Annotated in this window: 156 protein-coding genes, 1 tRNA gene, 7 pseudogenes and 1 riboswitch (1 of these 165 only partly in view); of the genes and pseudogenes, 79 read left to right on the forward strand and 85 right to left on the reverse strand. The window is 68.9% G+C overall.

The features are described from left to right. The 15 genes from ACZ7IB_RS13020 to ACZ7IB_RS13090 form a co-directional block, all read left to right on the forward strand. Positions 1 to 234, forward strand: partial view of a glycosyltransferase family 2 protein gene (locus ACZ7IB_RS13020; RefSeq protein WP_327277940.1) — the 3' end only. The gene continues 639 nt to the left of window position 1, outside the view; the window shows 234 of its 873 coding nt (coding positions 640–873); the start codon falls outside the window, past its left edge; its stop codon occupies positions 232 to 234. 107 nt (positions 235 to 341) lie between these two features. Next, positions 342 to 1271 carry an ABC transporter permease gene (locus tag ACZ7IB_RS13025; RefSeq protein WP_470912179.1) on the forward strand — a complete coding sequence of 310 codons (930 nt, stop codon included), beginning with the start codon at positions 342 to 344 and terminating at the stop codon, positions 1269 to 1271. After that, positions 1264 to 2049, forward strand: a complete 786-nt coding sequence (locus ACZ7IB_RS13030) for an ABC transporter ATP-binding protein (RefSeq protein ID WP_470912182.1) — start codon at positions 1264 to 1266, stop codon at positions 2047 to 2049. The genes ACZ7IB_RS13025 and ACZ7IB_RS13030 overlap by 8 nt, the downstream gene beginning before the upstream one ends. Before the next feature lie 444 nt (positions 2050 to 2493). After that, positions 2494 to 3414 (forward strand): squalene synthase HpnC, encoded by a 921-nt coding sequence (gene hpnC, locus ACZ7IB_RS13035; RefSeq protein ID WP_470912184.1) that lies wholly within the window; start codon positions 2494 to 2496, stop codon positions 3412 to 3414. A gap of 29 nt (positions 3415 to 3443) precedes the next feature. After that, positions 3444 to 4364: a presqualene diphosphate synthase HpnD gene (gene hpnD / locus ACZ7IB_RS13040; protein WP_470912186.1), complete on the forward strand. Its 921-nt coding sequence runs from the start codon at positions 3444 to 3446 to the stop codon at positions 4362 to 4364. A 118-nt stretch (positions 4365 to 4482) separates the two neighbouring features. Next, the gene (hpnE, locus tag ACZ7IB_RS13045; RefSeq protein ID WP_470912188.1) at positions 4483 to 5871 is read left to right on the forward strand and encodes a hydroxysqualene dehydroxylase HpnE; all 1389 of its coding nucleotides are present in this window, start codon (positions 4483 to 4485) and stop codon (positions 5869 to 5871) included. Then, a complete protein-coding gene (locus ACZ7IB_RS13050; RefSeq protein WP_470912190.1) occupies positions 5868 to 6971 on the forward strand; it encodes a polyprenyl synthetase family protein in 1104 nt (367 codons plus the stop codon). The genes hpnE and ACZ7IB_RS13050 overlap by 4 nt, the downstream gene beginning before the upstream one ends. A gap of 107 nt (positions 6972 to 7078) precedes the next feature. Beyond that, positions 7079 to 9079, forward strand: coding sequence for a squalene--hopene cyclase (gene shc / locus ACZ7IB_RS13055; RefSeq protein WP_470912193.1), 2001 nt, complete (start codon positions 7079 to 7081; stop codon positions 9077 to 9079). Beyond that, the gene (locus tag ACZ7IB_RS13060; RefSeq protein ID WP_470912195.1) at positions 9079 to 9738 is read left to right on the forward strand and encodes a phosphorylase family protein; all 660 of its coding nucleotides are present in this window, start codon (positions 9079 to 9081) and stop codon (positions 9736 to 9738) included. Before shc ends, ACZ7IB_RS13060 begins: the two co-directional genes overlap by 1 nt. A 5-nt stretch (positions 9739 to 9743) precedes the next feature. Continuing rightward, positions 9744 to 10763, forward strand: coding sequence for an adenosyl-hopene transferase HpnH (hpnH, locus tag ACZ7IB_RS13065; protein WP_093896297.1), 1020 nt, complete (start codon positions 9744 to 9746; stop codon positions 10761 to 10763). 4 nt (positions 10764 to 10767) lie between these two features. Beyond that, positions 10768 to 11934, forward strand: coding sequence for a flavodoxin-dependent (E)-4-hydroxy-3-methylbut-2-enyl-diphosphate synthase (ispG, locus tag ACZ7IB_RS13070; protein ID WP_470912198.1), 1167 nt, complete (start codon positions 10768 to 10770; stop codon positions 11932 to 11934). 26 nt (positions 11935 to 11960) lie between these two features. Then, on the forward strand, positions 11961 to 13862 hold the full coding sequence (gene dxs / locus ACZ7IB_RS13075; RefSeq protein ID WP_470912201.1) for a 1-deoxy-D-xylulose-5-phosphate synthase: 1902 nt from the start codon (positions 11961 to 11963) through the stop codon (positions 13860 to 13862). Next, positions 13859 to 15256, forward strand: coding sequence for an aspartate aminotransferase family protein (locus tag ACZ7IB_RS13080; RefSeq protein WP_470912204.1), 1398 nt, complete (start codon positions 13859 to 13861; stop codon positions 15254 to 15256). Before dxs ends, ACZ7IB_RS13080 begins: the two co-directional genes overlap by 4 nt. Before the next feature lie 87 nt (positions 15257 to 15343). Next, positions 15344 to 15952: a helix-turn-helix domain-containing protein gene (locus ACZ7IB_RS13085; RefSeq protein ID WP_383977341.1), complete on the forward strand. Its 609-nt coding sequence runs from the start codon at positions 15344 to 15346 to the stop codon at positions 15950 to 15952. 33 nt (positions 15953 to 15985) lie between these two features. After that, positions 15986 to 16153, forward strand: coding sequence for a DUF6126 family protein (locus ACZ7IB_RS13090; RefSeq protein ID WP_176729046.1), 168 nt, complete (start codon positions 15986 to 15988; stop codon positions 16151 to 16153). Between the two features lie 23 nt (positions 16154 to 16176). Here ACZ7IB_RS13090 and ACZ7IB_RS13095 read toward each other — a convergent pair whose 3' ends face one another. Continuing rightward, positions 16177 to 16989, reverse strand: a complete 813-nt coding sequence (locus ACZ7IB_RS13095; RefSeq protein WP_470912209.1) for a tyrosine-protein phosphatase — start codon at positions 16987 to 16989, stop codon at positions 16177 to 16179. A gap of 225 nt (positions 16990 to 17214) precedes the next feature. Between ACZ7IB_RS13095 and ACZ7IB_RS13100 the strand changes: the two genes are divergently transcribed. The 3 genes from ACZ7IB_RS13100 to ACZ7IB_RS13110 all read left to right on the forward strand — a co-directional run bounded on the left by ACZ7IB_RS13100 (position 17215) and on the right by ACZ7IB_RS13110 (position 21744). Beyond that, complete coding sequence (locus ACZ7IB_RS13100) at positions 17215 to 19311, forward strand: alpha-galactosidase (RefSeq protein ID WP_470912211.1); 2097 nt, start codon at positions 17215 to 17217, stop codon at positions 19309 to 19311. Positions 19312 to 19607: 296 nt separating this feature from the next. Next, positions 19608 to 19764, forward strand: a riboswitch (cyclic di-AMP (ydaO/yuaA leader). A gap of 3 nt (positions 19765 to 19767) precedes the next feature. Continuing rightward, positions 19768 to 20709: a M23 family metallopeptidase gene (locus ACZ7IB_RS13105; RefSeq protein ID WP_470912213.1), complete on the forward strand. Its 942-nt coding sequence runs from the start codon at positions 19768 to 19770 to the stop codon at positions 20707 to 20709. 189 nt (positions 20710 to 20898) lie between these two features. Continuing rightward, positions 20899 to 21744 (forward strand): SGNH/GDSL hydrolase family protein, encoded by an 846-nt coding sequence (locus ACZ7IB_RS13110; protein ID WP_470912216.1) that lies wholly within the window; start codon positions 20899 to 20901, stop codon positions 21742 to 21744. Positions 21745 to 21792: 48 nt separating this feature from the next. Here ACZ7IB_RS13110 and ACZ7IB_RS13115 read toward each other — a convergent pair whose 3' ends face one another. Genes ACZ7IB_RS13115 through ACZ7IB_RS13140 form a run of 6 tightly spaced genes read right to left on the reverse strand, consistent with a single transcriptional unit; the run spans position 21793 to position 27954 of the window. Beyond that, positions 21793 to 22671, reverse strand: a complete 879-nt coding sequence (locus ACZ7IB_RS13115) for an STM4011 family radical SAM protein (RefSeq protein ID WP_470912219.1) — start codon at positions 22669 to 22671, stop codon at positions 21793 to 21795. An 8-nt stretch (positions 22672 to 22679) separates the two neighbouring features. After that, the gene (locus tag ACZ7IB_RS13120) at positions 22680 to 24044 is read right to left on the reverse strand and encodes an STM4012 family radical SAM protein (RefSeq protein ID WP_470912223.1); all 1365 of its coding nucleotides are present in this window, start codon (positions 24042 to 24044) and stop codon (positions 22680 to 22682) included. Continuing rightward, the gene (locus ACZ7IB_RS13125; RefSeq protein ID WP_470912484.1) at positions 24041 to 24856 is read right to left on the reverse strand and encodes an STM4013/SEN3800 family hydrolase; all 816 of its coding nucleotides are present in this window, start codon (positions 24854 to 24856) and stop codon (positions 24041 to 24043) included. Before ACZ7IB_RS13125 ends, ACZ7IB_RS13120 begins: the two co-directional genes overlap by 4 nt. 37 nt (positions 24857 to 24893) lie before the next feature. Next, positions 24894 to 26015, reverse strand: a complete 1122-nt coding sequence (locus tag ACZ7IB_RS13130) for an STM4014 family protein (protein ID WP_470912225.1) — start codon at positions 26013 to 26015, stop codon at positions 24894 to 24896. A gap of 4 nt (positions 26016 to 26019) precedes the next feature. Then, the gene (locus ACZ7IB_RS13135) at positions 26020 to 26991 is read right to left on the reverse strand and encodes an STM4015 family protein (RefSeq protein ID WP_470912227.1); all 972 of its coding nucleotides are present in this window, start codon (positions 26989 to 26991) and stop codon (positions 26020 to 26022) included. Positions 26992 to 26997: 6 nt separating this feature from the next. Further along, entirely contained in the window at positions 26998 to 27954 is a 957-nt protein-coding gene (locus tag ACZ7IB_RS13140) for an STM4015 family protein (protein ID WP_470912231.1), read from the reverse strand. Positions 27955 to 28154: 200 nt separating this feature from the next. Between ACZ7IB_RS13140 and ACZ7IB_RS13145 the strand changes: the two genes are divergently transcribed. Beyond that, entirely contained in the window at positions 28155 to 28481 is a 327-nt protein-coding gene (locus ACZ7IB_RS13145) for a hypothetical protein (RefSeq protein WP_470912233.1), read from the forward strand. A 109-nt stretch (positions 28482 to 28590) separates the two neighbouring features. After that, a complete protein-coding gene (locus ACZ7IB_RS13150; RefSeq protein ID WP_470912237.1) occupies positions 28591 to 29592 on the forward strand; it encodes a DUF6745 domain-containing protein in 1002 nt (333 codons plus the stop codon). Positions 29593 to 29622: 30 nt separating this feature from the next. Here the strand turns inward: ACZ7IB_RS13150 and ACZ7IB_RS13155 are convergent, their stop codons facing one another. Together ACZ7IB_RS13155 and ACZ7IB_RS13160 are read right to left on the reverse strand one after the other, a co-directional pair. Next, complete coding sequence (locus tag ACZ7IB_RS13155) at positions 29623 to 30813, reverse strand: serine hydrolase domain-containing protein (RefSeq protein WP_470912240.1); 1191 nt, start codon at positions 30811 to 30813, stop codon at positions 29623 to 29625. An 84-nt stretch (positions 30814 to 30897) separates the two neighbouring features. After that, complete coding sequence (locus ACZ7IB_RS13160) at positions 30898 to 31539, reverse strand: TetR/AcrR family transcriptional regulator (RefSeq protein ID WP_383072152.1); 642 nt, start codon at positions 31537 to 31539, stop codon at positions 30898 to 30900. Positions 31540 to 31650: 111 nt separating this feature from the next. Here ACZ7IB_RS13160 and ACZ7IB_RS13165 point away from each other — a divergent pair, with 111 nt between their 5' ends. From ACZ7IB_RS13165 to ACZ7IB_RS13175, 3 genes are all read left to right on the forward strand, one after another. Beyond that, entirely contained in the window at positions 31651 to 33207 is a 1557-nt protein-coding gene (locus ACZ7IB_RS13165; RefSeq protein WP_470912243.1) for an acyl-CoA synthetase, read from the forward strand. Between the two features lie 13 nt (positions 33208 to 33220). Further along, positions 33221 to 34390, forward strand: a complete 1170-nt coding sequence (locus ACZ7IB_RS13170; protein ID WP_470912246.1) for an acyl-CoA dehydrogenase family protein — start codon at positions 33221 to 33223, stop codon at positions 34388 to 34390. Positions 34391 to 34521: 131 nt separating this feature from the next. Then, positions 34522 to 35895: an MFS transporter gene (locus tag ACZ7IB_RS13175; RefSeq protein WP_470912250.1), complete on the forward strand. Its 1374-nt coding sequence runs from the start codon at positions 34522 to 34524 to the stop codon at positions 35893 to 35895. A 22-nt stretch (positions 35896 to 35917) separates the two neighbouring features. Here the strand turns inward: ACZ7IB_RS13175 and ACZ7IB_RS13180 are convergent, their stop codons facing one another. The 5 genes from ACZ7IB_RS13180 to ACZ7IB_RS13200 form a co-directional block, all read right to left on the reverse strand. Then, positions 35918 to 36508: a TetR/AcrR family transcriptional regulator gene (locus tag ACZ7IB_RS13180; RefSeq protein ID WP_470912486.1), complete on the reverse strand. Its 591-nt coding sequence runs from the start codon at positions 36506 to 36508 to the stop codon at positions 35918 to 35920. Between the two features lie 123 nt (positions 36509 to 36631). Then, on the reverse strand, positions 36632 to 40363 hold the full coding sequence (locus ACZ7IB_RS13185) for a S8 family serine peptidase (protein WP_470912253.1): 3732 nt from the start codon (positions 40361 to 40363) through the stop codon (positions 36632 to 36634). Positions 40364 to 40528: 165 nt separating this feature from the next. Beyond that, entirely contained in the window at positions 40529 to 41749 is a 1221-nt protein-coding gene (locus ACZ7IB_RS13190) for a Glu/Leu/Phe/Val dehydrogenase dimerization domain-containing protein (protein WP_470912255.1), read from the reverse strand. Further along, the gene (locus ACZ7IB_RS13195; protein ID WP_470912256.1) at positions 41746 to 43368 is read right to left on the reverse strand and encodes a 5-guanidino-2-oxopentanoate decarboxylase; all 1623 of its coding nucleotides are present in this window, start codon (positions 43366 to 43368) and stop codon (positions 41746 to 41748) included. The genes ACZ7IB_RS13190 and ACZ7IB_RS13195 overlap by 4 nt, the downstream gene beginning before the upstream one ends. Positions 43369 to 43553: 185 nt before the next feature. Further along, positions 43554 to 43748 carry a hypothetical protein gene (locus ACZ7IB_RS13200; protein WP_470912258.1) on the reverse strand — a complete coding sequence of 65 codons (195 nt, stop codon included), beginning with the start codon at positions 43746 to 43748 and terminating at the stop codon, positions 43554 to 43556. Between ACZ7IB_RS13200 and ACZ7IB_RS13205 the strand changes: the two genes are divergently transcribed. Together ACZ7IB_RS13205 and ACZ7IB_RS13210 are read left to right on the forward strand one after the other, a co-directional pair. Further along, complete coding sequence (locus tag ACZ7IB_RS13205; protein ID WP_470912259.1) at positions 43747 to 44187, forward strand: PPOX class F420-dependent oxidoreductase; 441 nt, start codon at positions 43747 to 43749, stop codon at positions 44185 to 44187. The genes ACZ7IB_RS13200 and ACZ7IB_RS13205 overlap by 2 nt on opposite strands. Before the next feature lie 100 nt (positions 44188 to 44287). Further along, positions 44288 to 45529 (forward strand): MBL fold metallo-hydrolase, encoded by a 1242-nt coding sequence (locus ACZ7IB_RS13210; RefSeq protein WP_470912261.1) that lies wholly within the window; start codon positions 44288 to 44290, stop codon positions 45527 to 45529. A 264-nt stretch (positions 45530 to 45793) separates the two neighbouring features. Here the strand turns inward: ACZ7IB_RS13210 and ACZ7IB_RS13215 are convergent. Beyond that, positions 45794 to 46051, reverse strand: a pseudogene (locus ACZ7IB_RS13215) (NF041680 family putative transposase); the annotation flags it as partial. A gap of 215 nt (positions 46052 to 46266) precedes the next feature. Here ACZ7IB_RS13215 and ACZ7IB_RS13220 point away from each other — a divergent pair. The 3 genes from ACZ7IB_RS13220 to ACZ7IB_RS13230 all read left to right on the forward strand — a co-directional run bounded on the left by ACZ7IB_RS13220 (position 46267) and on the right by ACZ7IB_RS13230 (position 49822). After that, positions 46267 to 47469, forward strand: coding sequence for a TetR family transcriptional regulator (locus tag ACZ7IB_RS13220; RefSeq protein ID WP_470912263.1), 1203 nt, complete (start codon positions 46267 to 46269; stop codon positions 47467 to 47469). Then, complete coding sequence (locus tag ACZ7IB_RS13225; RefSeq protein WP_470912266.1) at positions 47466 to 48098, forward strand: transcriptional regulator; 633 nt, start codon at positions 47466 to 47468, stop codon at positions 48096 to 48098. The genes ACZ7IB_RS13220 and ACZ7IB_RS13225 overlap by 4 nt, the downstream gene beginning before the upstream one ends. 77 nt (positions 48099 to 48175) lie before the next feature. Continuing rightward, a complete protein-coding gene (locus ACZ7IB_RS13230; RefSeq protein WP_470912268.1) occupies positions 48176 to 49822 on the forward strand; it encodes a pyruvate, phosphate dikinase in 1647 nt (548 codons plus the stop codon). 485 nt (positions 49823 to 50307) lie between these two features. Here ACZ7IB_RS13230 and ACZ7IB_RS13235 read toward each other — a convergent pair. Continuing rightward, positions 50308 to 50490: pseudogene (locus ACZ7IB_RS13235) on the reverse strand (IS1380 family transposase); the annotation flags it as partial. A 127-nt stretch (positions 50491 to 50617) separates the two neighbouring features. After that, a complete protein-coding gene (locus tag ACZ7IB_RS13240; protein WP_470912270.1) occupies positions 50618 to 53254 on the reverse strand; it encodes an NPCBM/NEW2 domain-containing protein in 2637 nt (878 codons plus the stop codon). Between the two features lie 1342 nt (positions 53255 to 54596). Between ACZ7IB_RS13240 and ACZ7IB_RS13245 the strand changes: the two genes are divergently transcribed. The 6 genes from ACZ7IB_RS13245 to ACZ7IB_RS13270 all read left to right on the forward strand — a co-directional run bounded on the left by ACZ7IB_RS13245 (position 54597) and on the right by ACZ7IB_RS13270 (position 59896). Next, entirely contained in the window at positions 54597 to 55163 is a 567-nt protein-coding gene (locus tag ACZ7IB_RS13245) for a hypothetical protein (RefSeq protein ID WP_470912272.1), read from the forward strand. 548 nt (positions 55164 to 55711) lie between these two features. Beyond that, positions 55712 to 57688, forward strand: a complete 1977-nt coding sequence (locus ACZ7IB_RS13250; RefSeq protein WP_470912274.1) for a sensor histidine kinase — start codon at positions 55712 to 55714, stop codon at positions 57686 to 57688. A gap of 7 nt (positions 57689 to 57695) precedes the next feature. Further along, a complete protein-coding gene (locus ACZ7IB_RS13255; protein ID WP_470912276.1) occupies positions 57696 to 58130 on the forward strand; it encodes a roadblock/LC7 domain-containing protein in 435 nt (144 codons plus the stop codon). Between the two features lie 2 nt (positions 58131 to 58132). Then, positions 58133 to 58504, forward strand: a complete 372-nt coding sequence (locus tag ACZ7IB_RS13260; protein WP_470912278.1) for a DUF742 domain-containing protein — start codon at positions 58133 to 58135, stop codon at positions 58502 to 58504. A 247-nt stretch (positions 58505 to 58751) separates the two neighbouring features. Beyond that, the gene (locus ACZ7IB_RS13265; RefSeq protein ID WP_470912488.1) at positions 58752 to 59312 is read left to right on the forward strand and encodes a GTP-binding protein; all 561 of its coding nucleotides are present in this window, start codon (positions 58752 to 58754) and stop codon (positions 59310 to 59312) included. After that, a complete protein-coding gene (locus ACZ7IB_RS13270; protein ID WP_470912280.1) occupies positions 59309 to 59896 on the forward strand; it encodes a GAF domain-containing protein in 588 nt (195 codons plus the stop codon). Before ACZ7IB_RS13265 ends, ACZ7IB_RS13270 begins: the two co-directional genes overlap by 4 nt. An 81-nt stretch (positions 59897 to 59977) precedes the next feature. Here the strand turns inward: ACZ7IB_RS13270 and ACZ7IB_RS13275 are convergent, their stop codons facing one another. From ACZ7IB_RS13275 to ACZ7IB_RS13295, 5 genes are all read right to left on the reverse strand, one after another. Continuing rightward, positions 59978 to 61888, reverse strand: a complete 1911-nt coding sequence (locus tag ACZ7IB_RS13275) for a DUF2264 domain-containing protein (RefSeq protein ID WP_470912282.1) — start codon at positions 61886 to 61888, stop codon at positions 59978 to 59980. Positions 61889 to 61926: 38 nt separating this feature from the next. Then, complete coding sequence (locus ACZ7IB_RS13280) at positions 61927 to 64359, reverse strand: polysaccharide lyase 8 family protein (protein WP_470912286.1); 2433 nt, start codon at positions 64357 to 64359, stop codon at positions 61927 to 61929. Between the two features lie 22 nt (positions 64360 to 64381). Then, on the reverse strand, positions 64382 to 65764 hold the full coding sequence (locus tag ACZ7IB_RS13285; protein ID WP_470912490.1) for a M60 family metallopeptidase: 1383 nt from the start codon (positions 65762 to 65764) through the stop codon (positions 64382 to 64384). Between the two features lie 163 nt (positions 65765 to 65927). Next, complete coding sequence (locus tag ACZ7IB_RS13290; protein WP_470912288.1) at positions 65928 to 67022, reverse strand: LacI family DNA-binding transcriptional regulator; 1095 nt, start codon at positions 67020 to 67022, stop codon at positions 65928 to 65930. 223 nt (positions 67023 to 67245) lie between these two features. Beyond that, positions 67246 to 68232: a hydroxyacid dehydrogenase gene (locus ACZ7IB_RS13295; RefSeq protein ID WP_470912290.1), complete on the reverse strand. Its 987-nt coding sequence runs from the start codon at positions 68230 to 68232 to the stop codon at positions 67246 to 67248. A gap of 339 nt (positions 68233 to 68571) precedes the next feature. Between ACZ7IB_RS13295 and ACZ7IB_RS13300 the strand changes: the two genes are divergently transcribed. The 5 genes from ACZ7IB_RS13300 (at position 68572) to ACZ7IB_RS13320 (ending at position 75929) form a co-directional block, all read left to right on the forward strand. Next, entirely contained in the window at positions 68572 to 69585 is a 1014-nt protein-coding gene (locus tag ACZ7IB_RS13300) for an ABC transporter permease (RefSeq protein ID WP_470912292.1), read from the forward strand. Positions 69586 to 69667: 82 nt separating this feature from the next. Next, a complete protein-coding gene (locus tag ACZ7IB_RS13305; RefSeq protein ID WP_470912491.1) occupies positions 69668 to 70528 on the forward strand; it encodes a carbohydrate ABC transporter permease in 861 nt (286 codons plus the stop codon). Positions 70529 to 70579: 51 nt separating this feature from the next. Next, positions 70580 to 72253, forward strand: coding sequence for an extracellular solute-binding protein (locus ACZ7IB_RS13310; RefSeq protein ID WP_470912294.1), 1674 nt, complete (start codon positions 70580 to 70582; stop codon positions 72251 to 72253). Continuing rightward, complete coding sequence (locus tag ACZ7IB_RS13315; RefSeq protein WP_470912296.1) at positions 72250 to 73716, forward strand: M1 family metallopeptidase; 1467 nt, start codon at positions 72250 to 72252, stop codon at positions 73714 to 73716. Before ACZ7IB_RS13310 ends, ACZ7IB_RS13315 begins: the two co-directional genes overlap by 4 nt. Then, positions 73713 to 75929: a right-handed parallel beta-helix repeat-containing protein gene (locus ACZ7IB_RS13320; RefSeq protein WP_470912298.1), complete on the forward strand. Its 2217-nt coding sequence runs from the start codon at positions 73713 to 73715 to the stop codon at positions 75927 to 75929. Before ACZ7IB_RS13315 ends, ACZ7IB_RS13320 begins: the two co-directional genes overlap by 4 nt. A gap of 64 nt (positions 75930 to 75993) precedes the next feature. On the opposite strand, the gene ACZ7IB_RS13325 is transcribed toward ACZ7IB_RS13320, so the two are convergent. Then, positions 75994 to 77016, reverse strand: a complete 1023-nt coding sequence (locus tag ACZ7IB_RS13325; RefSeq protein ID WP_470912493.1) for a LacI family DNA-binding transcriptional regulator — start codon at positions 77014 to 77016, stop codon at positions 75994 to 75996. Positions 77017 to 77262: 246 nt separating this feature from the next. Here ACZ7IB_RS13325 and ACZ7IB_RS13330 point away from each other — a divergent pair, with 246 nt between their 5' ends. The 3 genes from ACZ7IB_RS13330 to ACZ7IB_RS13340 are packed head-to-tail and all read left to right on the forward strand — an operon-like array spanning position 77263 to position 80002. Next, positions 77263 to 78126 carry an ABC transporter permease gene (locus tag ACZ7IB_RS13330; RefSeq protein ID WP_470912300.1) on the forward strand — a complete coding sequence of 288 codons (864 nt, stop codon included), beginning with the start codon at positions 77263 to 77265 and terminating at the stop codon, positions 78124 to 78126. Positions 78127 to 78164: 38 nt separating this feature from the next. Then, positions 78165 to 79184 (forward strand): ABC transporter substrate-binding protein, encoded by a 1020-nt coding sequence (locus ACZ7IB_RS13335; RefSeq protein WP_470912302.1) that lies wholly within the window; start codon positions 78165 to 78167, stop codon positions 79182 to 79184. Beyond that, complete coding sequence (locus ACZ7IB_RS13340) at positions 79181 to 80002, forward strand: ABC transporter ATP-binding protein (RefSeq protein WP_470912304.1); 822 nt, start codon at positions 79181 to 79183, stop codon at positions 80000 to 80002. The genes ACZ7IB_RS13335 and ACZ7IB_RS13340 overlap by 4 nt, the downstream gene beginning before the upstream one ends. A gap of 75 nt (positions 80003 to 80077) precedes the next feature. Here the strand turns inward: ACZ7IB_RS13340 and ACZ7IB_RS13345 are convergent, their stop codons facing one another. After that, positions 80078 to 80803: a TetR/AcrR family transcriptional regulator gene (locus ACZ7IB_RS13345; protein WP_470912307.1), complete on the reverse strand. Its 726-nt coding sequence runs from the start codon at positions 80801 to 80803 to the stop codon at positions 80078 to 80080. Positions 80804 to 80954: 151 nt separating this feature from the next. Here ACZ7IB_RS13345 and ACZ7IB_RS13350 point away from each other — a divergent pair, with 151 nt between their 5' ends. Beyond that, positions 80955 to 81902, forward strand: coding sequence for an NAD-dependent epimerase/dehydratase family protein (locus ACZ7IB_RS13350; protein ID WP_470912309.1), 948 nt, complete (start codon positions 80955 to 80957; stop codon positions 81900 to 81902). A gap of 61 nt (positions 81903 to 81963) precedes the next feature. Here the strand turns inward: ACZ7IB_RS13350 and ACZ7IB_RS13355 are convergent, their stop codons facing one another. From ACZ7IB_RS13355 to ACZ7IB_RS13370, 4 genes are all read right to left on the reverse strand, one after another. After that, the gene (locus ACZ7IB_RS13355) at positions 81964 to 82821 is read right to left on the reverse strand and encodes a sugar phosphate isomerase/epimerase family protein (RefSeq protein ID WP_470912311.1); all 858 of its coding nucleotides are present in this window, start codon (positions 82819 to 82821) and stop codon (positions 81964 to 81966) included. Positions 82822 to 82835: 14 nt separating this feature from the next. After that, positions 82836 to 86318: a ThuA domain-containing protein gene (locus ACZ7IB_RS13360; protein ID WP_470912313.1), complete on the reverse strand. Its 3483-nt coding sequence runs from the start codon at positions 86316 to 86318 to the stop codon at positions 82836 to 82838. A gap of 192 nt (positions 86319 to 86510) precedes the next feature. Then, a complete protein-coding gene (locus tag ACZ7IB_RS13365; RefSeq protein WP_470912314.1) occupies positions 86511 to 87413 on the reverse strand; it encodes a transketolase family protein in 903 nt (300 codons plus the stop codon). Between the two features lie 58 nt (positions 87414 to 87471). Then, complete coding sequence (locus tag ACZ7IB_RS13370) at positions 87472 to 88173, reverse strand: transketolase (RefSeq protein ID WP_470912316.1); 702 nt, start codon at positions 88171 to 88173, stop codon at positions 87472 to 87474. Positions 88174 to 88299: 126 nt separating this feature from the next. Between ACZ7IB_RS13370 and ACZ7IB_RS13375 the strand changes: the two genes are divergently transcribed. After that, positions 88300 to 88373 (forward strand) — tRNA-Pro (locus tag ACZ7IB_RS13375). Positions 88374 to 88490: 117 nt separating this feature from the next. Here the strand turns inward: ACZ7IB_RS13375 and ACZ7IB_RS13380 are convergent. The 5 genes from ACZ7IB_RS13380 to ACZ7IB_RS13400 all read right to left on the reverse strand — a co-directional run bounded on the left by ACZ7IB_RS13380 (position 88491) and on the right by ACZ7IB_RS13400 (position 97600). Then, complete coding sequence (locus ACZ7IB_RS13380) at positions 88491 to 89708, reverse strand: tyrosine-type recombinase/integrase (protein ID WP_470912496.1); 1218 nt, start codon at positions 89706 to 89708, stop codon at positions 88491 to 88493. A gap of 1123 nt (positions 89709 to 90831) precedes the next feature. Then, a complete protein-coding gene (locus ACZ7IB_RS13385; RefSeq protein WP_470912320.1) occupies positions 90832 to 95469 on the reverse strand; it encodes an NACHT domain-containing protein in 4638 nt (1545 codons plus the stop codon). A 16-nt stretch (positions 95470 to 95485) separates the two neighbouring features. Then, positions 95486 to 95878 carry a CU044_2847 family protein gene (locus tag ACZ7IB_RS13390; protein WP_466090048.1) on the reverse strand — a complete coding sequence of 131 codons (393 nt, stop codon included), beginning with the start codon at positions 95876 to 95878 and terminating at the stop codon, positions 95486 to 95488. 499 nt (positions 95879 to 96377) lie between these two features. After that, on the reverse strand, positions 96378 to 96815 hold the full coding sequence (locus ACZ7IB_RS13395; RefSeq protein WP_466090049.1) for a hypothetical protein: 438 nt from the start codon (positions 96813 to 96815) through the stop codon (positions 96378 to 96380). Further along, positions 96812 to 97600 (reverse strand): hypothetical protein, encoded by a 789-nt coding sequence (locus ACZ7IB_RS13400; RefSeq protein ID WP_470912325.1) that lies wholly within the window; start codon positions 97598 to 97600, stop codon positions 96812 to 96814. The genes ACZ7IB_RS13395 and ACZ7IB_RS13400 overlap by 4 nt, the downstream gene beginning before the upstream one ends. Before the next feature lie 555 nt (positions 97601 to 98155). Here ACZ7IB_RS13400 and ACZ7IB_RS13405 point away from each other — a divergent pair. The 3 genes and pseudogenes from ACZ7IB_RS13405 to ACZ7IB_RS13415 form a co-directional block, all read left to right on the forward strand. Next, positions 98156 to 98451, forward strand: a pseudogene (locus ACZ7IB_RS13405) (SPDY domain-containing protein); the annotation flags it as partial. A 25-nt stretch (positions 98452 to 98476) separates the two neighbouring features. Beyond that, positions 98477 to 98911 (forward strand): hypothetical protein, encoded by a 435-nt coding sequence (locus tag ACZ7IB_RS13410; RefSeq protein ID WP_470912327.1) that lies wholly within the window; start codon positions 98477 to 98479, stop codon positions 98909 to 98911. A gap of 561 nt (positions 98912 to 99472) precedes the next feature. Next, the gene (locus ACZ7IB_RS13415) at positions 99473 to 100369 is read left to right on the forward strand and encodes a DUF5655 domain-containing protein (protein WP_470912499.1); all 897 of its coding nucleotides are present in this window, start codon (positions 99473 to 99475) and stop codon (positions 100367 to 100369) included. Between the two features lie 399 nt (positions 100370 to 100768). On the opposite strand, the gene ACZ7IB_RS13420 is transcribed toward ACZ7IB_RS13415, so the two are convergent. The 37 genes and pseudogenes from ACZ7IB_RS13420 to ACZ7IB_RS13600 all read right to left on the reverse strand — a co-directional run bounded on the left by ACZ7IB_RS13420 (position 100769) and on the right by ACZ7IB_RS13600 (position 130595). Next, entirely contained in the window at positions 100769 to 100972 is a 204-nt protein-coding gene (locus ACZ7IB_RS13420; protein WP_470912328.1) for a helix-turn-helix domain-containing protein, read from the reverse strand. 195 nt (positions 100973 to 101167) lie between these two features. Then, positions 101168 to 101440: pseudogene (locus ACZ7IB_RS13425) on the reverse strand (SPDY domain-containing protein); the annotation flags it as partial. 39 nt (positions 101441 to 101479) lie between these two features. Beyond that, a complete protein-coding gene (locus ACZ7IB_RS13430) occupies positions 101480 to 102550 on the reverse strand; it encodes an SPDY domain-containing protein (protein ID WP_470912502.1) in 1071 nt (356 codons plus the stop codon). Between the two features lie 63 nt (positions 102551 to 102613). Further along, positions 102614 to 103726, reverse strand: coding sequence for a DnaB-like helicase N-terminal domain-containing protein (locus tag ACZ7IB_RS13435; protein ID WP_470912331.1), 1113 nt, complete (start codon positions 103724 to 103726; stop codon positions 102614 to 102616). Further along, positions 103726 to 104991, reverse strand: coding sequence for a DNA cytosine methyltransferase (locus ACZ7IB_RS13440; protein WP_470912333.1), 1266 nt, complete (start codon positions 104989 to 104991; stop codon positions 103726 to 103728). The genes ACZ7IB_RS13435 and ACZ7IB_RS13440 overlap by 1 nt, the downstream gene beginning before the upstream one ends. Next, positions 104988 to 105881, reverse strand: coding sequence for an adenine nucleotide alpha hydrolase family protein (locus ACZ7IB_RS13445; RefSeq protein ID WP_470912505.1), 894 nt, complete (start codon positions 105879 to 105881; stop codon positions 104988 to 104990). Before ACZ7IB_RS13445 ends, ACZ7IB_RS13440 begins: the two co-directional genes overlap by 4 nt. A 90-nt stretch (positions 105882 to 105971) precedes the next feature. Further along, entirely contained in the window at positions 105972 to 106502 is a 531-nt protein-coding gene (locus ACZ7IB_RS13450; protein ID WP_470912335.1) for a hypothetical protein, read from the reverse strand. Beyond that, positions 106495 to 107238 carry a tryptophan synthase subunit alpha gene (gene trpA / locus ACZ7IB_RS13455; protein WP_470912337.1) on the reverse strand — a complete coding sequence of 248 codons (744 nt, stop codon included), beginning with the start codon at positions 107236 to 107238 and terminating at the stop codon, positions 106495 to 106497. The genes ACZ7IB_RS13450 and trpA overlap by 8 nt, the downstream gene beginning before the upstream one ends. A 170-nt stretch (positions 107239 to 107408) precedes the next feature. After that, on the reverse strand, positions 107409 to 108200 hold the full coding sequence (locus ACZ7IB_RS13460) for a hypothetical protein (protein ID WP_470912339.1): 792 nt from the start codon (positions 108198 to 108200) through the stop codon (positions 107409 to 107411). A gap of 155 nt (positions 108201 to 108355) precedes the next feature. Then, a complete protein-coding gene (locus ACZ7IB_RS13465) occupies positions 108356 to 109954 on the reverse strand; it encodes an SPDY domain-containing protein (RefSeq protein WP_470912341.1) in 1599 nt (532 codons plus the stop codon). Positions 109955 to 110031: 77 nt separating this feature from the next. Continuing rightward, positions 110032 to 110964 carry a hypothetical protein gene (locus tag ACZ7IB_RS13470; protein WP_470912344.1) on the reverse strand — a complete coding sequence of 311 codons (933 nt, stop codon included), beginning with the start codon at positions 110962 to 110964 and terminating at the stop codon, positions 110032 to 110034. Further along, positions 110879 to 111481, reverse strand: coding sequence for a hypothetical protein (locus tag ACZ7IB_RS13475; RefSeq protein ID WP_470912347.1), 603 nt, complete (start codon positions 111479 to 111481; stop codon positions 110879 to 110881). Before ACZ7IB_RS13475 ends, ACZ7IB_RS13470 begins: the two co-directional genes overlap by 86 nt. A gap of 56 nt (positions 111482 to 111537) precedes the next feature. Beyond that, a complete protein-coding gene (locus ACZ7IB_RS13480) occupies positions 111538 to 112083 on the reverse strand; it encodes a hypothetical protein (protein ID WP_470912349.1) in 546 nt (181 codons plus the stop codon). A gap of 96 nt (positions 112084 to 112179) precedes the next feature. Then, the gene (locus ACZ7IB_RS13485) at positions 112180 to 113964 is read right to left on the reverse strand and encodes a type IV secretory system conjugative DNA transfer family protein (protein WP_470912352.1); all 1785 of its coding nucleotides are present in this window, start codon (positions 113962 to 113964) and stop codon (positions 112180 to 112182) included. Between the two features lie 34 nt (positions 113965 to 113998). Continuing rightward, the gene (locus ACZ7IB_RS13490; protein ID WP_470912354.1) at positions 113999 to 114766 is read right to left on the reverse strand and encodes an SPDY domain-containing protein; all 768 of its coding nucleotides are present in this window, start codon (positions 114764 to 114766) and stop codon (positions 113999 to 114001) included. Between the two features lie 2 nt (positions 114767 to 114768). Further along, on the reverse strand, positions 114769 to 115359 hold the full coding sequence (locus ACZ7IB_RS13495; protein ID WP_470912356.1) for a hypothetical protein: 591 nt from the start codon (positions 115357 to 115359) through the stop codon (positions 114769 to 114771). A 62-nt stretch (positions 115360 to 115421) separates the two neighbouring features. Continuing rightward, a complete protein-coding gene (locus ACZ7IB_RS13500) occupies positions 115422 to 116240 on the reverse strand; it encodes an SPDY domain-containing protein (protein ID WP_470912357.1) in 819 nt (272 codons plus the stop codon). Then, a complete protein-coding gene (locus ACZ7IB_RS13505) occupies positions 116237 to 116599 on the reverse strand; it encodes a hypothetical protein (protein WP_470912359.1) in 363 nt (120 codons plus the stop codon). The genes ACZ7IB_RS13500 and ACZ7IB_RS13505 overlap by 4 nt, the downstream gene beginning before the upstream one ends. A 59-nt stretch (positions 116600 to 116658) precedes the next feature. Next, on the reverse strand, positions 116659 to 117456 hold the full coding sequence (locus ACZ7IB_RS13510; RefSeq protein WP_470912361.1) for an SPDY domain-containing protein: 798 nt from the start codon (positions 117454 to 117456) through the stop codon (positions 116659 to 116661). Next, on the reverse strand, positions 117453 to 117824 hold the full coding sequence (locus ACZ7IB_RS13515) for a hypothetical protein (RefSeq protein ID WP_470912363.1): 372 nt from the start codon (positions 117822 to 117824) through the stop codon (positions 117453 to 117455). Before ACZ7IB_RS13515 ends, ACZ7IB_RS13510 begins: the two co-directional genes overlap by 4 nt. Next, complete coding sequence (locus ACZ7IB_RS13520) at positions 117791 to 118753, reverse strand: hypothetical protein (protein ID WP_470912364.1); 963 nt, start codon at positions 118751 to 118753, stop codon at positions 117791 to 117793. Before ACZ7IB_RS13520 ends, ACZ7IB_RS13515 begins: the two co-directional genes overlap by 34 nt. Then, a complete protein-coding gene (locus ACZ7IB_RS13525; protein ID WP_470912367.1) occupies positions 118750 to 119505 on the reverse strand; it encodes a hypothetical protein in 756 nt (251 codons plus the stop codon). Before ACZ7IB_RS13525 ends, ACZ7IB_RS13520 begins: the two co-directional genes overlap by 4 nt. A 654-nt stretch (positions 119506 to 120159) precedes the next feature. After that, positions 120160 to 121014, reverse strand: coding sequence for a relaxase/mobilization nuclease (locus ACZ7IB_RS13530; RefSeq protein WP_470912368.1), 855 nt, complete (start codon positions 121012 to 121014; stop codon positions 120160 to 120162). A gap of 76 nt (positions 121015 to 121090) precedes the next feature. Continuing rightward, complete coding sequence (locus ACZ7IB_RS13535; RefSeq protein ID WP_470912370.1) at positions 121091 to 121516, reverse strand: hypothetical protein; 426 nt, start codon at positions 121514 to 121516, stop codon at positions 121091 to 121093. 100 nt (positions 121517 to 121616) lie between these two features. After that, entirely contained in the window at positions 121617 to 122114 is a 498-nt protein-coding gene (locus ACZ7IB_RS13540) for a hypothetical protein (protein WP_470912371.1), read from the reverse strand. Between the two features lie 40 nt (positions 122115 to 122154). Next, positions 122155 to 122490: a hypothetical protein gene (locus ACZ7IB_RS13545; protein WP_470912372.1), complete on the reverse strand. Its 336-nt coding sequence runs from the start codon at positions 122488 to 122490 to the stop codon at positions 122155 to 122157. Between the two features lie 25 nt (positions 122491 to 122515). Then, complete coding sequence (locus ACZ7IB_RS13550; RefSeq protein WP_470912373.1) at positions 122516 to 123400, reverse strand: MFS transporter; 885 nt, start codon at positions 123398 to 123400, stop codon at positions 122516 to 122518. Positions 123401 to 123427: 27 nt separating this feature from the next. Continuing rightward, positions 123428 to 124561, reverse strand: a complete 1134-nt coding sequence (locus ACZ7IB_RS13555) for a hypothetical protein (RefSeq protein ID WP_470912374.1) — start codon at positions 124559 to 124561, stop codon at positions 123428 to 123430. 88 nt (positions 124562 to 124649) lie between these two features. Continuing rightward, a complete protein-coding gene (locus tag ACZ7IB_RS13560) occupies positions 124650 to 124994 on the reverse strand; it encodes a hypothetical protein (RefSeq protein WP_470912375.1) in 345 nt (114 codons plus the stop codon). After that, complete coding sequence (locus ACZ7IB_RS13565; protein WP_470912378.1) at positions 124991 to 125434, reverse strand: hypothetical protein; 444 nt, start codon at positions 125432 to 125434, stop codon at positions 124991 to 124993. Before ACZ7IB_RS13565 ends, ACZ7IB_RS13560 begins: the two co-directional genes overlap by 4 nt. Before the next feature lie 35 nt (positions 125435 to 125469). Continuing rightward, entirely contained in the window at positions 125470 to 126144 is a 675-nt protein-coding gene (locus ACZ7IB_RS13570; protein ID WP_470912381.1) for a hypothetical protein, read from the reverse strand. After that, the gene (locus ACZ7IB_RS13575; protein WP_470912384.1) at positions 126089 to 126568 is read right to left on the reverse strand and encodes a hypothetical protein; all 480 of its coding nucleotides are present in this window, start codon (positions 126566 to 126568) and stop codon (positions 126089 to 126091) included. The genes ACZ7IB_RS13570 and ACZ7IB_RS13575 overlap by 56 nt, the downstream gene beginning before the upstream one ends. Then, a complete protein-coding gene (locus ACZ7IB_RS13580) occupies positions 126486 to 126956 on the reverse strand; it encodes a hypothetical protein (protein ID WP_470912386.1) in 471 nt (156 codons plus the stop codon). Before ACZ7IB_RS13580 ends, ACZ7IB_RS13575 begins: the two co-directional genes overlap by 83 nt. 177 nt (positions 126957 to 127133) lie before the next feature. Continuing rightward, positions 127134 to 127664: a hypothetical protein gene (locus ACZ7IB_RS13585; RefSeq protein ID WP_470912388.1), complete on the reverse strand. Its 531-nt coding sequence runs from the start codon at positions 127662 to 127664 to the stop codon at positions 127134 to 127136. A gap of 9 nt (positions 127665 to 127673) precedes the next feature. Continuing rightward, complete coding sequence (locus tag ACZ7IB_RS13590) at positions 127674 to 128729, reverse strand: DUF8094 domain-containing protein (protein WP_470912507.1); 1056 nt, start codon at positions 128727 to 128729, stop codon at positions 127674 to 127676. Positions 128730 to 128777: 48 nt separating this feature from the next. Then, positions 128778 to 129572: a hypothetical protein gene (locus ACZ7IB_RS13595; protein ID WP_470912389.1), complete on the reverse strand. Its 795-nt coding sequence runs from the start codon at positions 129570 to 129572 to the stop codon at positions 128778 to 128780. Positions 129573 to 129608: 36 nt separating this feature from the next. Then, entirely contained in the window at positions 129609 to 130595 is a 987-nt protein-coding gene (locus ACZ7IB_RS13600; protein ID WP_470912391.1) for a hypothetical protein, read from the reverse strand. Positions 130596 to 131014: 419 nt separating this feature from the next. Between ACZ7IB_RS13600 and ACZ7IB_RS13605 the strand changes: the two genes are divergently transcribed. Continuing rightward, positions 131015 to 131554 (forward strand): hypothetical protein, encoded by a 540-nt coding sequence (locus ACZ7IB_RS13605; RefSeq protein WP_470912393.1) that lies wholly within the window; start codon positions 131015 to 131017, stop codon positions 131552 to 131554. A gap of 9 nt (positions 131555 to 131563) precedes the next feature. Here the strand turns inward: ACZ7IB_RS13605 and ACZ7IB_RS13610 are convergent, their stop codons facing one another. The 9 genes from ACZ7IB_RS13610 to ACZ7IB_RS13650 form a co-directional block, all read right to left on the reverse strand. Next, positions 131564 to 132355 carry an IS5 family transposase gene (locus tag ACZ7IB_RS13610; RefSeq protein ID WP_266800602.1) on the reverse strand — a complete coding sequence of 264 codons (792 nt, stop codon included), beginning with the start codon at positions 132353 to 132355 and terminating at the stop codon, positions 131564 to 131566. A 169-nt stretch (positions 132356 to 132524) separates the two neighbouring features. Next, positions 132525 to 133055 (reverse strand): hypothetical protein, encoded by a 531-nt coding sequence (locus ACZ7IB_RS13615; protein WP_470912395.1) that lies wholly within the window; start codon positions 133053 to 133055, stop codon positions 132525 to 132527. Positions 133056 to 133110: 55 nt separating this feature from the next. Further along, the gene (locus ACZ7IB_RS13620; protein ID WP_470912396.1) at positions 133111 to 134616 is read right to left on the reverse strand and encodes a VirB4 family type IV secretion system protein; all 1506 of its coding nucleotides are present in this window, start codon (positions 134614 to 134616) and stop codon (positions 133111 to 133113) included. Between the two features lie 31 nt (positions 134617 to 134647). Beyond that, complete coding sequence (locus ACZ7IB_RS13625; RefSeq protein ID WP_470912397.1) at positions 134648 to 135100, reverse strand: DUF6238 family protein; 453 nt, start codon at positions 135098 to 135100, stop codon at positions 134648 to 134650. Positions 135101 to 135148: 48 nt separating this feature from the next. After that, positions 135149 to 136621 carry an SCO6880 family protein gene (locus ACZ7IB_RS13630; protein ID WP_470912399.1) on the reverse strand — a complete coding sequence of 491 codons (1473 nt, stop codon included), beginning with the start codon at positions 136619 to 136621 and terminating at the stop codon, positions 135149 to 135151. Between the two features lie 80 nt (positions 136622 to 136701). Beyond that, entirely contained in the window at positions 136702 to 138018 is a 1317-nt protein-coding gene (locus ACZ7IB_RS13635) for an SCO6881 family protein (RefSeq protein WP_470912400.1), read from the reverse strand. Positions 138019 to 138053: 35 nt separating this feature from the next. Further along, positions 138054 to 138743, reverse strand: a complete 690-nt coding sequence (locus tag ACZ7IB_RS13640; protein WP_470912402.1) for a hypothetical protein — start codon at positions 138741 to 138743, stop codon at positions 138054 to 138056. Then, on the reverse strand, positions 138740 to 139054 hold the full coding sequence (locus tag ACZ7IB_RS13645; RefSeq protein ID WP_317860199.1) for a DUF6112 family protein: 315 nt from the start codon (positions 139052 to 139054) through the stop codon (positions 138740 to 138742). The genes ACZ7IB_RS13640 and ACZ7IB_RS13645 overlap by 4 nt, the downstream gene beginning before the upstream one ends. A gap of 141 nt (positions 139055 to 139195) precedes the next feature. Next, positions 139196 to 140308, reverse strand: coding sequence for a C40 family peptidase (locus tag ACZ7IB_RS13650; RefSeq protein WP_470912404.1), 1113 nt, complete (start codon positions 140306 to 140308; stop codon positions 139196 to 139198). A gap of 489 nt (positions 140309 to 140797) precedes the next feature. Here ACZ7IB_RS13650 and ACZ7IB_RS13655 point away from each other — a divergent pair, with 489 nt between their 5' ends. From ACZ7IB_RS13655 to ACZ7IB_RS13780, 26 genes and pseudogenes are all read left to right on the forward strand, one after another. Continuing rightward, positions 140798 to 141553: a DNA-methyltransferase gene (locus tag ACZ7IB_RS13655; RefSeq protein WP_470912407.1), complete on the forward strand. Its 756-nt coding sequence runs from the start codon at positions 140798 to 140800 to the stop codon at positions 141551 to 141553. 220 nt (positions 141554 to 141773) lie between these two features. Next, a complete protein-coding gene (locus tag ACZ7IB_RS13660) occupies positions 141774 to 142334 on the forward strand; it encodes a DUF4913 domain-containing protein (protein ID WP_470912510.1) in 561 nt (186 codons plus the stop codon). Then, positions 142331 to 142816, forward strand: a complete 486-nt coding sequence (locus ACZ7IB_RS13665; protein WP_470912410.1) for a hypothetical protein — start codon at positions 142331 to 142333, stop codon at positions 142814 to 142816. Before ACZ7IB_RS13660 ends, ACZ7IB_RS13665 begins: the two co-directional genes overlap by 4 nt. 18 nt (positions 142817 to 142834) lie before the next feature. After that, complete coding sequence (locus ACZ7IB_RS13670; protein WP_470912413.1) at positions 142835 to 143533, forward strand: hypothetical protein; 699 nt, start codon at positions 142835 to 142837, stop codon at positions 143531 to 143533. Positions 143534 to 143593: 60 nt separating this feature from the next. Then, positions 143594 to 144304, forward strand: coding sequence for a hypothetical protein (locus ACZ7IB_RS13675; protein WP_470912416.1), 711 nt, complete (start codon positions 143594 to 143596; stop codon positions 144302 to 144304). A 159-nt stretch (positions 144305 to 144463) separates the two neighbouring features. Further along, complete coding sequence (locus ACZ7IB_RS13680; protein ID WP_470912418.1) at positions 144464 to 144811, forward strand: SH3 domain-containing protein; 348 nt, start codon at positions 144464 to 144466, stop codon at positions 144809 to 144811. A 97-nt stretch (positions 144812 to 144908) separates the two neighbouring features. Next, a complete protein-coding gene (locus ACZ7IB_RS13685; protein WP_470912419.1) occupies positions 144909 to 145397 on the forward strand; it encodes a hypothetical protein in 489 nt (162 codons plus the stop codon). Then, positions 145394 to 145840, forward strand: a complete 447-nt coding sequence (locus tag ACZ7IB_RS13690; protein ID WP_470912421.1) for a hypothetical protein — start codon at positions 145394 to 145396, stop codon at positions 145838 to 145840. Before ACZ7IB_RS13685 ends, ACZ7IB_RS13690 begins: the two co-directional genes overlap by 4 nt. 10 nt (positions 145841 to 145850) lie before the next feature. After that, the gene (locus ACZ7IB_RS13695) at positions 145851 to 146264 is read left to right on the forward strand and encodes a hypothetical protein (protein ID WP_470912423.1); all 414 of its coding nucleotides are present in this window, start codon (positions 145851 to 145853) and stop codon (positions 146262 to 146264) included. A 28-nt stretch (positions 146265 to 146292) separates the two neighbouring features. Further along, positions 146293 to 147141: a winged helix-turn-helix transcriptional regulator gene (locus ACZ7IB_RS13700; RefSeq protein ID WP_470912425.1), complete on the forward strand. Its 849-nt coding sequence runs from the start codon at positions 146293 to 146295 to the stop codon at positions 147139 to 147141. After that, positions 147138 to 147641, forward strand: a complete 504-nt coding sequence (locus tag ACZ7IB_RS13705; RefSeq protein WP_470912427.1) for a regulator — start codon at positions 147138 to 147140, stop codon at positions 147639 to 147641. Before ACZ7IB_RS13700 ends, ACZ7IB_RS13705 begins: the two co-directional genes overlap by 4 nt. Beyond that, entirely contained in the window at positions 147638 to 148078 is a 441-nt protein-coding gene (locus ACZ7IB_RS13710) for a hypothetical protein (RefSeq protein WP_470912429.1), read from the forward strand. The genes ACZ7IB_RS13705 and ACZ7IB_RS13710 overlap by 4 nt, the downstream gene beginning before the upstream one ends. A gap of 63 nt (positions 148079 to 148141) precedes the next feature. Further along, positions 148142 to 149389, forward strand: coding sequence for an MFS transporter (locus ACZ7IB_RS13715; protein ID WP_470912431.1), 1248 nt, complete (start codon positions 148142 to 148144; stop codon positions 149387 to 149389). Between the two features lie 40 nt (positions 149390 to 149429). Continuing rightward, positions 149430 to 149771 (forward strand): hypothetical protein, encoded by a 342-nt coding sequence (locus ACZ7IB_RS13720; RefSeq protein WP_470912432.1) that lies wholly within the window; start codon positions 149430 to 149432, stop codon positions 149769 to 149771. A 55-nt stretch (positions 149772 to 149826) separates the two neighbouring features. Further along, on the forward strand, positions 149827 to 151086 hold the full coding sequence (locus ACZ7IB_RS13725; RefSeq protein ID WP_470912434.1) for an ATP-grasp domain-containing protein: 1260 nt from the start codon (positions 149827 to 149829) through the stop codon (positions 151084 to 151086). Positions 151087 to 151327: 241 nt separating this feature from the next. Next, entirely contained in the window at positions 151328 to 151966 is a 639-nt protein-coding gene (locus tag ACZ7IB_RS13730) for an SPDY domain-containing protein (protein ID WP_470912437.1), read from the forward strand. Between the two features lie 528 nt (positions 151967 to 152494). After that, on the forward strand, positions 152495 to 154204 hold the full coding sequence (locus ACZ7IB_RS13735; protein WP_470912439.1) for an MSCRAMM family protein: 1710 nt from the start codon (positions 152495 to 152497) through the stop codon (positions 154202 to 154204). 57 nt (positions 154205 to 154261) lie between these two features. Continuing rightward, a pseudogene (locus ACZ7IB_RS13740) lies at positions 154262 to 154396 on the forward strand (SPDY domain-containing protein); the annotation flags it as partial. A 79-nt stretch (positions 154397 to 154475) separates the two neighbouring features. Further along, on the forward strand, positions 154476 to 155534 hold the full coding sequence (locus ACZ7IB_RS13745; protein WP_470912441.1) for a tyrosine-type recombinase/integrase: 1059 nt from the start codon (positions 154476 to 154478) through the stop codon (positions 155532 to 155534). After that, positions 155522 to 157858, forward strand: coding sequence for a tyrosine-type recombinase/integrase (locus tag ACZ7IB_RS13750; RefSeq protein WP_470912445.1), 2337 nt, complete (start codon positions 155522 to 155524; stop codon positions 157856 to 157858). The genes ACZ7IB_RS13745 and ACZ7IB_RS13750 overlap by 13 nt, the downstream gene beginning before the upstream one ends. Positions 157859 to 158205: 347 nt before the next feature. After that, positions 158206 to 158679 carry a hypothetical protein gene (locus tag ACZ7IB_RS13755; protein WP_470912447.1) on the forward strand — a complete coding sequence of 158 codons (474 nt, stop codon included), beginning with the start codon at positions 158206 to 158208 and terminating at the stop codon, positions 158677 to 158679. A 56-nt stretch (positions 158680 to 158735) separates the two neighbouring features. Then, positions 158736 to 163838, forward strand: coding sequence for a tetratricopeptide repeat protein (locus ACZ7IB_RS13760; RefSeq protein ID WP_470912449.1), 5103 nt, complete (start codon positions 158736 to 158738; stop codon positions 163836 to 163838). A 92-nt stretch (positions 163839 to 163930) separates the two neighbouring features. Further along, a pseudogene (locus ACZ7IB_RS13765) lies at positions 163931 to 164662 on the forward strand (SPDY domain-containing protein); the annotation flags it as partial. A gap of 30 nt (positions 164663 to 164692) precedes the next feature. After that, the gene (locus ACZ7IB_RS13770; protein WP_470912451.1) at positions 164693 to 165178 is read left to right on the forward strand and encodes a hypothetical protein; all 486 of its coding nucleotides are present in this window, start codon (positions 164693 to 164695) and stop codon (positions 165176 to 165178) included. Positions 165179 to 165240: 62 nt separating this feature from the next. Next, the gene (locus ACZ7IB_RS13775) at positions 165241 to 166011 is read left to right on the forward strand and encodes an SPDY domain-containing protein (protein WP_470912454.1); all 771 of its coding nucleotides are present in this window, start codon (positions 165241 to 165243) and stop codon (positions 166009 to 166011) included. 35 nt (positions 166012 to 166046) lie between these two features. Continuing rightward, positions 166047 to 167099: an MSCRAMM family protein gene (locus tag ACZ7IB_RS13780; protein WP_470912456.1), complete on the forward strand. Its 1053-nt coding sequence runs from the start codon at positions 166047 to 166049 to the stop codon at positions 167097 to 167099. 249 nt (positions 167100 to 167348) lie between these two features. On the opposite strand, the gene ACZ7IB_RS13785 is transcribed toward ACZ7IB_RS13780, so the two are convergent. Both ACZ7IB_RS13785 and ACZ7IB_RS13790 read right to left on the reverse strand, forming a co-directional pair. Then, the gene (locus tag ACZ7IB_RS13785; protein ID WP_470912458.1) at positions 167349 to 167882 is read right to left on the reverse strand and encodes a hypothetical protein; all 534 of its coding nucleotides are present in this window, start codon (positions 167880 to 167882) and stop codon (positions 167349 to 167351) included. Further along, positions 167879 to 168118 carry a hypothetical protein gene (locus ACZ7IB_RS13790; protein WP_470912459.1) on the reverse strand — a complete coding sequence of 80 codons (240 nt, stop codon included), beginning with the start codon at positions 168116 to 168118 and terminating at the stop codon, positions 167879 to 167881. The genes ACZ7IB_RS13785 and ACZ7IB_RS13790 overlap by 4 nt, the downstream gene beginning before the upstream one ends. A gap of 453 nt (positions 168119 to 168571) precedes the next feature. Between ACZ7IB_RS13790 and ACZ7IB_RS13795 the strand changes: the two genes are divergently transcribed. Then, positions 168572 to 169906 carry an outer membrane protein assembly factor BamB family protein gene (locus ACZ7IB_RS13795; protein ID WP_470912512.1) on the forward strand — a complete coding sequence of 445 codons (1335 nt, stop codon included), beginning with the start codon at positions 168572 to 168574 and terminating at the stop codon, positions 169904 to 169906. Next, the gene (locus ACZ7IB_RS13800) at positions 169887 to 170879 is read left to right on the forward strand and encodes a hypothetical protein (RefSeq protein ID WP_470912460.1); all 993 of its coding nucleotides are present in this window, start codon (positions 169887 to 169889) and stop codon (positions 170877 to 170879) included. Before ACZ7IB_RS13795 ends, ACZ7IB_RS13800 begins: the two co-directional genes overlap by 20 nt. Before the next feature lie 147 nt (positions 170880 to 171026). On the opposite strand, the gene ACZ7IB_RS13805 is transcribed toward ACZ7IB_RS13800, so the two are convergent. The 3 genes and pseudogenes from ACZ7IB_RS13805 to ACZ7IB_RS13815 all read right to left on the reverse strand — a co-directional run bounded on the left by ACZ7IB_RS13805 (position 171027) and on the right by ACZ7IB_RS13815 (position 172634). Next, complete coding sequence (locus tag ACZ7IB_RS13805) at positions 171027 to 171272, reverse strand: hypothetical protein (RefSeq protein ID WP_470912463.1); 246 nt, start codon at positions 171270 to 171272, stop codon at positions 171027 to 171029. 103 nt (positions 171273 to 171375) lie between these two features. Next, positions 171376 to 172211: pseudogene (locus ACZ7IB_RS13810) on the reverse strand (IS5 family transposase). Between the two features lie 33 nt (positions 172212 to 172244). After that, on the reverse strand, positions 172245 to 172634 hold the full coding sequence (locus tag ACZ7IB_RS13815; RefSeq protein WP_470912465.1) for a hypothetical protein: 390 nt from the start codon (positions 172632 to 172634) through the stop codon (positions 172245 to 172247). 164 nt (positions 172635 to 172798) lie between these two features. Here ACZ7IB_RS13815 and ACZ7IB_RS13820 point away from each other — a divergent pair, with 164 nt between their 5' ends. After that, the gene (locus ACZ7IB_RS13820) at positions 172799 to 173254 is read left to right on the forward strand and encodes a hypothetical protein (RefSeq protein WP_406486459.1); all 456 of its coding nucleotides are present in this window, start codon (positions 172799 to 172801) and stop codon (positions 173252 to 173254) included. Between the two features lie 55 nt (positions 173255 to 173309). Continuing rightward, complete coding sequence (locus ACZ7IB_RS13825; protein ID WP_470912467.1) at positions 173310 to 174149, forward strand: transposase family protein; 840 nt, start codon at positions 173310 to 173312, stop codon at positions 174147 to 174149. Positions 174150 to 174196: 47 nt separating this feature from the next. On the opposite strand, the gene ACZ7IB_RS13830 is transcribed toward ACZ7IB_RS13825, so the two are convergent. Next, positions 174197 to 174565, reverse strand: a complete 369-nt coding sequence (locus ACZ7IB_RS13830; protein ID WP_124723696.1) for a VOC family protein — start codon at positions 174563 to 174565, stop codon at positions 174197 to 174199. Between the two features lie 1325 nt (positions 174566 to 175890). Between ACZ7IB_RS13830 and ACZ7IB_RS13835 the strand changes: the two genes are divergently transcribed. Beyond that, entirely contained in the window at positions 175891 to 176250 is a 360-nt protein-coding gene (locus ACZ7IB_RS13835; protein WP_470912471.1) for a peptidoglycan-binding domain-containing protein, read from the forward strand. Positions 176251 to 176444 lie beyond the last annotated feature (194 nt).

The raw sequence follows: 176444 nt of genomic DNA on the forward strand, positions 1-176444 counted from the left end.
GTGGCCCGCAACCGGGTCTGGCTGGCCCGGCGCAACCTGCCGGCGCCGCTGGTCCCCGTCTACCTCGGCGTGTGGCTGCTGCTGACCCTGCTGCGCAAGCCCTCCGGCCCGGCTCTCAAGGCATGGTTCGGCGGCTTCCGGGAAGGCTGGTCCACGCCGTGCGGAACCCGCCGTCCGATGAGGTGGCGCACGGTATGGCGGCTGACCAGACTCGGCCGACCTCCCGTGATCTGAGAGGCTCTCCTCTGAGAGCATGAGTCGTACGTTTTCTCCACGGGACCTGTCCGCTCCGAGCCACGCCCGCGACTGGCTGCGCATCCTGAATACGAGAGTTTCATCTGGTGAGTGACACAACCCATGATGGTGCGGTCGCACTGAGCACCCCACCATCCGCCGACGACGGCCTGAGCGTGGCCGAGATGGCCACCAAGTACGGCCTGACGGTGAGCGGCGCCCGGCCAGGGCTCTTCGAGTACATCCGGCAGCTCTGGGGCCGCCGCCACTTCATCATGGCGTTCTCGAGAGCGAAGCTGACCGCCCAGTACAGCCAGGCGAAGCTCGGCCAGCTGTGGCAGGTGGCCACACCGCTGCTCAACGCCCTGGTCTACTACCTGATCTTCGGGCTGATCCTGGGTACCAGGAAGGGAATGACCCAGGAGGTCTTCATTCCGTTCCTGGTGACCGGTGTCTTTGTCTTCACCTTCACCCAGAGTTCGGTGATGGCGGGTGTGCGGGCCATCTCCGGCAACCTCGGACTGGTCCGGGCGCTGCACTTCCCGCGCGCCTCGCTGCCCATCTCGTTCTCGCTGCAGCAGCTCCAGCAGCTGCTGTTCTCGATGATCGTGCTCGGGGTCGTGGCCGTCGCCTTCGGCAGCTATCCGGGTCCCTCCTGGCTACTGATCATCCCGGCGCTGGTGATGCAGTTCCTCTTCAACACCGGCCTGGCGATGATCATGGCCAGGCTCGGCAGCAAGACCCCCGACCTTGCCCAGCTGATGCCGTTCGTCATGCGGACCTGGATGTACGCGTCGGGCGTCATGTTCTCCATCCCGGTGATGCTCAAGGACAAGCCGGACTGGATCGCCAACGTGCTCCAGTACAACCCGGCGGCCATCTACATGGACCTGATCCGCTTCGCGCTGATCGACGGCTACGGCTCGGAGAACCTGCCGTCGCACGTCTGGGTCGTGGCGCTCGCCTGGGCGGTCCTCGTCGGCGTCGTGGGCTTTGTGTACTTCTGGAAGGCAGAGGAACGGTACGGCCGTGGCTGACGACAACACTTCGGGGCGCGTCCCCACCGTCATCGCCGACGATGTGCACATCGTGTACCGGGTCAACGGCGCGGGCGGAGGCAGGGGCAGCGCCACTGCGGCGCTGAGCCGGATATTGCGCCGCGGCAAGGGCGAGTCGCGCGGTGTGCGGAAGGTGCACGCCGTCCGCGGAGTCTCCTTCACCGCCTACCGAGGCGAAGCCATCGGCCTGATCGGGACCAACGGCTCCGGCAAGTCGACCCTGCTGCGGGCCATCGCCGGTCTGTTGCCGACCGAGCACGGCAAGGTGTACACGGACGGCCAGCCGTCGCTGCTCGGTGTGAACGCGGCGCTGATGAGCGATCTGACCGGCGAGCGCAACGTGGTGCTCGGCGGTCTCGCGATGGGTATGTCGCGCGAGGAGATCCGCGAGCGCTACCAGGGCATCGTCGACTTCTCCGGCATCAACGAGAAGGGCGACTTCATCACCCTTCCGATGCGGACGTACTCCTCCGGTATGGCCGCCCGGCTGCGTTTCTCCATCGCCGCCGCGAAGAACCACGACGTCCTCATGATCGACGAGGCGCTGGCGACCGGTGATCGCAAGTTCCAGATCCGCTCCGAGAAGCGCATCAGGGAGCTCCGCAAGGAAGCGGGCACCGTCTTCCTGGTCAGCCACAGCAACAAGTCCATCAGGGACACCTGCGACCGGGTGCTGTGGCTGGAAAAGGGCGAGCTGCTGATGGACGGTCCGACGGACGAGGTCCTCAAGGCGTACGAGCGCGAGACCGGGAAATAGCTGCTCCCGGGTCCCGTGACACCGAGGTGGCCTCCGCCGGAACTCTCCGGCGGAGGCCACCTCGGTGTCCGGATCGTGGACTCCCAGCGACGCCCACCACCCCGGCGGTACGCCCTGCACAAGATCTCCTCCCGTCGGATGACGTCAATTTCCTTGCGCACGGGGAAGGTTGGCGGGGCAGGGCGCGTTGTTCTTCTGCGCGTAACACCCCGACGTATCGATGAGCGTTGCACAACGTAAGCTGTAGCGGTGCTGATTCGTTGCAAGTGGGGCGATAGTGCCTGGCCATACGGCCTGGCGGCGTGCTCCGCACTCGGTAGAGCGGGCGGCGTGTCCGGAATGGGATGTTTTGGGTCAGCAGTGTAGAACGGGAGATGTGACGGCTATGACGGAAAATCTCCAGCTCCGAGGTGCTCACGCCGTCCCAGTGCCGGGCGGTCGGTGGTGACCCGTACCCAGCAGGCGCGCCCCGATGCCGCCGTGCCCAGCACCCTCGACAAGGCCGCGGACGAGAATTTCCCCGTAGCCCCCTTCTTTCTGCCGCGCGCCTGGCGTGACGACCTGATGGCCGTCTACGGCTACGCCCGTCTCGTCGACGACATCGGCGACGGCGATCTCGCCCCCGGCGGCGCGGACGCCCGCCATCTCGGGCTCGACCCGGCGCAGACCGAGGACCGGCTCGCCATGCTCGATGCCTTCGAGGCCGATCTGCACCGGGTCTTCGACGCCGCGGGCGACGGCCCGCGCCACCCCCTGCTGCGTGCCCTGCGCCCCACTGTGCGGCGCTGCGTGCTCACTCCCGATCCCTTCCTCGGCCTCATCGAGGCGAACCGGCAGGACCAGAAGGTCCGCCGCTACGGGACGTACGAGGACCTCGTCTCCTACTGCGAGCTCTCCGCCAACCCCGTGGGCCGACTTGTCCTGCAGATCACCGGAACCGCCAGTCCCGAACGCATCCGCCGCTCCGATGCCGTCTGTACGGCCCTGCAGATCGTCGAGCACCTCCAGGACGTCACCGAGGACCTCGGCCGCGACCGGATCTATCTGCCCGCGGACGACATGGCCCGGTTCCATGTCCGCGAAACCGATCTGGCCGCCCCGTCGGGGGGCGCATCAGTGCGTTCACTGGTTGCGTACGAAGCAGAACGCGCCCGGGAACTGCTGAATGAAGGCACCCCCCTGGTGGGTAGCGTCCACGGCAGGCTCAAGCTGCTTCTCGCCGGATTCGTGGGAGGGGGGCGTGCCGCCCTCACCGCGATCGCGGCCGCCGGGTTCGACGTACTGCCCGGACCGCCCAAGCCCACCAAGCCCAGCCTGCTGCGCGAAGTGGGAGTTGTCTTGCGAAGAGCGCGTAGAGAGGGGTGAGCCGGACCGTGGAGGGACAGACGACGTATATGTCGGCACCTGTACAGGCCGCATACAGTTACTGCGAGGCGGTCACCGGACAGCAGGCGCGGAACTTCGCGTACGGCATCAGGCTGCTGCCGGCCGAGAAACGACAGGCCATGTCGGCGCTGTACGCCTTCTCCCGTCGTGTCGACGACATCGGTGACGGCGAGCTGGAGCCGGAGACCAAGCGGACCCGCCTGGAGAGCACCCGCGCACTGCTGGACCGGATCCGCAACGGCGTGATCGACGAGGACGACACCGACCCGGTGGCCGTCGCGCTCGCCGACGCCGCGCGCAGATTCCCGCTCCCGCTCGGCGGGCTCGACGAACTCATCGACGGCGTGCTGATGGATGTGCGCGGTGCGACGTACGAGACCTGGGACGATCTCAAGGTCTACTGCCGCTGTGTCGCGGGCGCCATCGGCCGCCTCAGCCTGGGCGTCTTCGGTACGGAACCGGGCGCTCCCGGCGCCGACCGGGCCCCGGAGTACGCCGACACGCTCGGCCTCGCGCTCCAGCTGACCAACATCCTGCGCGACGTACGCGAGGACGCGGGCAACGGGCGGACGTATCTCCCCGCCGACGACCTCGCCAAGTTCGGCTGCTCGGCCGGCTTCCAGCGGGCCACCCCGCCGCCCGGCGCCGACTTCGCCGGCCTGGTCCACTTCGAGGTACGGCGTGCCCGTGCCCTGTTCGCCGAGGGTTACCGGCTGCTGCCGATGCTGGACCGGCGCAGCGGCGCCTGTGTGGCGGCCATGGCGGGCATCTACCGGCGGCTGCTCGACCGGATCGAGCGCGACCCCGGGGCGGTGCTCCGCGGCCGGGTCTCGCTGCCCGGCCACGAGAAGGCGTATGTCGCGATGCGTGGACTGTCGGGCCTCGACGCGCGATACATCTCCCGCCGCACGGCCAGGGGGCGTGTCTGATGCGCCGTACGGACATCTCGCGCACCATGTGCATCACGGTGAGTCGCATCGATCAGTGGTCAACCCTCTGGTGTGCTGACGCGTCCTTGGCTGAAGTGACCTGGCGAAAGGAGGACGCATGACGGACGACGCCCCGCGTTCCTCCCGCGCGGTCGTGATCGGCGGCGGACTCGCCGGCATCACCGCGGCCCTGCGTCTCGCCGACGCCGGGCTTGACGTGACCCTGCTCGAAGGGCGGCCGAGGCTCGGCGGACTTGTCTTCTCCTTCCGGCGCGGCGAACTGACGGTCGACAACGGACAGCATGTCTATCTGCGCTGCTGCACCGCTTACCGCTGGTTCCTCGACCGCGTCGACGGGACGCGGCTGGCAACCCTGCAAAACCGTTTGGACGTGCCTGTTCTCGATGTCGGGCGCCCCTCCGGCCCCCGGCTGGGACGGCTGCGCCGCAACGCACTGCCGGTGCCGCTCCACCTCGCCGCCGGACTCGCCGGCTATCCGCATCTCTCGCTCACCGAACGGGCGAGCGTCGGACGCGCCGCACTGGCGCTGGGCCGACTGGACCCGGACGACCCCGCGCTCGACGCCGTCGACTTCGGCAGCTGGCTCGCCCGTCACGGGCAGTCGCCGCGCACCATCGAGGCCCTCTGGGACCTGGTAGGCGTCGCCACACTCAACGCCACCGCCCCGAACTCCTCGCTGGCCCTTGCCGCGAAGGTCTTCAAGACCGGACTCCTCTCCGAACCCGGCGCCGCGGACATCGGATGGGCGAGCGTGCCGCTCGGCGAGGTGCACGACACACTTGCCCGCAAGGCCCTCGACTCCGCCGGGGTACGCACCGAGCTGCGTACGAAGGCATCCTCCATCACCCGTACGGAGGACGGCTGCTGGATCGTCGACACCGGCAGTGAACGGATCGAGGCGGACACCGTCGTCCTCGCCGTCCCGCAGCGCGAGACCCACGACCTGCTGCCCGAGGGCGCACTCGACGAGCCGGAGCGGCTGCTCGACATCGGCACATCGCCGATCCTCAATGTGCACGTGGTCTACGACCGCAAGGTGCTGCGCCGCCCGTTCTTCGCCGCGCTCGGCTCCCCGGTCCAGTGGGTCTTCGACCGCACTCAGGCCTCGGGTCTCACCGGCCCCGGGCAGTACCTCGCCGTGTCCCAGTCCGCCGCGGACGAGGAGATCGACCTCCCCGTCGCCGAGCTGCGAAAGCGCTACCTGCCCGAGCTGGAGCGGCTCCTTCCGGCCGCCCGCGGGGCCGGAATCAGGGATTTCTTCGTCACCCGGGAGCGCACGGCGACCTTCGCCCCCGCCCCCGGCGTAGGCCGACTGCGGCCCGGCGCCCACACCCGTACTCCCGGCCTCAGTCTGGCCGGAGCTTGGACGGCCACCGGCTGGCCCGCGACGATGGAGGGCGCCGTCCGCAGCGGGTTCAGCGCAGCGGACGCCGCGCTCCGGACGCTCGGCCGCACCCATGAACATCCGCTGCAGGAGGCGGCATGAGCAGTACCACCGGAACAAGAGGAGAGTCAGTGACCCCGGCGAATCCGGCTTTCGACACCGTGGCCGACACCACGGACGTCACCGCGCTTCTGGAGCGCGGACGGGCCCTTTCCGCGCCGGTGCTCCGGGCCGCCGTTGACCGGCTCGCACCACCCATGGACACCGTCGCCGCGTACCACTTCGGCTGGATCGACGCCCAGGGGCGGCCCTCCGACGGCGACGGAGGCAAGGCCGTCCGCCCGGCGCTCGCCCTGCTGTCCGCAGAGGCGGCCGGCGCCGCCGCCGAGGCCGGCGTCCCCGGCGCCGTGGCCGTCGAACTCGTGCACAACTTCTCGCTGCTGCACGACGACCTGATGGACGGCGACGAACAGCGCCGCCACCGCGACACCGTCTGGAAGGTGCACGGCCCCGCTCAGGCGATCCTGGTCGGCGACGCGCTCTTCGCGCTCGCCAACGAGATCCTGCTGGAGCTCGGCACCGTCGAGGCGGGCCGCGCGGCCCGCCGGCTGACCGTCGCCACCCGCAAGCTCATCGACGGGCAGGCCCAGGACATCTCCTACGAGCACCGCGAGCGGGTCACCGTCGAGGAGTGCCTGGAGATGGAGGGCAACAAGACCGGCGCCCTGCTCGCCTGCGCCTGCTCCATCGGTGCGGTCCTCGGCGGCGCCGACGACCGGACCGCCGACACCCTGGAGGCATACGGCTACCACCTCGGCCTCGCCTTCCAGGCCGTCGACGATCTGCTCGGCATCTGGGGCGACCCCGAGTCCACCGGCAAGCAGACCTGGAGCGATCTGCGCCAGCGCAAGAAGTCCCTGCCGGTCGTCGCCGCGCTCGCAGCGGGCGGGCCGGCCTCGGAGCGCCTCGGTGAACTGCTCGCCGCCGACGCCAAGAGCAGTGATTTCGACAGCTTCTCCGAAGAGGAGTTCGCCGCCCGCGCGGCGCTCATCGAGGAGGCGGGCGGCCGCGAGTGGACCGCCCAGGAGGCCCGTCGACAGCATGCGGTCGCCATCGAGGCACTGCACCGGGTCGACATGCCACAAACCGTGCGGACGCAGCTCACAGCGCTCGCGGACTTCGTCGTCGTACGAAAGAGATGATCACCATCTGCTCCATATGACTCGCAGTCGCCGGCCGGTGCCCGTCCCGGGCACCGGCCGACGGAGACCCCAGCACAGCAGAGGAACAACTGCACGAAGGGGAAGCCATGACAGCGACGACCGACGGAAGCACCGGGGCTGTGAGCCCCCGCGCAGCCTCGGCCAGTAATCCGACCGATACAACCATCGCCGCGGACGACGTACTCGCCGCCGCGCGGCGGGCCGCGGAACGCTCGGTGGAGCACCTCCTCGGCAGGCAGGACGAGCAGGGCTGGTGGAAGGGCGACCTCGCCACCAACGTCACCATGGACGCCGAGGACCTGCTGCTCCGTCAATTCCTCGGCATTCAGGACCAGGCCACCGTATCGGCGGCCGGCCGTTTCATCCGCGGCGAACAGCGCGGCGACGGCACCTGGGCCACTTTCCATGGCGGCCCCGGGGAACTCTCCACCACCATCGAGGCGTACGTGGCACTGCGGCTGGCCGGAGACCGGCCGGACGAACCGCATATGGCCCGCGCTTCGGGATGGATCAGGGAACAGGGCGGAATCGCGGCGAGCCGCGTCTTCACCCGGATCTGGCTCGCCCTCTTCGGCTGGTGGAAATGGGACGACCTGCCGGAACTCCCGCCCGAGTTGATGTTCTTTCCCAAATGGGTTCCGCTCAACATCTATGACTTCGGCTGCTGGGCCCGCCAGACCATCGTGCCGCTCACCGTCGTCTCGGCCAAACGGCCGGTACGCCCGGCCCCCTTCGCTCTCGACGAGTTGCACACCGACCCACGCCACCCGAACCCGCCCAGGCCCGCCGCCCCGGCGGCGAGCTGGGACGGAGTCTTCCAGCGCCTGGACAAGGTGCTGCACGCGTACCACCGGATCGCACCTCGCAAGCTGCGCCGGACCGCCATGAACGCCGCGGCCCGCTGGATCATCGAACGCCAGGAGAACGACGGCTGCTGGGGAGGCATCCAGCCGCCCGCCGTGTACTCCGTCATCGCCCTGCACCTGCTCGGCTACGACCTGGACCACCCGGTGATGCGGGCCGGACTCGACTCGCTCGACCGCTTCGCCGTCTGGCGCGAGGACGGTGCCCGGATGATCGAGGCATGCCAGTCCCCGGTCTGGGACACCTGCCTCGCCACCATCGCCCTCGCCGACGCAGGGTTAAGCCCCGACCACCCGGCACTCGTGAAGGCCGCGGACTGGATGCTCGGAGAGGAGGTCGTCCGGCCGGGCGACTGGTCCGTGCGCCGCCCCCGGCTCAACCCGGGCGGCTGGGCGTTCGAGTTCCACAACGACAACTACCCGGACATCGACGACACCGCGGAGGTGGTCCTCGCGCTGCGCCGGGTCCGCCACCCCGACAAGGCACGCATCGAGGCCGCCATCAGGCGCGGAGTGCGCTGGAACCTCGGCATGCAGTCCCGCAACGGGGCCTGGGGCGCGTTCGACGCGGACAACACCAGCGCGTTCCCCAACCGGCTGCCCTTCTGCGACTTCGGTGAGGTCATCGACCCGCCGTCCGCCGATGTCACCGGGCACGTGGTCGAGATGCTCGCCGTCGAGGGACGGTCCGGGCACCCCGCCACCCGGCGTGGTATCGAGTGGCTGCTCGCCGAACAGGACGCGAGCGGCGGCTGGTTCGGCCGCTGGGGCGTCAACTATGTATACGGCACAGGGTCGGTGGTGCCCGCACTGGTGGCCGCCGGACTGCCCGTCACGCATCCGGCGATCCGCCGCGCAGTCGGCTGGCTGGAGTCCGTACAGAACGACGACGGCGGCTGGGGCGAGGACCTGCGCTCGTACCAGGAGGACAAGTGGATCGGGCACGGCGCCTCGACCGCCTCCCAGACCGCGTGGGCGCTGCTCGCACTGCTCGCCGCAGGACGGCGGGACAGCAAGGCCGTGCAGCGGGGAGTGTCGTGGCTCAGCGAGACGCAGCAGGCCGACGGATCCTGGGACGAGCCGTACTTCACCGGAACCGGCTTCCCCTGGGACTTCTCCATCAACTACCACCTCTACCGGCAGGTCTTCCCGCTCACCGCACTCGGACGGTACGTGCACGGCGAACCGTTCGCCGACCGCACGGTCACCCGCAAGGGGGCCTGATGGGCGATGGTCCGGGGCCGGCCGGCCCCGCAGCGCCGCTGCTGATCGCCTGTGCGCTCGGCATCGAGCAATTCGCCCTGCGCAGCGGCAGAGGCAGGGCCGGTGACGCGCCGGGCCCGGTGACCGTACTCCGTACGGGCATGGGCCCCAAGGCCGCCGAGGCGGCCGTGTCACGGGCGCTCGGTCAGGACCGGGCGCCCGGCACGGCGGTGCTCGCCTCCGGATTCTGCGCCGGGCTGTCACCCGGCATGCACCCCGGGGACCTGGTGGTCGCCGCCGAGACCAGGGAATCCGGGGACTCGACGGTCTGCACCGGCACGGGCCTGCTCGCCGAGGCCCTCGCCGGTGCGGTGCCCGGCCGCACCGTCCACACCGGTCCGCTGACCGGCTCCGCCCATGTCGTACGCGGACATGAGCGGGCCGAGCTGCGGGCCACCGGAGCGATCGCGGTGGACATGGAGTCCGCCGCCACTCTCCGCGCCGCCCTGCGGTCCGGGCCACGCCCGGTCGCCGCCGTACGGGTGGTCGTGGACGCTCCCGAGCATGAGCTCGTCCGCATCGGCACGATACGCGGTGGAATATCGGCTTTCCGCGTTCTCCGTGCCGCCCTACCGGCTTTCTACGAATGGCACCGATCTCTGCTGCTCCCCAGGAGGTGAGCTAGATGGCCATGCCGCTCCGCCAGACCATCAAGGTTGCGACGTACCTCATTGAACAGAAGCTCCGCAAGCGGGACAAGTTCCCGCTCATTGTCGAGCTGGAGCCTTTGTTCGCCTGCAATCTGGCGTGCGAGGGCTGCGGGAAGATCCAGCATCCGGCCGGAGTTCTGAAGCAGCGCATGCCGGTGGCCCAGGCCGTCGGTGCGGTACTGGAATCGGGCGCCCCGATGGTTTCCATCGCGGGCGGCGAACCCCTGATGCACCCGCAGATCGACGAAATCGTGCGGCAGCTGGTGAAGAAGAAGAAGTACGTCTTCCTCTGCACCAATGCGATGCTGCTGCGTAAGAAGATCGAGAAATTCACCCCGTCGCCGTTCTTCGCTTTTGCCGTGCACATCGACGGGCTGCGCGAACGGCACGATGAATCGGTCGCCAAGGAAGGCGTGTTCGACGAGGCGGTGGCGGCGATCAAGGAGGCCAAGCGCCGCGGCTTCCGGGTCACCACGAACTCCACCTTCTTCAACACCGACACCCCGCAGACCGTCATCGAGGTCCTGAACTACCTCAATGACGATCTGAAGGTCGACGAGATGATGATCTCGCCCGCCTACGCGTACGAGAAGGCACCTGACCAGGAGCACTTCCTCGGCGTCGAGCAGACCCGAGAACTGTTCAAGAAGTCGTTCGCGGGCGGCAACCGGTCCCGTTGGCGACTGAACCACTCGCCGCTGTTCCTGGACTTCCTGGAAGGCAAGGCGGACTTCCCGTGCACCGCGTGGGCGATCCCGAACTACTCGCTCTTCGGCTGGCAGCGGCCCTGCTATCTGATGAGTGACGGCTACGTCCCGACGTACCGCGAACTCATCGAGGAGACCGACTGGGACAAGTACGGCCGGGGCAAGGACCCCCGCTGCGCCAACTGCATGGCGCACTGCGGTTACGAGCCCACCGCCGTCCTCGCCACCATGGGATCGCTGAAGGAATCCCTGCGCGCCATGCGCGAGACCGTCTCCGGGAACGGGTGACGTCATGACCGCTGGAGAACCGGTCGCACTGGGTCTCCCCGAGCTGCCGGCCCGGCCGCTCGCGACGCGCCGTCACTCGCGGCGCATCCAGGTCGGGTCGGTTGCGGTGGGCGGGGATGCGCCGGTGTCGGTGCAGTCGATGACCACGACGCGTACGTCGGACGTCGGTGCGACGTTGCAGCAGATCGCGGAGCTGACGGCGTCGGGTTGTCAGATCGTGCGGGTGGCGTGTCCGACGCAGGATGATGCGGACGCGCTGGCGACGATCGCGAGGAAGTCGCAGATCCCGGTGATCGCGGACATTCATTTCCAGCCGAAGTATGTGTTCGCGGCGATTGATGCGGGCTGTGCGGCGGTGCGGGTGAATCCGGGGAACATCAAGCAGTTCGACGACAAGGTGAAGGAGATCGCGCGGGCCGCGAAGGATGCGGGTACGCCGATCCGGATCGGTGTGAATGCCGGTTCGCTGGATGCGCGGCTGCTGGAGAAGTACGGGAAGGCGACTCCGGAGGCGTTGGTGGAGTCGGCTCTGTGGGAGGCGTCGCTCTTCGAGGAGCACGGTTTCCGGGACATCAAGATCTCGGTGAAGCACAACGATCCGGTGGTGATGGTCAATGCGTACCGTCAGCTGGCGGCGCAGTGCGATTATCCGCTGCATCTGGGTGTGACGGAGGCGGGGCCGGCGTTCCAGGGGACGATCAAGTCGGCGGTGGCGTTCGGTGCGCTGCTGAGCGAGGGGATCGGGGACACGATCCGGGTGTCGCTGTCGGCGCCGCCGGCCGAGGAGGTCAAGGTCGGGCTGCAGATTCTGGAGTCGCTGAATCTGAAGCAGCGGCGGCTGGAGATCGTGTCGTGTCCGTCGTGCGGTCGCGCGCAGGTGGATGTGTACAAGCTGGCGGATCAGGTCAGTGCGGGTCTTGAGGGCATGGAGGTGCCGTTGCGGGTGGCCGTGATGGGCTGTGTCGTCAACGGTCCGGGTGAGGCCCGTGAGGCGGACCTGGGTGTTGCTTCCGGGAACGGCAAGGGGCAGATCTTCGTGAAGGGCGAGGTCATCAAGACCGTGCCCGAGTCGAAGATCGTCGAGACGCTGGTCGAAGAAGCCCTGAAGATCGCCGGGGGCATGGACGGCGCAGGGACACCATCGGGGGTTCCCGCCGTCACCGTGAGCTGAAACGGAACCAGAGAGGGGGCCCGAGCGTGACGATTCTGGAGAGCATCCGGGGGCCGCACGATCTCAAGGCGCTGAGCGAAGCACAACTCGACGAACTCGCCGAGGACATCAGAGAGTTCCTCATCCGGGCGGTGGCGAGGACCGGCGGTCATCTGGGACCCAACCTGGGGGTGGTGGAGCTCTCCATCGCCCTGCACCGGGCCTTCGACTCGCCCGTGGACCGCATCCTGTGGGACACCGGGCACCAGAGCTATGTGCACAAACTGCTCACCGGGCGGCAGGACTTCTCCAAGCTGCGCGGCAAGGGGGGCCTTTCCGGCTACCCCTCCCGCGAGGAGTCCGAGCACGACGTCATCGAGAACTCGCATGCCTCGACCGTCCTCGGCTGGGCCGACGGCATCGCCAAGGCCCATCAGGTGCTGGGGCGGAGCGACCATGTCGTGGCCGTCATCGGTGACGGGGCCCTCACCGGCGGGATGGCCTGGGAGGCGCTCAACAACATCGCGGCCGCGAGGGGCCGGCCGCTGGTCATCGTGGTCAACGACAACGAACGCTCCTACAGCCCCACCATCGGCGGTCTCGCCAACCACCTCGCCACCCTCCGTACCACCGACGGATACGAACGCTTCCTCTCCTGGGGCAAGAGCGTGCTCCAGCAGACGCCCGTCATCGGACAGCCGTTGTACGAGTCGCTGCACGGCGCGAAGAAGGGGCTCAAGGACGCCTTCGCCCCACAGGGCATGTTCGAGGACCTCGGGCTCAAGTACGTCGGGCCGATCGACGGTCATGACATCGCGGCCGTCGAATCCGCACTGCACCGGGCGAAACGCTTCCACGGCCCGGTGCTGGTGCACTGTCTCACCGAGAAGGGCCGCGGCTACCCGCCCGCGCTCCGGGACGAGGCCGACCGCTTCCACACCGTGGGCGCGATGGACCCGCTGACCTGCGCACCGCTCGCCCCGTCCGGAGCGCCCTCCTGGACCTCGGTGTTCGGGGACGAGATCGCCGCGATCGGCGCGGAGCGGCCGGATGTCGTGGCCATCACCGCGGCGATGCTGCACCCCGTCGGACTGACGAAGTTCGCCGAGGCGTTCCCTGACCGGGTCTGGGACGTCGGCATCGCCGAGCAGCACGCGGCGGTCTGCGCAGCGGGACTCGCCACCGCCGGACTGCATCCGGTCGTCGCCGTCTACGCCACCTTCCTCAACCGGGCCTTCGACCAACTGCTGATGGATGTCGCGCTGCACAAGTGCGGTGTGACCTTCGTCCTCGACCGGGCCGGAGTCACCGGTCCCGACGGGCCCTCGCACAACGGCATGTGGGACATGTCCATGCTGCAGGTCGTCCCCGGGCTGCGGATCGCCGCCCCGCGCGACGCCGACGAATTGCGCGCCGAGCTCCGTGAGGCCGTCGACATCGACGACGTACCCACCGTGATCCGGTTCCCCAAGGAGTCGGTGGGGGAGCCGATTCCGGCCATCGACCGGATCGGGGGAATGGACGTACTGCACCGGGCGGACGACCCCGATGTGCTGCTCGTGGCCGTCGGTGTGCTCGCCCCGGTCTGTCTGAAGGCCGCGGATCTGCTGGCGGGCGGTGGCATCCGCTGCACCGTCGTCGACCCGCGCTGGGTCAAGCCGGTCGACGAACAGCTGGCCCCGCTCGCCGAACGGCACCGGCTGGTCGCCGTCGTCGAGGACAACAGCCGGGCAGGGGGTGTCGGTTCGGCGGTCGGGCAGGCGTTGCGGGATGCCGGGGTCGACGTACCGCTGCGGACGTTCGGCATCCCGGATCAGTTTCTCGCCCACGGCAAGCGCGCCGAGGTACTGGCCGACATAGGGCTCACCCCTGTCGAGGTCGCAGGGCACATCAGCGCTGCACTGGCCGGCAAGGAAGCAGCGACAAGGACCGAGGAGAGCGGGGCATGAAGGACGACGGGCCCAAGGGTTTCGACCTGGCACAGCTCCTCGCGGAGCGCGGCGGCGAGCGCTACGAGCTGCACACGAAATACCTCAACCACCAGCTGCCCCGCATGCTGCACACCATCGGCTTCGACAAGGTCTACGAACGAGCCGAGGGCGCGCACTTCTGGGACGCGGACGGCAACGACTACCTCGACATGCTTGCCGGGTTCGGCGTGATGGGCCTCGGCCGGCACCACCCCGTCGTACGCAAGGCCCTGCACGACGTCCTGGACGCCTCGCTCGCCGATCTCACCCGCTTCGACTGCCAACCGCTGCCCGGGCTGCTGGCCGAGAAGCTGCTCATGCACAGCCCGCACCTGGACCGGGTCTTCTTCGGCAACAGCGGTACGGAGGCTGTCGAGACCGCACTGAAGTTCGCCCGGTACGCCACCGGCAGGCCCAGGATTCTCTACTGCACCCACGCATTCCACGGGCTGACGACCGGCTCGCTCTCGGTCAACGGGGAGAGCGGCTTCCGGGACGGCTTCGCACCGCTGCTGCCGGACACCGCCATCGAGCTCGGGGATCTCGACGCACTGCGCCGTGAACTGAAGCGCGGTGATGTGGCGGCCCTGGTTGTCGAGCCGATCCAGGGCAAGGGCGTCCATGCCGCGCCGCCCGGCTTCCTGCGGGACGCGCAGGAACTGCTGCACAAGCACAAGGCACTGCTCATCGCCGACGAGGTGCAGACCGGCCTCGGCAGGACCGGCGATTTCTACGCGTACCAGCACGAGGAGGGGGTCGAACCCGATCTGGTCTGTGTCGCCAAGGCTCTCTCCGGTGGCTATGTGCCGGTCGGCGCGACCCTCGGCAAGGACTGGATCTTCAAACGCGTCTACTCGTCGATGGACCGGGTCCTGGTCCACTCCGCGAGCTTCGGCTCCAACGCCCAGGCGATGGCGGCCGGGCTCGCGGTCCTCGCGGTGATGGAGGACGAGGAGACCGTCGCGGGTGCGCGCCGCACCGGTGATCTGCTGCGTGAGCGGCTGGCCGCACTGGTCGACCGCTACGAGCTGCTGCACGAGGTGCGCGGGCGCGGGCTGATGATCGGCATCGAGTTCGGCCGGCCGTCGTCACTGAAGCTGCGCAGCCGCTGGACCATGCTGCAGGCGGCCCGAAAGGGCCTCTTCGCGCAGATGGTGGTGGTGCCCCTGCTGCAGAAGCACCGCATCCTCACCCAGGTCTCGGGCGATCAGCTGGAAGTGATCAAGCTGATTCCGCCGCTGGTGATCGGGGAGCCGGACGTCGACCGGTTCGTCACGGCGTTCACCGCGGTGATGGACGAGGCGCACAGCGGCGGCGGGCTGATGTGGGACTTCGGCAGGACCCTGGTGAAACAGGCCGTCGCCAACCGCTGACCCCGCGGGCGGCCCTGCAAGGTTTACCCCATTTGCCTCCGAGGCAAGAAATTTGCCTCAGAGGAAAGCTCCTGGCCCAATGGGTACATGAACACTCCAGACGGAGGGGTGGCCGACGAGCTGCCCGGAGTCGCGCCACGCCTGCGCGATCTGCGCCGCAGCCGTGGTCTCACCCTGGAGACCGCCGCCCAGCGGGCAGGGCTCTCACCCGCCCATCTCTCCCGGCTCGAAACGGGCCGTCGGCAGCCTTCGCTGCCGATGCTCCTCGGTCTTGCCAGGATCTACGGTACGACGGTCTCCGAACTGCTCGGCGAGACGCCCCCGGAACGGGAGGCGATCATCCGCGGCGGGAAGTTCGAGGGGGCCGAGGCCGACGGCTGGATGTATCAGCAGGCCGGCGGCTCCGGCCGGGCGATGCAGGCGCTCCGCGTCCGGGTTCCGTACGGCGCACAGGGTGATCTCGTGCGCGTCCATCCCGGCGAGGAGTGGCTGTACGTGCTCGCCGGACACCTCCGGGTCACGCTCGGGGACACCGTGCACGATCTCGCCCCCGGTGACAGCGCGCACTTCGACTCGCTCACCCCGCACCGGATCGCGGCCGTCGACCGCGACGGTGCCGAGCTGCTCTTCGTCCACACCCTGCTGCAGAGCCCCGCCGCCGAGCTGTGCCTCGGCAGCGGCATCCACCGTCGCTGAGACCGGTCCGTCCGGTCACCAGAGAGGACTGTCATGTCCGATTCAGAGAACTTCGACCCGCTCGGGTCCAGGAAGAACTACGAAGCACAGGAGCGGAAGTTTCCGCGCGGCGTGGTGATCCGGCTGTTTGCCTACCTCATCGCCGGACACATCTTCGCGGCCTTCCTCTACCTGCTCTTCGCGGTGGCAGGCAAGGGCTGACCACCGCCGACGGGCGGGTGTGGCTACGCCTCGTCGAGAAGCCGGCCGCGCAGCTGCTCACGGGTCTCGGGCGCGAGCTTCAGGCCCTCGGAGAAGTAGCGGTCCGTGCTGCCCCAGGTCTCCTCGATGGTGGCGAAGGCCGCCGCGAGGTAGTCGGCGTGGGCGCCGAAGAGCGGATTGAGCAGCTCCATCACCTCGGCCGACATGCCGTCCGCCGAGGTGTCGCTGCGGCGCACCTTGTAGCGGCGATGGGCGTCGTTCGACTTCAGGTAGTCGGCCTCGATGGCGTCGCGCTCGACACCGACCGCGAGCAGTGACACCGCGATCGACAGACCGGCCCGGTCCTTGCCCGCCGCGCAGTGCATCAACGCGGGAACGCTGTCCTCGGCCAGGGCGTGCAGAACCCGGCTGTGCTCGGCGGTACGGTCCCGGATCATCGCGCGGTACGAGGCGATCATCCGGTTCGCTCCCTTGCCGTCGGCCAGGATCGAGCGCAGTTGGTCGAGATCGCCGTCGCGGACCATCCGCCAGAACTCGGCGCCGTCGGCGGGGTCGGAGAGCGGGATGCTCACATTCCGTACGCCCGGCAGCTCCACATCCAGGCCGTCGAGCCGGTGGTCGGCCGCATTGCGGAAGTCGAAGACCGTGTGCAGACCGAGACCGCCCAGGAAGGCGGCGTCCTCGGCGGTGGCGTGGGCGAGGTGACCACTGCGGAAGAGCCGTCCGTACCGCACCTGCCGGCCGTCCGCGGTGGGCAGCCCGCCCACATCGCGGAAGTTGCGGACACCCGCCAGCTCGGGTTCCGTCGACGGGATCTGCGGCAACTGCTGCGTCACGGTGACTCCTGGAGTGTCTGGCGCCGGCGCGAGTCGCCGACAAGGCCACTCCCGCGACGATACGACATTGATTCCTCGGGCAATCATCTTGGTCATTTCTTGTCGATACTTCCGCGAACTCCGGTACTCCTGCGGCGAATCCGCCCGGTGAATTCCTTGCAAGGTCGTTGCCCACCCACCGGCAATGGTCGATGATGTGCGGAACTGTTGGAATGTGGGGATGCGATGATCGAGACTGGCGCCAAGGGCCGGACCTGGCTGCTCACCGGGGCGAGCAGCAGCTACGCACTGCGACTCACCGAGCGGGACGAACTGGTCCATCTGCACTGGGGGCCGCGGATCCCCCTTGCTGCGGCCGAGACCCTGGCTGCAGCACCGGAGCCACCCTTCAGGGGCTTCGAGTCACAGCTCGACGGCCGCGAGGAGTACCCCGTGGAGGGCGGCGCCCGGTTCGTCCGCCCGGCCCTCTCGGTACGCACCCCCGAGGTCCGCGGCACCGAGTGGGCCTTTGCCGACGCCACGGTGGACGGAGACGAACTCCGTATCGGATTCACCGACTCCGTGCACCGGCTCGTCCTCACCCTGCACTACCGGATGCGGGACGACTCCGATGTGATCGAGCGCTGGGCCACCGTCGCCCACGCGGGGCCGGACGGTCCGCCGCTGGAACTGCTGCGCGCCGACGCGGCAGCCTGGTCGCTGCCCGCCCGCGACGGCTGGCGGCTGAGCCGGCTGCACGGACGCTGGGCGGCGGAGTCGCAGCTTGCACGGGTGGAGCTGACGTACGGCGAGAGCGTCATCTCCAGCAGGCGCGGCCACACCGGGCACCAGTACCTGCCGTGGGTCGCACTCGACGCCGACGGTGCGGCGACCGAGGAGGGCGGCGAGGTGTACGGCTGTGCGCTCGGCTGGTCCGGGTCGTGGCGGATTTCCGTACAGCAGCTCCCCGATGGGCTCGTACAGATCACCGGCGGCGCCGGCTACGACGACTCGGGGCTGCTGCTGCTCGCGCCGGGGGAGTCGTACACCACCCCCGTCTTTGCCGGTCTGTGGAGTGCGGAGGGGTTCGGCGGGGCGAGCCGGGCCTGGCACGCCTGGCAGCTGGCCCATGTGATCCCGGACGCACAGAGCCTGCGGCCGGTGCTCTACAACTCCTGGGAGGCGACCGGCTTCGACATCTCGCAGGAGCAGCAGCGCGCCCTCGCCGAGCGCGCCGCCGCGATGGGCGTCGAGCTGTTCGTCGTGGACGACGCGTGGTTCGGGCAGCGCACCAGCGACCGAGCCGGGCTCGGCGACTGGACGCCGAATCCGGACCGCTTTCCCGGCGGACTGAAGCCGCTCGCCGACGAAGTGCACGGACTCGGCATGCAGTTCGGTATCTGGGTCGAGCCGGAAATGGTCAATGCCGACAGCGATCTCTATCGCGCGCACCCCGACTGGGTGCAGCATTTCCCTGGGCGGGCGCGGACCGAGTTCCGCAATCAAATGGTGCTCAATCTGGCCCGCACCGATGTGCAGGACTATCTGTGGGAGCAACTGGACACACTGCTCTCCAGTGCGCCCGTCGACTATGTGAAATGGGACTTCAACCGCAGCTTCACCGACGCGGGCTGGCCGGGTGAGGAGTATCAGCAGAAGCTCTGGATCGAGCACGTGGACGCCCTGTACGCGCTGATCGACCGGCTCCGTGCCGCGCACCCCTCCGTCGCCTTCGAGTCCTGCTCGGGCGGCGGCGGCAGGATCGACCTGGGGATTCTGTCCCGTACGGACCAGGTATGGACCTCCGACAACACCGACCCGCTCGACCGCCTCACCATCCAGGAGGGCTTCGGTCAGATCCATCCGGCCCGGGTGATGGCCGCCTGGGTCACCGACAGCCCGAACGTCCAGCTCAACGACAGGGCCAGCTCACTGCGGTTCCGTTTCGTGAGCGCGATGGCCGGTGTGCTCGGGGTCGGCGGGGACCTCGCCGACTGGAGCGAGGAGGAGTTGGCCGAGGCGCGGAACTGGGTGGATCTCTACAAGGAGATCCGGCCGGTGGTGCAGCACGGTGCGCTGTACCGGCTGCGCGCCCCGCGCGGCGGACTCAGCGCGGTCCAGTACGTCCACGGGGACGAGACCGTGCTCCTGATGTGGCTGGAGGCACAGAGGTACGGGGAGCGGCCCCCGGCCCTGCGGCTGCGCGGGATCGACCCCGCAGCGACGTACACCTGCCTGGACACGGGGGTGGTGCACCACGGTTCGGTACTGCTGCACCAGGGGCTGCACACCGGGCTTCGGGGGGATCTCGACGCGCGGGTGCTGAGGCTCCGACGCGAATGACGGGCGCGACATGTCCGTAATCAGTGCATTTAGCTCAATACGCCCCGCTTCTACGGGAGATGGTCGCCCTCTCGTGAGCGGAATCATATCCGTGACGGTGTGTGCTGGCGGGGCAGTCGGGTATTCCGTGCGCGGCGCGGAAAGACAAGATTCTTGATCCACGGAGTGTGACCAGAATTCCGCGCCGATTTCCGAGCGCGGATTCCGGTACGGAACCAGTGGGTTGTTATCGCCGTCCCGACTCGCTTACGGTCACCGTCAATCCGGACGGACCGCCTAATCCTGCCGCCGCCCGGAATTCGCACCCACTCATCGCGTGGCAGGAGCGGGGGAACCAGGTAGGCCGCCGATCGGAGAAATCCGGCCGGCTAGGGGTGAAGCCGCGCTCAGTGCGGCCGGGCATCTCCAGCCCGAACCCGACAGCTCACCTCGCAGGCGCCGGAGAGGAAGCACGTCATGCCCATATCGGGTAAGCATCGTCGTACGAAGTCCAGCGCCATCGCCCGCGGCATCGCCGCCGCAGGCGCCGGTGGTGCCGTCATCGCACTGCCGCTGCTCGGCGCCACCGGTGCCCAGGCCGCGCCGCAGTCGGCCCCGACCGCCGCGCCGCAGTCGGCCTCCGCCGCCACGCACGCCGCCCCGGCCAAGCCGGTCGCGCAGAAGCAGGCCGCCACCACGACGTACTCCGTCGTCTCCGGCGACTACCTGTCGAAGATCGCCACCGAGTACAAGGTCGAGGGCGGTTGGCAGAAGCTGTACCAGAACAACCGCAAGGTCGTCGGTGAAGACCCCAGCCTGATCTTCCCGGGCATGAAGCTGACGCTCGGCGGCAAGGAGTCGGGCCACGCCGCGTCCACCGGCGCCGGCGCGGGCGCGGCCCTCCCGTCGAAGGCCCCCTCGGTGCCCTCGTCGGTCGTGGAGAAGTCCGCCCCGGCCAAGGCCTCGACGGTCACGGAATCCAAGACCTCCGCCCCGGCAGGCCAGAGCAACAGTTCCGGCTACACCCACCCGGTCCCCGGCAACCACACCACCGGATACCGCGCCTCCGGCTCCAACTGGTCCAGCGGCAGCCACACCGGCATCGACTTCCCCGTCTTCACCGGCACCGGCGTGAAGACCATCACCTCCGGCACCGTCGTCACCGCCGGCTGGGGCGGCGCGTACGGCAACCAGGTCGTCATCAAGCACGCCGACGGCCACTACTCGCAGTACGGCCACCTGTCCTCGATCTCCGTCTCCGCAGGCCAGACCGTGAGCACCGGTCAGCAGATCGGCCTCTCCGGCGCCACCGGCAACGCCACCGGCCCGCACCTGCACTTCGAGGTCCGCACGGGCCCGGCGTACGGCTCGGACATCGACCCGATCGCCTACCTGGCTTCGCACGGCATCTACGTCTGAGCCGAACGGCCGGGCAGTTGAGCGACAAGGCATGACCTGAGCAACACAGAAGGGGCGGTGCGCGACGGCGCACCGTCCCTTCTGCTTATTCCCCCTTTACCAAAACCTGACCGGGTGGTCTATCTCACCACCCGTCAACCCCTTATTACGGTCGCGTAGGTCACATTCGGCGGTGCAGGATGAGCGTTTGTGGCAGACGATTCGAGAAAAAATCAACGTGGCGTCATCAACCGACATGGCGTCATCGGGTCGTACGCAGCGATTGGCGACAGCTTCACCGAGGGAGTCGGCGACCCCGGCCCGGACGGAACCTTCGTCGGCTGGGCGGACCGTTTCGCGGTACTTCTCGCGGACCAGCTCCCGGACCCCGATGCGGGGACGGGCACCGAAGGCTCCGCTCACGGGAATTTCAGGTACGCCAATCTCGCCGTACGCGGACGCCTCCTCGACCAGATCGTCGAGGAGCAGGTGCCGCGCGCCAAGGAGCTCGCACCCGATCTGGTGAGCTTCTGCGCGGGCGGCAACGACATCATCAGGCCCGGCACCGACCCCGACGACGTGGCCGAGCGCTTCGAGCGCGCGGTCGCCGAGCTGACCGAATCGGTCGGCACCGTCCTGGTCACCACAGGCTTCGACACCCGAGGCGTTCCCGTGCTGCGCCATCTGCGCGGCAAGATCGCCACCTACACCGCCCATGTGCGGTCCATCGCCGACCGCTACGACTGCCCGGTCCTCGACCTGTGGTCGCTGCGGTCCGTCCAGGACAGGCGCGCCTGGGACGACGACCGGCTCCATCTGTCGCCCGAGGGACACACCAGGGTCGCGCTGCGTGCCGCCCAGGTCCTCGGCATCGGTGTGCCGGCCGACCCCGACCAGGAATGGCCCCCACAGGCACAGCGCGGCACGCTCGAAGTACGGCGCGACGACATCCACTGGGCGCGCGAGTACCTGGTTCCATGGATCGGCCGGCGGCTGCGCGGCGAATCCTCCGGCGACCATGTCGAGGCGAAGCGGCCGGACCTCCTGCCGCTCTAGGCGGCGTCCGCCACCGTGGTGCCCTCGCTCGCCGGACGGACTGGAGGTTCAGGCCCGTCCGGCGAGGGGCGACAACGGGGACGCCGGTATCCGTTCCAGCACACCGCCCGCGAAGACGTCGTACAGCGGCAGCGTCTCCAGATGCACATAGCCGATGTGGCAGTCGCAGACAGCCAGTGGACAGGCCCGCGGGCCGAGAGCGCGCCGGTAGCTCCCGTCGTAGAGGTTGCCGAGCACCGCCGGGACGAAATGGCAGCGCCGCACCGTGCCGTCACCGTCCACCGAAATGACCGATTCGCCCGTCCGGCAGGGCAGCCCGGCCGACCGGTGCGGATGCCGACTGTATGGGAAGAGCGGGTCGAGGCCCGTCCACCGATCCGCCTCCTCGTCCGTATAGGTGTGCCCCTCCGCGGCGTTCACCCAGAGATAGACCTCGTCCGGCAGGGCGGCCCGCAGCCGCCGCGCCTCGTCGAGATGGTCGTCGAGACCGACGACACCGACGCTGTGGCGGATGCCGAGCGCGGTCAGCTCCCGGCACTTGGTGAGGAACCGCTCGTACGGCGTCTGCCCCGGGTGGTACGTGCACCAGAGCGCGATCTTCTCGCGTCCGGCGTCCCCCGCCTCGGCCAGCCACCCCGTACGGGTGCTGAGATTGGTCTGGATGGCGACCCGGCCGATGTGCGGCAGCTGCGCCAACTCGATCAGCGCACGCCGGTACCAGGAGCGGACCAGACCCTCGCCCCAGGGGGTGAACAGGACCGAGAGCCGGTCGCCGGTCTGCGCCGCGGCCCACGCCGTGAACCGCTCCAGCGCGGCGCGGTCGGCGCGCAGCTGCTCCCGGCTGTCGCGCCGCTTGGCGAACGGGCAGTACGGGCAGTCGTAATCGCAGGACGCGAGCGGACCGCGGTAGAGAATGGTCAGGTCCATGGGTGCGCTCACTTCAGTTCGTACGAGGCCATCGCGGCCCGTACGCCGGGGGAGAAGAGTTCGGGACCCAGCGCGTCGGAGTGGGCCAGGCCCTCGGGGGAGAGCCGCAGCGGGCCGGACGCCCCGGCCGTCGCGTCGAGCCAGCCGCGCGCCTCGAACCGGGCCAGTTCAGCGGGGAAGTCGTCGGCCGGGGAGGTGCCGAACCGCTTCCGGTAGTCGGCGGGTTGCAGCCCCTCGGCCTGGAGGACGGACTGCAGGAGGTGGCGGCGGCGCGCCTCGTCGCCGTCGACATACCGTCCGACCTCGGCGCGCGAGAAGTCCTCGGTCGCGGTGTAGCCGTCGATGATCGCCCGCACCTCACGCATCTCCACCGCATACTCGAAGGAGTAGTGCAGCTTCGAGGTGTACGAACGGGCGCCGCACCCCAGGCCGATCATGCCGTCGGTCTGACAGGCGTAGTCGTGGGGGCCGTCCGTCCGCGGGGCGTCGGCGCGGCGGAACATCCGCATGGACACCTGCTCGTAGCCGTGGGCGAGGAGATGGTCCCGGCCCGCGCGGTACAGCCGCAGCCGCTGTTCGTCCCAAGCGGCGTCCGCGGCTGCCTCGCCGTCGGCGCCGAGCCGCCCGAGACCGGTCAGCGGGCGGACATACAGCGGATAGAGATACAGCTCCTCCGGCTGCCGGCCGAGCGCCGCGTCCAGCGAGGTGCGCCAGCTGTCCTCGGTCTGCCCGTCGATGCCGTAGATCAGGTCGATGTTCAGGATCGGGATGCGGGCATCACGTATCCGGTCCAGCGCCGCCTCCACTTCCGCGCGGCGCTGCGGTCGCACAGCGGCACGCGCCTCGGCTTCGACGAAGCTCTGCACGCCGATGCTGATCCTCGTCGTCCCGCGGTCGGCGAGGACGGCCAGCCGGTCGGCCGTCGCGGTCGACGGCGACGTCTCGACCGACAGCGGGACGGACCGCAGATCGGCGCCCATCCGCTTCTCCGCGATGTCGCAGAGCCGCTCCAGCTCCGCCGCGGTCAGGAACGTGGGAGTGCCCCCGCCGAACGCCGCCGCTGCGAAACGCACCGGCTCGGTGTCTCCCAGCGCGTCGCGGACGGCGGTGGCCTGCCGGTCCAGAGCATCGAGATACCGGGTCGTCAGCTCGTCGGGAGCGCCGATCCGGGTGAAGAGATTGCAGAAGCCGCAGCGGACCTCGCAGAACGGTATGTGGAGATAGAGCGAGAGCGCGTCCTTGCGCTCTCCCGCCCACAACTCGCGCAACGCCGGCCGGTCGGCCAGAGGGCGATAGGCGGTCTTGTGCGGATAGGCGTAGACGTAGCTCTGGTACGGGCGGGTGGTCGGCGCGACGGTCGTGGTGCGGCTCATGGTGCGGTGGCCCCCGGTTCCAGGAAGAAGTGCGCGTACGGAACGGTCCAGACGGACTCGTGACCGAGTCGGTGACCGGTGTAGCCGTCATCCCCGTACGCCGTTCCGTGGTCGGAGCAGACGATGGCGAAACAGCGGCGGCGGCTGCTCGCGGCGGCGAAGAGCCGGCCGATGTGGGCGTCGACGTACTCCAGGGCGGCGGCATGGGTGGCGCGGGAATCGCCCGCCTCGCGCGTGGCCCCCGGCTGGTGGAACCAGTTGGGCTGGTGCATGGCGGCCACATTGACGAAGAGGAACAGCCGCTGCTCGGCGGGGAGTTCGGCGACGACCTGCTCGGCACGGGCCACCTGCGCCTCGAAGGAAGTGGGCGACGCGACGCCGAACTCCGGTTCCCAGTGGCTCTCCTGGAACATGCCGGGCAGTACGGAGCCGAGCGGCCCCTGCCGGTTGAAGAAGCCGACGCCGCCGATGCACACCGTGCGGTAGCCCGCATCGGCGAGGCCGGACAGCAGATCGGGGGTGTCGAAGACAAAGGTGCCCGAAGCGGTGGACTCGCTGCCCGCGAAACGTGCAGCGAACAGCCGGGGGTGTGGCCCCTGGCCGGCCGGTGTCGGCAGGAATCCCGCGAAGATTGCCTGGTGGGAGGCGTAGGTGAAGTTGCCGGGCGCATGCCGCTTCTCCCAGACGCCGTCCGGCAGATGGCGCGCCAGATGCGGGATGCGTCCGGTGGCGGCAAGCTCCGCCGCCACGTCGTAGCGCAGTGTGTCCAGGGTGATGAGCAGCAGGTCGTGGCTGCCCACGATCTCGCTCATGTCGGGGTTCCGGGCGTCCGCGAGGGCGGGCGCGGTGTCAGCAGGTGGCGGTTGCACGGTGGTTCCTTGCTCTGTTCAGTACGGCGGCGACCTGCGCCGCGTAGGTGTCCAGGCCCTCGGCGCCGCTGCCGGCAAGGCCGGTCAGCCGTGGCAGCAGATCGCCGAAGGCGTTGACCTCGCCGACGGCGAAGCGCCGCCAGCCGGTTGCGGGCAGCAGATCGACGCCCACACACAGCGTGTCCGGGAAACAGGCCGCTGCCCTCTCGCACACGGCCAGGGCCTCGGCCCAGCTGCCGCCCGCGGCCTCGACGGCCGCACGGACGTCGTCGAGACTTCCGCGCTCGCCACCGAGGTGAAGATTGGTCATGGGGGAGTGGCTGGTGCGCACGACGGCATGGGTGGCGCGGCCGGCCACCACCACGACCCGCAGATCCGCCGCGCGGCCGCGCTGGGTGGCCTTGGGCAGCCAGCGCTCGATGTGCAGCCCGTCCGGTGCGAGTGTGTCGACGATCGCCGCGACCTCCCGCTCCGTCGTACAGCGACGCACCCGCAACGAGTTGAAGAGCCGGCCGGCCGTGTCGCGCTCCACCGATGTGGTCGCCCTGACCCGGCCTGGTCCGGCCGTCTCCACGGCCAGCACCCCCGAGGCGGACGAACCGTGAGCCGGCTTCACAAAGGCCCGGGGCATGCCATGGGCCGCCATCCGCTCGCGTACGTCCGCCCAGTCGCGCACCACGGGGGACGCGGCTCCCGAGGTCGGCGACGCGGGCACGGGCACTCCGGCGCCGTCCAGCACGGCATGGCAGAGCCGCTTGTCGAACAGCACCGCGACATCGTCGGGGTCGTCGAGCAGAACGGCACCGGAAGCGGCTGCCGCCCGCGCCACTGCCCGTACAGCCGAGGTGAACCGGGCGTACCACAGGGCGGTCCCCTCGACCCTGGCCGGATCGCCGACCGCCCGGAGCAGCCGCTCCACCTCGGCGTCCTCACCCGGCGAATCCATCCGTACGGTCTCGCCCGGCCGGAAGGCGGCCCCGCCGCGCAGGACGTCCAGCCAGGGCACGACCCGCGCGGCCGGCAGCCCGGCGGCGCGCACGGCGTCCTGGAAGAGCGCGACCCGGCGGTTGCCGGGATTGCAGACGACCGCGAAGCGCGGCATGAGGCTATTCGTCGACGGAGACATAGCGGGGCTCGTCGTCCTCGGGATCCCAGTAGTCCGCTTCGTCGAGATCGACGTGGACACCCTGGGGCGGGAGCAGGTCCTGAATACGGGAGATCAGCGCATCGGTGATGTAGTGGTGATGCAGATCCAGCGATGTCAGATGGGTCAGCGGCTGGCCGTCCAGGAGCGCCTGGGCGCCCGTGTCACTGAGGGTTCCCATCGCGAGCGAGAGCGACTCCAGTTGGGCGACCACCGGGGCGGAGGCCACAGTTGCGGCGATCTCATCCTGGATCTCGCTGTTCTGCAGCCCCAGATGGCGCAGTTTCGGGAATCGGCCGCCCGACAGCAGCGGTGCCAGATCGGCAACCGTCGTATCGCCGCCGTAGAACGAGACACCGAGCCAGAGTTCGAGGCGTTCCAGCGCGGGCAGCTCCGACGCGCCGATCGCGCGTACGACATCCGCGGCCAGACCGCCCGACTCGAACCTGAGAGATTTCAGCGACTCGTGCCGCACCGGCCGCAGGGCCAGACGCTCCTGGTCCTGCATGTATTCGCCGCACCCGCGTACCGTCAACTCCTCCAGCTGCGGGAACGCCTCGATCACCGGGGTGATGTCGGCCATCTCCAGCCACGACAGCTCGCACTCCTCGCTGACGACATCGGCGAGGAAGATCGCCCTCAGGGCCGGAAAGCGGTCCGCATGGCCGGCCAGCAGCTCGATGACGGGCGCGAAGGATTCGTACTCCTCCTGCCACCAAGGGCCGATCAGCAGCGCCCGCACCCGCGAAGTGTCGACCGTGTCGAGAAAGTGCTGCCACAGCGCGGCGAACGTCAGATCGCCCTGCCAGGCGCTCTCCAGCCGCCACGCGACCGCGTCGGCCGCCGGGAGCGGCGCGGTGCTCGGCTCGGCCGGCCCCGGCAGAGTCAGCACCGGCAGGCTGTGAAAGACCTCCGGGTGTTCGATGTCAGTCATCGCGCATCACTCCGAGATCGCGGTGTAGCGGCCTTCGGCACCGCGACCGCCCCAGGGCTCCTCGCGCTCCGATACATCGACCCGCACCCCATGGGGTTCCAGCGCCTGAGTGATCCGGCGCTCCATCGGCTCGGTCATGAAGTGGTGGTGCAGATCCAGCCGTTCGAGATGGGTGAGCGGCTGGCCGTCCAGCAGCGCCGCCGCGCCCTCGTCACCCAGAGTGCCGTGCGACAGGTCGAGGGTACGGAGCTGGGCGACGACCGGGGCACCAGCGACGGCCGCCGCGATCTCGTTCTGCACCTCGCTGTTGCGCAGACCGAGGTGGTGGAGGCGGGGGAAGCGGGAGCCGGAGAGCAGGGGTGCCAGGTCCGCCACATCGGCGTCGCCCCCGTACGCGGAGACGCCGAGCCAGAGGTCGAGCCGCTCCAGCGCGGGCAGTTCGCTGTCCAGGATGCCGCGGACCACTCCGACCGGCAGGCCGCCGGTCTCGATGGTCAGCGAACGCAGCCGCTCGTGCTTCGTGGGGGAGAAGACCAGATCCGTGCCGCCGCGCACACCCAGCTCAAGCAGGCCGGGGAACGCGGTCAGCAGTGCGGTGACATCGGACTGCTCGATCCAGGAGATCTCGTTCTCCTCCGGGGTGATGTCGCCGACGAAGACGGCCTCCAGCGAGGTCAGCCGGTCGGCCGCGGCGATGACCAGATCGATCGGATAGGACGAGGTCTCCTCGTACGACTCGCCCCACTGACCGATGATGAGCGCCCGCACACCGGCCGGGTCGACCGCCGTCACAAACGCCTGGAACGCCTCCTCCCAGGTCATCTCGCACTCGTCGTCATACGGATCGACCGTGATGCGCCAGGCCGCCGCATCGGCGGCCTGCACCGGTGTTTCCTTCGTCGCGTGCTGGAAATCGACGGCGGGAAGGCCGAGCAACTCGTGCAGATGGTCCACACCGGACATGACCCTGGGCTCCTGGTACTGGGGGACGGCTGATGTCCGCAAGGTTTATCAAGCCGCACTGACAACGGCGCGACCGGGGACGGTCCGTGACATGTTCACCGACGCCCGTGAGAGCCGGTCGCCGGTCGATTGTCAGACCCTCCCCTTAGCGTTTTCCTCGTGGCCGGCACAGCGGGTGCGGCCATCGAGGGGAGAGTTCTGTGTACCGGCAGGGCGATGTACTGATCGTGTCGTTGGAGGAGTCGGCGGTGCCCGCGCATCTGGTGGACGCGCCGGGCGAACCGAGGGACGGCCGGGGGCGGATGGTCCTCGCGCTGGGCGAGGTCACCGGCCATGCCCATGCCGTTCAGGGGCCGGGCCGGCTGATGCGCGAGGCGGGTGCCTTCGGGCCGATGCTGCTCCATCTCCCCGAAGGCGGGCGGGTGGTTCACGAGGAGCACGCGGTGATACCGCTGTCGAAGGGCTGGTACCGAGTGGTGCGCCAGCGGGAGTACGCCCCGGGGGCGGTCCGTATCGTCGCGGACTGACGCCGCCGGGCCCATTCGGGCAGCAGCGGATCGGCGAGCCGGATCAGAGATCCGGAGCACGTACACACAGAACACCGAACGACACGGAATCAGGGGACGGGGAAGACCGATGCAGTACGTGGACTCATGGCGGGCCGTGGCAGCGGCGACCGGCGCGGCGGACCGGGCCGCGGCCGAGGACGGGCTGCGGCTCGCCTACCGCAGCGCAGGACTTGCCGAGCCGGAGCGGATCGTCTGGGTCGACTCGCCCAGGGCCGCCGTGGGGGCCGTCGAGAAGCTCGTCGACGCCGGACGCTCGGTGCGTGACGAGGTACGGACCCGGCCCTGGGCGCAGGAGCGGCGCCGGATGTACGACGAGCTGGGCCCGGCGGGCTGGTCCGCCCTGTGGTCCGCCACGGGGGCGCAGCTCTGGGAGACCACGGCGGCGCTCGCCGAGCGGATCAGGGCCGGTGTCGTCGCGGACCTCACGGAGCGCCCCGAGGACGAGTCCGATGTCCGGCTGGTGCTGCTCGACGCGGTCCTGGGCCAGCACGATGCGGCCTGGCTCGCCGCGTTCGACGGCCGGGGCGAGCGGCTTGACGGTCTGGCCGAGGTCGCGAGGCACGCGGGCTGGTGGTGGCCGTACGAGCGTGTGGTCGTGATCAGCGAGCGCCCCGAAGCGCTCCACCGGGACGAGGCGGGCCGGCTCGACCGAGGGGACGGCCCGGCGCTCGCCTACCGCGACGGTTTCGCGCTCCACGCCTGGCGAGGCATGCCCGTGCCCGCCGAATTCCTTGCGGAACTGAACTCCCTGACCCCCGAACGGATACGTGAGGAGGAGAACGCGGAACTGCGCCGCGTGATGCTGGAGTTCTACGGTTACGACCGCTACCTCACCGAGTCGGGCGCCGAGCCGGTCCATCGGGACGAGACGGGCATCCTCTGGCGGATCGCGCTGGACGGCGACGAGGACGTGGTGATGGTCGAGGTCGTCAACTCCACCCCGGAGCCGGACGGAACCCACCGCACCTACTGGCTCCGGGTGCCGCCCGGTACAAGGACCGCGAAGCAGGGTGTGGCCTGGACCTTCGGACTCGAAGGGGATGCGTACGCACCCCTGCGCCAGACCTGACCTTCGCGGGCCGAGCAGGCGGAGCGCCTTTCAGATCCCGGCGTCGAGGTGGGTGCCGATCCTTATGAAGGCCGGGACCAACGGCGCCGGGGGGACCGAGGGCGACATGACCTGGGAGGCGAAGTGCACGATGACCAGGTCCAGTTTGGGGGAGATGACCAGACGCTGCCCGTGGATGCCGCTGGCCATGAAGGACTCGTAGGGATCGTTCAGGATCCACCAGAGGTCGTGGTACGAGAGCGTGGCGGGCGAGTCCGGGGGTGCCGCCGGGAAGCGGACCCGCCGGGGATAGCCGTCCGGAGTGCCGGTGGCGATCGTCGTGGCGATGCTTTCGGGCACGATCTGACGGTCACCGACGGCGCCGCCGCATCGGATCATCTCGCCGAGCCGGGCCACGTCACGCAAGGTCGCGCTGAAGCCGCCGCACGCCGCCTCGGTTCCTTCGGAGTCGAGGATGTAGTAGGCGTCCTCCTCCGCCCCCAGCCGGGACCAGATCACCTCGCTGAGCAGCGCGGACGTACTGATGCCGGTGACGCGGCGGAGGACTTCCGCGAGGGCCTCGACATTGCCGTTCTCGTAGCGGAATTCCGTGCCGGGCTTGCCGGTGGCCCGGGCGGTGGCGAGGTGTTCGCGGATGCTGGTGGGGCCGCTGTAGCCGTAGGGGCGCAGCTGAGGGGCGAGGATGGCGAAGTACCGCTGGGCCTCGATCGCCTTGTCGAAAGGCCGGCCGGCGTAGCTCATCAGGGTGCCCATGTGCAGCAGATCGTCGACCCGTGCCTCTCCGAACGCTGTTCCCGTGAGTTCGGGGACGTATCGGGTGACGAGGGCGTCGCGGTCGAGCAGCCCCTGGTCCGCGAGGATCGCTGCCAGGAGGCCGATGTACGACTTCGCCGCCGAAGCGTTGAAGTGCGGCACGTGGGATTCGTATCCGTGCAGGTAGCGCTCGTAGACCACGGTGCCGCGGTGCATGACCAGGAAGGCGTCCGTCTGGGCGGCGGCGAAGAGCGCCGACAGGGTCAGTGACCGGCCGCCGGACGTGGTGAACTCCAGCGCGTCGAGATCCTGCGGTGCGCAGGGTACGTCGAGCGGCTGCGTCCTGCCGCGCCATACGCGCCGGCTGGGCACGGTCTCGCGGCCGGACGTGGTGTGCCGGCGAACCCAGGCCGGGTCCGTGAATCCGCGTGCCCAGGTCAGCTCGGTCAGCGAAGGTGTTTCGGTCATGCGCCCACTCCTGTCGGTGCTGCCAACTGAGCATTAGCGTACAGCGTGTCCAGAAACGTGCCAGATTCGTTCCGGTCGGCAGGCCTATGCGCCCGACTCGGCCGCCGGGGGGTCGAAGGCGCCCGGAGCGTCGGACGGGGCGAGCCCGGAGGCCCAGACGCGGCCGTACACGGACAGATCCCGGAGGTGTCCGGTGATCTCGGCGGCGCTGTAACCGGTGTCGTTCTCGACCCACCAGGTCAGCACGCCGATGAGCTCGCCGGTCCAGGCCCGGGCGATGACATCGAACGGGATGCGCGGTGTGACGCCGAGCTGCGCGGCGCGCTCCCGGAAGACGGTCTCGACGCGCTTGCAGATGATCGCGGAGAACTCGCGCAGAGCGCGCCCGTCGCCCTCTCCTCGGAGAATGACCTGGTAGACGCGCCTCTCCTGCTCCGCGTGCCGGAAGATGTAGAGCACCGGAAGGCCGGTGAAGCCTTGTGTCTGCGCCTGTTCGACGGCGGGCAGAAGGCGCTCGCGGTCCTCTGCGAGATCCCGGACGATGCCGAGGAGCAGGTCCTCCTTGTCCCGGTAGTGCGCGTAGAAGGTCGCGCGGGCGACATCGGCGCGCTCGGCGATCTCTTCGACGCTGAGCGCGTGGAATCCCTTCTCCAGGACGAGGTCGACGAGGGCCGCGCGCAGGGCGCGGTGGGTGCGGCGGACACGGCGGTCACCTGCAGTCTTCATGCCCTGGATTATTGCGTCTTCCTTTCGAACCGTTGACCGGCAGGCTGCCGCGCGTTACGTTTCCCGCCATCGAGATCATTAACAGACAGTCTGTTCAGTTACGGAGTCGTCATGAACCTCGGGCGATATGTACGCAGGACCAGCAACCACCATCCCGAAGCCGAAGCCGTCGTCTGCGGCAGCACGCGGCTCACATATGCCGCCCTCGACGAGCACAGCGACCGGCTCGCCGCCGCGCTGCGCGCCCTCGGCCTGACGCCCGGAGACTGCGTCGCGACACTGGCGGCCAACCGCGCCGAACTCGTCGTCACCGAAGTGGCCCTGTACAAGGCCGGACTGGTGCGCGCCCCCGTCAACGCACGCCTCGGCGTACAGGAAGTGGCCCATCTGCTGCGCGAGTCGCACGCCCGGGTGCTTCTCGTGGACGCCGCCCATGTGGAGGCGGCCCGGCAGGCCGTGCCGGGCAGCGAGGTGAAGAGCGTGATCGGTTTCGACGGACCGGGCGACCTCGGTCCCGGCTATGCCGAGGTCCTTGCCGCCACCCCCCGCGAGCCGGTCGATGTCGACTGCGACGAGGACGACACAGCCGTCCTGCACTTCACCTCCGGCTCCACCGGCAAGCTCAAAGCGGCGACACAGACGCATGGCAACCGTCTCGCCCTGATGCGCAAGTCCGTGATGAACGCGGACACCCGGGTCGGACCCGGGGACAAGCAGATCCTGGCCGGCCCCGTCACCCATGCCTCCGGCATGCCTCTGATGGGCATCTTCTTCGCCGGGGGATGCGCCGTCGTCATGCAGCGCTGGGACGCCGAAGTCTTTCTCGCCACCGTCGAACGGGAACGCGCGACGCATGCGTTCGTCGTACCGACCATGATCAATACGGTGCTCGCGCTGCCTGACCGGGGTGCCTGCGACGTCTCCAGCCTGCGCCAGCTCATCTACGGTGCCGCACCGATGTCACCGGCGCGGATCCGCGAGGCGTGGGAGCTGTTCGGACCCGTACTCTCTCAGGGATACGGCTGCGGGGAGACCACCTCCGGAGTGCTGTTCCTGTCGACCGACGACCACCGGCGCGCGATCGAGGGCCAGGACGAGGAACTGCTGCTGTCCTGCGGCCGCCCCCTCACCGAGGCCGAGATCAGGATCGTCGACGACTCCGGTGCCCAGGTCGCCGACGGCGAGATCGGTGAGATCGCCGTCCGGGGCCCCGACGTCGTACCCGGTTACTTCAACGAACCCGGCCTGACCGCCGAGACCTTCCACGACGGCTGGTTCCATACCGGCGACCTCGCGCGGCGCCGTGGCGACGGCTACATCTTCATCGTCGACCGCAAGAAGGACATGATCATCTCCGGCGGTTTCAACATCTACGCCGTCGAGGTCGAATCCGCCCTGCACCAGCACCCCGACGTGTTCGAGGCGGCTGTCGTCGGGATCCCGGACCCCGAATGGGGCGAAGCCGTCAAGGCCGTCGTCGTCCTGCGCGACGGCGCGGAGCTTCAGGAGAGCCAGCTCATCGACTTCTGCACGTCCCGGCTTGCCCGCATGAAGAAGCCCCGCTCCATCGACTTCACCGACGCCCTTCCCCACAACCCCAACGGCAAGATCGACCGCCGCGCCATCCGCGAACGCTACTGGACCGGCGCCGAACGCCGCGTCCACTGAACGGACATCACTCATGACCTTCACCCTCGAACCGTCGTACGACGACAACCCCCGTCTGCAGGAGCTCGTCGAAAGGCTCCGCACCTACCTCCGCGACGAGTTGATCCCCTTCGAACAGGAACAGGGCATCACTCCCGAGACCAAGGTCGACCGGCCCGTCCTCGAACAGGTGTGGAAGCGAAGCCGTGAACTCGGTTTCTACGGCATCAATCTGCCGCCGGAGTACGGCGGGCAGGGACTGTCGCTGGTCGAACTGTGCGCACTCAAGGAGGAGCTGACCGCCTCGGGCGCCGCACTGTCCCACTCGGTCCTCGGCGACATGGGCGGCCCGCTGCGCGCCGGAGCGATCCTGCACCATGCCACCGAACACCAGCTGCAGCGCTACCTTCTGCCCGTGATCCGCGCCGAGCGCGCCTGCTGCTTCTCCATCACCGAGGACGACGCGGGCTCCGACATCCGGCGCATGACCACCACCGCGACCCCGGACGGCGACCACTACGTCCTCAACGGACGCAAGGTGTTCAGCTCCGCCGCTCCCTTTGCGGACTTCGCCGTCGTCGTCGTCAGAATGGCCGGCACCGAGGAGTCGTACAGCGCTTTCCTCGTCGACCTCGACACCCCGGGCTGTCAGGTGCTGGACGGCGAAATCCCCATGTCCGGCCAGCAGATGGAGGGCGACCTCCTGTTCGAGAACTGCAGGATCCCCGCCGAGAACCTCCTCGGCGAGATCGGACAGGGACTGCGGATCGGCATCGGACGCATCACCCTCAACCGCCTGTTGCACTGTCCTTCCCTGATCGGCGCCGCCCGCCGCGCCTGGGACCTGTCGGTCGACTACTCCAAGAACCGGGTCGTCTTCGGCCGCCCACTGCTCGCCCTCCAGGCCATCCAGCACAAGCTCGCCGAGATGGCCACCGACATCTACGCCGCCCGTTCCATGGTGATGGCCACCGCGGCCAGGGCCGACGAGGGCGCTGCCATCGGTGTCGAGGCGAACATGTGCAAGTTGTTCACCTCCGAGTCCTGCTTCCGCGTCGCCGACCAGGCCGTACAGATCCATGGCAAGGCCGGACTGACCCACGGTCACGAGGTCGAGCAGATCTTCCGCACGCTGCGCATGTTCCGCATCGTCACCGGCACCACTGAGATCCACAAGAACGCCATCGCCAAATCGCTCGTGTGACCCGGCGGGCCGGGAGCTCCCGGCCCGCCCACCGGCTCACCACACGCCCACGAGCACGGCACAGGCTCGTGCGGCCCCTCGACACACCAGCTGGGCCCATCTGCACCCCCGCACCCGCGCAGGAGTCACCCATGGTCACCCGCCCCACCGAGCCCGCCACCGGCCGCGCAGCCCCGCCCCCCGGCGTGACCGAACCCCGCTGCACCCCCCGCCGCGCCTGGCTGATCACTGCCCTGATCGTGGCCTTCATGGTCATCAACTACGCCGACAAGTCCGTCCTGGGCCTGGCCGCCGTCCCGATCATGGACGAACTCCACATCAGCAACAGCACCTACGGCCTGATCTCCAGCTCCTTCTATCTCCTGTTCAGCCTCTCCGGACTGCTCGTCGGCTTCGCTTCGTCCCGCATATCGAGCCGGATGCTCCTGTTCACGCTGACCGTCCTGTGGGCCGTCGCCCAGCTGCCGGTCCTTTTCGTGGCAGCCGTGCCCACGCTCATCGCCGGCCGGGTGCTGCTGGGAGCCGCCGAAGGGCCCGCGGCCCCGATGTCCATGCACGCCCTGTACAAGTGGTTTCCCACCACCAGACGCGGACTGCCCTCCGCGCTCCAGATCGGTGGGGCAGCTCTCGGCACACTCATATCGGCGCCCCTGCTCACCTGGCTCATCAGCGACTTCGGCTGGCGCTCGGCGTACGCGGTGCTCGCGCTGGTTTGTGTCGTCTGGAGCCTGGCCTGGCTCGGGCTCGGTCACGACGGCCCTTTCGGGCAGGACGGCTCCTCCGTACACGCCCCCGAACCCGCGGCCGCCGCAATCACGCCGTCGGGCCGTTGCCTGCCCTACCGCAGACTCCTGCTGAACGGGACCGTACTCGGCTCCATAGCCAGCGCTTTCGGTGCCGCCTGGGCCCTCTCACTCAGTCAGGCATGGCTCCCCGCCTATCTGAGAACACAGCTGGATATGACGCCCGCCCGCGCGGCCACCACCATCAGCGTCATCTCCGCCTTCAGCCTCGTCCTCCTGCTGACCCTCTCCCCACTCGTCGACGCCCTGAAATCGCGCGGGGTGTCCAGCCGCTGGTCCAGCGGTGTCCTCCAGGGCGCTGCCGTGGTCGTCGCAGGTACCGCGATGGCCGTCTTCCCCTTCGTCGATGCGTCCGGTCCGCGCCTCGTGCTGATCGGGGTGGCCTTCGGCGGACACGCCATCGCCATCCCCCTGCACTACATGACCACCGCGGAAGTCGTGCCCCCGCGCCAACGAGGAGCACTGTTCGGCATCGTCGCGGCCACCGGCACGCTGCCCGGCCTCGTCGCACCCTTCCTCACGGGCCGCATCATCGACACCGCAGGCTCGGAATCGGCCGGTTACCTCGTGGCCTTCCTCATCGCCGCCGCGGTCATGCTCACCGCCGGGGGCTTCGCCATCGCCGCCATCCGGCCCGAACGCGACGCCGTACGGCTCGGCATCCATCACCCGGACCGCGGGGAATCCGGCACGCCGGAATGATCCACCAGGGGGGAGACGCGTTTCAGGCCGTCAGTGCCGTACGGTCGATGCCGAGTTCGCGGGCGAGGGCCTCGTCGGTCCAGGCCAGCATCGTGGCCCGGGAGAGCGGACCCGCGTACGACGTCATCTGTACGGCCAGGCCATCCAGCAGGGCGGTCAGCCGCCAGGCCACGGACATCGGGTCATCGCAGTGGAACTCACCGGCGGCGGCGCCCTCTTCGATGACCTCGGCCAGCTCCGCCTTCCACTGCTGGTCGAGATCGCCGGCCACATTGCGCAGCGCCGGGTCGCGCAGCGAGGCCGCCCAGCCCTCGATCCACAGCCGCCAGCCCTTGGCCTGGCCCGTCGGGGCGTACCAGCGGACGGCGGCGCGCAGCCGCCGTACCGCACTGGTGCGGCGGCTCAGTAGCTTGCGCAGATGGGCGAGGTCGGCCTCGGCGGCATGCGCGAAGGCGGCCGCGACCAGCTTCTCCTTGGTCGAGAAGTGGTAGAGCACGAGGGCATTGCTCACACCGAGCACGGCGGCCACGTCGGCGATCCGTACCGCTGCGACCCCCCGCACCTCGATCTGTTCGACGGCAGCGCGCAGGAGCTCCTCACGCCGTTCCGCCACGCTCAACCGCACTCTTGCCACGGCGTCACCCTAACGAATGAGCGGGGCCCGGGAAGGCCAGGGGCGGAGCCGAGTACGGCCCCGCCCCTGTTCATCCGACGCCCGGGGCGCCGGCCTGCACCGTCAGCACCAGATGTCGGCGCAGCCGGAGTTGTACGCGTCGATCAGGGTCTCCGTCAGCGAAGCACCTGAGGTGTCCGTGACGGTGGACTTCAGATCGACCTTGCCGGTCCCGAGGGCCGGCACGGTGACCTTCCAGCGGCCGTCCGCCCCGCGGGCCGCCGCGGCCTGCTTCCACTCGGTGCCGTCCGTTGTGTACCAGACCTTCAGTGAGGCGATGGGAAGCGCCTTCCGGCTGCCCTGCGCGGAGAGACCGACCGTGTAGTCGAGCGGTTTCGCGGGGTCGGCCGCGTTCTCGCCGGTGAGCGGCAGCCGGTAGTCGAGGTCCAGCAGCCGGGCCGGTGCGGCCGACTTCTCGTGCCCGGAACGCAGACGCCACTCGCTGGTGACCTTGGTCCCGAGCATCCAGGTCACCGGATCCGGCGACGTACGCGTGGCATCGACGGTCAGCCGGTACCAGCTCTCCTTGCGCGGCAGGTCGAACGTGGCGCGACCCGGTGCGGCATTGCGGGCCAGCACCTTTCCGCTGTCGTCCGCCAGGACCGTGCTCCCGCTGTCCGCACCCGGTGCCGTCTCGGCCCGGTGACCGCCCGCGTCGGAGAACACCGGGAGTGCCACCTTCAGCTTGTCGCCCTCCCTGACGACCTGGGCGGCACCGGCCTGCTTGCCGAGCGCCGGGTTGAAGGGGGCGGACATCCAGTCGTCCCGGTAGTCACCGTCCTTGCGGTACACGGTGGGCGGACCGCTCAGCGTCCCCAGCGGGTAGACGCGGTCGCCGACGTCGTACTGGTAGTGGAAGGTCGCCGTCGTCCACGCCACGTCCGGGGAGAAGTACAGTGTCTGCTCGGACGGCGGACGGTAGCGGGTGACCTGCTGATAGAGCGTCAGTCCGTGCCAGGTGGTCCAGGCGTACATGCCCTTGGGGTCGGACGGGTAGCCATGGGTGCGCTGTGTCGTCCGCACCTCGGCCAGCTCGGACCGCCGGTCGAACCAGTCGGCCCCGGCCGGGACCCGGCCGTCGACCGAGTGGTGCAGATAGTAGGCGTCCGCCCCGGTGCTGACGCCGTCGAGCGTCAGTGTCAATGGGCCCTCGGCCAGCCGGTCCCGCAACGTGGGCAGGCTGGCCTGGTCCAGCCGGAGTATCGGTGTCGGCCGGTAGACGGTGAGTCCGTAGCCGACGTACATGATGGCGGCCGTGCCCGCGTCGGACAGTCTCTGGTAGAGAGCGTTGTTGATCGAGGACTGGCTGGTCGCGGGCGTCCACAGCACGATCTTGCCCTTGAGGTCCATCGCCGCCGGGTCGGTGTCCGCCCCGGTGCCGATGTCGACGACCTCGCCGGTGGCGGTGCCCAGCCAGCGGTAGATGCTGTACTGCGACAACAGCAGCTTCAGCGCGTTCGGCGAGGAGCCGGGCTCGCGTGCGTCGACCTCACGCTGCTGCCAGCTCAGCCCGCCGAAGAAGGTCAGCCCGTCCAGTGCCGCCCCGGTGGTGGGCACGGCCTCGACGCGGTACTGGCCGGCGGAACTCGGCGCGATCAGACCGTTGTCCGCGGCGCCGGACCCGGTGTCGATCCGTGAGGCGATTCCGGTGGCCGACTGGAGGGTCACCCGGGCGGACCCGTCGTCCACCCCGATCCGTACCGGCTTCGCGCCCTTGGTGTCCAATGCGACCGAGGTGTCCTGATCCACCGTCATGCGCCGGGCGAAGTGGATCGCCGTGCTGCCGACGACGGTGTTGCCCACCTTGTCGTACTCCCAGGTGTGCCCGAAGGCCCGGTAAGTGCCGCGCGGCAGCGTCACCTTCTTCGGCGTGGCGCCCGTCAGCCCGATCATCTGGGACGCGCCGGTCTTCTCGTTCTGCAGAACCACACCCGTCGAGGTGGCCTCGCTGCCCTCACGCGGTGCGGGTCCGGTCAGGGTGAGGGTGTACGTCTCCGGATCGGCCTGGATCGAGACGGGCACGGTCGCCCGCCCGCCTCCCGGCCAGGCCGCCGTCACGGCACCGCCGTACGTCGTGCCCGCCTCGACCCGCGACGGTTCGAGCGTGACCGTCGAGACGGCGGAGGAACGCGCCGGCACGGTCAGCGTCCGCGCGTCGAGACGCACCGCACCGCCCTGCCCCGCGGAGAGCCTCAGCCTCACGGGCTTGTCGGTGGTGTTCGTCCAGGTCAGCTCACGGCTCTGGGGCTCGGTGGAGACGTTCGGGTACGTGGTGTGGGCGGCCAGCGTGGCGGGTTCGGCGACCACTGCGGTGGCCAGTGCGGCCGGTACGTCGGTGAGGCCCGAGCCGCTGTCGGAGACCGTCGCGCCGTCCACCGGCGTGGCGCTGCCGATCAGAGCCGCCTTCAGCCGGTCGCCGGACCAGTCGGGGTGCCGCTGCGCCAGCAGGGCCGCGGCGCCCGCCACATGCGGGCTCGCCATCGACGTGCCGGAGAGCGAGGCGTACCGCTCGGTGACGGCGGCGTCGTCAAGTGTGCCGGCGGCACGCGCGGCGACGATGTCACTGCCGGGGGCGGAGATCTCCGGCTTGACGGCGGGCCGGCCCTGACGCGGCCCGCGTGAGGAGAACGCCGACATCTCGCCGGACTTGGTGACCGAACCGACCGTCAGAGCGGCGTCGGCGGCACCGGGTGCGCTGATCGTCCGGTCGCCGCTGTTGCCCGCGGCGATCACGAAGAGCGTGCCGTGCTCGGCGGAGAGCTTGTCGACGGCGGCCGACAACGGGTCGGTGCCGTCGGACGCCACGGTCGAGCCGAGGCTCATGTTGACGACCTTGACGTCCTGGTCGACGGCCCACTGCATGCCCGCCAGGATCCAGGAGTCGTAGCCGTAGCCGTCGTTGTTGAGTACCTTGCCCTCGACGAGCTCCGCGCCCGGTGCCACACCCGCGTACCGGCCCTCGGAGGCGGCCCCGGAACCTGCGATGATCGAGGAAACATGGGTGCCGTGGCCCTGCATGTCCTGCACGTCGCCGTCTTCGGTGAAGTCCTGCGAGGCGACGACGGCGCTCTTCAGATCGGGGTGGTCCCGGTCGTAGCCGGTGTCGAGAACGGCAACTCTGGTGCCCTTCCCGGTGATCCCGGCACGATGCGCCCGGTCGGCGCCGATCTGCGGTACGGACCTGTCGAGCGTGGCCCGCACCCTGCCGTCGAGCCAGACCTTGCCGATGCCCTCGGTGCGGGCCCGCGATTCCGTGCCGAGCTGCTTCCAGACGGTGTCGGCCGACTTCTTCGGCACCTTCAGCGCGGTGGTCTGCGTGGTCGGGAAGGCCGCGGCGACCCGTGCGCCCTTCGGGGCGTCGGGGCTCTGGGGCGACGATGCGGCACCGCCGACGAGGATGCGCAGCGAGTCCGTATCGGCATCCGCGTAGCCCGAGGCGACGAGCTCGGTCACATCGAACAGCCGCTGGTCCACACGGCCCCGGGAGATCTGGCCCATGGCGTCGATCGGCACCGCGTACTCGTGGCCCCCGGCCCGGAAGCGGGTGAAGCCCATGCCCTCGCGGCCGGTTCCCGGCACGATCGAGCTGATCTGTACGCCGTCCCCACGGCCGGAGTACGTCACCACATCGCCGGTCAGCAGGGTGACGGTGCTGTTCCCGCCGGCCGTTCCCGGGGATGTGGACGGGGCGGCGAAGGCGGGTGTGTCGTCGGCGGCGGCGGCGGGCAGTGTTCCACCGGCAAGGGCGGCGGCAAGCGCGGTGGCGCAGACCGCCGCCCATCTGGTCCGTCTCATTCTCACCTCGTGAACTCGTGTGTTTTCAGGGGGTGGTGAGGCGAGAATGTCAGGAGCATGACGGATTGGGGCTGGGTCGGGGCTGGCGGATAGCTGCCATGGCAGCAATCCGCCGTACACGTGGACGGTCGGCCGGAACAGCCTGGGCCGGCAGCGCAGTCGGGCTCAGCGGTACCAGCCGAACCGCTGCGCCATCATCGGCAGCCGGTCGGCGACGATGGCATGGGCGGCGGCCCGCGGGGTGCAGTCGTCGGCCTCGGCGCGGGCCAGCATCAGGTCGATCAGGGCCCGCATCGAGCGGCGGGTGTGTCCGAACGCCTCGTCGGCGTCAGCGCCGATGTCACCGAACAGCGTCCACCACCACCAGGCGTTCGTACCGGAGTTGACGACCACATCCGGCAACACCGTGATCCCGCGCGCCGCGAGCAGTTCCTCCGCCTCCGCGAGCACCGGCATGTTCGCCGCCTCGACGACCCAACGGGCCTTAATCCGCGCCTGGTTGGCGGTATCGATCGCGTACGAAACGGCTGCCGGTACCAATATCTCGGCCTCCTGCTCCAGCCATGCGTCAGCAGGCAGCTCCCGGTCCCCGTCCCGCAGCGCGCCGCGATCCACCGTTCCGTACCCGTCCCTGGCGGCCAGCAGCGCCTCGACATCCAGGCCGGCCGGATTGGCGATCGTGCCCTTGACGTCGGCCACGGCGACCACCGTCAGCCCGGCCCGCGCCAGGAACCGCGCCGTAGCCCCGCCCATGGTGCCGAGCCCCTGTACGGAGACCCTGGCCTTCCGGTACGGGACGCCCGCCCGGTCCAGCGCCGCGAGCGCCGATTCGGCGACACCGCAGCCGCCGACCAGTTCGTCGAGCCCGATGCCGTCCACCTCGACAGCGAACGCGTCGGCGAGACGCTGCCGGGCCGCCGTCTCGTCGTCGAGCAGGGGATAGACGGCCTGGATCGAGGAGACGAGCCCGGCCTCGGCCGCCGCCCGGTCCACGATGTCCTGGGTGAGCCCCAGGTCCTCGCCCGTCGTCCACACGTTCTCGATGTACGGGCGCACGGCCCGCAGATAGCGCACCAGAACGCCGTAGGCCTCCGGGGCGCGCGGGTCGCAGTCGATGCCGCCCTTCGCGCCGCCGAGCGGTATGTAACGGGCCCCCGTGTCATCGGCGTTGAAGTGGAGGGCCTCCTTCATCGTCATGCCGCGGGCCAGCCCCGCGACTTCGTCGAGCGTGCAGCCCGCCCGCATCCGCAGCCCGCCGCTGGACACGCCGCGCACCAGCCGGTCGACGACCAGGTGCCCCTGGCGGCCGGTGATGTGGTCGGTCCAGGTGAGCGAGATCAGGGGGGCGGACGGGGCGGTGGGGCGGGACACCGCAGGTGTCGTCATCGGGGGGTCTCCTCGGTCACAGCGATCACGGTGGGCCCGGGGGTGGTCAGGGCCAGGGACAGGGCGCGGGCAAGCGCCTCAGGGGTGTCGGCGCGGGTGCCGTGGCCGCCGTACGCCCGCGCCAGCGCGGGCAGGTCGACGGACGGCAGATCGACGCCCGTGGGGGTGTCGCCGCGCGCAGTCATTTCGTCGCGGATCTCCCCGTAGCCCCCGTTGTCGAACACCACGAGGGGCAGCGGCAGTCGCAGCTGGGCGGCCGTGGCGAGCTCCTGCACGGAGAACTGCAGCCCGCCGTCTCCGCTGAGTGCCACGACCTGCCGGTGCGGGTACGCGGTCTTCGCGCCGATCGCCGCGGGCAGCGCGTAGCCGAGGGTGCCGAAGCCGGTCGGGTGCAGATAACGCCCGCGCGGGCCGACGGGCAGGTGGGGCAGGGCGCCGTAGTAACAGCACTGCGCACTGTCCGAGGTCCAGATCGCGTCGGCGTCCAGCACGGCCCGTGCAGCCCGAAGGTACGGCACCCAGCGGGCGTCGCGCTCCGCGGTCTCGGCGTCCCGCGCGGCGCGCAGCGCCCGCACCGCGGCGGCACCCTCCCGCACGCCCGGTTCCCCGGTTGTCTCCTCCAACGCCTCCCGCAGCGCCTCCAGCGTGGGGCGCGCCGCGCCGACCAGCGCCAGATCGGCGGGCAGTCCCGCGTACATCTGGGCGGGGTCGATGTCGAGCCGGATCAGCGTGCCGCCCAGCGGCGGCGGCGCGGACCACAGATCGGACTCGGCCAGCTCGGTGCCGACCGCGAGCACCGCATCGCAGTCGGCCAGCCACTTCTGCACGGACGGGCTGTGCAGCGACACCCCGAGCGACAGTGGATGCGTCTCGTCGACGATCCCCTTGCCGTTGGCGGTGGTGACGACCGGGGCGGCCAGAGCCTCGGCGAGCGCCCGGCACCCGGCGGACGCGGACCGAGCCCCTCCGCCGAGGACCACGGCGGGCCGCCGGGCCGAGCGAAGGATCCGGGCCGCGTCCCGGAGCGAGGGCCCGGCCGGGCCCGGGGCGGACAGCGGTGGCGTGAGCCGCACCGGTCCCGCGGGCTGCGCCGTCTCCAGCAGATCCAGCGGTACCTCGATATGGACCGGGCGCGGCCGCCGGGTACGGAACAGGGTGAACGCACGCGCCACCGCCGAACCGATCTCCTCGACCGTCGACACCCGGTGGCTGAACGCCGCGACCGCGCGCAGTGCCTCGGTCTGGCTGCGCATCTCGTGCAGCAGACCGGTCGGCTGCCGGGGGTGGCACAACGGCATCCCGGGCGACACGACCAGCAGCGGCACGCTGTCCGAATACGCCTGACCGACCGCTGCCGTGATGTTGAGCAGGGCCGGCCCGGTGGTGGTGATCGCCACCCCGGGCCGCTCGGTGACCCGCGCGTACGCATCCGCCGCGTATCCCGCGCCCTGTTCGTGCCGGGGCGTGACATGTGCGATGCCGTACGGGGCCAGATGCCGGTAGATCTCCAGGTTGTGCGTGCCGGGAATTCCGAACGCCCTGGTGACCCCATGCGCCGCCAGGGCACGGACCACGGCTTCGCCGCCGGTCAGCGACGCATTTCCCAGCTGTTCGAGCACGCCGGCTCCCTCCATCGACAGGCCGATAGCAACAGATCGATTTACTGAATCGCCGGTCAGTATCGAGAGGCGGTGGCACCCCTGTCAATGCGGCCACTGCTGAATCGTCGTTCAGTGGTCGGACCGCATCGCTCGGCGGCCTGCGGGACGTTCCACCGTGCACCGGTCCTTGAAGCCCTGGCTGGTCAGACGGAGAGCGGAATTGGTGCGGGAGCGCAGTTCCCCACCGCGATCATGGTCGTGAGATCGACGAGCGGCGCCTCGCCGAGCGTAGTCCGCAGCCGCTCCTGATCGATGACGGACAGGGGTCCCCCGGATGTGACACGGGAGTACGGCCGAATGCGGAATCCTGTGGCGGGCAGGGACGTTGGATTCGGCATGACGGGATTCGATGCACAGCAGGAAGCGCTGCTCGGGCTGCTCGGCGAGGAGAGCGGCGGCGTACTCGTGACGCTCAAGCGGGACGGCAGGCCCCAGCTGTCCAATGTCAATCACTTCTACTACCCCGACGAGCGCATCGTCCGCGTCTCGATCACCGAGGACCGGGCGAAGACGAAGAACCTCCGCCGTGACCCGAGGGCGAGCTACCACGTCACCAGCGCGGACCGCTGGTCGTGGACGGTCGTGGACGGCACGGCCGAGCTGACCCCCGTCGCCGCCGATCCGCACGACGCGACGGTGGAGGAGCTGATCACGCTCTACCGCGACGCCCAGGGCGAACACCCCGACTGGGACGACTACCGCGATGCGATGGTCCGGGACCGCCGCGTCGTGCTGCGGCTGCGCATCGAGCACGCGTACGGGCAGCCGCGTGGCTGATGGAGCCCGGTCCGGCGATCATCCCGTCGGACGTTCCGCTCTCGCACTGTCGTACCCCCCGCCCATAATGAGACGACACCGACTCCCTGCAGGAGATGCTGTGACCGGCGCTGACCCCTTGCCTCCGCTCCGCACCCGGCTGCGTTCGCTGCGCCCCGCCGCATTCGGCGCCGATCCGGGCGGTGCCCGCATGGAGCGCATCCGCCGCTCGCCCAACTTCGCCGACGGCGTCTTCCAGAACCCGGTGGGGGCACGGACCCGGCCGTCCGGATCCACCCTGGAGTTTGCGAAGGTCTATTTCCGCAAGGAGGAGCGGGCGCGCAGGGCGCCGGTCGGCACCATGCCCGTCCACGCCACCACCTACGCCGACCTCTCCGAGCCGCCCGCCACCGGGCTGCGGCTCACCTGGATGGGCCATTCCAGCGTGCTCGCCGAGATCGACGGCCGACGGGTGCTCTTCGACCCGGTGTGGGGCGAGCGCTGTTCGCCCTTCGCCTTTGCCGGACCCAAGCGGCTGCACCCCGTGCCGCTGCCCCTCGCCGCGCTCGGACCCGTCGACGCGGTGGTGATCTCCCACGATCATTACGACCACCTCGACCTGCCGACGATCCGCGCCCTCGCGGGCACGGACACGGTCTTCGCTGTCCCGCTCGGCGTCGGCGCCCATCTGGAGCGGTGGGGCGTGTCCGCCGACCGGACGCGCGAACTGGACTGGAACGAAACCACGAAGGTCGCCGGGATCAGCCTGACTGCCACCCCGGCCCGGCACTTCTGCGGCCGCGGTCTGCGCAACCAGCAGCACACGCTCTGGGCGTCCTGGGCCGTCGCGGGGCCGGAGCACCGGATCTACCACAGTGGTGACACCGGCTATTTCCCCGGCTTCAAGGACATCGGCGCCGGACACGGCCCGTTCGACGCGACGATGATCCAGATCGGCGCGTACTCCGAGTACTGGCCCAAGAACCACACGGACCGTACCCCACTCCCCGGTGGGTGGCCCGACATACATATGACGCCCGCTCAGGGGATCCAGGCGCACCTTGACCTGCAAGGGGGCAAGCCGCACGGCGTCATGATGCCCATCCACTGGGGCACCTTCACCCTCGCCATGCACCCGTGGGCGGAGCCCGGCGAGTGGACTAAGGACGCCGCCGAGGAAGCCGAGCAGCCGGCCGCATTTCCCCGGCCGGGCGAGCCCTTCGAACCCGCGGGAACGCTTCCCCTCGATCCCTGGTGGCGGTCCGTGGCTGCTCCGATCGCACACCCCTGGCGCCGCAGCGAGGCAACGGACGTTGCTCAGGGTCAGGACAATCGCGATCTTGATCTTGCGGGTGAGCGGTGACTCGGGGCAGGGATGAAAGCCTGAACGCAATGACGCAGGCGTTCGCCAAGTTGACGGAGGCCGAACAAAGGCAGGCGATCCAGGCGCTCGACGGTCCCCCTCGACGGGGGAGGGCTGCTGAGGCACGGCAGTACATCCCACTGCCCACTTCACGAAAGCCATCCGGCATCCAAGTCGAGACACGGATCGTCAAGTCCTGACACCGAGGCCCCACCCTTCCGGCCAAGACGGCGGGGTGGGGCTTCCGTGTTTCTAACTTGATCTTTAACCTGTGCGGCGTGGACGCGGGGTTGTTGACTTCTTCGTCCGTCGTTTTGCGGGGCCCGGTTTGCCGACTGTGTGCACGTCATAGCGTGGAGTGGGCCGGGTGTTCTTACGACCGGATGGCCGGCCCGGGCCGGGGCGGGAGGATTTCGGTGCTCCGGCAGGACAGGCCGCCTTCGGGCGGAGGTGCCGGAAATCGCGGCGGACTCGGGCGGGAGTGAGCTTGTCGGACGGGCTCGGTCTCTCCCACGGCCGCCGTAGGAAGCCACACCCGACGTCCCTGGGGCGGTCAACCATACGAAGGGCTCGCCACGTCCCGCAGAACAACATAGGGAAGCGTGACAGTTCCGCAAACGGATCCTGCCGGACAGCAGAGTCGTGCCGTCCCCGGACTCGGATGGTCTCATCATCGGGATGTTCGGTGTATCTTCTGCGCTGAACGGCGGCGAACGGACAGGGAGGTGTCGCGGATCGTGCGGTTGACACGGGCTCAGCAGCAGGAGCGCACGCGCGCGGCCGTACTCGCCGCGGCGAAGGCGGAATTCACCGAGCGCGGATACGTGGCGGCGAAGGTGGACGAGATCGCCGAGCGGGCCGAACTGACGCGTGGCGCGGTGTACTCGAACTTCCCGAGCAAACGCGCTCTCTATCTGGCGGTGCTGGTCGACATGGTCGAGCGCAGCGCCACGGCTGAGCACAGCGGCACCGCGGAGCGGAGCGGCACGACAGAGCAGAACGCCATCGCGGAGCGTGGCGCCACCAACGCGGTCCCGCCGCCTGCAGCGCCCTCCGCGGCGTCCATCGCCGACGCATTGGGCGCATTCGCCCGGACCTGGCTCGAACGAATGCCCCTGGCCGACGGCACCCCCTCCTTCGGCCGGGTGCATCTCCGCTCGCAGGCCGGGGTTCTCGACGACGAACCGATCCGCGACGCGTTCGGACAGGTGACCCACCTCGAGGCTCTGCTGCTGGCACTCGCGCTCGAGTCGCACGCGCCCGCCGACGCCCCGTCCGTGCGCCAAGTCCGGCGGGCCCAGCTGGTCCTGAGGCTGCTGGAGGGCCCGGGCGCCTCGGCGGATCCGGCGCTCGGCTTCGGCGACCCCTTCGACATCGTTCAGGCCTGCGCGCATCTGGGCGGGCTCACCCTCGCCGACACCTGGAACCCTCCGCACCTGCCCTACGTCCCGCCGGCCCGAGCCTGCCGGGACCGCTGGTCCCCGCCGCAGGAGCTGCAGGATCTCATCACGCACCGCCCCGTCGGCTTCGCCGAGGATGGGGTGATCACGCTCCTGGGCACCAACCGCCTGAAAGCCGCCGAGGAGGCTGTCCGCGCCGCACGGACCGGCGACCGGATCACCGTGGTCGTCACCACGGCGGACCCGGCCGAGACCGGCCGCCTCGTGCAGCTGAGGGCCGGTGACTTCGCCCGGTGCCTGCGGCGCGTGTTCGAACCCGGCGCCTGGCCACGCCTCCGCCTCGTCCTGGACGAGCGCGGTCTGCTGGCGTCGGCCGTCGGCGTACCGGATGCCGACGACGCCACCGAGTACGCGGTACGCGTGCAGCACGGCACGATCGTCACCCGAGCCCAAGGACCCGGTGCCGCCCATGGAGCGGCCACCTTCGATCTCACGACCGCAGATGTCTCCCACACCACACCCGATGGGGCCGCGCCATGACCCAGCCTGTTTCGTCCCACGCGACCAGCACCGACCTGCTGGTGCTTCACACCCTCCGCTGCATCGGCTTCTCCGGCCTCTCCGGGGTGGCCAGGGCTTCGGGACTCCCCGAGTCCGACGTCGAATCGGAACTGATCGACCTCGCTGTGGCCGGACTCGTCACCCATGCCGCGGGCGACTTCGGCGGATGGGGCCTTACGGAGGAGGGCCGAGCCGCGGACGCCGAGCGGATCGCCGACGAGTTGGAGGAAGCCGGAGCCCGGGCCCGACTGACCGCGGCGTTCGACCGGTTCCTGGTGCTCAACCCCGAGCTGCTCGATCTCTGCACGGCATGGCAGACCCGCACCGTAGACGGCTCCATGACGATGAACGACCACAGTGACCCCTCCTACGACGCCCGGGTGCTCGACCGGTTCACGGAGTTCCACCAGCGTGCCGAGCCCCTCTGCGCCGAGCTGTCCGCGGTGCTGCTCCGCTTCCAGCGCTACCCCGTCCGGCTCGCCGACGCCCTCGCCCGGGCGAGGGCCGGCGCTCTGGAGTACGTGGCGGACAGCACGTCCTCGTATCACACCGTGTGGTTCCAGCTGCACGAGGACCTGCTGGCCACCCTCGGCATCCCGCGCCATTGAATCCGCCGCCCGCCACCCCGCGCATGGCGCAGGACCCGCAGCCGAATCAGCAAAGGCGACGCAGAGATGACCACGCGATGACCTGGATTCACCCGATTTCGGCTGAGGTCGAGGAGACGGCGGAAGTCCTCGGCGGCAAGGCACTCGGTCTCGTCGTGCTCCGCCGTCTGGGACTGCCCGTGCCGCCGGGCTTCGTCATCAGCACGGAGGCGTGCCGCGCCTTCCTCCGTACCGGACGGCTGCCCAGCGGCCTCGATGCCGAACTGGCGGCCGCCGTCGCCGGCCTCGAAGCCGCCACGCACCGCAGGCTCGGCGGTCCACGGCGGCCGCTTGCGGTGTCCGTCCGCTCCGGCGGCAGCGTGTCGATGCCCGGCATGATGAGCACCGTCCTCAACCTCGGGCTCACCACCGAGGCGACCACCACCCTGGCCGACGAGACGGGCGACCTGCGGTTCGCACTCGACTCCCGGCTGAGGTTTCTGACCAGCTTCGCCTCCGAGGTCGCCGGCGTGGGCCCGGAGAGCCTGGCGGGCATCGACCGTGCGCTCGCAGGACAGGACACCGACACGAGCCGCCTCGCCGAGGCGATCCAGGACGTCGAGCAGCTCATCGCAGAACGCAGCGGCGACAGCGTGCCCGAGGACGCCACCCGCCAGTTGGAGCTCGCCGTCGAGGCCGTGTTCTCGTCGTGGAACACACCGCGCGCGAAGACCTACCGCGAACTGCACGGCGTCCCGCACGACCTCGGCACCGCCGTGACCGTACAGGCGATGGTGTTCGGCAATCGTGACCAACGCAGCGGGACGGGCGTCGCGTTCAGCCGTGATCCCAACACCGGCGAGCATGTCCCCTTCGGTGAGGCCCTGTTCGGCCGCCAAGGCGAAGACGTCGTCTCGGGCGCGTCACTGACCGAGCCCCTGAGTGAACTGGCCGACCGGGAACCCGAGGTGTGGACCCGCCTGCTGTCTGCCCTGACCCGGATCGAGGAGAACTACCGCGACGCGTGCTACGTCGAGTTCACCTTCGAGGCGGGCGAACTGTGGATCCTGCAGGTGCGCCGCGGGCGGTTCGTCGGGCGCGCCGCAGTCCGGGTCGCGGTCGACCTGGCCGACGCGGGAACGATCGGGCGCGACGAGGCGCTGCTCCGCGTTTCACCGCAGCACCTCACCCACGTACGTACGCCTCGGATCACGGCGATCGAACCCCGCGACCTGTTCACCCGAGGGCTGGGCGCCTCCCCGGGAGTCGCTGTCGGCCAAGTGGCGACCACCGCCGACAGCGCGGCCCGGCTCGCCGCCAGAGGGCCGGTCGTCCTGCTGCGCCCCGAAACTTCCCCGCTCGACATGCACGGCCTGGCCGCCGCCGCCGGGGTGGTCACCGCTCGCGGCGGCCCGACGAGTCATGCGGCCGTGGTGGCGCGGTCGATGGGGAAACCCGCCGTCGTGGGTGCCGCGAACCTCACCGTCGACGCCGCCGACGGCTGCGTCCGGGCCGGCGGACGCACCCTGCCCGAAGGCACCCTCATCGCCGTTGACGGAACGGGCGGAGAGGTCGTCGTCGGCGAGCCCCGCATCGCCGCGTCCTCGACCGACCCACAGCTGCACCGGCTGCTGGGCTGGGCCGACGACGTCGCGGGCGACAGGACCACCGGCCGCAGCGAATCCGAACGCCTCACCTCGGCACAGGCCGCCCTCCGGCGGACCGGCGACGGACCGGAGAGCTGACGGCGTTCATGCGGGGCGCGCGAGACCCGGTCGGCGTGAACGCCCTTCACCACCGGTGGACGAAGAGCGTTCCTGGTTCCTGCAACCTAGGGAATCCTGGTTCTCCTGGATCCTCAAGTCGACTGCTCGGAGGCATCGTTGTGATCCAGGAGGCCCGACACACAACAGAGGAAGGGGAGGGCAGGTCGGCTGCGCGGTACGGGCGATCCAGGCTCCTGCTACAAGTCCAAGCTCTTCCTGGCGGACTTCCTTCACACCTACAACCACCGCCTCCGCCACACCGCACTCGGCGGCTGACCCCCGATCAGCCGCGCGAACAACGCTGCAGGTCAATACAGCCAGGGCGTGTGAGTGCGTGCGGTGGCTGTTGTGGCGTAGTACTCCTGACGGGGTCCTCAGAATACGTCTGTTCTCACTTGGAGTTGATGCCCGCAGCTCGTCGAGGCGGAGCCAGAGGCCAGGGCGGCCCTTACGCCATCCCTGGCACGCGGCCGAAGCGGCCTGAGCGCGGTGGAGTACGCGGCAGTCAGCCCGGTGGCATCAGCGAGATCGGCCGGCAACCGTGCCCCGGCATGACCGGCCACCCCCGAACCATCGGCACTGACATGGACCCTGGGACGCAACCCGATACTCTGCACGTGGAAAGTGCCCTCCGCCTGGACCGACAGAACCCCTCAGCAAGGTTCATCGTCCCAGGTCAGGAAGGCACTTTCGCGTTTTCGCCCCACCAGCCGCCGTACCCGAGTGAAACGGCGAGGTCAGGTTCTGGTTCTTCTGGTCGACAGGGGTCGGGCGTTACGGCAGCAGCTTGGCGCCCGCCCAGTCGGCGTGGTCGCTGTTGATGCCGTCGCCCGCGTCGGTGACCTTCAGGACCAGGGACTTCACGCCCTTGATGCTGACGTCGATGGACTGGGCCGGGCTCGCCGGCGTCATCACCGCCGGGGTCTCGTACAACTTGGTGCCGTCGCCCCAGACTTCGAACCTGACGGTCGAGTTCGCGCTGACCTCGTCATCGACGCCCACGTCCGACTGGAACCGCGAGTAGGCGCCATTCAGGGTGTACGTGACGGTGCTGTTGGCGTGCGTGCCGATGCCCTTGGTGTACGCCGTGCCGTTCAGCCTGATCGGGTTTCCGTCGACGCTCCGGTCCTTGCGCAGGGTGCCGAAGTCGCTCCGGGCGTCGCTCCAGGTGAGATCACTCAGATCGACCGTCTGTCCGTTCCCGCTCGCGGTGGTGACGGAGACGGCGGTGCTGGCGCCGGAGGCGTTCTGGGCGGCGTCCACCGCCTTGACGGTGAACGAGTACGGCGTCGAGGCCGACAGCCCCGTGGCGGTGAAGCTCGTGCCCGCGGACGAGCCGACGAGCGTGGTGCCCCGGTAGATCTGGTAGCCGGTCACACCGACGTCGTCGGTCGAGGCCGTCCACTTCAGGTCCACGCTGTTCGAGGTCACGTTGCCCGCCGTCAGGCCGGTCGGCACGCTGGGGGCCGTGGTGTCGCCGACCGTGGTGCCGGTGCTCGCGGTCACGGACGCGCCGGCGGCCACCGGGACGGTCACGTAGGAGACCGTCTTGCCGTAGAGCGACTTGGTCTGCGGCGTCTGCGCGACACCGTTCACGGTGATCGTGGAGGGGGTTCCGTAGAACTGGGCCTCCCAGGTGACGGTGGCGCCGGAGTTGTTGGTCAGCGTGGAGGCCGTCGTACCGGTGTGCTTGAGCTTGAGGTCGTTGTCACCGACCTTGAGGTGGTCGATCTCCACCCACGGCGTCTCGGAGGTCAGCCGGGGGACGGTGGCCACCTTGTCGTGCGGGGCGTCCGGCTGAACACCCATCATGCCGTCGACGACGCTGCTGACCGCGAGGAACGAGACCTCCGGGTAGCTGTCGCGGCCGGCCATGAGCTTCTTGAGCCAGGCCCAGCCCTCCGCGGACCGGTTGTACTGGTAGTACATCTCCGGCAGGTAGGAGGTCGCCTCGACGTTCAGGTCGTCGTCGTTGGCGGCGATGAAGTCCAGGTAGCTGTTGGTCCTGGCGCCGTGGTCGCCCAGCCCGGTCAGCATCATCAGGAAGCTGGCCTCGTGGCCCCAGCTGCTGTAGCCCGTACCGGCCGCGTCCTTGCCGCGGATGTACCGGTTGTTCGACGCGTCCCACCACTTCGACTCGAAGTGGTCGCGCACCCGCTTGGCCCGGTCGGCCCACTTCGAGCTGTTGGCGGTGTCGCCCTTCGCCTTCAGGATCTCCGAGTAGGCCAGCATCGACTGGTACTGGTACCCGAGCGAGTCGGCCGCCGAGACCAGCTTCTCGTTCGGGAACTCGAAGTACGTCGCCGTGTACTCCCCGTCCTGCTTCTTCGAGACCGGCTGCTCACTGGACGGGTTCGCGTCGTTCCACACCACCTCGTGGTCGGTCAGGAACTTGCCCATCGTCGAGTCGTAGTACGCGGAGAGGGCCGGATCGTTGATCCAGTCCGCATTGCCCGTCCACTGGTACTGCTTGTACGCCTTGGCCATCACGTTGAACGGTGACGGCAGCTCCCGGAACCCGGTGCCGTCGATGTAGTACATGGCGCCGTGCGAGCTGTGTGCCCACAGCGGCCAGCCGTTCTGGCCCGGATCGTCGGCGTCGTCGGCGAAGGTCTTCAGCATGTTGAAGGTCTCGGTGTCCAGGCCGAGCGCGTGCGCGCCGTCGGACTGGTGGGAGATGTCCCGGTTGTAGAAGGACTCCCGGTTGGTGTAGGCGCCCCAGTAGCCGGGGGTCACCGAGGTGTGGGTGGAGTCCTTGAGGCGCCACCACTCCGGTTCGTGCCCCATCATCGGGTTGCCCGGGTAGAAGGTCATGCCAAGGGCCCGGTTCTTGCCCCAGTCGAAGCCGTCGTTCAGCGTCGCGTTCGGCGAGTTGATGGTCAGTGTGCTGGTCGGTGCACCGACATGGGCCTGGATCGTGATCCTGTCCACGCGCGGCACCTCGTCGGCGGAGGTGGCCGTCAGCTCGATGACGTCACCGGCCTTGAGCGCGACCTTGCTCGACGTCCGGGTGTCGATGTTCACCGGGTCGGTGTAGTCACGGCCGTAGCGCAGGGTCGTCGACCAGGAGTCCACCTGGGCGGAGTTCACGGTGAGCTTGTACGTCACCCCGTTCGCGGTCTTGCCGTTGTAGCGCGTGATGAGGTCGTACGTCCCGTCGGCGCCGTCGAAGGTCGTCCTGGCGGTGCTCGTCTGTCCCGACGCGCCTCGGGCGTAGGTGACGTTGTCGACCGACTTCCCGTTCCAGGTGTGGTCCACAGTCTCCGTCGCGAAGTTGGTCAGCGACATGTTCTCGACTTCGAGCACGTAGGGCCCTGCCGCCGACCCCGCCACCGCGGGTGGGGCGGGCAGGGCTGTCGCGGTGCCGACCGTTGCCAGTACGGCGGATAGTGCACAAGCCAATCGACGCATGCGTGATCGGTCCTTTCGAGTGGGGGGCGTTCCTCGTTCCGAGGACGGTCGACCTCAACCGCCCAGCCGTGGGGTGTGGAACGTGCCGGGGCGGAGCGCTACCGGCGGCTGCCGGCGGCTCCATCCGCTGCGCGTCATGTTGGAAGAAGTTGACCTGTGTTGCATATTGAGTACTTCACGGCGAAGCGCTGTCAATAGCTGCGACTGCATTGGCCGTTGCGCTTTCACTCCCGTGCAGACCTGGCACCCCATCCCGATCCCGATCGCGTCGGCCCGGATGATGTCGAGTCTCCGCAGGTCAGCGACGTGACGTGATCGGGCGGCGCCGAGTGGCCGAGGCAGGACGACCCCACCGGGAACGCCTCGCACGACCCGGACTCGATCGCCAGTTTGCAAAGGATGGCTGATGCTGGTTCAGGAAAGTTTCAATGCGATATTGCATGCCGCGACAAGCGTGAGTAGCGCCCTGGTCCGCAAGGCTCATCACCGCACACCCAGGAGCAGCCCCAGGCTGGCGCGTCAGGGCCGGTAGGGGCCCGGTTCCGGGCCGGCGCTGTGCCGAACTGGCCGGTGGGCCGCTGAACGGCCTGTTACTCGACATCACCGGCTGGACGCAGGAAGAGATCGACAGCAGTGTCACCTCGTGGGTGACGGGCTTGCTGTATCCGCTGCTGCCGCTGGGGGCAGCTGCACTGGCCGCCTGTTTCGCGGTGCGGTCGGTCCGCCGAGGACGGAGACCGGCTGCGTCAAGCGCGGGTGAACGGTGACGCGGGCAGAGACGAGGGCCCGAACGTGATAGTGCGGGTGATCGCCGGGTCGGCGGAGGCCGAACAGAAGCAGGCGCTCCGGGCCATTGATGATCCACCTCGACGGGAGAGGGCTACGGAGGCACGGCAGTACATTCCGCTGCCGACTTCGCGAAGGGCATCCGGCATCCGTGTCGAGTCCCGGATCGTGAAGTCCTGACACCCAGGCCCCACTCCTTCGGCTCAACGTCGGGGGTGGGGCTCCCTTGTGCCCGGACCCACGTCATGATGCGCGTCGTTCAGGTGGACAGATGCCCGGGCTGCGCCAGGCTTACCGAGATCCGACGGGAGTTGTGGCGCCGCAGGCACTGGGAGCCGCTCGGTATGAGCGGCCCGCCCGCCCCCGGTCGACACCCCATGGAGGGCGGGGGAGCATGAAGGGGCGGGCGTCTTCCGGCCTCCGGATTGCCGCCGGTGTGACTCCGGCGGCCGGAGTTCAGGATGGTGAGTGCCCGCCCGCCCCGCAGCGTCAGCGGTGATGAGCGCCGACGCCACTGCGGCCGGCTGTTCCACGCCTCTTTGATGGGAGCACCATCATGCATCTGCACCCTCGACGCGCCGTGGTTTCTCTGCTCGCGTCCTCACTCGCACTGTCCGGCGCGATCGTCTTCGCACCGACCGCCGGCGCAGTACCTGCTGCGAGCTGCACGGTCACGCCCGCGGCGAACGGGACGTTCGTCACCATCTCCGGTGAGGGCTTCACGGCTCCGCGAAACCTCAACGACGGTGAGTCCACCGAGCCCCTGAACGTGGACGCGAACGGAAACTTCTTGCTGAAGCGCTTCCAGAAGAACGTCGACTACACCGTTCTCGCCGTCAACGAGGACCAGAGCAACATCTTCGTGAACTGCAAGACGGCCCAGCCCGACACAGGGAAACTCCAGCCCGACACCGGGGCGGCCCAGCCCAGTTCCACCACGGGGATGAGCGACAGGAGCGAGCGAGTGCAGGGCCGCACAGCAGGAGGTCTGGCAGGCCGCGACGCGGCCGAGACGAGCTGCAGCGAGCGGCCCGTGCCGGACCGGAGCCAGAATCACACCGACGCCTACTGGGAAGCGTGGGTGCAGGCCGCGGATCGCGCCTTCGACAGGGCCTGCGCATAGGTTTGGCGTCGGTATGGCTCTGCAGCAGGCGGGGTAAGCGGCGGCAACGTGCAGATCGGTCCGCTCAGTTACCGCTACCGCCGGCGCCCTCCTCGGCGCCGACCTCCTGAAGACGGCGAGGCCGGCGCCGAGGAGTTCTCGTACTCCGTCTCGTCGCGGCGGGGCTCGACCCCGTTTCGGGTAGGGAGAGCTCAGTCGACCACGGAGCGTCAGACGGCTCGGCCCGTCCGGCATGACCGGACGGGCCGAGACGTTCCGCGTGTTCAGGGGTTCGCTGCCGTAGGCCGTTCGGGTGTCCGTCGACCAGGTGTCAATGCGGAGTAATCGGTCTCTCGTGCGAAAGGTCATACCAGAGCGGGACGGATGGCGGGCAAGTTCGACAACTGCCCGTCGCACCTGCGTGATTGGCGACTACCGTGTGTGTCCGGTGATCAACGGTGGGCTCATATCTTTCGAGCCTGCCCGACCGATGAACCCAGCCTGACCGACCACCGTAGGTGCCACCGCATGAACGCCGATTCCTGGTGCCCCACGTACCGAGGACACTGATGTCTCAACTTCGCGCACCCGAAACGCGACCGGAACGCCGAGAGGGCGGACGGCACGGCCGACCGGGTGCCCGTTCCCACTCGGCCACGGCCAGGCCGCGTGCCGCCCAGCCATCCCCCGAGGCGCGTATACGCCCCCAACTCCTGCGCACCGCGGTGCTGCCGACCGTCGCCGCCGTGCTGAGCGGAGCCGCAGCGGTCATCTTCACCGTCCGCTCCACCGGAGCCCGGCCGTCCACCGAACTGTGGACCGCACTGGGCGGGGCCGGTGCACTGGCCGTAGCCTCCGTGCTGGCCGCGTACTTGGCCGCCAACCGAGTCGCCACCACCGTCTTCGGCCGCTGCCTGGCGCTCCGCCGCGTCAGCGCACAGGGCCAGGCCGAACTTCAGCGGGTGGTGGAACAGCTCCGCAACGGCGAACCCGTGCCCGCACGCAGGCCCGCGCAGCCCGCCGCACCCGGCAGCGACGCCTTCGAGCTGCTCGCGCAGGAACTCGGCCGCCAGCAGGAAGTCGCCGTGGCCGCGGTCATGCAGGCGTCCCGGCTCTCCGACCACACCGGCGAGGACCAGAAAGTCGAGGTGTTCGTCAATCTCGCCCGCCGGCTGCAGTCGCTCGTACACCGCGAGATCCAGCTGCTCGACGAGCTGGAACACGAGGTCGAGGACCCGGATCTGCTCAAGGGTCTCTTCCACATCGACCATCTCGCCACGCGCATCCGCAGACATGCCGAGAACCTCGCCGTCCTCGGTGGCGCCGTCTCCCGGCGCCAGTGGAGCAATCCGGTCACCATGACGGAGGTGCTGCGCTCGGCGATCGCCGAGGTGGAGCAGTACCCGCGGGTCAAACTGGTACCGCCGATCGACGGCACGCTGCGCGGACACGCCGTGGCCGATGTGATCCATCTGCTGGCCGAACTCGTGGAGAACGCCACCGTGTTCTCCGCCCCGCACACCCAAGTGCTGCTCCGTGCCCAGCAGGTCACCGCCGGACTGGCCCTGGAGGTCGAGGACCGTGGCCTGGGCATGCCGGGCAACGAGCAGAAGCGGATGAACGCCCTGCTCTCCGACCCCGACCAGGTCAATGTGTCCCATCTCCTGCAGGACGGCCGGATCGGCCTGTTCGTCGTCGCGTCACTCGCCCGACGGCACGGCATCGCGGTCAGGCTGCAGAGCAACATCTATGGAGGCACGCAGGCCGTACTCGTCCTCCCGCAGTCCCTGCTGGGCGTGGAAGGGGACGCTCCGGCCGAGGCCGACGCGGCTCCGGTCCCGCCCCTGGGGCCCGTGCACCGTCCGCCGGCCGAGGACGACACCGGAAGCCACCGCAAGCCGAGCCCGAGTCTGAATCCCGGACCGGGCGCCGGTCCGGGCCCGTCACCGGCTCCGCAGGCGAGCGCCAACCGGCAGCCGTACGTACCCACTCAACCGCTCCGTCTGCATCAACCACCCCAGCAGGCGAGACGCGAGGGCGAAGCCCCACCGCTCCCGCTGCGCACCGAGCGCCTCGACCGCCCCACCCCGGCCGAGGCCCGCCCCGGAATCCGGCGCACGGACGAAACCACTACGGCGCTCCACTCCGAGCCCGGAGTCGTACGAGGCACCATGGGCAGGCCCCAACTCCCCAGGCGCGCCCAGCAGGAGCACCTGGTTCCGCAGCTCAGGGAGGCACCGGCCCCGCGCACCGAGGACGAACAAGCCCTGCACGACCCAGGACTCATGGCAGCCTTCCGGCGGGGCATCGAACTCGCGAAGGCTCGTGGCGAATCCGAGGCGGACACCGCACGATGCCCGGACACGAGCCTCGAAACGGCGGACCCGCAGACCTGGCAGGCCCAGAACCCGCCCGGACCGCTGCCGGTCCGCGGACTCGTCGCGACCTTCGCACCGCACCACCCGTCCCCGGCCCCGGATCCTTCCCTGGATCGGGACGCGGCCCCGGCCACCGACCCCCTCGAAGCGAATACCTCCAAGGAGTAGATGCACCATGGCGACCGATATGTCGTCCGGTCAGGTCTCGGACCTCGACTGGCTGCTGAGCGGACTGGTCCAGCGCGTGCCGTACACACGCAGCGCAGTCCTCCTCTCCGCCGACGGGCTGGTGAAATCCCTCGATGGCTTGGACGCCGACAGCGCCGACCACATGGCGGCGCTCGCAGCCGGCCTGTACTCGCTCGGCCGCAGTGCCGGCGCGCGCTTCGGCGACAGCGGCGACGTACGGCAGGTGGTGGTCGAGCTCGACTCGACGCTGCTGTTCGTCTCCACCGCCGGGTCGGGCACCTGTCTCGCCGTTCTCGCCGGCCGCGAGGCGGACGCGGCGGTGCTCGGCTACGAGATGACCATGCTGGTCAAGAGCGTCCGGTCCTATCTGATGACTCCGGCGAGACAAGTGGCCGGGACATCGAGCGCCACGGGGTTGTGAGGGTGTCGGTTCCGCAGGACGGGCCGTTGCTCGACGACGCGGCAGGCCGGCTCATCCGCCCGTACACCGTGAGCGACGGCCGTACCCGTCCGACGACCATGCTCGACCTGCTCTCCCTGGTGATGGCCACCGGGACCGAGCCGCAGATCCATCTCGGTCCCGAGCACTCCGTCGCGCTGGGGCTGTGCGGCGGCCCCACCTCGGTGGCCGAGATCGCCGCCCATCTGCGGCTGCCCGCAGTCGTCACCAAGGTGCTCGTCTCCGACCTGGTGGACTGCGGGGCCGTCACCGCGCACCCGCCCGCCTTCCATGACATGCCCACCGACCGATCTCTGCTGGAGGCAGTGCTCGATGGCTTACGACGACAGCTCTGACGGCTTCGGCAGCTCCGCCGCGTACGAGAACAGCGCAAGCTCCGAAGGCTTCGGAAGCCACGCAAGCCACGCAAGGCATGGCCACCCGCAAGGTTACGGCGACCCCCGCGGCGCCTATGACTCCGGCGACACCTATGGCTCCGGCGGCTGTCATGACGCCGGTGGGGCATCCGGAACCGGTGGAGCCCATGTCTTCGGTGGAGCCCATGACTCCGGTGGCTCCGAAGGCTTTCCCGTCGCGCTCAAAGTGCTGGTTGCAGGCGGGTTCGGCGTAGGCAAGACGACCTTCGTCGGCGCGGTCAGCGAAATCGCACCGCTGAGCACGGAAGAGCTGCTGACCCAGGTCAGCGCCGCCACCGACAGCCTCGACGGCATCGAGTCCAAGACCTCCACCACCGTGGCGATGGACTTCGGCCGCATCACGCTCGATGAGCAGCACGTGCTCTATCTGTTCGGCACCCCTGGCCAGGAGCGCTTCTGGTTCATGTGGGACGAACTCTCCCAGGGGGCGCTCGGAGCGGTAGTGATCGCGGACACCCGCAGGCTCGCGGAGTGCTTCGCCGCCGTCGACTTCTTCGAACGGCGCGGCATCGGATTCATCGTCGCGGTGAACGAGTTCGACGACGCCTACCGCTACGCGCCCGAGGAAGTACGGGCCGCGCTCGACCTGGGGCCGGACGTGCCGGTCGTGCTCTGCGACGCCCGGATCGCCAGCTCCGGCACCGGGGTACTGGTCACACTGGTCCAGCACCTGATCAACGCCACCTCCGCGCCGGCCCCGTTGTCCGGCTTCGGAGCACACCCGTGACCCCGCATGCCGGCGGCCGGATGCTGCTCACGCCTGTCGACCACGACGCCTTCGTCCGTACCCAGCGGCTGCGGACCCTTGGCCTCGGGGAACGCGCCGATGCCTCGTTCGACAACTTCGACGCCTTCGCCGACCGGGTGGCCGAAGTGACCGAAGTGCCCTTCTCGGTGGTCAACTTCATCGACGGCAACCGGCAGTTCTACGCCGGACTGCATACGCCGGCCGACACGCACAAGGGCTTCGACCTGGGCGCCACGGCCGCGGGCAGCGGACGCGGCGGCCGGTACGTGGCCCTCGACCGCGGCTATTGCCCGCATGTCGTCGTACGGCGCAAGGCGCTCGTCCTGGAGGACGTCTGCGACTACCCACGGTTCGCCGGAAATCCGGTAGTCGACGAAATAGGCATCCGCTCCTACCTCGGCGCGCCCCTCATCGATCGCACGGGCATCGCCCTGGGCGCCGTCTGCGCGGTCGACACAGTGCCCCGCCCGTGGGGCAGGGCAGGGCTCGACACGATCAAGTCCCTGGCGCAGGAACTCGTCGGCCACCTCCATCGGCGGGAGGACAACAGCATCGGGATCTGACCGGGCGGTCCCTGGCGGGCCGGTCCGCGAACGGGCTTCGACCGCGATCAGACCTTGACCACGACATGACCTCGACCGTCTTCAGACCTCGACCGTCGTACCGTCCAGGAACGTCAGCACCACCGAGTCCGCACCCGCTCGTACCCGCACCGAGTCGCGCAGCGCCTCCGGATGAACGGTGTCCCGGGAGAGGGCGACCAGCGATACATGGATGCTTCGCCCACCCGGGTGCGGTCGGCTGCGCAGATACGGGATCGCGGAACGCGGTCCGTACGCATTGGACTGGACGTCACGCGCCACAGCGGCCCCTTCGGCACCACCGTCCCAGCCGTACAGCGCGATCAGGGCGCTGGTCAGACCGTCGGCCGTACGGGCGAGCGCCCAGTCGGGACCCGAAAGGGCGAACGGGCTGTCCGCATGGGCGACCGCGTGACCGCCCTCCCGTACCACCGCACCCTCGGGCGCTTCGACCCGGTGCACCCGGATCTCCCACGGGCCGTGCAGCACACTCGTCGTCTCGATCCGGTACGGATGGCTGTCACCGGGCAGCCGGGCCGCGTACCAGGAGGCGGCGACGCGGTCCTCGCAGCGCAGCGGATGGATCCGGCGGCGCAGCGACGGCGTGCCGTCCGCAGCGACGAGTGCCAGATGGCCGTCGATGGAGCGTGTCACGGCGTGCGGGGCGGCTTCGGGGGCCGTCGTCGTCGAGTAGGCGAACTTCGCGTAGTGCGGATCGTCGGCGCCCTCGGACGGGTCGGCTGCCTCGTCGTACGGCGGATTGTGGTCGCTGCCGTGATTGATCAGCCGCACGATGCCGTCGTCGCGGGTGCCGTGAAGCAGCCAGCCGGGTGCGGGCAGCGCGGTGTACTGGTCGGACTCCTCGACGGGCAGTGGGAGTTCCCGTGCCGTCCACACCGGATGGTCCGCCGGGAGCAGCAGCCCGAGGAAGCCCTTGCTCGCCCAGTACGGTGAGGCGGGACCGGAGTACGGCTGGGTGCTCGGCAGGAACGTGTCGTACCAGCCGAGCGTCAGCAGCCCCCGCTCGTCCGGCACACCGCGCTCCGCGAAGTGCCGCATCGTGCCCGAGGCGAGCCGGCGAGTGAGCCCCGGCGCGAGCGGGGTGCAGTCGGCCAGCGCTCCCATCCACACCGGTGCGAGAGCGGCGAACCGGTACGTCAGTGAACGGCCCTGGTGGACCGGCGCACCGTCGGAGCCGAAGAAGTGCGGGTAGTCCTCCAGGAACCGGCTGAGCCGCTGCCGGTAGACCTCGGTCCTGCCCCCGTCGTCGGCGCCCGCGATCCGCGACCACAGCAGCGGGTACAGATGCATGGCCCAGCCGATGTAGTAGTCGAAGTTCCGGCCGTCGCCGTCGGTGTACCAGCCGTCACCGACGTACCAGTCCTCGATCCTGTCCAGATTGCTCTCGATGTCGGAGCGGTTGTACGGGGCGCCGACCGAGGCGAGGAACTGCTCGGACACCACCTGGAAGAGCCGCCAGTTGTTGTCCCAGGTACGCCCGCCGACGAACCCGGAGAACCAGTCGACGACCCGCTGCTGGACCCGGGCGTCCAGCCGGTCCCAGATCCACGGCCGGGTCTCGTGCAGTGCGACCGCGACCGACGCCGCCTCCACCATCTGCTGCGAACAGTCCGTCAGCCGCGGCCAGGACTCACCGCTCCGGGGGTCCGTGCCCGCGGCCAGGCCCGCCGTGTACCGCTCGATCAATGCGGGGTCGACCGCTCCGCCCGCGCCCGCGATCCGGCAGGCGGCGAGCAGGAACGACCGGGCAAATCCTTCGAGACCGTCCGAGACGACCCCCGACCAGCTGTTACGGCCGGGCAGGCGGTACTGCGCGAAGCCGGGTGTCGCGTACGGCACCAGCGCGTCCAGCATCCGGTCGGCCATCGCCTCCCAGTGGGCCCGGGTCCAGCCGGTACGGGAGGACAGGATCCGGTCGGGCGGCGGCAGTTGCAGATGCGGTGCGACGGACATGGTGGTGCTGCTCCTCGGAGGGGGTGCGAAGGGGTGGACTACCGGCTGAGTTCGGCTCGGTGGGTGTGGCCGCGCGAGCCGCCGACGGCGACGGTGAGTACGGGCCTGCGGCCCGGGACGAGGCTCACCGTGTCATCGGCGTTCACCACCGACCGTACGTGGAAGGGAAGCTCGACCGAGAGTGTGGTGAGCGTCCGGCCCGGGTCGGCGACCGCGACGCAGACGTGTCCGCCCCGGTGCTGCACGAGCACCGACGCCGGACCGGAGGCCGTGATCCCGGCCACGCTCCCGGCGCCCCAGAAGTTCACCGCCGTCAGTCCCGCCCGGCGCACCTCCACGGCCTGCGCGGTGGCGTCGTTGGCGACGACCCGGACCGGCCGGGAGTGCGACCAGACCGCGGTCGCCGCCGCCGATGCGCCGGGCAGCAGCACATAGGCGTACCGGGCGTCGGTGGGGGAGATTCCGTGATCGACCCGGAGCGTGAGATAGCGGCGGGTGACCGGATCGGTGCTGCCGCCCGTGTCCGCCCCGGTGTCGATGGCCCGCCAGGTTCCGGTGCGCTGCTCCCGCAGGGCGTGCAGGGCGGTCCCCTCGGGGAAGACATAGCCGCCCACGCCGTCGATGTGTGCCCACCGTGCTCGGCCGAAGTCCTGGGCCCAGCCCTGGTCGACGGGCTGACGGATGCCGTCGACCAGCAGCCGGTTACTGCCGTCCGTACCGAGGTTGCGGTTCTCGACGATCGTCTCCACCGGCCGGCCGTCGCTCGCGGTGATGCCCGAGCCGAGCGCGATCACCGCGTTGTCCAGCAGGAACCAGGATTTCTTCGCCCGCAGGGTGGTGCCCTGGGCGCCGATCACCTCCATCGCGGCGGCCCCGTACCGGCCGTCCAGCACGGCCCCGCCCGCGACGGCGTTCGTCGGACGGTAGGTGGACGTACCGGCGCCCGTGCCGAGATCGGTCCGCTGCCGGGTGTCGACCGTGGTGCCGGGGAGCCGGTACGGATCGACGGTGGGCCAGAAGCCGTCGTTGAACTGCCCCAGGTCGTCGCCGTCGTACAGATACGTCATGCCGTCGCCGGTGTACCAGCCGTGCAGATTCTCGCCGTTGCCCGCCTCGTACGCCGAGATCCGTTTCGACGAGAGCGACAGCGCGCAGGCCCAGCCGGGACGGCGGTGCACGACGCGGTCCATGTCGGCGAAGACGAAGCTGCCGGTCGTACGAGCCTCCGCCTTCACGGTCCGGTCGTTCAGGACGGCTTTCGCCAGGGCGAGCTGGGGAAGCGTCGCGAGAGCCGTGAAGGGAGTGGTGCGATTACGGGTCAGCCAGCCCTTGACCAGCGCCCGCCAGCGCCCCGCGTACTCGGCGGGTGCGCCGGTCGCGAGGAGCAGGATCGCGGCGACGGCCGTCGCACCGTCGCGGTGGTCCCCGGCGCGTTCCCGGGAGATCGCCCGGCCGCGCACCGAGTCCATCATCAGCCCGTCGAAGATCACCGGGGCGAAGGTCCGCTCGACGGCCTCGTACATCACCGACACCTTCGGGTCGGCGACCGCCCACTCGGAGCCCGCCAGCAGCGCCAGCAGATAGGCCGTGCCGCCCAGCAGCACGATGCCGTACGAACCGGTGTACGCGACCACGTCGTGCTGGACGAACGAGCCGTCCTCGTAGAAACCGTCACCCGAACTCGAATAACGGAAAAGGCTGTTGCGGCCCGAGTCGCGAACGTCGGAGAGCGCGTCACGGGCGGAGGAGAGTTTGCCGGCGTCCTGCCCCAGCAGTCCGCGCAGCGCCACGATGACGGCCTTGTCGGTGCGGTTCGCGCCGGTCTCCGCGAGCGAGGGGGAGTTGGTACGACGGTCCGCGTCCGGGCAGAACCGGTCGACGACCGACAGATAGTCCGTCAGATCGGCTGCGGGAAGCCGGTCGCGGAGGATGACGGAGCAGTCCATCAGGGCACGTGGGGCGCCGATCTCCCAGAACCACCAGTTGCCGGTCTCGCGCTTGGCCGGGTTGTACGCGGTGTCGTACGTGAAGCGCAGCGCGGCGACGAGGGCGTCCGCCACCTCCGTGCTCCCGGCGAGAGAGGTGCCCTCGGTCGCCCAGGCGACCGCGATCGTGCGCAGCCGGGTGTAGCTCTGACCGAAGTTGCCCGGGTCGGTGAGCGGTGCGAGGCCGGGCCAGAGCGCGGTCCGTCCGGCGCTGCGGTCGAGGGCGTCCCAGAGTCCCTCGGCTGTGGTGGACAGGGCCGCGAGCGCCGCTGTGAAGTCGGTGTCGGCCGGGTCGAACTCGCCGCCGGTGAGCAGCGTTTCGGCCCGCCGGAGGAGGGTGTCGAAGTCGGCGGTCGCCGCGGCTTCGGTGGATGCGGCCGCGATGGGCCGCGCGTGCGCGGCGCCGGCCGACGTCATGAGCGTCGTCGCGGCCGTGACGGCCGTGGCGCTGCTCGCCGCGAGAAGGGTTCTTCTGCTGAGGTTCACAGTGGCTCCTTGTCGCCGGTGGTCAGTCCGACAGCGTGGACGGGTCGACGGAGGGCTTCGGCAGGTTCAGCGCGGCCAGCTCAGCCCTGCCGGTGGCGTCGATCGGGAACGCCCACGTGTTCACGAAGAAGTCCGTGAGGTCGTAGCCGGCGACACGGCTGGAGTAGGTGGCAAGGGCCCGGTAGCGCTTGTCGTTCTCCGTGTACTGGGACTGCGGGTTCTCCTCGCGCACCAGCTTGTGCAGCCGGGGCCAGAAGTCGTCGCCGAAGGCCAGCTCCAGCTGGCGCAGCGGGACGAGCTTCTCGTACGCGCCGAAGGACTTCTCGTAACTCAGCCCCGCCGTGCCGAACTTGCGCTGTGCGGACTGGAAGTAGGTGAGTCCCGTCATCGCGTCGACCGTGAGGAGGTTGGACGGCTGCTTCAGCGTGCGCTGGGCGGCCAGCGAGTAGATGTTGACCGTGACCTCGGTCAGGCCGCCGGGCTTGTAGGCGAACTGCTGGTGCAGATGACCGAGTTCGTGGTAGAGCCCCCAGCCGCGGGTCCGCAGCCCCTCGACGGTCGTGGCCCGGTCGAGGTAGGCCCGCGGGAAGCCGTTGTAGCCGTGCGTGGCGTAGGCACCGACACCGGTCGGGACCTTGCTGACCTCGGTGAAGTGATACGGACCCGCCTTGCGCCGGTGCACCGGCTTCGAACCGTCGAGGCCGCTGATCCGGGCATGCGAGTCGGTGATCGTCTCGACCAGCCCGAGCAGTGCGGCATGGTCCTCGCCGCGGTACAGCAGCGCGCCCTCGCGGGTGAGCGTCATGATCGTGTGCGGCGCGTGGAGTTCGACGTACGGCGACGCGGTGAGCGTGTCCAGCTGCTGCTGGTAGTCGGCCTCCGAGGTGCGGCCCAGGGTGAAGACGGGCATGGGGACGGCGCCGGAGCGGACCAGCACACCGGCCCGCTCGCCACGGCCCGTCAAGGTGAGATAGACCGGGCCGCCGTGCGGGTCCGTCACAGTGTTCGCACCGGCGGTCAGCGGATAGCTGCGGGGCTCGGTGATCTCGCCGTAGTAGTCCCAGGCGCCGATCCAGAGGGTGGGCAGCAGATCGTCGTACGGCTGGACGGTGAGGGAGAGGGGCGCGTCGGCCGGGACGTACAGGCCGGTGGGCTGGAACTCCGAGCCGCGCAGGGCCTGTCCGAGCCGCAGCCGCTCGGCCTCGGCGGCGGGCCGGGCGGTCACGGTCAGGTGGACCGGGCGGGCCCCTCGCGAGACGGAGGTGTCGGCCGTGGCCCGGGCCGTGCCGGCGCCCAGGGCGATCGCCGCTCCGGCTCCGGCCGCGGCGGCGAGAACGGAGCGCCGGCCGACGAGGGAGGAAGCGGAGGAAGGGGCGGTGGAGGGGCCGGCGGAGTCTGTGGGCATACGCATGCGGAACTCTCCCTGCAGAAACGAGTGAGGGGCGGAGGCGTGCGGAACGGGTATTACTCGGCGCCAGCATGTAAGCGGTTGCTATTGAGCCGCAAGAGGAGTCAGGAAGTTACTGTGATTTTCTATGGCCAACTGTGGACAGGGAGGAAGTAACCGGTCACATCCGGGAGGGCCGGCCGGGCCTTGGCGCAACGGAATCGCGTACCACGATGTGGGTGCCCAGCCGCAGCGCACCCGTGGTCGGCTCGCGCCAGTCGTCCTCGTCCCCACCGGTGAGCGCCAGTCGTACCGCCTGGCGCCCCATCTCCTCCAGCGGCACATGGACGGTGGTCAGCCGCGGCCGCAGCTCCTGGGCCACCGGAATGTCGTCGTACCCCACCAGGGACACGTCCTTCGGCACCCGGACCCCGCCCTCCTCCAGGGCCTGCGCCGCGCCTGCCGCCACCATGTCGTTGGCAGCGAAGACGGCGGTGAAGTCCGGTCCCTGCCGCAGCAGTTCGGCCATCCGCCGGTACCCGAAGTTACGGCTGAAGGCGCCGGGCCGGACCAGGTCGGGGTCCGGGGCGATGCCGCGCAGCTCAAGGGCCCGCTGGAACCCGGCCAGCCGGTCGCGGGTGGTGGAGAGCTTGGGCGGGCCGCCGAGGTAGAGGATCCGCTCGTGCCCCTGCATCAGCAGATGGTCGGTGATGGCGAAGGCGCCGCCCTCGTTGTCGTACTCGACCGCGACGGTCGGGGCCTGCTCGCCCAACGGCGGCCTGCCGCACAGCACCAGCTTCGATCCGCCCGCGTCCAGCTCGCGCGCCCTGCGGGCCAGCTCGGTGGTGTAGCCGCGGTCCGCGAGGGAGCCGCCGACCACGACCACCGCGTCCGCCCTGCGCTCATGCATCAGATCGATGAAGGCCAGCTCGCGCTGCGGGTCGCCCTGGGTGCAGCAGACCAGGCAGAGCCGTCCGCCGAGTGCCGCCTCCCGCTCAACGCCGCGCGCGATGTACGCGTAGAACGGGTCGATGACCTCGTTGACGATGATGCCGACGGTGCGGTTGGAGACGCCGGCCAGCGCACGGGCATGGGCGTTGACGACATAGCCGAGCTCGCGCATCGCGGACTCGACGCGCTCCCGGGTCGCCTTGGCGACCGGGTAGTTGCGGTTCAGTACGCGGGAGACCGTGGCCGTCGAGACGCCCGCGCGCCGTGCGACATCGGTGACCGTCGCGCGCCGTTGTCCGTCCGCGGCTGTGCTCTGCCGGCGCATCCGGCTCACCCCCTGGTGGCTGTTGTGTGACGCCGAGCCTAGTGCCCCTCCCGGCAAGCTCTGCCCCGTCGCGCCGCCCATCACGCACGCTCGCGGCGTTGGCCAAAAGCCCTGGTAGCTCCGCTACAAGGGCTTCCGGCAGCCTTGCGATCGCGCGCACTGGACGACGCTCCTTCCGGGCAGACATTGCCGGTCACGGCACTGGCCTGTGCCGGGACGGAGCTCATGCGATCCTCCCCAGGTCGGCCCGGTGCACCGGGTGGTCGAACGGTGTGCCCTGCGCGTACCGCGCCAGCTCGTCCACTGCGAGCGCACCGAGCCGTCCCACCTCGTTGCCCTGGGCGCCCGCGAGATGCGGGGTGAGGAAGACGTTCGGCAGGTCCCACAGCGGGTGGCCGTCCGGCAGCGGCTCGGGCGATGTCACATCGAGGACGGCGTCCAGCCGCCCGCTGACCAGGTGCCCGGTCAGTGCCTCGGTGTCCACCAGGGGGCCGCGGGCCGTGTTGACGAGCAGGGTGCCGGGCCGCATCAGGCCGATCCGCCTGGCGTCGATGATCCCGCGGGTCTCCGGTGTGTCGGGGGCATGGACGCTCACCACGTCGCTGGTCGCCACCAGGGTGTCCAGGTCGGTCGGGGTGACACCGAGCAGTTCCGCCTGGGCCGCACTGACATACGGGTCGTACAGCAGTACCTCGGCATCGAGGACCCGGAGCAGTTCGATGACCCGGCGGCCGATCCGGGACGCCCCGACGATGCCGATGGTCAGGCCGTGCGTGCCGAGCCAGTGCTGGCGGTCGAGGTCGGCGCCGGTGCGGTGGGTGCGCCGGGTGCGGAAGAGTCCGGCCAGCGGAAAGACGCGTTTGGCGCCCATGATGATCGCCGCCAGGGTGAACTCGGCGACCGGTACGGCATTGGCGGCGGCGGCCGAGGAGACGGCGATCCCGCGGTCGAACGCGGCCGGGGACAGAAACGTTTTCACCGTGCCGGCCGCATGGATCACGGCGCGCAGCGCGGGTGCGCGGTCCAGCAGCGCGGCGTCGACGGGCGGGCAGCCCCAGCCGGTGAGCAGGACCTCGGCCGCATTCAGCGCCGCGGAGGCGTCCGGGGAGTCGAAGTCGCTGATCACGGACGGGCTGAGGAGGTCGGCGGTCTCCTCGAGACGCGCCCGCACCGGTGGCGGAAAGACGTCGTCGAGCAGTCCGGGGTTCATGGCCAGGACCGTGCGCGGCCGTCGCGGGGGCGGTGCCGCAGCATCGCTACCGGAATGAGCCGGTGCCTCTTCGGTGGTTCGCACCCTGCCTCCGGATAGTAATCGCGTTCTATGGAATGACCGGAACGCTAAGGAGCGCGACAGTCGGCCGTCAAGCTCGCAGCCGCCCCAACTGTCCACTTGGGAAGTATTTTTGTTGATTCGTTGAGCTGGATTTGATGGTGGAGGCATCGTGTCTCAACGACATTTGCCCGGATCTCTTGACGCTTGGGTTAACCGCTTACTAACTTGCGGCCCCAGAAGGCTCACCATGCGCCACCCAGCCGAACAGGACGCACCATGGCTGAAACAGCACCCCCGTTGCCGCGGGAGAAGCGGCGGCAGAAGGCTGAAATACCCTCCCCGCCCGCTGCCCAGGCCCTCGTCGCACAGCACCGGCTGACGCTCTGGCAGCGGATCAAGCGGGACCGGGTGATGCTGCTGCTCACCCTGCCCGGACTGCTGTATTTTGTCGTTTTCCACTACGTACCGCTGCTTGGCTATGTGGTGGCGTTCCAGGACTACCAGCCGTATCTCGGCTACATGCACAGCGTCTGGGTGGGGTTCGCCAACTTCTCCGCGGCGTTCGGTGAGCCGGCCTTCTGGTCCGCGACGTTCAACACCCTGGAGATCGCCCTCGTCCAGCTGGTGTTCTTCTTCCCGATCCCGGTCGCCCTGGCCCTGCTGCTCAACAGCATCGCCAGCGACCGCATCAGGCGCTTCGTGCAGAGCGTGGTCTATCTGCCGCACTTCATCGGCTGGGTCATCATCGTCTCGATCTTCCAGCAGATACTGGGCGGCGCCGGGCTCCTGCCCGACGTACTCGGCGGGCTGGGGCTGCCGCGCTACGACATGATGAGCGACCCCGACGCCTTCCCCTGGCTCCTGACCCTCCAGGTGGCCTGGAAGGACGCCGGCTGGGGCACGATCATCATCCTCGCCGCGCTGCTGAACATCGACAGACAGCAGTACGAGGCCGCCGCGATCGACGGCGCGGGCCCGCGACGCCGCCTCTGGCACGTGACCCTGCCGGGCATCGCCCCCGTACTCATCCTGCTGCTGATCCTCAACCTCGGGCAGATCCTCTCCGTCGGCTTCGAGCAGATCCTGCTCCAGCGCGACGCGGTCGGCCCGGACGCCGGTGAGGTCCTCGACACCTACGTCTACTACCACGGCATCAAGGACAACGACTGGGGCGTCGCCGCCGCCGTCGGACTCGTCAAGGCGGTCATCGGCACCGCACTCGTCCTGGGCGCGAACAAGTTCGCCCACCGACTCGGCCACGAAGGGGTGTACCGCGGTGCTGACCGCTGAGAAATCGCGCGCCACATCGGAATCCACCGCGCCGGCGCCCCGGCCCGCCACCGCCCGGAAGTCCGACGGCCGGCCCCCGTGGATGGAGCGGCCGACCCGCATCGGGCAGACCGCCAAGGCGATCGCCATCGTCGTGGTCGTGCTCGCCGTCGCCTACCCGCTGGTCGGCGTCATCGGCACGAGCTTCGCCTCGCAGACCGACATCATCAAGAGCTCCGGCCTCGTCCTGTGGCCGGACCACCCCACCCTGGACGCCTACCGCACCATCTTCACCGGCGGAGTCGTCACCCGGGCGCTGGTCGTCTCCGTCGGCATCACCGTATTCGGCACCCTCGCCAGCCTGCTCGTCACCGTCGGCATGGCGTACGGACTCTCCCGCCGCGATGTCACGGGCTCCCGCTTCATCCTGATGACGGCCCTGTTCACGATGCTCTTCAACGCGGGCATCATCCCGAACTTCCTGCTGGTCAAGGGACTCGGCCTGTACGACACCTACGCGGCGCTCGTCATGCCCACCCTGGTCAGCGCCTTCAACCTCGTCGTCCTGCGGTCCTTCTTCATGAACCTGCCGGAGGAGCTGTACGACGCCGCGAAGGTCGACGGCGCCGGAGACTTCCGCATCCTGGTGCGGATCGTCCTGCCGCTGTCCAAGGCCGTCCTCGCCGTGATCAGCCTCTTCTACGCGGTGACGTACTGGAACGCCTTCTTCAACTCGCTCCTGTACCTCAACGACTCCGACAAGTGGCCCCTGCCGATGGTGCTGCGCACCTATGTCCTGCAGGGCCAGAGCCTGAACGCCGCCTCGGCCGGCGAGGTGCTCGCCCCGCAGCAGGCCGTACAGATGGCGGTCCTGGTGATCGCCGTCGTACCGATCCTCTGTGTCTATCCGTTCCTCCAGCGCTACTTCACCAAGGGCGTGCTCACAGGCGCCATCAAGGGCTGAGCGCAGCCACCGCCCCCACTCCTTCCTTCCCCTCTTCTCAAGGAGATTCAGGTGTCGAGCTCCACCCCCATCAACCGCAGAGCACTGTTCCGCATGGGTGCGGGCGTCGGTCTGGGACTGGCCGCCGCCCCGCTGCTCGCCGCCTGTGGCGACGGCGGCACGACCGCGAAGGCGGAGGCCAAGAGTGCCTCGCTGCTCCCCGACACCGCGGTCCGTAACATAGGCCTCGAGCCCGACCTGGCGGGCACCGCCGCCGGTGTTCCGCAGGGCTACTTCAGCTACCCGGCCAAACCGCTGCGGGCCACGAAGGGCACCCCGCTCAAGGGTGCCAAGCCGATCAGCGCGACGATGGAGACCTTCTCCCCGCCGCCGCCCGCCCGCGGCAGGAACGCAGCCTGGCAGGAGATCGAGAAGCTCCTCGGTGGCCAGGTGAACATCACCGCCGTCCCCGCCGACGACTACGGCACCAAGTTCTCCACCATGGTCGCGAGCGACAGCCTGCCCGATCTCTTCATGTATCCCGAGGTCGGGGGCGTCGACAACAAGGCGGCCTTCCTCCAGGCCAAGTGCGCCGACCTGACTCCGTACCTCGCCGGGGACAGGATCAAGGACTACCCGAACCTGGCAGCGATCCCGAAGGGCGCCTGGCAGGCCGCGATCTTCGGCGGGAAGCTGTACGGCATCCCGATCGCGCGCACAGGCACCGGCGGCGCCGGCTTCTACCGCCACGACCTCTTCGAAGAGGTCGGCGTCACCGACCTCGCCCAGATCTCGGACCTCGACAGGTTCGTCGAGGTCTGCAAGGAGCTGACCCGGCCCAAGAAGGACCAGTACGCGATCATCGCGGGCGCCACCACCATGCTTGCGATGTCCGCGGGCGCGCCCTACTACTGGCGGCTCGACGCCAAGACGGGCAAGTTCACCACCGACCTGGAGACGCCGGAGTTCCGCAAGGCCGTGGAGACCGCGCGCGAGCTGTACAAGGCGGGCTGTTTCTATCCGGGCACTCTCCAGATGTCCGGGGCGCAGAAGGCCCAGTACACGGACATGTTCAAGAACGGCAAGGGCGCCTACGTCTACGACGGCATGCCCACCTACCTGGCACCCGGCGTCGGCTACATCGCCTCGATGAAGGCGATCGACAAGAAGTACGACCCTCGCCCCTTCGTCCCGTTCGGCAAGGACGCCATCGCCTGGATGGACAATGTCGAGCTGCAGAACACCCATGTGAAGAAGGCGTCCGGAGACCGTGTCAAGGAGGTCCTGGCCCTGGCCGACTTCGCCGCGTCCCCGTTCGGCAGCGAGGAGTACACGCTCATCAACTACGGCGTCGAGGGCAAGGACTTCACCCGGGACGTCAAGGGCAACCCGGCCCTCACCAAGCAGGGCACCCAGGACGTCACCGTGCCGTGGAAGTTCATGGCCTCCGCTGTCCCCGCCATCTTCAGCGCCGACTCGGAACAGGGCGTCCGTCACGTCCACGACGCCTTCACCAAGATGATTCCGATCACGGAACAGGACCCGACCCTGCAGTACTCCTCGCCCACTTGGGACTCGAAGGGGTCCGGCAGCCTCTACACGTTCAAGCAGGACGCGCTCAAGGACATCATCGCGGGCCGCAAGTCCATGTCCGCCTACGACCAGCTCGTCAAGGACTACCTGGCCAAGGGCGGCGAGCAGGCCCGCGGCGAGTTCGAGGACGCCTTCCAGAAGGGGAAGAAGTGACGACGCGACGCTCGGCCCTCAGGCTCGGCGGCGCGGCGGTGGCAGCGGCCGTCGCCGTACCCGCACTCGGCTCGACCGCCATCGCACAGCCGCATGGCTTCGACCCGAAGCCCGGCTCCGACGGCGTCGGCGACCCGCTCTTCCCGACCCTCGGCAACGGCGGCTACCAGGTCGTCCACTACGACCTCGCCTTCGACTTCACCCCGGTGACTTACGACTTCACCGCCGTCGTGAAGATCAACGCCAAGGCCACCCAGGACCTCTCCGCCTTCAACCTGGACACCGACGGCCACACCATCGACTCCGTCACCGTCGCAGGCCGCCCCGCCACCTGGGTGCTCTCGCCCGGCAAGAGCGGCCAGGAGTTCACCATCACCCCCGCCCGCCCGCTCCACAACGGGCAGGCGTTCACCGTCGAGGCGCGCTACCGGGGCAACGGCAAGGCGCCCCGACTCGGGCTGACCGGCTGGAAGTTCGGCACCGACGGCGGCTTCGCCTCCGCCGCCCAGTCCTCCCGCGCCGACACCTTCCTGCCCTGCAACGACACCCCGTCCGACAAGGCGACGTGGACGTTCCACATCAGCGCCCCGCAGGGCTACGTCGCCGCCGCCAACGGCGAACTGCTCCACAAGACCCCGCGCGCCGACGGCTCCACCGTCTGGCACTTCGCCCTGCGCGAGCGCATGGCGACCGAACTCATCGGCATCGCCGTCGTCAAGGGCACCTATCTGTACGGCACCAGCCACCGAGGACTGCCGCTGCGGCACATCGTCCCGCAGGGACAGGAGGACAAGTACGGTCCGATCGTCGCCCGTACCGCGGACCATCTGGCCTGGCTGGAGGCGAAGTTCGGCCGCTACCCGTTCTCCGTCTACGGAGTCCACATCTACGACGGCTACACCGACGCCCTGGAGAACCAGACCCTCTCCCTGTTCTCCACCAACTGGTTCAAGCTCAACGCCAACGGGCAGCCCGGCTACGAGACCACCATGGTCCATGAGCTCGTCCACCAGTGGTTCGGCGACTCCGTCACGCCGAACGACTGGCAGCAGGCCTGGCTCAACGAGGGCCCCGCCGTGTACTACGCCGGCCTGTACGGCGAGGAGCGCGGCTGGTCTGTCTTCGAGGACAAGATGAAGGCCACGTACGTGAAGCTCGACGCCATCCGCGCCACCGACGGCCCGCCCGGACTCCCGAAGGCGCTCGGCGGCACCAACATCTATGACGGCGGCGCACTCGTCCTGCACGCCCTCAGCCTTCAGATCGGTCAGCGGCGGTTCGACCGGGTCATGCGTGAGTGGGTGAAGCGCTTCAAGGACTCCACCTACACCAGCGAGGCCTTCATCCGGCATACGGTCGACGTCACCGGCGACAAGTCCCTCGACCCGTTCCTGCGCGACTGGCTCTTCGGAGCCGTGAACCCGCCCATGCCCGGCCACCCCGACTGGAAGGCCTCCGCGTGAACCGCCGCTCCCCGAACGTCGTACGAGGAACCGCCGCTGCCGCCACCGCCGCCTTCCTGGCCGCGCTCCTCGCCGCCCCGACCGCCCAGGCCGCACCCGGCCCCCGCACCCTGTACGCGGCCCCGGACGGACACGGCGCCTCCTGTACGGTCGCCCGCCCCTGTACCCCGGAAGGCGCCCGCGACCGGGCCCGCACCGAGACCGGCCGCGACGTCCGAGTACTTCTGAAGAACGGTACGTACAAGCTCGACGAACCCCTGAAGCTCGGCGCCGCCGACTCCGGGAAGGACGGCCACACGGTCACCTGGACCGCGGCTCCCGGCGCCCGCCCCGTCCTCTCCGGCGGACAGGACATCACCGGCTGGCGGCAGAACGCCGACGGCACCTGGACCGCCGACGTCCCGGCCGGCGTCACCCCCCGTCAGCTCTTCATCGACGGCAGACGCGCGACCCGCGCCCGGGGCACGGTCTGCACGGCGAGCACCTGCGACGCCACCAGGACCGGCATGACCGGCGCCACCGCCACCGGGATCGACCGGTGGCAGCGCCCCACCGACGCCGAAGCCGTCATCCGGGTCCGCTGGCGCAACTACCACTGCCGGATCACCGGCGTCAGAGGCGACGTCATGACGTTCGCCCAGCCCTGCTGGACCAACTCGGCGAGCGGCACGAACCGCACCGGACCCGCCTGGGACTCCACCGCGGTCGACTCCACCCGCTACAGCGGCGTCGCCTTCTTCGAGAATGCCCCCGAACTCCTCGACCAGCCGGGCGAGTTCGTGTGGAATTCGCAGAACCGCACTGTCACGTACCTGCCGCGCAAGGGCGAGAACATGCGCCACGCGCAGGCCGTCACTCCGTACACCGAACAGCTGCTCGTCGTCGATGGTGCCCGTGACGTCACCGTGGACGGGATCGGCTTCGCTTATGCGGCTTACCGCCGGCCCGGCACGGATGAGGGCTACGCGGGCATGCAGGCCGGTCTCACCCTGACCGGAGCCACCGGCCCCGTCGACCATGCGGGCCGCTTCTACACCAAGCCGTCGGCCGCGGTCATCGTCCGCGGCGGACAGCACATCAGCATCGAGAACGCCCGGTTCAGCCGGCTCGGCGGGGCGGGCGCCATCTTCGAAGCGGGCACCAAGGACAGTTCCCTGACCCGCTCGTCCTTCAGCGATCTGTCCTCGGGCGCGGTGTACGTGGGCGACACCGAGCCGATGCCCGGGGCGGCGCTCGCGGGGGAGCGGAACACGATCGCGTACAACACCATCACCCGCTCCGGCGTCGAGTACACCGACTCGGTGGGCATCTGGGCCGGTTACGAGGCAGAGCTGACCGTCGACCACAACAGCCTGGACCATCTTCCGTACTCCGGGATCTCGGTCGGCTGGGGCTGGAACCAGCCCGAGGCCCAGAAGTCCGTGCTGCGTGACAACAAGGTGACCGACAACCGCATCACCAATGTCATGGAAGTCGCCCAGGCGCAGCACGACGGCGGAGCGATCTACACCCAGGGCGCGCAGCCGGGCACGGCCGTCTCCGGCAACTACATCAACCGCTCCGCCTTCGGCAACACCGAGCGCGACGGCAACGGCATCTATCTCGACGAACAGTCCTCACACATCGTCGTCGAGAAGAACGTCATCACCCGCATCGGCTACAAGTGGGTCTCGAACTGGGCGGATTACGGCATCCAGAACACCGCCCGGGGCAACTGGACCGACACTGCCGCGCCCGTACTCGGCGGCACGGGCTCGGTCATGACGGACAACCTCACCGGTCTGGACCGACTGCCGGCCGAAGCCCTCGCCGTCGCAGCCCGGGCAGGCGCCCACGGCGGCCCGGTCGAGCAGCTGCGGACCGACCTGGCCCGTACCGGCACCGCGACCCAGTCCTCCACCGAGGGAACGGCGGCCGCGGCGCTCGCACTGGACGCCGACACCAACACGGACACCCGCACGCTGTCCGAGGCGGGCGCCTGGTGGCAGGTCGACCTGGGCAGCGCACAGCGCATTCGTCAGATCGAGATCTGGAACAACTCCTCTTCCGCGACAGCCGACTTCGATGTCGTCACCGACGGCGCGACGGTCCACGTCAGCGGGAAGGCGCTGCGCCCGACAGTCCTGAACCTGGACAGCCGGACCCGCACGGTGAAGATCGTGACCTCCGGCACGGGACGCGTGGCACTCTCCCAGGTGCTCGTCCACCCGTAGTGGTCCGCCCTCCGTCGCCGGGCGAATCACGATGGAGGGCACCTCGGCACCCGGACGCCGCCGGTCACCCGACCGGCGGCGTTCCCGTGCTCGCCCGCACCACCACCTCTCCCGCCACCCGCACCACCCGGGCCCGCCGCCCCGCGGACGGCTCCCGCAGCGCCAGCGCGATCACGTCCTCGCCCATCGAGGTCAGCGGCAGCGCCACCGTGGTGAGCGCCGGCGACAACTCCCGTACCAGCGGAATGTCGTCGAACCCGGCGAGCGAGACATCCTCCGGCACTCGTAGCCCCTCCTCCCGCAGCGCGGCGAGCGCACCGACCGCCATCACATCGGTGACCGCGAACACACAGGTCGGCCGCGGCCGGCCGAAGGCCAGCAATCGCCGGGCCGCCGCATACCCGCCGTCGCGAGTGAACGCGCCCTCCACGACCAGGTCGAGCCCGATTTCCGACTCCGCGAGCCCTTCCCGGAAGCCAGTGAGCCGGTCGGAGACAGTGGTCAGCGCGGGCGGGCCGGTGAGCACCGCGAACGTGCGGTGCCCGAGCCCGACCAGCGTCCGGGCGAGCGCGGCCGCCCCCGCCCGGTTCTCCGGCTGTACGGTGTCCACCCGCAGGCTGCGGTGCCTGCTGACGACGGCCACTCGCCCCCCGCCCCGTACGTAAGGCTCCAGTTCGGCACCCAGGGCCCGCTCCCACGACCGGTCCTGGAAGCCGGAGCCGATGAGCAGGATCGCGCGGGCGCGCTGAGCCCGCAGCATCGAGACGTAGGCGATCTCCCGGGCGGGTTCCCGGAAGGTGGAGGCCAGCATCACCAGCAGATCCTGCTCGGCCGCGGCGCGCATCACGCCACTCGACACGGCGGCGAAGTACGGATCACTGACGTCATGACAGATGACGCCCACCGTACGGTTGTTGGTCGAATTCGCGAGTGCCTGCGCGTGGGCGTTGGGGATGTAATCGAGCCGCTCCGCCGCCGCGCGTACCCGCTCTCGCAGATCGTCGCGTACCCGGGTCGTGCCGTTGAGGGCGCGCGAGGCGGTGGCGGGGGACACCCCGGCCTCCCGGGCCACGGCGTCGAGCGTCACATGCGCCGCTGCGGGAAGGCCGCCGCGCGGCTCCGGGCGGTGCGGTGTTCCCCGTTCACTCAACTCGACCCCCAAGGGCGCGGTGATGGCAGGCCCCGAAACTTGTCGACGACCTATTGACCGTGCGTGCAGGCAGTCACTAGCGTGGCGAAAACCTTATCAGAAAGCGCTTTCTGAAAGCGCCTTCTCGTCATCGCAGGATCGCACAGCTCTCCACAACTGCACCCGAAGCGGCGGGAGTTCACAGTGAGCCAGAGCGCGTTGACCAAAAGGCCCCCTGAAGCGGAGGGAGTTGTCCGGCGGGCCGGTCCCTCGGCGGGGGAGCGGTTCACGCGGGCGGCCGAGCGGAGCTGGCGGCCCGTCGCCCTGCTGCTGGCCTGTTTCGCCGTCTGGTGGGTGATCTCGGCGGCGGAGCTGGTGAAGCCGTATCTCATGCCGTCACCCGGGGCGACCCTCGATGTCCTTACCGGCAAGGCCGGTTATCTCTGGCAGCACACCTGGGTGACCACATACGAAACGCTGCTCGGCTTCCTGATCGCCGTGGCCGTCGGTGTACTGGCGGCAGTCGTCATGGTGTACTCCTCGACCGTCGAGCGCACGCTCTATCCCATTCTGCTGTTCGCCCAGGTCGTACCGAAGATCGCGATCGCGCCGCTGTTCGTCGTCTGGCTCGGCTTCGGTATCGAGCCGAAGATTCTCATCGCCGTGCTCATCGCCTTCTTCCCCGTCGTGATCTCCATGGTCACCGGCCTCAAGGCGGTCGACCCGGAGATGCTCCAACTGTCGGCGACCATGGGCGCGGGGCCCTGGCAGACGTTCCTCAAGATCCGCTTTCCGGCCTCGCTCCCGCATCTCTTCTCCGGGCTCAAGGTCGCGGTCACCCTGGCGGTCACCGGAGCGGTCGTCGGCGAGTTCGTCGGCGCCAACGAGGGCCTGGGCTATGTGATCCTCCAGGCCAACGGCAACCTCGACACCCCGATGCTCTTCGCCGGGCTGCTCGTGATGTCACTCATCGGCGTCGTGCTCTTCGTCGCCGTCGAGATCGCCGAAATGCTGCTGCTCCCGTGGCACGCCAGCCGCCGGGACGCCTCCGCCACCACCACGTACTGACTCCGTCGTACCGACTTCGTCGCGAGAAGGGCCAGCCCATGCATGCGCGCAGACTCCTGATCGGTGTCGTACCCCTCGTACTGGTGGCCACGGCCTGCGGTGGCAACGACGCGTCGACCACCACGAGCGACTCGGGCAAGAAGCTGGACAAGGTCACGCTGACGCTCAACTGGTATCCGTACGGTGAACACGCGCCGTTCTACTACGGCAAGCAGCAGAAGATCTTCGAGAAGCACGGCATCGACCTGAAGATCCAGGCGGGTCAGGGCTCGCAGAAGACGGTGCAGGCCACCGCCGCGGGCCAGACCGACTTCGGCTGGGCCGACACCCCGGCACTGCTCGCGGGCGTCGACCAGGGCGTCCAGGTGAAGAGCCTCGGAGTCTTCCTCCAGACCACCCCGGCGTCGGTGCAGTCCTTCGACGCCGAAGGCATCGAGTCGCCTGCGGATCTCAAGGGAAAGACCATTGCGGGGACCGCGGGTGACGCGCTCTCCAAGACCTTCCCGATCTTCCTGAAGAAGAACAACCTCGACGAGTCGGACGTCAAGGTCCAGAACACCGACCCGGCGGGCAAGATCGCCGCGGTGATCTCCGGGAAGACCGACGGACTCCTCGGCTACGCCAGCGACCAGGGTCCCACCATGCAGGACAAGGCAAAGAAGCAGGTCTCGTATCTGCGTTTCTCCGAGAACGGGCTGAACTTCTACTCCAACGGTCTGCTCGCCGGACAGAAGATCCTCGCCACGAAGTCCGAACTTGCCGGACGCATGGTGCAGGCGGTCAGCGAGTCGTGGGCGGCTGCCGAAAAAGCCCCCGGGCCGGCGGTCGCGGCGATGGACGGAGCCTCGGAGCAGCTGCCGCCGACCACGGTCCTGGCCGAGCAGTTCAAGACGACGCTCACTTTGCTGCACACCTCGTCGACCGAGGGGAAGGCGCCCGGAGTGAACAACGAGGCCGACTGGCAGCAGACCATCGACGTCTTCGCCGAGGCGGGCATGGTCAGCAAGCCGAAGGCCGTCGTGGACTACTGGGACGAGAAGACGGCGCTGAAGGGATGACGATGCCGAAGCAGCACACGACGCGGACCAAGGCACCGGTTCCCGCCGCGGCGGCGGTCGGACTGTCCGATGTGGCGGTCCGGTTCCGCAGCAGGAAGCGCGATGTCACCGCGTTGCGCGAGGTATCGCTCGATGTGGCGCCCGGTGAGTTCGTGGCGATCGTCGGACCGTCCGGATGCGGCAAGTCGACCCTGCTCAAGCTCGTTGCCGGACTGCTGAAGCCGTCCTCGGGCGAGGTCCGGCTCGGCGGCGAGCAGGTCGAGGGGGTGCGGCACGACATCGGTTACGTGTTCCAGCGCGCCGCCCTCCTGGAGTGGCGCTCGGCGCGCCGCAACATCCTGCTCCAGGCCGAGATCCGGAAGATGCCTCCGGCGCAGGCGCGCGGCCGGACCGACGAGCTGATCCGGATGACGGGCCTGGCCGGCTTCGAGGACGCGTATCCGCATGAGCTGTCCGGCGGAATGCAGCAGCGTGTGGCGTTGTGCCGGGCGTTGCTCCACGAACCCCCGGTGCTCTTGATGGACGAGCCGTTCGGCGCGCTCGACGCGCTCACCCGCGAGCAGATGAACATGGAGCTGAACCGCATCTGGCGGGAGACCCGCACCACCGTCCTGCTGGTCACCCACTCCATCTCGGAGGCCGTCTATCTGGCCGACCGCGTGGTGGTGATGAGCCCGCGCCCCGGCACGATCTCCGAGATCATCGAGGTGGGACTGGACGCGGAACGGGAGTACGGCGAGACGCTGGGCCGCCCCGAGTTCCGGGACGCGGCCGCCCACATCCGCGACCTCCTGGGTGCGGCTTCCGCGCACGACTGACGGTGTCCTCGGCCGCCGGACGGGCTGGAAGACCGAGCCCGTCCGGGGCGATCGAGGACAGGACGGCTGTTCTGCTCACTCCAGCCCGAACGCGTCCGCCAGCATCTCCGTCTGCGCGCCCAGCAACGTGGCGCCGCTGTGGCCCATGCCCACGAACTGCCCTGCGGCCTCCAGTCCCACGGAACCGTGCAGCTGTGCCCACGCCAGCACCGCACCCGCCAACGCCTGTGCCGACTTCCCGGTGTCCCCGGCCGCAGTCGGTGCGTACTCGGCCACCCACTCGCCCACTGCTCCGTCCGTGCCCAGCCACGCCGTCACCTCTGCCACCACCGCAGCGACCTGGGCTCCCGGTGTCCCATCAGCGAAGACCGCCAGGAAAGGCCCGAGAACGGCACGGGCCCGGTCCAGCGTGTCGTCCGGAGCGACATAGCCCGGCACGGGTGCGCCCTGGATCAGCAGATAGCGGTGCGGCTCCTCGACCGCCCAGGCCCGGTAGGCATCGGCAAGCGTGTGCAGCCGTCCGCGAGGGCCCTGCGAGACGGCCGATGCGTCGGTCGCCGCTTCGGCCATCGCCGCTGCCGCATCGTCGTACGCATCCCGGATCAGTGCGCTCAGCAGATCGTCCCGGCTGGCGAAGTAGCGGTAGAGCGCCGGTCCTGAGAGCCCCATCTCCTTGGCGATGCGGGTCAGCGCGAGCGCCCCGACCCCGCCCTCGGCGAGCTGCTGAAGCGCGACTTCCTTGATCTCCGACCGGGTCTGCTCCCGGTACCGGGCGCGCGGCCCCTGCTCGGCTCGGACCATCACCGGCTCCCCTTCGCTAGGTGGACTCACTTCTGTTATGGAGTCTAACAGTGGATATTGCGATGACTCATCGCGAGAGTTACTGTCTCTAACAGTTGCGAGAAGTCGTAGCGAGTCAAGTCAATCCAGAGCCGATCAAAAGGGGTATGCCATGACCGCAGCACGTGATCTTCAGGTCGTTCTCGGCGCCGGCCCGGCCGGCACCGCGCTCGCCATCGAACTGGCCCACCGCGGCCACCCGGTCCGGCTCGTCGACCGGGCGGGCGACGGGCCCGCGATCGAGGGCGTCGAGCGGTTCGCCGCCGATGTCGCGACCGCGGACGGCGCCCGCGCCGCGGCCGGTGGCGCCGCCGTCGTCCACCACTGCGTCAACGTTGGCTACCACCTCCAGGTCGAGGTGATGCCACGGATCCAGGAGGCCGTTCTCGCAGCGGCCGAGGCAGTCGGTGCGCGCCTCGTCGTACTCGACACGCTGTACCCGTACGGCGAGACGCACGGCGCCGTCATGACCGAGGACACCCCGTGGAACGCGACGACCCGAAAGGGCCGGATGCGTGCCGAGCTGGACGCCCGCTATCTTGCGGCGCACAGGGAAGGGCGGCTCCGTGTCGTCCTGGGCCGGTCCGCCGACTTCGTCGGACCCGGCGTCCTCAACTCCACCCTCGGCGGCGCCGTCTTCCCCGCCGCGCTGACCGGGGGAGAGGTGCCGGCCCTCGGCGACATCGACCTGCCGCACAGCTACACCTACATCGGCGACGTCGCCGCCGGGCTCGCCACGCTGGGCGAGAATCCGGACGCCGACGGCCGGGTCTGGCACCTGCCGACAGCCCCGGCACTTACCACCCGACAGATCTTCGCGATGATCGAGGAACGCACCGGCCGCCCCCTGAACATCACGGTCGTCGACGAACCGCGTCCCTTCGGCCCCTTCGACGAGGTCTTCATGGCGGAGTACGCCGAGATGTTCTACCAGCACACGGAGGCGCAGATCGTCGACTCCTCGGCCATCGAGAAGGCATACGGGCTGTCCCCCAACCCCCTTGCCGACACGCTGGTTTCGACGCTCGCCTGGTACGGGGAGCTGCTCGCCGCCCGCTGAACACGCAGCGGCCCCGGGCTGCGGTACGCGCAACCCGGGGCCGCCGTGTGTACCTGCCCGCTCAGTACCGCAGCCGGGACAGATACGTATAGCTCGCGAGCGCCGAGGCGAACGGATCAGCCGGTGCGTCGTGCTCCACCAGCCACTGCTTCACACCGCCCTGCCGCGCCGTGTCGAACATCGCCGGGAAGTCCAGCACCCCCGAGCCGACGTCCGCGAAGTCCCCATTGGGCGCCATGTCCTTCACATGGAGTGCCGGGAAGCGTCGCGGATGCCGTACGAAGAGCTCGCCGGGCGCCGAGGCACCGCCGTTGGCCGCCCAGTACAGATCCAGCTCGAAACCGACCAGTTCCGGGTCGGTCTCGGTGAGCAGGATGTCGTACAGGCTGACGCCGTCCACCACCTGATGATCCGTCCCGTGATTGTGGTACAGCAGCTTCAGCCCGGACTCGCGCGCGGCGAGCCCCACTCGGTTGAACTCCTTGGCCACTTCCCGGTATCCGGCCGGACTGTGCAGCGAACCCGGCAGGCTGGGCACGACGATCCACTTGCCGCCCAGGGTGTGGATGTCCTCCAGCGCCTGGGGGAGTCCGGCCCCCTTCACGATGTCGTAGCCGACATGTTCGAGGACGGCCCGCAGCCGGGTCTCGTCGAGCATCCGCCGGATATCGGCCGCGCTGTGGCCGTGCCGACCGCTCACCCCGACCGTGGCATAGCCGATCTCCGCCAGCCGCTCCAGGGTGCCTCTGAAGTCCGTCGCCAACGGCGAACGCATGGTGTACAGGTGCATGCCGATCCCTGACGGCGGGATACGCCGGCGTCGGCGGGCCTCGGTGGCGGACGCGGAGGTGGTGCCGAGCCCTGCGGCTGCGGCAACACCCACAGCCGTGCTCAGAAAGGTGCGCCGTGTGCGGTCCATGCGGGTCTCCCCTCTCAACTCACGTCGATGCGTACAAAACCGGTGCTGGTGTCGCCCTTGTCGTCGGTGACCGTCAGATGCGCGGTGTACGCACCCTTCCGTTCATAGGTGTGCGTGGCAGTCGCACCCTCCGCTTTGGTGTTGTCGCCGAAGTCCCAGTGGTACGAGGCGATCGTGCGCCCGGCCACCGGCTCGACCACACTGGTCAGGGCCACGACGAGCGGTGCGGTGCCCGTCGCCGGAGCCGCCTTCACAACGACCTTCGTACCGTGTCGCTTCTCGACGCCGGGACCGTTGAAATGCAGCCAGTCGACCGCGAACAGATCGGCCTTGTCGCCGCTCCATTCCGGGTTGCTGAACACCGCGTACAGCCTCGTGCTGCCGCCGGGATCCGTCAGTGCCGTCGTCGGTGAGACGATCTTGCCCCAGTCACCGGTGTTCGGGACCGTCACCTTGCCGAGCAGCGGGCCCGTCGGCGATCCGGCCCGGAATTCGACACTTCCGCCGATCCCGCCGGAGGCCGCACCGACGGTCACCGAGCCGATGTTCTTCAGGTTCACCGGATCGAAGGTGATCCAGTCGCCGTCCTCGATCTCGGTCAGCCGTTTCCCGCCGGAGGCACCGGCCCTGCTCCCGATCACCGCGCCGCCGTGTGCACCGCCGGTCGCCGTGAAGTGCTCGGCCTCTCGGAAGGCGGTACGCAGAGTGAGCGAGGCGGAACCGGTCAGCGTGGGTGCGCCCGGAGCGCCCTTGTCCTCGTACTGAGCGGTGATGCCGTAGTACAGGTTCTGTCCCGGACCGTGGCTGTCCCCGGCATCCGTGACGATCTCCCCTGTGCAGCCGGTGTAGTTGTCGAGCGGATGCAGATGGGTGTCATGGCCGAGCTGCGACTGCACGACCACCCGTGAACAGTCGATCGGCCCATTCTTCCCGTCCTCCTTGTCCTTGACCTTGACGGTGAAGGGGACGGTGTCGCCGAAGCTGAACACCCCGCCGTTCGGGGGCTGTTTGATGGTCACCTCCGGACGGGAGTTGCCGACGGTGATGTCCTGCACGGCCTGCGCCGTAAGACCGCCGGGCCCGGTGACCGTGAGCCGCGCGGTGACCAGCCCCTTCGTGCGATAGGTGTACGAGGGGTTCGCGTCGGTCGAGTCGGTGGTGCCGTTCCCGTCGAAGTCCCAGGCGTACGAGACCGGCCGGTCGCCGGGCAGTCCGGAACCGGCGCTGGAGAAGTCGACCGTCAGCGGCGCCGGACCGTTGTCCCGGCTTGCGGTGATCTTCGCATCGGGCAGCCGTCCGTCACCGACGTAGTCGATCCGGTAGATGCCGGCACCCTCGTTGCTGCCACCGCGGCCCGTACCGCTGCCGAGCCCGAAGTCGATGACGTACAGCGCCCCGTCGGGACCGAAGTCGGCATCGAAGGGCTGGTTCCACTGCATGTCCTGGAAGATGCCGTTGATGGAATGGAGTTCACCGGCCTTGACGGGAGCGAACCGCGGATCGTCGAACGTCTGGTCCTTCTGCTGGAAGGAGAACGTCTTGAACCACCGGCGGGTCAGCTCGTAGTTGATCCACTTCCCCTCGAAGTACTCCGGGAATTTGGTGCGGTAGGTGTTGTCCGGGTCGTAGTCGTAGACGGGACCGCTCATCGGGCCGCCGCCTCCGGTGCCGAGCTCCGGGAATTCGGCGGATGCGGAGTAGGCGTACCAGACGGTGGCGGGCTGGGCAGGCGGCAGTTCCCGCAGCCCGGTGTTGTTCGGTGAGTCATTGACGAGCGCCGCGCAGTCGAACTTCGGACCCGACTTCTTCGTCGTGAAGTCGTAGTCAGTGAAAGGGGTGTTGTTGCCTATGCAGTACGGCCAGCCGAAGTTCCCCGCCTTGGTGATACGGGTGTACTCGACGGTCCCCTCCGGCCCGCGATCGGTGACCGCCTCCTTGGCGTCCGGACCGTAGTCGGCGACCATCAGTGCGCCGCTCAGCGGATCGGTGGTGATCCGGAAGGGATTGCGCATCCCCATCGCGTAGATCTCCGGACGCGTCTTCTCCGTACCGGGCGCGAAGAGATTGCCCTCGGGAACGGTGTACGTACCGTCGTCCCTGGGTGTGATGCGCAGAATCTTGCCGCGCAGATCGTTCGTATTTCCCGCCGTGCCCTGGGCGTCCCAGGCGCGCCGGCCCGCGCCCTCGTCGATCGGGTTGAATCCGTCCGAGGCGAACGGATCGGTGTTGTCCCCGGTCGCCGCGTACAGATTGCCGGCCTTGTCGAAGGCGAGCGAACCGGCCATGTGGGAATTGGCCCGGCCCTCACCCCGCCAGGTCGGTATGGTCAAAAGCCTCTTCTCCGACGCGGGATCGACTGTATTGCCCGTGACGGTGAACCGGGAGAGATTGAGTTGTTTCTCGGTCTTGTCCGAGTGCAGCAGATAGAGCCAGTTGTTCGTGGCGAAGCCCGGGTCGAGGGCGAGGCCGAGCAGTCCGTCGGACTGACTGGTCATCTCCGGTGTGTACGCGAAGTCCAGCGCAGTCGACACCTTCATCGTCTGCTGGTCGATGACCTTCAGCTTCCCGGTGCGCTGGGCGAAGAACACCCGGCGGTCGGGGGCGACGGCGAGTTCGAACGGGTCGGCGAGGTCGCTGGTGGCCAGCGCGGTCCGCTGGAACGAACCGGTCCGCGTCGCCGTGCAGTCACCGGGCTTCGCACCCGCGGCCCATTCGATACCGCCGAGAAGGTGCTGGACGAAGCCCTCCTCCTGGAACGCCGAGGACGCGTGCCCGCCTGCGGTGAACCAGGAGCGGCCGCCGTCGTAGTTCTGGCACCAGGACCACGGATGGTCCACGCCCTCGTCGAGCCCGTTGATGCCGTCGCGCACCTTGATCTGCGCGAGGGTGTGCACCTTCGAGGTGGGATTGGTGCGCCAGTTGTACCACTCCTCCGTACGCTCCCAGAGGTCCGGAAGGCCCTTGGTGGAGGGGTGCGCGTGATCGAGGACCTTGATCCGGCCGGTCTGCACGGCCGGGTGCTGGTCGAAGATGGCACCGGCAAGACCCTCGTACCAGTCCCAGTCGCGCTCACTGGCGGACGCGGCATGCAGACCGACCCAGCCGCCTCCCGCACGGATGTACTTCTGCAGGGCCGCCCGTTCGTCGTTGTTCAGCAAGTCACCTGTCTCCGGTGTGGAGTTGGTGTTGTTGAACACGACCGCCTGGAAGCGGGCGAGATCGGTGTCATTGAAGACGGCGGAGTCGTCGGTCGCCTCGACCTCGAAGCCGTTCTCGGCGCCGAGCTTCTTGATCGCTTCGACCCCGGCGGGAATCGAGTCGTGATGGAAGTTGGTGACCTCGGAGAAGACCAGGACCCGGAAGGAAGCCGCGTGGGCCCGGGGCGGCGAGGCCACCAGAAAACCGACTACCAACGCCAGGAGTGCGGTGACGGCGATGAGCGGCGAGGGAAAGCGGTGACCTCGTAACGGGCGGCTTTGCAACGGGCGATGACTCATGGGCGCTCCCTGTGCGGTAGATGCCGACTGCGGGATTTAGAAAGCGCTTTCTGGAGTGCATCGCTCAGAGTAGGTTCAGGTCTTGATGGGGTCAATGGGCCGGGAGCGCACTCTGTGACTGGGGGGTGGCTTCGTGCTCCCGGCGCTGCCGGGGGAGAGCGGTTGCTCCCGGTACGAGGGCCACCGCCCCGGTCATCGGCGGAGGAACCCGCCGATCCGCTCCCGCAGCCCCCGCGGATCCAGACCGTGGGCGGCGAGGTGCTCGTCCATTTCCCCGTACTTGCGCAGCTCGGCCCGACGCACCCCAAGGCCCAGCAAGCGGTGCGGCAACTCGGTGAGCGCGTCATTGGCCGCGGCCGTGGACGTGCCTGCCAGGTACGGTTCGACGATCACCACATCGGCGGCCCCGTGATCACCGACCGCCCGCCGCAGCCCGGCCCCGTCGAAGGGGCGCACCGTCGTCGCGTACAGCACGGTCACATCGAGGCCGTCGGTCGCCGCGAGGACATTGTCCAGCATCGGCCCGACCGCGATCACCACCCCGCCCTTCCCCTCCCGCACCGCTGTGAAGCCGGTCCCCGCGCCGACCGGCCGCGCCCGGTCGTTGGACTGCAGCGACAGCCGTACGTACACCCGGCCGTCCTCGGCCGCAGCCTGCCGCAGCAGCTCCTCGGCCTCGTCGGGGTGGCCCGGGACGTGCAGCGTCCAGCCGTCGAGGGTGTCCATGAGGGCGACATCGCCCGGTGACATATGGGTGAAGCCGCCGGCCGGCCAGTCGTACGAGCCTCCGGCACTCACCAGCACCCCGCCCACTCCCTGATGGCCGAAGTCGAGCTTGACCTGCTCGAACGGCCGCTCGACCAGAAAGCTGGCGAAGGTGTGCACGATCGGCCGCAGGCCGGTGAGCGCCATCCCGGCGCCCGTCCCGATCAGCAGCTGTTCCCTGATTCCCACATTGATGACCCGGTCCGGATGGGCCCGCGCGGCGCGGTCGAAGCCGTCCCGGCTGATCTCGGCCAGCACCAGTGCGAGGCGGGGGTCCTCGTCCAGCAGCTGTGAGGTGGTCGAGATGAAGCGGTCACGCATCGTGTCCATGTGAAGTGTCCCTCTCCGGTTTCGTTGCTTCTGTCTCTTCGGCTTTCGCCCGGTGCGTTCAGTTCTTGGGGCCGACGCGTGCGACCACGGCCCGCGGCCGCCCAGGGTGTGGTGCAGTGAAGGCCGCGTACAACGCCTCGTGGTCCCGTCCGTCGACGGAGTCGACCGACCAGCCCGCAGCCTCGAACCGGGCGGCGATGCCGCCGGGCCGGCCGAAGGACGCCGACGCGTTGTCGATCACCACGGTGTGCAGCTGTTCCAGCCCGGCCGGGCCCGCGTAGGCGAGGGCCTCGTGATTGCTGCCCTCGTCAAGCTCGGCGTCCCCGATCAGCACCCATACCCTCGGGTCGGTCAGCCCCTGCGCCCGTAGACCGAGCACGCTCCCCACGGCCAGCGGCAGCCCGTGCCCCAGCGACCCGCTGCCGATCTCGATCCCCGGCGCCAGCGTCCGGTCCGGGTGATGCCCGAGCGGTGAGTCGTACGCCCCGAACCCGGAGAGCAGCTCCTCGCCGAAGAAGCCGTGCGCGGCCAGGACCGCGTAGTACGCCATCGGACCGTGCCCCTTGGACAGCAGGAAACGGTCGCGGTCGGGCGCGTCGGCGGTGCCGGGCGTCACCCGCAGCACCCGGTCGTACAGCACCCAGAGGGCATCCAGCGTGGAGGTCGCGGCGGGGCCGTGCTTCTCGTCCCCCGTCATCAGGCTCATCAGCCGGTTCATGTTGCGGTAGTCGCCCGTGGGCGCAGCAGTCGTGTTCGTCATGGACCCAGCGTTGAACATCAAGTCTGGTTGAGGTCAAGCCGGGAAAGGTGTTCGTGACCACCCGTCGAAGTGCGGTATTGTTCTCATGCGCGTTCGGCCAGGGGAAACCCCAGGTCAGGCGGGTATCGGGACGTGGCGCAGCTTGGTAGCGCACTTGACTGGGGGTCAAGGGGTCGCAGGTTCAAATCCTGTCGTCCCGACTGGAGACAGTCGCAGGTCAGGGCCGGTTTCGGAGCGATCCGAAACCGGCCCTTGATCATTTTTGGGGACCAGTTGGGGACCAGTTAGGGTCTGGCGTCCTTGACCGGGCCTGCGCGTCAGCGGGTCATGACGATGGGGCTCGGCAGTGAGCGCGGTGCGCGCAGCACGTTGAAGTGGGCAGAGAGCGCCGCTCCGGCGGCCGTGATCTTGTGGACGTCCGGGTGAAGGTAGCGCTGGGTGGTGGTCAGTGAACCGTGGCCGGCGATCCTGCGGAGGACGTGTACTTGGACCCCGGCGTCGGCGAACCAGGTCAGTCCGGTGTGCCGGAGGTCGTGGCGGCGCAGATGCTCGTAGCCGAGCTTGGTGACCACGTCGTCCCAGTGTGTGGCGTCGCGCAGGACGGCGGTGGAGATGCGTCCGCCTCGCGGGCCTGTGAACAGGCGGGCGTCCGGATTGGGGCCGGCGGACAGGATGCGCTGGGCGACGAGGGGGCGGATCTCCTCGACGATGGGAACCTTGCGGGCCCGCTTGCCCTTGGTGCCTTTGTCGGTCAGCCCGCCGGGCGCGGGTGTGGTCTGACGCCGCACGGTCCAGATCCACTGGGTGGTGTCGATGTCTCCGACGCGGCAGCCTGAAATTTCGCCGATCCGTGCGGCGGTGCACGCGGCGAAGATGACCACCTCTCCCCAGCCGCGGTACTCGTCGTGCGAGGCAGCCACGAGCGCATCGGCCAGTGCGACGAGTGTTTCCCAGTCGGGCAGGGCGAGCGCGCGCGGGTCGAGGAGTTCGTCCTCGGCCTGCTTGTAAAGCTTTTGCCAGCCGGTCACCCGGGCGGGGTTCACCTTGATGATGCCGTCGCGGACTGCCTGCTCCATGACGCGGACCAGAACGGCGATGGTGTTCTTGACCGTTGAGCGACTGAGCTCGTCGGCGATCCAGTTCTGCACGGTGCGGTCGACAGCGCCGTTGGTGATCATGCGGACCGCGAGGTGGCCCAGGGCGGGCACGACGCGCATCCGCCAGCCTGACAGGTAGGGATCGAGTGTTTTCAACTCCAGGCCGCGCAGGGCGAGGTCCATGTTCGCGTTGCCGTATTCGGCGAGCTTCATGGTGGCGAGCGACGGGGACAGCCCTGCCTCAGCCGCTTCGATGATGGACTGGAGCCACTCCTGCGCTTCGTCCTCGTCCGCCTTCCCCTCCGACAGCGACAGACGCCGCTTCGTAGCCGGGTCGAACCAGCGGACTCGCGCGCGGTACGGGTTGGGGCGATCAGGCCGGTACTCGATGTCGGTGGTGAGTCGGACACCGACCGGCACAATGGCCTTGTCGGCCATCATGCGTCTCGGCGCGGGACGGTCCGGTGGCTGTGCAGCCATTCCTCAACGTCGAGCGCGCTGTACATGATGACGCGTTCCGAAACGGAGACGAACGGCGGGCCCTGGGGCGGCCGAGCGGTGCGCCAACGGCGCAGAGTCGAGGTGTTTACACGCAGGCAGGCGGCGAGGTCGCACGTCGAATACCAGGCATTGGCCAGCAGAGACGACCGGCTGTCACCTCGGACGAAAGGGGCATCGCCTTCATGCTTCGTGTGCGTCTGGCGGTCTGTGTAGTCTGCAATCGGTTCGGTGGGCAAGGGTGGTGGATCTCCGGGGGTATGGAGCACCAAAGGGATACCGAAGAAGGCGTTCGGCGACAAGCGACGCGTCCCGCAGGTGGAGAACCGTGGGGTTCTGCATGCACAGAAGCGGTGAGTCCCTTCTGATGGAACTGATCCGCAGTGGTGCTCTGGGCAAACGGTGGACAACAATCGTCTGCAGAAGCGCCGGTTTGGCTAACCGGCGATGTTCGGCTATGTTGCCCTCATTTGCGACGCGGCGAGCATCACGTACTGTGTCGATTAATGCTTCTCGATGACGCATTACCTGGAGTGTGTCGCGATCCTAGGACCCATCGCAAAGGGTGCCTGACCTGCGGGTCTGGGTGACGTGCGTTATGTGCACCGTGGGCGTTACGGGCGATACCTTGACGCTGAAGTGACGTTCGCGGCGGTGTCTTGACGCCTATTCTGATGGTGTGTCAGGTGCTCTGGGGAGCTGGTCAGGCGGCCTCCTGACTGTACGGGTGTGGCATGGTGCCGGGAATTTCGTGGTGCTGAGCGGTCCCACTCAGCCACCTGCGCAGAGTTCCAGCAAGGTCTTCGTCTGCTGGTGGTACACGCCTCGCATGCCGCTGAACAGCGGAACGGCCACGATTGGGCCAAGGTGCAGGCGGCTGGTCCGCGTATGGCCCGGATCTTGGTCGGCACGGAGTGAACCCTTGACCGTCGGCCCGTGGAGGCGGCGAGGTGGCACAAAAATGAGGGGTGTGCTGACAGGGCTCCACGGTGCGTGCCTCGACATGACGCGCTGGACTGCTGACCGCCGATATACGTGCGAACCATGGCGGCACCGCAGCCCTTCAGCCGTGCGGAGCTGGCCGACTGGCCTGACCCAGAAGAGCTGCGTGCCGACTACTCCGGGCGAGGGCTGATGGTGCCTCGGCAGCCCAATCTCGGGTATCGGCGGAGAGTCGCCGGTCATGGGCCATAGCGGCGAGCGTCTGCCTTGTGCTTCCTGAGCAGGAGGGATCAAGGACCAGCAGCAGTAGCGCGGCCTCGACTCGGTCTGGTTCCAACAGGGCCCTATTCCGGGCAAGCGTGGCGAGCACCTGTTCGGCTTGCTCGATGGCACCGACGGTGGCGAGTTCTCTTGCGATCTGGATGCTCAACAGAGGCGGCAAGGTTTGGCGATTTGTAGCCAGAGCCTGCAAGGTGCGCAGTGCTGTAGGGAGGTGCTGCGGGCCGTACCTGTATAGGCGGCGTGCTGCGAGGGCGCGCGTCGTCGGAGGCTCGGATTCGGTGTCGGCCAAGGTTGTTAGGAGCGCCGCCGCTTGAGCTCCAGAGCTTTGCCAGTTCAGGTGATTGATGAGATCTATGGCACCCAAGCGATCAGCCACGGTTTCTGATGTCCGAACTCGGCTAGACAGCAGGGTTTGGGTGGCCTCGTGCAAGTCGGGCCCGAGCAGGGCGATGCCCTCCAGAGGCCCAGACCACTGCCGCCAGTCCGTTGAGCCTCGTAGTAGCCGTACAAGATCGCGGCAAAGGCGGGCTCGGGCGTAGGGGCCGAGACTGGCCAGCTCGGCCACAACCAGCTCCGTGGGTAGTCCGACCGAACCAGACTCCAGACAGGTGCGCAGGAATGCTTCGGACCGATCACGTACTGTCGGGCTGATGCATGCGACCTCGGCGGCGAAAGCCACCGCCCCCTGGGGTGGTTGTTGGGCGTCAAGTCTGTCGAGAACGTTCAGGACGACTGATTCGTCGTCCGGCCCGGCGCCGAGGCGGGCAAGGAGGCTGGCCGCTGCCATTCGGTGCATGTCGGATGCCGCAGCGGAGCTCGCTACGTGTCCCGCACAGGGCCCTGCCTCCGCCCGATTGTGACTGGCGAGGACTGCGGTCACGGCAAGCGCTTGCGTAGAGCCACCCCCCGTAAGAAGCGCAACCTCCTTCAACATGCGGGCCAGTTCCTCACGGTCACCGCGCGAGCCGGTCCCCAGCAGGACGCTGGCTGCATTGCACCAGCTTCCGAGTACGCCATCCAGCGAGCCGAGGGCCCTACGCTGCACGTAGCCCACCGCTTCCGCTCGGTATTGGCGGCCCAGCGAGAGGACATTCGTGGTCACCATGTAGGGGTCGGCTGCGCAGCGCTGGGTGAGGAAGGTGGCCGCAGCATCGGCGTCGATGCTCCGGACCGACATCAGAATGTCTTGCCTGCATAGATTCGGTAGGCGCGAGTCCAGCAAAATGCGGCAATGCTGGGCGACCACCTGCTCGCGTAGCCCTGGTTGGTACGAGGCCGCGACCTGCAGCAAGAATCGGACGACGTCCACGTCCCAGATGGCCATCGGCCCAGTCAGTAGCCGCAGCCCGGCCAGCTGGTGCTCAGGCTGAGCCCGCAGCAGCAGTGCGGCCAGGACGGCCCGCTGTGGATGGCTGACGAGAAGGCCGGGTCGGTCATCCACCTGGTGTTGGTGACCAGTGACGGCTTCCAGGAGCCGTATCACCGATGCCGCGTGCGCGGAATGTGGCGGCGCAGGTCGGGTGCCGAGCCACTTCGCGAGCCGCGACCATGCGCTTGCAGCCGGACGTGCGCCAGGTGGGGACTGCCCTCGCAGGATGCAGGACAAATCTGCGGCCACCGCCCGGACTGCTGCTGCGGCCACCTCTTCTTCATCCGCCGTCGGGGAGACAGACAGAAGCGCAGAGACGTCGACGGGCAGGTCCAGGAGACTTGTCTCGGCGGACCATGGCACCACCTGATCTGAGTCGCGAGGGGACTCCATGAAGCCTGGCGGGGTGCTCAAGTCCTCCGCATGTTCCTCCTCGATGGATAGGTCTGCTGGAATCGGGCGTAGATCGATGAGGGAGGGGCCGGCGGCTGGCCTGTGGGGAAGCGAGATCCACCCGGGGGCGTCGCTCAGTAGCTGCTCGGCCATGTTGCGGTGATGCTCGTGGAGGAACGCCTCGTCCTGTGACAGGAAAGTGAGGCTTTCCCTCGCTGCCGGCAAAGCGCCTGCAAACTCCAGCGCTTGAGCCGCCCGGACACGTACTGCACCCGCGAGCTGTGGATCGCAGGCGAAACGGCGGAGAAGGGCAAGGCCGCGGGATCTATGCGGCTCGCCCGAGCGCAGTAGAGCGTGCGCTGCGGCCTCGCGAACGACGTCGGGCAAGGCCGCGTTCTCCGCAGCGCCGTGGATCACTCGCTGGAGGGGATGATCAAGGCTGCGCAGCAGACTTAGTGCGCCGACCACTTGGTTTACGTACCGGCCGTTGCCGCCGCGCAATGCCCGCCACAGCCAGAAGTCGAAGGTGCGCGCCAGGGCTTCATGCTGACCTGCTGTCGCCTGAACACCACGTGAAACCAGTGCGGCAGCGAGCTCCCGGGCGATGTCGTTACCCGCGAGCAGCCAGTCGAGAAGTTCAGAGGCGTCGCTATTGATCAGTGCTCTGTGGAAGATCGTCCGCTGCGCTGTGAGATTCCCATCCGCGCACGCAAGTCTGAGGGTTTTCCACCAAATCGGATCGTCGGGATCGAATCGGGACGGAAGCCGGCGGGCGTCGAGTAGGTCGCAGATGTGCTCGGCAAAGGTGTGGTGGGCAAAGATGAGACCTTCGCCGTCTAGCAGCAGCAACCCGGTGGAGGTGAGTACTGAACCAACGATTTCGGCCCAGTCCGCTGGTGCTGGAGTGGGAGTGATGGCCCGGTCTGCCAGCCATTGGAGGGCTTCAGACAGCAGAGACCGGGCTTTCAGAGCCAGCGGTGCAAGGTGCTCGATCAGCGCGACTCGTGCTTCGACCAGTTCCTGAGCCAGCTTCTGCGCCATTGGTCGGCCAGCGAGCCGGGACTGCGTGTCACTGAGTAGCTGGCGGGCTCGGGAGTCGTACAGATGGGAGAAGTACCGTTCGTACAGGTCGAAGCGGCTTGCGGGAAGAGGCTGGCTGGGCGCCTCAGCGAACACAACTGCTGCGACTGTGGCAAGGAGCGGGATGGACGCCTCTTCCTCAAGCCGGGATGAGGCCAGCTCGCGAAGGAATGACTCGGCGAGATCCACGTCATCTGAGAACCAGGAATGTGCGAACTGGGCGCGCTGATGATGCTGGAAGGGCTCGATGGCGTAATGCGTGAGCTCCTTGTCACTGTCCCAGGTTCGGCGTTCGTCGTCAGGTAAGGGACGGCTGGTGATCAGAACGTGGTACTCGCGCTCCGCCTCCATGAAGACCCGTAGGCGTTCGATTAGGTCGGCGCGATCTGCTCGCGAGGTGACCTCGTCCAAGCCATCGATGACCAAGAGCCAGTGCGATCCAGGCACGCGCTGTTCCAACAGTCGTGGATCGAGGTCGCGTGCCAGGAACCTCGCAAGGCTCGCCCCGAGGGCATCTGACACCGCAGAGAGAAGGCGCATTCCGGGACGGGCTGCCAGATCCCTCGCCAGCAACCGGACGGGCAGGAGGGTAGCGGCAGCGGCGCCGTCCCTTGGAAGCATGACGGCTCGGGTCGCTAATTGAAGGGTCAGAGTGGATTTTCCGGAACCCGCAACGCCCGTCAGGAACAGGTGCCGGTGTGTGGCAAGGGCCTCTTCGATTGACTTCGGTCTCAGGACCACGGGGGCGGGTGCTGCGCTGGCCTGCTCTGGGTCGGTGGCCAATGCCGCAGCCGCATTATCGGACGTGGACACCTGCTGGCGTACGTAGACCGCCGAGGGATCACGGCCGTGGAGGCCGATAGCACGATACGGGAAGGCCCGCGCCGCACTGCGCTGTGCGTTGAGCAGGGACTGCACCTCGCCGGGAAGGAGACGTTGCTTTGGACTGTGTGCTAGGCAGCGCTCGGCGATGATGTCTGCCCGGATCGCGTAGCTCTGTCGGGTGATGTCCGCCGTGGTCAGCCGACTGTATGGCAGCGAGTGATGTGCGCTGACGAGCATCCCGACGACTGCCTGCAGCTTTCTGTCCCACAGAGGGCTGCCGCTGTACCCGGGCTGGACGGCATGTCCCGTGGGGGCGCCGCTGAGGACCAGCCAGTCGTCAGCCACTGCGGACACGTGCACCCGAACGACGGAGGTCGGTTCGCCACTGCCGAACCAGCTCCAGGCCGGCTGTCCCAGGGATGGAGCTGCGAGGCGCACTGGCCGTGCTTGCTTGGGTAGCGCGTCAGTCACCCGTAGCGTGGCGATGTCTCCACGCCATCGTCTCTCCTTGCCAGAGAGCGTCTCTTCCTCATCGCGGAGAGAGCGTGCCGGCCACCACCCGGTCACATGGGCGGAACAGCGTTGGCCGGGAACGGATGGGAAGGCCACGGTCACCGAGTCGGAAGTGGGCTTGTCGCTCGCGAACTGATGTCGGCCCAATGCCATGTTGACGACATGGGCGCAGGTGAGGACGGACACGATGGCGTTCTCGTCGGTGACCAAGACGCCGCCGCCGACTACAGTGCCGTCCGGTTTCAGGAAGGAGACGAAGGCGGAGCGCAGGGAATCATCGGCGGATACCGGATACATGGCGCCCGCTTCCGTTTCATTCAGCGACGGAGGTGGTGTTGCGGTCGTCGTCGCTGAGTCGCCACGTGGCAGAGACGTTGAAGCTGGCCTCGCCGCCACTCACCACGGCCAGTTTCAGACCGGCAGTCAGTTTGACGCCGAATTCGACGGTCAGCTCCTCGGGCTTCCGTGGGAGACTCGTGACCTGATCGTGCAAACCTGAGAGGAGCGGGACCAGTGGAGCGAACGCCTCACTAAGCGTCCTGCCTGCCTGCTCGACAATGCGGGCACCGAGGCCAACTGCCTCGACCCCGGCGCTGCCGGGGAGCTGGTATTCGGCATCGATGCCGACCTTAGTTTCGTCGGTAGGCCAGACCTCGACGAGCACGGCTTGTCCGCCGGGAAAGTTGAACTCGACGAAGTCGGACATCGTTTCCCCCAAGTGACGCAGCAGCCGTTTCTGGGCTCGTACCGACGTGGTCCGCCGCTACCAGCCGCGACGGCATAGCCTACCTCGTAGCAAGACCTGCTCTGTTAGGACTGCTGGACGGCCGTGGCCGGATGCCGCCGAAGCGCGAGGTGCAGCGCCACGCTGGGGTCATGCGTGGCATGGAGAGAGGTCCGGCGCAGGGCTCGTGCTACACCCCCAAGGACTCCAGCAAGGCCCAACTCCTCGAAGGCAAGCCGAACTTGCGGCACGTGCTCGTCTCTATCCCCCTGAGCGAGGACGAACGCGCTGCGGACGACGACGGTCAAACCGCCATCGACGCGCTCCTCGCCCGGCTGACCGACATTCCTAGGTTGGGTCAGTCCTCATTTGATAGACGAGAAGGGTCTGATCGCGCGGTGCCGCGATCAGGTCCAGTCTCTGTGGGCGCGGAGCGGACGCGTTCGAATTCCGTGTCCTGGATACCCGGGGAGGTTGCCCGTCACTTCCCGTCGTTCCATCTCCTTATGAAGACGACGGAACCGTCTTTTGTCCTGAAGGATGTTGTCCTTCCGCCGTCGTCATGGAAGCAAATCCAGGCGGTCTCGCCACCCTTCGCAGGTGCCGACTCGCAGAGATGTATCTGGGTGAACGTACGCACTTCGTCCTCGGAGTCCCCCACCGACAGCTCGAGCTCGTTCGGGTCGTCGGTGAGGAATCGAGTGTTGACCGGGAAGCGGTCGTCGGGGTACGCCATGAGGTGCGAGAAGATCCCGCCGAAGAGGGTGGAGACGAGGAATACCGAAACGATGGTGACCGCGCACCTGACGATGAGGGACTGCAGGCTGGTCGCGTGTCTGATGCCGTACCAGAAGATGGGGCCGGCCAGGGCGCAGGCCACCATGACACTCGCTAGCTGAGGGTGCCACATGACGTTCACTGCCGGGCACCTCCAGCGGGCACCGCAAAGCCTCTGGGCACCCAGGAGCCACGGTACAGAAGTGTGATGGCAATGATGACGACGGCGGCGAAGGTGGTGTCCTTGAGGACGTCAGGGAGACCGAAGAGGTCGATTCCCACGCCTCCGGCAGCAACCAAGAAGGCGGCCGCGGCCAGCCGCAGAGGTTCGCGGCTCTTGGCCGGTTCGGTCCCCTTCAGCGTCTTTTTCTTCAGCAGTGCGGTGACGCGCCCCGCCAAGTACCTTTCGGCGATGGTCAGGAGGAGTTCGGCGAGGGGACGGAGTTCAGCGTCCCCGCGTTCGTCGACACGTTGATCCGCGGTGCGCAGCCTGCCGATGACACGGTCGGCATGGCTCTTGGCCTTGCTGTGCAGAGGCGAGCGCAGGGACAGGGTTCCCCGGGAGTGATGTGCCCATCTGATGGCCTGCTCCACCTGCGCCAAGGCGTCCGATAGTGCCCGGCGGGCGGATTCCTTCTGGTCGTCCGGAGCGCGGTCGACCGTGCCGCACGCGTTGACCGCCCTGAGTACCCGGCCAACGAGGTCGTAGCGGTAGGCAAGGCCCACACGGGACTTGTCGGCCAGGCGAGCCGGGTAGAAGATCATGCGGAGCCGGTAGAGCAACCGGCTCACCATGAAACTGATGGCCATGGTCAGAGCCCAGCAGGGAACGAAGTAGCAGAGGAGCCACATGGCTACGGACTGCACATCGAGGGCGGACAGGCCGAGCGCGCGCCCCACGGTGGCGAGCTCGATCTCATTGATCATTGCGACGCGCCATAGCCACAGGCGAAGCGGTCCGTTCACTGCTTCCCACAGGTCGCCCACCGACCACAGAACTCCGAGCAAAACTATGCATATCGTCACGGGTGACGGGGTTCGTTGAGGCCGGGACGGCCCGTCGCACGCGTGCCAGATCCGCACCGCGTCGCGCACGTGGGGCGCGACGGTCGGGTCGATTCCGAGCTGCCGCAAATCCCGCCGAAGCTGCTCAAGTTCGCGCGCTGCCCTGCGGCGCCGCTCCCTCTCGGCCTGTGCGCCCGAGTCTCGTACCGTCCAAGTCACCGGCACATAATGCCAGTTAAAAGAACTTACGCTGAAGCCTGGTGCGGCCAGGGTGGTGCCTTGGCCCTCCTCTCAGAGTGTGCCGGAAGTGGCGACAGGCTCCGTCGCGCCTACGAAGGCCAGGACGAGCTGCGCGCGTACAGCATCCTGGTGCCGAGCCTTGACAAGTCTGATTCCACATAATCGGCAACGCCTACACCCATGCACCGGACCGCAAGGTCCGCTTCGGATACCTGCCCGAAGGAGAAGGCGACGGGCTCTGACACATCAACGCCTATCGCGATCCGTTCGGCCCTCCGACCTGGGGCGCCGCTCAGCGCCGTCGCCGAGTGCGTCGCCGACCCAACTCCGCTGCCCCGATGGCGGCAGGACACCTACAGCTACATCAAGGGGATGGCCCGCTCACCCCGATCCTCCCGCCCGGACCACCGGCACCCACCCCCCTTGACGTGCGGAGGGCCGTGACAACGCGCCGCCCGGCCGCCCTGCCTGCGGCCAGCGTCCCAGGCTGGAGCACCACCAGCCGACCGGCCCTGCCCGGCCCACCCCGGTAGACCCGCTTTGTTCACCGGAGGAACTTTGTCCCTGCACATCCCCGAGTTCTTCGCCGAACTCCGTCTTCCCTTCCCCAGCGGCACCATGGTGGGCACCACGTACTACGCCACGCCCATCGCGGACTCACCACTACGACTGCAGATCGGATTCACCGATACGCAGTACAGGAACGCGTACGGCTGCCTGCGCCTGACCGTGACGCACACCGACCGAGGCACGATCGACACCGTGGCGCTCAGCTTCGCCGATCACGGCACTTTCCGCCGCCGGCAGGGACCGCTGCACGGTCGCAACCTCCCCGTGCACGCACGTCTCGTACGATCCGCCGCCGTCGCCATTTCGGTGGCTGGCACCCTCACCTGGGCGCCAGCCGCGAGCGCCCAGCCATCCGAACCGACCCCCCCCTCGGCCTCTGCCGCCTTCGACCCCGGCCCAGGAGGTGGGCAGCACTCCTGCTGAGTGAGCTCGGCCGCGGCGCCTCACCTCCGTACGCACGGAGACAAACTCGACTCTCTCCGGCGATGGCGACGACCTGGTTCGGCTCGCCTCCGTGTGACCCGAACAAGGCCCTGAGTGAGCGACGCAGTTCGTCATCAGTCCTGTGGGGGCCGCCACCCCTGGCCCGACGGAGCCGAAATAGGTCGCTGACCAGGTGTTTTGTCATCTCGGCCGACATTCTCAATTCCCGTCTGGACCGGCCTCCACCTGGGTATTTCTGCCTGTTCCTGGCCGCTGTTGGTCACGCGTTGGTCATGGGCCCAGTCATCGGGGCCGCTGACGGCTGACGTGCCAGGAGGGGAGGCTGGTTGGACGACCGCCGCTGTATCCAATGTGGCCAAAGCTGTGGTGAGCTGGGGTCCGACCTGTTCGGGTCGGACCCCAAATGTCTTTCCGTGCTGGGATGGCAGTGAGGCGCCCGTGCGAACCCGTGCTCACGCATTCTTCACGACTCCGAAACCTCTCGCGGAAACAAATCGACACCTGCCCGATGTTGTCGATCTCTGGGTCGAGGAGGGGAAGGTGTCGAGCCTGAAGCTGTTCCGCACGGATACGACGAATAGCGGCATGACCGAGGTCATGCCGCGTCTTGCTGAGATCGAGGCAGATGTGCAGGGTCTCGCCGAGGCGCACATGGAAACGCTGCTGGGCGTCCGGTTCTTGGCGAGTGAGTACGGCACCGGACCGGTGCACGGCGGCCGGATCGACTCGCTCGGGCTGGACGAGAACGGTAGCCCGGTCATCGTCGAGTACAAGCGCGGCACGGACGCTGGCGTCATCAATCAGGGCCTGTTCTACCTGGCGTGGCTGATGGACCACCGGGCCGAGTTCGAGCACCTGGTCCGCGACCGGCTCGGGACGACGGCCGAGTCCCAGGTCCTGTGGAGCGGGCCGCGCCTGATCTGTATCGCCGGCGACTTTACCCGCTATGACGTGCATGCCGTGCGCGAGCACCGGCGGTCGATCGACCTGGTCCGCTACCGACTCTTCGGCAACAACTTGCTCGGGCTTGAGACCGTGGCGTCCGTGAGTGGCGGCATGCAAGCGGCTCGGCGGGCGCGCCGTCCGGCGGTTGCTCGGGCGGCAGCTGACGTCCGGGGTGCGTCGATGACGGAGCTGGCGAGCGCGGTCGACGAGGCGCTGCTCGGGCTCGGCGACGGTGTGAACCGGGTTGAGCGCAAGCAGTACCGGGCGTATCAGCGTTTGCGGAACTTCGCCTGCCTGTGCCCGCCGCAGCGGAGCAAGCTGCTGGTCTACCTGAAGATCGACCCGAAGGACGTCGACCTCGTTCCAGGGTTCACCCGTGACGTGTCGGGCCTTGGTCACCACGGGACGGGGGATCTGGAGGTTCAGTTGCGTACGCCGAAGGATGTGGAGCGGGCGCAGGACCTGTTCCGGGCGAGCTACGCGGCGGCGTGATCGCCTGCCAGCCTCTTGGCGAGCTGCGCTTCGTGCGGTGTCTGTGGTCGTCCGGGTGGTGCCTCTCGACGTACGGGCAATTCGTGGCGGTGGACCATCAATGATCCGCAGGACTGTCGGCTTGGCCAACCGGCAGTCCTGCGCTATGTTGCCCGGCTTTGAAGCGGCTCTCGCCATGCCCCGCAACGGGCTGCCATGGCGATGCACGGCCCTGCGGGGAGCGGCATGCCGCGGAGTCTGACACGACACTTCGGCCCGGCGCGAAGAGTCGGGACGCCCGAAGCCGCACAGCAGGGCAGGCGTGCCGTTGTATATCGTCCGTCTCGTGTGATCCGCACGGAGCGAGCGCGGCCTGGCCGGACGCAGGCGTCTGTTCGATGGCCGAAGCCTGGCCTCTGGTCAGGGCTGGGGGGCTGAACCGTCTTTGGCTTCACCGGGCGGGAAGCTGTGCCACAGGTCTGACGGCCACAGGCTGGTCTGCGGCGCCACTTCGAGGCGCGCGACGGTTCCGAGGTCTGGAAGGACTTCTCCGCGGGCAATCCGGCCGACCGTGTTATGAGACATGCCAGTGAGGCGGGCCACGGCGCGGTCGCTACCGGGCACGGACCCGAAGTGGGCCTGTGGTCACCCGCGTCCGAGTTCAATCGCACGGCCTATCTGGCACGGGGGTGGAGCGCGAAACTGCGTGACAGCGGCGCATCCCGTTTGGCGATAAGCGATTCGCCCGTGGGTGAGGTAGCGGGTGATTGGGTTGTGGTGCATTGGTGTATGACGGTCCGTCGCTCTGTCCCCAGGTGATCAGCGTGAGCGGCTCACGGTGGTCTCGGCCTTGGCCGCCGCAGTGGCCAGCGGTGTGGTGAGAAGGCTCGTCATGTGTGCTCGAACAGTGGTCTGTGGCCGGCGAGTCCCGGTTCCGTGGGCGAGGGTTTCCGACAGGTCGGCCAGCAGCGCGCTGGGGGTGTAACGAGATGCAGCGAGGAGCCAGGTGGCGCGGGCGAGGTTCGGGCCCGCCCACATGGTCCAGGTGTCGAGGTTCTGGATGGGGTGCTGCGCGGCGAAGGCGTCGAATTGGACTCCCGCTTGGACTCCCGCGTCTCCGGCGGGGGATGTTCAGCGGATCCAGCGTCCGTCCACGGTGTGTTCCCATCCGGCATCGGTGAGAGGCTGCGTGGCGGCGGTGACGGTGTTTTCCCCCACCGGGGAGCCGAGGGCTGTGTCCCAGACGTCGTTGTGGGCGAGGTGATGCAGCAGGTCCTGCAGCACTGGGGCGGGGGTGCTGCCGGTCGCGGTGAGGACCCACATTCGGGCGGAGACCGGTGTTTCGTACGCCGCTACGGTCCATGCGGCTTCGTGGGCGGGGGCATCGTGGATGCGCTCGATGCGCAGGGTCTGTTCCTCGTGGATGGCGTGGGTGGTCTCATCGGACCAGGTTCGCCACTTCTGCCAGTCACCATGGGTGTCGAGGAACGTGCCGAGGGCAGCGTCGTGGTCGCCGGCGTCGGCGGCGTAGGCGGGGACGGTCTCCGGTGTGGGGAGGGGTGCCTCGGGCTCGACTGCCGGTGCTTCGAGGGAGGTTCGGGCTCTGGCTGCGGCGCGCTCCGTGTCCGTCTTGGGTGCTGGTCCGGGACTCATGGTGTCGCCGTGGGCCTTCTCGAAGGCGGCCAGAGCCTGCGCCGGTGAGTCGAAGGTGTCGGCGATCTGCCGCACATGGTTCTCACCGTGGAGGTAGACGCTCTTTCCGCCGCTGAGGTAGGTGCCGACCGCAACGGTGGTGTGGCTGTCCTGGGCGTGGGCGTGGATGAGGAGGTGGCCGTACTGGATGTCGTCGTAGATCTTCTGGGCCTGATTGGAGACCTCGCGGATTTCGCTACGGGTGCACCAGGGCATCGGGTAGTTGGCCCAGGTCCATTCCTCGTCGATCGCTTCCCGCAGGCTGGGGGTAATCTCGGTGGTGATCCCCCCGGTATTCAGGGCTTGGGCAGCCTTCTGCGCCCAGTACGGCTCCTCATGGTCGATGCGAGCGAGCACGAGGATGTTCTCGGCGACTGCGACCCAGCCGTCGGCCTCCAGCGCCATGTGCGCGACGTGGGCCTGGGTGCCGGTCAGGGCGGCGGTTACGGCGCTGGAGCGGACCGGGTGGATGTCGAGCCGCACGTGCGCGTCGATGGACGGGGTGGTCACCAAGGTGTGCTCTCTTCTGTCGGCGGCCGGACTGCGGACGTCCGGCCGTCGATGGGTTCGGGGTCAGCGGGAATTGCGGGCGGTGGGTGGGGCAGTGGCCCGTGGCGGACCGGCCCGAGCCGCCGTGGCCTTGGCGCGTGTGGGGTTGTTCGTCGGTGTGGGTGAGGTGGCGTGCTGCCAGCGCGCCCGAACTGCGGAGAGGTCGGCGAGCGCGCGGCGGCTGCCGGTGACGAGTTGGTACGGCGTGGTGGCCGGGTCGTCGGTGAATGCCTCGATGCACCGGCCGGTGTGATGGGCGGCCATGAGGACGGAGCGCTGAAGGATGCGTTCGCCCCAGTGCTCCGGAGATCCGTGAGTCCCGGAGAGGAGGTCGAGCAGGTCCTTCGGCCTGGCTCCGGTGGTGAGAAGGCCGCGGTGCTGCGCCTCCCACAGGACCGTCACGGGATCGACGGGGGTGCCGCGGCGGGTCAGAGCGTTCAGGCACTGCCATAGTCCGGCGTGCAGCGAGTGCGTGAAGTCGCCGGGGGCCAGCCACCGCATCCGGCTGACGCTTCTCGCGTGCGCGGTCGAGGTCGCGAGCAGCAGCCTCTCCTCGTCGAGTGCCTCTTCGTCGTGGCAGGTGGCCGGCGGTGGTGCCGGGGTGCGGGGCAGGGAGCCGGCGTGCGGCGGGAACCGGGCGGAGATGTCGTCCACCACGGCGGTGAGCTGCTCTGCTTCGGCGAGGGTGGTGGCCACGCGCTGCGGGAGCGAGATGTCCCGAGCGGTGCGCATGAGGCGCTGGGCGGCGGAGGCGAGACGGCGACGGGAGTGCTCTGCCTCGACGATCCGGGCATACGCAGGCGCGTGCCGGGCCGACGGGCAGACCCGGATCAGGTTCTGCACGTAAAGGGTGGACAGTCCGCGCGCCTGGTCGCGGGCGGCGGCGACTACCTGGTCGAGCCACTTCGTGGTGGTGGCGTGCTCGACCGGGTCCGGGGCCGGCAGCGAGCCGATCGCGGCGAACAGGGCGGTGTGCGCGGCGGTGGAGAACGAGGCGGGGACGATCCCGGTCACGTCGTCGAGGTGCCGCGGATCGAGCAGGAGCGCACCGAGGAGCGCCTGTTCGATGTGAAACACCGCAGGCGGCGATGGGATGGCGTCGAGGCCGTCCGCTTCGGGTTCGGGCGTGCGTGGCATCAGGCGACCAGGGTGAAGTCGTCGGCGTTGGGGGAGACGCCCAGGTGCGGGGCGAGCAGGTGGCCCGCGAGCAGCGGGGGGACGGCGTTTCCGATCTGAGAAAACTGCGCGCCCTTGTTGCCCGCCCAGGGGTAGTGCGCCGGGAACGTCTGCAGCAGGCCGGCCTCACGGGCGGAGATCCGGATCGGCTCCGGCACGGGCACTGACATCGCTTCCGCCTGCTGGGCGGCGGGAGGTTCGGCAATCCAGGTGCACTCATTCGCACGGTGCCCGAAGAACAGCGTCCCCGCCGGCTCGCACATGGGCCGGACGGTGGCATGGGCCTGGTTATTGCTCCGCAGAGACCAGGACCAGCGGTGCGCCTCACAGGTGCACGCCGGTGCGGGAGCGGTCGCCGTGCAGCTCTCGCCGGTATCGCGCCGGGCCGTCCGGAGGGACGGCCGGACGGCGCTGTCCGACCGGGGCGTCCACGTGCCGCGGTCACGGGCGTCGGTGAGTGTCTTGCGTGAACCGGACGGGAAGGGCTCGGGGCCGCCACCGGGACCTCCCCCCGCGCACACGGTCGGTACGGGCCGGTCGGTGGCACCCCAGCCGAGCGCCTGGGCCATCGACACCCACTGCTCGCGGCCCGGCCCGAACAGGCTCTCCGGCTCGGGATACCGGGCGTGTGTGGGCGGCGGAGGCTCGGCGGTACGGGTGCGGGAGGCGAGAAGGATCGCCCGCTTGCGGGTCTGCGGCACGCCGTAGTCGGCGGCGTTCAGGATCCCGGTCCAGACCGAGAATCCCCAGGTCCGGAGGATCGCCGCGTACTGCCTCCACAGCGGCAGGACGTCCGGGACCTCCTCCATGGCGACCCACTCAGGCTCGCCGACCGTGTTCAGGGCGTGGAGGTAGCGCATGGGTTCGGCGGCCAGAAGGCTGCGCGCGTCCCGGCAGGAAGCGAGGAGCTTTTCGCGGGTGTCGCGGCCCTCGGCGAGGTCGGCGACGGCCATGTGCACGAGTGGCTGGTCCAGCAGCCCGAGCCGTTTGCCGGCCATCGACCATGCCTGGCAGGGCGGGCTCGCCAACATGCCCCAGGTCCGGCCGACGAACGGATGAACCGGGTAGAGGGCGACATCGGTGCGTATGGTCCGCAGCCGCGCGGCGGCACGGGTCTTGCAGGCCCATGCATCCCATTCCAGACCCACATCCCGGACACCCAGAACGGCCAGAGCATGGCTCCAACCGCCCGGACCCGCGAACAGATCAAGGACGAGTCCTCTCATGCGGCCAGGCCGAAATCGTCCTGCGAGGGATCTGCTTCCGACCCGCGGCACGCCCATGGTGTACAGCCGTCGGCGACACCCACCTCCAGCTGCTCGGCATCCGGCAGCGTGGTGCCGGATGCCTGCTGGAGTGCCGCCCATTCGGCTGCGGTGACGTGATCGATGGGGGCTTCGCTGAGTGGTACGCGGGAGCGGTGGAGATATGCCTCGCCCAGCAGCCGGTTCCCGCTGGCATTTGCCCGGGCGTTTCCGTTGCGGATGGCCGCGTCGAATTCCACCACGTCCGCCCACTCGGCCGGAGAGTTGTCCCTGATGTTCCGCCACTGCGCGTTGCCGTGGAAGGGGCACCCCAGGCAGGACGATTTCGGGGTGTCGGCCAGCCCCAGGGATGTCAGGTAGCTGATGCAGTCCGTGCGCGACCAGTTCATATCGTCGATCAGCGGATGCCGGTTGCGCATGTACTGGACATCGGCATCCTTGGCGCGATGGAATTCATCGGTGGATATGCCGACCCACTGCTCGACGAAGACACCCTTGGGTATTCGGGTCGGATAGGGGTATCCGAGAATGTCTCGGACCTGTCGTTTGATCGGCTTTATCTTGTATTCGCCAGTGCACTGGCGCCGGGTCATTCCCGGCTTCCCGTCCTTGTTCAGGATGTAGAGAGGCATCGAGGCGAATCGGTGCTCCGGGTCGAGGGCGTCCCTGCGAATGTTCCCGGAGGAGACGCGGAGGACCGGAATTCCGGCAGGTTCGGCTATTTCCTTTTCGAGCCGGTCAAGGTGACGGTAGACGGCAGCGGGTTCCCATCCGGTGTCGGCGAAAATCGCGTAATCGACCCTGGGGAGAACGCCCTCGGCGGAGAGGGCTAGAAGCGTACTGGACTGAATTCCGGCGCCGAGCGACAGAATACGGTGACGAGGCTGGGACAAGAGGAAGGACTCCGGGAAATACGGGAGGGGATGTGGTGTGCTGAGGGATCAGCGGTGTCGGGGCGGGGCCGTGGAAGCAGCGGCGGGCGTCGGCGGAGTGGTGGAAGCGGCGCGGTCACGGGCGGCTTGGAGGCGCTCGGCGGCGGACACCCACTTCGCTCCTTCCGCGCACTGGGCCGGCACCTTGGCCAGCAGGTCCACGGCGACAGCGACGCGTTGCGCGGGTGACGGGCCGATGAAGATCGGCTTGGTATTACGCAGTGCGGCGACGCGCGCGTTCTCCGCCTTGCGGGCAAGAGCAGCTGTCAGCTCGGCGGAGACGACCTGGACCGACTCCGCGACACGGCCCAGGTCCACCAGAGCCTGGCGTCCCTCTGGCCGGGTGCACGCCGGCTGCTCGGAGAAGGTAAGGAACAGGAACAGGGCCTTCTTGGCGAGGTCCTGGGCCGTCACGATGTCCAGCACCTGGTGGGACCAGCTCGTTGCTGGTTTGCTCCGCAGTGTTGTGCACAGGGCGGCGGCGCCATTGCCGAGTACGGCAAGTTCGACGGCGATCGTGGTCTCGCTGGCCTCACTCATGGGTTGCGTCCTCGGCGGGTGCACTGACGGCGGTGGCGAAGTCGGCGACGAGAGCGGCTGCTGCTTCGCGGCCGGCCGATGTGAGGGCGCCCACGATGGGAGAACCGACCATGACACCGTCGACCAGCGGCGCGACGGCCCGGGCGAGGGCCGGGGTGGAGATCCCGATGCCCGAGACGACCGGAAGCGTTGAAGCCTTCCGCAGCCTTCGGACCGAACGGTTCAGGGCCTCAAGGTCAACAGGACCCTGGTAGCCGGTGGGGTGGTGGGTGGCTGGGGCGTAGAGCCACCCGGACGCCGACGCACACACCTCGTCGAGCGCGTCGTCTGCGGTGTGCGGGGGCACGAGCCGTGGGCACGATAGGCCGGTCTCGGTGAGCGTGGCCGCCCAGGTCCCGGCCAGGGAGTCGGGCAGGTCGACGACCATGATCCCCGCGGCTCCGGCCGACCTCATGTCACGGGCGAACAGGCGCGGCCCGTACCGGGCGACGGACTCCCAGTACGCCATCACCACGACCGGGGCGCGTGAGGCGGCGTGCGAGACCGTGCTCAGCACATCGCGCACACGGGTGCCGCGGTCCAGTGCCTCGTGGTAGGCGCAGGTGATGACCGGACCGTCCAGGACGGGTGCTCGGTGCGGGACGCCGATCTCGAAGAGGTCGGTCCCGCTCTCGGAGAGCGCGTCGATGGTACGCCGCTCGGCGGGCGGGGCCACGAGGCCAGTGGGCAGGAACACGCCCAAGGAAGTCGGACAGGGATGCGGGTGAGTGCTGGGCGGAGCACTGGCGAGCGGTAGAGGCAATCGGGATTTCCAACAGGGGTGTTGAGGCGTGTTCTGTCGCTGCGAGGGAAGGCCGGGGACCAGAGGAACGCCACAGATGTGGGACGGGTGTACAGCGCGGGTAGTCAGCGCGGACGCTTCATGGGCGCCGGCGTATGGACAGGAGAGGGGCTGCTCTGATGGCCGGGTGTGGTGGACGGCGCTTGTCCGAATGAGCCGGCGAGTGCACTGACTCCGGCTGCAGTGAGGCGAAGACGCTGGGGCTTGCCTTCTTGGTCCGCGTCCTCGCGCTGGATGAGCGCTCTTGTTTCCAGGTCCCGGATGGTGTTGATGCTCAGACGGGCCCCGTCGTCGTTCGAGATGTACTGCCTGCCGAGCATCAGCGTGACGTGGGCTTTGCCCCGGGCCACGGCGTGCATGGCGGGAAGGTCTGCGGAGGCGAGCCGGTGCGCGTTTTCGCGCGTCTGTGCTACTCGCTGACGGAGTGTCTCGACAGCGATTGTCTCGGCGAGAGCGACACAGGTTTCCGCGCCGAGAGCAGTCAGATCCTTGGCCATCCCGGCCTGGTGCGCGGCAACGCTGTGGCCGGCATCGTTGAGGATCAGGAGGCCACGCAGTTCCTCGGCGGCGCCTGCTGCCAGGTAGGCCGTTTGTCGCAGGCGCAGGGAAGCATCGACTACGGCTGGGGTGCTGCGGAGCGTGCCCTCGACGGATTCCCGGACTCCCAGTGTGAGTACGGCAAGTTCCTGAGTGGTGGGAATCTGCTGGCGCAGGGCTGACCCTTGCAGGTGGCCAGTGGCAGCGAGCGCCTTCAGCAGGTCGCCGTGAACGATGAAGTCGTCGGCCAGGGTGATGAGTCGCTCGGGAAGCGAGGGCAGGTCGAAGAGCTGGCAATGGTCGGACAGCGCGGTCGTCATAGAATGGGTCTTTCGTGACGTGTACGAAGCGGAGTGCTGGGCAAGAGGTGTGCGGTCCCTGCCAGGCAGCGGCAACGATGCGGGCCGTGACCGGCCCGAGTGAGGGATGTGTCCGCGGGCCGGTTGATCGGTCGGCCTCGTCAGAGGCGCGCCAATCAGCGGACGCTTCGGGAGGCTGAGGCTCGGCTGTCTGTGGTGAGAACTCGGGCGACCTGCGCCAACGCGTGCGCGGCGTGTGGGCCGAGACCGCTGGTGTGCGTGGACGTGATCAGGGCGGAGTCGAGTGCGAGGACTGGGATGTCTGCGAACCGGCGTTCCACAGGTGCCTCGTCGGACACGTGCGCGAGGAACTGGGCGACGAGCTGCTGGGGGACGTCGCGGGTGAAAGTCGCGCGCCAGTGGGTGTCGAACCCGTCGTACACCGAGTGGACGATCCGCCACGGGTGCTCCGGGTTCGTGGTGTGCTCCACGGCGCAGTGCCCGTCGGGGGACGTCCATGTCACACCCGAGGCTGTCTTCGACAGGTCCCAGCCGCTCGTCTTGGCGATGTGCGCGACGTCTTCGGTGGCGAGAGGGATGCGGTCGGCATGACGGTGGTCGCCGAGCACTTGAGGCAGGGCTTGGGTAACGGCGGCGACGGCCTCGACGGGCGTCTGGCGGCTGAACTCGGCCTGCCAGTAAGGCTCGTGGTGGGCAAGTGTCCACCACATGCCGTCCTGGCGGTCGGGAGCGAAATCGAGGAACATCTCGTGGCAGGGGCTGCTGAGGAGTATGCGACCGGTCACGAGCCGCTCGGATGTCCAGTCGAACAGGGAGGTCAGGGGGCTGATGGCATCACGGAGCCGGCCGATTCCCGTTCCTGCGAGATACCGCGGGGAGACCAGCACGCGTTCGTCGGGCCGGAACTGGGTCATCGGCGCGCTCCCCGGGCGGGGATTGCCGCAGGGGCAGCCGGTGCTGGAACGGCAGCCGCAGAGGCGCCGCTCCGGTGGTGTGCGAGAACGCGGTGCCCGTCCGCTGTCACCGTGATATTGCGTCCGCGGACCAGTGGCACGGAGGTGTCGAGATGGACCAGGCCCCGTTTGTCCAGGGACTGGAAGGTGGCGATGGTGACGCGGCTCCCGTCGGGGACAGCGACGCCGGCGGATCCCCTGCCCTTCGTCTCCATCCTTGCTCCCCCCTGTCGCCAGGGCGCCGTGCGCCTCGTACTGGGTGTCGCTCAGCGGCTGCGAGGCATTGCGCCGGACGGTGTTCGTGGAGGCGGGGGCGATGTCCTTGGACATTCCGGTGGCCACGTAGGCGCAGACCGTCGCGCACAAGTCCAGCTGCTCCGCGGCGTCCTGGAGGTGCTCGGCCATGACCGGGACGGCTTTGGCATGCCGTGCCTCGCGGAACCGGGCCTCGTGTTCGGTGGTGCCGCCGAAGCCCGTGCCGTCCAGAGGATTGCGGGCCATGGCATGGGCGAGGTCGCAGCTGGCCAGGGAGGCCGAGCCGATGGCTGAGCAGAGGGCGTCCAGAGACTCCATACTCCCGGCCACGGTCGTGTACGGGCTGCCGGCGAGTTCGGAGACCTGGGCCGTCAGTCTGGCGGTCATGCCCTGGGCCGTGTGGAACACCGGGGAGATGCTGCGCAAGGCGGTAGTGCCCGGCGCGAGGGCGAGGGCGAGGTCGAGGACCTGGGACCGGAGAGCTTCGAAGCCGGCGGCGAGATGTCGTAGCCGGCCGATCTGGGAGGAGAGGTCTATGTCATGCATGGGTGTGGGGTCTTCTTCGTGTGGCGAGTCTGTGCGTGAGGCCGGTTGAGCAGGCGGATCAGCGGGGACCGAGTCGGTCATCGGCGCCTGTTACCGCCTTTGACGGGTGCCGGCACGTTGCCCGGTGACGCCGACTGGGCCCGGCCGGGCTTCTGGATGTCCAGCACCAGCCTTCCGCGGGCGGTGATCTCGATCTCGCGGGGGACGATCGCGGAGACGCTGTCGTGGATGCGGATCAGGCGGTGTTTCAGCAGCACGTTGAAAGGCTTCGTGTGGATGATGTGGCCGTCGCCGTCCCGGACGCTCGTCTTGTCGCTGCGGCTGGTGTAGTGGTTTGCGCCTCCTTGGGCGATCTTGTCGAGGGCCGCGTACTGGGCGTCGGACAACTCGGGCAACTGGGGGCGGTGTTCGGGGTGATCTTTCAGATCGCGGGCAATGCCGGCGGCGGTGTGGTGGCAGCAGGCCGCGCACAGGGCGAGGTGGTGGACGGCGGTGGTCAGGCTCTTGACCAGGATGGGTGCGGAATTGGCAAGCCGGGCCCGACGTGTGGCCGCGTCGTCGGGTGTCCCGGTGAAGGGGGCGGCTTCGAGTGGGTTGTCGGCGACGGCCCTGGCCAGCTGCGAGGCGGCTACGGCGGCCGAGGCGACGACCTCGCTGAGTGTTTCCAGGGAGGAGCGGCTGCCGGGTACGGCCGTGTACTGGCTGCCGTCGAGAACGGACAGTCGGACCAGCGTGCGGCCGACCAGTTCGTGGACGGAGAGGATCTGCGGACCGAGCTGCTTCAGCAGCTCGCTCCCCGGCCGGCCATCCAGCGCGGTGACAGTGGTGTGCAGGGCGGTGAAGTCGGCGCCGAGCTTGCGGAGTAGGTCGATCTGCAGAGGCAGGTCGATCTGGCGTAGGGCGATAGTGGGCCTCCGAGGTAGGTCAGTGGGTGCGGCGCCGCGTCGGCCCTGCAGCCGGGCTGCCGGGTACGGGGGACGAAGGAGCGACGGGCGGGGCGGGGATCGCATCGGGGGTAGGGATGCCCAGATCGATACGGACGCCGATGCCGTCGGCATGAGCGTGGGCTTCGGCACGCACGACAGCGCTCAGCAGACCGAGCTCGTCTACCGGAGTGACCAGCCCGTATGAGGTGCCCTCGGCCGAGGGAGCGAAGCCGTGCCGGCCGAGAAGCGAGCGGGCTTCGTCCGTATCAGCGGTCGCTGTGAGAACGGGACCGGTGAAGGTGAAGCGGAGGTCAGGGTCGGGCGCAGGCTCCTTCGGGTTCCACCGCGTGGTCCGGGAAAGGTCGACCAGGTCGTGGGTGTGAGCCAGGAGCCCGTACATCGCTATGCCGGCCTTCTCGTTGGCATCCTCGGGCAGACCGGGCGGCAGGAGGTAGACCGTCCGGCCGCGCACCTTACGGGCAGTGAACCCGGCAGCGGTGAGCACGCGGTTGGCGCCGCGAAGGGGACGGTTGAGCACGACGAACGTGTGGTCGTCATCGGTGGACCCGATGAACACATCCGGTACGTCTACGAACGACACGGGATCTCCGATTGAGGACAGGTACAGGTGCGGGAGGGGGGGGCACGCGGACTCCGTCAACGCCTTGCGTGCGCGACAGCCGTTGAGGCCGGTTCCGGCAGCGTCACAGTGGAGTCGTCGGGCATGGTGTGCGGGCCTTGACGGGGAGCGGCGGGCGACGCGAGGCGGCGGGAGAGCCGGAATGCCAGGGCGCGATAAGTGACCGCGGCCTGCTGCATCTCGTCACTGGCCCGTCGGAGCTGGTCACGGCTGGCCGCAGGGGTGGGGTCTGCGTCGTCGTACAGCAGGACCTCGGTGCGATGATGGATCGCCAGGTTGCACAGCGTGGCAGCGAGCGAGATCTGGGAGCAGGCGCCGACGAGGTGCGCCAGGTTCTGCTCGCCGCGCTTCATGGTGGCGTACTGGCTGACCGACAGGTCGTGGAGCTGTCGCGTGCACTGCAGGGCAAGTTCCTGAACGTGGAGGCTGACAGGCGCGATCTCGCGTACTGGTTTGGCAATCTCGCCCTGCCGTATGCGGTCCACATCCGCTCGCAGCGCGGTCAGCGCAGAGGCCACCTCACTGAGAAGACGGGCGTGCTCGATCAGTTCGGTGCTCTGCAAGACAACTCCGGTTGTGCGAGATTGAAGAACGCGGAAGACGACTGGTTGCCAGCCGTGTGGCGGGAGTGGACCGGGACGGAGCGCAGCCGGGACCGGTTATGCGGCCTGGTCGTAGTCGGACTGGGCCGGGGAGTGCTTGGCGACGGCGCGGGCGGTGATGGCCTTAGACGCGCGGGCGGAGGCGGCACCGAGCTCGTCGGCGCCGGGCTCCGCGTACCAGGGGCGCAGGTCGAGCATCGCGACCCTCATGCCGGTGGCGAAACACAGCGCGCTCCCCTTGGGCAGGGCGCGGATCGCGTCGGCGGGCAGGATCCGCTCCTGGCGCATCGATACGGACGTCGACGTGCCGGACTCGGAGCGCGAGGTGGAGGTGGTCTCGACGTCATGGTCGCCGATCAGCCGGGAGAGCTTGTCCGCGAAATCAGGGTCGTCGATGCCGGAGCCGATGACCTTCACGGTCGATGCGGACCACATCGCGTCCATGCCCGCGTCGCCCCAGACCTTCTGGCCCTGGCGGTAGGACTGCAGGATGGTGATGGGGATGATGCCCCGGCTGCCGAGGTGGGAGTACAGGTCAGGCAAGTCCGAGATTTTGCAGACGTTGGCGGCTTCGTCGAGGATCGCGAGCATCGGCGGGTCGAGGCGTCCGCCGGCGCGTTCGGCCTGCGCGGTCGCGGCCCGCATCACGGAGTCCGCACACGCGGCGATCAGCGCGCTCGCCCCTCCGCCCCCGTCCTTGCTCAGGAGGAAGAGAGTGTCGGTGGAGGTGACGAACTGAGACGGCCGGAACTCCGCGACGTCCTTCTGCGGTGTCACCCAGGCGGCGATCTCGGAGTTGAGCAGCGCGGACGCGTACTGTCTCGCCGTCTCGTAGATGCCGTCACGGGTCTCCGGCGGCCCTTCGACGGTGCCCTTGAGCTGGGAGGCGACCGCGGTGAAGTCGTGGTCACGCAGGATGTCCAGCGGGGTGCGGTCGGCGGGGAAGGCCAGCCACTGCATCACGTCGGTGATGGGCCGGTCGTCGAGTGCGGCGGCGAGGAACAGCTGGGACAGGATGTTGCTGCCGGCCTTGGACCAGAAGTCCCCCTGCTGGGAGGCATCTACCGACGCGGCGAGGAAGTGGCCGGCCAAACGCCCTGCTCCGTCAAGGGACTTGGCGCCGGCGAGCGGGTTCCACCACATCTCGCGTGCGGCGTGCGCGATCTGCTGCGGGTCCATCGACCACACCCGTCCCACACGGCCGCGGGCGTCGTAGGTGGCGGTGAAGGCGTCACCGGCGGCCTTGTTCGAGGTCAGCAGTACCGGGCCGGGCGCGTGCAGGATGGAAGGGATCGCGAGACTGGTGGTCTTGCCCGAGCGGGGCGCCATGATGGCGACAGCCACGTCCTCGTAGCCCATGCGCACTTCGTGCCGGGTGCCCTGCAGGTTGCCGAGCAGGATGCCGGTGTCGTGGGCCTCGATGTGCTTGGCGTTCTTCAGACTCGGGCGCAGGGAGCGGGCCTTGTCCGTGATCGCCTTGGCCATCAGCGGCTCGATGTCCCGCGCCTTGGCCATGCCGGTGATCTTCTTCTTCCGGCCGCCGCGGTTCTTCTTCCGGGACCACAGGACGCCGGCTGCGGCGCCGAGCGCCAGGAGGGCGGTGACGGGAACGACGCGGGCGCCGATGAGCAGGGACGTTTCTCCGGCGTGGGGCCAGAGCTGGTCGGGGTGGAGCAGAGCTGCAGTCGGCTGGTACGGCGCCAAGGGCAGGTCGGTGAGGTAGGCGGTGATGTTGCCGGACAGCCAGGCGAGGTTCGAGAGAGGGACGACGACGGCGAGGACTCCGAGAAGAATCCGGAAGGCTATGTCGTACCCGTCGGAGTTGCTGGAGGAAGGGGGCAAGAGGGGGCTACGTGCTTCCAGGCGGGGACAAAGGTCAGCGACTGCGGCCGTTCCGGGGCAGTGGCGGGCGCAGGGCGCTCGGGCTCGTCGCCGGGCCGGCGCGGCGGGCGGCGAGGGTCTGAACGCGTTCTTCCAGGGCAGAGGCGACCTGCACGGCCGGCACCTCCCGGTGGGAACGGGTGACGAGGTCCGGGTTGCGGGTCGGGAGGCTGCGCGGGCTGTCCGTGCGCGGCACGGGGCTCGGGTCGACGAGCGCGGCGGTGAACGCGGCGAGCAGGTGCGGCGGGGTGTGCTCGTCGAACCTGGCTTGCCACACCATCCGGCCTAGGCCGAGCGTGGTGGTGACGAACCAAGGGCCAGCACCCAGGCGCTCGACGTACGCGGTTCCGTCGGGTGAAACGAAGCCATCCGCCCCTGCCGCAGGTGACCAGCCGGCCTGTCGCAGCGGTTCGTGCGGGTCGGCCCACGCGGTCGCAGCCGTGTCCGGGGCAGCGAGCGTGTCGGTGAAGGCGGCGATGATCTCGACCGGTGTGCGGGCTCCGAAGCTCGCGTACCAGGCAGGGCGGTCCGGCGTACGGGCGTGGTGGAGGGTCCACCACTGGCCGTCGGGGTCGGGCTCCAGGCGCAGGAGGGCCTTCTGGTCGGGGCTGGAGAGGATGACGCGCGGCATCAGGGGGTCGTCGCCGTGACTCCAGCCACAGGCGCGGTGGAGCGGAACGGTGATCCAGGCGGGATCACCGCCACCGGCCAGGTGCCGCGGGGAGATGAACTCGACCTCGACGGTCTCGGGTGTCTGGGGCACGTTCACCTCCGGACCGTTCCGGTCCGGGCAGCCGGCGCAGGCGCCTGTACGGGCGCGCTGGTCGTCAGCGGGGACGGGGCCTGCCGCGCTGCGACGTGGATGTCGAGGATGCTCTGGCCGTGAGTGGCCCAGTCGTCCAACGAGGACCAGGCGTCCGCATTGCGATCGGCGAGCGGGTCGTCGTACTGCTCTGTGCCCGGGCCTGCGGATGCCGGCAGGGAATCCCGGAACTCCACCCACTCGGACTGCAGGGTCCGAAGTTGCTCCAGGGCCGTGTGGAGTGTGCCGAGCTCCCACACCCACCGGGCCTGGATCTTGTGGGCGGGAAGCTGCTGCAGCTGGTGTTCGGCCGTGGCCAGCAGTGTCTCGCCGCTGTAGCGGACCCGTTCGAAGGCGCGCCAGGTGTCGGCGTGCCGGCGGTCCTGGTGCAGCGCGTAGTCGTGTTCGTCGTACGGCACGCCGTCGATGTCAGTCTGCTCGTCGGAGTACACGCTCCAGGTGTCCTGGATCAACTTGCTCTCGCGGAGGAACGCGGCGAGGTGGTCGAGCCGGAACTGGTGTTCGGGAGTTGGGGTTGACGCTGAGGAGGGCAAAGGGCGGCTTTCGGTCGGGCAGAAGATGGCTGTTGTGGCGGTGCGGACGCTGCCGGTTCGTGTCAGCGGTGGACCGCGCTGTTGCGCGTGGACGGTGCGACTGCCGGCTGGGCCTGCGGTGCCGCCAGGCGCCGGGCCTTACGGGCTGCAGTGCGGACGGCCTTGAGACGGGCCTCATGGGCAGCGGCGAGCTCCTCGCCCTGCGGTCCGCGCGCCTCCTGCGTGACGAGGTGGTTGTGCGGGACGTCGTACATGCCGCGCTGGACGGGCTCGTTGCTGGCCAGGGCTTTGGCGACGGCGGCGAGCAGATGCGGGGGCATGCGGTCGTCGAGAGAGGCGCTCCACAGCCGGCTCTCGCCGCCGCCTCCGTTGGGAAGGGCGGCTTCGGCGGTCCAGTAGAACCGTTCGGCCGGTTCGACGGTCCAGCGGCGCAGGCTCAGGACGCCGTCCGGGTGCGAGGCGGTCTCGTTGCCGTTCTCGTAGTGCTGGTAGGTCCAGCCCGCCGAGGTGAGGGCCGGCCAGACGTCCGGCGTGGTCTCGGGCGCGGGCTGGAGCAGGGCGTCGGTGAGCGCGGAGAGGATCTCGACGGGGGTATTGCCGCCGAACTCGGTGTACCAGCTGCTTTGTTCGTCCTGCCCGCAGATGCGCCACCAAGCGCTGTATGGAGCAGTCCCGGGTTCCAGGATCAACGAGTGCTGGTAGTCGGGACTGGCCAGCGCGACGTGGGGATAGTCCGGATCGGAATGGCTCTTCCAGCCCGCGGCGCGGAGGGTCTGGGTGATACGGCGGGGATCGCCGCCCCCGGCGAGATGCCGAGGGCGGGTCTCGAACCAGATCCGCGTGCGGGGGTCGGCGGCACCGGTGATGAGGTAGGGGATCACTGATCTTGGGGCGCCGGGATTGTGAGCTCGCCCGGCATTGCGCTCAGACGCTGGACGTCCCAGTGCAGGACATGCCAGTCCGTGATCTCCTGGGCGGCCTCGCGCAGGCCGTCGATGATCTGCCGGGTCTCGTCGGCCATGGGCCTGGCTGCCTGCTGGGAAATGAGGCGGGCGGCGCTGCGCAGGATGTCGCCGAGCAGGATGGGAGCTCCGCTGTTCTCGTCGAGGAGCGGGACGAGCAGCGGCACGGCCTTGTCGGCCGGGGGGTAGGTGCGCAGGTAGGCGGCGAGGTCGGCCAGGGTCCGGGTGGCCTGGCGGATCTGGTCGGGCACGGGGGCGTCGGGAGTGTGGTGGGGCATGAAGTCCTTGGCGGAGAGGGTGATGCGGTGCGCGGACGAGGTGGTGCGGTTGGGGCGGGTCAGCGCCGGGCCCGGGCACTGCCGGCAGTTGCGTGCGGGCGGGCGGTGGCACGGGGCCGGCCGGCTGCCCAGGAGTTGCGGGCCCACGTGGCGGCACGGGCCGCGTTGATCCGGGCCTGCTGCCAGGCACCGAGCTCGGAGGGGAACACGGAGACGGACCTGGTGCGGATCCGGCTGGACGCGGGCACGAGTCCGAGCGGGCGCATCACCGGTGTCGGGTCGGCCAGAGCGGCCGAGAACCCCTGGACGAGGTGCATCGGGGTCGTGGGGGAGAAGATCGCGTCCCAGGCGCGGCCGTGCTCGGACCGGGCCCCGGCCCACCAGTACGCCTCGCCCGGCCCGGCCTGGTGGAACTGCACCCACGCGTCACGGTCGGGGCTGACCGCAGTGAAGTGCTGTTGCCCGTCGGTCGTCCATCCCTGCTGTACCAGGGGCGCCCAGGCATTGGGAGCGTGAGCGGAGCGCGGCTGGTGCAGTGCGTCGGTGACTCCGGCCACGATCTCCACGGGCACCTGCTTCCCGAGCATGGCGTGCCACGCTTCCTGCGAGGCGGTCTTTTTGCCGGAGATCGTCCAGCCGCCGGGCTGCGTGAATGGGTCGTACCCGATCCGGATGCTTTTGTCCGGGCTGTCGAAGACGAGCGGCCCGCCGGTCTTGGACTTGTCCTTCCACCCGGAGGCGCGCAGGTACTCGGTGACGTGCCGAAGGTCTCCGCCGCCGGCCAGGTGCCGCGGCTCGACCAGGTAGTGCTGCTGGGGCTGCTCGAACGAGCCCCAGCCGGGCTTGTTCTTCTTCACCGGTGCCGCCTGACGACCAGGGGAGACGCGACGGCCGGTTTCGCCACTGCCGGTGTGCCGGTGGTGAGGGACTTGGTGTGCTCGTCCAGGTCGAGGCCGATGTCGTGCAGTTCGTTGGCGGCCCGGTTAAGGGCGAGACATACCTCGGGGGGCAGAGCGCCGCGTTCCGCGCTGTCCTTCGCCAAGACAGCTCCAGTGTCCAAGAAGCAGGTGAACCGGCCGAGGACGCCGTCTTCCGGGTCGAGGACACGAGCGAGGAGTGCGGGGACCTGGTCGGCGGGCAACTGGAAGAGGCTGGCGCTCAGTTGTGTGAGCTGACGGGCGATGCTGTCCGCTAGGTAGTCGGCGTAGGGGTAGGGGTGGGGCATGGTCCTCCCGGATGGACGGGGCGGGTGCGGGGCCGGGGGCTGCGGAGCTGGTCGGGAGTCTTGGGAGGGTCACCGAACGCGGGGATGGTCGGGATGCAGGCGCGCAGGTAGCGGCGGAACACCGCGGTTGCGAGGCGGGGCTTGAGGAGGTGGGAGATCGGTGGGGGCGTGCGGGGTGCTACGGGTCTCTCCTGTGGGTCGTGCGGTGTGTGCCGGGGCCACCCGACGGATCTGCTGGAACAGATCGGCCGCCGGGGGGCCTTCGGGTCAGCGGTGGCGAGTCGTGGGTGCGGGAAGTTGGCCGGCTGCGGGCGGTGGCGTTGTTGCCGGGGGCGGATTCTGCGGGGCGCGCGCGCGGCTTGATTGCGGGCGAAGAGGACTTGGTGGGCGGCGCGCAACAGCGAGTCCGCCGTGTTCGCGAGCTGGGAGACCGGCTCGGCGTCTTCGCCCCCGCTGTTCAGATGCCGGGAGCAGGCGATGACAGTCCTGACGACAACCTCGCGAGTGAGTGGCAACAGGCCCTCGGCCGGACCGGCGACCGCGGTCAGTATCTCGGCGATCTCTGTGGCGCTCTCGGCGCGGGAGGCCCGTTCGGAGAGCTGGGCCAGATACCGCAGAGCCGATTCGCGTTCACTGTCGGGCGTGGCCAACGCGTTCAGCGCGGGGTCGAGGTGCACGCTGTGGCCGGCGGCGAGGAGGGCATGTGAGGCAGCGGTCGCCTTCAGGCGCTGCTGCTCGACGGTAAGTCCGTGGGGCAGACGGTGGTAGTCCCGACCGGCGCCGGGTGCGTTGAGGAAGCCGCCGGCTCGCTGGAGGATGTCTGCCGCCCGCCCGTTGCCGCCGATGGCGACGACCAGCTCGGTGCGGGGGTCCTTGGTGATGGTGATGTAGTCCTGGACGAAGAAGCGCGGCTCGGTGCTGGCTTTCATCGGGACCGTGGGAGTGTGGCCCGGGTGACGGCCGGGGTCGGACGTGTCGTCGGCGCGGTGGTCTTGGGCGGGATCCGGCCCGACGGGTGCTGGATGGTGGTGGCGATGCCGTGCGTTTCGAGCTGCGGGCCGATCTCGCGCACGGCACGGGCTTGGGTAGTGGTGTCGTCGCCGCTCAGGCGGTAGGCGCCGGCACCGTCAAGGACGAAGCCGTTGGCCGCCAGGACAGTGGCGGCATCTGTGCCGACAGCGAAGGCGGCGAGACTTCCGTCCGGCTGCCAGGTGAGGACGACTTGGTCCGCCTGGGAGGGCTGCACATTCTCGATGGCCTTGTAGCGGACCTGGGCGAGCGAGGTTTCGTAGCGGGACAGCAGATTGCCGGTGATCTGCTCGACGGCCTGGAACGGGTCATCGCTCAGAGCGATGCCGTTCGGCTCGCGTATCCCCCGGTATGCCTCGTCGGGCAGATTGCGGGGGGCGACGGCGGCGATGAGGAATCCGTCCGGGTCGTCGTGCCGGTCGATGACGACGAGCTGGGCTCCGTCCGGCCGGGAGAGGACGACCGCCTGCTGGAGCGGGTGCTCGGCCAGGGACTCGGCGACGAGGTCCAGGTCCCAGATCCGGTCGGTCAGCTCGGCGAGGTCGTCCGTGGCTTCCGGCGAGAGGTGGGTGGTGCTCCAGGCTCCGGGGAGCTCGCCCGCGAGGATGTCGGCGTACGAGGCGAGGCGCTCGGTGTTTTCGTGGTTGTGCATGGTGTCTGTCCTTGGGCGAGGTGGGAATCAGCGGCGCAGCCCGGCGGCCACCGGGGGCGGCGGGGCCGGCATCGTGCGCGGCGGGGGCGTGCCGGTCCGCGAGGTCGTTGCGGGTGTGGGCGAGGTCAGTGCGGATGATGTGCAGGTACTCGTCGGCGAGGTAGCGCAGCCGCCGGGCGGCGTGGGGGTCGGCGGCGTCACCGAGGCCCTCGTGGAACTCGGCCGTGGCGGTGAGGATTTCGCCGAGGCCGGCGAGGATGCCGTCGTGGGCGGCGGTCAGCTCGGTGAGGGCGTCGGCGGCATCGTCGGTCGTGGTGGCTTCACGGATCCGCTCGGCGAGGTGGGCGATGGGGGCGCCCAGCGGCGGGTAACTGGGCCACAGCGAGTCGGTGTCGAATTCCTTGTCGCAGTCGACGTGGTATCCGGCGGACCGAAGGCGGGCGACTGCTTCGGTGGCGAGGCGGGTTTCCTCGGGTCGGGCGAGGCCGGTGGGGGCGCGGTGGTAGGTCTCGTGGACGCGGACGACCGGGACGAATCCGGTGCGCTGGAGGACGCTGTGGGCCTCGGGGTCTCCTCCGCGGGCGAGAAGTTCATCGGAGTGCGGGTCGTGGCGGATGTTCAGGAAGCGGTCGGCAACGGACAGAGGCGTGTCTCCTACGGCGATCGGTGGGCGGAGCGCTCTGCAGTGGGCGGCGCAGCGGCTACGCGGGGAGGGACTGCGGCTCTCAGCTGGGCTGCCGTGGTGTCGAGGTCTCGCTGGGCGGAGTGGAGCCGGCGGACGACCAGCTCCAGGCGGAGCAGCATGGCGTCATCGGCTGCGCCCGGCCGCCGTGCGATCTGGTGAGTGGTGTGCTCGACGAGTTCGCGCACCGTGGCCAGTGGCCCGGCCTGCTCGTCGGCGAGCTGCGACAGGATGGTTGCCAGCTGTGCCGAGGCAGTGGGTACGGGACTGGCACCGGCCTGCGGCTGATGAGTGGGTTGCACTGGGGTGAGGCGCAGGTCCTGCTCGATGCGGCGGGCTTCGTCCGACAGGCGCCGTAGGGCATTGGCAGGCTGGGTGTTCCACGTGCCGCCGAGGCGGATCAGGTTGGCGATCAGGTCGAGGCGTCCGGGCTGGGCCTGGACGGCGATCCACCGGCAGCCTCTTTCGTCGCCCGGGACCTCGATGCCAGCGGCGCGGGCGAGCCGGTGAGCGGCTTCGGCCCATTCGGGGCCGGTCAGCTCACGGTCGTCGGCGTGGAGCCGGATGTCGAGGTGGGAGATAGCCCTGCGGTCATCCTTGGGGCCAGCGGCGAATGGGTGCTCCATGTAGGGGTCTTCGAGGTGCTCTGCCCACTGGACGGACGTCCAGATCTTCTGTTCGTCGTCCAACGTGTAGTAGTCGAGGCCCGGCCAGTGGGCGACGATGGTGTGGTCGGTGAGTCCTTCGGCCGCTGACACCGGGCGGCCCAGCGCCTCGGCGAGAGGGCCGTGCGGGGTGTGGGCGCGAATGTGGAGGCGGGGGATCACGGCTGAGTGCTTCCCAAGGCGGTGACCCTCGTCTTGAGGAGAGGCAGGACACGGACGGGGCGGAGCACGGGGAGGGTCACCGGCCGCTCCGGACATCGGCGATGTGTACCAGCTGGTTGAGGGCGGTGACGGTGTACCAACCGCAGTCGACCAGCGAGTCGTGCCCGGCATACTTCGGCAGCAGGCGGTCCTCCATGGCACACAGGTAGATCAGGCAGTCCGGGCAGCGGCGCGAGAGGTGCACGAGGTAGCGGGGGTGGGCGGTGACGTACGTCTGCGCGCCTCCGGTGGCATCGCGCAGCCGCCATCCGTCCTCGTCGGTCGGGGTGTGCCAGGACGGGGCGACGATGCGCATCGCATCCCCCCACAGCTCCCCGCCGGCAACCCCTTTGAGGACGATGACCTGTTCACCGGCCTGGAAGTGCTGATGGGTGATGTCCCGCAAGGGGGTGAGCGGGTCGTGCGCCGGAGTCGGCGGAGGCGTCCAGGGCTGCGGAATCATGCGGGTCCTTCCACACGGAGCGGGTAGCGGCGGGAGGATCAATAGTCCGCAGGATCGCCGGTTTGACTAACCGGCGATCACCCGCTATGTTCCGCCTCCGTCAGCGGAACGGATTCTCCGTCCCTCGGTCGCCCTCGCCTGCGGCATCGAGGAGTTCGAGCAGGTCAGTGCCCTCGGCCTCACGCTGATCGATCCACCAGCCGGCGCGGGCGACGGAGCGGGCCTTCTCCTCCAGCTCCGCCCAGTCCGCCTTGTCCCAGGACCCCTCGACCACCAGCGCGGTGTGCCCAGCCGTCATCAGCTGGTGGCGGGACCGCTCGCCCCAGGCCAGAGCTCGCTCCGGCCCCTCCAGCGGCGGCATGTCGAACTTCTCGGCCCATTCGGCGGCGGCCTGCTGCTCCTCGGCGCGCTTGGCGGCGAGCCACTGTTCCTTGGACTCCGTGTCGGCGTCACGCGACGCCTTCCAGCAGGCGGTGCAGTCCCTGCCCGCGAGCCATCGGGCGAAGCCGGCGCGGCGGTCGGCGGAACGGTCGGACAGATCATGGACGATCGAGTGACCACAAAGGTGCTCGACGGTCCATTTCGTGCGGACAGCCATGGTGAATCTCCATACAGGATAAGGGGGTTGGAATGCCTGCTCAGACGCGGCGGCGGTGTTGGCCGCGGCGGTCGGCGCCCTGGTCGGGGCGGGCGAGGAGCAGGACGGTGAGAGCGAAGGCGGCACCGGCCGCAGGGAGTGCGGCGAGGGCGAGCGCGTGATCGGCGAGGCGTCCGGCGAGTGCGGTGCCGGCCGCTTGCCCGACGCCGATCGAGCAGATCAACCACGCGTACGCCTCGCTGGTCCGGCCCGTGGGCGTGAGGGCGTCGGTGGTCACATACGCGCAGGCGACGACCACAGTGAGGAACGCACCGGGCAGAGCGACCCCCGCGGTGGCTGCATACGGGCCGTGGAGCGTGAGCAATGGCAGCAGCACCAGCCACCCGGCGAGGAACGCAGCGCTACAGAAGATGAGTTGGTGTGTGGTGGGGCCGGGCCAGGTACGACGGCCGTAGACCAGGCCGCCCAGGAAGCTGCCGGCCGAGAACGCGGCGGGCAGCAGCCCCGAGGAGCATCTGCCGCCCGTGGGCATCGGACATGGCGACGCCAAGAACGTTCAGGGCCCCGATCGCGCATCCCACACCGGCCAGCGCGACGAACAGCGACGCGAGCTGCGGGCCGGCCAGCCGCCGCGCCGTATCCGTGCTACTGGTCGTCGGCGTGGAGCGCCAGCGACGGGACGGCGGCGCGGTCGCGACGACAAGGGTGCCGGTCAGGCCGAGGGCGGCGGTGATGGCGAGTGCGGCAGCCGGGCTGTGCATGGAGGAAAGGGCGGCGGCCAGGAGGGGGCCGACGATGTACAGCAGACCTTGTGTGCCTGTGTCCAGGGCGAGAGCGGCGTGCCGCAGCCGCAGGTCGGGCAGGATGCTGGGCCACAGCGCCCGCAGCCCGGCTTCCAGCGGCGGAGCGGTCGATCCGGCGGCGACGACGATGGCCGTGGCGAGTGCCGGTCCGCCGTGGGGTGCGGCGAGCGGCAGAGCGACCAGCAGGCTGGAGTTGAGGGCCGCGGCCGGCAGGTGCACGGCGCTTTGCCCGTAGCGGTCCATCATGTGTCCCTTGACCGGCTGGGACAGCGCGGAGGCGAGTCCGTACAGGGCGGAGAGCAGGCCGCCCAGCGCGATGCCGCGTCCGGCCGCGAGGGTCCACAGGACGATGGCCACCGGTGCCATGCCATTGGGCAGTCGGCCGATGAGGGTGCCGCCCAGGAGGCGGGTGACGTATGGGCTGCCCAGCACCGCGCCGTAGATGATGCGCGGTGGTGAGACAGTTGCAGCGGTTGGGGACAACGAGAGCTTTCTGGGGAACAGGGGCTGCTAAGGACGGCGCGCGGTTGCTGTGGTGTGCTGCGGCGGCGCGGGCGGGGGCGTCGTCTCCAGGGCGGGCCGCGGGCGCATAAGGGGCGGCTTCGGAACGCGGTGTGGTGGCAGGACCGCGACGGTCGATCCGAGGTCATTCGCCGCTTCGTGAACCTCTCGGGCCAGGAGCCCGAGCTGCCGGCCGATGGAGTGGAGCCGGGCGCCGATCAGGTGCCCCTGAACAGTGTCCAGAGCGTGAGAGAACTCAGCCGCCTCGCCAATGAAGTGCTGCAGGCGCGCCATCGGGCCGACATCGTAATGAAAGTGGCCTGGCTGGCCCGTCACCGGACCGGCGCTGTAGCCGGGGTCGCTGGCGAAGAGTAGGGCTTCGGAGACGTCGCCCGCGCAGCGTGCCTCGATGATGTCGCGGTGCAGTTCCTCCACGTGGAGTTCGTTGGCCCGTTCGGGGAGGTTGAAGCGGGACGATGGGCCGTCGGTGTGAAGGACACCCGGGGGCACCGGTCGTGGCAGTGATTGCCCGGCTTCGTACTCGTTGTCGTACCGGCCGATTGCGCACCAGCCGGATGCGTCCAGATCTCCCGTCAGGGCGATCACTTCGGAGGTGTCGTCCTCGATCAGGTAGGCGAGGGTGATCCGGCGGCCGTCGGCCGCATACCAGGATTCGAGCAAGTCCAATTCGCCACGGTGCCGCGCTGCTTGGGCCCTCTCCGTCCACTCCTGTGCCTCGTCGGGAGTGAACTCGGGGCCGGGCTGATGGTGGTGCAGATCGGCGAGGTGGGCGGCGATCTGGCTGTGCTCCGCCCAGTGGGAGAGATGAGCCCATACTGTCTGCTGCTCACGCTCGGCGGGCTGGCCGGCCGCGCGAAGGATCTCCGTGTGTGACCTGGCCAGGGAGTCGAGCACGTCACGCCACGCCTTGGTGTGATCGGCGGGCGGCAGCGTGTCCAGTGCGCTGCGGGCAGCAGCGAGCAGGGGGACCGCGGAATCGGCGAGGTCGATCAGGTATCCATTGAGGGCCAGCCGGGTGCGACGGGCCCGGATCGCGGCAGCTTCCTGGGGGCGGACGGTGTGGCCGTACCGATCGCGAACGGTGTCGAGGGCCGACTCGGTCTCGCGGTCCAGCTGCGCCATCCTTATCCGGAAGTCGCCGTTCCTGGCACCGAGTTCGTGAATGTCCTGCGGGTCGGGGATGAGGGGGATCGCGTTCTCCTGGTCGGGCTCAGTGGTGTGTTGCTCGGGGCGGGGGTGCTTGGGCGGTCATAGCGGGCGGTCGGACCAGACCCGCGGGCCTGTTGGGTGGAGTGCGGCGGGTATCGAGGCCCGGGTCGAGGCGCACGGGATAGCGGGCGGTGGTCAACATCTGCGCGGCCCAGGTCGACTGTTCCTTCTCCCAGTCGTGTCCCATGCCGATTGGGAGGCGGATCGTGCGGCCGTGCAACGACCGCACGGAGAGGAAGCCGGCGCGGAGCAGGATGTGCCCGGCGAAGGCATCGAAGTCGCCTTCGACCTCGACCTGGCCACACTGTGCTCGGGCGATGCGGATCGGCTCCGGAGAGGCGTTCACCTGCCGTGTCCCGCGAGGTGAACGGTGGGCGCGTAGGTGGGCTTCGGTGGGATCGGGCGGGCGGAGGGCGGCGAGGTCGTCGGCGCTGCGCTGCGCTGGGGTGATCGGCCCGTGGAAGCCTGGGCGATGCGTCTGCGGCGCTCGGTGAGCCCGTTCGGCCGCACAAGGTGCGGGAAACTGGCCGGAGCGTAGGCGATGTCGGTGTCGATGTGTACGGCGTAGCCCTGCGCGCGCAGGGCCTGGGCGGCCTGGCGGGTTCGGCGCGGGCCGTCGTGCTCAGGTTCGGTGAGCTGGTACAGGCCCGGCTCACCGGGGACGGCCTCGAACTGGACACGGGTGAGGAACCAGTCGGCGAGGTGAGCGGGAAGCGAGGAGTTGAAGCCGGCGACGTAGCCGTGCTGGGGGTGGCTGCCGAAGACGAAGTGGATGTCGGGGTCCAAAGAGGGAGAATCTCCTTCCGGTAGGGCGCCGTGGGTCAGCGGCGAGGGCTGGGGGCGTTTCGGGCCGGTGCGGGCGGAAGCGCACGCGGGGAGGCGATGGTCCGGCCCGTCTCGGTGGCGGGCGGTTCACTGTTGGGCACGGAGCGGCGAGCCAGGTCGATGAGGCTCTCGCCGCCTTCGGCGAGCCACCAGGCCACCTGATCGGTGCTAGGGGCCACGGCGGTCTCGGTGCCGGCCCGGGCCCCAGCGGCAATGACGTCTGCCACCCGCTGGAGGACAGCAGCCTCGTGCTCGCTCTGCGCGGCCAGGGCGCGCACTGCGGCGGTGACCTGCGGTGCCGTCGTGGTGAAGCGGGCGAAGGAGTCGATGAGATCCTTCGGCGCTGGCTCAGGAACTGCGCCCGAATCGTAGGTCTGACGTGTCCGGTCCAGGTCCTCCTTCAGGGAGTTGACCTGGCAGTGGAGCACGGCCCGCGTGTAGGCAGGCAGCAGGCGGGAGTTGATCTGCCAGGCGGCGGAGGCCGGCATCGGCTGCACGGTCACGCTTGCGGGCGGGGTGACGAGTCCGTCGGGATGCAGGTTGCCGGGGTGGAGCGCGCCGATGTGGTACAGGTCGCGCTGGGGGGCACGGATGATGGCGAGCTCGGCCCCGTCGTCACGCCGAAGCACGGCCGCCCACCGCACACGGCGCTGTTCCAGCGTGGCAGCCATGGACGGGCATGCAGGCGGCGAGGTCTCCCTGCCAGACGCGCATCGCGTAGCTCTCGACCCCTACGCTCCACTGGCCCGGCAGGTGATCGACCAGGTCGCGTGCGAAGTCGCCGATGTAGGTTTCACTGCTCGGTGTGATCTTGATCTGGGTGATCTCGGCGACCACGCCGAGGGTGAGCAGGACCTCGCGGGTGCGGTCGAGATCCGTCAGCGGGATAGCGCGGTTGCCGTCGCCGGATTTCTCGAATCCTGCGGTGTCCAACGTGGTGTGCGCCCAGCGCCAGTTATCGCCGTCGACGAGTGCGACGATGCCATCGCGAGAACTGGTGAACAGGGTGATTTCACAGGAGGACTGTCCGGCGACGCCGCCACCTGACGTGCTTCTGCCTGACGTGGCCAATCGGGCGAGCTCGGTGAGGTCCACAGGGCGCCTCCTTCGGCGGGGATGTGTGGCGTGCGCCTGGGGCTGGGGAAGGTTGCGGAAATGCCACGGTGTTCCAGGCGGTGGGGTCGCTGAAGTCGGTGCAGGGGTCGGAGTCCCAGTTGAAGACGGTGCCGGATGGGGCGTACTGCACGGGGATCACTTCAAGGCCCTGGGGGCGCAGGACGTATCCCCAGGCCATGTCCTGGTCGGCGGCGGTCGTCTCGGTGACCGTCATGCGCACCGGCGGGGAGCCGTCCAGGGTCATCAGGGTGTCCATCGTGCGGCTGGGCCACCGGTCTCCCCATGTAAGGGCGGTGACGGTCTCGGGCGGGGCTCCGTCGAGGAGATCGGAGCCCAGTTCCTCCCAGCCGACGGCAACGTCGTCCACGAGGTGCTGCGTCATGGCATCCAGGTCCCGGCCAAAGCGGTACTGAAACGCGGCGAGCAGCAGAGGCAGTTTCGATTCGGGCCCGCCGTCGAGGTGGATATATACACCGGTGTACCCGGTCGGGGTGGGGTGGGCGATGAAAGAACGGGTCGACAGGTGAACTCTCCAGGGGTGTGGCTAGCGGCCGGGTGTCGGACCGGCCGGCGGCGGGACGGGCGGAGCCGGGGGAAGACTCGGGGGTGTTTTCGAAGCCGGCCGTGGTGCGGGCGCGGGGTCGTACTCGTCGCGCAGGACGGTGAGATCGGCCTCGTCGGCGAGGCCGAGCACGGACAGGCTGCGGCTGGCCGCTTCCAGCAGCATCCTGGGCGGAGTCCCCTGTTCCGCACCTCGTTGGCGGTTGCCCCACTGTGCGATGGACATGAGGAGGTCGCTCACCGTGCTCAGCGCGGGATGGGCCGCGTCCAGGAGGTGCTGGGTGATAGCGCTGACCTCGGCGGGGGTCCGCGCTGCGGCGAGGGCCGCGAGATACGGGGCCGCGTCCGGTGCCGGCAGGGGCTCCGATGGCAGCGGGTGCTCGGCGAGGAACGGCTCGGCATCGCGGCGGGCCCAGCGCAGCAGGTCGTCGCGGGTGGCGATACCGAAGTGCGCGGCTGCGATCTGCTCGTAGGTCAGGCCGCCGTTGTCGTACAGCTCGAAGTCGGGGTGCATGTCGGGCTCCTAGACAGTGGTGCTCGGACCGGCCGCCTCGGCGTTGGTGCGGCGGCAGCCGTAGCCGAGCAGGGCCGACGGGCCCGGCGTGCTGGGGACAGCGGCGACGTCTGAGACAGCGGCGACGTCCGAGCAGGTGAAGGCCGGGCGCGGGCTGGTGCCGAGCCATGCCCGATCGTGCTTCTCCGGCATGATCCGCAGACCCGGAGTGGTGGACGCGTCGTGCTGGGCGTGTGTGTGGGAGAACACGACGAGCGCTCCGGCCGACGTCTTCAGCGCGTAGGCGTCGGGATACTCGGGCTTCTGAGCAGTGAATCGGGTGGTGCCTCGCGTCCCGAACTTGTTCACGCTCTGGTGGACCTTGACCTGCTGCTCGGATGCCTTCGTCGGGGCGAACACCTTCCGGCCTGTCTGCTCGCCCCCGGTGGCGAAGTTGTCGCCGACGGCCGCGCGCATCACATCGACCGGGGCGGCGAGCTTGGTGGAGGCCGGGTCGACGGCAGTGGCGTAGCCGTCCTGGTCGAGCACGATCTGCGGGAGCTGCTGCGGATCGTCGATGTCGACGGTCGAAACCATCTCCCACTTCTTGGTCTTCGTGTCCTCGGACAGGACCAGGACACGGGCGTACTGCTGTGAGCTGCCGGCGCGGGTGATGGCGGCAAACCACTTCTGCTTCCCAGCTGCGAGGCGCGGGATGTAGAGGTCGGTCTGGGTCACGTCGTACGACCAGGCACGGAACGGCTTCCGGTCGGCCTTCGGGAGCCCCTCGTCCTCCTTGAGGTCGGCCAGCGACATCACGTATCGCGGGCCGCCCTCAATGGTGTCGAGGAGCGCGCGGTCCTTCGCGGCGTACGCGAGGTTGTTCGTCGTCGAGTAGTGGGTGATGGCATCGCGGGCCTCGGCCGGGGTGAGAGCCGGGGCCGGCTTCGCAGGGGTGGCGGCGCTGGGCGACCGCCTCTTCTCGGTGGTGTCGGCGCTGTCGCTGCCCGTGCTGCAGGCGGTGGCGGCCAGGGCGATACAGAGAGTGGTGGTGATCAGTGGAAGGGTGCGTCGAGCGGAACGGATGAGGGCTCCATACGTTGGGAGGAAGGACTGAGTCGCGGGACGGTTGGCCTACTGGTGGCGGGCACCTGCGGATGTGCGGGTGGCCGAGGGGGAGGCCGGCTGCGCGGTTGTGGTGGATGGCGGAGCGGCGCGTGTTGTGCTGTGTCGGCGGAGGTTCACGCCGAGGCCCAGGGGGGCGAGCTTCTGGGTCAGGGCTTGGAGGCGCAGTGCGCGGCCGACCTCGCCGTACGCGGCGGGCAGCAGGAAGGACGCCTGGTGGGGGTGGTACTGGAAGCCGTGGGCGAACAGCGCCATGCGGACGTCCGGTGGCACGTTCTCGTACGGCACACCGAGGGCTCCGTCGTCGTAGTAGGTCAGGGTGAGGACCTGGGGTACCTGTGGTGGGGCGGGCCGGTGCGGGGGCTCGGGCTGTTCCGCCGCGTTGTGGAGCACCTCGCGCAGGGCCTGCTCGTAGCGGGGCAGCAACCGACGGGTGACGCGGGCAGCGGCCCGCACGGGGTCGCTGGGGACGGCGATGCCGTTGGGTTCCTCGACCCCGTAGAAGTGGTGGGGCTTGAGGCCGTTGCTGGCGGGTTGGAGTGCGGCAACGACGAACTGGTGGGAGTACCGGGGCCGGTGGGTGACGTAGAGCCGCTCACCTTCGGGGCCGCGGAGGACGGCCTCGTGAGGGAGGACGTAGGTGCTGACGACGTAGTCGACGTGCCCTGAGTCCCAGAGCTGATTGGTCGTGCGGTACTGGTCCTTGTACGCGGCGTGGCGCTGGTACGTGCTGGTCCAGGGCCCGGGCAGGCGGGCGGCCAGACCGGTGGCGAAGGCGGAGAGGTCGGTGCGTGACGTGGGCATGGGCTCCTGATGGCGTTCGGGGGCGCGGCGGCGGCGTCAGCGCCTGTGCCCGCTGGTTGGAAGAGCAGGCAGGGGAAGCCGTGGCGCGCGGGCCGGGGTTGCCGTCGGCCGGTGTGGCGGCGGGGGAGCGGTGAGTGCTCGCATCCGGTCCTCGGCCACGTGCAGGTTCTCCACAACGTTCCGGAGGTCGGCAGCCGCGTCGGCGAGGTCACATCCCAGGTCGAACCCGTCGTCCTCCTCGGCTTCCTTGGCCTTCTCGCCCGCCGCTTCGAGCAGCTCCCCTACCCGCTCCAGCAGGCCGTCGGTCGGCTCCAGGATCTGGCCCAGCAACGCCGCAGCCTCCGCGTACGACTTGGCCCCGTTGAGCCGGTCCGTGATGGCGAGCACTGCGTCGCCGTAGACGTACGTGGTGGTGCGGTCCGCATCAGCGGCCGGGCCAAAGGAGGCGCCCGTAGTCCGGGCAACGCCAGCGTGGTCCAAAGTCTCAGGTGCGTGGGGAGGCGGGGCTGTGGACATGAAGGGAAGCTCGGTAGGTGAGGGCGGAGCGGGAAGCAGTCCGAGTTGCCTGAGCCGCCTATCGATCGCCTCGATCAGGAGCGAGGCGCTGCCGCCGTTGCGTACCTCGGGACGTGCAGGGGCATGGGGGTCGTCTGCGGGCACCGAGTCGTAGACGACCTCGTACAGCGCATGGTCGTCGGGGTGTTGACGGGTGACGGACCACCCCTCCGGATCCCCCGGCGGACGGCTGGAAGGCGGCTCCTGCGGCGGAGAAATGATCAGGTAACTGTCGTCGGGGAGCGGTACATGCACCACGTACGCACTCAGAGCGAACTCAAGGTTGCACTCCAGTCCGCGCTGGCGCAGCGGGGTGGTGATGTGCGCGTGGCGGCGCCACAACTCCTGCCACCACGCAGTGCTCGTGTTGCGGTGGTCAGGGAGCGGTGCGAGCGGTGAAGCACCGGCCTCGGCGTGGCGCCCTTCGTTGTGGAAGGTGACCGTGTCGTCCTTGCTGTCAGCACCCACGGACGCTCCCGCGCGGGGCGGAGCCGGGACGAAACGACGGGAGCCGGTGTGCGGGACGGGGCGGCTGAACCGAGAGGCGGGAGGGACCGAAGTCGAAGTCGCACTCGTCGTATGCGTCGAGCAGGCCCTGCTCCATCTGAGCCTCTCTGTCGGTGAACTGGTCCATGAGGTCGTCGTGCTCGGCTTGGCACTGCAGGTACTCGGCCCAGTCGGCGTCGCTGAAGTTGGCGGGGCGGTTCAGAAAACTCCCTAGGGTCGGGGTGTCGGCGCGGGCTAGGCCGTTTCTTTTGGATCATGTTGCCCGTTGAGCTTTCGGAGCTGCGCTGAGCGTGGGAGATGAGTTGTCCGTCCGGCGTGGGCGGCATCCGAGGCCGGCGTGCTCGACAGTCCCAACACCCAATTCGAACAGGGGAATCCCTATGCCATCACTGCCTCCCATCGGTGCGGAGATCCCGTGCAGCGTGCTCGGAATCAACACCCCCCTGAAGATCCGGACCTCGCTGGTCAACGTGGACTTCAGGGGCGGCATCAAGCACCGCATCGACGTCAACCCCCACGACCCGGTCGACAGCGTGCGGATGAGGACGGTCGGTTTCAAAATCTCCGCGGACCTGCCCGCCCCGGAGGAGGGCGGCGCCACGGGGCGCATCACGATCGAGCAGGACAACGACGATGTCGACGCGAAGAGTCTGCTGCGGATGATCCAGAAATACCCACCGAGGTTCGAGAACATCTGGGTCCTGCCTTTCAAGATGACCATCGAGCAGCCCGGCGACGGCGACAACCCGTTGGTCCTGACCACGAAGGACCCGGCCAAGCTCATCGGCAAACTCACCCAGTACCCGCCGCGGGGCGACATGTATCAGCTGCAGAATCCGGTCGACCTGATCGACCCGGAAGACCCTGACACCGTGGTCGCAACCCTCCAGAAGCTCCCCGTCAAGATCGGCGGCCTCTAAGGACTCAGATCAGAATGAGGTTTTGAGGCGTCGCCAGCAGATGATCGCGCAGCCGAGGGTGAGGAACGCTTGGTGGATGTCGGCGCGGATTTCCCAGCGGATGCGCAGTCGGCGGAACCAGTGCAGGAGGGCGAAGGCTGCCTCCACGACCCAGCGGTTCCTGCCCAGGCCGCTGCCGTGCTCGGTGCCGCGGCGGGCGATGAGCGGGCGGATGCCCAGGTCGCGGACCTGGCGGCGGTAGATGTCGTGGTCGTAGCCGCGGTCGGCGTAGAGCACGTCGGGGCGCTGGCGGGGTCGTCCGCGCTTGCCGCGGATCGGCGGCACGGCGTGGATCAGGGGCAGGAGCTGGGTGACGTCGTTGCGGTTGCCGCCGGTCACGGTGGCGGCCAGCGGGATGCCGTGAGCGTCGACGATGACGTGGTGCTTGCTGCCTGTCTTGCCCCGGTCCACCGGCGAGCGCCCGGTGGCGTCTCCGCCCTTCAAGGCCCGCAGGTGGGAGCCGTCGACGGAGGCGCGGGACAGGTCGAGTACGTCGCTGGCGCGCAGTTCGGCGAGCAGGAGTTCGTGCAGTTGCTGCCACACTCCCGCCTCGTTCCAGTCCCGCAGCCGCCGCCAGCAGGTCATCCCCGAGCCGAAGCCCAGTTCCTGCGGCAGGAACTCCCAACGGATCCCGGTGTACAGCACGAACAGGATCCCGCACATGACTTTGCGCTGGTCAAACCGCTTGCGTCCGGGGTACCGGAAGCGCCGCTCCACCACCGGCAGCAGCGGCTCGATCCGCTCCCACAACCCATCCTCGATCTCCCACGGCTTGCCCCTGACCGTCCCAGTAGCCGCCTCGCACCCCCAACTCGTACCGATGCAGAAGGAAAAGAATCTGACGCATGGTCATTCCCCGGCTTCATTCCGTTAGGAGTCCTTACTGCCGGTTCCTTGTCGTCCGCGGCGTGACGAAGTGGATCCACAGGAGTCAGCGGCGGCGTCCCGCCGGTGGCGCAGCTGTTCCGGCGCGCGGGCCGTCAGTGGGCCGGACGGGTGCGGGTTTGGTTGTGGATGTGGATGGAGACGGTTGGAGGGCGGCCTGTTTCCCGAGCTCGTCCCTGGACCGCCAGGCAGATTCAATTCCCAACGATTCCGGTAGGAGTCGGACGTCTTCGATCAGCTCCTCCAGACGGATCGCCCACGACTCCAGGTCTCCTGCGGAGTCGAGTGCGCCACGGTCGCGGCACCAGTTGGCTGCGCTTTCCAGGAAGAGGTGCGCCTGGGCGAAAGCACCGTGACCTTCATCGACGGTGTGGTCGAACACCTTGGTGAACTGATCAATATCGTGTGCGGCTTGGAGAGCGTCCGTCGCAGCGCGGACGGAGAGGCCGGAGTCCGGCGGCTGTACGTACGGTTCGGGCTGGACTGCGACGGACGGGGGCGGGGCCTTCTCCGGAAGCCATGGGGGTTTGCGGCGCGAGCCTTCGTACTCCCAGTAGTCCGGCTGGGAAATGCTCATGTGTGACTCCGTTCGTTGGGATCAACACGTCGGTATTGGTGAACTCGGCACTGTTTCAGTGCATGCGAGCGTCGGTATCGAAGAGCTGCAGCTCGTGGCTGTGCAGGAGGTGTTGCACGATGAAAGACCGTCCGGCGACCTTCCACAGGCCACGTCCTCGGTTGAGGTGGGCGATGGCGTCCATTTCGACGGAGGTCAGGCCGAGGAGGGAGGCCGCCGCGTGGAGTTGGTCGGTCTCCTGGCGGTAGATGATGCGGGTGGAGCAGTCGGCGAGGAGTCCTTCGGCCAGGGCGCGCCCCTGTGATCCGGCGTCGCCGGCGGTGAGCAGGTCGGACAGCCGGTGGATCACCATGAGGTTGGCGATGCCGAGGCCGCGGCTGAGCTTCCACTGGGCCTGCATGCGCTGGAGCAGTCCGACGTGCCGCATCAACCGCCACGCCTCGTCGTACACGATCCAGCGCCGGCCTCCGGACGGGTCCGAGAGCGCGGACTCCATCCAGGCGGAGGCACAGGTCATGGCGAGGACGAGAGCGGTGTCGTCGCCGGATCCGCCGAGCCGGGAGAGGTCGATGCTGAGCATCGGCGCGGTCGGGTCGAACGTGACGGTGGAGGGGGCGTCGAACATGCCGGCCAGGTCTCCATGGACGAGGCGACGCATGGCGTGGGCGAGGTCACGGGCCGCCTCGCCGAGCTGTCCCGACATCATCCCGACGGCCTCGTCGAGGGTGGCGGAGTTGTTGAGGGCAGCGGCGACATCGCCGAGGAGCGGGGTGTGGCCCGTGTCGGCGGCCCTGGTGACGACATGGTCGAGGGCGACGTCGAGCGCCGTATGTTCCATGGGCAGCAGGTCCCGGCCGAGAACGGTCCGGGCCAGGGAGCCGAGCAAAAGAAGGCGTCTCTTGCGGATCTCGCTGACCCAGTCGGCCTCGGAGACGCTTTCTGGCCGAGGCGCGGCATCCAGCGGATTCAGCTTGCCCGGGAGCCCAGGACCGAGGGCAACGGACGTGCCACCCAACGCCTTTGCGACGGGCGTCCACTCACCCTTCGGGTCGCACGGGACGTAGATGCGGTAGCCGAAGGCGACCGACCGGAGCGCGAAGCTCTTGGCCAGTGCGCTCTTCCCCTGGCCTATGACCCCGGCCAGCAGCACGTTCGGGTTGGTGAACCCGTCGACCTTCCCGTACAGGGCGAACGGGTCGAACACGAACGATGCCTCGGCGTGGACGTCGCGGCCGATGTAGATGCCCTCGGCGCCGAGCCCGCCTTCGGCGAGGAAGGGGTACGCGCCGGCGGCGACTGCGGTGGTCATGCGGTGGGAGGGCAGTCTCAGCTTGTTCCCGCGGGCGGAAGCATGACCGGGGCGTCCGCTGACCGGGTACAGCGGGGCGGGTGTTTCGTGGTCGGTGGGTGCGCTGTCCGCCGGGTGCACGGTCGCTTCGGCGCGGGCCTTGGCGGTGGCTTCGGCGAGTTGGCGGCGGGCGGCCTTGCGGCTGGCCCGGTCGGTTCCGTGCGGGGTGAACAGGGGGCTGGCGGAGGCGCGGCGGGCGGGCCGGTGGCTCATCGGGGGCCCTCGTTTCGGCTGCGAGGGGCGGTCATCGCAGGCATGCAGTGATGTGGGGCGGGCGGTCGAGGTCGGTGGGGGTGGTCTTGCGGCGGACGATGTGTCCGGCGGCGAGGTGGCGCTGGCAGATCGTCATGAACGGCGGGCCTTCCGGAAGACTGTCGGGCCGGCATTCGCTGGAGTCGGCGGCTGCGGATGGCAGGAGGTGGAAGGCGTCGTGCACGGCGGCGGTGGCCTGCCACAGGCGGGTGTGGGCGGAGGCGAGGTGTCGGCCTGCGCCCGGATGCGGGGGGCGTGCAGCCCCGGAGAGCTGGTCGACGAGCCGTAGCAGGGCGGTGAGATGAGCGTGGACGACGTCGAGGTGGAGGCGGTCCGCCGGCTCCGGCGGGGCCGACCGTCCCAGGGCGTGGGTGTGGTGGCGGATGCCGGCGGTGGCAGCTCGGAGGTAGGGGTGTGCGTCGTCGGCACGCGGAGGAGAGGTCAAAGGGACGTGGTCCTTCCTGCCGCCGTGGTGGTGCGGAGGGCAGTGGGGTCAGAGAGTGGTGCGGGCCAGCGGCAGTGCGGAGACGGCGAAGGCGTCGGGCTGCTGGAAGAGCAGGCGGCGCAGGTCGACGCCGGCGGTGACGGCGGCGGTCTCGATCTGTGCGCAGGCGGCGTCCAGGAGGGCATCGGTCTCGGCTGTGACGGTGACCAGGCCGGTCAGTGAGACATCGGCGTGCCCTGCGATGAGCTGCCGTTCACGTGTCTTGACGTCGGCGTACTCGACGGAGTCCTCTTCGCTGTCGACCTGGCCGCGACGGGTGCGCTCGCTGGCGTCCGCGATGATCTGTGCCTTCTTGCGCTGGACGTCGCGCAGTGCGGACTCCAGCCGTTGAGGCACGTATGTGAGGGAGAGGGTCCGGCGGACGCCGGCTGTGAACATCAGGCCGTGCAGGAATCCCGCGCCCATCTCGGTCCGCGGCCAGTTCTCCACCCAGTAGGTCGCGTGGCGGGCGGAGTCGGTGGCGATCCGGTCGTACTCCTCGACCTGGACGACGGGCCCGGCTGCTGCGGGGTCTGCTTCGGCCCGGCCGGATTCGGACCACTGTTGCAGGGCGGAGAGCGCTTTGGGGTCGTAGGCGGTGCGGATGACGGCGGCGATCTCCCGGGCGCTGAGCCACCCGGTGACCATCAGACCGGCGTTCCGGGCGGCCTGGGCGATGCTGGCAGTGGTCTGCTCCATGACAGTGATCGCGCCGGGTAGCCCACCGCCGGCCTGCGATATCAGGCGCTTGGCGGCTTTGAGATCGAGGGAGATCGCGATGTACGTCTCGTGCGGAGCTGCGGCGGGCCCGGCGGCGGCGACCAGTTCGGAGTAGACCTGCCCGGCGACCGGGGCCTCGGGGTGGCCGTTGTGGGCCCAGTGCCGGGCGAGGGTGTCGCCGGAGTCGGGGACGGTGCGCTCCAGGACCTGCACCGTGGCGACGTGCCCGGTGCGGGCGGTTCCGGCGAGGGCTCGGCCCCAGCTGCTTACGTTGTGGTTCTGAGCGGCCGGGTCGAGCAGCACGAAGGCGCGGGAGGAGACGCGGGCGATGGCGGTGAGGGTCTGCTGGTGCGGGTCGTGGACGGCCGCGGCACCGTTGGCGGAGTCGCCGGGGGTGACGACCTTGAGGGAGGCGGCGGTGCCGGGGAGGTGAAGGATGCCGTCCTGCCGGGGGCGGGTGACGGGCCTGGCCAGCCACAGGGTCTGCCCGGTGCGGCGGCGGTGCGCGTAGCGGGTGACGATCGGAGCCCATTCGATCAGGGACCGGCCGTTGCGGCGGACCGTGACCAGGGCGGCGACCGCTGCCCACAGCGGGGCCAGGGCAATGGCGCCGAGAAGTCCGGTGGAGATGACCGTCACCAGCAGCAGCGCCAGGGCGCAGGATACGAGCACAAGCTGGGGCAGGGTGAGGCCGAGGAGGATGCCTCGGCGGGTCCGGTGTGGGAATTTCACCGTGACCGGGGCGACGGAGAGGTCAGACAAGGGGCGGGTCCTGGAGGCGTGGAGGGGCCCGGGGGCGGGGCGTACGGAGCACGCCGCGCCCCCGGGAAGCGGGCAGAGGATCAGAGGCCGGTCGGGGGCGGCGGCCCAGCTGTTGCGCTGGGCGTGGCGTGCTGCGAGCCGGAGGACGGCGGTGCGCCCTGCGGCGGCGGGGTCGTGGTCGGCGGGTTGGACTGCCATCCGCCGCTCTGACCGGGCACGGGGTTCGTTCCGGAGTCACCGGAGCCCGGGCTGCCGCCCACCTGGCCGCTGGTGTCGTCGGAGACACTCGTCGGCGGGGGCTGGACGGCCTTCTCCAGAAGACCGGTGCTTGAATCTTCCTTGCCGTTGCCGGTCGGGTTGGCGGCGATGTCGCCGGGGAAGCCGGCGTCGGGGCCTTGAGGGGCGGCTTCCGTACCGGCTGCGGCACCGCCGGTTCCGGCGGTGGCTGCTGCCGCTGCTACCTTGCGGCCAGCCTTCTCGGCATGTGCCCTGGCGATCTGTGCTCCGGCGCCGCCGGCGCGGTGGATGGACTCGCCGTCGGTGCCGTCGGCTGCCCAGTGCACGAACTTGAAGACCGCGTACGGGCACAGCAGCACCAGCACCATGACCACGATGCCGGACATGACATCTGCCAGTGCGGCGACACCGTCTTTGGCCTCGGTCTTGCCCATGGCGGAGATACCGAGCACGAAGATCACGGTCATCAGCAGCTTGCTGACGACGAGGGTGGCGGTGGCCTCGATCCAGCCGCGCCGCCAGCGGCGGGCGACCTCCCAGCCGCCGCCGGCCCCGGCGAAGATCGCCAGGGTGACCATGACGAGGATGCCGACCTTGCGGACCATCATCACGCACCAGTAGAGAAAGGCGCCGACGGCGGAGCCGAGACCGGCGACGACCGGGACGAGCCAGCCCATGCCCGACAGGGAAGCGATCATGTTGACCAGCACGATGCGACGCACCGCCGACTCGATGCTCAGGTGCGCGGTTTTGAACAGGCCGTCGCTGATGACATCGACGACCTCGATGGCGACCGTGGTCAGGGCGATGCAGCAGAAGGCGAACAAGACGCCGGACATGGTGCCGGTGAATGCCTGGGTGAGGGCCTGCCCGTCGCGTTTGACTGCGGCACGGACGAGCTGCGCGCAGAACGTCGCGACCAGCAGGACCAGGCCCAGAGGCAGCAGCATTTCGTAGTTGTCGCGGAACCAGCCGGCGTTCAGGTCCACGTTGGTGGTGGTGTTCACCACCTCGGCCGCCAGATCGGCGGCGGCTGCCGCCAGTTCACCTGCTGACTTCATCATCCAGTTGCCGATGGCCTGGGCGGGGTCCGAGGCGAAAGAGACCGCGTCGCCGACGGCGCACAGCTTGTCGGCCAGGGGGAGATCACAGAAACCCACGGGAGTTGCCCCTCCTTTCTTGTGTCAGGTGCGGGTCACTGCGTCACGTTCGGAGCGATGGCGGCCAGGGCGCAGTCGTGGTCGGGGCGGCACTGCACGGCGAGGGTCACGGCGCGGTCCTCGGCTCCGCCCCCGCCTTTCTTCCAGGAGATCTGCTGCTTGCCGTTGACGGTGACGACGTAGATGTATGCCTTGGTGATCGCGGATGGGTCGTCGGCCAGGGCAGCCTTGAACGCGGAGGGGAAGTGGCCCTCGGTGATGCTGGCGGTGGCGTGCTGGTCCTGGTCGGCCATCCGCGACCAGAGCACCGGGTCAGGGACCTGGCCGGAGACAGAGGGCCAGTCCGCGTACGCGGTCTCATCGGTCATCCAGGCACGCATGCCGGCAAGTTGCTGGTCGCGGTCGGTGTCGCGGGTGTTGTAGGACCACAGCATCTGTGCCGCAGCCTTGGCGTAGGCGACGGGCTCAGCGATCTGCGGGGGCTTGGCCACGGACCTGGATCCGGCAACGGGCTTCGGGACGGTCTCGGAGACGGACGGGCTGCTCGCCGGGGCCTGGGTGGTGCGGCCCGGGGGCTGGTGAGTGTCCTTGCTGCCGGACAGCCAAGCGACGGTGGCCGCGGTGGCGAGCAGGACGGTGACAACCAGAGCGACAATCGCGATGCGCCTGTTGGCCGTCCAGCCCACGCCGTAGGAGGACAGCGAGAGGGCGGGGGGTCGTTTCACTGGATCTGCGACCCCAAGCTTGAGAAGAACGCGACGATTCCGTTTGCGGCGCCGAGTCCGAGCGCGGCGCCCGCGGAGACGAGGGCGCCCTTCTTGCCGTTGGCCTCGGCCTGGTGGCCGCCGGTGTGGTGGCCCCAGGCCCACACGCCGAGCGAGACGGCGAGGGCACCGACGACGGCGACGATCCCGAACAAGTTGATCGAGTTGACGACGTTCTTCAGCACGCTCAGGCCGGGCAGGCCCCCGCCCTGGGGGGAGATGCCCGGGTCGTAGGCGAGCTGGATGACGCGGTCCGTGAGAGGGAGGGACATAGGTGTGGCGGGGCTCCTTGCGTACGCGGGCCAGGCGAGAGGCTGGCGGGGAGAGGGAGAAGCGGAGAGGGAGGCGCGTTCGGGACGCGCGGGAGGGCCGTACCGGCGGCCCGCTCGGAGCGGTGTCCGGGCGGGGCGACGTCAGAGGACGCGGCGGGCGGCGAGAATCGTCCAGTCCTTGATCGGGGTGATCCGGACCGGTTTCGATGTACGAGGCGCCTCGATCACGAGGCCCTCACCCATGTACATGCCGACATGTTCGGGGCGGCTCGCGGTGCCGCGGCTAAAAATCAGATCACCGGGCTGGAGCTGGCTGGGCGAGACCGCCTTGCCCTCGTTGACCTGCGTGTACGTGGTGCGGCTGAGCGTGATGTCGGCGTGCGCGTACGCCTGCTGCATCAGCGAGCTGCAGTCGCAGCGGCCCATCGGGTCGGGTCCGTGCGAGTCGGTGCAGGATCCGCCCCACTGGTAGAGCGTGCCGAGCTGGTACATCGCCCACTCGATGGCCTTGCGCGCCTTCGGGCCAGCGTTCCTGGGGATCTTGTATCCCTTCGGGACGCTCCCCTCGGGGATGCGGCCGAAGCCGGAGCCGTCCGTGTCCGGAGCGCAGCCGGTTGCGGGCTGTTCGCCTTTATCCTCTGCGTCCTTGTCGGCGCCGGGGAAGGTCTTGGCAATGGCCGCCTGGAGTGCGGTGGCCAGGGACTCCCACTTCGCGTACGCGTCCGGCCAGCCGGACTTCTGGACGGCCTGCGCGGCCTGGGTGACGGTCATCTGCTGCCAGCCGTTCACCTTGAGCAAGTGCTTGTAGAACTGTTCGCTCGCGTAGACCGGGTCGTGGATCTGCTGGGCGGTGCCCCAGCCCTGGGAAGGACGCTGCTGGAACAAGCCCAGCGAGTCCCGGTCGCCGTAGTTGAGGTTGCGCAGCCGGGACTCCTGCATCGCCGTGGCGAGCGCGATGACCTGCCCTTTCCTGGGGATGTCGAGGCTGCGGCCGGTGGCCACGATCGTCTGGGCACTGGGGACCTGCTCGGCGGGCAGGTCCAGGCCCTCGATGTGAGCGTTCTTCCCTGACGCACCGTCGAGAATCTTGGCGACCTGCTCGGCGACGTCATCGGTGTCGATGTCGGTCAGACAGTGGTTCACCGAGCCGCTGCTCTGCACGGCGTCGGCGGAGACAGCCAGCACCATGCCGGTGCCGGCGAGCAGGAGCGGGGAGAGACAGACGACGCCGATGCCGGCGGCGAGCGCCTTCAACCCGTGCGGCCCGATCGGCGGTCACGGCATGTGGGCAGGGGCGGGTAGCGGCATGTCATGCAGGTGTCCTTGGGGTGCGTGATCCGGTGTGCCGTGTGTGTATGGCGTGGTGGAAGGGCCCCGGCAACCGAGGTGCGTGATTGAAGTGTTGGCCGGCACAGGCGAGTTGCCGCTCGATGAGCCGCACCCGCAGATGGGCCAGGTGTGCCGGGGACAGAAGTAGGAAAGCCAGAGGCGGTGTGCGCCAGGCGGTTCAAAAACAGTAGGCCCGGATCGCCGGTTGACCAAAAAGTAGGCGTGAGGTGCCGGAATCCGGCCCCTCAGCAGGGAATTTCTTGGTCGTCGGCGAATTCGCCCCTACAGTTTTGGAACTCCTCTCGCCTCCCCGGCCTGTGGGCCCTGGGCCTCTGTATGCCCAAATCCGGCCCCCGGGGACATTCCTGCGAGACGGCCTCTCCCTCCGCTCTACACCCGAATCGGGGTTCCTCTTTGCCTTTTTCCCTGCACCAGGGCGACGCCCTCAGCGTCCTCACCGGCCTGCCGGACAACTGCGTCGACTCCGTCATCACCGACCCCCCGTACAACTCGGGCGGGCGGACCGCGAAGGAGCGCACCACCCGCTCCGCAAAGGCGAAGTACACCTCCGCCGATGCCCAGCACACCTTGCCGGACTTCACCGGCGAGAACATGGACCAGCGGTCGTACGGGTTCTGGCTGACGCAGATCATGACCGAATCCCACCGCCTCACCAAGACGGGCGGCACCGCGCTGCTGTTCACCGACTGGCGGCAGCTGCCCACCACGACGGACGCGATCCAGGCGGCCGGGTGGCTGTGGCGCGGGGTGCTGGCCTGGCACAAGCCGCAGGCCAGGCCGCAGAAGGGCCGGTTCACCCAGAACTGCGAGTTCATCGTCTGGGCCAGCAAGGGGCCGATCGACGGCTCCCGGAACCCTGTCTATCTGCCCGGCTTGTACTCGGCGTCCCAGCCCTCGGGGGCGAAGCGCCGGCACATCACGCAGAAGCCCGTCGAGGTGATGCGCGAGCTGGTCAAGATCTCCCCGCCGAGCGGCACGGTGCTCGACTTCTGCGCCGGCTCCGGCTCCACAGGCGTCGCCGCCCTGCTCGAAGGCCGCGACTTCATCGGAATAGAAAAAACCGAAGAATACGCAGCCATCGCGGCCGAGCGGCTCACGGAGACGATCGGCGAAACGCTGACCCAGGACGACGTGGTTCTGACCGCCTGATGCCGCAACGGAGTTCTCTGCGGCGATAGACGGGGCCATTTCCCAGTCAAGGGCGACGCCTCGACACGCCTCATCACCGCTATCGCTTCACTCGTTCCACGCCCTCTAGGAGGCCACACTCATCATGTCTGAACCCGTAGAACCCCCGGCCGACGGGTTGGAGCCGGTCCGTATTCCGGATCCGCAGCTGGAGGGGATTGAGGCCAGCGTCCGGCGGCTGATGGAGCAGTCGGCGCAGCAGTCTCAGCAGCTCGACCATCTGGCCTCCGCGCCGGCCTCCAGCAGTCCCTCACCGTTCGCGGCGTTCGGTATGCCGGGGTTCGGCGGACCGCCCCCGGTTGTCCCGCCAGAGCCGCGCCCCATCATGGAGCTCGCCGGGGAGGACCGCGAGGACGAACTCGACGCCCTGTCCGACTGGGTCGACGACTTCCTGCTGCCCGTCTACGGATCGGAAGTCACGACGGCAGCGCCCTGGTGCCTGCAGTGGCAAGAGCACGACGACGTCGTTGCGTGGCTCCACGCCCTGTGGCTCGCCTACCAGCAGCACAAGGACCCAGAGGCAGGGCTGAGCGGCCTGTTCGTGTGGCACCGGGATTTCCTCACGCACGCGATCGCTGCGATCCGTGCGCCAGGAGGGCCGCTGTCTGCATGCATGACTGCCCCGGAGCGTCCCGCACACCGGCTCCTGCCCGGCCCGCCGCCCTCGGCCCGGCCGGAGAAGAGGACAGCCACCGAAGCGGAGCGGGACGAGTCCGGCGAGCCTGACATGCCGACGTCATGAACGGCGGGCAGCAGCGGCCCGCCTTCGGCCTGAGCTTCGACCCCCGTGCCCTGACCGATCTCCTCCAGGCCCCCGGCGACATCCGGGACCTGACACTCGCCTACCTGCAGGAAGTGGTGAACGCCGAGAGGTTCGGAACCCGGCTCGACGGCGACCTGGAGGGCTACCGCAAATTGGTCGTGGATTCCCGGAAGGAGTGGCGCGTCGTCTACGGCGTGCGCCCGGCGCCGGAAACGTCCGCGCACCAGCGGGAGATCCACGTGGTTGCGGTCCGGCCCCGGGCCGGCAATCAGGTCTATGACGAGGTCGGACGCCGTCTTGGGATGTCTCGCCGACCACTGAGTGCCCGCACCCACGCGGCCCGTTCCCGCTCCCCTCAGCTCATCACCCGCGGCCCAGTGCCGAGCCCGGGACCACCGTCCTCCGCGCTGCCGGGCCTGCCCCGCCCTGCGCAGATCCCCTCGCACCGCCATTCCCACTGATTGCCTGGAGCCCCGCCTATGTCCGATCCCGCGCCGGCAGCAGTCCGGCGTGCGGTCTCCTCCCTCGACCACCGCATCGAAGCCGTCACCGGCCACGACACCGACACCCTGTGGGCCCATCGAGACCGCGGCATCCTCGACGAGCCGCATGCCCGCCTGGTCGACCAGCACCGCGAGCTGGTCCAGGCCGAAACCGGCGTGATCTTCTATCGAGTCCTCCTCCACCGTCTGTCCAGCGGAGAGTTTCCCGTCGATGACGCCCTCTTCGAGAGCATCGACCGCACCGTGGACCAGCTGGAGCAGGCCGCCGACGTGCGCGACGGTGCCGCCCGCCGAGTGATCGCCGCACTGAAGCCCATCGAAGCCGCCGCCGAAACGGCACCAGCCGACAAGAGAGACCCGCCATCGGCTGCCGACCGGGCGGCGCTGCTCGCCATCGCCGGCGGCGCCAAGCTCTACCAACACCTCCTGACCAATCAGATGTCGGTGACCACTGCATCCGGCACCCGCATCGACCACGCCGCACTGCAGCGGCTGGAAGGCGCCGGCCTGGTCTCCCGGGACACCAGCCATCCCGTGCACGCCGGCCAGCCGGTCGCACTGACCGACGCCGGACGAGCCGCACTGGCCGCCGCCCGTCGGCTCACCACACCTCAAGCGCCAGCGACGGCAGCCCGGCCCGGTGCGTGGCCGTCCGCCCCAACACATCGGCGCTGACCCCCCAACAGAAAGGCAGGCCCTTGTCGCCCACCATCACATCGACACCCGCGAGGGTGCATGCCCGAAGTTGATTTCAAGCTGGACGAGTTCGACGCCGACGAGCAGATGTGCCGCGCGTTCTACCGCCAGGTCGCGGTGGAAGCGGACATGCTCGTCCCAATCGCTGAGCACCACACCGCCGGCGAAGAGCACAGCTACTACGTCCTGTTCGACCGCACAGCCACCTACGGCCACCCCGGCGACCCCCAATACGTCGCCGTCCACCTGCAACGGGACCGAGGAAAGCGGAGCTTCGATTTCGAGCAAGCTCCGCTGCCGCTGCCCGCGATGGCACAGTCCTGGCTGATCCACCGCGGGTGTCCTCCCGATGCCATCGGCCTCGACCCCGAGCTGGGCCCTCCGCCGGCGGATGAGGCGACGCGGGCTCTGGGACAGCGCCTCGTGGGTGATGGCGACCACTACGCGATGGGCTACTCCTACACCCAGGACGACCCGGACGACTGGGTCACCGTCGTGGCCCTGCGCTCCCTGCACGAGCGTGCCCCGTCCCCGTACCGCGTCGTGGTCGAGGAGGTCGACACCGACGCGTGGACCCACACCCTGCGCGAGGGCGGCTTCGACACCGTCCAAGAAGCCCTTCAGTGGTGCTACGACCGGATCGGCGGCACGGCCGGCCCCCTCCCCCCGGTCCGGCCATCCGCAGTGCCGACTCGCCCGCATCTCCCGGCAAAAGCGCCTGCTCCACGCCCTCCTGGCCGGTCGTGCTGAACAACACGGCTGAATATTCCGGCGGATTGGGCCGCAACATAGCCCACGATCGCCGGTTGGCCAAACCGGCGATTGTCCGGACTCTTTATGAGGCCGACGGGAAACGTCCCCCGGCCGCCCCTCACACATTCCTCTCTCCTGCACGGAGGTTTCTTCCGCATGCGCTCCACCCGAATTGCCCTATCCGCAGCAATGCTCGGTGCCCTTGCTCTGCCGGTGCTGTCCGCCACCACCGCGAGCGCGGCACCCGTGGCCGCTTCGGCGCTCGCGAGCAGCAGCTGCTCATCGCTGCCGCCGCTGCCGTACGAGGTGCACACGAAGGCCGTGACCATCCGGTCCAAGGCCACCACGAAGTCCACCGCGCTCGGCGTGCTCTACCGCGGCCACAAGTTCACCGTGCACAAGAAGAGCGGTAACTGGCTCTACATCACGGACAAGACGACCGGCATCAAGGGCTGGGTCTCCGGCACGTACGTCTACCGCGACGTCCGCATGTGTCTGGACTGAAAGACCCGCAGAGGCCCGCGCACTACCTGACTGCTTCACCAGGACGGACGCCAATTCACGACCCCCAGGCGTCACTTTTCCTGAAAGGAGTTCCCTCTTGTCCGACGACATACTCGGCGGCAGCGACGATGTTGTGGGTGTGCTCACCGATCGGATCGAAGCCCGCTTCGGAATGGGCCTCGCCCAGTTGAAGGCCGCAGTCGCCGCAGCGCCGGCCGCGAATCCCGACGCCACCGGCGTCGTCAAGTACCACGGTCTTCTCCTCGACTCCCAGGCTGCGCTTGACCGCGCGGAGGACGCCCTGCTTGCCGCGCTGGAAACACAGCCCAGCGAGGTCGACGACCCGACGATGCACCTTGCCCAGCGCGTCAATGCGGCCGTCACCACGCGCGACGGCCGGGCGCTGGTCGTGCGGTGGCTCCTGGACCCGGACGCTCCGGGGAAGAAGGGCCTCGCCGCCGAGCGCCTCGCGCGTCTCAACCGCGGCACCAACAAGGGCCCTGCGGTGCAGACCAGCGCTCCGCACCGCCCCGCGTCGGTGCCCGCGCCGGCATCGGTCCCGCGAGCAGGAAGGGCCACCCTGTGAGCGTCAGCCTCAAGCCCAGCAGCGCGGACAGGCAGCTGCAGGAGGTCTTCGGCGCACCGGTCGCCGAGCTGTACACGAGTGTGACCGGCCCCGATACTTCTGCCGCGTTGACCCGCGCCCTGGAGCTGCGGTCCTTCCTCGCGCTGACCGAGGAACAGGTCGCCCGCGTCCGGGACCGGGTACACGCCGACATGGCGCCGGACCGCGACATGGACGAGCTGTCGGCGGACAAGCTCCAGTTCGACTCGGACTGGCTGGAGGCAGCGCTCGATGCCCGCGACGGCTACCGCGCCGCGCTCGGTGAACTGCTGCACACCATGCCCCCGCCCAACCAGCAGCCCCGGCCCGTCCGCCTCGCGCAGTCGATGGCCGTCGCTTCCCTGCCGCCCTCCGTCGTCCCGGCACTTCCACGTGCTGGGGCGGCCCGGGTCCGCCGACCGTGAAAGCCCCCGCTTGCCCCACCTCACGTCCACCGAGATAGCCGGACGGATCGAGGACCTTTACGGCGCACCGCTCGCCACCCTCGACGCACACGTCCAGGACCAGCCCCCCGGCATGCTCTCGGCCCTCCTCGGCATGCACCACGAACTCGCCGTCGCGGAGCGGAGCATCGCCGCCCACCGCGACCGCCTCGCCCAGCTCGTCCACCCCGGCCGGCACATCGGCGGACACGAGGTGTCGCACGTACTCGACTGCGCCCGCCGTCTCGCCGAAGCGGTCACCGTCCGCGACATCCAGGCCCCGACGGTCACCGCCGTCCTCCAGAGCCTGGGACGCGTATCCCCGCCCGAGCCACCCCCCGCCGCCACCACGCCGGCTGTTCCCGCGCCGCCCTCACGGCCTGCGAGCGCGACACCAGGGCGCTGACCCCCCCTTCTTCCTCCCAGGAGTTCCTTTGACCACCACCGGTCTGTCCCCGGCCACCGATGCCGACATCGCCCGGGTCACCGAAGCCCTCGGCATGATCACCCCGCGCTGGACCGTACGGATCCTCCTGGCACTGAGCGGCCGGCCCCAGCGCTACACGGACCTCGCGGCCAAGCTGCCCTGGCTGCAGAGCGGACAGCTTCACCCCAAGGTCCGGTCGCTGTGCGACTCCGGCCTGCTCGAACGCGTCGAGCACTCACAGCGGCACGTCACCTACGGCCTCACCGAGCGCGGCACGGAGCTGCTACCCGTACTGCCGCTGATCGCCGGGTGGGCCGACCGCTTTCTGGAGAAGCCGGACACGCCCACGTCCGCGATCGAGAACATCGAGGACAGCCTCACCCTGCTCACCCGCCGGCACGCCACAACGATCCTGTGGGTACTCAAATCCCGCCAGGAGACCAGCGCGCGGGCCCTGGCCAGCATCGTCATACCCGACGGCTACTGGACCAGCATCTATCCGCCGCTGCGGCAGCTCGTTGACGACGGCCTGGTGACGACAGCCGGCGCCGGGCAGCCCTACCGGCTGTCCGAGGCCGGCGACGGTCTCGCAGGCGTCTTCGGAGCCCTGTCCGCGTGGTCTGCCGGTCGGCCGCTCACCCACACGTCCCAGCACTCGGTCTGGGGACACAGCGACCACTCCGTGCGCATTGGCCCGCAGACCCAGGCCGCCCACCACTCCCGCAGCCCCGCCCCCACGACGACCGCCCCGGCACGATCCGCGCACCATCCGGCCTGGCAGAACCGCGACCTGTTCTCCCACACCGCCCCGTCCCGTCCCAAGGCCGTACTCACGGCGGGAGGGCCGGGCCGATGACTACCGCTACGCCCCAGGGACAGGTCGCGCGAGCGTGCACGGCACTGGCATCCGCCGACTTGATCCGCCTGATCACGGAGATCGACGACAACGGCCCCGTTCCGCCCCACGGGCCGGCACGCATCTTTCCGGATCTCACACGGCTCCGGATCCGGCACACCATCGAGCAGGCCCATGCCCTGGGTCTGGTTAGCATCCGGTCCGGTGCCGGGCTCGGGCTCACCGATGCCGGCCTGAAGTTGGCCGACATCTACGACTCCACCGCCCGATGGGCCCGGACCCACAACTACCCAGGACCCACCTGCACGTTCATCACCCGTGTCCAGGCCACACTTCAGCTCCTCACTCCCGTCCAGGGCCCGGTTGCTGCACCAGCAGCCCCTGTAAGGGCTGTTGAGGATCTCGCCCGGCTGCGTGAGGCCCTTGACCGCTGGATCGATTCCCACTGGAGCGGCGACGAGCCGGCCGGTGTCCTCCAGAACCTCCCGGAAGCGGCGTGACCCCGCAGCGCAGGGCGGTGAGCGCCCTTGGCACGAAGACCGCTGGTGACGTGCTTGCCGCCCGGGGCGTCACCCTGACCACCCACCCGTCCGGCAGCGCCCTGGACACTCTCGTCCGGCTCATCCAGGAAACAGCCGCTTCCGTGGACGAGGTCCAGCACCAACTCCTCACCCAGGCGGAAACAGCCAGCCGGACTCTGGACCGGATCACCAGCGGACGGGACACCGTCCACCACGCGGCCACTGACGGGCTTCTGCAATTCACCGGCATATCCATCGACATGCTCGTCGCCCGCCGGGGCGAAGGCATCCGCCTGCTGCGCATGCTCACCAACTCCTACGCGGACCTGCGGACTTCGCCGGAACGAGACTCACCTCAGCAGATACCAGCCCCGGTACAAGCCCCGCCCCGCGCACCTCGCCGGTCCCGCGCATAACCCCTTCCTCCCGCCGGCCCTGGCCTTTCATCCAGCGGGCCGGCTTCCTCGAAGAAAGCAACGATGACCGACCTGATCACCGGCGGCCCCCGGCACGCCCGCCGCACCACAGCACTGCTGCGCGGCATCTACCTGCCACGCAGCATGGACGCCGGCGGCTCCGCCATGACCACGTACGGCATCCCGCTCCTGGTACTCGCCACCACCAACTCCGCGGCGCTGACCGGCCTTGCTTTCGCGCTGGAGTGGATCCCGCGGCTGGCCGCGTTCGCAGTCGCCGGCGCCATGGTCGACCGCTACGGCGCCACCCGGGTGTTCCGTCTCGCCTCGGCAGCGCGGGCCACCGCGGTCCTGGCCGCAGCCCTCGCCCTGACCCAGCTCAGCAACGGCGGGCCGAGCACCACGATCACCGTCATGGTGCTCGCCGCCGGCACGGGCGTGCTCACGGAGTTCTCCTACATTGCCGCCGAGACAGCGGGCGGCATGGCCAGCCGGGAGGCCGGCGACCGCGCGCATCGCGTGCAGTCGGTCCTGCTCGGCATCGACCAGGTCGCGACTCTGGCCGGCCCCGCTCTCGCCGGACTGCTGCTGGAGTGGGCCGGAGCGACCGCGATGCTCATCGTGATCGCCGCCTTCTCACTGCTCGCCGCCGCTCTCACCTTCCGCCACCACGACATGGGACACACCGACGCCTCCGAGCCCGTCCTCCAAGGTTTGCGCACCGGCTGGTCGACCTTGCGGTCACTGCCCGCCCTCGGCTGGTTGGTGACGGGGCTGGCCGTGTCCAATCTGGCCACCGGTCTGCTGCAGGCCGCGGCTCCGGTGATCGTGGTGCAGCAAATGGGGCGCTCCACCGCCGACGTGGGCCTGATCTGGTCGGTCGCCGCCGTCGCCTCGCTCGTGGCGGTCGCCGTGTGCCGGTGGGCCATCGACCGCTTCGGCCTGTGGCCCGTCGGAGCTTTCTGCGCCACGATCGCCGCCTCGGCATGCCTGGCCGTCTCACTCACCCACACGTACCACGCCTACCTCGTGCTGATCGCCGTCCTCATGGCTGCCGAGGGCGGCATGACGGTGGTCCTGCGCACCCTGCGCTCCCACCTGGTCCCCGCCCCGGTGTTCGGCAGCACCCTCGCACTGACCGTCCTCCTCCTGCTGGCCCCGTTCCCCGTCGCCGGCGTCCTGGTCGCCGCCGCGCCGCCCGCCCTGCTTGGCCACGTGATCACTGCCTGCGCCGTCCTGCAGGCCCTTGGTCTGGGCCTCACCTTCACCCGCCTGCGCACTCTCCCCGCCCTGCGTACCCGTTCCGCCTGACCTCCACGCGGTTTCGGCCGCCTGCCTCCCGGAGATCCACTTGACCCCCACGACCCGCCTCTCACCGTCCCAGACCGCCCGGCCCGCGTCCCGGCCTTCAGCGCGTGCGGGTGCCCGGCCCACGATCACCGACCGGTTCCACGCATTCGACTCTGCCAACCCGTACGTCTACCGCGCCCTGGAGCAGCTGACCGCGGAACGGCTGGCAGCCGGGGACCCCCGCCTCGGTCTCAAGCAGCTGGTCGAGGCTCTGCGCTGGCGGCTGCCGAAGGGGATGCGGGGCCTGGACAACAACTTCACGGCGCTGTACGCCCGCAAGCTGCTCGCCGACCACCCCCAGTGGGCCTCTGCGTTCGAGCTTCGCCGCCGCCGCGCCGCCTGACCCCGGTATTCACCGCTGCTGACACCCCTCGTATCCGTCTTTCCTGGAGTTCTCCTTGCCTTCTCGCACCGTTCTTGTCGTTTCCCCGGGGGACGAGGTCTACCGCCGGTACTGCCTGGAGCAGGTGGCCGCGGCCTACAAGGTGGTGATCGTCACCGATTCCCATCCCACCTGGCAGACCCCGCTCATCGCCGACTGGGAAGTCACCGACCTCACCGACCCGGACGCCGTGGTCGCCGCCGGCCGTGAACTCGCCGCCCGTCACGACGTGTCCGGCGTGCTCACGTGGGACGAGTACCAGCTCGTGCCCACGGCCCGGCTCTCCGAACGCCTCGGTCTGCCCGGCTCCCGCCCGGAGGCGATGCGGGCATGCCGCGACAAGGGACGCACCCGCACCGCGCTGGCCGAGCACCGTGTCGGCTCCGCCACCTCGATCCGCACCACATCCCTGCTGGAAGCCGTCCTCGCCGCGGAATCCATCGGCTACCCGATCGTCCTCAAGCCCGCCTCCAACGCAGCCAGCCTCGGCGTCATCCGCATCGACAACGGCGAGGACCTGGCGGCCGGTTACGCCTTCGCCGCCGCCAGCGCCGGGGGAGTCGGCAGCGAGTCCGACGACGTGCTCGTCGAGGAATACCTGGACGGACCCGAGGTCTCGGTGGAATGTGTCACTCACCGCGGCGTCACCGCAGCTGTCGCCGTCACCCGCAAGACGGTCGGCTTCGCCCCGTTCTTCGAAGAGATCGCCCACTCGGTCGACGCACGCGACCCGCTGCTCGTCGAAGTGGCACCCGTGGCCACCGCCGCCGTAGCCGCACTCGGTATCACCACCGGCATCCAGCACGTGGAAATGCGCCTGACCGACCGCGGCCCGCGCATCATCGAGGTCAACGCCCGGATCGGAGGCGATCTCATCGGCCGCCTCGTCTCGCTCGCCACCGGCCTCGACCTCGCCCGCATCGCAGCAGACCTGGCCTGCGGCACCGCCCCCAACCTCGCTCCCACCCGGCACCAGGCAGCCGCCATCCGCATCCTGTACCCGGACGCCACAGGCACCCTCACCCACCGCTCGATCGACGCCCGGTTCGCCCACACCGCCGACTGGCTCGAAGAAGTCCGATGGCTCCGCGAACCCGGCGACCGGGCCGTCCTCCCGCCCGACGGCGACCTCGACACCGCCCGCATCGGCCACATCCTCGTCACCGCCCCCACGGCAGAAGACGTACAGGAGCGCCTGCGCCTGGCCACCGACCATGTGACGGTCACTGTCGACACGCGCATGGCCCCCCAGACCTACGGCACCCCGAATGCGTGACGCTCTGTCCAGCCAGCCCGCGCACGCAAGAAAGTGATGCATCATCCACTCTGAAAACGGCCTTGACGAAGACGTCTACGTCTCCCCGCGGTACCTTGCCGGACTGCCCGGGACCGGCGACCTCAGTTTCGAACCCGTTGCCGACTGGCCGCACTACAGTCTCGACGACGGGCCGTGCCAGCTCCTCGTCACGTCACCGGACCACCGCATCAAGATCGCGTGGTTCGGAGACGACTACGACGTGTGGAGGATCAGCGCCAGCGAGAACCCCGTCTCCGAACTCCGCTGGTCGGCCCGCGTCAACCAGAACACACCGCCCGAATTTGTCCACGGCCTCACAAGCGCCCTGGCCGCCGAGTGGAGCGAGAGCAGCGACACCTTCCTCGCGCCCCCGTCCTACCGCTGGACCGACGCGGTGCAGCCCTTCATCGACGCCGGCTGGGAACGCAAGCCGCTCTCTCGCGGCATCATGGAGATCATCTCCCCGGACCAGCTGGCGGGAGTGAGCATCGACGTCGTCAACACTGACCCCCATGCCGACGTATACGTCCTGTGGGCCTGTCCGCCGGGATGGGGAACCCGAGCCGAGGCGAGCTTCACCGCCCGCACTCCGAGGCACCTGATCGCCGCGATGGCAGCTGCCATCGTCGACCCCCGCCCCGTCATCCGCACCAAGGTGCTGCTGAACCCGCGTCTGGCGCAGCTTGCGCAGCTCGCTCCTGTGCCCCCGCCGCGGCCCGCGCCCCCGACCCCGCGAGACGTCCAGCGCCAGACTGCCCGTCGCCCGGCCGCAGTCGGCACCTCAAGCGTTCCGCGGTGGAGCACGAGCACCCTTCCACCGGTCGGTGCCGGCGGCAGTCTCCCGCCGCGGCGACGCTGATGTCGCTGCCGCGCTGGCTGCCCGGGTGCCATCGGGCCTCCCCGTCGAGCGGAGCCCGTGCTCCCGCGACGACCGGCCGCGAACCCGTCCAAGGCGCCCCACAAGCCAACTGGTTCGTTGACAGTGACGTACTGGCTCAGGTGCACGAGTCCACCCTTGCGGTGCTGGTGACCATGCGGCCGATGCGTTCGGCATACCGCCGGCTATCGCCACGCTCGCCGAGGCAGCGGCAGCAGACCGGATCGTCCGGAGCGCCGGCCACCCTGCCCGCGACCTCTTCGCCCCCTCCACTGCCGCGTCACTGACCCGAATCAGCAGCCTCGGCATCAAGGACCAGCAGCGCCTGGTGAAGGACGCGATCCGGCGCTGCACACCTACCCACCGCAGGGTTGACCTGCGGTCACCCTCTGCCAGCCCGGTGCCGGGCGTGAAACCGCCGCAGCACGGCCCCAGCCGCCGCTGCTGAACAGGCACCGCCCTGCCACCGACACACCAACTCCCCTATCCCACATTCGATTCAGGATCTCCATGCGCCTTTGTACTCGCTCGGTCGCTGTCCTCGTAGCCGCCGGCATATCCGGCACTCTGGCCTGGTCACCGGCCCAGGCCACCCCCTCGCCTTCCACTGTCCTGGGCCCCGGCTACACGATCCCCGACTCCGACGGAAACGCCGGCACCTCCCACATCGGCGCCTACGGACCTCCCGGCCCCAGCGTGTGGGGCCCCAATGAGACCTACTGTGGCGACCCGGAACGGAAGGGCCCCGCAGACGCGGGCCGCTACAGCGCACCGGCCGCCGTCACGTCCTGGACCTCGTCGGTGACCGGCAAGCCCGTACCCGCGGCGAACCTCGCGTACGCCTCGTACGTGATCGGCCGGTACGGGCAGACGCGGAACAACGCGCAGGCCGCCGCAGTGGATGCCGCCGTCTACGAATGGCTGGCCGGCGGTGCGTACGGCATCAACGGCCCCCGCGGGCGGGAACGCCTGGCCTACCCGGTGGTCTCACCCACCGCACGTACCCTCGCGCTGCGTTACATCGACGAGGCACAGCACCTCGCGGGCCCGTACGCGTTGCACATCACTCCGTCGGTGACCCAGACGCACGCGGGACAGAAGGTCTCCGTATCGGTGAAGCTCACCTCCACCCTCACCGGCGAGGCCATTCCCGGCGTCACGGTGACCCTGGCCGAGTCCGGTTCCGGCACTGCGGAGGGCACAGTCACCACGGACAAGAACGGCTCCGGCCACTGGGCGTTCACGGCCGGGAGCGCCGGGAGCGCCGGGAGCGCCGGGAAGGCCAAGGTCATGGCCACGGCAACCGGCCTGCCCGGGGCGCAGCTTAAGGTCCTCAGCCCCCAGAACCCGGCCGCGCAGCGCATGCTGCTGGCCGGCGACACGACCACCGCCGAGGACACGGCCACCGTGGACGTCGAAGCCGCCCCTGGCGGGGTGGAGATCCACAAGAAGGACCCCGAAGGCAGCGTCCTGCCCGGCGCCGTGTTCCAGCTCCTCGACAAGACCGGCAAGATCATCGCCGAGGGAACGACCGGCACCGGAGGCGTACTCGTCTTCGAAGGCATCGCCCCGGGCACGTACCGGCTGCGCGAGACCTCCACCGGCGACACCGTCCACGAGCTGGTGCCGGACCGCGACATCACCATCGCCGAGGGACGCACCGCCCACGCCAACCCCGTCACGGTCATCGACCCGTTCAAGACGGCCGAGCTGCTGGTCCGCAAGACGGACAAGGACAGCGGCAAGCCCCTGGCCGGAGCGGAAATCAACATCAGAGCCGACATCGTCGACCCGTCCGGCAAGCACCACCCGGGCAAGCAAGTGCTCTCCCTGACGACCGGAAAGGACGGCACCGCTACGGCCAAGCTGGACGTCGCGCTCAAGGCAGGCACCCGCTACTGGGCCACCGAGGCCAACGCCCCAGCCGGCTACCAACTCGACGCCGAACCGGTCACGTTCACCGCGAAGCCCGGTACCACCGTCACCGTGACGCTGGCCGACACCGCGACCCCGCCGACCACGCCCCCGACGACTCCGCCCACCACCCCGCCGCTCTCGCCTCCCGCCGACACGCCACCTTCCGGCAGCCTCGCCCACACCGGCTCCGAGGCCACGGCGTGGTTGCTCAGCTCTGCCGGCTTGCTTCTCATTGCAGGAGGGGCCACCACCTACTGGGTTGCGCGTCGTCGGCGCCTGGGCTCGGAACCCGCGTCCGGCTGACGCGCCCGCGCAGCCACTTCGCCGCCCGCTTCGCGCAGACATCCACAGGAACCTCTCATCGAATCTGACCTCTTCACAGACATTGACGGCGACGTCTATGTCTCCCCCCGCTACCTCGCCAGCACCACCGGAATCGGTGACCCCGCCCTCACCCCGCTTCTCGACCTCGGCTGGGACCTCCAGCACGACGACCTAGAAGTTACGTGGAATCACTTGCGAGGCTGGCGGTCTCGTACAGGGACCCACAGACTGAAGGGATCAGCGGTACCAGATGGTCGAGCTGAAGGAGAAGTGGCCGATACTCGGTCGGCACGAGCAGGCAGCGGCCTGGCTGCAAGTGTGGCAGGACTTGGGACGGGCGCCGAGGGCGATCGATGCCTACGCCCGGGGGCTCGCGGAGTACCTGGAGTTGTGCGAGCAGGAGAGCGTGGACCCGGTACAGGCCACGCGGGCCCATGTTGCCCGGCACGTAAGAGAGTTGGGCTCGCGGCCGAGCCGTAGAGGCGCCAATGTCGTGGCACTGGACTCCGGTGCCGGGTTGTCGAACGCGACGCTCCAGCAGCGTTTGGTGTCGGTGCGGTTGTTCTACGACTTCCTCGTCGAGGAGGGGCTGCGCCAGGACAATCCCGTCGGCCGGGGACGCTATACCCCTGGGGGTCGTGGTGGCGGGCAGCAGCGTGGATTGGTGCGCAGGCTGGTGAAGCTTCCCTGGATTCCCAGCGAGGAGCAGTGGCGGGCCGTTCTGGCGATCGCCGCCACCGAGCCGGTGCGTACCCGGCTCATGCTGGCCCTGGCCTACGATGCGGCCCTGCGCCGGGAGGAGTTGTGCTCGCTGCGTACCGACGACCTGGACCCGGGGCGGCGGCTGGTGCGGGTGCGGGCGGAGACGACCAAGAGCCGCCGGGAGCGGGTCGTGCCCTACTCTGCGGCGACCGGGGTCCTGCTGTCGCAGTACCTGGTGCATCGGGCCACGGTCAGCCGGGCGCGCGGTGGGCTTTTCCTGTCGGAGTCGCGGCGCAATTTCGCCCAGCCGCTGAGCCTGTGGACGTGGTCGAAGGTGGTGCGCCGGATCGCCGTGGAGGCCGGGGTGGAACGCTTCTCCACGCACACCACGCGACACCTGTGCCTGACCGACCTGGCACGGATGGGCTGGGAGGTGCACTCGATCGCCACCTTCGCCGGACACCAGCACACCGACTCCACCATGCGCTACATCCACCTCTCGGGCCGGGACCTGGCCGAGAAGCTCGCGCGCGGGATGGAGCACATCCATGCCCAACGGGTCGCGCTCCTGAGCGCCGACGCCGAGGGTACTGGATGGCCGCGGTGACCACCCTTGCCCTGGCCGCAGGGAAGACGGCACCCGACTGGGCCTGGCCGCTGGAGGACGACGCCTGGGACCATGATCCGCGACTGAGCGCTGACGAGCGCGCGGTGCTGATGCAGGCGGGACCACGGCTGTTGCACTCCTCTCGGCTGACCCGGGCGGAACGCGGAGCGCTGGCCCGGTTGCTCGGGCCGCTGGAGCAGGTGCGGTCCCGCCTGTGGATCCCGGACAAGGCAGGACACCACCGGTGGGTCGACTATCAGGTGGTCGGGATGCTGCTGTGGCGAACCACCGAGGCCGGTTCGGCGTGGTGGAGCTGGGACCAAAGCGCGTGGACCCGTGTGATCGGGTCCGACGCGCACGAGTGGAGCCGCCAGTGGCCGGCGCCAGCGTCGCAGGCATGCCGCCCCCGGCTGCTGGCCTACGCCTACCTTCTGGGAGCGCCCGTGGACGAGGTCCTGTTCCTCGGCTTCGAACGGCTGCGCCTGGCCCGCACGGTCTTCGGCCCCGAGATCGTGGATCGGGAGGTCGACACCGTCTACGGCCTGCTGCGCGGCTGGGGCTACCGCTTGGACACGGCGAGCAACCGCTCGGTGCGTACCTTGATCGCGCACGCGATGCTCCTCAACCGCAGCCCACTGCTGGCGGACATGGACGCGGCGTTGCTGGAGCGCCTGCGTCAGGCGGTGCGTTCCACCGGGAGGGCCTCCGGTGACCTGCACTCGCTGCAACGGGCGTTGGCCGCGCTGGGGCGGTGTGAGCCGCCCGTCGCGCGCAATGAGTCACTGTTGGGACAGCTGCGGGCCCAGCGGTGGACGGATGTGCCGGCGCCATGGGCCGAGATGGTCTGCCGGTGGTTCGACACCTCCACACTCAGTCGCAATGTCCGTCTGGCCTACCGCCAGGACCTGGCCCGTATCGGCCGGTGGTTGGCGGCGGAGCACCCGCAGATCACCGAGCCCGCCCAGTGGACTCGGGTGACCTGCGCGGCCTGGGTAGCGATGGTGGACCGAATGCGGATCGGCAACTATGTCGAACGCACCGCCACCCGCGGCGTGTTCGGAGATCCGATGTCCCCCTCTACCAAGGACAGTGCGCTCACCGCCAGCCGCGCGTTCTTCCGCGACCTTCAGGAGTGGGAGTGGATCCCGCGCCGGTTCGATCCCGGGCGCGCTCTGGAGACGCCCCGTAGCATCCGCGCGCTGCTCGGTCCCAACCCTCGCGTCATCGCCGACGACGTGTGGGCCAAGCTACTGTGGGCTGGCATCAACCTCACCTCCGAGGACCTGCCCGCTGCCAGCAGCGGCCCGCGCTATCCCCTTGAGCTCTCCCGCGCCGTGGCGCTGACCTGGCTGTTCAGCGGCCAACGCAGCGACGAGATCCGCCGCCTTCGCACCGGCTGCGTCCGCTGGCAGTACGACGGCGCGGCCGTCAGCCCGGACGCCGCGGACGTCCTCGCTCGCGACGCCGTCTGCCTGCTGGACGTGCCGACTCACAAAACCGGCACGAGTTTCACCAAGCCCGTCGACCCGTTGCTCGGACAGGCCATCGAGGTCTGGCAGGCCGTCCGCCCCGAGCAACCGGTGATGCTGGACGCCAAGACCGGCGAGCGCGTGGAGTTCCTCTTCGCCCACCGCGCTAAACGCGTCTCCAAGGACTACATCAACCGCACAATCATCCCTGCGCTGTGCACGAAGGCCGGGGTCCCCGCCAACGACGTCCGCGGCAAAATCACCAGCCACCGGGCCCGGAGCACCATCGCCAGCCAGCTCTACAACGCCAAGGAACCGATGACCCTGTTCGAGCTGCAGGCATGGCTCGGACACCGATCGCCCAGCTCGACCCAGTTTTACGCCAAGATCTCCCCCAAGACGCTGGCCAAGGCATACAGCGAAGCCGGCTACTTCGCCCGGAACGTGCGCACCATCGAGGTCCTCGTCGACCGGGACGCCGTCGCTTCCGGGGCGGCGGCCACCGGCGAGCCCTGGCAGTACTACGACCTGGGCCACGGCTGGCGCACATACTCCTTCTTCGAGCAGTGCCAGCACCGGATGGCCTGCGCCCGCTGCGACTTCTACACTCCCAAGGGCTCCAGCAAGGCCCAACTCCTTGAGGCCAAGGAGAACTTGCAGCACATGCTCGCCTCCATCCCCCTGACCGAAGACGAGCGCGCCGCGGTCGACGACGGCCAAACCGCCATCGACGCGCTCCTCGACCGGCTCACCGACATCCCCACACCCACAGGCCCCACACCACGAGAGCTCGGCCTCCCCGCCACCGTCACCATGCTGCCCATAGTGGAGGTCCGCCAAGGCAAACAGGAATGAGCGACTCTGTCTGGGATCTTGAAGACTGTGGGACATCCCGTGGGTTCGCACCTGATCGCTGCCCCTCATGGGCACATCGTCGTTCCTGGTCACGTCAGGCAACAGGCACCCGCTAGGCGGAGCTGATCATGATGGGTCTTCTGGAATCCCGAAGACCCATCATGATCAGCCGTCGGAGGGGAAGGGCAAGGTCCGTGAACCGTCTGGCCAGAACGCCTATGGACAAGCTGAAGTGACTTGGCTGGTCGGGTGTCGGCGTTGAGGGGTGGGAGGCATGATGTACGGGAACCCAACGCTGGCGGCGGTACGGACAAAGCCGCCCTGGAGGAACGAGCCGGAGGCTTCCCGTGTCCGACCCGGTGACGGCCCTTGCGATGACCGGTGCGACGACCCTTGTTGCGTCGATGGCCACCAGCGCCTGGCAGACGGCCAGAACCAGCGCCGTCGCGTTGTTCCGGCGGCGGGGTGATTCTGAGCGGGACGTCGAGGTGCAGTTGGGGCGCAGCCTGGCTCGCGTGGAGAGGGCGGAAGCGACGGACGCCGCCCGCGAGGCGGAGGTCTCCCGATGGCGGGACGACCTCGTCGACCTGCTGCGCGACCGTCCTGACACCGAGAGCGGCCTCAGGGCTCTCGTCGAAGAGGTCCAGCCACTGCTTCCGGCGGTCCGGCACCAGTGGGTGCAGCACGTCGTCGCGCGTGACGGCGGCTCTGCGTACGGTGCGCTCGGCCCCGGCAGCTCCGTCAACGTCCATTACCACTCGGGGGATGCGAGTCCGCCTCCCGCACCGCCACAAGGACCGGCGGCGGGCCACAGCCGATGAAACCCTCGCCCCCGGAATCCGGGCAGCCGAGGGAAGCCGCGGACACGCGGCAGGCGGTGCGCGCGGATAACGGGTTCGCCTACGGAGCGATCGATGCGGACATCCATGTCTTCGGCGATGGTGTTCCGCTGTACCTGCTGGAGAACTGGCATCCGCCGGAACCGGTGGACCCACAGTTCCTGCGGGAACTGCCCAGCCGTATGCTCAACGCCCGCTTCGCCGTTGTCGGCTTCACGGGGCGCGAGGCGGAACTCGCCGACCTGCTCCGGTGGCGCGAGACAGGGCCGCGACTGGCCGTGCGGTGGCTGCACGCTCCCGGAGGCCAGGGCAAGACCCGCCTGGCGGCCGAGTTCGCGCGGGACTCACTCGACCGCGGTTGGAAGGTCGTCACGGCCACCCATGGTCCGGGCACCGTGCATCCGCCCCCCGGCAGCCAGGATCTGAGCCTCGACGGCGTGTCCGGTCTGCTGCTGCTCGTGGACTACGCCGACCGCTGGCCGCTGACACATCTGACCTGGCTGTTGAGCAACGCCATGCTCCATCGGTCGACGGTACGCACACGTGTGCTAATGCTGGCCCGCAGTGCCGATCTGTGGCCTGCCGTACGGGGCGCGCTTGCCAACTATCAGGCGGGCGCATCCGCCCAGACCCTGCCCCCTCTGCCGGACGGCGATGGCGAGTCGGGCCGACGCGCCGAGATGTTCACCGCGGCCCGCGACAGCTTCGCCGCCCGGTACGCCCTCCCGGCTTCCGGTATCCGCTTACCGGGCTTTCTGGACCAGCCGGAGTTCGGGCTGACCCTGGCGGTGCACATGGCCGCCCTGGTCGCCGTCGACGTCCGTGCCACCGGCCGCCGCCCGCCCAGCGACGCCGCGGGAATGACGGTCTACCTCCTGGACCGCGAACACCTGCACTGGCAGCGGCTGTACGGGGACGCTACCCATGAACTCGATCCCGCCGGGCGGACGTACCGTACTTCCCCCGAAGTGATGAACCGGACGGTGTTCGCCGCCACCCTCACCGGCCCGCTGGACCGGCCCGCCGGCACCGCGGTGCTCCAGGAGACACCGCTCCGGCCGGCGTCCCAGGACCTCACCGCCGAGCAGATCCTCGCCGATCACACCGTCTGCTATCCCCCGGCTTACCCTTGCGCGCAGACGGTGTTCGAACCGCTCTACCCCGACCGCCTCGCGGAGGACTTCCTCGCGCTGACCTTCCCCGGTCATCGAGCCGACTATCCGGCGCAAGGGTGGGCTGGACCGGTCGCCACCGTGCTGCTGAGCCGCGAAGGGAGCGCCACTTTCGCTACGTGGCTGCCCCGCGCGGTCACCTTCCTCGCCACCGCGGCGGAGCGCTGGCCGCACCTCGGCCCCGGGTATCTGTATCCCCTGCTGGAGGAGGAACCGGGACTCGCCGTCGCCGCCGGTAGCGCTGCCCTCACGGCACTTGCCGCTCTCGATGACATCAGGCCCGAACTGCTGGAAGCCGTCGAAGACCACTTCCCCAGGCGTCGGCACGTCGACCTCGACACGGGAATCGCCGCGGTCGCCAGGCGCCTTGCGTCACACCGTCTCGCACGATCCCAGGACGCGGCGAGCCGGGCGGACGTCCTCAGCGATCTCGGCCTGCGCCTGTCCAACGCGGGGTGGCGAAAGGAAGCCCTGTCCGCGGCGCAAGAAGCGGCCGCCTTGTTTCGGCGCCTCGCCGAGACCAGTGGCCACCCCACCTCCGATCCCGGCTACGTCTCCACGCCCGCCCTTCATGCGGCGAGACTGGCGGGCGGACTGCGTAACCTCGGCAAGTGCTTCTCGCAGCTCGGGCGGCGCGAGGAGGCACTGACCGCGACCCAGGAGGCCGTGGAGCTGTACCGGCGTCTGGTGCCGGTGGACCCCGACGTGATTGAACCGGCCCTGGCCGATGCCCTGATCAACCTTAACGCGCACCTGGCGTGGTCCGGACGGCCTGAGGAGGGACTGACCGCGGCCGAGGAGGCCGTCGCGGTGCACCGACGCCTGGTCGACGGTGACCCCGAAGCGGACTGCGAGGGTCTGGCCGGCGCGCTGCGCAACGTCGCTGCCGGGCTGGCCGACGTCGCCCGGCACGAAGAGGCCCTGACCGCCACCCAGGAGGCGGTAGCCCTGTGGCGCCGCCTGGCGTCCGTCAACGCTCCGGGCCACGAACCGGATCTCGCGGCATCGCTGCACAACCTCGCGATCGGCCTGCAGGACACCGGGCGACCAGCGGAAGCCCTCACGGCGTCGCAGGAGGCCGTGGCGCTGCAACGCCGGCTGGCCGAAGCCAACCCGGCGGCTCACCGCCGGGACCTGCCTGCGGCGCTTGTCACCCTCGGCGAGACTCTGGTGTTGACGGGCCGCAGCCATGAGGCGGTGTCCGTGGCGGAGGAAACCGTGGCCCTCGCGCGGCGGCTCGCCGAGGAAGAACCCGGCGCCCTTACCGGGGCCCTCGCCAACTCGCTGGGCTTCATGAGCCGGGCGTTTTCCGTGGTGGGTCGTTTCCAGGAGGCCGTGACAGCGGCCGAGGAGGCCGTGGCGGTGCGCCGGCGCATGGCCGACGAGCGTCCCGACGCCAATGCCGTGCCACTCGCCGACGTACTGGCCGAGTTCGCCGAGCGGCTGCGGATGGTGCATCGTCACCGGGAGGCGGTACGAGCAGCCGAGGAGGCCGTGGCCGTCCGACGGCGTCTGGCCAGCGGCAATCCGCCGGCTCACGCCGAGAGGCTCGCCGCGGCACTGGTCGCCCTCAGCCGCAGTCTGCTCGGTACGGGGGACCGGCCGCGGGACGCCGCGGACGCGGCCGAGGAGGCGGTCGCGTTGCGGCGGCGCTTGCCGTCCACCGATCCGGTGTTCGCTCAGGGGCTTGCCACCGCGCTGCTAGCTTCCGCGGAGGCGCTCACGGCCACCGGAGACCCGCGGGAGGCCGTCGCTCGGGCCGAGGAGGCGGTCGGCATCCTGCGCCGACTGGCCGCGTCCGATCCGGTCGTCCACGCCACCACCCTGGCGGCAGGGCTGCGCGGGCTGGCGACCTGTGCGTCCGAGGCGCATGAGCCGGAGAAGGCACTCGGCGCTGCTGAGGAAGCCGTCGCCCTGTACCGGCGGCACGCCTCGGCGGCACCGGGCGCTCACGAACTGGACCTGGCGGAGGCGCTGGGCGAGCTGAGCACCGCCTGTCTGAACGTCGGGTCACGAGACCAGGCACTGGTATCGGCCGCGGAAGCCGTCGCCCTGCTGCGGCACCTCGCCGAGTCGGAGCCGGCCGTGGTCGCCGCCGATCTCGCCGTAGCGCTGAGCGGTAAATTGGGCGTCGTGCTGACCGCGATGGGCCGGGACCAGGAAGCCCTAGCGGCGACCGAGGAAGGCATCGCGATCCTTCGGCGGCTGTCGGAGGCTGATGAGCAGGCGCACCAGCCGGCTCTCGCCGTCGCCCTGTACAACCTCGGCCTCGACTTGTCGGCGGCGGGACGGTCGCAGGAGTCCCTGGCTGCGTCCGAGGAGAGCGTGGTGCTTCTCGCGCAACTGGTCGAGATCAACCCGGTCGTCCATGAACCCCACCTGGCGGCCGCGCTGAACAACCTCGGCAACAGGCTGTCGGAGCAAAGCCGGACCCAGGACGCTCTGTCCGCGACGGGAGGGGCGGTACTGCTCTACCGCAAGTTGGCCGGGAGCGGCACGCCGGACCACCGGCAGCGCCTCGCCGTCTCCCTGCACACCTTCGGCCTGCGCCTTTCCGACGCCGGGCAGCCGGAGAAGTCCCTGATCGCGTCCCTGGAGAGCCTGGTGCTGCTCAGGCAACTGGCTGCGGACGACCCAGCAGGGAACGAACCCTACCTGGCCGAGGCACTGATGAGCCTCGCCGGGGTGCTGTCGGCCCTTGAACAGCATGAGGCATCGCTGCCCCTGACGCAGGAATCGGTGCTGATCTACCGCCGCCTGGCCCAGCAGGATCCCGGCGCCCACCTCGCGTCTCTCGCCATCGCGCTCAACAACCTCGGCGCCGACCTCCTTGATGCGGGAAGAGCACAGGACGCCGTCACGGAGACGCAACTGGCCACGCAGATCCTGCGCCGACTGACGGACGACGACCCGGCCAGTTTCGGTCCCATACTCACCGCCACACTTCACGGCTTGGCCACGCGGTTGTGGGCAGCGGGAAGGCCCGCGGACGCGCTGACCGCGACCGTCGAGGCGAGCGCCCTGAGGCGGCGGCTGGTGGCAGGCAACCCGGCCGGTGAGGCGGCACTCGCCGACGACTTGCAATCTCTCGCCACGCAACTGGCCGAGCTGCAACGCCGCGACGAAGCCTCGGCTGTCGCTGAGGAGGCCGCGGACCTCCTGGAGAAGCTGGCCCGCTCCGATCCTGCCACCTACCAACCGGAGCTCGCGGCAGCGTTGCACCTCATCGGCGACTGCCGCCGAAGAGTGGGCGAAGGGAACGCGGCCCGTGGTGCCTTCCGGCAGGCGGTGGCGGTCCGCCGGCGCCTCGCCCGGTCAGATCCGGCGGAGTACGAGCCCGTGCTGGCCTTTTCTCTGCACGACGTGGGGGCGATATCGGCCGTCCTCGGGGATCTGGACGAGTCCCGGGCCGACTTGGAGGAGGCCGTGGTGATCCGCCGACGGCTCGCCGGATTCCATCCGGCACGCCACGAGCCGGATCTCGCCTATTCGTTGGCCGTCTTGGGAAGCGTTCTGGGCGCGCTGGAGCTGTTCGACGAAGCCCTCGCTGTCGCTGACGAGGCGGTGGCCATTCGCGGGCGGTTCGCTGAGGGTGACCCGGCGTATTTCGAGGACGCCCTTGCTCGGCTTTTGTCGATTCTCGGGTTCAATCTGGCCAGGGCCCGTCCGGGGCAGCGTGCGCGTGCTCTGGCGATCACCGAGGAGGCGGTGTCCGCATACCGGCGCCTGGCGGAGCGGCACCCTTCGGCCTATCTGCCCGACCTGGCCCAGACGCTGCACGACCTCGGCAACCGCCTCTGGCAGATGGGGCACCCCGCGCCGGCCGCAGCGGCGACAAAGGAAGCGGTCGCCATCTGGCGCGGCCTGACCGGCTCGGGGCAGGCGTCCGAGCAACAACTCGCCACGGCGCTGAGCGACCTCGCGACCTTCCACGCGGGGATGAAGAAGGGGGGGAGTGCCGGGAGGTGACGGGGAGCTGGGATACACCGGGCCGTTTCCAGTGGCTGTCAAGATCCCCGTCAGAGTCCCTCAATGAATCTTGACAAACCTGATTCCACATAATCGGCAATGTGTACGTGACAGCCCCCGACCGGCGCGTGCACCTTGGCTATCTACCCGAGGGCGAGGATGACGGGCTCTGGCGCATCAACGCCTACAAGGACCCGTTCGGCCCGCCGACGTGGGGTGTCTGCTTCAACGACAGCGTGCCCGAGGAGGTCGTGGCCGCCTTCACCACCGCCCTCGCCACGGCGTACGAGCAGGGGCCGGACGCCTACCTCGCCAGACCGGTCTACGGCACCGACGAGCACGACCCCTTCCTGGCCGTCGTCCCTCTCCTCAAGCAGGGATGGGAGATCGACCGCCCCCGCTGGGGTGTCTTCGAGGTCCAGGCCCCGGACGGGCTCGCCGGCATGGAGTGCACCACCGGAGACCTCGACCCGGAAACCGAGCTGACCACGCGCGACGCCCGCTGGCAGCTCTGGGCCGGCAAGTCCATCGACCGACCCGCCTGGTACGCGACGGCCAGCACCGACACCCCCGTCGCCCTGCTCACAGCCGTCACTCAATGCGTCTCCGACCCGGCACCACTGCCCCGGTGGCGACAGGACACCCTCAGCTACCTCAAGGACATGGCCCGGCTCACCCCCATCCTCCCGTCCCAACTGCCGGCCCCCACCCCGCTCGACGTGCAACGGGCCGCCACATCCCGCCGCCCGACTGCGCTCCCCGCTTCCAGCGTCCCGCGCTGGAGCACCACCAGCCGCCCTGCCCTGTCCGGCCCCCGCCGATAGCCCCAGCTCGCCCCCGACCGGAGACCCTTCTTGTCCCTGCAAGCCCCCGAGTTCTTTGCCGAGCTGTGCCTCCCCTTCCACGACAGCACCGTCGTAGGCACCACCTACTACGCGGCCCCCGTCCCGGGCTCACCACTACGACTGCGGATCGACTTCACCGGAACCAAGCACGCAGACACGTACGGCGGCCTGCGCCTGGCGGTCGTCCACGCGGACAAGGGCGAGATCGACTCGGCGACACTCAGCTTCCTGGATCACGGCACCTTCCACCGCCGCGACGAAGCCACCAACACCCACCCGCACACCAAGCAGTACGGCACCTTCGACAAGTACCACCGCCCCGGCCAGCCTCCATGGGAGGGAGCCGTCACCACCGGTCTGCGCGACGCCATCCAGCGCTACAGCGCCGTCTGGTTCCCCGGAGCCTGGGCCGCGACCGCGCCGAGCCGTGCAGCGGGCCCCACCGCTCACAAGGCCCCCTTGCCAGCCGCCCCGAGCAGCGGTCGCGCCCGCTGAGTCTCCGTCCCTACCTCCGTCTCGCAGGTCTTGCGCGGCCCGTTCAAGCAGGAGCCCCCGCTATGCCCCCCGACCCCTTCAACGGCCTTGACCCCGACCAGACCGTGAAAGTTCTCCCTCGCCGCCTTGCCGGCCCCGGCGCGCTGGACCTCCACACGGTGTGGCCCTTCCCCTTCGATGACGGCTGGCACCTCCATCCGGCAGACGCAGGGATGGTGTTCGCCAGCAGCCCCTGCGCGCGACTGTGGACCCGCTTCGCTCCCGAACCCGAAAAACGGGGCAAAGGGACGTGGACCATCGGCGCAAGCCGCGCCCCGTTCGGCGAGCTGACCTGGCAGATCGTCTTCGACGCCACCACCCCCACAGAACTACTGCACGACGTCCACGCTGAGCTGCTCAATCTCTACAGCGACCAGGACCGGCTGTTTGACGGTGCGACGGAGCCATACGAGGGGTACGCGCTGCCGCTCGACCGCGGGTGGAGCCACAACGTCAAGACCAACGACACCCAGAGCCTCCTCGCCCCGGACCTGCTTGGAGGCGTACACCAGTACGCCAACAAGGCAACCGGCAGGCCGGAGTGGCGGGTGTGGGGCGGAGACATCTGGGAGCCGGACTGGAGTGCGGAACTCTCGGCCAGCACGCCCACCGCGCTCGTCGCGGCCTTCACCGCCTCACTGGTCTCCACCGAGCCGGTGCAACGTGCAGTCAAAGACCTGCCCGTTCATGTTCGACAACACCTCTATATGGCCACGCCGACAGCCAAGCAGCCCCCCGGCTACTCACCCGCCGCTTCGCCGGCCACCAGGCCAGGCAAGGGCCGGGCCCGATGACCTTCCCACCACCTGATCAAGGAGTTCCACCTCTCGTGCATGCACGCACTGTCCGCGGCGCCGTCCGATCCGCTGCTGTCGCCGCTGCGGTGACTGGCACCCTCACGTGGGCACCCGCCGCGACCGCCCAACCGTCCGAGCCGACACCCTCAGCACCCGTTGCCCCCGCCGAGGAACCGGCCACAGACCCGGCCAGCATCACGATCACCAAGAAGGACACGGCAGGGGACATCCTCCCCGGCGCCGCGTTTCTGCTGCTCAATTCCGCCGGCCAGGAGGTCGGACGAGGGAAGACCGACGCGCAAGGGACGCTGACCTTCCCCGACCTGCCCCCCGGCGTCTACCGGCTCAAGGAGACGGCATCCGGTAGCCCGCTCCACGAGGTTGTCGCAGACCAGGACGTCATCGTCACCCCGGGTGCCATCACGCGGCTGACGATCACCGACCCATTCAAGGCCGCCAAGGTCCTCCTGCAGGCCAAGGACGACAAGACCGGCAAGCTTCTGACCGGCGCGACCGTGAACATCGGCAGCGGCGACAAGACGCTGCTCACCCTCACGACCGGGGCCAAGGGCACGGCCTCCGGCGAGCTGCCGGTGTCGAGTCGGAAGACCGAATTCTGGGTCAAGCAGATCAAGGCCCCCGCGGGATACCACCTCTACAAGCCCGTGAAGACGTTCGCTGCTGGCCCCGGCGCACCGGTCACCGTGACCGTCACCAACGCCGAGACCGCAACTACTCCGAAGCCCGACCCGTCCGGCAAGCCTACGGACAAGCCCACCCCCACCCCCTCTACACCGGAGGACAAGCCGACCCACGACTCCTCCGGCGGCACGTCCCCCTCCTCTACCCGATCCGCCACGCCGAGCACTGACCCCTCGCTTCCCGCGACAGCCGCGACCGAGGAAGCAACGCCGAAGACCCCGGACGGCTCCCTCGCCCACACCGGGGCCGACGCCACGCCCTGGCTCCTCGGCGCCGGCGGACTCCTCGTTGCCGCCGGTAGCAGCGCCCTGATTGCCGCCCGCCGTCGCAGCTGCCGCAAGCCAGCCAACATCGCCCAGGACGGCAGCGGCGAAACCAGCTAGTCCCACGATCACTTCCCGACCAGCAGGCCCCCGGATCTCCGGGGGCCTGCTGCGTATACCGACGACAGAACGGCCAACCACGGGAGCGCACAGGCTGGCCGATGCCCGGGAAGGGGCTGGCACACCCTGCCGCGGCACTATGAGTGAGCTTCTGAGGCAGGGAACTTCTCGATCGCGAGCATGGCTAGGCTGCCGCAGTGACTGATGCCCTCCGACCGCCAGGCGACCCGTCCGAGCTCCATCTGCGCATCAGCTATGCCGACGCGCTGCTCGACACCCCTCATGCGGATGCTCTTGAGCGCTGGGACCGTGGCCGTTCTTCACGGCCACGGCGTGCACGACGACTCCCAGTGCCGCAACGGGCGCAGCGCCCGCCGTCACGCTGGTAGACGAGATCCCGGACTGCGTCCGTGGGGCCGGTACGTCGTCGAGCCAAGATCGGGCCTCCGTCCTGCCCAGCCACCGGGCCGCCGAGGAGCGGGGCCTGTACGGAAGCGGCGGGGCGAGCGACGGGACAATGAGCGGCAGCCCCGCCTTACGTCGCGTTCTCCGTCCCCGCCAACCAGCGGCTCGCTTCAGGGCGTCGAGGAACGCCACGGCATCCGGAACGGTGGCGAACAGCAGGTTGACCTTGCCGTGCTCCCCCTCGCCCAGAACGAACTCCCACTCGGTGTTCGTTGACTCATCGTCGTAGTAGTAGCTGCCCGGCGGGCAATCGCGCAGCGGCCCGTCGGCATTGTCGAGCCAGGGGAAGTCGATCTCGTCGACGGCTCGCACGATCACCCGTTGGGCAGTTGATAGAACTCGACGGCGACCCGGCCTTCGTCGTTGAGGCACACGCGCCCGGCGCCGCGACTGGTCTCCTCAGACTCCATGCGGATGTCGTCACAGCCAACGTGGCGCGGATAGTCGGTGGTGAGCGGGGGGAACGCGGTCTTCATCGCGGCGACGGCCGACTGCTGCGTCCGATCCCAGTGCTCCTCCCAGTCCCCGATGGCCTGGATCACAGCGGGCTGCATATGGTGCTCCGTTCATTCGCCGGGCACCGGCCGCGGGGCGCGGCCGGCTGCCGGGCGAGGGTATGTGCAGCCGGGCAGTATCCTCGCAGAGCAGCCTTACGTCACGGTCTCGGCGGCAGACGCAGAGACCGTGCAGGCCCTGCGGAAAGACCAGTTCGCCCACCGCCGTTTCGAGGCGGGCCAGCGCTGCTGCACGGCGGTGATGGCCGTAGTCACGAGATTCGCCGTCGCAGCGGGCACTGGTTACGGTTACACGTGACATTCCCCCACCGGCAGGAGCAAGCAGATTCTCCTGATGATTTCAAGTTGGCCCCTTGTCACCACCTGACGAGCCGTAAGATCTGAGGTCCGTTGAGCTCGTCACGCGCGATCAAGCTGGGTGGCGGCTGGCGTGTGGCGTGACTCTCCTGGAGGGGTGCAGCGGTGGACGGTGGGCTCGTGACATCCAGCAGTATGACGAGAAGATCATTCGTATTGTGGGGTACGTCTTCGGCTTGTGCCCTTGCTGGGATTTCTGGCTGCTCAGGCGACAGCACGGCAGACGGGAAAGATCGTGTTGCCCATCGCTGCCCGTCCTGGCCTGAGTTGACCCCGTCGCCCGGGACGCCGGTGTGGCCTGCGCCTTTCTCAGGTGCTTTACGTACTTCACTTTCTCTGTCTGGGCCTTGGTTGAGCGGGGCAGAGGGGGACCGCACAGTGTGGCTGAGGGAGGCGCGCAGTGGCCGCCTCAAATGGCGCAGTTCCGCAGGGCAGGCAGGTGAGCCGGATAAGTGGGGCCAGCCGTACTATCCGCAAGTGGTTGCAGCCGGGGGGCAGGTCCTGGTTGGGGGTGGTGACGGGGACACGACCGGCGAGGTCGTAGCGCTATGTGCAGCCGATGGAAAGCGCATGTGGCGGCGAAAGTTACCTGGAAACCACGTAGTGGAGATTGCTAAATCTGGCGCCTTTGTCGTAGCCGCCACGCAGGACCATGTATTTGGGTTGTCTGCGAAAACAGGCAGGATCCTCTGGCGCGTCAAGGTATTTCAAGCGGGTCAAATTATTGCGCACGGGAAAATTATTATTCTCACTCATAAAGGCGTGGAGCCATTCGGGGCTATGGCGTTGGATCGTGAGACAGGGAAAGTTATTTGGGCTGAAGAAATCCCAGACGCTATCGACTTGGGAATCAAAGTGGCCGGTAGTTTGGTTCATTTGGTTGGGATCCGCAGTGTCGAGAGGCGCCAGGATGACGGAGCTACTGTGTTCGTTACCGCGCCGGGGGAATTGCGTACGCTTTCCGTAGGGAATGATCGAGTTGAATGGACTCGAACATTAATGTCTTCGGATGCCTCTTTGCTCTCGGGGAGAGGCTTCCTTCATCTAGTGACGGATGAGGAACTAATTACCCTGCATAGCGACACGGGAAGGACGGCCTGGTCCATTCCGCTGCCGGAGCCGGGAACGCCGCTGCAAATGGGGCTTCACGATGGCCTCCTCATTGTCCATTTTTCCATTCGTGTCAACGGGGAATATTCTCTTCTTGCGCTTGACCCTGAAACGGGTAAGGAACAGTGGCGAGTAGGGAGTGAACTGTCATCTGAAATGCTTCCAGGGCCTCCGGGGATGGTCTTGACCAACACTCAAGGGCCAAAGGTTTACGCAGTCGACACGGCAGGAGGCGAGTATATCTGGTCATCCCCCTTGAAAGGCGCGGTTCGGATCGTCACCAAGGATCTGATTTATTGCCACAACGGAGAGGAAATCACGGTCTACGACGTTTCCACAGGTGACCTATTCTTTGGCTAAGTTTCGCTTTGATATTCGATGCGGCGAAGCTTTTGTGTCTATTTGGAATAACGGGAGGGATGCTTTGTCATCGCAGCAGGGTGCGAATCCGCCTGTGCCGCCGCAGCAGGGTGCGAATCCGCCTGTGCCGCCGCAGCAGGGTGCGAATCCGCCTGTGCCGCCGCAGCAGGGTGCGAATCCGCCTGTGCCGCCGCAGCAAGCAGACGGCTGGCGCACACCCAGCACACTGATCGCTTCTGTGGCGCTGGTTCTCAGCATCGTCGCACTGATTCCTGCGTGGGACTCGGCAATAAGCGGTGACAGTCAAGCGGAGACAGGGAAGAAGGAAGCCGAGCGCAGGGGGATTCTGGAAGTCACTGCTGTAAGCGCACGGTTTACTGACAAGTTGAATGGGGTCGAGACATCGAGAGATTCAAAGAAGGAGGTCACAGGACTCAGTGGCTCAGAGATCAATATCGCCGTCCGTAATCGTGGAAGTGGATCGGCGATCATTACAAAGGTAAGTGCGAATGTGGAAATCTCGGAAAACCTAAAAACCTGCGGAGGGACAGGTGGGGACCTGGGGACTTCGGCGCACTACGCCATCGAAATCCCTCTTTCGCAGAAACCTCCATTCACTAAATCTACCGAAGAAGATGTGGTCTTCGATGTGAAGTCCGGGGAGAACGACCGCTTTTCCCTGACTGTCGGCCCCGATTCGAAGGAGGCCGGCAAGTCACCTTGGATGGGAGTCGTGACGATTCAGCTCCACGACGCGGACGGTACTGACCTCAGTATTGGCCCCCTCGTTATCGTCAGCCCTGGCGAGGATGAATATTTCTACCCCAGCGGCATGACCTGGAAAATCGCGCCTGAATCTTCAAGCTGCATGGGAAGTAACGCTCGCAGAGTGCAAGAAGTGATGCAAATTCCCGGTATTACGCCATCGAAGGAATTTGCTGCACTGCACCGTGCGCTTCGCCCTTACCGGTGAGGAAGAAACTACGGTTCAGGAATGATCGGCTGCGCGACGAGAGTTTCGCATCCGAATGGGTAACATCCTGCATGGTGTGTCTGAAGAGGTGGCCCCCTTCTCGGCTCGCGCAACGCGAGAAGGGGGCCAATCAGCGTGCTGAAGACGTCAGTCGCGGAGTTCTTCTGCCGTCATCTTGCGGACTGCGTCTGACAGGCTGTTAAGCGCCTCTGAAACCTGCCCTCGCTCAGCCTCGGGCAACAGCGGCTCCGCCCAGACCCCCTGCTGCCTCATCCGGTACAGCAGCGGCCGGCACGCCCATTCCGCGGCCATCTTCACGCCGTGACCACTGAAGACGTCGTAGTGCGGACTGCGTGACCACATCGATTCCCGCAGCTCCTCCAGCTTCACCAACAGCGCGGCTACCCCGTCTCGATCGAACTGCGCGCGGACCTCCGAGGCGACCCGCTTGTTCGGCGTGCAGCAGCCGATCGCCTCAAACCCGGGCTTAGAGGTCCTAACAAAGGCGTTGGACGTGTCGGTGGGTGATGAGGCAGGTGGCGAGGCCGAGGAAGGCTTCGTGGATGTCGTCCCGTCGTTCCCAGCGGACGCGTAGGCGCCGGAAGGCGTGCAGCCAGGCGATGGTGCGTTCGACAACCCAGCGGTGGACTCCGAGACCGGACCCGTGCGGGACGCCTCGGCGGGCGATCACCGGTTTGATGCCCTGGGCCCAGACGAGGCGTCGGTACTTGTCGTGGTCGTAGCCGCGGTCGCCGAGCAGGGTGTCCGGTCGTCGTCGCGGTCGCCCAACCAGGCCCGCGACGGGCGGGACCTTGGCGAGCAAGGGCATTAGTTGGGTGATGTCGTTGCGATTGCCGCCGGTCAGCGACACCGCGAGCGGGATGCCCTGCCCGTCGACGAGGACGTGATGCTTGCTGCCCGGACGTGCTCGGTCGACCGGGCTGGGCCCGCTTTTGGGCCGCGTCGAGCGGCTCTGACGTGACTGGAGTCGATCACCGCCCTCGACCAGTCCAGCTGCTTCGCCGACCGCAGCTTCGTCAGCAGGACGGCATGGAGCCGGTCCCACACGCCGGCTTCGTTCCACGCGGCGAGTCGCCGCCAGCACGTCATGCCGGACCCGAACCCGAGCTCCTGCGGGAGGTACTCCCACTGGATGCCGGTGTGCAGCACAAACAGGATCCCGCACAGAGCCTGCCGGTCAGGGACCCGAGGGCGCCCGGCTACCAGCTTCGGTGCCGGCTGCGGTAGCAACGGCTTGATCAGCAGCCACAGTTCGTCCGACACGATCCACGGCCGAGAGTTCCTCTTCCCCACGAACAGACCAACGAGCATCCAAGCCGACAGTCACACCATCCACAGCTTCTGTTAGGACCTCTTAGGCTCCGGCTCCTCGTACGCTTCGCGCAGGTCCCAGTGCCGGCTATCGGTGGTGAGGTTCTTCGGCACCCAGTAGCACCTGTCACAGCAGGTCTTGACCCACGGTGTGACCCATCCGTACTCGCTGTCCCAGATCCAGACCACTCGCTTCCGTCCGGGCGACGGGCAGGTCTGGCAGGTGGCTGCCGCTTCTGCGAACGCCTTCTTGAGCACCGCCACTGCCTCGGCTGGAGCGCCCCGCCAGGGGAACGTCTTCCAGCACAACTCACCGAACTTCTCTTCCCAGTGAGGCCCGGGTCCGGCGGGCCAGATCTGCGCGATCTGTCGGGCGGCGCGCCTGGTGATCGGATCCCATCCCGAACCTCGGCTGCTGAACATTAAAGCTGCGCCATCTTGAAGTGGCTGGTCAGGGTGCTGGTGTGATGCCGGTTCGGGATGCTCGTGCTGGTCGTGGGCGGCAGTCTGGGGTGTAGATCGTCCGGCGGGGGTGGGTTTGTGGATTCCCGTCCGTCGTCGCGAGTGCCGTTCCTACGCTCCGGCGCATGATGGATCCCGAGGTGCTGGAGCGGATCGCCGCACGGCGTGCGGAGTTGGACGGACTCGAAGAGCAGCTGGTCAAGCAGCTATCGGAGGTGCGGGCTGAGCGGGACGAGCTCGCCGTGGCCGAGCGGGTGTGGCAGCGGATGAGCGAGCAGCTCGCCGACGAGCGCGCAGGGGCCGGGTCGCCGGTGGTTCAGGTGGCGGGTCGGGCGGTGCGGCTGGTCCCGGACCGTGGTCCGGGGGTGGCTGAGTCCGCGCTGCCGGCGGAGTACCAGCGCATCCTGACCGCCGTGCGGCAGGCCGCCGGTCCGGTCGCCACCCGGCAGATCGGCGAGGTGCTGGGCTTGGAGGTGGGCGTACGGGGCAAGCTGGAGCCGCTGCGCGGGAAGCTCACGAAGCTGGCCGACCGCGGCTGGCTGCACAAACGGCCCGACGGGAAGTTCACTGCCCGCCCGTGACCGGGCCGCTGGGCGGCGGCGTAACTGAGGTGACCCCAGCGGCCGTTGGAATTTTGTGACGAAAACCAAAAAGCACGCCGGGGACACCGAGTCCCTGGTCTACCAGTGCCGCCTGCCGCTGTCCACGCACACCCTGAACTACCTCACCGACCTGCTGCGACGCCACCTGAAGGCCATACGCTCCAGGTGGCGGGCGCTACCGCCCGGGAGGATCGCGGTGATTGTCCTGGCCGTGCTGCGGCACGACCAGCGCCTGGCCGACATGGCCGGCGGCAACGACATCTCCGCCACCACCGTGCGCCGCTGGCGGGACGAGCTGATCACCCTGCTGGCCGCGAAGGCCCCGCGGCTGGACCGCGCCCTGAAGAAGATCGCCAAGCGGGGCGGGGAGGTCGTCCTGATCGACGGCACCCTCATCCCCACCCAGCGCCGCACCGGCAAGGCGAACCGCCCGAACTACTCCGGCAAACACCACCGCTACGGCCTGCACGTCCTCGCCCTGACCGACGAGCGAGGCCGGATGATCTGGATATCGGCCGCCCGTCCCGGCCGCACCCACGACATCACCGCCGCCCGCCGCGACCACATCCTGGCCCACCTGCGTGCTTCCGGCCTCGGCGCCCTGGCCGACCTGGGTTTCCTCGGCCTGGACGACGACGGGGACGATCCCGTGGTCGTCACCGGCTTCAAGGCCACCCGCGCCCGTAGGCTCACCCCCGCCGAGAAGGAGGCCAACCGGGTCCTGGCCGCCGGACGCGTCCCCGTCGAACGCGGCTTTGCCCACCTGAAGAACTGGCGGATCCTCACCAAGCTCCGTACTGACCCCGCCAGCGCCACCCACCTGTTTCGCGCGCTGCTCGTCCTGACGAACATCGAGGCCACTACCGACAATTGATCTCTACCGCAGGTAGCCCACGATCAGCACATGCCCCCGGAACAGCGTCACCGGGCCGGGATCGGCTGAGTGAGGTTCACCGGATTGCCGTCGGGGTCCTGGATGTGGGCGACCCGCTGTCCCCACGGCATGTCGTTGGGGCCGCCGCGGACCGAGCCGCCCAGCGCCTCCACCCGGCCGAGCGTCTCGTCGACGTCGTCGACACCGATGCTGAGCAGGATCCGCGACGCCGCCCCAGTCCCCGGGTTCGCCTTGGCCACCAGCCCGAGGTCGGTGTCGCCGATGCGCAAGCCGAGGTAGAAGGACGGGCCTTCCGCCGGTACCCGGAAGATCTCCTCAGCGCCGAACAATTTCGTATAGAAGCCGAGCAGAACGTCCTGGTCGGCAGTCACGATCACTGGCTGGATGGTGGACATGGCACTCCTGTCGAGAACGGTCGTGTCGCTGGGTAGACCGTTTGAGGACGGTGAACTCATCGGCAAAACCACCCCGCCGGACGATCTACAACACAGACTGCCGCCCACAACCAGCACGAGCACCCCGAAACCAGGTCACGCCACCCCGCTGACCAGCCACTTCAAGATGGCGGAGCTTCCTTCGGAACCGGTTCGGCTGGGGGGACTGCACGGCGCGTAGCGCTTCCGTGTACTTCTCGCCCGTGCCGGCCTGACGCAAGCGGGCCATCTGCGCTTCGGTGGACTGCCTTTTGGGCATCTGTTGCTCGTTCCTGGCGGTCTCCCACGCTCCCACCGGACGAAGGACATGCCGGAGGAGCGCGGGCCCCGGAGGACCTTGGCCGGTCGATCACCTGGCGGCGTGGGCGCTGGTGTCGGCGGTTGGCGTGCGCGGCTTGCTCACCGCGGATCGTACAGCGAAGCCGCCTCCTGCGAACTATCCTCCTGACCATTCTGGGGCTTCCGGGGCTCGGCCGATGACGTTGGCCAGGAGGATGGCGGCGATGTGCGCGGTGCGGAGGGGGCCTCGTCGATATCCGGCCAGTCTCGCCACTAGGCCGATCTCGAACTGATGTCTGATGCAAGCAGGGGAAGTTGGGGAACTCGGTGCCGGAGCCTAAGCCGCATAGTGTCGGTGCCGCACGCGAAGCATGGGCGGTTGTCGCAGGCGCGTTCAAGGTGACTACCGGGGAGTGGGAGGCTGCCCGGAAGTCGCTGGATGATCTGTCGGAGTGGCAGCAGTGGCTGTTGAGCCATTTCGGCTTTTCCGTCACTGCTGAACAGGCGTTGAGCCTTGCGGAGATGTGGGTCCGCGTTGCCGCCGTACAGGTAGATGTCCGCAGATGAGATGCCGCCAGCCCGAGCACACGTGGGAGTACCAGTGACCCGGCCATGGTGGTACGGCGACCGCGTGCCTGCTCTTCCTCGCCGTTTCGGAATCAGCGGTCGTGTGGGTCGGAGGCGGGCTGCTGCTCGGACTGCTGGCGACGTTCGTGCAGGGCGCGGCCAGGGCCAGGCACGACAGGCTCCACGGGGCGTAGCGAAGCATTCCCGGCCTGGTGTCAGGGAGCGCTGCTCGCCCGGGGTGTGCCGTCTCGTGGCGGCGTGGGGCGGGGGGCAGGTTCGAACATGTGGACCGGTCCGTCTCTGCTGCTCCTGTCCGGCGGCGGCACGTGGGCAAAAGTGCTGGCTGAACTTCCACCCGGTACTGTCGACAGGGAAACCCTCGCATCCTTACAGTCACGAATTGTCACATAGGGTGATCATTTGAGTGGGGGGAAGGTGCCATGAAACACCGGATCATGTCCGTCCTGAGTGCCGCTGTACTCGCTGCCGGAGTCCTGGGCGTCAGTGCGCCGTCAGCCAGCGCCGTGCCCGGAGGCTGCGCCTACGCTTCGTCGACCTACCGCCCGACCATCCAGTACGGCAACACGGGAGTGGCTGTGAAGCAGGCCCAGTGCCTGTCGAACGTCTGGGGCGGCGTGCCCAAACTGAACGTCGACGGCATCTTCGGCAGCGGGACGCGCACCAAGATCAAGTGGATCCAGGGGTGTCACGGCCTGACCAAGGACGGAATCATCGGGGCCAAGACCTGGAACGTCCTCTACAACCCCGCCCTTGACTGCTACGACCCCTACCCGGGATAGAGCTGCGCGGATGACCGGGGCGGCCCTGCCCGACAGTGGCACGGGCAAGTGCCCGGATTCGGCGAGGCCGGCCGGATTGTTGCAGGTGGCGTACGAGAGCTAGTGCCGCATCAGGCAACGTTTGCCCTGTTGTGATGTGACGCGCCGTCCGGATGCTGTGGTGGACGGCGCGTGGGCGTCATTCTGTCCGGGTG

It is taken from the genome of Streptomyces sp. NPDC037301 (genome assembly GCF_055602785.1).

What these genes read in the sequence shown, in the direction of transcription:
- ACZ7IB_RS13520 (WP_470912364.1), bottom strand. Translation starts at nt 118,753, where the DNA reads ATGAAAGCCAGCACCGAGCCGCGCTTCTTCGTCCAGGACTACATCACC.
- ACZ7IB_RS13160 (WP_383072152.1), bottom strand. Translation starts at nt 31,539, where the DNA reads ATGAAGACTGCAGGTGACCGCCGTGTCCGCCGCACCCACCGCGCCCTG.
- ACZ7IB_RS13190 (WP_470912255.1), bottom strand. Translation starts at nt 41,749, where the DNA reads ATGACGACACCTGCGGTGTCCCGCCCCACCGCCCCGTCCGCCCCCCTG.
- ACZ7IB_RS13815 (WP_470912465.1), bottom strand. Translation starts at nt 172,634, where the DNA reads ATGTTCAGCAGCCGAGGTTCGGGATGGGATCCGATCACCAGGCGCGCC.
- ACZ7IB_RS13505 (WP_470912359.1), bottom strand. Translation starts at nt 116,599, where the DNA reads ATGCCCCACCACACTCCCGACGCCCCCGTGCCCGACCAGATCCGCCAG.
- ACZ7IB_RS13735 (WP_470912439.1), top strand. Translation starts at nt 152,495, where the DNA reads ATGCGCCTTTGTACTCGCTCGGTCGCTGTCCTCGTAGCCGCCGGCATA.
- ACZ7IB_RS13390 (WP_466090048.1), bottom strand. Translation starts at nt 95,878, where the DNA reads ATGTCCGACTTCGTCGAGTTCAACTTTCCCGGCGGACAAGCCGTGCTC.
- ACZ7IB_RS13830 (WP_124723696.1), bottom strand. Translation starts at nt 174,565, where the DNA reads ATGTCCACCATCCAGCCAGTGATCGTGACTGCCGACCAGGACGTTCTG.
- ACZ7IB_RS13150 (WP_470912237.1), top strand. Translation starts at nt 28,591, where the DNA reads ATGCAGTACGTGGACTCATGGCGGGCCGTGGCAGCGGCGACCGGCGCG.
- ACZ7IB_RS13165 (WP_470912243.1), top strand. Translation starts at nt 31,651, where the DNA reads ATGAACCTCGGGCGATATGTACGCAGGACCAGCAACCACCATCCCGAA.
- ACZ7IB_RS13535 (WP_470912370.1), bottom strand. Translation starts at nt 121,516, where the DNA reads ATGATTCCGCAGCCCTGGACGCCTCCGCCGACTCCGGCGCACGACCCG.
- ACZ7IB_RS13515 (WP_470912363.1), bottom strand. Translation starts at nt 117,824, where the DNA reads ATGCCCCACCCCTACCCCTACGCCGACTACCTAGCGGACAGCATCGCC.
- ACZ7IB_RS13595 (WP_470912389.1), bottom strand. Translation starts at nt 129,572, where the DNA reads ATGCCCACGTCACGCACCGACCTCTCCGCCTTCGCCACCGGTCTGGCC.
- ACZ7IB_RS13705 (WP_470912427.1), top strand. Translation starts at nt 147,138, where the DNA reads ATGACTACCGCTACGCCCCAGGGACAGGTCGCGCGAGCGTGCACGGCA.
- hpnH (WP_093896297.1), top strand. Translation starts at nt 9,744, where the DNA reads ATGGCCATGCCGCTCCGCCAGACCATCAAGGTTGCGACGTACCTCATT.
- ispG (WP_470912198.1), top strand. Translation starts at nt 10,768, where the DNA reads ATGACCGCTGGAGAACCGGTCGCACTGGGTCTCCCCGAGCTGCCGGCC.
- ACZ7IB_RS13460 (WP_470912339.1), bottom strand. Translation starts at nt 108,200, where the DNA reads ATGACGACCGCGCTGTCCGACCATTGCCAGCTCTTCGACCTGCCCTCG.
- ACZ7IB_RS13750 (WP_470912445.1), top strand. Translation starts at nt 155,522, where the DNA reads ATGGCCGCGGTGACCACCCTTGCCCTGGCCGCAGGGAAGACGGCACCC.
- ACZ7IB_RS13570 (WP_470912381.1), bottom strand. Translation starts at nt 126,144, where the DNA reads ATGGCTGCCACGCTGGAACAGCGCCGTGTGCGGTGGGCGGCCGTGCTT.
- ACZ7IB_RS13620 (WP_470912396.1), bottom strand. Translation starts at nt 134,616, where the DNA reads ATGAGCCACCGGCCCGCCCGCCGCGCCTCCGCCAGCCCCCTGTTCACC.
- ACZ7IB_RS13745 (WP_470912441.1), top strand. Translation starts at nt 154,476, where the DNA reads ATGGTCGAGCTGAAGGAGAAGTGGCCGATACTCGGTCGGCACGAGCAG.
- ACZ7IB_RS13540 (WP_470912371.1), bottom strand. Translation starts at nt 122,114, where the DNA reads ATGGCTGTCCGCACGAAATGGACCGTCGAGCACCTTTGTGGTCACTCG.
- ACZ7IB_RS13465 (WP_470912341.1), bottom strand. Translation starts at nt 109,954, where the DNA reads ATGCATGACATAGACCTCTCCTCCCAGATCGGCCGGCTACGACATCTC.
- ACZ7IB_RS13225 (WP_470912266.1), top strand. Translation starts at nt 47,466, where the DNA reads ATGACCCAGCCTGTTTCGTCCCACGCGACCAGCACCGACCTGCTGGTG.
- ACZ7IB_RS13380 (WP_470912496.1), bottom strand. Translation starts at nt 89,708, where the DNA reads ATGGCCGACAAGGCCATTGTGCCGGTCGGTGTCCGACTCACCACCGAC.
- ACZ7IB_RS13775 (WP_470912454.1), top strand. Translation starts at nt 165,241, where the DNA reads ATGCCCCCCGACCCCTTCAACGGCCTTGACCCCGACCAGACCGTGAAA.
- ACZ7IB_RS13205 (WP_470912259.1), top strand. Translation starts at nt 43,747, where the DNA reads ATGACGGGATTCGATGCACAGCAGGAAGCGCTGCTCGGGCTGCTCGGC.
- ACZ7IB_RS13365 (WP_470912314.1), bottom strand. Translation starts at nt 87,413, where the DNA reads ATGGACACGATGCGTGACCGCTTCATCTCGACCACCTCACAGCTGCTG.
- ACZ7IB_RS13340 (WP_470912304.1), top strand. Translation starts at nt 79,181, where the DNA reads ATGACGATGCCGAAGCAGCACACGACGCGGACCAAGGCACCGGTTCCC.
- ACZ7IB_RS13060 (WP_470912195.1), top strand. Translation starts at nt 9,079, where the DNA reads ATGGGCGATGGTCCGGGGCCGGCCGGCCCCGCAGCGCCGCTGCTGATC.
- ACZ7IB_RS13605 (WP_470912393.1), top strand. Translation starts at nt 131,015, where the DNA reads ATGCCATCACTGCCTCCCATCGGTGCGGAGATCCCGTGCAGCGTGCTC.
- ACZ7IB_RS13200 (WP_470912258.1), bottom strand. Translation starts at nt 43,748, where the DNA reads ATGCCGAATCCAACGTCCCTGCCCGCCACAGGATTCCGCATTCGGCCG.
- ACZ7IB_RS13645 (WP_317860199.1), bottom strand. Translation starts at nt 139,054, where the DNA reads ATGTCCCTCCCTCTCACGGACCGCGTCATCCAGCTCGCCTACGACCCG.
- ACZ7IB_RS13450 (WP_470912335.1), bottom strand. Translation starts at nt 106,502, where the DNA reads ATGAGTGAGGCCAGCGAGACCACGATCGCCGTCGAACTTGCCGTACTC.
- hpnE (WP_470912188.1), top strand. Translation starts at nt 4,483, where the DNA reads ATGACGGACGACGCCCCGCGTTCCTCCCGCGCGGTCGTGATCGGCGGC.
- ACZ7IB_RS13240 (WP_470912270.1), bottom strand. Translation starts at nt 53,254, where the DNA reads ATGCGTCGATTGGCTTGTGCACTATCCGCCGTACTGGCAACGGTCGGC.
- ACZ7IB_RS13555 (WP_470912374.1), bottom strand. Translation starts at nt 124,561, where the DNA reads ATGGCGCAGCTGGACCGCGAGACCGAGTCGGCCCTCGACACCGTTCGC.
- ACZ7IB_RS13615 (WP_470912395.1), bottom strand. Translation starts at nt 133,055, where the DNA reads ATGAGCATTTCCCAGCCGGACTACTGGGAGTACGAAGGCTCGCGCCGC.
- ACZ7IB_RS13665 (WP_470912410.1), top strand. Translation starts at nt 142,331, where the DNA reads ATGAACGGCGGGCAGCAGCGGCCCGCCTTCGGCCTGAGCTTCGACCCC.
- ACZ7IB_RS13140 (WP_470912231.1), bottom strand. Translation starts at nt 27,954, where the DNA reads ATGTCCGGTGTGGACCATCTGCACGAGTTGCTCGGCCTTCCCGCCGTC.
- ACZ7IB_RS13300 (WP_470912292.1), top strand. Translation starts at nt 68,572, where the DNA reads ATGGCTGAAACAGCACCCCCGTTGCCGCGGGAGAAGCGGCGGCAGAAG.
- ACZ7IB_RS13305 (WP_470912491.1), top strand. Translation starts at nt 69,668, where the DNA reads ATGGAGCGGCCGACCCGCATCGGGCAGACCGCCAAGGCGATCGCCATC.
- ACZ7IB_RS13795 (WP_470912512.1), top strand. Translation starts at nt 168,572, where the DNA reads ATGACGAGAAGATCATTCGTATTGTGGGGTACGTCTTCGGCTTGTGCC.
- ACZ7IB_RS13350 (WP_470912309.1), top strand. Translation starts at nt 80,955, where the DNA reads ATGACCGCAGCACGTGATCTTCAGGTCGTTCTCGGCGCCGGCCCGGCC.
- ACZ7IB_RS13470 (WP_470912344.1), bottom strand. Translation starts at nt 110,964, where the DNA reads ATGCGATCCCCGCCCCGCCCGTCGCTCCTTCGTCCCCCGTACCCGGCA.
- ACZ7IB_RS13125 (WP_470912484.1), bottom strand. Translation starts at nt 24,856, where the DNA reads ATGAGCGAGATCGTGGGCAGCCACGACCTGCTGCTCATCACCCTGGAC.
- ACZ7IB_RS13400 (WP_470912325.1), bottom strand. Translation starts at nt 97,600, where the DNA reads ATGATCAATGAGATCGAGCTCGCCACCGTGGGGCGCGCGCTCGGCCTG.
- ACZ7IB_RS13050 (WP_470912190.1), top strand. Translation starts at nt 5,868, where the DNA reads ATGAGCAGTACCACCGGAACAAGAGGAGAGTCAGTGACCCCGGCGAAT.
- ACZ7IB_RS13135 (WP_470912227.1), bottom strand. Translation starts at nt 26,991, where the DNA reads ATGACTGACATCGAACACCCGGAGGTCTTTCACAGCCTGCCGGTGCTG.
- ACZ7IB_RS13660 (WP_470912510.1), top strand. Translation starts at nt 141,774, where the DNA reads ATGGAGCAGTCGGCGCAGCAGTCTCAGCAGCTCGACCATCTGGCCTCC.
- ACZ7IB_RS13820 (WP_406486459.1), top strand. Translation starts at nt 172,799, where the DNA reads ATGATGGATCCCGAGGTGCTGGAGCGGATCGCCGCACGGCGTGCGGAG.
- ACZ7IB_RS13290 (WP_470912288.1), bottom strand. Translation starts at nt 67,022, where the DNA reads ATGCGCCGGCAGAGCACAGCCGCGGACGGACAACGGCGCGCGACGGTC.
- ACZ7IB_RS13385 (WP_470912320.1), bottom strand. Translation starts at nt 95,469, where the DNA reads ATGTATCCGGTATCCGCCGATGATTCCCTGCGCTCCGCCTTCGTCTCC.
- ACZ7IB_RS13360 (WP_470912313.1), bottom strand. Translation starts at nt 86,318, where the DNA reads ATGAGTCATCGCCCGTTGCAAAGCCGCCCGTTACGAGGTCACCGCTTT.
- ACZ7IB_RS13370 (WP_470912316.1), bottom strand. Translation starts at nt 88,173, where the DNA reads ATGACGAACACGACTGCTGCGCCCACGGGCGACTACCGCAACATGAAC.
- ACZ7IB_RS13675 (WP_470912416.1), top strand. Translation starts at nt 143,594, where the DNA reads ATGCCCGAAGTTGATTTCAAGCTGGACGAGTTCGACGCCGACGAGCAG.
- ACZ7IB_RS13230 (WP_470912268.1), top strand. Translation starts at nt 48,176, where the DNA reads ATGACCTGGATTCACCCGATTTCGGCTGAGGTCGAGGAGACGGCGGAA.
- ACZ7IB_RS13105 (WP_470912213.1), top strand. Translation starts at nt 19,768, where the DNA reads ATGCCCATATCGGGTAAGCATCGTCGTACGAAGTCCAGCGCCATCGCC.
- ACZ7IB_RS13285 (WP_470912490.1), bottom strand. Translation starts at nt 65,764, where the DNA reads ATGCCCACAGACTCCGCCGGCCCCTCCACCGCCCCTTCCTCCGCTTCC.
- ACZ7IB_RS13435 (WP_470912331.1), bottom strand. Translation starts at nt 103,726, where the DNA reads ATGCCACGCACGCCCGAACCCGAAGCGGACGGCCTCGACGCCATCCCA.
- ACZ7IB_RS13130 (WP_470912225.1), bottom strand. Translation starts at nt 26,015, where the DNA reads ATGCCGCGCTTCGCGGTCGTCTGCAATCCCGGCAACCGCCGGGTCGCG.
- ACZ7IB_RS13185 (WP_470912253.1), bottom strand. Translation starts at nt 40,363, where the DNA reads ATGAGACGGACCAGATGGGCGGCGGTCTGCGCCACCGCGCTTGCCGCC.
- ACZ7IB_RS13250 (WP_470912274.1), top strand. Translation starts at nt 55,712, where the DNA reads ATGTCTCAACTTCGCGCACCCGAAACGCGACCGGAACGCCGAGAGGGC.
- ACZ7IB_RS13100 (WP_470912211.1), top strand. Translation starts at nt 17,215, where the DNA reads ATGATCGAGACTGGCGCCAAGGGCCGGACCTGGCTGCTCACCGGGGCG.
- ACZ7IB_RS13275 (WP_470912282.1), bottom strand. Translation starts at nt 61,888, where the DNA reads ATGTCCGTCGCACCGCATCTGCAACTGCCGCCGCCCGACCGGATCCTG.
- ACZ7IB_RS13345 (WP_470912307.1), bottom strand. Translation starts at nt 80,803, where the DNA reads ATGGTCCGAGCCGAGCAGGGGCCGCGCGCCCGGTACCGGGAGCAGACC.
- ACZ7IB_RS13120 (WP_470912223.1), bottom strand. Translation starts at nt 24,044, where the DNA reads ATGAGCCGCACCACGACCGTCGCGCCGACCACCCGCCCGTACCAGAGC.
- ACZ7IB_RS13715 (WP_470912431.1), top strand. Translation starts at nt 148,142, where the DNA reads ATGACCGACCTGATCACCGGCGGCCCCCGGCACGCCCGCCGCACCACA.
- ACZ7IB_RS13085 (WP_383977341.1), top strand. Translation starts at nt 15,344, where the DNA reads ATGAACACTCCAGACGGAGGGGTGGCCGACGAGCTGCCCGGAGTCGCG.
- ACZ7IB_RS13835 (WP_470912471.1), top strand. Translation starts at nt 175,891, where the DNA reads ATGAAACACCGGATCATGTCCGTCCTGAGTGCCGCTGTACTCGCTGCC.
- ACZ7IB_RS13295 (WP_470912290.1), bottom strand. Translation starts at nt 68,232, where the DNA reads ATGAACCCCGGACTGCTCGACGACGTCTTTCCGCCACCGGTGCGGGCG.
- ACZ7IB_RS13175 (WP_470912250.1), top strand. Translation starts at nt 34,522, where the DNA reads ATGGTCACCCGCCCCACCGAGCCCGCCACCGGCCGCGCAGCCCCGCCC.
- ACZ7IB_RS13670 (WP_470912413.1), top strand. Translation starts at nt 142,835, where the DNA reads ATGTCCGATCCCGCGCCGGCAGCAGTCCGGCGTGCGGTCTCCTCCCTC.
- ACZ7IB_RS13090 (WP_176729046.1), top strand. Translation starts at nt 15,986, where the DNA reads ATGTCCGATTCAGAGAACTTCGACCCGCTCGGGTCCAGGAAGAACTAC.
- ACZ7IB_RS13155 (WP_470912240.1), bottom strand. Translation starts at nt 30,813, where the DNA reads ATGACCGAAACACCTTCGCTGACCGAGCTGACCTGGGCACGCGGATTC.
- ACZ7IB_RS13255 (WP_470912276.1), top strand. Translation starts at nt 57,696, where the DNA reads ATGGCGACCGATATGTCGTCCGGTCAGGTCTCGGACCTCGACTGGCTG.
- hpnD (WP_470912186.1), top strand. Translation starts at nt 3,444, where the DNA reads ATGTCGGCACCTGTACAGGCCGCATACAGTTACTGCGAGGCGGTCACC.
- ACZ7IB_RS13355 (WP_470912311.1), bottom strand. Translation starts at nt 82,821, where the DNA reads ATGGACCGCACACGGCGCACCTTTCTGAGCACGGCTGTGGGTGTTGCC.
- ACZ7IB_RS13335 (WP_470912302.1), top strand. Translation starts at nt 78,165, where the DNA reads ATGCATGCGCGCAGACTCCTGATCGGTGTCGTACCCCTCGTACTGGTG.
- ACZ7IB_RS13680 (WP_470912418.1), top strand. Translation starts at nt 144,464, where the DNA reads ATGCGCTCCACCCGAATTGCCCTATCCGCAGCAATGCTCGGTGCCCTT.
- shc (WP_470912193.1), top strand. Translation starts at nt 7,079, where the DNA reads ATGACAGCGACGACCGACGGAAGCACCGGGGCTGTGAGCCCCCGCGCA.
- ACZ7IB_RS13440 (WP_470912333.1), bottom strand. Translation starts at nt 104,991, where the DNA reads ATGAGAGGACTCGTCCTTGATCTGTTCGCGGGTCCGGGCGGTTGGAGC.
- ACZ7IB_RS13790 (WP_470912459.1), bottom strand. Translation starts at nt 168,118, where the DNA reads ATGCAGCCCGCTGTGATCCAGGCCATCGGGGACTGGGAGGAGCACTGG.
- ACZ7IB_RS13525 (WP_470912367.1), bottom strand. Translation starts at nt 119,505, where the DNA reads ATGCACAACCACGAAAACACCGAGCGCCTCGCCTCGTACGCCGACATC.
- ACZ7IB_RS13245 (WP_470912272.1), top strand. Translation starts at nt 54,597, where the DNA reads ATGCATCTGCACCCTCGACGCGCCGTGGTTTCTCTGCTCGCGTCCTCA.
- ACZ7IB_RS13585 (WP_470912388.1), bottom strand. Translation starts at nt 127,664, where the DNA reads ATGCACCCCGACTTCGAGCTGTACGACAACGGCGGCCTGACCTACGAG.
- ACZ7IB_RS13170 (WP_470912246.1), top strand. Translation starts at nt 33,221, where the DNA reads ATGACCTTCACCCTCGAACCGTCGTACGACGACAACCCCCGTCTGCAG.
- ACZ7IB_RS13115 (WP_470912219.1), bottom strand. Translation starts at nt 22,671, where the DNA reads ATGGACCTGACCATTCTCTACCGCGGTCCGCTCGCGTCCTGCGATTAC.
- ACZ7IB_RS13080 (WP_470912204.1), top strand. Translation starts at nt 13,859, where the DNA reads ATGAAGGACGACGGGCCCAAGGGTTTCGACCTGGCACAGCTCCTCGCG.